This window comes from Kitasatospora sp. NPDC092948 (genome assembly GCF_044754805.1).
Classification (GTDB): Bacteria; Actinomycetota; Actinomycetes; order Streptomycetales; family Streptomycetaceae; genus Kitasatospora.
The window spans coordinates 1-226861 of record NZ_JBIVPU010000002.1 but is presented as its reverse complement, the minus strand read 5'-3'; the positions used below and the strand labels follow the sequence as shown (position 1 = coordinate 226861).

Here is a 226861-nt window from a genome sequence, read left to right as displayed (position 1 = left end):
ACATCTTCGGTGGTCCGGTCGCCTGACCTTCGGGTCAGGGGCTGCGATCGTCGTAAAGGACGAGGACAGAAATGGGTATCCGCAAGTACAAGCCGACTACGCCGGGCCGTCGTGGCTCCAGCGTGGCCGACTTCGTCGAAATCACGCGGTCCACGCCGGAGAAGTCGCTGGTTCGCCCGCTGCACAGCAAGGGCGGCCGTAACAACGCCGGTCGTGTCACTGCTCGCCACCAGGGTGGCGGTCACAAGCGCGCCTACCGTCTGATCGACTTCCGTCGTCACGACAAGGACGGCGTGCCGGCCAAGGTCGCTCACATCGAGTACGACCCCAACCGCACCGCGCGCATCGCGCTCCTGCACTACGCGGACGGCGAGAAGCGCTACATCATCGCCCCCCGCGGCGTCGCGCAGGGTGACCGGATCGAGAACGGCGCTGGCGCCGACATCAAGCCGGGCAACAACCTGCCGCTGCGCAACATCCCGGTCGGTACCACCATCCACGCGGTGGAGCTCCGTCCCGGCGGTGGCGCCAAGCTGGCCCGTTCCGCGGGTTCCGGCATTCAGCTGCTCGCCCGTGAGGGTCGCATGGCGCACCTGCGCATGCCCTCCGGTGAGATCCGCCTGGTGGACGCGCGCTGCCGCGCGACCGTCGGCGAGGTCGGCAACGCCGAGCAGTCGAACATCAACTGGGGCAAGGCCGGCCGTATGCGCTGGAAGGGCGTCCGCCCGACCGTGCGTGGTGTGGCCATGAACCCGATCGACCACCCGCACGGTGGTGGTGAGGGTAAGACCTCCGGTGGTCGCCACCCGGTCTCGCCGTGGGGCAAGCCCGAGGGCCGCACCCGTCGCCCGAACAAGGCGTCGGACAAGCTCATCGTGCGCCGCCGCAAGACCAACAAGAAGCGCTAGGAGCAGGTCAGATGCCGCGCAGTCTCAAGAAGGGCCCCTTCATCGACGACCACCTTCAGAAGAAGGTGGACGTGCAGAACGAGGCGGGCACGCAGAACGTCATCAAGACCTGGTCCCGTCGTTCCGTGATCTCCCCGGCCATGCTGGGCCACACGATCGCGGTTCACGATGGCCGCAAGCACGTCCCGGTGTTCGTCACCGAGTCGATGGTCGGCCACAAGCTCGGCGAGTTCGCTCCCACGCGCACCTTCAAGGGGCACGTGAAGGAAGACCGCAAGTCGAAGCGTCGCTAAGCGTCGATTTGAAGCTCCGCTTCGGGGCTTTCGAGCTGTAGCAACCAGAACGACGTAAGTGACTTACTCCATTAAGGGGACAACCATGGAAGCCAGGGCCCAGGCGCGGTACATCCGCGTCACGCCCATGAAGGCCCGCCGCGTGGTGGACCTCATCCGTGGCCTGCCGGCCACGGAGGCCCAGGCGGTCCTGCGTTTCGCTCCGCAGGCTGCCACCGTGCCGGTCGGCAAGGTGCTCAACAGCGCCATTGCCAACGCCGCGCACAACTACAACCACTCCAACGTGGACGACCTCTACATCTCCGAGGCGTACGTTGACGAGGGTCCGACCCTGAAGCGGTTCCGTCCGCGCGCCCAGGGCCGTGCCTACCGGATCCGCAAGCGGACCAGCCACATCACCGTGGTCGTCAGCAGCAAGGAAGGGACCCGGTAATGGGCCAGAAGGTTAACCCGCACGGGTTCCGCCTCGGCATCAGCACGGACTTCAAGTCCCGCTGGTACGCCGACAAGCTGTACAAGGACTACGTCAAGGAAGACGTCGCGATCCGCCGTCTCATGACGCAGGGCATGGAGCGCGCCGGCATCTCGAAGGTTGAGATCGAGCGCACCCGTGACCGTGTCCGCGTGGACATCCACACCGCCCGCCCGGGCATCGTGATCGGCCGCCGTGGCACGGAGGCCGACAAGATCCGCGGCAAGCTGGAGAAGCTGACCGGCAAGCAGGTCCAGCTGAACATCCTCGAGGTCAAGAACCCCGAGATGGACGCCCAGCTCGTGGCCCAGGGCGTTGCTGAGCAGCTGTCCTCCCGCGTCTCCTTCCGTCGCGCCATGCGTAAGAGCATGCAGTCGACCATGAAGGCCGGCGCCAAGGGCATCAAGGTTCAGTGCTCCGGTCGTCTCGGCGGCGCCGAGATGAGCCGTTCGGAGTTCTACCGCGAAGGCCGTGTGCCGCTGCACACCCTGCGCGCGAACGTCGACTACGGCTTCTTCGAGGCCAAGACCACCTTCGGCCGCATCGGCGTGAAGGTCTGGATCTACAAGGGCGACGTCAAGAACATCGCCGAGGTCCGCGCTGAGAACGCCGCTGCCCGCTCGGGCAACCGCCCGGCCCGTCCCGAGGGCGGTCGTCCCGCTCGCGGTGGCGAGCGCCGTGGTGGCGAGCGCGGTGGCCGCGGCCGTCGTCCCGCCGCTGCTGCTGCCGAGGCTCAGGCCCCGGCTGCCGCGGTCGAGGCTCCGGCTGCTGAGAACACCGGAACGGAGGCCTGACCCTCATGCTGATCCCCCGTCGGGTCAAGCACCGCAAGCAGCACCACCCGAAGCGTTCCGGCGCTGCCAAGGGTGGCACCGAGCTGGCGTTCGGCCAGTTCGGCATCCAGGCCGTGACCCCGGCCTACGTGACGAACCGTCAGATCGAGTCCGCTCGTATCGCGATCACCCGTCACATCCGTCGTGGCGGCAAGGTCTGGATCAACATCTACCCGGACCGCCCGCTCACCAAGAAGCCGGCCGAAACCCGCATGGGTTCCGGTAAGGGTTCGCCGGAGTGGTGGATCGCGAACGTGCACCCGGGTCGGGTCATGTTCGAACTGTCGTACCCGAACGAGAAGATTGCCCGCGAGGCGCTCACGCGTGCCGCGCACAAGCTTCCGATGAAGTGCCGGATCGTTCGGCGCGAGGACGGTGAGAGCTGATGTCGGCCGCTACCAAGGCTGCTGAGCTTCGCGAGCTGGACAACGAGGCGCTCGTTGCCAAGCTCCGTGAGGCCAAGGAGGAGCTGTTCAACCTCCGCTTCCAGGCGGCGACCGGGCAGCTCGACAACCACGGACGGCTCCGGCTGGTCCGTAAGGACATCGCGCGGATCTACACCCTGATGCGCGAGCGCGAGCTGGGCATCGAGACGGTGGAGAACGCCTGATGACTGAGAACACCAACGAGACGCGCGGTTTCCGCAAGACCCGTGAGGGTCTCGTCGTCAGCGACAAGATGGACAAGACCGTCGTCGTCGCCGTCGAGGACCGCGTCAAGCACGCGCTGTACGGCAAGGTCATCCGCCGTACCAACAAGCTGAAGGCGCACGACGAGCAGAACGCGTGCGGTGTCGGCGACCGTGTCCTCCTGATGGAGACCCGGCCGCTGTCCGCGACGAAGCGCTGGCGCGTCGTCGAGATCCTCGAGAAGGCCAAGTAACAAGGTTGTTCGCGGTACGGCCGTATGTGCACCAGGCCCCCAGGGGTGCGGGTGTGAGCAGCGGCCGGCCCGTCAACACTTGTTGACGATCAGGAGAATGCTGTGATCCAGCAGGAGTCGCGACTGCGCGTCGCCGACAACACGGGTGCGAAGGAAATTCTCTGCATCCGCGTTCTCGGTGGCTCCGGTCGCCGCTACGCCGGTATCGGCGACGTCATCGTCGCCACCGTCAAGGACGCGATCCCCGGCGGTTCGGTGAAGAAGGGCGACGTCGTGAAGTGCGTCGTCGTTCGCACCGTCAAGGAGCGCCGCCGTCCGGACGGCTCGTACATCCGTTTCGACGAGAACGCCGCTGTCGTTCTCAAGAACACCGATGGCGACCCCCGCGGTACCCGCATCTTCGGCCCGGTGGGCCGCGAGCTGCGCGACAAGAAGTTCATGAAGATCATCTCGCTGGCGCCGGAGGTGCTCTAACCCATGGCGAACAGCATGAAGATCAAGAAGGGTGACCTGGTCCAGGTCATCACCGGCAAGGACAAGGGCAAGCAGGGCAAGGTCATTCAGGCCATGCCCGCTGACAACAAGGTCCTCGTCGAGGGTGTCAACCGGGTCAAGAAGCACACCAAGCCGGGCCCCGGCACCCAGGGTGGCATCGTGACCGTCGAGGCCCCGGTGCACGTCTCCAACGTCCAGCTGGTCGTGGAGAAGGACGGCAAGAAGGTCGTTACCCGCGTCGGCTACCGCTTCGACGACCAGGGCAACAAGATCCGCGTTGCCAAGCGGACGGGTGAGGACATCTGATGTCTGAGACGACTGTTGAGAAGGTGGCCCCCCGCCTCAAGGAGAAGTACCTCTCCGAGGTCAAGGGCCAGCTGCACGAGCAGTTCTCGTACGAGAACGTCATGCTGATCCCCGGCCTGGTCAAGGTCGTGGTCAACATGGGTGTCGGCGAGGCTGCCCGTGACAGCAAGCTGATCGAGGGCGCCATCAAGGACCTGACCGCGATCACCGGTCAGAAGCCGGCCGTGACCAAGGCCCGCAAGTCCATCGCGCAGTTCAAGCTGCGCGAGGGTCAGCCGATCGGCGCCCACGTCACCCTCCGCGGTGACCGCATGTGGGAGTTCGTGGACCGTCTGGTGTCGCTGGCTCTGCCGCGTATCCGTGACTTCCGCGGCCTCTCGCCGAAGCAGTTCGACGGCCGTGGCAACTACACCTTCGGTCTGACCGAGCAGGTCATGTTCCACGAGATCGACCAGGACAAGGTCGACCGTCAGCGCGGTATGGACATCACCGTCGTGACCACCGCTCAGACCGACGATGAGGGCCGGGCGCTGCTGCGCGCTCTGGGCTTCCCGTTCAAGGAGGCGTGAGCCATGGCGAAGAAGGCCCTGATCGCTAAGTCCGAGCGCAAGCCGAAGTTCGGCGTCCGGGCGTACACCCGGTGCCAGCGCTGCGGCCGTCCGCACTCGGTGTACCGCAAGTTCGGCCTGTGCCGTGTGTGCCTCCGTGAGATGGCGCACCGCGGCGAGCTGCCGGGCGTGACCAAGAGCTCCTGGTAATCACTTACCAGCTGTTCTGACCAGCGAAGCAGTGTGCCCGACCCCCGCTTTTGGGTTCCGGTAGCGGATCCCGTAAGGTTGTGGGGTCGGGCCCCTGCCGCAGCGCCCTGTCCGGGCAGTCTGCGGCTCTCTGAAGAGGGCTCGCGAAACCCAGTCTTACTACGTCGCAGGTCCCCTGCGCTTGTGCCCCTTTCGCACTCTTTCACGAGTGCGCGGAGGGGGACCTGGTGCGGAGAAACCACGGCGAGAGAGGCCTGAGGCCACCATGACCATGACCGACCCGATCGCAGACATGCTCACTCGTCTGCGTAACGCCAACTCGGCGTACCACGACTCCGTCGTGATGCCGTCGAGCAAGATCAAGGCGCACGTCGCCGAGATCCTGCAGCAGGAGGGTTACATCTCCTCCTACAAGGTTGAGGACCCCACCGAGAACGAGGTCGGCAAGAAGCTGACCATCGAGCTCAAGTTCGGTCCGAACCGTGAGCGCTCCATCGCCGGCATCAAGCGCATCAGCAAGCCGGGTCTGCGTGTTTACGCAAAGTCCACCAACCTGCCGAAGGTTCTCGGCGGCCTGGGCGTGGCGATCATCTCCACGTCCTCCGGCCTCCTGACCGACAAGCAGGCCGCCAAGAAGGGCGTAGGCGGAGAAGTTCTCGCCTACGTCTGGTAATTCGGGAAACGGAGGTACAGCAATGTCGCGCATTGGACGGCTGCCCATCCAGGTTCCCGCTGGTGTGGACGTCACCATCGACGGCCAGACGGTCTCGGTGAAGGGCCCCAAGGGTTCGCTCACCCACGTCGTCGCCGCGCCGATCGAGATCGGCAAGGGCGAGGACGGCTCTCTGGTCGTCACCCGCCCGAACGACGAGCGTCAGTCGAAGGCCCTGCACGGCCTGTCGCGCACGCTGGTGGCGAACATGATCACCGGCGTGACCGCGGGCTACCGCAAGTCGCTGGAGATCAGCGGTGTCGGTTACCGAGTCACGGCGAAGGGCTCCAACATGGAGTTCGCGCTGGGCTACAGCCACCCGATTCTGGTCGAGGCGCCGGAGGGCATCTCCTTCGTCGTCGAGTCGCCCACCAAGTTCCACGTGGACGGCACCGACAAGCAGAAGGTCGGCGAGATCGCCGCGAAGATCCGCAAGCTGCGCAAGCCCGACCCGTACAAGGCCAAGGGCGTCAAGTACGCGGGCGAGGTCATCCGCCGCAAGGTCGGAAAGAGTGGTAAGTAAGCGATGAGCGTCTCTGTCAAGATCGGCAAGGGCAACGCCTACAAGAACGCCGCCCGCAAGCGCCGCGCCATTCGCGTTCGCAAGCGCGTCGTCGGCACCGAGGTGCGTCCGCGCCTCGTCGTGACGCGTTCGAACCGCCACATGGTCGCCCAGGTCATCGACGACGCCAAGGGCCACACCCTGGCGTCGGCGTCCACCCTCGACGTGTCCATCAAGGGCACCGAGGGCGACAAGACCGAGCTGGCCAAGAAGGTCGGAAGCCTGGTCGCCGAGCGCGCCAAGGCTGCCGGCGTCGAGTCGGTCGTCTTCGACCGCGCGGGCAACCGGTACGCCGGCCGCATCGCCGCTCTGGCGGACGCGGCTCGCGAGGCCGGGCTCGACTTCTAAGCCGCTCGTCGACTCTGTCGGCGGACGTAAACGAGAGAGGTAATTCCAATGGCTGGACCCCAGCGCCGCGAAGGCGGCGCCGGTCGCGGCACGGGTGGCGAGCGGCGCGACCGTAAGCGTGACGAGCGGGGCGGCGCCCCGGTCGCCGAGAAGACTGCTTACGTCGAGCGTGTCGTCGCGATCAACCGTGTCGCCAAGGTTGTCAAGGGTGGTCGTCGTTTCAGCTTCACCGCGCTGGTCGTGGTGGGCGACGGTGACGGCACCGTGGGTGTCGGTTACGGCAAGGCGAAGGAGGTTCCGGCCGCCATCGCCAAGGGCGTTGAGGAGGCCAAGAAGAACTTCTTCAAGGTCCCCCGTATCCAGGGCACCATCCCGCACCCCATCCAGGGCGAGAAGGCCGCCGGCGTCGTGCTGCTGAAGCCGGCGTCCCCCGGTACCGGTGTTATCGCCGGTGGTCCGGTGCGCGCCGTCCTGGAGTGCGCCGGCGTTCACGACATCCTGTCGAAGTCGCTCGGCTCGGACAACGCGATCAACATCGTGCACGCCACCGTGGCCGCTCTGAAGGGCCTCGTGCGCCCCGAGGAGATCGCCGCCCGTCGTGGCCTGCCCCTGGAGGACGTGGCCCCGGCCGCGCTGCTCCGGGCCCGTGCGGCTGGGGTGAGCGCCTGATGGCTCGCCTGAAGGTCACCCAGACCAAGTCGTACATCGGTAGCAAGCAGAACCACCGTGACACCCTGCGTTCGCTCGGCCTGAAGCGGCTGAACGACACCGTGGTGAAGGAGGACCGCCCGGAGATCCGCGGCATGGTCCACACCGTTCGCCACCTCGTCACGGTCGAGGAGGTGGACTGAAATGGCGGACAACTCCCCCATCAAGATCCACAACCTGCGTCCGGCGCCCGGCGCCAAGACCGACAAGATCCGCGTCGGTCGTGGTGAGGGCTCCAAGGGTAAGACCGCAGGTCGTGGTACCAAGGGCACCAAGGCCCGCTACCAGGTTCCGCAGCGCTTCGAGGGTGGCCAGATGCCGCTCCACATGCGTCTGCCGAAGCTGAAGGGCTTCAAGAACCCGGCCCACAAGCAGTTCCAGGTCGTGAACCTGGACCGCCTGGCCGAGCTCTACCCGAACGGTGGCGAGGTCACCGTTGCCGACCTGGTCGCCAAGGGCGCCGTTCGCAAGAACGAGCTCGTCAAGGTTCTCGGCCAGGGCGACATCGCGGTCGCGCTGCAGGTGACGGTCGACGCCGTCTCCGGCTCCGCCACCGAGAAGATCACCGCCGCGGGCGGCTCGGTCACCGAGCTGCTGTGACGTCGCTGATCTGACGCACGGACAGAAACCGGGCCCCGCGCCCCTCTTGAGAGAGAGGGGCGCGGGGCCCGGCTTCGTTTTGACACCGACACGCTTGAACACGTGTGCTGGATTTGTGTGTCAAACCCGGGCAAGCCGTACCCCATGCGTGGGGGAGCGGCAGTGCGCGCTTCTGTCGAGCGCCCGGGCACTGTTAGAGTCCGTGAAGTTCCCTTTCCCCACATCAGGACCGACCCTTCCGCCGACGACGCGCGGGAGGCGCAGGAGGCACCGTGCTCAGTGCGTTCGCGCGGGCGTTCCAGACGCCCGACCTGCGCAAGAAGCTGCTGTTCACGCTGGGCATCATGGTGCTGTTCCGGCTGGGCGCCCACGTTCCGATGCCCGGAATCAACTTCGAGGCCGTGCACGCATGTGTGAGCGGTCAGAAGGAGGGCCTGTTCGGGCTGGTCAACCTGTTCAGTGGAAACGCGCTGCTGCAGCTGACCATCTTTGCGCTCGGCATCATGCCGTACATCACGGCCAGCATCATCCTGCAGCTGCTCACAGTAGTCATTCCACGGCTGGAGGCCCTGAAGAAGGAGGGGCAGTCCGGCCAGGCGAAGATCACCCAGTACACCCGCTACCTGACCATCGCGCTCGCGGTGCTCCAGGGCACCGGCATTCTCGCGACCGCGTCCAGCGGCGCGCTGTTCTCCGGTTGCGCGCAGGGCGGGAACATCGTCCCGAACACCTCGATCTTCCGGATCGCCACGATGGTCATCATCATGACCGCCGGCACCACCGTGATCATGTGGCTGGGTGAGCTCATCACCGACCGCGGCATCGGCAACGGCATGTCGATCCTGATCTTCACCTCGATCGCGGCCGGCTTCCCCGGCTCGATGTGGGCCATCAAGGGCTCCGGCAAGCTGCTGGACGGCTGGGGCGAGTTCGCCGCGGTCATCCTGGTCGGCATCATCGTGGTCTGCCTGGTCATCTTCGTCGAGCAGGCACAGCGCCGGATTCCGGTGCAGTACGCGAAGCGGATGGTCGGCCGGCGGTCGTTCGGCGGCACCTCGACCTACATTCCGCTGAAGGTCAACCAGGCCGGTGTGATCCCGGTCATCTTCGCCTCCTCGCTGCTGTACATTCCGGCGCTGGTGGTGCAGCTGACCAACTCGCAGGCGGGCTGGGCGATCTGGATCAAGAACCACTTCATCAAGGGTGACCACCCGATCTACATGGCCACCTACTTCGTGCTGATCGTGTTCTTCGCGTTCTTCTACGTCGCCATCTCCTTCAACCCCGAAGAAGTTGCCGACAATATGAAGAAGTATGGTGGGTTCATCCCGGGTATCCGGGCCGGCCGACCGACGGCCGAGTACCTGAACTACGTGCTCACCCGCATCACGTGGCCGGGTTCGCTGTACCTGGGCCTGATCGCGCTGATCCCGATGGTCGCCCTGGTCGCCTTCGGGCAGCAGACCAACTTCCCGTTCGGCGGCACCTCCGTGCTCATCGTCGTCGGCGTCGGACTCGAAACTGTGAAGCAGATCGAGAGCCAGCTCCAGCAGCGCAATTACGAAGGGTTCCTCCGCTGATGCGAATCGTCCTCGTCGGACCCCCCGGGGCCGGGAAGGGTACTCAGGCGCACGTTCTGGCCAAGACCCTGTCCATTCCCCACATCTCCACCGGTGACCTCTTCCGTGCCAACATCAGCCAGGGCACCCCGCTGGGTGTCGAGGCGAAGTCCTACATGGACGCCGGGCGCCTGGTGCCCGACGAGGTCACCATCGGGATGGCCAAGGACCGCATGCTCCAGGAGGACGCCGCCGGCGGCTTCCTGCTGGACGGCTTCCCGCGCAACCTGGGTCAGGCCGAGGCGCTGGACGCCTTCCTGACCGAGCAGGGCATCGCGCTGGACGGCGTGCTGGACCTGGAGGTCCCCGAGGACGAGGTCGTCAAGCGGATCGCCGGTCGCCGGCTGTGCCGCAAGAACGGCGCCCACGTGTTCCACGTGGTGTACAACCAGCCGAAGACCGAGGGCGTCTGCGACGAGTGCGGCGGCGAGCTGTACCAGCGCTCGGACGACACCGAGGAAGCCGTGCGGGTCCGGCTGGAGGAGTACCACTCCAAGACCGAGCCGATCATCGGCTACTACCAGGAGCAGGGCCTGCTGGTCACCATCTCCGCCCTCGGCAAGGTGGACGAGGTGACCGAGCGCGCGGTCGCCGCCCTGGAGCAGAAGAAGAACAAGAACGACTGACCCCGTGCCATCGAGACGGCCGGGTCGCCCCGAAGCGGGCGGCCCGGCCGTCTCGGCGTCGTACGGTGGAAGGCAGTCCGAGAACAGAACGTGGAAGGCGTGGACCAGATGGAGATCAAGACCCCCGAGCAGATCGCCAAGATGCGGGCGGCCGGGCTGGTCGTCGCCGAGGCGCTGAAGGCCTGCCGCGAGGCGGTCGCCCCGGGGGTGACCACCGGTGAGCTGAACGAGATCGCCGACCAGGTCATCACCAAGCACGGCGCCACGTCCAACTTCCGCGCCGACCACGGCGGCCTCTGGTTCCCGGGCGTGATCTGCGCCTCGGTGAACGAGGAGGTCGTGCACGGCATCCCCGGCGACAAGGCGCTGAAGGCCGGCGACCTGATCTCGATCGACTGCGGCGCGATCCTGGATGGCTGGCACGGCGACGCGGCGATCACCGTCGCGGTCGGTGCGACCGCCGACGAGAACGTGATGCTGTCGAAGGTCACCGAGGGCTCGATGTGGGCCGGCATCGCCCAGATGAAGAAGGGCAACCGCCTGGTCGACGTCTCCCGGGCGATCGAGGGCTTCATCCGCCGCCAGCCGCTGCCGCCGAAGGGCAAGTGGGGCATCACCGAGGGCTACGGCGGCCACGGCATCGGCACCGCCATGCACATGGAGCCGCACGTGCTGAACTACGTGGCCGGCCGGGGCAAGGGCCCGAAGCTGGTGCCCGGCACGGTGCTGGCGATCGAGCCGATGGTCTCGCTCGGCACCCCGCACACTGCGATCCTGGACGACGACTGGACGGTCGTCACCACCGACGGCACCTGGGCCTCGCACTGGGAGCACTCGGTGGCCGTCACCGAGCAGGGCCCGCTGGTGCTGACCGCGTTCGACGGCGGCAAGGCGGAGCTGGCCAAGCTGGGCGTCACCGCGGCGCCGGACCCGCTGGGCTGACCCGTCCGGGGCGGCGCGCGGGACGGCCGATGATCTGAGGGACATCTCTCAAAGCGGCAGATCGGGGCCCGGGGGTTTTGACCCCCGGGCCCCTTGTCCTATTTTCGTCAGCTGGTACCCACAGCTATCCCCAGGAGAGACAGTGCTCAAGGGCTTCCGCGACTTCATGATGCGCGGCAACGTCATCGACATGGCCGTCGGTGTGGTCATCGGTGCCGCGTTCACCGGAGTCGTGACCGGCTTCGTGACCGCGTTCCTCACCCCGGTGCTCGGCGTGGTGGTCGGCGCGGCCGGCGACTTCGGCGCGTACACGTTCACCGTCGCCAACGTGACCTTCCCGTACGGCCAGTTCCTGAACGTGCTGATCGCGTTCGTGCTGACCGCCGCGGTGCTGTACTTCTGCGTGGTGCTCCCGGTCTCCAAGGCCACCGCCCGGTACCTGCCGAAGAAGCCCGCCACGCCCAAGCGCCCGTGCCCCGAGTGCCTGACCGAGATCCCCCAGGCGGCCCGCCGCTGCGCGTCCTGCACCGCGGTGGTGGAGCCGGTGCTCCCCATCCAGGTGACGGCCAAGGGCTGATGATTTCGCTCCGGCGTGGTGCTTGGTTTACGATGGTGCGTCGGCTCACTCGTAGCGTGTTTCGGCACGCCCTCAACCCAGGAGAGTCCTCCCGGGGCGAGGTGAAGCCTGGTTCGCACGAGCGTTCCGCATACGGTAGCCGGACCCGAAGGGTGGATCTCGCAGTTCATGGCTAAGAAGCAAGGCGCCATTGAGATCGAGGGCACCGTGATCGAGTCTCTTCCGAACGCGATGTTCAAGGTCGAGCTGCAGAACGGTCACAAGGTCCTCGCGCACATCAGCGGCAAGATGCGCATGCACTACATCCGCATCCTCCCGGATGACCGGGTCGTGGTGGAGCTGAGCCCCTACGACCTGACCCGCGGCCGGATCGTCTACCGCTACAAGTAACAAAAGCCAGATCTAGACCCCGGAGAACCTGAGTCATGAAGGTCAAGCCGAGCGTCAAGAAGATCTGCGACAAGTGCAAGGTGATCCGCCGCCACGGCCGGGTCATGGTGATCTGCGACAACCTGCGCCACAAGCAGCGCCAGGGCTGAATCACCCCCCAGCATTTCTCGTAGTACCTTCGCGCGACGCGCACCAACGTCATACGCGGGCCGCCCGATCCGTCCCCAGGACGGACTGCCACCCCCGGTCAGAGGCCGGGGCTCCCTGTCGAGAGACAGTGAGTAGGCGGCACGTCAGACCTCTGAAGAACCACAGGAGCCTTGAATGGCACGCCTCGCCGGCGTTGATCTCCCCCGCGAAAAGCGGATCGAGATCGCCCTCACCTACGTCTACGGCATCGGCCGTACCCGCGCCCAGCAGACGCTGGTCGAGACCGGTGTGAGCCCGGACGTCCGCGTCCGCGACATCACCGAGGAAGACCTCGTCAAGCTGCAGAAGTTCATCGACGCGAACTTCGAGGTCGAGGGTGACCTCCGCCGTGCCGTCGCCGCCGACATCCGCCGCAAGGTCGAGATCGGCTGCTACGAGGGCCTGCGCCACCGCCGCGGCCTGCCGGTCCGCGGTCAGCGCACCCACACCAACGCGCGTACCCGCAAGGGCCCGCGTCGCGCGATCGCCGGTAAGAAGAAGCCGGGCAAGAAGTAGTCCGTCCCGTCAACCGGACATCCCTCCGGCCCGCGGGATAGCGGACCGACCACCTCAGTAGGAGAACAGACTTATGCCCCCCAAGGGTCGTCAGGCTGCCGGCGCGAAGAAGATCCGCCGCAAGGAGAAGAAGAACGTCGCTCACGGGCACGCCCACATCAAGAGCACGTTCAACAACACCATCGTTTCGATCACCGACCCCGCGGGCAACGTGATCTCCTGGGCCTCCGCCGGCCACGTCGGTTTCAAGGGCTCGCGCAAGTCCACCCCGTTCGCCGCGCAGATGGCCGCCGAGGCCGCTGCCCGTCGCGCGCAGGAGCACGGCATGCGCAAGGTCGACGTCTTCGTGAAGGGTCCGGGCTCCGGCCGCGAGACCGCGATCCGTTCGCTCCAGGCCACCGGCCTGGAGGTCGGCTCGATCCAGGACGTCACCCCCACCCCGCACAACGGCTGCCGTCCGCCGAAGCGTCGCCGCGTTTGATCCGGTGCCCGCTGCGGGCATCCGGTAACGCGTTTTAAACCTGGTACGGGCTCCCGTTTTCTGCGGGAGCCCGTACGCTTGGTCCTGTCGGCATCAAATAGTGGGTGCCGAAGACAACTGGAGGATCCAGAACATGCTGATCGCTCAGCGTCCTTCGCTGACCGAAGAGGTCGTCGACGAGTTCCGCTCGCGGTTCGTGATCGAGCCGCTGGAGCCGGGCTTCGGCTACACCCTCGGCAACTCCCTGCGCCGCACGCTCCTCTCCTCGATCCCGGGTGCCGCTGTCACCAGCATCCGCATCGACGGTGTCCTGCACGAGTTCACCACCGTGCCGGGCGTCAAGGAGGACGTCACCGACCTCATCCTGAACATCAAGCAGCTGGTCGTCTCCTCGGAGCACGACGAGCCGGTCGTGATGTACCTGCGCAAGCAGGGCCCGGGTGTGGTCACCGCCGCCGACATCGCGCCGCCGGCCGGTGTCGAGGTGCACAACCCCGAGCTGGTCCTCGCCACCCTGAACGGCAAGGGCAAGCTGGAGATGGAGCTGACCGTCGAGCGCGGTCGCGGCTACGTCTCCGCCGTCCAGAACAAGGCTTCCGGCCAGGAGATCGGCCGCATCCCGGTCGACTCGATCTACAGCCCCGTGCTGAAGGTCACCTACAAGGTCGAGGCCACCCGTGTCGAGCAGCGCACCGACTTCGACAAGCTGATCGTCGACGTCGAGACCAAGCCCGCGATGCGTCCGCGCGACGCGATGGCGTCGGCCGGCAAGACCCTGGTCGAGCTGTTCGGCCTGGCCCGCGAGCTGAACGTCGACGCCGAGGGCATCGACATGGGTCCGTCCCCGACGGACGCCGCCCTGGCCGCGGACCTGGCGCTGCCGATCGAGGAGCTGGAGCTCACGGTCCGCTCCTACAACTGCCTCAAGCGCGAGGGCATCCACACCGTGGGTGAGCTCGTCGCCCGCTCGGAGGCCGACCTGCTCGACATCCGCAACTTCGGTGCGAAGTCGATCGACGAGGTCAAGGCGAAGCTGGCCGGCATGGGCCTGGCCCTCAAGGACAGCCCGCCCGGATTCGACCCGACCGCCGCCGCCGACGCCTTCGGCGCCGACGACCTGGACGACCAGGGCTACGCGGAGACCGAGCAGTACTGAGTTTTGGCACCGGGGGCGGTTCCTGTGAACCGCCCCCGGCACCATGAAAAGTCGTACGGACACAGTGTCCGTACGCCCGCTGCGGTACCTGGTACGGCCGCAGTCGGAGATTCAAGGAGCGAAACATGCCCCGTCCCACCAAGGGCGCCCGCCTCGGCGGCGGCCCGCACCACGAGCCGCTGCTGCTGGCCGGCCTGGCCCGCGAGCTGTTCCAGTACGGCCGCATCACCACCACCGAGGCCAAGGCCCGTCGCCTGCGCCCGCTGGCGGAGAAGCTGATCACCAAGGCGAAGAAGGGCGACATCCACAACCGTCGCCTGGTGCGCAAGACCATCACCGACGTGGCGGTCCTGCACACCCTCTTCACCGAGATCGCCCCGCGGTTCGAGAACCGCCCCGGCGGTTACACCCGCATCACCAAGATCGGCACCCGTCGTGGCGACAACGCCCCGATGGCCGTGATCGAGCTGGTCGAGGGCGAGATCGCCACCAAGGCGACCGTCGCCGAGGCCGAGGCCGCTGCCAAGCGCGCCGTCAAGGAGGCCGAGCAGGCCGCCGAGGCCAAGGCCGACGAGGCCGAGACCACCGAGGCCTGAGCCTCCTAGGTCCGTGACCGGGCCCGCCCTCCCTCGGGAGAGCGGGCCCGTTCGCATCTCAGCAGCGAGACAGGGGAGTTGGAGTGGTGAACGACTGCGCGGAGCAGCCGCCGGTGAAGGACGGCCCGGCCGACGGGCACACCCGGATCAGGCTCGATCTGGCGTACCACGGGGCGGAGTTCTCCGGCTGGGCCCGGCAGCGCAGCCGGCGCACCGTGCAGGGCGAGCTGGAGGACGCGCTGCGGATCGTGCTGCGCAGCGAGGAGAACTTCCCGCTGACGGTGGCCGGGCGGACGGACGCCGGGGTGCACGCGCGCGGGCAGGTCGCGCACGTCGACCTGCCGGACGAGCTGTGGGCGCAGCACGGCGAGAAGCTGCTGCGCCGACTGGCCGGGCGGCTGCCGGCGGACGTGCGGGTGTACCGGCTGGGGGAGGCGCCGCACGGGTTCGACGCGCGGTTCGCGGCGATCTGGCGGCGCTACGCGTACCGGGTGGCCGACCATCCGGGCGGGGTCGACCCGATGCTGCGCGGGCACGTGCTGTGGCACGACCGGCCGCTGGACCTGGAGAAGATGAACGCCGCCGCGAAGCTGCTGGTGGGCGAGCACGACTTCGCCGCGTACTGCAAGAAGCGCGAGGGCGCGACGACCATCCGCACCCTGCTGGAGGTGCACTGGGACCGGGTGCCGATCGACCCGTACGCGGCCCAGGAGGGTTCGCTGGCGGTGGCGACGGTGCGGGCGGACGCGTTCTGCCACAACATGGTGCGTTCGCTGGTCGGCGCGATGCTGCTGGTCGGCGACGGGCACCGGCCGGTGGAGTTCCCGGGCGAGGTGCTGGCGGGCGGGGTGCGCAACTCCGCGGTCAACGTGATCCGGCCGCACGGGCTGACCCTGGAGGAGGTCGGGTACCCGGCGGACGAGCTGCTGGCGGAGCGGAACCGGGTTTCGCGGCGCCTGCGGACTCTTGGGGACGGGGCTGCCGAGGGCGCGGCCGGCGCTGTTCCGGGCGGATCCGACTGAGGGCGCCGTTCCCTTCGCGCAGCTCCCCGCGTCCCCGACGGGGCGTGGGGTGCTCGGTGCCGGCGGGCGGGCGCAGGGTAATCCGTTTTGTCACGCGGTGGGGGCTTGGCACAATCCACAGACATGGGACATGTCGAGATCTCGCACCTTGAGTACTACCTGCCGGACGGGCGGGTGCTGTTCGACGACGCGTCCTTCCGCGTCGGTGAGGGCGCGGCCGCCGCGCTGGTCGGCGCGAACGGCGCGGGGAAGACCACGCTGCTGCGCATGATCGCGGGGGACGTGCAGCCGCACGGCGGCTCCGTGACGGTGAGCGGCGGGCTGGGCGTGATGCGCCAGTTCGTCGGGACCACCGGCCGGGAGGACGTGAAGGACACCCCCGGTGCGCTGGCCGCCGACGCCTCGGTGCGGGACCTGCTGGTCTCGGTCGCGCCGAAGCGGATAGCGGACGCCGCCCGCCGGGTGGACGCCGCCGAGCTGGCGATGATCGCGCAGGACGACGAGAAGTCGCAGATGGCGTACGCGCAGGCGCTCTCCGACTGGTCGGACGCCGGCGGCTACGAGTACGAGGCCGACTGGGACGTCTGCACCACGGCCGCGCTCGGCATGCCCTTCGACCGCGCCCAGTGGCGGGGCCTGAACACGCTGTCCGGCGGCGAGCAGAAGCGGCTGGTGCTGGAGGCGCTGCTGCGCGGCCCGGACGAGGTGCTGCTGCTCGACGAGCCGGACAACTACCTGGACGTGCCGGGCAAGCGCTGGCTGGAGGAGGCCATCCGGGCCACCGGCAAGACGGTGCTCTACATCTCGCACGACCGGGAGCTGCTCTCCCGCACCGCCGAGAAGATCATCGCGGTGGAGTCCGGCGCGGCCGGCTCCAGCGTGTGGGTGCACGGCGGCGGCTTCGACACCTTCCACGAGGCGCGCAAGGCCCGGTTCGAGCGGTTCGAGGAACTGCGCCGCCGGTGGGACGAGGAGCACGCCAAGCTGAAGAAGCTGGTGGTGACGCTGCGGCAGGCGGCGGCGGTCAGCCACGAAATGGCGTCCCGGTACGCGGCCGCGCAGACCAGGCTGAAGAAGTTCGAGGACGCGGGCCCGCCCGAGGCGCCGCCGCGCGAGCAGTCGATCAGCATGCGGCTGAAGGGCGGCCGTACCGGCGTCCGGGCGTTCACCATGCAGGGCCTGGAGCTGACCGGCCTGATGAAGCCGTTCGACCTGGAGGTCTTCTACGGCGAGCGGGTCGGGGTGCTCGGCTCCAACGGCTCCGGCAAGTCGCACTTCCTGCGGCTGCTGGCCGGCGACGAGTCGGTCCGGCACGGCGGCACCTGGAAGCTCGGCGCCCGGGTGGTGCCGGGGCACTTCCGGCAGACCCACGCCCATCCGGAGCTGATGGGCCGCACCGTGCGGGCGATCGTCGAGGAGGAGCACGCGCTGTCCCGGGGCGCGGCGATGTCGGCGCTGCGCCGCTACGAGCTGGACCGCCAGGAGGAGCAGAAGTTCGAGTCGCTGTCCGGCGGGCAGCAGGCCCGGCTGATGATCCTCAAGCTGGAGCTGTCGGGCGTGACGGCGCTGCTGCTGGACGAGCCGACCGACAACCTGGACCTGGAGAGCGCGGAGGCGCTCCAGCAGGGCCTGGAGGCGTTCGACGGCACGGTGCTGTGCGTCACCCACGACCGCTGGTTCGCGCGGACCTTCGACCGCTTCCTGGTGTTCGGCTCGGACGGCCGGGTGTACGAGTCGCCGGAGCCGGTCTGGGACGAGACCCGGGTGGTCCGGGACCGCTGACCGGGCGCCGCCGCCGCGGGCGGGTCGTCCGTCCCGCGGCGGCGCCGCCGGGCCGGTTTGGAGACAGCGCCCCCGGCCCGGTATTGTTGGCTGCTGTTGTGCGTATTGGCTCGCTCTATCTCACGTGAGAGGTCGGTACGCCGGAGACTTCGCAGGCCGAACTTCAGCGGCCACCGCCCGAATTGCGTCCGGGTAGGTCGGCTGAAGGCCCCGGGCCTGTGTGCTCCTGTCAGGACCCACTCACTGAAAAGCGAAGGCTACGACCGTGCGTACGTACAGCCCCAAGCCCGGCGACGTCCAGCGTCAGTGGCACGTCATCGACGCGACCGACGTCGTGCTCGGCCGCCTGGCCTCCCAGGCCGCCAACCTCCTGCGGGGCAAGCACAAGGCGATCTACGCGCCGCACGTTGACACTGGTGACTTCGTCATCATCATCAACGCCGACAAGGTGCACCTCTCGGGCAACAAGAAGACCCAGAAGCTCGCCTACCGTCACAGCGGCTTCCCGGGCGGTCTCCGTTCGGTCCGTTACGACGACCTGCTGGCGAACAACCCGGAGAAGGCCGTCGAGAAGGCCATCAAGGGCATGGTTCCGAAGAACAGCCTCGGCCGCCAGATGCTCTCGAAGCTGAAGGTCTACTCGGGCGACCAGCACCCGCACGCTGCGCAGCAGCCGGTGCCGTTCGAGATCTCCCAGGTCGCGCAGTAATTCCGGCCACCCACACCCCAACTGACGTAGAAGAGCTGAGGAACACCGTGGCCGAGACTGCCATCGAGAGCACCCTCGAGGTCGAATTCGACGACGAGAACGTCGACGAGTACACCACCGAGTCCGAGTACACCACCGAGTCGCTGGCCGGCCGCTTCGGCGAGGCCGTCCCCGGCGCCGGCCTCGGCCGCCGCAAGGAGGCGATCGCCCGCGTGCGCATCGTCCCCGGCACCGGCGTGTGGAAGATCAACGGTCGCACCCTGGAGAACTACTTCCCCAACAAGGTGCACCAGCAGACCGTGAACGAGCCCTTCAAGCTCCTGGAGCTGGACGGCCGTTACGACGTCATCGCCCGCATCTCGGGTGGCGGCGTCTCCGGTCAGGCCTACGCGCTGCGCCTCGGCGTGGCCCGTGCGCTGAACGAGGCGGACGTGGACAACAACCGCGGCCCGCTGAAGAAGGCCGGCTTCCTGACCCGTGACGCCCGCGCCGTCGAGCGCAAGAAGGCCGGTCTGAAGAAGGCCCGCAAGGCGCCGCAGTACAGCAAGCGCTAATCGCACCCCTCGTGCGATCCTCGCCCCGGAGCACACTGTGCTCCGGGGCGTTGTGCCTCCCGGATTCGTGCGGGGTCCGCGGGGGTTGGTACCAACCGAGCCGACAGGCGCTGACAGGACGGGACGAACGCGAACATGGCACGACTCTTCGGTACGGACGGGGTACGCGGGGTGGCCAACGTGGGCCTGACCGCGGAGCTGGCGCTGGGCCTCTCCGTGGCCGCCGCCCATGTGCTCGGGGACGCGAACGCGTTCGAGGGGCACCGGCCGGTCGCCGTGGTCGGCCGTGACCCCCGCGCGTCCGGAGAGTTCCTGGAGGCCGCGGTGATCGCCGGCCTGGCCAGCGCCGGCGTGGACGTGCTGCGGGTCGGCGTGCTGCCCACCCCGGCGGTGGCGTACCTGACCGGCGCGCTCGGCGCGGACTTCGGCGTGATGCTGTCCGCCAGTCACAACGCGATGCCCGACAACGGCATCAAGTTCCTCGCCCGCGGCGGCCACAAGCTGGACGACGCGATCGAGGACGCGATCGAGGCGCACTACCGGCGCTACGGCGTCGGCGACGAGACCTGGGAGCGGCCGACCGGCGCCGCCGTGGGCCGGGTCCGCCAGTACAACGAGGGCTTCGACCGGTACGTGGCGCACCTGGTCGCGGTGCTGCCGAACCGGCTGGACGGCGTGAAGGTCGTCATCGACGGCGCGCACGGCGCGGCCGCCCGGGTCGCCCCGGAGGCGTTCGCCCGGGCCGGCGCCGAGGTGGTGTACACCCTGGGCACCGAGCCGACCGGCCTGAACATCAACGACGGCGTCGGCTCCACCCACCTGGACAAGCTGCGCGTCGCGATGAAGGAGCACCAGGCCGACCTGGGCATCGCCCTGGACGGCGACGCGGACCGCTGCCTGGCCGCCGACGCCGAGGGCAACGAGGTCGACGGCGACCAGATCCTGGCGATCCTCGCGGTCGCCATGAAGGAAGCGGGGACGCTGCGCCGCAACACCGCGGTGGCCACCGTGATGTCCAACCTGGGCTTCAAGCTGGCCATGGAGCGCGAGGGCATCGAGCTGGTGCAGACCGCGGTCGGCGACCGGTACGTGCTGGAGGAGATGAAGCAGCACGGCTACGCGCTCGGCGGCGAGCAGTCCGGCCACGTGATCCTGCTCGACCACGCCACCACCGGCGACGGCACCCTGACCGGCCTGATGCTCGGCGCCCGCCTGGCCGCCACCAAGCAGCCGCTGGCCGACCTCGCCACCGTGATGACCCGGCTGCCGCAGGTGCTGATCAACGTCAAGGGCGTCGACAAGGACCGGGTCGAGTCGTGCCTCGAACTGCAGGCCGCGGTCGCCGAGGCGGTGGCCGAACTCGGCACCACCGGACGCGTGCTGCTGCGCAAGTCGGGCACCGAGCCGCTGGTCCGGGTGATGGTCGAGGCGGTCGGGCAGGAGCAGGCGCTGTCGGTCTGCGAGCGCCTTGCCGAATCGGTTCGCCTGCACCTGGGCTGAGCGCCGGAGCTGACGCACCGTCGAATGGCGGTGCGTCAGATCGCGGTAAAGGTGCGGAAAGGTTTCGATGAAGGGCTTCCGAGGATTTTTCCAGGGATCCGGCCTTCGAGTGAAGAACCCGATGTTCTAGCATCCGGTCTATGACTGACGGCACCCACCAGCCGGGCGGGCCGGCCGCCCCGGGCCCCGGCCCGAATCCAGCACCCGCCGGACCGCCCCAAGAAGGCCCGCCGGGCGGGCAGTTCGGCGCTTTCGAGTTCCCCCGGACAGATGTCCCCCCGATGGGTGGCGCACCGCAGCCCGACGGTTACGGGTACCCGCACGCGGCGGTTCCGCCGCCGGCCTACGGCTACCCGCAGGGTTCGTACGGGCAGCAGGTCCCGTACGGGCCGCCCGCGTTCCCCGCCCAGCAGCAGAGCCCCACGGGGCCCGACTGGGAGGCCCTGGCCGACGAGGCGGCGTCCTCCATCAAGCGGCGCCGACGCATGTGGACGATCGGCATCGTGGTGGTCGCCTGCCTGCTCGGCGCGGGTCTCGGCGTGGTGATCGTCAACAACCGGGACGGGAAGCCGCAGGTGTCCCCCACCGCCTCCGGTTCGCCGGGCGGCACTGCCGGCCCCTCGGGCAGCGCCGTGCCGGGCAACGCGCCGACGGTGCCGGGCCAGCCGAACCTGATCGCCGACCACTCCGGCCAGGCCAACCTCGCGGTCAGCCCGGACGCGCAGGTCAGCCAGGTGCAGAACGGCTACGTGCTGCGGCTGCGGGCCAACCCCAACTCGTACGCGCAGTCCACCGAGCCGGTGATCGACGTGACGAAGAGCTTCACCGTCTCGGCCTGGGTCTACAACGAGGCCGGCGGCGTCTCCCGGGCCGCGGTCAGCCAGGGCGACGGCGTGTCGTACTCCTTCCTGCTCGGGCGCGACGACACCAATGGCCACAAGGCCTGGGTGTTCAAGGTGCAGACCGCCGACGGCGGCGCCGACGGCACGGCCGTGCAGGTGCTCTCCGACAGCGCCAACACGGTGAACGAGTGGGCCCAGCTGACGGCGGTGTACGACTCCGAGCAGAAGACCATCGAGCTGTTCGTGAACGGCAGGCTGGCGGGCAGCGCCAGTGTGCCGGGCATCTGGGCCGGGCCCGGCCCGCTGCAGATCGGTCGGACCAGGCTGCACGGTCAGTGGGGCAACTTCTGGGCCGGCGTGATCGGTCACGTCCGGGTCTGGAACCAGGCGGTTCCGGTGGATCAGATCAAGGGCGACGGCTCGTCCATCACCGCCAAGCCGGTCGCGTCCTGGTTGGTCGGCTGAGCAGCGGGCGGCCGGCGACCCGCCGGCCGCCCGCCCGCCGCACCGTGGTAACAGCCAGGCGGTTGAAGCTTTCTGACGCGACAACGGTATTCTGTCGTCGTTTCAGGCCACGGGGGGTGTCCGCGTCCCCGGCCACGTCTGGAGGCAGCTGGCCCGGGAGAGGTCGCCTGGCCTTCGTTCGGAGCCGCGTCGCAGGTGACGCGACGTCAACACAGGGGGCTAACCGGTGGGCACGCTGTCGATTGTCATTCCCGCCCTCAACGAGGCGGAGAACCTGCCGGCGGTGATGGCCTCCATCCCCGTGGCGGAGCTCGCCGCCGACGGATGGAAGACCGAGGTGGTGGTGGTCGACAACGCCTCCGTCGACGGCACCGCGGAGGTGGCCCGCACGCTCGGCGCGCGCGTCGTCTCGCAGCCGCAGCGCGGCTACGGCAACGCCTACCAGGCGGGCTTCGACGCGGCCGACGGCGACGTGATCGCCACCGGCGACGCGGACTGCACCTACCCGTTCGACGCGCTGCCGGACCTGCTGCGCACCATGCGGGAGCGCGACGTCGAGTTCATCACCACGAATCGCCTGCTGCGGCGCAACCGCAGCGCGATGAAGCCCTCGCACTTCGCCGCCAACCACGCGCTCAGCGCGCTCAGCCGGACCCTGTTCCGCAACGGCCTGCGGGACTCGCAGTCCGGGATGTGGATCTTCCGGCGGTACGTCTGGCACGGCGTCGACGTCCGCTCGGGCGGCATGGCCTTCTCGCAGGAGATCAAGAACGCCACCACCCGCGCCGGGTTCCGCTTCCTCGAAGTGCCGATCGACTACCGCGAGCGCGGCGGCGAGGTGAAGCTGCGGGCCCTGCCCGACGGCATGGGCAACCTGCGCCAGCTGTTCCGGCACCGCTTCCGGCGCACCGTCCCCAGGCAGTCGCCGGACCAGCTGCGGGCCGACAAGCAGCCCCAGAACCAGCTGCGGGCCGAGTCGGCCGGCCGGCCCCAGGACTACACCGACGGCTTCCGGTCCGGACGGTACGAGGCGGTATGAGCGCCGTCGTGGAGGACACCGGCCCCCGTGAAGGGACCCGTCGGCGCGGTCGCCCGGGCCGTTCGGCGCGCACCCTGTTCGCGGGGATCGCCGCCGCGACGGTCCTGGTGGCTGCCGTCGCCGTCGCGGCCGTCCCCTCGCTCCGGGAGCAGATCGGGCTGTCCTTCACCCGGCGCCCGGCCGCGTTCACCGAGCTGTACTTCACCGCCGATCCGAGCATCGACGGCGCCACCGTCACCCTGCCGATGGCCCTCAACGCCCACGGCACCGGCGTGAAGTCGTACCAGCTGAAGGTCACGCTGCGGGCGGCCGACGGCACCGTGGTGGCGGACACCGTGCTCACCGTCCAGCCCCGGGACGGCACCGCCGTGCCGGCCCGCGCCGAACTCCGGACGACGAAAGAAGTGACACTGGCCGAGGCCGAGTTGGTCGGCCACCCGCAGACCCTGCGCTTCCGCTTCGGCAAGTCGAAGCATGCCAATCCCTGAGGGCACCGCACCACGCCCCTGCCCTGGAAGTCCGATGAGCACGATTCTGCAGGTCACCCCTTACTATCCACCGCACCTGGGCGGGCTGGAACGAGTCGTGGAACAGCTCGCGCAGCGGCTCGCCGCCCGCCACGACGTCCGGGTCGTGACCACCGTGCTCGGCGCGGGCGACGAGCCCCGCCGCCAGGCCGAGGGCCGACTCGCCGTTCGGCGGCACCGGGCGGTCGAACTCGCCCACACCGCGCTGGCTCCCGGCCTGCCGCTGGCCCTGCTGCGGGCCCCGCGCGGCGCACTCGCCCACGTGCACTGCGCGCACGCGCTGATCCCCGAGACGGTCGCGCTGGTGGCCGCGCTGCGCCGGCAGCCCTTCGTGCTGCACTTCCACCTGGACGTGGACGCCTCCGGGCCGCTGGGCCGACTGCTGCGCCCGTACAAGCGCCACGTGTTCGCCCGGGTGATGCGCGCCGCGGCCGCGGTGATCGTGCTCACCGAGGCGCAGCGGGAATTCGTCCGCACCGCCTACCGGGTGCCGGACGGGCGGATCCACGTGATTCCCAACGGGGTCGCCGAACGCTGGTTCCGTCCGACGGCGGCGCCCCGCCCGGACGGGCCGCTGCGGGTGCTGTTCGTCGGCCGGCTGAACGTGCAGAAGCGGGCGGACCGGCTGCTGGAAGCCGTCGCGCTGACCCGCGAACCCGTCCAGGTGCGGCTCGCCGGGGACGGCGAGCTGCGCGCCGAACTCACCGCCCGGGCCGCGGCGCTCGGGCTGCGGGACGTCGAGTTCACGGGTGCGCTGGACGCCGAGCGGCTGAGCGACGCGCACGGCTGGGCGGACGTCTTCGTGCTGCCCTCCGACAAGGAAGGCATGCCGCTCGCCGCGTTGGAGGCCATGGCCGCCGCCCTCCCGGTGATCGCCACCGACGTGCCGGGCAACCGCGAACTGGTCGACGGGACCGGCCTGCTGGTCGACCCCGAACCGGCCGCGCTGGCCGCCGCCCTGGACCGGGTGGCCGCCGACCGGCAGTTGCGCGCCGAGCTCGCCGCGCGCAGCGCGCGCACCGCCGCCGGGCACACCTGGGAGAGCGTCACCGCGCGGGTGGAAGAGGTCTACGCGTCGGTACGCGCCGGGAGCGGACGGTGAACGGGCACGCCGTCGCGGAGCGATGGGCGCGCAGGCCGGCTCAGCTGCGCGGCCGGCTCGCGGTGCTGGCGGGCGTCGGCCTGGCCACCGTGCCGGTGATGCACGACTTCCTGCCCGGTTCGCTGCGTTCCCTGGCCGGCCTGTGGCTGCTGTTCGTCGCCCCGGTGCTGATCTGGCGGGGCACCGCGTCCCGGGCGGTCAGCACCCGGGACGGCGCGCTGATGCTGGCCGTCGGCTTCACCGTCCTCACCGACCTGCTGACCGCGCTGGCCGTGAACACCCTGCTGCCGCTGCTCGGCGAGCCGCATCCGCTGACCCGGCAGTGGCTGACCCTGGCCACGGCGACGGTGCTGCTCACCCTGGGCGTCCTGCTGCCGGAGGAGGACCGGCCGGACGTTCCGCGCCGGCGCGGCCCCCTTCCCGGCCGGCTGCCGGTGCTCTGTGTGGGCGGCCTGGCCCTGGTGCTGTCGGTGGCCGGCCCGATTCGGCTCAACAACGGCCTGTCGGGCAAGGTCAGCGTGGTGGCGCTGCTGGTCGTCGCGGCCCTGCTGGTGATGCTGGTGGTGCGTCGGCGCCGCTGGCCGACCGGGGTGGTGGAACTCGGCCTGTACCTCGGATCGGCCTCGCTGCTGCTGCTGAACTCACTGCGCGGCTGGTACATCACGGGCCACGACGTGCAGCGCGAGTACGAGTTCTTCCGGCTCGCGCTGGGCGGTTCGCTGTGGTCGATAAACACCTACCCGGACGCGTACAACGCCTGCCTGAGCATCGTGCTGCTGCCGGTGAGCGTGGTCCGGATGACCACCATGCCGGACATCTACGTCTTCAAGGCGCTGCTGCCGCTGCTGTTCGCGCTGACCCCGGTGCTGGTGTACCGGACGGTGCGCAACACCGCGCCGCAGCTGGTGTCGCTGCTGTCCGCGGTGTACTTCCTGGTCTTCCCGACCTTCCTCAACGACATGACCTCGCTGGGCCGGCAGGAGATCGCGTTCCTGCTGCTGGGCTGCGCCATGGTGGTGCTCACCGACCGCGGGCGGCCGCTGGCCCGGCGGCGGCTGGTGTTCCAGGTGCTGCTGGGCGGCGTGGTGCTCTCGCACTACGCGACCATCTACGTGGTGGTGGTGGTGCTCGCGATCGCCGCCGCGACCGACCTGCTGTCGCGGCTGGTGACCCGGCGCGGCCGGGCCCGCACCCGGCGGCGCAGCCGCGGCCAGGCCCAGGAGTGGACCTTCATCACCTGGTGGATGGTGCTGGTCCCGGCCCTCCTCGCCCTGGTGTGGGCCGGGCCGGTCACCCACACCGGGGGGCAGCTGCGCAGCACGCTGTCGGCGGTGGCGCACTCCGTGCTGCACCAGGGCGGCGGCCAGGGCGGCTCCTCCGACACCTCGTACAGCGTGTTCGGCGGTGCTTCGATGACCCCGGAGCAGCGGCTGGCCGCGTACCGCGAGGAGAGCCTGCAGAAGACCGAGCAGGACCGGGCCGAGGGCGTCTACCTGCCGCTGAGGACCGTCAACGCCTACCCGACGAAGCTGATCGAGCAGCGCGACATGCCGCTGACCTCGGCCGGGCAGGCGCTGCGCTCCGTAGGGGTCGACGTGTCCGGGCTGAACAAGCTGCTGCGGCTGATCGCCGCGAACTGGTTCCAGCTGCTGCTGGTGGTGGGCGGGCTGGTGGCCTGGTACGCGCGCAAGAGGCGGGTGTTCCGGCCGCAGCGCGACCAGGCGGTGCTGGCGATCGGCGCGGTGGCGATGCTCGCGGTGCTCACGGTGGTGCCGCAGCTGTCGGTCGACTACGGCGTGCTGCGGGCCTTCCAGCAGGGCCTGTTCTTCTTCGCCCCGTTCCTGGCCGCGGGTACCGTCTGGCTGGCCCGGCTGGCCGGGCGGCGCGCGGTGCCGGTGGTGTGCGCGCTGGTCGCGGCGCTGCTGCTGGATCTGTCCGGCGTGGTGCCGCAGACCCTCGGCGGCTACCCGGCGCAGCTGCAGCTCAACAACGCGGGCCAGTACTACGACATCTACTACCCGACCACGGAGGAGCGGCTCGCCGCCTACTGGCTGGACCAGCAGACCGCCGCACAGCGGCCGAGGCCGGTCGTCCAGTCCGAGGGCTTCACCTACCGCCGGGTGCGGACGCTGCTCAACGGCCCGGCGACGGGCAGCGTCTTCCCGACCGTCATCGGGACGAACAACTACGTGCTCCAGGGCACGACCACGACCCGCACCGGTGACGTGACCTTCTCCTACCAGGGCGACCTGATCACCTACCACTACCCGACCGACCTGCTGGAGACCACGAAGAACGAGATCTACAGCAGCGAAGGGGCGAGGATCTTCCGATGAGCACCTCCGATCGTCCGCTGCGCGTCCTGCTGGTCAGCCACTACTACCCGCCGCACCTCGGCGGGGTGGAGAACGTCGTCCGGCAGGAGGCCGTGCGACTGGCCGCGAGCGGGGTCGACGTCACCGTCCTGACCAGCGCCGAGCGTTCCGCCGTCCGGCACGAGGAAGGCGTGCGGGTGGTGCGGGTCGCGGCGTGGAACGGCGCGGAGCGCGCGGGGGTGCCCTTCCCGGTGCTCTCCCCGGCCGCCGTGCCGGCCGCGCTGCGCTGGGCCCGCTGGGCGGACGTCGTCCATGTGCACGACTGCCTCTACCTGACCTCGTGGGTGGCAGGGCTGGCCGCCGCGCTGACCCGGACCCCGCACCTGCTCACCCAGCACGTGGGCCTGGTCGCCCATCCCTCGGCGGTGGTGCGCGGCGTGCAGCGGGTGGTCTACGCGGTGGCCGGCCGGGGCCTGCTGCGCCGGGCCAGGAGCGTGTTCACCCTGAACGCCACGGTCGCCGCGTTCGTGCGGCGCTACGGCGCGCGGCCGGACCGGGCCCGGCACCTGCCCAACGGCGTGGACGCGGAGCTGTTCCGGCCGGCCGGAACGGCGGCGGAGCGGGCGACCGCGCGCCGGCGCTTCGGCCTGCCCGAGGACCGCCCGCTGGTGCTGTTCGCCGGGCGCCTGGTGCCGAAGAAGGGCTTCGACCTGCTGCTGGCGGCCCACCGGCCGGCCGACGGCTTCGACCTGGTGTTCGCCGGCGACGGAGACACGGCCGGGCTGCCCGGACAGCCGGGCGTCCACCACGTGGGCGCGCTGTCGCCGGAGGAGCTCGCCGAGCTGTACCGGGCCTGCGACGTGTTCGCCCTGCCGTCCACGGCGGAGGGCTTCCCGCTGACCGTCCAGGAGGCGATGGCCTCCGGCCTCCCGGTGGTCACCACCGACGACCCCGGCTACGCGCCGTACCGCCTGGACCGCTCGATGGTGCGGCTGGTGCCCCGGAACGCCGACGACCTGCGGGCCGCCCTGGTCGAGCTGACCGGGGACCCCGTCCGGCGCGCCGGAATGGCCGACTACTCCCGCCGCTACGCGACCGCCGAGTTCGCCTGGGAGGAACACGTGCGGTCGCTGGTCCTCCACTACCGCGACGCCTCGGGTGCGGTGCCGAGATGAGCCGGGTGACCGCGCGTGCCTAGGCATGGCCGCCCGGCGGGTGCGACCCGCGAGCCCCGGCCGGTGCGCCCGCCCGGGGACGGCCGCCGGCGACACGCGCGCAAGACGGACCAGGTGTACCGCAGCTCGTTCTTCGTGCTGTCCGCCACGGCCACCACGGCGGCGCTCGGATTCCTGTTCTGGGTGGTGGTCGCCCGGTACTACAGCCCCTCCCAGGTCGGCCTGGCGACCTCGCTGATCTCGGCCACCACGCTGATCTCCTACCTGAGCATGTTCGGCCTGAACAGCACGCTGATCCGGTTCCCGGCGGAGGGGTCCGCGCGCAATGGACAACTGACGCTGAGCCTGAGCCTGGTCGCCGGGATCTCCTGCCTGGTGGCGGCCGCCTACCTGCTCGGACTCCCGCTGTACGGGCAGAAGCTGACGTTCGTCCGGGACAACCCCGTCGCGGTCGTCGCGTTCGTCGTGTTCTGCGCGTGCGCCTCCGTCAACCAGTTGACCAAGTCGGTGTTCGTCGGCGGGCGGATGCCGCAGACCAACATCCTGGTCGACGGGCTGCTGCAGGGGGTGGCCAAGCTGGCCCTGCCGGTCGCCCTGGTCGGGTTCGGGACGTTCGGCGTGGTCGGGGCCACCGGCGGCGGCTACGTGGTCGCCGCGCTCGCGGCGGTCGTCGTGATGCACCGCAGGCTGGGCTTCCGTCCGGACTTCCGGACCGGCGGCACCCGGCTGCGCGAGAACTTCCGGTTCTCGATGGCCAGTTACACCTCCAGCCTGCTCAACCTGGTGCCGCAGCTGGTGATCCCGCTGATCGTGCTGCACCACCTCGGCGCGGCGGCGGCCGGCTACTACTACGTGGCGTTCCAGATCGCGAGCCTGCTCAACGCGGTGTCCTTCTCGGTCGGGGAGGCGCTGTTCGCCGAGGCCTCGAACGACCCCGACCGGTTCTTCGTCCTGCTACGCCGGACCGCGGTGGTGATCGCCGCCGTCCAGGCGCCGGCCGCGATCGTCGTGGCGCTGGGCAGCGGGCCGCTGCTGAAGGTGTTCGGCGCCGGGTACGCGGGCCAGGCCAGGCCGCTGCTGGTGGCGTACGCGATCGGCGCGCTGGCCGTCGCCCTGAACACCTGGGTGGCGTTCGCGCTCAAGCTGACCGGGCAACTGCGCAACCTGGTGATCGGCAACCTGGTGTACGTGGCCGTGACCGTCGGGATGGCGCTGCGCACCGCGCCCCGCGGCCTGGTCTGGCTGGGCTGGAGCTGGGGCGCCGGCAACCTCGCGGCCGGCCTGGTCGGCCTGGTCGGACTGTTCTGGTGGCGGCACCGCCAACGCAACCCGAGGCCGGCCGCCGGGCCCGCCCCCGTGGCCCTGGAGGGCGCCCAGTGAGAGTGCTGCAGATCGTCAACATCGGCTTCGAGGCCGGCGGGGCGGAGAAGAGCGTCCGGCTGATCGCCGAGGGGCTCGAAGCCCGCGGGCACCGGGTGCGGGTGGTGGCGACCGACCTGCTCGCGGACGGCCGCGAGGTGTTCGCCGACGACCTGGTCCCGGCGATCTCGGGCGGCCCGGCCGCCCGGCTGCGCCGCAAGTTCTGGTACCGGGGGGCGTACGACGCGGTCCGCCGGGTGGTCGCCGACTTCCGGCCGGACGTGGTGCACCTGCACACCATCGGCGAGTTCAGCCCGTCGGTGCTCTCGGCGACCCGGGGGATCCCCAGGCTGCTGACCGTGCACGGACCGGAGGACTGGACGGTCGGGCTGCTGCGCTGGAACCTGCCGAGCGCCGCCGCCGGCGGCCGGCTGTCCGCCGTCGACACCGCCCGCTACCTGTACCTGCGCCTGCTGCAGCGGCCCGCCTACCTGCCGCGGATCCGCGCCGTCGACCGGGTGCTGGCACCCAGCCGCCACTTCGGCGACGTCGTCCGGCGCGACGTCGGCCGGGTGCCCGTGCACGTGGTGCCCAACGGCATCCCCCGGCAGGCCGCCGCCGCGCCCCTGACGGACACCGGGCGGCTGCTCTTCGTCGGCAGGCTGGAACAGGTCAAGGGCGTTCACCTCCTGCTGGACGCCTTCCGGCAGGTCGTCGCACGGCACCCCGACGCGCGGCTGACCGTGGTGGGCGACGGCGGGGACCGGACCCGGCTGGAGGCGGCGGCGGCCGATCTGACCGCCGCCGGGCAGGTCGACTTCCGCGGCTGGCTGGCGCCGGAAGGGGTGCGCGACTGCCTGCGCTCGGCCTCGGTCGTGGTGCTGCCCTCGCTGTGGCCGGAGAACTTCCCCACCGTGGCGCTGGAGGCCCTGCAGATGGGCCGCCCGCTGGTCGCGGCCCGGGTGGGCGGACTGCCGGAACTGGTCGGCCCGGACAACGGCCTGCTGGTCCCCGCCGGGGACCGGGCGGCGCTGGCCGACGCGCTGACCGGACTCCTCGGGGACCGGGAGCGACTCGCCGCGCTCGGCGCGGGTTCGGCGGCCCGGGCGGAGCGCTACGGCGTCGAGGAGTTCCTGGACGCCCTCGAACACCACTACCGAGAGGTCCTCGCACAGTGAAGGTCGTCGTCGTCAATGCGTTCGCGCGGGGGAACCGGGGCGACGCCGCCCTGCTCAGCGTGGCGCTCCAACAGGTGGCGCAGGCCTACCCCGGTGCACAGGTCCGGATCGCCGGCTTCGAGCACCCGGACGAATGGCCCGACTTCGACGGCGTGCCGAACCTGGGCTCGATCCGCCGGTACGTCGGCGACGAACAGGCCGGCCGACTGGCCCGCCCGGCCCGCAAGCTCCTCGCCCTGCTCCTGGCCGGGCTCGCGGCGCTGCCGGGCGGCGGCCGGGCGGTCCGGCTGCTGCTCCCGCTGCTGCCCGCCGAGATGCGGGCCGAGACCCGCGCGCTCGCCGAGGCCGACCTGGTCCTCTCGCTGGGCGGCGGCTACCTCAACGGCAAGGCGGACTTCGCCTCCGACCTGTCGATCGGCTTCCTGCTGCTGCCGCTCTGGCTCGCCCAGCGCTTCGGCGTGCCGGTGGTGCTCGCACCGCAGTCCTACGGCCCGTTCCCGACCCGGACCCAGGCCGCGCTGATGCGCAAGGTGGTCGGCGCGAGCCGCCGGGTGGTGGCCCGCGAGGAGATCAGCGTGGCCCGGCTGGCCGAGGCCGGAGTGCCGGACGCCAACCTGGTCCGCGGTGTGGACTCGGCATTCGCCTTCACCGGCCTGTCCCGCCGCGCCTGGCGGCAGGAGCTGGCCGTCCCCGCCGACGCCGAGCTGGTGCTGGTCACCGCCCGCCGTTTCCTCGACCCCGAGGCGCAGGACCGGTACGAGGCGGCGATGGCCGGCGCCGTCCGCCACCTGCTCGCCCGGGGCTGCCACGTGGTGCTCGTCCCCCAGGTCACCTGCACCTTCCAGGCCGACGACGACCGGATCGTCAACCGGCGGATCGCCGCGCTCCTGGACAGCCCCCGGCTCCACCTGCTGGACGACGCGTCCATCGACCACCACGACATCTTCGCGCTGTACGGCGCCGCCGACTTCATCCTCGGCACCCGCTTCCACTCGGTGATCTTCGGCCTGGTCTCCGGTGTGCCGTGCGCCGCCGTCGAGTACGACCACAAGACCCGCGGGATCATGGCCGACCTCGGGCTGGAGCACTGGGTGGTGCGGATGACCGAAGCCACCACCGGGTCGCTGGTGGACCTGGTCGACCGGCTGCTCGCGGAGGGCGGGCCGTACCGCGCCCACCTCGGGGCCGTGCTGCCGGCGTACTCGAAGCGCGCCGCCGCCTTCGTCGAGCAGCTGCGCGCCGACGTGCCGGGGGAGGTCCGCCGGTGAGCCCGCGCACTGTCGCCGTGGTCACGCCCTACTACCCGCCCAAGGTCGGCGGAGTGGAGCACTACGCGGCCCGGGTGGCCCGCGCGGTGGCCGACGACCCGGCGTTCCGGGCGGTGGTGATCACCAGCGGTACGGGCCTGCGCACCACCGTCACCGAGGAGGAGGGGGTGCAGGTGGTGCGGCTCGGCACCTGGCTGAAGCTCTCCAACACTCCGCTCAGCCCGCTGTGGCCGCTGCAGCTGCGCCGCTGGCTGCGCCGGACCGGCGCGCAGGTGGTCAACGCGCACGCCCCGGTGCCGGGCCTCGGTGACCTGGCGGTGTTGTCGGCGGGCCGCCGTCCGACGGTGCTGACGTACCACGCCGGGTCGATGCACAAGGGCGAACCCGGCAGCGGCCTCGCGGACCGGCTGATCGGCTCCTACGAGCGGCACGTGCTGCCACGGGTGTTCGCCCGGGCCCGGACGCTGGTCGCGGTGTCGCCGGTGTCGCTGGCCGAGGGCCGCCCGCACGCGGTGCGGATCACCCCGGGCGTCGACCCGGAGCGCTTCACCCCGGGCGCGGCGCCGTCCACCCGCCCGCGCACCGTGCTGTACGTCGGCCGGATGGACCGCAGTTCGGCCTGGAAGGGCGTGGACGTGCTGCTGCGGGCCTTCGCCGAACTGCCCGACGGGACTGCGAGCGGCCCGGTGCGGCTGCGCCTGGTCGGCGGCGGCGACGCGCTGCCCGACCACCTGGCGCTGGCCGCCGAACTGGGCGTCGCCGACCGGGTGGAGGCCACCGGCGAGCTGACCGGCGACCGGCTGGTGGAGGCGGTGCGCACCGCCGCGGCGGTGGTGCTGCCTTCCCGCACCGAGGCGGAGTCGTTCGGGATGGCGCTGGTCGAGGCGATGGCCTGCGGCACTCCGGTGGTGGGCTCCGCGGTCGGCGGCATCCCGTACCTGGTGGAGGACGGCGTCTGCGGGCTGCTGGTCCCGCCGGGCGACCCGGCGGCGCTCGCGGTGGCCGTGCGGCGGGTGCTGGTGGACGGTGCGCTGGCCGATCGGCTGGGAGCGGAGGGCCGCCGCCGGGCCGAACGCGACTACGCCTGGGACGCTCTGATGTCCCGTTACCTCGAACTGTTCGCCGCGGGCCCGGAGGCTCCCTGAACCCGGGGAGCCGCCGGGCGTCACTGAGGCCGGGTCAGTGGCCCGGGCTCGCGCTGCTGCCTGCCGCCGCCAGCTTGTCGCGGTAGGCGGCCACCGCCGCGCCGAACGCCGCGAGGGCGGGCTTGGGGGTGCCGTCGTAGCGCCGCAGCCCGTAGAACATCGAGCGGTGCGCCTTGTCCTTGTCGGTGCCGGAGTCCTGGTCGGAGTACCAGAACACGGCGGCCACGTGCGGGTTGGCGGCCGAGGCCGGGATGGTGTCGGTGGCGATGGCGGCCTGCAGGTCCTCAGTGACGTGGGTGGCGTTCGCCGGGGTGGTCTTCCCGTCACTGGCCTGCCCGGGCCCGTTGGTGGCGGCGCCGGTCTCGGTCAGCCAGATCGGCAGGTTCGGGGTGCCGTAGCGCTCCAGGATGCCAACCAGGTTGTCGTGGGTGGAGCTGATGCCCTCGAACGCGGTGCCGAAGTCGGTCTTCTCGCTCGGCAGGTGCGGGTAGGTGTACGGGTGGTAGGCGATCGCGTCCACCACCTTGTTGGCGCCGAGCTCGCAGACCGCGTTGAGGAAGTCGAACTGCGAGACGTAGCCGTCGCTCTGGGCGGTCGCCACCGCGGCGAGCCCGCCCAGCATCACGTACGCCTGCTTGTCGGCGGCGCGCAGCGAGGCGGCGGTGGACTTCAGCAGGGTGGTGTACGCGGCCGGGTCGGGCTTGGGCGCCCAGAACGGCAGGTTCGGCTCGTTCCAGATCTCCCAGGTGTGCACGCCCATGGGCGCGTACCGTTCGGCGGCCTTCTGGGCGAACGCCGCGAACGCCTCGGGGTGGGCCGGTGCGCACGACGGGTCGCCGCCGCAGCCGGAGCGACGGGCCCACTTCGGGGTGTAGCCGATGGTCGCGAGCACCTCCAGGTGGCGGTCCTGGGCGGCCTTGGCGATCCGGTCGAAGCGCTGCCACTCGTAGTTCTTCGCGCTGTCCGGCTGGATGTTGTTCCAGGACAGGTCCACCCGGATCCAGCGGGCCTTGCTGTTCACCGCGTCGTCCAGGCCGATGGCGAGCTCGGTGTCGGACACCCAGGTCAGCCGGTCGCCGTAGGCGATGCCGATGTTCAGCTCGCGCGGCCCGGAGGCGCTCGCGGACGGCGTGGCCGGCCCGCCCGACCCGGAGGCCGGTGCGGCGGGCGGCGTGTCGACGGCCAGCAGCGTGGCGATGAGCGAGACAACGAACGCGCCGAGCGCGATGATCAGCCGCTGGCGCTTCCCCGAGTGCGTCATCATGCGCGCCAGCCTAGGCCAGCGTCCTTCGATGGTGTCCGGAGGGTTCGGGAAACGGTCGCCGGAAGTGTTTTTGAAAGACAGTCAGAGCTTGCGCAGCAGCGCCCGGCGGACCTTGTGGTCGCCGCCCTTCTGCAGGATCAGGGTGGCCCGGCCGCGGGTGGGCAGGACGTTCTCCAGCAGGTTCGGTCGGTTGATGGTGCGCCAGACCTGGCGGCCGTAGTCCATGGCCTCCTCCTCGGGCACCTCGGTGAAGCGCCGGAAGTAGGAGTTCGGGTCCTGGAAGGCGGTCTCGCGCAGCTTGCGGAACCGGTCCAGGTACCAGGCCTCGATGTCGTCGGTGCGGGCGTCGACGTAGATCGAGAAGTCGAAGTAGTCGGCTACCGCCATCCTGGTCCGCCCGTCGGTGCCGGGCAGGGCCGGCTGGAGGACGTTCAGGCCCTCCACGATCAGGATGTCCGGGCGCTCCACCACCAGTTGCCGGTCCGGCACGATGTCGTAGACCAGGTGCGAGTACACGGGCGCGGTGACCCGGTCCTTGCCGGCCTTCACGTCCGCGACGAAGCGCATCAGCGCCCGCCGGTCGTACGACTCCGGGAAGCCCTTGCGGGCCATCAGGCCGCGTCGGCGCAGCTCCGCGTTGGGCAGCAGGAAGCCGTCGGTGGTGACCAGCTCGACCCGGGGGTGCTCGGGCCAGCGGGCGAGCAGGGCCTTCAGCAGGCGGGCCGTGGTCGACTTGCCGACCGCCACCGAGCCGGCGACGCCGATGATGAACGGGGTGCGGACCCGCTCGGTGTCGGGGGTGTCCAGGAACGTGCCGAGCGCGCCGCGCAGTTCGTGCGTGGCGTGGATGTACAGGTTCAGCAGGCGCGACAGCGGCAGGTACACGTCGCGGACCTCGTCCAGGTCCAGCGCGGTGCCGAGGCCGCGCAGGCGCTCGACCTCGTCGGCGGTGAGCGGCAGCGGGGTGCGCTCGCGCAGCGCGCTCCACTCGGCGCGGTCCAGATCCACGTACGGGGAGGGGGTGGGCGCGGTGGGTACGCCCCTCGTACAGAGTTCGGTCAGCACAGGGTCCATTGTGAGCCGTGTCCGGGCCGCCGGGTGTTGTGGTGTCGGTCACCCGGTGTGGCCATCCGGCCCGACCGGGTTCGAACACCGACACCTATGCTGGCGCATATGTGCGGAATTGTTGGATACACGGGCCCTCAGCAGGCCCTCGACGTAGTGATCGCAGGTCTGCGGCGGCTGGAGTACCGGGGCTACGACTCGGCCGGCGTCGCGGTGCAGACCGAAGGAGCCGACGGGCAGCGGCTCCTGGCAACCGACAAGCGGGCCGGAAAGCTCGTCAACCTGGAGAAGTCGCTGGCCGAAACCCCTCTGCCGGCCGGCACCACGGGCATCGGCCACACCCGGTGGGCCACCCACGGCGCGCCCAACGACGCCAACGCCCACCCCCACCTGGACGACCACCGCAAGGTCGCCGTCGTCCACAACGGCATCATCGAGAACTTCGCCGTCCTGCGCGCCGAGCTCGCCGACCGCGGCCACACCCTGCGCTCCGAGACCGACACCGAGGTGGTCGCCCACCTGCTGGCCGAGGCCTACGACGGCGACCTCGCCGAGGCCATGCGCATCGTCTGCCGACAGCTGGACGGCGCGTTCACCCTGGTCGCCGTGCACGCCGACGCCCCCGACGTGGTGGTCGGCGCCCGCCGCAACTCGCCGCTGGTGGTCGGCGTCGGCGACGGCGAGAACTTCCTCGCCTCGGACGTCGCCGCGTTCATCGCGCACACCCGTGAGGCGATCGAGCTCGGCCAGGACCAGGTCGTCGAACTGCGCCCCGGCGGCGTCACGGTGACCAACTTCGACGGCACCCCCGCCGAGGTCCGCGAGTACCACGTCGACTGGGACGCCTCGGCCGCCGAGAAGGGCGGCTACGACTACTTCATGCTCAAGGAGATCGCCGAGCAGCCCAAGGCCGTCGCCGACACGCTGCTCGGCCGGATCGGCGCCGACGGCCGGCTCACCCTCGACGAGCTGCGCATCCCCGACCAGGTGCTGCGCGAGGTCGACAAGGTGGTGATCGTCGCCTGCGGCACCGCGTTCCACGCCGGCATGATCGCCAAGTACGCGATCGAGCACTGGACCCGCATCCCGTGCGAGGTCGAGGTGGCCAGCGAGTTCCGCTACCGCGACCCGATCATGGACGACCGCACCCTGGTCATCGCCATCTCGCAGTCCGGCGAGACCATGGACACCCTGATGGCGCTGCGGCACGCCCGGGAGCAGGGCGCGAAGGTTCTGGCGATCTGCAACACCAACGGCTCGACCATCCCGCGCGAGTCCGACGCGGTGCTGTACACCCACGCCGGCCCCGAGGTCGCGGTCGCCTCCACCAAGGCGTTCCTGACCCAGCTGGTCGCCTGCTACCTGGTCGCCCTCTACCTGGGCCAGGTGCGCGGCACCAAGTGGGGCGACGAGATCTCCTCCGTCATCCGCGAACTCGGCGACGCCCCCCGGCAGGTCGAGCAGGTGCTCGGCACCATGGAGCCGGTCCGCGCGCTCGCCCGCTCGCTGGCCGACGCCCCCGCCGTGCTCTTCCTCGGCCGGCACGTCGGCCACCCGGTGGCCCTCGAAGGCGCGCTCAAGCTCAAGGAGCTCGCCTACATGCACGCCGAGGGCTTCGCCGCCGGCGAGCTCAAGCACGGCCCGATCGCGCTGATCGAGGAGGGCCTGCCGGTGGTCGTGGTGGTGCCCTCGCCGCGCGGCCGCTCCGTGCTGCACGACAAGATCGTCTCCAACATCCAGGAGATTCGGGCCCGCGGTGCGAAGACCATCGTGATCGCCGAGGAGGGCGACGAGGCCGTCGTCCCCTACGCCGACCACCTGATCCGCATCCCGGCCACCCCGACCCTGCTCCAGCCGCTGGTGTCCACCGTCCCGCTCCAGGTGTTCGCCTGCGAGCTGGCCACCGCCAAGGGCCACGAGGTCGACCAGCCCCGCAACCTGGCCAAGTCCGTCACGGTCGAGTAGCCCGCGTATCGTCCATGCCTGCGCGGCACCGCGCAGGCATGGACGGAGGAACAGGCGTGATCATCGGGGTCGGCATCGACGTGGCGGACATCGGACGGTTCGGGGAGTCCCTGGAACGCACCCCCGGGCTCGCCGAACGCCTCTTCACCCCGGACGAGTTGACCCTCCCGTCCGGACAACGCCGGGGCACCGCCTCGCTCGCCGCCCGGTTCGCCGCGAAAGAGGCGCTCGCCAAGGCCCTCGGCGCACCCCCCGGCCTGCGCTGGATCGACGCCGAAGTCCGCGTCGAGGAATCCGGCCGCCCCGTCCTCCACGTCACCGGCACCGTCGAAGCCCGCGCCGCCACCCTCGGGGTGACGGGCTGGCACGTGTCGCTCAGCCACGATGCGGGCGTGGCGTCGGCGGTGGTGATCGCCGAAGGGTGAGGGGGAGGGGCGAGTGGGTGCGAAAACAGGGGCGCGGGGAACTGCGCGAGGCGGAAGACCCACGTCGGCGAGATCGCGCCGCGCACAATGACTTGCACGTGTTCGCGCCCCTCCGAAGGAGCCCCGCATGCGTCACGCCCACCACGTGGAGCAGGTCCGCGCCGCCGAAGCCACCCTCATGGCCGCCCTCCCCGACGGCACCCTCATGCAGCGCGCCGCAGCCGGCCTCGCCGCGACCTGCGCCGGACTGCTGCCCCGGGTCCACGGCAGCCGCGTCCTGGTGCTGGCCGGCTCCGGCGACAACGGCGGCGACGCGCTGTACGCCGCCGCCCGGCTCGCCCGCCGCGGGGCCCGCGCCGAAGCCCTGCTGCTGGACCCCGCCAAGGCGCACGCCGACGGCCTCGCCGCGCTGCGCGCCGCCGGCGGCCGGGTCACCGACGACGCCGGCGCGTTCGGCCGCGCCGACCTGGTGCTGGACGGCATCGTCGGCATCGGCGGCCGCGGCCCGCTGCGCCCCGCCGCCGCCCCCTTTGCGACCATGGCGCGCCGCGGCCCGGTGGTCGCCGTCGACGTGCCGTCCGGCGTCGACCCCGACACCGGCGAGGTGACCGGCCCCGCGCTGCGTGCCGACGTCACCGTCTGCTTCGGCACCCACAAGCCCGGCCTGCTGGTCGACCCCGGCGCGGGCCACGCGGGCGTGGTGCACCTGGTGGAGATCGGACTCGACCTGCCGCCCGCCTCCGTCGAGGCCCTCCAGCACGCCGACGTGGCCGCGCTGCTGCCCGTCCCCGACACGGAGAGCGACAAGTACCGGCGCGGCGTCGTCGGGATCGCCGCCGGCTCCGCCCGCTACCCGGGCGCGGCGCTGCTCGCCGTCGCCGGGGCGCTGCGCGGTGGCGCGGGCGCGGTGCGCTACACCGGGCACGCCGCGACGGAGGTGGTCCGCCGGCACCCGGAGACGCTGGTCACCGACGCCGGCCCGGCCCGGGCGGGGCGGGTCCAGGCCTGGGTGGTCGGCCCGGGCGGCGGCGACGGCGCCGAGAGCGCCCTGCGGGAGGCCCTCGACACCGAGGTGCCGGTGCTCGCCGACGCCGACGCGCTCACCGAACTCGCCCGCCTCGGCCCCGGCCTGCTCGCCGACCGGCCCGCCCCCACGCTGCTCACCCCGCACGCCGGCGAGGCCGCCCGACTGCTGGCCGGCGTCGGCGAACACACCGGCGCCGAGACCGTCGCCGCCCGCCGCCTGTGGGCCGCGAGGCTGATCGCCGCCCGCTACGGCGCGACGGTGCTGCTCAAGGGCTCCACGACCGTGGTCGCGGACCCGGGCGGGACCGTCCGGGTGAACGCGACCGGCACGTCCTGGCTCGGCACCGCCGGCAGCGGCGACGTCCTGTCGGGGCTGGCCGGCTCGCTGCTCGCCACCGGCCTGTCCCCGCTCGACGCGGCCTCGGTGGCGGCCTACCTGCACGGCCTGGCCGGACGCCACGCCGCCGGCGCGGGCTCGCCGATCACCGCGACGGAGATCGCGGGGGCGCTGGGGCCGGTCTGGCGGTCACTGACGGGGTGACGGCGCCGCGCGGGGCCCGCCCGCCGGGGCGCGCGCCCGTCCAACCGGCTGTCGGCGGCGCGATCCCGCCGTCGGCGTGTCTCCCGCGTCACCCCCGGTTCCGCACCCGCCCCGCGCCCCTGTTCCCGCACCCGCCGGCCTCCCGGGTTCCGCGCCCGCCCGCCCGTCCCGGAACCGGAACGCGCCCGGCCGCGTGGAGACAGCGGAAGGGAAAGGGCGTACGGGTGGACGGGTGACAGCAGTCCCGGTCGGCCGCGCCCCTGATGGGGGGACCGGCGGGGGTCTGGGAGACTGATACGCGATGACGACTGCGAACACCACCGGGACACCCGCACTGACCGAAGGGGTGCGCGCCGAGGCGACGATCGACCTGGCCGCCCTGCGCGACAACCTGGCCGCCCTGCGCGCCCGTACCAACGGTCCCGAGCTGATGGCCGTGGTCAAGGCCGACGCCTACGGCCACGGTGCGCTCCAGTGCGCCCGGGAGGCGATCGCCGGCGGGGCCGGCTGGCTCGGCACCGCCACCCCGCAGGAGGCGCTGGCCCTGCGGGCCGCGGGCATCGCCCCCGAGCAGGCCCGGATCCTGTGCTGGCTGTGGACGCCCGGCGGCCCCTGGGAGCAGGCGCTGCGCGCGTCCGTCGACATCTCGATCAGCGGCCAGTGGGCGCTGGACGAACTCCTCGCCGCCGTCCGCGCCACCGGCATCCCGGCCCGGATCCACCTCAAGGCCGACACCGGCCTCGGCCGCAACGGCTGCCAGCCGCACGACTGGCCCGACCTGGTCGACAACGCCGCCAAGGCACAGGCCGACGGGATGCTGCGGGTGGTCGGCGTCTGGTCGCACTTCGCCGCCGCCGACGAGCCCGGCCACCCCTCCATCCAGGCCCAGCTGGACTCCTTCGCCCAGGCCCTGGCGTTCGCCGAGCGGGCCGGCCTCGACCCCGAGGTGCGGCACCTGGCGAACTCCCCGGCCACCCTGCTGCTCCCGCAGTCGCACTACGACCTGGTCCGCCCCGGCCTCGCCATGTACGGCCTGTCGCCGGTGCCCGACTTCGGCACGCCCGCCGACTACGGCCTGCGGCCGGTCATGTCGCTGACGGCCCGGCTCGCCCTGGTCAAGCGCGTCCCCGGCGGCCACGGCGTCTCCTACGGCCACCACTACGTGACGCCCGGGCCCACCACGCTCGGACTGATCCCGCTCGGCTACGCGGACGGCATCCCGCGGCACGCCAGCAACACCGGGCCGGTGCAGATCGGCTCCGGCCGCTACCGGGTGGCCGGCCGGGTCGCGATGGACCAGTTCGTGGTCGACCTCGGCGGGGACGCGCCCCCGGTCGGCGAAGAGGCCCTGCTGTTCGGCGCCGGCGACCGGGGCGAGCCCACGGCGGAGGACTGGGCGCTGGCCTGCGGGACGATCGCGTACGAGATCATCACGCGGATCGGGGGGCGGGTGCCCCGGAGGTACGTGGGAGGGATTCAGTAGTGGCTGTCATCGCCGGGGCGCGTCCACGTTCGACCGGCTGTCCGGGCCGCGATCCTTCCGACAGGTGCCTTCCGCCTCGCGCGGTTCTTCGCGCCCCCGGGTCCGCACTCGCACATGGCTGAGTCGTCGGGGGTCTCGCGGGCCGGGCTGATCGGGATATCGCTCGGCGTGCTCGCCGCCGGCGCCGCCGCAGGCGTCGCGGTCGAGCGGATGACGGTCGGGCGGGCGATGCGCAGGCGGGCGCGGGAGGAACTGGACGCGGCGGCGCCGTTCGGGTCGCTGCGCGGGGCGCCGCGGCGGGTGCGCGCGGACGACGGCACCGAGCTGTACGTGGAGGTGGACGCCGCCGACGGGCCCGGGCCGACGGTGGTGTTCTGCCACGGCTACTGCCTGCAGCAGGACAGCTGGCACTTTCAGCGGGCGGCGCTGCGCGGTGCGCTGCGCACCGTGTTCTGGGACCAGCGCAGTCACGGCCGCTCGGAGCGCTCGCGGTCGTACCTGAAGGGGGAGCCCGCCTCGATCGACCAGCTCGGCGGCGATCTGCGGGCGGTGCTGGACGCGGTGGCGCCGGACGGGCCGATCGTGCTGGTCGGGCACTCGATGGGCGGGATGACGGTGCTGGCGCTGGCCGCCCAGCATCCCGAGCTGTTCGGGCCGGACGGCCGGGTGGCCGGGGTGGCGCTGATCGACACGCTGGCCGGCGGCTGGGACTCGGTGACGCTGGGCCTGCCCGCGGCCGGGGCGAAGATGGTGAAACGGGTCGCGCCCGGCGTGGTGCGGCTGCTGGGGCGGCAGGTCGAGCTGGTGGAGGCGACCCGGCGCTGGGGGTCGGACCTGGTGGCGGTGTTCTACCGGCGGTTCTCGTTCGGCGGCGAGAACGTCGACCCGGCGGTGGTGCGGTTCGCCGAGCAGCTGCTGGACGCCACCCCGATCGACGTGGTCGCCGAGTTCTACCCGGCGTTCTCGCTGCACGACAAGCAGGCCGCGCTGGCCGCGCTGGACGGCGTGCCCAGCCTGGTGCTGGCCGGGGCCAAGGACCTGCTGACCCCGCCCGAGTACTCCGAGGCGATCGCCGCCGCGCTGCCCGGCTCCCGGCTGGTGCTGGTGGAGGACGCCGGCCACCTGGTGATGCTGGAGCGCCCCGAACTGGTGGACCGGGAGCTGGTCGCCCTGCTGGAGCGGGCCGCCGAGCGGGCCGGCACCGGTCCGCTGCCGGCCGCGCTGCGCGGCGTCGACGGCGGGGTCGAAGGGGAGCCGGACGGCGGGCGGCCGGAGGGCTGAGCGGGCGTCCGTGCGCGGTGTGGCACCGTAGGGGTGGCCGCATCGAACGAAGAAGGACGCCATGGGTTCGCAGACCACTCTGACCGTCGCCACCGCGGAGCGGATGACCGGCCTCGGCCGGCGGATCGCCGCCCTGCTGCGCCCGGGCGACCTGGTGCTGCTGTCGGGGGAGCTGGGCGCGGGCAAGACCACGCTGACCCGCGGCCTGGGGGAGGGGCTCGGGGTGCGCGGCGCGGTCACCTCGCCGACCTTCGTGATCGCCCGGGTGCACCCGTCGCTGATCGGCGGCCCGGCGCTGGTGCACGTGGACGCGTACCGGCTGGGCGGCGGCCTGGACGAGATGGAGGACCTCGACCTGGACGTCTCGCTGCCCGAGTCGGTGATCGTCGTCGAGTGGGGCGAGGGCAAGGTCGAGCAGCTCTCCGAGGACCGGCTGGAGGTCCGGATCGAGCGGACGCTCGGCGGCGCGGAGGCGGACCTCGTGCTGGGCCCCTCCTGCCCGGCGGCGGGCAAGGAGGGAGAGGCGGACGGGCGGCGGGTCACCGTGACGGGGCTGGGCGGTCGCTGGGACGACGTGGACCTCACCGTATTGGGTGACAACTGAGCCGGGTTTCCGACACCGTGTCGGGAAACTGTTGCGGCGCGGCCGGTGGGCGTGATGGGATGGCGTCAGCAGGTTAGGTGTGCCTAACTAGGGAGGCGCCCCATGGCGAGCACCACCCCCCGGGCCGACGCCCGTCCCGAGCCGGCCGACGCCCCCGTCGAGGCGTCGTGCGCCGAGGCCGAGCAGCCGCGCACCGATGTCGAGCAGTCGCGCACCGACGCGGCGGAGAACCCGGTGCCGATGCGGGCGCTGCTGGCCGCCTGCCGGGCCGCGAAGGCGGTCTCCACCCCGCCGGAGCGCCACGCCGCGTAGCGCGCCGCCCCGGCGGTCGGGCGGTCAGGCGACCACGACCACCCGGGTACCGTTCGGTGCGAAGTCCCACAGCGTCTGCCCGTCGGTGCGGGACGCCCGGATGCCGCCGGTCTTGGTCTTCGGGTCCATCGACGGCGCGGCGGCGTTCTCGTCCACCAGCGCGCTGAAGCCGAAGACCGTGCCCTGCTGCTGGGTGAAGCGCACCACGTGCTCGATCTGCCGGCCGTCGGTGCCGGTGCCCGCCGCGGTGCGGCTGTAGACCGTGTACGCGCCCGGGTTCGGCAGCGCGCTGCCCGGCGCCACCTTGAACGAGGCGACCACCTGTTCGGTCTTCTTCGGGTCGACCAGCCACACCTGGCGGTCCTTCAACGAGAACACCACCCGCAGGCCCGCCCCGGAGTCCGCCGGCAGCGGGGGAGCGGCCGGCTTCTCGCTCGCCGCGGGCGAGGCGGACGTCGGCGCGGACGCGCCCGCCGACGCCGGGCCGGCCGCGACCGCGCGGGACGCGGCGCCGTTCGCCTGGAACGCCAGCAGCCCGATCACCGCCATGGCGCTCAGGGTCAGTCCGCCGACCACCGCACCAGGACCCAGCTTCGCCACGTCAACTCCTCAACGCTCCGCGTTCACGTCCGAGGCCCATCGTGCCAGGTCCGGACCGCCGCTTCGGCCTCTTCCGATCGTGTGTTCCCGGCCGGTGCGGGCACCCGCGCCGGACCCTCTAACCTTGAACGCGTGCTCCTCCTCGCCTTCGACACCGCCACCCCCGCCGTCACGGCCGCCGTCCACGACGGCGAGCGCGTGCTCGCCGAGTCCTACGAGGTCGACGCCCGCCGGCACGGCGAACTGCTGCTGCCCACCATCGACGCGGTGCTGCGCGCCGCCGGCGTGGACAAGCGACAGCTCACCGACCTGGCGGTCGGCGTCGGCCCCGGCCCGTACACCGGCCTGCGGGTCGGCCTGGTGACCGCCGCCGCGCTCGGCGACGCGCTCGGCCTGCCCGTGCACGGCGTCTGCACCCTCGACGCGATCGCCCACCAGGCCCGCACCGAGGGCCTGGACGGCGCGTTCACGGTCGCCACCGACGCCCGCCGCAAGGAGGTCTACTGGGCCTCCTACGACGCGTCCGGCGCCCGGGTCTCGGGCCCGTCGGTGGACCGCCCGGCCGAGATCGAGCCCGGCGAACGGACGGTCGGCGCGGGCGCGCTGCTGTACGGCCTGCCGGCGGCGAGCGGCCCCGAGCACGTCTCGGCGGGCGCGCTCGCCGACTTCGCGGTCCGCGAGCTGGCCGCCGGCCGCGAGCTGCTGCCGAACGCCCCGCTGTACCTGCGGCGCCCGGACGCGCAGGTGCCGGCGGGCTACAAGGCGGTGCTTCCGGCGTGACGCGGACGGGACTCTCCGGCCGTGGCTAGGTTCTCGCTGCGTCCCATGCGCTGGTGGGACATCGAGCCCGTCATGGCGCTGGAACACCTGCTGTTCCCCGACGACGCCTGGTCGCGCGGGATGTACTGGTCCGAGCTGGCCGAGGCGTACCCGGGCGGCAGCCGGCACTACGTGGTGGCGGTGGACGAGGGCGACGCGGTGGTCGGCTACGCCGGGCTGATGGCGGTCGGGGTGGACGGCGACGTGCAGACCATCGCGGTGGAGGCCGGGCACCAGGGGGCCGGCCTCGGGGCGATGCTGCTGACCGAGCTGATCGAGGAGTCGGTCCGGCGCGGCTGCGCCGAGCTGCTGCTGGAGGTGCGGGTGGACAACCTGCGCGCGCAGCGGCTGTACGAGCGGTTCGGGTTCGAGCCGGTCGGCATCCGGCGGGGCTACTACCAGCCCGCCAACGTAGACGCACTGGTGATGCGTCTGGACCACCTGGCAAGCGATGCAAGCGATCTGAAGGATCATCACAATGGCTGACGAACCGCTCGTCCTCGGTATCGAGACCTCCTGCGACGAGACCGGCGTCGGCATCGTCCGCGGCACCACGCTGCTCGCCGACGCGGTGGCGTCCTCGGTGAACGACCACGCCCGGTTCGGCGGCGTCGTCCCGGAGATCGCCAGCCGCGCGCACCTGGAGGCGATGGTCCCCACCATCCGGCGCGCGCTGGACACCGCCGGCGTCAAGGCGAGCGACCTGGACGGCATCGCCGTCACCGCCGGCCCGGGCCTGGCCGGCGCGCTGCTGGTCGGCGTGAGCGCCGCCAAGGCGTACGCGTGGGCGCTGGACAAGCCGCTGTACGGCGTCAACCACCTGGCCTCGCACATCTGCGTCGACCAGCTGGAGCACGGCCGGCTGCCCGAGCCGACCATGGCGCTGCTGGTCTCCGGCGGGCACTCCTCGCTGCTGCTCAGCGGCGACATCACCTCGGACGTCCGCCCGCTCGGCGCGACCATCGACGACGCGGCCGGCGAGGCGTTCGACAAGGTGGCCCGGGTGCTCGGCCTGGGCTTCCCGGGCGGGCCGGTGGTGGACCGGATGGCCCGCGAGGGCGACGGGAAGGCGATCGCGTTCCCGCGCGGCCTGAACAACGCCGGCGACCCCGCCTACGACTTCTCGTTCTCCGGCCTGAAGACCGCCGTGGCGCGCTGGGTGGAGGCCAAGCGGCGGGCCGGCGAGCCGGTGCCGGTGGCGGACGTCGCCGCGTCCTTCCAGGAGGCGGTCACCGACGTGCTCACCCGCAAGGCCGTCCGGGCGTGCAAGGACAACGACGTCGACCACCTGATGATCGGCGGCGGCGTCGCCGCGAACTCCCGGCTGCGCGAGATGGCGCAGCAGCGCTGCGACAAGGCCGGCATCGTGCTCCGGGTGCCGCGCCCGGGCCTGTGCACCGACAACGGCGCGATGGTGGCGGCGCTCGGCGCGGAGATGGTCTGGCGCAACCGGGCCGCGTCCTCGTTCGACCTGTCGGCGGACTCCTCGCTGCCGGTCACCGAGACGCACGTCCCCCACACGGACTTCCACGCCCACGCGGCGGAGGCCCTGAAGTGACCCTGGCGGCCATGTGGGAGGCCCGCGCGGCCGACGGCCGGGGGAGCGAACTGCACACCTGGGCGCGGGAGTTCGCACTGCCCGCGGTGCGCGCGGCGGCCGGCCTGGAACGGGTCGAGCTGTTCACCGCGCCCGGCGACCGGGTGCTGCTGATCGCCCTCTGGGCCGGCGAGCCGCAGCCGGTGCCGGAGCCCCCGGCGGGGCTGCTGGCGCGCCCGGTGCACCGGTGGACCTTCACCCGGACGGATGTCGGTTAGGCAACCGCGGAGCCGGTAGCGTTCGTCCGGAACATCGACACGTCTGTAGATCTGAAGAGCGGGGGACACCGGTGACGAACAGGGTCCGGATCGGTTACGCGGCGGGCGCGCTCGCCGTGCTGCTGGCGGCCAGTGGGTGCGGCAGCTCCGCGCCCGCCGCGAAGTCGGCCGCCCCTGCGCAGCCCGCCCCCGCCACCGCCGGTGCGCCGTCCGCCGCGCCGTCGGAGCCCGCGCAGGACACCGCCGGCGACGCCGCGTGGGCGAAGTGGGGCCTCAAGCCGCTGGCCAAGGCCCCCGCGGCGCCCGCCGACAAGCCGATCAAGCTGGCCAGGACCGGGACGGTGCCGGTGTTCAGCGAAGTCCCCACCCAGGACAAGGTCGTCTTCATCACCATCGACGACGGGGCCGAGAAGGACCCCAAGTTCGTCCAGATGCTCACCGACCTGAAGGTGCCGATCACGATGTTCCTGACCAAGGACATCGTCAAGAACGACTACGCCTACTTCAAGCCGCTCCAGGCGCTCGGCAACACCATTCAGAACCACACCGTCACCCACCCGCAGATGAGCAAGATCCCGGCTGCCAGGCAGAAGTTCGAGATCTGCGACGACCAGACCGCCCTCACCGAGCAGTACGGCACCGCCCCGTACCTGTTCCGCCCGCCGTTCGGCGACGGCGCGAACACCCCGACCCTGAACACCTCGGTGCAGGAGTGCGGGCCGCGCGCCATCGTGCTGTGGCGCGAATCCATGCAGATCCACGACATGCAGTACCAGGCCGCCGACAAGAAGCTGAAGAACGGCGACATCATCCTCGCCCACTTCCGCGGCCCGTCCGAGCTCAAGGGCGAGAGCATGACCGCGATGTTCGGCGAGATGCTCGCCCGCATCCAGGAACAGGGCTTCGCCGTCGCCCGCCTCGACGACTACATCGCCAAGCCCGCCGGCTGACCCAGCATCATCACCGGGCCGGCCGCGGTACGGGCCACGATCACCGTCACCGCGTTCGGCCCGGACGGCTTCAACTGCCGCCGCAGCTCCTCCGGGACCACCGACGCCCCGCGCTTCTTGATCACCACGGTGCCGATCCGGCGCTCCTTCACCAGCGCCTTCAACTTCTTGACGTTGTACGGCAGTACGTCGGTCAGCTCGTACGCGTGCGCGTACGGCGTCGGGTGCAGCTCGTCCGAGGTGACGTACGCGATCATCGGGTCGATCAGCCGGCCGTTCGTCAGCTCCACCACCTCGGCGACCATCCGGCCCCGGATCACCGCGCCGTCCGGCTCGTACAGGTACCGCCCCACCGCGCCCACCGGCGGATCCGGCAGCGCCCCGCCGGCCAGCGAGTGCGGGCCCGGCAGCAGCGTCGCCCGGTACGGCTCGGCCGCCGCGGTGCCGAACCACAGCACCGCCTCCTTGACCTCGCCCCGGTCCGACACCCACTCCGCCTCGGCGCCCTCCGGCACCAGCTCGTGCGGGATCCCCGGCGCCACCTTCAACGCCCCGAACGGGGTGCGCCGGGCCGCCTCCACCGCCCACGACAGCGGCGGCGAATACGCCTCCGGGTCGAACACCCGGCCGCGCGAGGTGCGCCGCGCAGGGTCGGTGAACACCGCGTCGAAGCCGTCCGTGTCGATGTCCGCGACGTCCGCGCAGCGCACCTCCACCAGCTCCGACACGCCCAGCGCCGCCGCGTTCGCCCGCGCCACCTCGCAGGTCAGCCCGTCCCGGTCCACGGCCAGCACCGCGATCCCGGCCCGGGCCAGCGCGATCGCGTCCCCGCCGATGCCGCAGCACAGGTCCGCCAGCCGCTTCACCCCGAGCGCCGCGAACCGCCCCGCCCGCCACTCGGCCACGCTGCGCCGGGTCGCCTGCTCCACCCCGTGCTGGGTGAAGTACATCGACCGGGCGTCCGCCCCGAACTTCGCCTCCGCCCGCTGCCGCAGCCGCGCCTGCTCGAACGCCGCCCGCACCAGCTCCGACGGGTACTCCCGCCGCAGCCGGGTCGCCAGCGCCAGCTCCTGATCCGCGGTGAACTCCCGCAACTCGGCCAGCAGCGCCTGCCCCTGCTCGGTCAGCAGCGCCCGGAACGACTCGATCTCCACCGCACCATTGTCCCCGCCCCGCTCACCGGCCGATCACCGAGAACATCGTCGACACCGTCGCCCCGCCCGCACCGCGCCCGGCCTCCCGGTCCGCGCCCAGGCCGAACGCCATCGCCACGGACGCGTACGGAACGGAGCTCAGCAGCAGCAGCACCGCCGGCGGGACCAGCCGGAGCGTGTGGAACACATCCCGCCGCACGGACGGTCGACGCTTCGTCATGGCGCAAGCCCGGCGCGGGAGTCGGTGCGGACGCCCGAGTGCCCGCACTCAATCGTGGATCTCGGTGCTGTCCCCGTTCTCGTCCCAGCGGTAGCACTTCCCGCCGCTGTAACAGGCTTCGTACGGCACGTGCTTCCTGGGCTTCGGCGGCTCCGCCGGCTGGTGCGGGTACAGCAGCACCGCCGCCGCCACCGCGCCCGCCATCAGCACCCCCTGCACCGCCGCCGGCCGCCACTGCCGCGCCAGCAGCAGGGCCAGCACGATCAGCGTCAGCACCCCCGCGACCACCAGGGCCGCCCGGAACGGGGTGTGGCTGGCCACGTGGTGCCGGACCGGCGTCCCGTCCGCCTGGTGGCGCAGCGGCCCGTACGGGTGCGAGATCCCCATCAGCCAGTACGCCACGCCCGCCGCTGCCAGCAGCAGCGCGTCCAGCAGGACCAGCAGTGCCACCAGCCCGTGGAACCCGTGCTGCGGCTCCCCGGCGTCCTCCCCCGACTCCGTCATGCGGGCATTGTTCCAACGGGGAACGTATGTTCGGGTAGAAAACCCGGAATCCCGGGCCGGACCGAAACTCCGACACGACGTCGTTGGCACTCTGGTTGACTGAGTGCTAACGGCGTCCTAAGGTCGTTCCTGGCACTCCCCCCAGGGGGAGTGCTAACGCGAAGATGCGTGCCTGACCCCCGCGACGGCAGCTGCGCACCCTCGTCCACCTACCTGTAAGACAACCCCGTAATCTCCGAAGGGGAGCTCGGACGTGACCACCAGCAGCAAGGTTGCCATCAAGCCGCTCGAGGACCGCATTGTGGTCCAGCCGCTCGACGCCGAGACCACCACCGCCTCCGGCCTGGTGATCCCGGACACTGCCAAGGAGAAGCCCCAGGAGGGCGTCGTCCTGGCCGTCGGCCCGGGCCGCTTCGAGGACGGCCAGCGTCTGCCGCTCGACGTCGCCGTCGGTGACATCGTCCTGTACTCGAAGTACGGCGGCACCGAGGTGAAGTACCAGGGCGAGGAGTACCTCGTCCTCTCGGCTCGCGACGTTCTCGCCATCATCGAGAAGTAAGACGTCCCAGCCCGCCCCGGATCCGTGTCAGCACTGACAGGGGCCCGGGGCGCGGTTGTTGCTCCACGTACGCAGACCACACCCTGAGGAAACGGGACCATGGCGAAGACCCTGCAGTTCGACGAGGACGCCCGCCGCTCGCTGGAGCGCGGCGTCAACAAGCTGGCCGACACCGTCAAGGTGACCATCGGCCCCAAGGGCCGCAACGTCGTCATCGACAAGAAGTTCGGCGCCCCCACCATCACCAACGACGGTGTGACCATCGCCCGCGAGGTCGAGCTCGACGACCCGTACGAGAACCTCGGCGCGCAGCTGGTCAAGGAGGTCGCCACCAAGACCAACGACGTCGCGGGTGACGGCACCACCACCGCCACCGTGCTGGCCCAGGCCCTGGTCAACGAGGGCCTGCGCAACGTCGCCGCCGGCGCCGGCCCGGCCGCCCTGAAGAAGGGCATCGACAAGGCCGTCGCCGCCGTCTCCGAGCACCTGCTGTCCGTCGCCCGCGAGATCGAGGGCAAGGACGACATCGCCGCCGTCGCGTCCCTCTCCGCCCAGGACACCCAGGTCGGCGAGCTGATCGCCGAGGCGATCGACAAGGTCGGCAAGGACGGTGTCATCACCGTCGAGGAGTCCAACACCTTCGGCGTCGAGCTCGAGTTCACCGAGGGCATGCAGTTCGACAAGGGCTACCTGTCGCCGTACTTCGTCACCGACGCGGAGCGCCAGGAAGCCGTCCTGGAGGACCCGTACATCCTGATCAACCAGGGCAAGATCTCCAGCATCCAGGAGCTCCTGCCGCTGCTGGAGAAGGTGCTGCAGGCCGGCGGCTCCCGCCCGCTGCTGATCATCGCCGAGGACGTCGACGGCGAGGCCCTCTCCACCCTGGTGGTCAACAAGATCCGCGGCACCTTCAACGCGGTCGCGGTCAAGGCCCCCGGCTTCGGCGACCGCCGCAAGGCCATCCTCGGCGACATCGCCACCCTCACCGGCGGCCAGGTCATCTCCGAGGAGGTCGGCCTCAAGCTCGACCAGGTCGGCCTGGACGTGCTGGGCTCCGCCCGCCGCATCACCGTCACCAAGGACGAGACCATCGTCGTCGACGGCGCCGGCGCGAGCGACGCGGTCGCCGGCCGGGTCGCCCAGATCAAGGCCGAGATCGCCAACACCGACTCCGACTGGGACCGCGAGAAGCTCCAGGAGCGCCTCGCCAAGCTGGCCGGCGGCGTCTGCGTGATCAAGGTCGGCGCGGCCACCGAGGTCGAGCTCAAGGAGCGCAAGCACCGTCTGGAGGACGCCATCTCCGCGACCCGCGCCGCGGTCGAGGAGGGCATCGTCGCCGGTGGCGGCGCCTCGCTGGTGCACGCCGCGAAGGTCCTGGAGGACGGCCTCGGCCTGTCCGGCGACGAGGCCACCGGTGTCGCGGTCGTCCGCCGCGCCCTGGTCGAGCCGCTGCGCTGGATCGCCCAGAACGCCGGCCTCGAGGGCTACGTCATCACCTCCAAGGTCTCCGAGCTGGAGGCCGGCCAGGGCTACAACGCCGCCACCGGCGAGTACGGCGACCTGGTCAAGGCCGGCGTCATCGACCCGGTCAAGGTCACCCGCTCCGCCCTGGAGAACGCCGCCTCCATCGCCTCCCTCCTCCTCACCACCGAGACCCTCGTGGTCGAGAAGAAGGAAGAGGAAGACGCCGCGGGCCACGGCCACTCGCACGGCGGGCACGGCCACAGCCACTGAAGCGCTCGGCCGCTGGGCGGTAGGCACTGAAGGGGCGCGAGGAACTGCGCGACTGGCCCTGCACTCTCGTAGTGCGGGGCTCGGACCGCCAGGACCTCGCGCCCCTTCTGCGTGTGCGGATGTGGGTGGGGCTGGACGAGGGTGGTCGAGGGCGGACGGTTGCCTGGTTGGTCGCGCAGTTCCCCGCGCCCCTGATTTCGCACCCGCTCGCGCCCCTGTCTGCCCGCCGCCTGCTCCCGGCCCCCTAAGGTTGATGGCGTGATTGAAGCCCGCCACCTCCGTGTCCTGCATGCCGTCGCCCGGACGGGGTCGTTCTCCGCTGCGGCGCGGGAGCTGGGCTGCACGCAGCCTGCGGTGAGCCAGCAGATGAAGGCGCTGGAGAAGGCGGTGGACACGCCGCTGGTGGTGCGGTCGGGGCGGGAGATGCAGCTGAGCGAGGCCGGCCGGGTGCTGTTGAAGCACGCGAACGGGATCCTCGCGGGGCTGTCCGCCGCGGAGGAGGAGGTCGCGGCGATCGCGGGGCTGCGGGCGGGCCGGGTGCGGCTGGTCTCGTTCCCGACGGCGAGTTCGACGTTGGTGCCGCGGTCGGTGGCGCAGGTGCGGGCCGCGCATCCGGGGGTGCGGGTGTCGCTGGTGGAGGCGGAGCCGCCGCAGGCGTTGGCGATGCTGCGGGGCGGCGAGTGCGAGGTGGCGCTGGCGTTCCGGTACCCGGACTCGCAGGGCGGTCTGAGTCTGCCGTCGCCGCACGCGACGCTGCGGGAGGCCCGCGCGGAGGCGACGTTGGAGGCGGCGGCGACGGCCGCCGCGAACGACTGGTCCGAGCTGGTGGTGCGCCCGCTGCTGGACGATCCGCTGGTGGGGCTGGTGCCGGCCGGGCATCCGCTGGCGGGCCGGGGCGAGGGCGAGCCGGTGGATCTCGCGGAGCTGGCGAAGGAGCAGTGGATCGCCGGCTGCCCGCAGTGCCGGGGGCATCTGGTGGAGCTGTGCACGGACGCGGGCTTCGCGCCGGCGATCGAGTTCGCCACGGACGACTATCCGGCGGTGGTGGGCCTGGTGGGCGCGGGTCTGGGGGTGGCGGTGCTGCCGGGCCTGGCGCTGGAGTCGGTGCGGCACCCGGGTGTGGCGGCGGTGCCGGTGCGGGTCGCGTCGGGGGAGCCGGCACGGCGCGAGGTGGTGGCGCTGACCCTGCCGGACCTGGCAGGGGTTCCGGCGGTGGAGCTGATGCTGGACCAGCTCGCGGCGGCGGCCGCCGCCCGCTGAGGCGTCCGCGCCGCCTGGGGAGGGGCGGCGCAACGCATACAGGGAAACGTTTCTTCAGCTGCCTGATGTCCGGTGCCGCGATTCGCGACGGGGGCATCCGCGGCCGCTCATCGGGCGTTCAGTGGCGGACGGTCTGCGGCATCGCCAGCGGGACCTGGACCAGCCGGTTGCGGGAACGGCCGAGCAGCTCCTCGCGCTCGTCCTCGGTCATGCCGCCCCAGACCCCGTAGGGCTCGCGGACGGCGAGGGCGTGGGCCGCGCACTGGGCGCGTACCGGGCAGCGCATGCAGACCTCCTTGGCGCTCGCCTCGCGGGAGGTCCGGGCCGCGCCGCGTTCGCCCTCGGGGTGGAAGAACAGGGAACTGTCGACGCCGCGGCAGGCGGCGGAGAGCTGCCAGTCCCAGAGGTCTGCGTTGGGGCCTGGGAGGCGGGAGAAATCTGCCATGGCTCTTCCCTTCAAGGGCGCCGGACCTGGCGGCTCGGACGGGGTCGCACCGGCGAGGCTGCACGGGACCGATACGGACACCTGGAAATATGACTTACACCCAACTACACGGACAAGTCACCCACAGTCCGACACAACAGTCAATGACCTAACGGAAGCTATAAAAACGGACAAACGGTGCAATAGGTTTTGAGTCGCACCGCTCCCCGATCGGACCTCCGGCGGGGCGCGGACCGTGACCGGAAGGCGTGCGCGGCGCGGGCACCGCGCGCGAGCTGCACAAAAGTGCGGCGTGTGCACCGCGAGGTAGCTCTTGTGTGATGGGTTGGCCACGTACAGTGGTGGAGATGGACCTGAAGCCGTAACTCATTCGAGTGACGGTCGTTGGATGTACGGAGGCGGTCAGCGGGTAGGGCATCGGAATCGGTCGCGGGAGCGAGGCGATCGGAACGGCGTCAGTTCCCGGCGGCCGTGTCGGAGAGGTTCGTACCAGCCAGGAGGCTCAACGTGACGCGGATCAGCTGCGGAGGACGGTCATGACATCCGTACTCGTCTGCGACGATTCCCCGCTCGCCCGGGAGGCACTGCGCCGTGCGGTGGCGACCGTGCCCGGCGTGGATCGGGTGACCACTGCGACGAACGGTGAGGAGGTCCTCCGCCGCTGGGTGGCCGACCGTTCCGATCTCGTTCTGATGGACGTCCGGATGCCCGGACTGGGCGGGGTGGAGACGGTCCGCCGCCTGCTCTCGGCCGACCCGGGCGCCCGGATCATCATGCTCACCGTGGCCGAGGACCTGGACGGCGTGGCCCTCGCGGTCGCCGCCGGGGCCCGCGGCTACCTGCACAAGGACGCCTCGCGCGCCGAGCTGCGGGCCACCGTCACCCAGGCGCTGGCCGACCCGACCTGGCGCCTGGCGCCGCGCCGGCTGCGCAGCCCGGACATGGGCGCCGCACCGACGTTGACGGCCCGTGAGATCCAGGTGCTGGAGGGGATGAGCCACGGCCGCAGCAACGCGGAGATCGGCCGCGAGCTGTTCCTGTCCGAGGACACCGTGAAGACGCACGCCAGGCGGCTGTTCAAGAAGCTCGGCGCCTCGGACCGCGCGCACGCGGTGGCGCTGGGCTTCCGCTGGGGCCTGGTCCGCTGAGCGGGTGCGGGGACAACTGCGCTCGCTCGGACGTGTGACGTTGTGGTCCCGAGGCTGCACCATGGAGTAGTGGAGCACCTCGGGGACCAGCGGACAGGCAGGGGAGGCGGCACGGTGCACCCGGCGACGCATAACGTTCCGATGCACAAGTCCGGACGCGGTGCCGCGTTTTCCGGTCCGACCAGGCACCATGGACCGATGCATGACGACGAGGAGGCCGCCGGGACCGATCCGGCGCAGCCCGCCCCCGGGGGTGCGGCTGCCGGTCCGTCGTCGGCATCGGAGGGTCGGACGGCGGAATCCGACGGTGCGTCGGATCCGGGCGGCCGTCCGCAGGTCGCGGGTGCGACCTCGCCCGAGGAGGCCGCGCTGGTCGCGGCCGCGGTGCGCGGGGACGGCCCGGCGATCGAGGCGCTGCTCGGCTACGTGCTGCCGCTGGCACTGCGGTACTGCCGGGGCCGGCTGCTCCGGCTGCCCGGCGGGGCCCGGCACCATGTGGACGACGTGGCGCAGGAGGTGTGCGTCGCGGTGCTGTGCGCGCTGCCCCGCTACCGGGACACCGGCCGCCCGTTCGAGGCCTTCGTGTACGGGATCGCCGCGCACAAGATCGCCGATCTGCAGCGGGCCGCGATGCGCGGGCCCGGTTCGACGGTGATCCCGCCGGACGACCTCCCGGAGACCCCGGACGACTCGCTCGGCCCCGAGGAGCGGGCGCTGCTGTCCAGCGACGCCGCGTGGATCAAGGAGCTGCTGTCGAATCTGCCGGCCCGGCAGCGCGAGCTGGTGCTGCTGCGGGTGGCGGACGGGCTGTCGGCGGAGGAGACCGGCGAGGTGCTCGGCATGTCGCCGGGTGCGGTGCGGGTGGCCCAGCACCGGGCGCTGTCGCGGCTGCGGGCGCTGGCCGAGGAGTCCGGCTAGCCGGACCGCCCGGCGGGAAGAAGCGCGGGGGCGCGCGCGTTGTCAAGAGGGCGCGACGACTTGCCCCGCGACACCAGTACCATGGGGTATCGGCGCCTGGTCGGGTCGCCAAAGTTTCTCCGGTGTGCGCGCTCCTCGGTTGGAGGATCGTCCGAACGCCGGGCTTGGCGGCCGTAGAGAGCCCTGGCGCCCGTGCGCAGAACGACGGCCCGCCACGGAAGGTTCCCCATGTCTTACAACGCCGCCGGCGTACCCGAGAAGTTCGCCATGCTCGGACTCACGTACGACGACGTCCTGCTGCTGCCCGGGGCCTCCGAGGTGCTCCCCAACCAGGTCGACACCTCCTCGCGGATCTCCCGGAACGTGCGGGTCAACATCCCGCTGCTGTCGGCGGCGATGGACAAGGTCACCGAGTCGCGGATGGCGATCGCGATGGCCCGGCAGGGCGGCGTCGGCGTCCTGCACCGCAACCTGTCGATCGAGGACCAGGTCAACCAGGTCGACCTGGTGAAGCGCTCCGAGTCCGGCATGGTGACCGACCCGATCACCGTCGGCCCGGAGGCCACCCTGGCCGAGGCCGACGCGCTGTGCGCCCGGTTCCGGATCTCCGGCGTGCCGGTGGCCAACCCGGACGGCAAGCTGCTGGGCATCGTCACCAACCGCGACATGGCCTTCGAGACCGACCGCAGCCGCAAGGTCGCCGAGATCATGACGCCGATGCCGCTGATCACCGGCAAGGTCGGCATCTCCGGCGAGGACGCCATCGCGCTGCTGCGCCGCCACAAGATCGAGAAGCTGCCGCTGGTCGACGACGAGGGCCGGATCAAGGGCCTGATCACCGTCAAGGACTTCGTCAAGGCGGAGAAGTACCCGAACGCGGCGAAGGACGCCGAGGGCCGGCTGCTGGTCGGCGCCGCCGTCGGCGCCTCCGCGGAGGCGTTCGACCGGGCCCAGGCGCTGGTTGGCGCGGGCGTGGACTTCCTGGTGGTGGACACCTCGCACGGCCACTCGCACAACGCGCTGTCCTGGATCTCGAAGATCAAGGCCGCGGTGCCGGTCGACGTGGTCGGCGGCAACGTCGCCACCCGGGACGGCGCGCAGGCGCTGATCGACGCGGGCGTGGACGGCGTGAAGGTCGGCGTCGGCCCGGGCTCGATCTGCACCACCCGCGTGGTCGCCGGCGTCGGCGTTCCGCAGGTCACCGCGATCTACGAGGCCGCGCAGGCCTGCCAGAACGCGGGCGTCCCGATCATCGGCGACGGCGGCCTCCAGTACTCCGGCGACATCGGCAAGGCGCTGTGCGCCGGCGCCGACACCGTGATGCTGGGCTCGCTGCTGGCCGGCTGCGAGGAGTCGCCGGGCGAGCTGCTGTTCATCAACGGCAAGCAGTTCAAGTCGTACCGCGGCATGGGCTCGCTGGGCGCGATGCAGACCCGCGGCCAGGCGAAGTCCTTCTCCAAGGACCGCTACTTCCAGGCCGAGGTCTCCTCGGACGAGAAGCTGATCGCCGAGGGCATCGAGGGCCAGGTGCCGTACCGCGGCCCGCTGTCCGCGGTGCTGTTCCAGCTGGTCGGCGGCCTGCGGCAGACCATGGGCTACGTGGGCGCCGGGTCGGTCGACGAGATGCAGACCAAGGGCCGGTTCGTCCGGATCACCTCGGCGGGCCTCAAGGAGAGCCACCCGCACGACATCCAGATGACCGTCGAGGCGCCGAACTACACCTCCCGCTAAGGGGTGCGGTGGATCCGCCCGAGCCGCAGTCGACTGCGGCTCGGGCGGATCTTGCTGTCCGGGGCCTCCGCTTCGCGGAGTTCCCCGCGCCCCTGTCGGGGCGCAAAGGGGTTGTACGGGATACTTGGGGGGCGGCCGGGGTGACCCGGTCGGGAGATGGAAAGCAGCAGAAGGGCTCGAAGTGACTGAGATCGAGATCGGGCGAGGCAAGCGCGGCCGCCGGGCGTACTCCTTCGACGACATCGCCGTCGTCCCCAGCCGCCGTACGCGTGACCCGAAGGAGGTCTCGATCGCTTGGCAGATCGACGCCTACCGGTTCGAGCTGCCGTTCCTGGCGGCGCCGATGGACAGCGTGGTGTCGCCGCAGCAGGCGATCGCGATCGGGCAGCTGGGCGGCCTGGGCGTGCTGAACCTGGAAGGCCTGTGGACGCGGTACGAGGACCCGCAGCCGCTGCTGGAGGAGATCGCGTCGATCACCGACGAGGCGGACGCCACCCGGCGCCTGCAGGAGGTGTACGCCGAGCCGATCAAGGCCGAGCTGATCAAGGAGCGGATCAAGGAGGTCCGTGACTCGGGTGTGGTCACCGCCGCGGCGCTCTCGCCGCAGCGCACCGCCGAGTTCTCCAAGGCCGTGGTCGACGCCGGCGTCGACGTGTTCGTGATCCGCGGCACCACGGTCTCCGCCGAGCACGTGTCGGGCGCGGCCGAGCCGCTGAACCTGAAGCAGTTCATCTACGAGCTGGACGTCCCGGTGATCGTCGGCGGCTGTGCCACCTACACCGCCGCGCTGCACCTGATGCGCACCGGCGCGGCCGGCGTGCTGGTCGGCTTCGGCGGCGGCGCCGCGCACACCACCCGCAACGTGCTGGGCATCCAGGTGCCGATGGCGACCGCGGTGGCGGACGTCGCGGCGGCCCGCCGGGACTACATGGACGAGTCCGGCGGCCGCTACGTGCACGTGATCGCGGACGGCGGCGTCGGCTACAGCGGCGACATCCCGAAGGCCGTCGCCTGCGGCGCCGACGCGGTGATGATCGGCGCCGCGCTGGCCCGGGCCACCGACGCGCCCGGCCAGGGCTACCACTGGGGCATGGAGGCCGTCCACGAGGAGCTGCCGCGCGGCAAGCGGGTGCACCTGGGCACCGTCGGCTCCACCGAGCAGATCCTGGCCGGCCCGTCGCACACCCCCGACGGCACCATGAACCTGTTCGGCGCGCTGCGCCGGGCGATGGCCACCACCGGCTACACCGAGCTCAAGGAGTTCCAGCGGGTCGAGGTCACGGTCAACTCCGGCCGCTGATCCCGGCTCCCGCCGGTCGAACGGAGAAGGGCCCCTGCCGCATGCGCGGCAGGGGCCCTTTCCGATGCCCCGTCAGGAGTTGCCGAACTTCGTGGTGAGGCTGAAGCCCATGAACACGCCGATGGCGATGAACAGCGCCGACATCAGGTCGAAGGTCTCCTTCCAGGCCTCGAACAGCAGGTCGAAGTGGTCGGTGAAGACGGCCGTCACGTCCACGCCGGCCTGCTCGTGGACGATCAGCGCGAGGCCGAACATCTCGCCGAAGAACAGGCCGAGCACCGCGAGCACCGAGCCGAGCGGCGGCAGGACCGGGTGCTTGCCGCCGATCTTGCCGAGGGTGAGGCCGACGGCGGCGGCGATGCCGATGACCATCCAGGAGATCTCGTGGTCGATGGCCTTGACGATGAAGCCGTAGAGCAGGCCGACGGCCAGCGCGACGCCGAGGCCGGCGAGGATCGCCACCGGCACGTTCTTCGGGCCGGCGTGGGCGCCGGCCAGCGGGACGCCCACCGGGACGCCGCCCGGGGCGCCGGCGCCCCAGGCCGGGGTCTGCGGCGCGGCGGCCTGGGCGCCCGGAGCCTGGTCGGCGGGGGTGTAGGCGGTCTGCTGCGGGGCCTGGCCGTACGGAGCCGCCTGCGGGGCCTGGTCGGAAGGGGCCTGCGGCGGCGGGGCGTACGGGTTGTTCGGCTCGGGCGTGGTCATGGTGGTTCCCCCCGTTTGTGTGCAATGTGAAGAGCGCGCAGAGGCTAGCAGGGCGCGCGGACGATTGGACAGCGGTATTGCCGGCTCCGGTCGTTCGTGGACGGCTCACATGGTCGGGAGCGGTCGTTTTCGGTCGCTGAAGTGGTGCGGAAGGTGCACGAGGGGCGCACGGGGCGCGGGCCGGGTGGGGGTGGGTGGCCGGGCGGGGCGGCGGCAGGGGATGATGGTGCCCCGGCGTGCGACCGCCGCCCACGGTGGTCCGACATGCCGTCAGGTCCCGGCCGGGTGCCCGGCGAGGGCCGCAACACCATGGGGAGAGCGCACCGATGACGCAGCCGCAGGAACCGACCGGCCGACTGCTGGCGGACCGCTACCGGCTGGGCGAGGTGCTCGGCCGTGGCGGCATGGGCACCGTGTGGCGGGCCGAGGACGAGATGCTCGGCCGGGTCGTCGCGGTGAAGGAGCTCCGGATGACCGGGGCCGTCGACGAGGCCGAGAAGCACCGGCTGATCGTCCGCACCCTGCGCGAGGCCAAGGCCACCGCCCGGATCCGGCACACCGCCGCCGTCACCGTCTTCGACGTGGTCGAGGAGGACGGCCGGCCGTGGATCGTGATGGAACTCGTCGACGGCCGCTCGCTCGCCGACGTGGTCCGCGAGGACGGCCTGCTGTCGCCGGAGCGGGCCGCCGCGATCGGGCTGGATCTGCTCGGTGTGCTCGGCGCCGCGCACAGCCAGGGCGTGCTGCACCGCGACGTGAAGCCGTCCAACGTGCTGATCGGCGAGGACGGGCGCACCGTGCTCACCGACTTCGGCATCGCCAGCGTCGAGGGCGACACCTCGATCACCTCCACCGGCATGCTGGTCGGCGCGCCCTCGTACATCGCGCCCGAGCGGGCCCGCGGGCAGCGGCCCGGCCCGCCGTCCGACCTGTGGTCGCTCGGCGGCACCCTGTACGCGATGGTCGAGGGCGTCCCGCCGTACGACCGGGGTTCCGCGCTGGCCACGCTGACCGCCGTGATGACCGAGGAGCTGCCGCCGGCCGCGCACGCCGGGCCGCTGCTGCCGGTCATCCAGGGGCTGCTGGAGAAGGACCCCGCGAAGCGGATGGACGCCGACGAGGCCCGCGAGCTGCTGCAGCGGATCGTCGCCGGGAAGGCGCTGCCCGAGTCGGTGCGCGCCGCCGCCGCGCGGCCGGCCGCGCCGGTCGCCGCCGAGACCGCGACCCGGGCGCTGCCCGCGGACCCGGCCGCCGGCGCGGAGACCGCGGTGGTGGAGCACGGCGCGGCGCGGCGGCGGCGCGCGCTGCTGGCCGCCGGCGCGACGGTCGCGGTACTGGCCCTGGTCGCCGCGCTGGTGGTGCTGTGGCCCGCCGACAGGGGCAGCGGGGCGAACGCCGCGGACGCCGGGAACGCCGCGGCGTCCGTGTCGCCGTCGGACGCCGCGGGCGCGCCGCCGTCCGCGAGCCCGAGCCCGAGCCCGAGCGCCAGTGCCAGTGCCTCCGCGGACGCGGGGGAGCAGCCCGCGCCGACGACGACGGCCGGTCAGGTGCCGGACGGGTACCGGGTGTACAAGGACCCGTCGGGCTTCAGCATCACGCTGCCGGACTGGCTGGCCGACAAGGGCGCGGATTACCGCTCCACCAGCCGGCAGTTCGAGGGCAACGGGCTGCGGCTGGTGATCGACTGGCAGTCGCCCGCCGGGGACAGCGCGCTCAAGGACTGGCAGGCGTCCGACCGCTCCGCGACGATGCGGGACTACCGCAGGATCCGGGTCGAGTCGGTCGCCTACCGGGGCTGGACCAACGCCGCCGACTGGGAGTGGACGTACACCGGCAAGACCGGCACCCTGCTGCACTCGCTGAACCGGGGCTTCGTCACCGGCGACGGCAAGTACGGCTACGCGATCTACTGGACGATGCCGGAGTCCGTGTGGTCCGCGCCGGACGGCTCGCTGGCCCGGCGGATCGCCTTCGAGAGCTTCCAGCCCGCGCCGTAGCCGCCGCCCGCCGGAGCGGAAGCCTCCGGCGGGAAGGGGCAAGGGAGTTGAAAGGCCGTACCGGGAGGTGGCGGGGGCGGCCCGGGGCCGTAGGCTGGCGGCACTACGGCGTGAGGAACAGGCATGCGAGCGGCCCCTGGGCAGGTGGTGGCCGGACGGTACCGGGTGACGGACCGTCCGGACGGCGAGGTCGGTGTGCCCGCGGTGGACGGGCCCAGCGGCGCCCGGGTGCGGCTGTTCGCCCTGGAACTGCCCGAACTCGCGGAGCCCGAGCCGGTGCCGGACGCCCCGACGCCCTCGTACGGGGCGCGGCTGACCGCCCGGGTCGCGCAGGTCGCGGCCGCCGCGCCCGCCCACCCGCGGCTGCTGCGCGGACTCGCCGCCGGCCCCGAGGGCGAACTGCTGTGGGTCGCCGAGGAGTCGGTGACCGGGACGCCGCTGGAGCTGCTGCTGGGCGACGGGCCGCTGCCGCCGTACCGGGTCGCCGAGATCGGCGCCGACCTGGCCGGCGCGCTGCGGGCCGTGCACGACGCCGGGCTCACCCACGGCAACGTCACCGCCCGCACCGTGCTGGTCTGCGAGGACGGTGCGGCGATGCTCGGCGGCCTGCTGCTGGGCGCCGCCGAGGAGGAACTGTGCACGGCGCTCGGCGGCGAGGTGCCGCGCCGGGTGTACGAGACGCGTGCGCTCATGCTCGGACCGCTCGCCGAGCGCTGGGCGATCGACGCGGGCGCGCCCGCCGACACCTGGGCGCTCGGCGTGCTGCTGTACCGCCTGCTCACCGGCCACGGCCCGTACCCCGAGCACGACCTGCCGACGCTGCTCGCCGCCGTCCGCGACGGACGCCACCACCGGGCCGACGGCTGCGGCCCGCTGCGGCCGCTGGTGGAGCGGCTGCTGCACCCGGACGCCGAGGCCCGGCCCGACGCGGCCGCCGTCCAGCGGGAGTTGCGCGAGCTGCTGGTGTTCGCACCCGAGCCGTACCCGGACGGCCCGCCCGCCCCGCCGCTGCCGGAGCCCCGCACCGAGGCCGCCGCGCCGGCCGTCCGGCCGCGCGGCGCCCGGCAGAAGAAGCGTCCGCCGACGGCCCGTCAGAGTGCCGCGCCGGCCGGGCGTCCGCCGCGCGTCCCCGCGCGGCTGCTCGGTCCGCTGGTGCTGGCGGCCGTGCTGGTGCTGATGCTCGCGGCGCTCGCCGGGATCGTTCTGGTCGCAGGCTGAAAGCGGTCGGTCACCGTGCGATTCGCCACCCGGGGTGTGATTCCCGCGCGGCCCCGCGCAGCCTAGGCTTGCCTTCGAACCGTCGGTGCGAGTAGGCACACGAGGTGCCACGACCTCGTCCGACCGACGGTGGGGGGTCATTGAAGGGGGGGACGGTCATGGGCGCACAGGACCAGTCGACAGGCCGTCTGCTGGCCGGGCGGTACGCGCTCGGCGAGCGCCTGGGGCGCGGCGGGATGGGGACCGTCTGGCGGGCCAGGGACGAAATGCTGGACCGGGAGGTCGCCGTCAAGGAGTTGACGGTCAGCCACCTCTCGGAGGAGGACCTGGAGATCCTCCAGTCCCGGATGAAGCGCGAGGCCCGGGCCGCCGCCCGGATCAAGCATCCGGGCGTCATCACCATCCACGACGTGCTCGAACAGGACGGCCGGCCGTGGATCGTGATGGAACTCGTCGACGGCCGCTCGCTGTCCGAGGTGATCAGCCAGGACGGCACCCTGACGCCGCGTGAGGCCGCCGAGGTCGGCCTCCAGGTGCTCGCCGCGCTGCACCGCGGCCACCAGCTCGGCGTGCTGCACCGGGACGTCAAGCCCGCCAACGTGCTGCTCGAACACGGCACCGGACGGGTCGTGCTGCTCGACTTCGGCATCGCCAAGTTCGAGGGCGCGATGGAGATCACCCGCCCCGGCGACCTGGTCGGCTCGCCCGACTACCTGGCCCCCGAGCGGGCCCAGGGCCAGCGGCCCGGACCGGCCTCCGACCTGTGGGCGCTCGGCGCGACGCTGTACCACGCCGTCGAGGGCCAGTCGCCGTTCCGCCGCGACAGCCCGCTCGGCACCCTCACCGCCGTGGTCGACGAGCCGCTGCCGGAGTCCAACCGGGCCGCCGCCCTCGGGCCGGTGCTGGCCGCGCTGATGGCCAAGGACCCGGCGGAGCGGCCGGGCGCCGACGAGGCCGCGACGATGCTCCGCGAGGTCGCCGCCGGACAGACCGTCAGCATCCGCGTCCCGGAGCAGGCCGGCGAGGACCGGCAGCCCACCCAGCAGGTGCCGGTGGCCGACCGGGTCGAAGTCGAACCCGCCGGGACGCCCGCCGGGACGCCCGCCGGGACCGAGCCGGCGGCGACGCCGCCCCGGGTGCCGCCGCAGGGCGGGCCCGCGGAGACCGAGGCCCCGGCGTCGCCGCCCCGCAGCGGCGCCAGGCGCCGAATACTGACGGTGCTGGTCGCCGTCCTGGTGCTGGCCGGGGCCGGCGGCAGCGGATACTACGTCAGCCACCGGAGCCAGCACCCGTCCCCACCCGCGCCGACCCAGTCCGCCGTCGGCGACCCCGGCCTGCCGACCGCCCCCGCCGGCTACACCTGGCAGGAGGACCCGGCCGGATTCCGCTTCCTGCTGCCGACCGAGGGCACCTGGGTGCGCAGCGAGAGCGGCGGACAGATCTACTACTCGCCCGACGGGCGCGACCACTACCTGCAGTTCGCGGTGACGGTCGGTCAGCCGCTCGCCCCGCAGGAGCACCTGCTCCAGCTGGAGGCCACGCTCAGCAGGACGCTCAAGGACTTCCAGACCACCAGCCTGGCCGCAGCGCGGATCAACGACCAGGAGGGCGCCGTGTGGGAGTTCAGCTTCACCCAGACGGCGGGCGGGCGGCGGCACGCGAAGGAAGCGGAGTTCCGGCGCAGTGACGGCACGTCGTACATGGTGTACGTGTCGGGGCCGGAGAAGGACTGGACGCAGGGGCTGCGGCGCTTCACCACGGTGTTGAACAACTTCGTGCCGACGAAGTGAGCGCGGTCCGGTAGCGGGGGTCGCGGCCGCGTGCAGGTCATCGGCCGTGGCGCGATCCTGCCGCGGTCGTCCTCCGTTGCGCGCGGTTCCACGCGCCCCCGGTTTGTTGTTACCGCCGGGTACACAAGGCGGCGTCGAGCGCCTAGGCTGCCCGCATGACGGAGAGCACGAGCCGGGGTCGGCGCAATCCTGCGGCGAAGGGCACGGCGCGGACGGTCGCTTCGGCGGTGCCGGCGGCCGTGGTGGCGCGGTTGGCGAAGGGCGTCACGGCGTCCGGGGACGACGTGGTGGAGACCTGCGCGCCGCTGACCGGGGAGGTGCTGGCGACGCTGCCGGTGTCCGCGGTCGCGGACGTGGAGCGGGCGTTCGCCGAGGCGCGGCGGGCGCAGCCCGCGTGGGCGGCGCTGTCGGTGCGGCACCGGGCGGGCGTGCTGCTGCGGTTCCACGACCTGGTGCTGCGGCGGCAGGACGAGGTGCTGGACCTCATCCAGGCGGAGACCGGCAAGGCCCGGCTGCACGCCTTCGAAGAGGTGATGGCGGTCGCGTCCGCGGCCCGGCACTACGGGCGGACGGCGTCGTCGTACCTGCGGGACCGCCGTCGCGGGGGTGCGGTGCCGGGGCTGACCAGTGCGGTGGAGGCCCGTCGGCCCAAGGGCGTGGTCGGGCAGATCTCGCCGTGGAACTACCCGTTCGAGCTGTCGGTCGGCGACGCGCTGCCGGCGCTGGTCGCGGGCAACGCGGTGGTCAACAAGCCGGACACCCAGACGGCGCTGACCGCGCTGTGGGCGCGGGAGCTGTTCGTCGAGGCGGGGCTGCCGCCGCAGGTGTGGCAGATCGTGCTGGGCGAGGGCCCGGTGGTGGGCCCGCAGGTGGTGGAGCGCGCCGACTACGTGGCGTTCACCGGGTCGACCCGCACCGGGCGGGACGTGGCGCGGCGGGCCGCCGAGCGGCTGGTCGGTGCCTCGCTGGAGCTGGGCGGCAAGAACGCCATGCTGGTGCTCTCCGACGCGGACCTGGACAAGGCGGCGGCGGGCGCGGTGCGGGCCTGCTTCTCCTCGGCCGGGCAGCTGTGCATCTCGATCGAGCGGCTGTACGTGCACCGGTCGGTGGCGGACGCGTTCCTGGCGAAGTTCGCCGAGAAGACGTCGGCGCTGCGCCTCGGCGGCGGCCTGGCGTACGGCGCCGACATGGGTTCGCTGGTGTCGGGCCGTCAGCTGGAGACGGTGACCCGGCACGTCGAGGAGGCGGTGAAGGCCGGGGCGACCGTGGTGGCCGGCGGGCAGGCCCGGCCGGACCTCGGGCCGCTGTTCTTCGAGCCGACCGTCCTGGACGGCGTCACCCCCGAGATGGCGGTGTGCACGGAGGAGACGTTCGGCCCGGTGGTGTCGGTCTACCGCTTCGACACCGAGGACGAGGCGGTCGCCGCCGCGAACGCCACCCCGTACGGCCTGAACTCCAGCGTGTGGACCAGGGACACCGGCCGGGGCCGCAAGGTCGCGGCCCGGCTGCGCACTGGCACCGTCAACGTGAACGAGGCGTACGCCGCCGCGTACGGGTCGGTGGCGTCGCCGATGGGCGGCATGGGCGACTCCGGGCTCGGCCGGCGGCACGGCGCGGAAGGCATCCTGCGCTACACCGAGGCGCAGACCATCGCCGTGCAGCGGCTGCTGCCGATCGGGCCGTCGATGGGCCTGGACGACAAGAAGTTCGCCGAGCTGTTCACCACCGGCCTGAAGGTCATGAAGGCGTTCCGTCTGAAGTAGCAGGGCCGACGTGGCAGGGCCGTTGATCGAGGAGGGGCAGTGTCGTTCGACTACGACGTCGTGGTGGTCGGTTCGGGCTTCGGCGGCTCGGTCGCCGCGCTGCGGCTGACCGAGAAGGGCTACCGGGTCGCCGTCCTGGAGGCCGGGCGCAGGTTCGGCCGCGACGAACTGCCCAGCACGTCCTGGGACACCCGGAACTACCTGTGGGCGCCCGCGGCCGGCCTGTACGGCATCCAGCGCATCCACCTGCTGCGCAATGTGCTGATCCTGGCCGGGGCGGGCGTCGGCGGCGGCTCGCTGAACTACGCCAACACGCTGTACGTGCCGCCCAGGCCGTTCTTCGAGGACCGGCAGTGGCGGCACATCACCGACTGGCAGTCCGAGCTCGCCCCGTTCTACGACCAGGCGCAGCGGATGCTCGGCGTGCGGCTCAACCCGACCATGACGCCCTCCGACGTGCACCTGAAGGCCGCCGCCGAGGCGATGGGCTGCGGCGACACCTTCCACCTGGCGCCCGTCGGGGTGTTCTTCGGCGACGGGCAGGACGGCGCCGGCGAGGCCGAGGTCGCCCCCGGCGCCGAGGTCGACGACCCGTACTTCGGCGGGGCCGGCCCGAAGCGCAGGGCGTGCACCGAGTGCGGCGAGTGCATGACCGGCTGCCGGCACGGCGCGAAGAACATGCTCACCGAGAACTACCTGTACCTGGCGGAGCGGGCCGGCGCCGAGGTCCTGCCGCTGACCACGGTGAAGCGGCTGCGCCCGCACGGCGACGGCTACGCGGTGGACGTGCTGCCCACCGACGCCCGCACCCGGCGGGCGAAGAAGGCCGGCGCCCGCACCGTCACCGCCGAGCGGGTGGTGGTCGCGGCCGGCACCTACGGCACCCAGACGCTGCTGCACCGGATGCGCGAGGGCGGGCTGCTGCCCCGGATCTCCGCCCGGCTGGGGCACCTCACCCGCACCAACTCCGAGGCGCTGGTGGGCGCGCAGACCTCCGACCGGCGCTACGGGGAGCGGCCCGACTTCACCCGCGGCGTGGCCATCACCTCGTCGGTGCACCCCGACGAGAACACCCACATCGAGCCGGTCCGCTACGGCCGCGGCTCGAACGCGATGGGCGCGCTCTCCGTCCAGCAGGTCAGCGGGGCCGGGCGCGGGCCGCGCTGGCTGCGCTACCTCGGGTCGGCGGCCCGACACCCGTGGATCTTCGTGCAGTCGATGAACCAGCACCGCTGGTCGGAGAAGACCATCATCGGACTGGTCATGCAGTCGCTGGACAACTCGCTGACGGTGTCCCTGAAGAACGGGAAGCTGACCTCCCGTCAGGGCCACGGCGCGCCCAACCCGAACTACATCCCCGCCGCGGAGGAGGGGGCGCGGGCGCTGGCCGCGTCCATCAACGGCTTCCCCGGCTCCACCGTCGGCGAGATCTTCGACATCCCGCTGACCGCGCACTTCCTCGGCGGCTGCCCGATCGGCGACAGCGCCGAGACCGGCGTGGTCGACCCGTACCACCGGCTGTACGGCTACCCCGGGATCAGCGTGGTCGACGGCTCCGCGGTCTCCGCCAACCTCGGCGTCAACCCGTCGCTGACGATCACCGCGCAGGCCGAGCGCGCCATGTCGATGTGGCCCAACCGCGGCGAGGCGGACCCGCGGCCCGGGCAGGACGCCGGCTACCGGCCCGTCCCGGCGGTGGCGCCGCGTCAGCCCGCCGTCCCGGACGGGGCGTTCGGGGCGCTGCGGCTGCCGCTGCTGGCCGTGCCGAAGGTGCCGGGCAAGGCCGACCGGGCCGATTGACATTCCCGGACGGCCGATGGGATAAACGGGCACCCGACCACGAAGCACCCCGGGGGGAACCGTCATGCCCATCTGCCCGTCCTGCGGCTCGGCCGGCGCCGGCGCCGCGACGGCCTGCGCCAACTGTGGGTTCCGCCTCGCACCGTCGTCCGCGATCGGCGAAGTGGTGGCCGACGACACCGCCGCGCCCGGCCCCTCCCCGTGGGGCGCCGGCCGGATCCACCAGGACCGGCAGTGGCCGACGCCGTCCCCGGGCTGGCTGACCGCCGGCCTGGTGCTGCTCGCGCCGACCGTGCTGCTGGTGGTGCTGGCCGTGCTCGGCAGCGTGGTCGCGGGCAGCGGCGCGGCCGGGGTGGACGACGACCCGGCGGTGCGCTGGACCGCCCGCACCTTCCAGATGTGGCTCCAGCTGACCCTGACCGCGTTCGGCGCGGCCGGGAAGAACGTCAACACCAGCAGCTTCGGCGTCTACAGCGTCGGCATCCACGCGCTGCCGTACGCGGTGGCCCTCGGCTGGCTGGCGCTGCTCTGGTTCGGCCAGCGGCTGACCGCCCGGGCCCGCGCCGCCGCGCCGACCGCGCGCGCGGCCGGCGCGCAGGCGCTGCGCACCGGCGCGCTGTCGGCGGCCGCGGCGCTCGTGCTGGGCTGGGTCTCCACCGCGAGCTCGCAGCGGAACGAGGCCAAGCTCAGCATGCACATCACCACCGGCCCGGCGATGGTGCCGCTCGGGGTGGCCGCGTTCCTGGCCGCCGCCGCCGTGGTGCTGGCCGTGGACGGGCAGGGCGCGCTGCGCGCCGAGGCCGCGCGGCGCCGGTGGCTGGGCGGCTGGCTGCTGGCCTGGCAGCACGCGGCGCGGGTGGTCGGGGCGCTGCTGGTGCTGCTCACGGTGGTGTCGACGGTGATGCAGGTGCTGCTCGACGACCCGTTCCCGGAGTCCACCTACCGGGCGCTGACCGTCAACGGCGGCGTCTACCTGTTCGGCGTGGGCAGCGGCGCCCGGGTCTGGACGCAGAACCCCCGCACCATGCGGCACGACTCCTTCGCGCTGTACGACCTCGGCGCGCACGGCGGGGTGTGGTGGTTGGCGGTGGTGCCGGTGCTGCTGGCGGCCCTGGCGCTCGGCTGGTCCGCGCACCGCGGGCGGCTGACCCGGCCGGACCGGGCCCGGCTGGCCACGCTGTACGCGGTGCTCACCGCCGTCCTGGTGCTCGGCACCTCGATCTGGCTGAGCGACCGCAGCGACGTCAAGGGCGAGGTCCAGGAGACCCGGCTCGACCTGCTCGGCTGGTCGCTGACCACGGTGCTGGTCGCCGCCGCGGCCTGGGCGGTGTTCGGCGCGCTGCTGGTGCCGGCGCTGCTCGACGCGGTGCGCGGCACCCCCACGCCGGTGGCCGTGCCGCTGCCCGCGCAGGCCGTGGACGAGCCGGAGGGCGCGGTCGGCCTGGTCGAGCTGGTCGCCGAGGAGGAACGTCCGCCGGTCGGGCACGTCGACGTGCTGGACTCGCACGCCCCCTACCGGCGGCCCGGCGCCCGCTGAGCCCGGACAGGGCAAAGGGCCCCGCGGGGGAACGGGGCCCTTTGTCGGCCAGCACTCGGCGTCAGGGCCGCGCCGGTGCTGGGGTGACGGCGCCGGGGGAGGAGCGCCGTCGGGGAAATGGTTCGGAGCGCGCCGGAGACCGGTGGGCCTCACGGAGCGTGAGAGTCGGGCCGTTCGCGCCAACGGTCCGAGGCGGTGGCGGGGGTGTGCGGTGGACCCCGTCCCGCAGTCATCGTCCTGGACGAGGGCCTTGCTGTGCAACCGATTCGACGCAAATTCGGGGGCGGCCGGAACAGGACACGGCGCCGGGGAGCGCCGATCCCGGCCGACCGGGGGTGGTTACTGTCGGTAATAGTGGCTTGCGGGGCGTACCGGGGCGTACGCCGGAGCGGGCGGTCGACCGATGTGCGGCGGCCGGCACCGGTACCGGCCGCCGCACCCCGGGTCCGCCCGGTCGCGGACGGGTTCGCTGTCCCCTGCTGACCCGACCGCGGCACCGGGGCGCGGTCCCACGGCGGGCCCGTGCCCGCCACGCGCACCCGATGGACCGGAGAAGATCCACGCGTGGTCCGCCGTACGCCCCGCCCGCACCTGGAGGATGCCCGCGTCTCGTACGGCCTCCCGGTGCAACGATTCGCCGCCCGGTGCGGTCACGGGCAGCGCGGCGGGCAGTCGGGTGAAACGCTCCCGGTAGACTCGAAGGCGACACCCCTTTTGTACCGCCGCCGGAAGGCCGTCCGTGTCCTCTGTACACCCCCAGTCCCCGCCCACGATCGACACCGTCCTGGTCGTCGACTTCGGCGCCCAGTACGCCCAGCTCATCGCCCGTCGGGTGCGTGAGGCGCGGGTCTACAGCGAGATTGTGCCGAGCTCCATGCCGGTCGCCGAGATGCTCGCCAAGAACCCCAAGGCGATCATCCTCTCCGGCGGTCCGTCGTCGGTGTACGAGGAAGGCGCCCCTCAGCTCGACCGTGCGATCTTCGAGGCCGGCGTTCCGGTGTTCGGCATGTGCTACGGCTTCCAGCTGATGGCCACCGCCCTCGGCGGCACCGTCGACAACAGCGGCGCCCGTGAGTACGGCCGCACCCCACTGACCGTCACCCGCTCCGGCTCGACCCTGTTCGAGGGCACCCCGGACAAGCACTCGGTGTGGATGTCGCACGGCGACGCCTGCTCGGCCGCGCCCGAGGGCTTCACCGTCACCGCCTCCACCGACGTGGTACCGGTCGCCGCGTTCGAGAACGACGAGCGCAAGCTGTACGGCGTGCAGTACCACCCCGAGGTGATGCACTCCGAGCACGGCCAGCAGGTGCTGGAGCACTTCCTGTACCGCGGCGCCGGCATCGCCCCGGACTGGACCACCACCAACGTGGTCGAGGAGCAGGTCGCGCTGATCCGCGAGCAGGTCGGCGACAAGCGCGCCATCTGCGGCCTGTCCGGCGGCGTGGACTCCGCCGTCGCCGCCGCCCTGGTGCAGCGCGCCATCGGCGACCGGCTGACCTGCGTCTACGTCGACCACGGCCTGATGCGCAAGGGCGAGACCGAGCAGGTCGAGAAGGACTTCGTCGCGGCCACCGGCGTCAAGCTGGTCGTGGTCGACGCCGAGGAGCGCTTCCTGACCGCGCTGAAGGGCGTCTCCGACCCCGAGACCAAGCGCAAGATCATCGGCCGCGAGTTCATCCGGGTCTTCGAGCAGGCCCAGGCCGACATCATCGCCGACGAGGGCCCGGCCGTGGAGTTCCTGGTCCAGGGCACCCTGTACCCGGACGTGGTGGAGTCCGGCGGCGGCACCGGCACCGCCAACATCAAGTCCCACCACAACGTCGGCGGCCTGCCCGAGGACCTCGAGTTCCAGCTGGTCGAGCCGCTGCGCAAGCTGTTCAAGGACGAGGTCCGGATGGTCGGCCAGGAGCTCGGCCTGCCCGCCGAGATCGTCCAGCGCCAGCCGTTCCCCGGCCCCGGCCTCGGCATCCGGATCGTCGGCGAGGTCACCAAGGAGCGCCTGGACCTGCTCCGCGACGCCGACGCCATCGCCCGCGAGGAACTGACCCTGGCCGGCCTGGACGCCGAGATCTGGCAGTGCCCCGTGGTGCTGCTGGCCGACGTCCGCTCGGTCGGCGTGCAGGGCGACGGCCGCACCTACGGTCACCCGATCGTGCTGCGCCCGGTCTCCTCCGAGGACGCCATGACCGCCGACTGGTCGCGCCTGCCCTACGAGGTGCTGGCCAAGATCTCCACCCGGATCACCAACGAGGTGAAGGACGTCAACCGCGTCGTCCTGGACGTCACCTCCAAGCCGCCGGGCACCATCGAGTGGGAGTAGTCCCACCGGCAACCGTGTGACGCCGCCGCCGCTCTCCGACGTCAGGAGAGTGGCGGCGCCGTCATGTCCGGACAGCACCCGGCACAATCGGAGCCGTTCCTGCCGGCGGTCGGCGGGCGGCGTGAGGGAGAGGGGCGGCAACGATGGCGACAGGAACGGGAACGGGCCCGCACGAGGGGCCGGGCACGGCGGCACGGATCGCGCGGTGGAAGGCGACGGCCTCCCGGTTCGCACTGCTGCCGCTGCGGCTGTTCCTGGGAGCGACCTTCGCCTACGCCGGCTTCGACAAGCTCTCCGACGCGCACTACCTGGCCGGCGCCGGCGACGCCGCCTCCTTCTACGCGCAGACGCAGGCCGCCGCGGCCGGCAGCCCGATCGGCCGGCTGCTCGCCCCCGCCCTGCACGCCCCCACCTTCTTCGGCCTGCTGATCGCCTTCGGCGAGCTCGCCGTCGGCCTCGGCACCCTGTTCGGCCTGTGGGGCCGGGTCGCCGCCCTCGGCGGCGCACTGCTCAGCGCCAGCCTCTGGCTGTCCGTCAGCTTCCACACCACCCCGTACTACCTGGGCAACGACCTGGCCTACCTGATGGCCTGGACCCCGCTGCTGCTGGCCGGCACCCCCTACCTGTCGGTCGACGGCTACCTCGCCGCCCGGGCCGCCCGGGACCGCGCCCGCGGCCTGGTCGAGGACGCGGTACGCCGCCGCGCCCTGCTGGACGGCGGCATCGCGGCGGTCGCGATCGGCGGCGCCGGCCTGCTGTCCGGCTCGCTCACCGCCGCCTTCGGCCGCGACGAGCTCACGCCCGCCGCCGCGCCCGGCGCCGCCGCCCCCGCCCCGCAGGCCGCCGGGCCGGCGCCGACCGTCCCCGCCGCGCAGGTCCCGGTCGGCGGCTCCGCCACCGTCAAGGACCCGGCCAGCGGCGACGCCGTGTACATCGTCCAGCCGACCGCCGGAAGGTACACCGCGCTGTCCTCGGTGTGCACCCACTCCGGCTGCGCCGTCAACCCGCCCAAGGACGGGCAGCTGTACTGCCCCTGCCACGGCTCCAGGTTCGACGCCGCCACCGGCGCGGTGATCAACGGCCCGGCCGTCAAGCCGCTGCCCACGTACGCCGTCAGCAGGAACGGCGAGCAGCTCGAACTCGGGCCGCAGCAGCAGGCCTAGCCGTCCAGCGTGTGATCGTCGTCGGGGGCCCCGCCCCGGCCGCGCCGGGAGACCGCCACCAGCGCGCCGCCGAGGCCGCCCGCGCTGAGCACGATCAGCGCCAGCGGCAGCACGAACCGGCTGTTCACCGCCCGGTCGTTCAGCGACGCCAGCAGGTACAGCACCGCCAGGACCGTGAACAGGCCGCCCGCGACCAGCGCGTACAGATCGAACTGATGCTTCCTCATCACCGCTCCACCCTGATGTCACCGATGCCCATCGTCACCGTCAGGTCCAGCACGCCCTTCGACGGCTGCCCCTGCGGGACCTCGATCACCACGTTCTCGTCGGTGACCGGCCCGTTGTAGTCCTGGCCGTCCGGCAGGCTCACCTCGCCCACCCCGTCGCGCAGCTTCAGCCGCAGCTCCACGCCGTCCGGCACCCGCACCGTCGCGTTGCCGATGCCGACCCGCAGCGCGGTGACGACCACACCGCCCTTCGGGTCCAGCGCCGACAGGTCGAGCCGGGCGTCGCCGATGCCCGCCGTGTACTGCGAGTGCAGGTTGTCGTCGGCCGCCGTCCAGGTCCGGTCGCCGACCGTGCCCGCGACCGTCGCCGAGGTGCTCGCCGCGAACACCAGGCCCACCGTCAGCAGCAGCGACACGAAGGTCAGCCCGCGGGTGCGGCCCCAGCGGGCGCTGAGCATCATCGCCAGGCCCAGCGGCAGCAGCGCCACCGCCAACACCGTCGACCAGCGGTGGTTGCCGTGGTCGCTCGCCGCGACCGCCCAGGACGCGCCGATCGCCACCAGCACCGCCCACGCGCCCAGCCCCGAACGCCCGCGCTGCCGGCGCCGCTCGGCCTTCCACTCGCGGTGGCGCCGCATGTTCTCGCGGCGCTGCTCCATCGCCTCGCGCTGCGCCTGCCGGCGCTCCGCGGCGCCGTCGTGGAAGGCCGCCATCCGCTCCCGGTAGCCCGCCATGTGGTCCTGCGGCTCCGCGGACCCCTTGCGCAGCGGGTCGCCGTCCGGCAGGTCGGTGCGCTGCCACCACGGCTGGGCGGGCGCGCCCGGCGCCGCGCTGTACGGGTTGCGCTCCGGGTGCCGCGGGTCCCACAGGTAGCCGGACGGGCCGGCCGGGGGCGTGTCCGCGGGGCGCTCCTCGTGCCGGGCGGCGATCCGCTCGTGCAGGTCGGCGGTGCGGGCCTGCCACTCCCCGCGCAGGTCGCGGCTCATCGCTTCCCCCCAGGTCTTCCAGTCGGCGAACGTGCCGGACGGCTCCAGCCGGTCGTACGGGCCGCCGGTGCGCTTCGGCTCCGGGCCGGCGTCGCCGCCCTGGAACCGGCGCCGGCGCTCCGGGTCGTAGCGCAGCGCCAGGAACACCAGCGCGGCCAGCAGCAGCAGCGGGAACAGCTGGTCGCCGTCGTTCATCGAGGAGAAGAACACCCCGGTGCCGATCACCGTCAGCAGCACCGCGCCGATCGACTGGCCGTCCACCCGGCCGGTCAGCACCCGCTGCAGCTCGGTGCGGCCCTCCTCGTCCGCCGCCTCGCGCGGAATCACCAGCCAGGCCAGGCCGTACAGGAACAGCCCGAGGCCGCCGGTCAGGCCGAGCACCGCGAGCACCACCCGGAACACCACCGGGTCGATGTCGAGGTAGCGGCCGAGCCCGCCGCACACGCCCGCCACCACGCGGTGCCGGCCGGAGCGGGTCAGCGCCGGGCGCGGTTCGGTGGAGGCGTCCGGCGCGTCTGCCGGGATCTGGTCGTCCGTCATACCCCCCATCCTTCCGGCCCGCGGGGCCCCGCCCAACCGTCTGCGGCCCCGGAGCGACCCTGAACTGTCCCTGAGGCGGGCTCCGGGCCGAACCCTGATGCGCCGCCGACACCGCACCTGCGACCATCGGTGCCGTGGCAGCACCCGACACCAGAACCCCCGAGACCGCGCCGACCGAGACGTCGGCCGGTGCACCGCCCTACCGGCGGCTCTACCGCAGCCCGCACGGCCGGATCCTCGGCGGCGTCTGCCAGGGCCTGTCGGTGCACCTCGGCGTGCCCGTCACCTGGGTGCGGCTGGCGTTCATCGTGCTGTTCTTCTCGCAGGGCATCGGCACGCTGCTGTACGCCGCGTTCTGGGTGGTGGTGCCGCTCGGCATCGGCGAGGCCGCCCCCGGCGCCGACCGCCCGGCCCGGCCCGGCCTGCCCGTCACCGGCCGCCTCGGGCGGCTGCGCGAACTCCTGGAGCGGACCTTCCACGGCGAGGACGGCGCCCCCGGCGCCCTCCCCGCCGACCCGGAGGCCCGCCCGGCGGCCGCCCCGCCCGCCACCGGGCAGCGCGGCGGCAGCCTCGGCCAGCTGTTCGCGCTGGTCGGCCTGGTCATCGGCGTGATGGCGCTGCTGTCCGCGCTCGGCATCCAGACCGCCAAGCCGTACGTGTGGCCGCTGCTCGCGGTCGGCGTCGGCGTCGCCCTGGTGTGGCGGCAGGCCGACGACTCGCGCTGGCAGAACTGGTTCGGCCTGCAGCCCGGCAGCCGCAAGGGCGCCTACCTGCGGGTCGCCGCCGGGGTGCTGCTGGTGGTGGCCGGCATCGTCGGCTACTTCGTGACGCAGGGCGTCGACTCGCCGATCGCGCTGGTGGTGGAGTCCTCGCTGGCCGTGGTGGCGGGCGTGCTGGTGCTGGCCGGCCCGTCCATGCTGCGGATGTGGCAGGACCTCGGCGCCGAGCGCACCGCCCGCATCCGCGCCCAGGAGCGCGCCGAGATCGCCGCGCACATCCACGACTCGGTGCTGCACACCCTGACGCTGATCCAGCGCCGCGCCGAGGACCCCAAGGAGGTGCTGCGCCTGGCCCGCGCCCAGGAACGCGAACTGCGCCTGTGGCTGTACCGCCCCGAGGCCGCCGCCGAGGCCGCGCCCGACACCCTCGCCGAGCACCTGCGGGAGATCGTCGCCGAGGTCGAGGACCGGCACGGCGTCCACATCGAGCTGGTCTGCGTCGGCGACTGCCCGATGGACGAGAAGATCTCCTCGCAGATGCAGGCAGCCAGGGAAGCCATGGTGAACGCCGCCAAGTACGGTGGCGGGGGACCGGTCCAGGTCTACGCGGAGGTGGAGGGGAGAACGGTGTCGGTGTTCGTCCGCGACCACGGCCCCGGTTTCGACCCCGACGACCTCCCCGAGGACCGCATGGGCGTACGCGAATCGATCATCGGCCGGATGCGGCGCAACGGGGGCACCGCGCGGGTGCGGCCCGCGCCGGACGGCGGGACCGAGGTCGAGCTGGAGATGGAGAGGGCGGCAGATGACTGACGCAGCGGCACCCGAGAGGCGTGCCCGGGTGGTCCTGGTGGACGACCACCGGATGTTCCGCACCGGCGTGCGCGCCGAGATCGGGCGCACCGAGGAGACCGGCATCGTGGTGGTCGGCGAGGCCGACGACGTGGAGTCCGCGGTCCGGGTGGTCGCCGAGACCCGCCCCGACGTGGTGCTGCTCGACGTCCACCTGCCGGGCGGCGGCGGTGTCGAGGTGCTGCGCCGCTCGGTGGGCGTGGAGGGTGTGCGCTTCCTCGCGCTGTCCGTCTCGGACGCCGCCGAGGACGTCATCGGCGTGATCCGCGGCGGCGCCCGCGGCTACGTCACCAAGACCATCACCGGCGCCGACCTGGTCAACGCGATCTTCCGGATCTCCGACGGCGACGCGGTGTTCTCGCCCCGGCTGGCCGGCTTCGTGCTGGACGCGTTCGCCGCCACCGACACGCCGCCGATCGACGAGGACCTCGACCGGCTGACCCAGCGCGAACGCGAGGTGCTGCGCCTGATCGCGCGCGGGTACGCCTACAAGGAGATCGCCAAGCAGCTGTTCATCTCGGTGAAGACGGTGGAGAGCCATGTCTCCGCGGTGCTGCGCAAGCTGCAGCTGTCCAACCGGCACGAGCTGACCCGTTGGGCCACCGCGCGGCGATTGGTCTAGTCCTCTCCTGGGCGGGTCCGGCGGGCCGGACCCGGGTGCGGTCGCACGGCCGTACGGGGGGTGAACGGGGTTTTCCGTGCGGGAGCCGCGCAGCGGTGTCGGTAGGCTTCCTCGGAACCGGCACCGCTGCGGCCCCGTTCCGGGCCCGGGCGGCGCACCGGTCTCCTGTCCCTCCGCCGTGAGAGCGTGCCGATGTCCTCGACCGTCGCGAGCCACGAGCCACTGCCCCCGTTGACGGCGGGCGGTGCAGCCCCTGCGGAACCCGTCAAGCGCCCCCGGCTCCACGTGCTCGACGGGCTGCGGCTGCTCGCGGCGATCGGCGTGCTGTGCTGGCACTGGCTCGGCGTCGAGCGCTTCCCGGGGGTCTGGCACGGCTCCCCGGCCGAGCTGATGCCGCTCGGCCACCTGATCGGCGCCTACAGCTGGACCGGCGTCCAACTGTTCTTCCTGATCAGCGGGTTCGTCATCTGCATGTCCTGCTGGGGCCGTTCGATCGGCGACTTCGTCACCTCCCGCCTGGTCCGCCTCTACCCGGCGTACTGGGTGGCGGTGCTGGTCACCTCGGCGGTGCTGACGGTGGTCCCGACGATGTGGGGCGACGACACCCACCACCCGACGCCGACCCGCGTCCTGACCAACCTGACGATGTTCAACATGCCGCTCGGCGTCGGCAACATCGACCCGGTGTACTGGTCGCTCTGGGCCGAGATGCGGTTCTACGTGCTCTTCGGCCTGCTGCTGATCCGGGGCCTGACCTACCGGCGGGTGGTCGCGTTCTGCGGGATCTGGGCGTTCCTCGCCACCGTCTCGCCCTCGGTGAACCTGCCGATCCTCGAAACCATGGTGCAGTCCACCTACGCCTGGTACTTCATCGCCGGCATCGCGATGTACCTGATGTACCGCTTCGAGCCGAACGCGGTGCTCTGGGCCCTGGTCGGCTACTGCTGGCTGATGGCCCAGGACCGGATGCGCGGCGTCATCGGCGGCTACGAGTACGGCACCCGGCACCACCTGTCCTGGTACCTGACCCTGGCGTACGTGACCGCCGCGTTCCTGCTGGTGCTGGGTGCGGCGCTGGGCCGGTTCGACCGGATCCGCTGGAAGTGGCTGACCGTCGCCGGCTCGCTCACCTACCCGCTGTACCTGCTGCACCAGGAGATCGGCTTCCAGGCGATCACCCGGGTCAGCCGGCACCTGCCGCCGTACCCCACCTTCTTCGTGGTGCTGGCCCTGATGATGGTCGGCGCCTACCTGGTGCACCGGCTGGTCGAGGTGCCGATGGCGCCCTGGCTGAAGAGGAAGCTGGAGAGCGCGTTCGCGCAGATCCGCCGCAACGGCGAAACCGGCTGACCCCTTTCGAGTGAAAGCCGGCGCGCGGCTCACGCGGCGGCACCGCCGCTCCGGCCCCGTGCATATCCTGCCGGGGTCGGAGCCGTCTCCAGCCCTGCCCGCGCCCTCGCACCCCCGGCCCGGCAGGAGGAAGCGTGACCGCCGAGGCCGACAGCCTGGACCAGCCGGACCGCCCGACACTGGCCGGCCGCCCCGCCCGTCCGTACCGGATCCGGTCCGAACGCCTGCGCTGGACGGCGCTCGCCCTGGGCTCCTACGCCGCGGTCCGACTGGTCGGCCTGGCCGCCGTCGCCCTCTGGGGCCACCGCGTCGACCCCGGGCAGTCCGCACTGCACCGGCTGGGCACCCTGTGGGACGCGCAGTGGTACCAGCACATCGTGCTGCACGGCTACACCGACCGGCTCGACGTCGCCGGCTACGCCAACGGCATCCCCTACTCCACGCTGGCCTTCTTCCCGCTCTACCCCTGGCTGATCACCGCCGTCCACGCCGTGCTGCCGGTCGGCGTCACGGGCGCGGCCCTCGCCGTCGCCTGGGTCGGCTCGCTCGCCGCCGCCTGGGGCATCTTCGAGTTCGGCAGCCGGCTGTACTCCCGGCCGACCGGCCTGCTGCTCGTCCTGCTGTGGGGCACCCTGCCGGGCGCGGTCGTCGAGTCGATGGCCTACAGCGAACCGGTCTTCACCGCCCTCGCCGCCTGGGCGCTGACCGCCCTGCTGCTGCGCCGCCGGCTGACCGCCGGCCTGCTGTCCGCACTGGCCTGCCTGACCCGCCCCACCGGCATCGCCGTCGCCGCCGCCGTCGGCGTCGCGGCGCTGTGCGAACTGATCGGCGCCGTCCGCCGCCGCGACCTGTCCGGCTGGGCCCGGCCGGTCGCCGCCGCCGTCGTCGCCCCGCTGGGCTTCGTCGGCTACCTGGCCTGGGTCGGCCACCGCTGGGGGCGCTGGGACGCCTACTTCACGGTCCAGCGCGCCTGGAACTCGCACTTCGACTTCGGCCGCAGCACCGCCGCCTCCTACTACCGGCTGCTGTTCTCCGCGCACCCGGTCTGGCTGACCGACGCGGTCACCGCGATCGCGCTGATCGGCTACCTGGTGCTGTTCGCGGTCGGCGTCCTGCAGCGGCAACCGCCCTGGCTGCTGGCCTACGGCGCGGTGCTGCTGACGGTCGCGCTGGGCGACGCCGCGTACTTCAACTCCCGGGTCCGGTTCCTGCTGTCGGCGTTCTCCCTGCTGCTTCCGGCGGCCCTCGGGCTGGCACGATTGCGCAGTCGGGCGGCGACTATGCTGGTCGTCGTTTCGGCAGCAGCTTGCTCAGCCGTCTACGGCGGCTATCTGACCTGGGTCTACCCGGACGCCCCTTGACGGCGATCCGATCGGTCCGTGACACACAGGTGTCTGAGGGGAAAGACATGGCGAAATCTGCCGTGGCCGAAAACTCGACAGGCGGAGGGAACGAAACCGCCGCACCCGCCGGACGGTTCTCCGCCCTGCCGTCCTGGGCGGTCGGCACACTCTGGGTGTGGCCCGCCCTGATCACCCTGTTCCTGGGCGTGCGGGGCTCCTGGCGGCCCCAGCTGTGGCGCGACGAACTGGCGTCCTGGAGCGCGGCGCGGCGCAGCACCGGCGAACTGCTCGACATGCTGCACCACGTCGACGCCGTCTCCGGCGCCTACTACCTGCTGCTGCACTTCTGGATCGGCCGGTTCGGCGACTCGGCCACCTCGATGCGGCTGCCGTCCGCGCTCGCGATGGCCGGCGCCGCCGCGTTCGTGGTGCTGATCGCCCGCAAGCAGTTCGGCAGCGGCTGGACGGGGCTGGTGGCCGGTCTGCTGTTCGCCGTCGTCCCCTCGGTCTCCGGCTACGCCCAGCAGGTCCGCGGCTACGCGTTCGTGGTGCTGTTCGTCGCGGCCGGCGCCTGGGCGCTGCTGCGCGCCGTGGAACGGCCGACCTGGCCGCGCTGGCTGGCCTACGCGGCCTGCGTGGCGATGGCCGGGCTGTTCCACATGATTTCGCTGGTGTTCCTGCTGCCGCACGCGATCGTGGTGGCGCTGCGCTGGCGGCCGACCCGGGACCGGCGGCTGCTGTTCGGCTTCCCGGCGGCCGTCGTGGTGGCGATCCTCCCGCTGGTCCCGCTGGTGCTGCTGGGGCAGCGGCAGGTCGGCCGGCAGATCTCCTGGATCCACACGCCGCACCTGGACACCTTCCCGGGGTTCTGGGCCGGCATATTCGGCGCTCCGCTGGTCGGTGCGGCCTTCCTGTCGATGTCCGTGCTGCCGCTGGCCTGGAGCGGCAACCGCCGCCGGGCCGTGGAGATCGGCCTGATGGCGGCGCTGCCGATCGCCGCCGTGTACATCGTGTCGCACGGCGTCACCTCGTACTTCATGGACCGCTACCTGCTGTTCACCCTGCCCGCCTGGTGCGTGGTGGCCGCCGCCGGGATCACCGCGCTGCGGCCCCGGATGGTGACGGCGCTGGCCTTCGTGCTCGGCACCGGCATCCTCGGCCTGAGCACCCAGCAGCACCTGCGGGTCTCCAACTCGCACGAGTACTCCGACCAGCGCGGCGCGGCCGAGGCCGTCGCGGCGGGCTACCGGCCCGGTGACGCGATCGTCCCGGTCCGCGGCGGCCTGTCGTGGATGATGCTGGACGTCGCGATGGAGTACTACCTGCCCGAGCGGGTCAAGCCGGTGGACGTGTTCGCCGCCGAGTCGGCGATCGCCCGCAACGACCTGTTCGTCGAGGAGTGCGACGACCCGGCGGCCTGCCTCGGCGACACCGAGCGGGTCTGGATGGTCACCTACGCGTTCGACGAGACGGGTGACCTGTACGAGGGTCTGCCGGCCGCCCAGACCGCGGCGCTCAAGGCGAAGTACACCCCGGTCCAGGTCACCGAGGTCCGCGAGATCAACGTGGTTCTGCTGGAGCGCACCTTCTGACGCTCCGTCAACTTGCCGACGAGGCCTGTCCCCTGGGAGGGGGCGGGCCTCCGGTTCGCCGGACGTCGGCGCAGGTGGCCGGTGGTAGGCTCCCGATCCAAATCCGGAGCCGAGGACATGAGGGGGCCGCCGGTGAGCACGTCATCCGGTGTGGTCGCGACAGAGACGCAGCCCGACGCACCCGCCGCGCCCCCGGCCCGTCAGGCCCGGGGGCGCGGCGACCGGCTCGCCGGTGCGGCCCGCCGGTTCGGGCCGGCGCTGGGCCTCTACGCCGTGGTGAAGTCGGTCGGCTTCGCGGTCTTCATGTACCTGCTGCACTTCTCCGGCGACTACCGCACCCACTCCCCGGGGATGGGCAGCGGCCGGCGGCCCTGGGAGGTGGTCGGCTCCTGGGACGGCGCGTGGTACCAGGATCTGGCGGCCCGCTGGTACCACCCGCAGGTCCTCGAGGCGGGCGCCCAGGCCTCCGACGTGCGGCCGAACAGCGCGGCGTTCTTCCCGCTGTACTCGGGCCTGATGCGGCTGCTCTCCAAGGTCACCGGCCTGGGGCCGTACGGCTCGGGCATGGCCGTCTCGGTGGTCTTCTCGTTCGTCGCCGCGGCCGGGATCTACGCCACGGTCTCGCTGCTGCTCTCCGCCCGGATGTCGGAGCAGGCCGCGCGCCGCGCCGCCGTCGCCACCGTGGGCCTGTGGGCGCTGGCCCCCGGGTCCGGCGTCGAGTGGGCGGTGTACACGGAGTCGCTGTTCGTGGCGATCGTCGGGTGGACCTGCTACCACGTGATGAAGCGGAACTGGGTCGCCGCGGGTCTGCTGGCCCTGGTCTCCGGCCTGAACCGGCCGACCGCGGCGGCGCTGATCGCGGGCGTCGGCCTGGCCGCGCTGATCGCGCTCCTCAGGCGCACCGACGGGATCGCCCGGCCGCTGTTCGCGATCCTGGTCCCGCCCTGGGGGCTGATCGGCTACATCCTCTGGGTCGGCCACCGGATGCACAACATCGGCGGCTACTTCCTGATCCAGAAGTCGTGGAACCACTACTTCGACGGCGGGCGGTTCACGCTCCGGGCGATCCGCGAGATCATGATCGGCCGGCACCACTACCTGTGGGCGTGGCCGGTGTCCGACATGTTCGCCCTGCTGGTGCTGCTCACCGTCCCGGCGCTGCTGGTGATGATGTTCCGGCAGCGCCCGCCGGCCTTCCTGGTCGTGTTCGTCCTGCTGACCATCGCCTCCACCGTCCTGAGCCAGCAGCTGTTCTGCAACATCCCGCGCTACCTGCTGCCGGCCTTCCCGCTGCTGGTCGCGCCGGGCCTCGCGGTGAGCCGGCTCAAGTGGCCGACCATGGTCGCCCTGCTGGTGTTCGCGGGCGCCGCGTCCGGCTGGTACGCCGGGTACCTGACATTCGAACTCGGCACCCCGTGAGCAGCGGGGTTCGGCGGGCCCGGGATGTCGGCGCCGGGCCATAGACTCGAAGGGCCATGACTAGCCTCTTCGATGACCTCCCGCTCCCCGGCTTCGAGCGTCCTGCCGTCGGGTCGAGCCGCCGCCCCGCAGCGGCGCAGCAGCCGCCCCTGACGCCGTGGTCGGACGAGGAGGCCCCGCCCGCGGACGAGCCGTACGACGAGCCGCCGTACGACCCCGGGTACGGCGCGGAGGAGGACATCCCGGACGGGCTGTTCGCCACCGACCACGCCGCCGAGACCGAGCGCGACGCCTGGCACCGCAACGGCGCGGCGCGCACCGTGGTCGACCCGGCGCAGCTGCTGGAAGGCATGAACGACCCGCAGCGCGACGCCGTGCTGCACCACGGCGCGCCGCTGCTGATCGTGGCCGGCGCGGGCTCCGGCAAGACCCGGGTGCTGACCCACCGGATCGCGTACCTGCTGGCCGCGCGCGGCGTGCAGCCCGGCGAGATCCTGGCGATCACCTTCACCAACAAGGCCGCCGGCGAGATGCGCGAGCGCGTCGAGGCACTGGTCGGCCCGCGCGCCAAGGCGATGTGGGTGTCGACGTTCCACAGCGCGTGCGTCCGCATCCTGCGCCGCGAGGCGAAGCTGCTGAACATGAGCTCCAGCTTCTCGATCTACGACTCGGCGGACTCGCAGCGCCTGATGTCGCTGGTCTGCCGGGACCTGGACCTCGACCCGAAGCAGTTCCCGCCGAAGTCGTTCACCGCGAAGGTCAGCAACCTCAAGAACGAGCTGATCGACGAGGAGACGTACGCCGACCAGGCGGCGAACCCGATGGAGAAGAAGCTCGCCGAGGCGTACTTCCTCTACCAGCGGCGGCTGCGCGAGGCCAACGCGCTGGACTTCGACGACATCATCATGACCACCGTCAACCTGCTGCAGGCGTACCCGGACGTCGCCGAGCACTACCGGCGCAGGTTCCGGCACATCCTGGTCGACGAGTACCAGGACACCAACCACGCCCAGTACACGCTGGTGCGGGAGCTGTCCGGCGGCGCCGCGGCGCACGCCCCGCGGATGACGGTGGACGGCGACTACGTCGACCCGGCCGAGGCCCGGCTGGCGCAGATCGCGCCCGCCGAGCTGTGCGTGGTCGGTGACGCCGACCAGTCGATCTACGCCTTCCGCGGCGCGACGATCCGCAACATCCTCCAGTTCGAGGAGGACTACCCGAACGCGACGACGATCCTGCTGGAGCAGAACTACCGCTCCACGCAGACCATCCTCACCGCCGCGAACTCGGTGATCGAACGGAACACCAACCGCCGCAAGAAGAACCTGTGGACGGCCGGCGACCAGGGCGAGCAGGTGGTCGGCTACGTCGCCGACGACGAGCACGGCGAGGCCCAGTTCATCGCCGACGAGATCGACCGGCTCACCGACGCCGGCCACGCCCGCCCCGGCGACGTGGCGATCTTCTACCGCACCAACGCGCAGTCCCGGGTGTTCGAGGAGGTGTTCATCCGGGTCGGCCTGCCGTACAAGGTGGTCGGCGGGGTGCGCTTCTACGAGCGCAAGGAGGTCAAGGACGTCCTCGCGTACCTGCGGGTGCTGTCCAACCCGGAGGACACCGTGCCGCTGCGCCGGATCCTCAACGTGCCCAAGCGCGGCATCGGCGAACGCGCCGAGGCGATGATCGACGCGCTCGCCGGCCGCGAGCGGATCTCCTTCGCGCAGGCGCTGAAGCGGGTCGACGAGGCGTACGGGATCGCGGCGCGCTCCGCCAACGCCGTGAAGAAGTTCAACGAGCTGCTGGCCGGGCTGCGCCAGGTGGTCGAGTCCGGGGCCGGGCCGGCCGCGGTGCTGGAGGCCGTCCTGGAGGAGACCGGGTACCTGGCCGAACTCCAGTCGTCCACCGACCCGCAGGACGAGACCCGGGTGGAGAACCTCCAGGAGCTCGCGTCCGTGGCGCTGGAGTACGAGAAGGACCCGGGGGAGCGGCCCGAGGGCGACGAGGGCCCGCCGGTCGGCTCGCTCGCGGACTTCCTGGAGCGGGTCGCGCTGGTCGCGGACTCCGACCAGATCCCGGACGACGAGGACGGCGCCGGCGTCATCACGATGATGACCCTGCACACCGCCAAGGGCCTGGAGTTCCCGGTGGTCTTCCTCACCGGCATGGAGGACGGGATCTTCCCGCACATGCGGGCGCTGAACCAGGTCAAGGAACTGGAGGAGGAGCGGCGGCTGGCCTACGTCGGCCTCACCCGGGCCCGGCAGCGGCTCTACCTGACCAGGTCGGTGCTGCGCAGCGCCTGGGGGCAGCCGTCGTACAACCCGGCGTCCCGGTTCCTGGAGGAGATCCCGGACAACCTGATCGAGTGGAAGCGCACCGGCGCGGCGGCCGTGCCGGCCTCCCGGTTCTCCTCGTCCTCGGGCTCCTCCGGCTCGTCCCGCAGCAGCAGCAGCGGCGGCGGCAGCGGCTTCTCGGCGGCCGCCTCGCCGAAGGCCGGCTGGGGCAAGTCGGCGCGCACCGTGGTGGACCGCGAGGTGGTCGCGCTCACCGTCGGCGACCGGGTCAGCCACGACAGCTTCGGCCTCGGCACCGTGGTCGCCACCCAGGGCGTCGGCGACAAGGCCCGTGCCACCGTCGACTTCGGCTCCGCGGGGCGCAAGGAACTGCTGCTGCGCTACGCGCCGGTCGAGAAGCTCTGACGGGGCCTCAGCGAGGGTCCAGGCCGCGTTCCAGCAGCCACGACACCGGGTCGACCGGGGTCTCGCCGTCGGGCCGCACCTCGAAGTGGAGGTGCGGCCCGGTGCTGTTCCCGGTGCTGCCGGACCAGCCGATCACCTCGCCGGCCCGGACCGGGCCGCGGAGCTTCCGGAACGAGCGCAGGTGCCCGTACAGGGTGCGGGTGCCGTCGGCGGCGGTGACGGTCGCCAGGCGGCCGTACGCCGGGTGCCACCGGGTGCTGAGGACGCCGTCGGTGGCGGCCAGCACCGGGGTGCCGGACGGCACCGGGAAGTCGATGCCGGTGTGCCGGGCCGTCCAGTGCGTGCCGGGTTCGCCGAACACCGCGCTCAGGCCGGGCGCCGCCACCGGCAGCGAGAAGCGCGGGGCCGACTCGGCCTCGCGCTCGGCGCGTTCCCGCTCGCGGGCCTGACGGGCCGCCAGTTCGGCGATCCCGTCCGAGGGTTCCCGGCCCGCCCGGTCGGCGTGCTCCGGCACGGGGCGGGCGGCGGCCTGCCGGTCCGGGTCGGCGGGCCGCGGGGCGGCGCTCGCTGCGCCGCGCTGCGGCGGCTGCACGGCGGCGACGGCCGTCGCGAACACGCCCAGCGCCGCCACCGAGGGCAGCGCGACCGCCAGCACCGCCGTCCTGGTGGCGGTGCGGGCCCGCGCCCGGCGGGCGGCTCGGCTGCTGGGGACCACGGATGTCACCTCGCGGCGGCTCGGGGACGTACGGGAAGACGCGGTCGAGACTGTAGCGGGACGGCGACAGAGCGGACAAAGAGTGCATTTCAGCAGGCGTGGCGCGGCGCCGGCCCCGGCCCGCCGGGCCGGGTGGGCTGTGATTTTCCCCTCCTCTTGACCAGCGGGAAAGGACGGCGGCCCCGCCGGGCCGCTACCCTCCCCTCAGATCTGTTAAAAGTGGTTAACACGCCCCCGCGACGAGGTCGGCCGGGTGGTGGACGACGTGGTCCAGGAGGCAGTGATGGTTGTGTCAGGGCCGATCCGAGTGGTGGTCGCCAAGCCCGGTCTCGACGGGCACGACCGGGGCGCGAAGGTCATCGCGCGGGCGCTGCGCGACGCGGGCATGGAGGTCATCTACACCGGCCTCCACCAGACCCCGGAGCAGATCGTCGACACGGCGATCCAGGAGGACGCGGACGGCATCGGCCTGTCCATCCTGTCGGGCGCGCACATGACGCTCTGCGCCAAGGTGATCGCGCTGCTCAAGGAGCGCGACGCGGCCGACATCAAGGTCTTCTGCGGCGGGATCATCCCGGACGCCGACATCACCGAGCTGAAGTCGCTGGGCGTCGCCGACATCTTCACCCCCGGCACCCCCACCCAGGACGTGGTGAGCTGGGTCGAGGCGAACCTGCGCACCGCCAGCTGATCCTCCGGCTGATCTCTCCGCGGCGGCCCCGGGCGACAACGCGCCCGGGGCCGCCGCCATTTCCGCGCGCTACCCGGCGAGTTCGCCGAGCATCGCCTGCCGGAAGCGCAGCGTGCCGGCGAGTCGGGTGAAGGTGTCGGACCAGGCGGTGTCGGGGGAGGTGTCGGCGGCCAGCGCCTCGACCGCCGGCGCGGTCTCCGGGGCGAGGGCGCGCTCGGTCATGCCGAGGACGCCGCTGTGGCTCCACGGGTACGAGCCGAGCTCCGCGGCCCGCTTGAGGGCGGCGACCACGGCGGTGGACAGCGGCGGCGTCCACGGGGTGGCGCAGGCGCCGAGCAGCTGGAAGGCGTCGCCGAGGCCGTGGGTCTGCACGAACGCGGCCGTCCAGGCGGCGCGTTCGGCGGGCGACAGGACGGCCAGCAGCTTCGCGGGCGCACCCGGGGTGCGGCCCTCGCGGCCGGGCCGCGGCGGGGCGCCGAGCAGCGCCCGGGCCCAGTCGGCGTTCTGCTGGCGGACGGCGGCGCGGGCCCACGCCTCGCGCAGGTCCTCGGCCCACTCCGCGCCGCCGCCGTCGGCCGCGTCCACGGTGGGCACGGCGAGCAGCTGTTCGGGCGTCAGGCCGGTGTCGGCGGTCCACAGCGCGAGCGGGGCGGCCGCCGCCACCTCGCCGAACCACCAGGCCCGTTCACCGCGCCCGGTGGGCGACTTGACGGGTATGCCGTCGCGCTGCATGGCGGGGTCGCAGGCGGCCGGCGGCGTGATGTGCAGCCGGCCCCCCTCGTGGCGGACGGCCGCGCGGGCGCGGGCGGCCATCCGGGCGGCGAGCGCCGAGCCGGGCAGCGTGGAGAGCAGCTCGGCGGCGGTGGCGCGGACGTTCTTGGAGCGGTCGCCGAGCGCGGCCTCCAGGAACTCCTCGTCGGCGCCGGACAGTCCGTCCTGCAGCGCGTCGAGGAACAGCACCCGGTCCTCGGCCCGCTCGGTGGACCAGGTGGAGGCGAGCAGCGCCAGGCCGGCCGCCGGGTCGGTCCGGCGCAGCCGGGTCAGGTGGGTGACACGTTCCGCGAACAGGCCCTCCTGCCAGAGGAGTTCACCGGGGCGGTCGAGTTCGTCGTGGTCGGCGGCGGTACGGGTGGCGTACCGCCATTCGGGGTTCTGCGGGGCCAGCCAGCGGCCGAGCGGGCCGGCCAGGGTGACGGCGTCGGCGCGCAGCTCGGAGCGGGACCGGGCGGCGTCCAGCAGCGCCGGGACGAGGGCCGGCGGCAGCCGGTAGCCGTGCGTGCGGGCCGCGGCGAGCCACTGCGGGAGCAGCTCGGCCAGGTTGGCGGTGGAGCCGTGGCCGCCGCGGGTGCCGAGCAGGACGGCGAGCCGGCGGGCGGCGGGTTCGGGCAGCGCCGGGCGGGTGTCGTCCGGGGCGGGGGCGGGGGTGTGCACCGCCGGGGCGGGCAGGGCGCCGGCCCGGCGGCGGACCGCGGTGAGGGCGGCCAGGTCGAGCAGCGCGGTGGCCGGGTCGGTGCGGTCCACGGCCGCGGCGAGCGGCAGGCCGGGCTCGGGCAGCGGACGGCGGTCGGTGCCGAGCAGGGCCGCGCCCTGCAGGTCGGCCCACTGGTCGCCGGCGACGGCGGGGGCACTCATGCGCGGCCCCCGATCGGGCGGGCGACGGCGCGGTGGCGGCGGCCCCAGCCGCTGGCGGTGGCGGCGCGGCGGGCGGCGTGGTGCAGGCAGATGCGTCGGACGGCGGCGCGCTGGCGGGTGCTGGTGCAGGACATGTGGTTCCTCCGGTTGACGGGCCGTCGGGAGACGCCGGGGAAGCGCCGAAGGGCCGGTCGGTCGGGTGTGGTGGCTGTTTCGGGCATGCCGGGGCCGTGACGTGGCGTCAGGCGGCATGCGGAGGGGTGGGGAAGGGAGGGGGCTGTGGTCAGCCGAGGCCGACGGGACGGTGCTCGGCGTCCCAGGCGGTGACCGGCGTGAAACCGGCGTGGCCGCACTCGCCGAACAGCGTGACGGGATGGCCGGCGGAGACCGCGGCGAGGCGCCACAGCGCGGCGTCGGCGAGCGCGCCGCGACGCACCGGCAGGGTGTGCCGGCCGTCGGTGAGCTGCCAGCCGTCCGGGGTGAGGACCGGGACGACGTCGGTGAGGACGGCCGGCCAGCTGTCCAGCCACGGGTCGTCGGCGACGGCGGTGCCGTACGCGGCCAGCGCCTCGGCCGGCGACAGCCCGGCGGGCGCGGCCGCCGGGGCCGGTTCGGGGCTCCCGTAGCGGGTGCCGAGGACGGCCCGCAGCGGGCGGGCGCCCGGGTGGAAGGCCAGGTCGGCCTCCAGCAGGCGGCCGGTGGGCAGCGCCAGGTCCGGGGCCTGGCCGGGGCGGCCGAAGGCCAGCAGCAGGGCGTCGCGGCCGGTCTTCGCGCCGCGCAGCCACACCCGGCGGGTGGTGAGCCGCTCGTCGGCGGTGTCGCGGCTGCCGAGGACCTGCCAGCGGTCGCGGACGGTCGGCCCGGCGAGCAGTTCGGCGGTGTCGGTGGTGAAGCCGACCCGGGTGCGGACGGTGGCGGCGAGCGCCTCCGGCAGGGTGTCGATCCGGCCGTACGCGCCGGCCAGCAGGTGCAGCATCGCGTACTCCTCCAGCAGCGCGTCCTGCGGGGTGTCGGCCAGCGCCCGGACCCGGCCGGCCAGGCCCGGGGCCTGGGCGTCGACCATGCGGGCCGCGACCTCGTCCCAGGCGCCCGCGGGCAGCGGATCGGCGAGGCCCCGGCGGATGCCGTCGGCCAGCCGCAGCCGCAGGTCGAGCGCGCCCGCGGCAACCCGCGCGGACCGCTTGGCGGCCCGCTTGCGGGCGGCCTCCGGATCCGCGTCGGCGGCCTTCTCCTGCTGCTTGGCGGCCTTGTCGGCGGCGGCCTGGCTGCGGCCGTTCAGCCACTCCGACACCCAGTCCGGCGGCTCGGCGGCCGCGGTGACGGCGTTTGGCCCGGCGGCCCACAGCAGCAGCAGGCCCAGGGCGTGCTTGCACGGGAACTTCCGGCTCGGACAGCTGCACTTGTAGGCGGGGGTGCCGAGCTCCACCGCCGTCCGGTACGGCGTGCTGCCGCTGCCTTTGCACAGGCCCCACAGCGCGCCCTGACCGGTGCCGGCACCACTCCACGGGGCGGGCCCGGAGAGCTTGCCCGCAGCTTTCTGGGACGCCGGGTCGGGGGCCAGGGAAAGGACGTGTTCGGTGCTCCAGCGTTCCTCCATGCCCACGACGTTAGGCGGCGGCACTGACAGTTGAGGGTCGGTCAGTCCGCGCCGCCCGGCCGGGGGCGGCGGTCAGGCCGGGGCCAGCGGGCAGCCCGAGTCGACGCGTTCGACCAGGTCGGCGCGGAGGGCGGCGAGTTCGGCGGTGCGGGCGTCGATCAGGGCGATCTTCTGCCGGAGCAGGGCGGAGAGGCGCTCGGCGGCGTCCGGTGCGCCGTCGAGTTCCGCGCCGGTGCGGGCGATCTCGGCGAGGGAGAAGCCGAGGGACTGCGCGGTGCGGACGTACTGCAGCCAGGGCACCGCCTCGGGCGGGAAGTCGCGGTAGCCGTTCGGGAGCCGGCGGGCCGTCAGCAGGCCGGTGCGTTCGTAGAACCGGACGGCGTCGCGGCTCAGCCCGGCCCGTGCGGCGAGTTCACCGATCCTCATGTCCCTGCCTCCGTCGGCGACTTGACCTTGGACAGTACTCCAGGGTCGAGGCTGGGCGCGTTCCGATCCCGAAGGAGTCCGCCCGATGACAGCCCGCGCGATCCGTGCCAGCGCCTGGTACGACCTGCTGGTCACCGCCCCGTTCGCCACCCCCTGGACGTTCGCCCTCGCGCACCGCGCGCTGTCCGCGGCCGGCCGGGCCCTCGGGGTGGGCGAACTGCCTCCGTTGGAGCCGGTGTCGACGCTGTTCGCCAACCTGATGGGCTCGCTGGTGGTGGTGTGGGCGCTGCTGCGGCTGCTGCGCCCACTGCCGGTGCACGGGCTGTACGACGGCGCGGCCCGGGTGCTGTTCGCCTGCTGGCAGGGCTGGGCACTGGCGCACGGCGCGACCGGGCTGCTGTGGGGGTTCCTGGCCGTGGAGGTCGGCTTCGGCGCGGCCCAGCTGTGGCCCCGGCTGGTCGGACCGGTGGCCCGGAATTGTCGGTGGCGGGGTGCAGAGTAGGTGTCACACGGCCCGAACGGGAGTACGTCTCCCCAGGTCAGCGCCGTGCCATTCGCTCTTCGCGCCCTTTCTGCGCAGTGTTCTGACGTCCCGTGAGATCGGAGCAGTCGATGACCACCGAGACGACCAGCGAGGTCCTGCGGCAGCACGCCGAGGACGCGTTCGCCGAGGAGCTGGCCGCCCTCGCCCGGCACGACGACCGGGCCCGTCCGGAGCGCTGGCGGCTCTCGCCGTGGGCGGTCGCCACCTACCTGCTGGGCGGCGAACTCGCCGACGGCACCGTGATCACCCCCAAGTACATCGGCCCGCGCCGGGTGATCGAGGTCGCCGTCACCACGCTCGCCACCGACCGGGCGCTGCTGCTGCTCGGCGTCCCCGGCACCGCCAAGACCTGGGTGTCCGAGCACCTCGCGGCGGCGATCTCCGGCGACTCCACGCTGCTCGTCCAGGGCACCGCCGGCACCCCGGAGGAGGCCGTCCGCTACGGCTGGAACTACGCCCAGCTGCTCGCCCACGGGCCCAGCGAGGACGCCCTGGTGCCGTCCCCGCTGATGCGCGCCATGCGGGACGGGCAGATCGCCCGCGTCGAGGAGCTCACCCGCATCCCCGCCGACGTGCAGGACAGCCTGATCACCATCCTGTCCGAGAAGACCCTGCCGGTGCCCGAACTCGGCAGCGAGGTCCAGGCGGTGCGCGGCTTCAACGTCATCGCCACCGCCAACGACCGCGACCGCGGCGTCAACGAGCTGTCCTCCGCGCTGCGCCGCCGCTTCAACACCGTGGTGCTGCCGCTGCCCGCCACCCTCGACGAGGAGGTGGAGATCGTCACCCGCCGGGTCGGCCAGCTCGGCCGCTCCCTCGACCTGCCCGAACTGCCGGGCGGCGCCGAGGAGATCCGCCGGGTGGTCACCGTCTTCCGCGAGCTGCGGGCCGGCCTGACCGCCGACGGCCGCACCAAGGTGAAGACCCCCAGCGGCACGCTGTCCACCGCCGAGGCGATCTCGGTGGTCACCAACGGGCTCGCCCTCGCCACCCACTTCGGCGACGGCGTGCTGCGGGCCGGCGACGTCGCCGACGGCATCGTCGGCGCGGTCGTCCGCGACCCGGTCGCCGACCGGCAGGTGTGGCGCGAGTACGTGGAGGGCGTGGTCCGCGACCGCGACGGCTGGAAGGACTTCTACCGGGCCGCCCGGGAGGTCTCCGCGTGACTGCCCAGGTGACGCTGCTCGGGGTGCGCCACCACGGCCCCGGCTCGGCCCGCGCGGTCGCCGCCGCGCTGGCCGCCCTGCAACCCGACGCGGTGCTGATCGAGGGGCCGCCGGAGGCCGACGGGCTGACCGCGCTGGCCGCCGAGAAGGACATGGTTCCGCCGGTCGCCCTGCTCGGCCACGTCAGCGACGACCCGGCCCGGGCCGCGTTCTGGCCGTTCGCCGAGTTCTCCCCCGAGTGGGTGGCGCTGCGGCACGCCGTGGACGCCGGCGTGCCGGTCCGCTTCATCGACCTGCCCGCCGGGCAGAGCCTCGCGCTCGGACCGCGCGGGACGGATCCGGATGCGACGTTCGACGCCGACGGAGCGTCAGAAGAGAGGGAGGACGCGGGGGAGGAGGGGTCGGGAGTGCCGGGGGGCACTTCCGCCCCCGCCCCCGTCGACCCGATCGCCGAACTCGCCGCCGCCGCCGGACATCCCGACCCGGAGTCCTGGTGGGAGGACGTGATCGAGCACCGCACCCCCGGCGCCGACCCGCTCGCCCCGTTCGCCGCCCTCGCCGAGGCGATGGCCGCGCTGCGCGAGCACCACCCCGTCGAACGGCGCGACGAGATCCGCGAGGCCGCCATGCGGCAGCAGATCCGGGCCGCCCGCCGGGCCGGCCACCAGCGGATCGCCGTGGTCTGCGGCGCCTGGCACGTCCCCGCGCTCGCCGCCGCGCCGACCGTCGCCCACGACCGGGCACTGCTCGCCGAACTCCCCAAGAAGCTGAAGACCGAACTCACCTGGGTGCCGTGGACCCACCGCCGGCTGTCCCAGCACACCGGCTACGGCGCCGGCATCGACTCGCCCGGCTGGTACCACCACCTGTACACCACGCCCGAGCAGCCGGTCGTCCGCTGGACGACCAAGGTCGCCGAACTGCTGCGCGCCGAGGACCACCCGGTCTCCTCCGCGCACGTCATCGAGGCCGTCAGGCTCGCCGACACCCTCGCCGCGATGCGCGGCCGCCCGCTGCCCGGCCTCGCCGAGACCCTGGACGCGGTGCGCGCCGTCATGTGCGACGGCTCCGACCTGGCGCTCGCCCTGATCCACGACCGGCTGGTGGTCGGCGACGCGCTCGGCGAAGTCCCCGACGGCGCGCCCGCGGTGCCGCTCCGACGCGACCTGACCCGCCTTCAGCGCACCCTGCGGCTCAAGCCCGAGGCGACGAGCCGCGAACTCGTCCTCGACCTGCGCAAGGACCTCGACGCCGAACGCTCCCGCCTGCTGCACCGGCTGCGCCTGCTCGGCCTGCACTGGGGCCGGCCGGTCCGCGACAGCGTGCAGTCCACCGGCACCTTCCGGGAGACCTGGCGGCTGGAGTGGGAGCCCGAGTACGCCGTCCGCCTGGTCGAGGCCGGCCAGTGGGGCACCACCGTGCAGGGCGCCGCCACCGGCCGGGCGATCGCCGACGCCGCGACGGCCGAACTGACCGCGCTCACCGAACTCGCCGAGCACTGCCTGCTGGCGGCCCTGCCCGACGCCCTGCCCGAGGTGATGCGGCGGCTCGCCGACCGCGCCGCGCTCGACACCGACGCCGGACACCTCGCCACCGCGCTGCCCGCGCTGGTCCGCACCCTGCGCTACGGCGACGTCCGGGCCACCGACACCAGCGCCCTCACCGCCGTCGCCCTCGGCCTCGCCGAACGGCTCTGCATCGCGCTGCCGGCCGCCTGCACCGGACTCGACGCGGACGGGGCGCGGGCGCGCCGCACCGAGATCGACGCCGTCCACCAGGCGATCGCGCTGCTCGCCGACACCGCCGTCGGCGAACGGTGGGCCGGCACCCTCACCGCGCTCGCCGCCCGCGAACCGCACGGCGGACCGGCCACCGGCGTCCCCGGCCTGCTCCGCGGCCGCGCCGTCCGGCTGCTGCTCGACGACGGCCGGATCGACACCGAGGAGGCCGGCCGGCGGCTGGGCCTCGTGCTGTCCGTCGCCTCCGACCCGCTGGACGCCGCCGGCTGGGTCGAGGGCCTGGTCTCCGGCGGCGGCGCGATGCTGCTGCACGACCCGGCCCTGCTCGGCCTGCTCGACACCTGGCTGTGCGGCGTTCCCGCCGACACCTTCACCGACCTGCTGCCGATCCTGCGCCGCACCTTCTCCTCCCTGGAGACGGGCGTCCGCCACACCATCGGCTCGCGGGTCGCCGCCGGCCCGCTGAGCGCTTCCGTGGCGGACAGCGCACCTGACGTCGAGTTGGACGCCGGGCGGGCGGACGCGACGACGCCCGCGCTGGCGTTGCTGCTCGGCCTGTCGCAGCCGCGGATCCCGCGTCAGCCGGACCGCCGCGCGGGCTGACGTGTCGTAGGCGGGCGGCAGGATCGGTGCTGTTCCCACCGCTCGGGCGGTTCGCGGGGTGCACCGATCCGCTGCCCCGATCTTTCCCTTTGTCTCTTCCGCTTCGCGCAGTCCCCCGCGCCCGTTCCGGGGTGCGGGGTTCGGGCGGGGCGTTCACCGGCCCAGCCGAGGAGTGATCAGATGACTGTCCGTCAGGATGACGAGCGGATGCGACGGTGGCGGCTCGTGCTCGGGGCCGAGGGGGACGGGACCGGGGTGCGGCTGTCGCGGCGGGACGCGGGGATGGACGGGGCGCTCGGCGCGCTGTACCGGGAGGACGGGAAGCGGTCGGCGGGCCTCGGCGGGTCGGCTCCGCAGGTGGCGCGGTGGCTGGGGGACATCCGGGAGTACTTCCCGACCAGCGTGGTGCAGCTGATGCAGCAGGACGCGATCTCCCGGCTGGGGCTGGACCGGCTGCTGCTGGAGCCGGAGATGCTGGCGGCGGTGGAGCCGGACGTGCACCTGGTGGGGACGCTGCTGTCGCTCAAGCACGCGCTGCCGGAGACCACCCGGGAGACCGCCCGCGCGGTGGTCGGCAAGGTGGTCGCGGAGCTGGAGCGCCGGCTGGCCGACAAGACCCGCTCCACGCTGGGCGGGGCGCTGGACCGCAGCGCCAAGGTGAACCGGCCCAAGCACCGGGACATCGACTGGGACCGCACCATCAGGGCGAATCTGTCGAAGTACCTGCCGGAGTACCGGACGGTGGTGCCGGAGCGGCTGGTCGGCTACGCACGGGCGCAGCGGGCGGTGAAGAAGGACGTGATCCTCTGCATCGACCAGTCCGGGTCGATGGCGCCGTCGGTGGTGCACTCGGCGGTGTTCGGCGCGGTGCTGGCGTCGATGCACAGCCTGGACACCCGGCTGGTGGTGTTCGACACCTCGGTGGTGGACCTGACGGAGCAGCTGAGCGACCCGGTGGACGTGCTGTTCGCGACGCAGCTGGGCGGCGGCACCGACATCAACCGGGCGCTGGCGTACTGCCAGTCGAAGATCACCCGCCCGTCGGAGACGATCGTGGTGCTGATCAGCGACCTGTACGAGGGCGGCATCCGGGACGAGATGCTGAAGCGGGTGGCGTCGATGAAGGCGTCGGGGGTGCAGTTCATCGCGCTGCTGGCCCTGTCCGACGAGGGCGCGCCGGCGTACGACCACGCGCATGCGCAGGCGCTGGCCGCGCTGGGGGCCCCGGCGTTCGCGTGCACGCCGGACGCGTTCCCGGACATCATGGCGGCGGCGATCGAGAAGCGTCCGCTGCCGGTGCCGGAGCGCCAGTAGCGGGTCAACGGCGGCCGACACCACCCGTGCGGGTGATCCTGTGGTGCGGTGGGCCGTCGCGCGCCGAGGGGTCGCGGGAGGCCCGCCGACACGCCGGGCCAGGTCCGTTGTGACGGTTCTCACGAAGGTCGAGCCGGTCCCGGGCGAAACACGCCCGTCGTCCGGGGATAACCTGCCATGCGGACGTGACGCGCGTGTTGATCCACGATGCGCCCGGCACCTGGGTGGGCCGCAAGGCCGTACATCTGCGTACCCGCCCAGCGCCGACGACCCGCAGCGAAGATCCTGCCGTGGCACGCTCGTAGAGACACATTCCGCGACCACGAACAAGGACAAACACGTGGACCTGTTCGAGTACCAGGCGAGGGACCTCTTCGCCAAGCACGGTGTACCCGTGCTTGACGGCGATGTCATCGAGACCGCCGCAGACGCTGCCGCCATCGCGGAGCGCTTCGGCGGCCGAGCCGTCGTCAAGGCTCAGGTGAAGGTGGGTGGCCGAGGCAAGGCCGGTGGCGTGAAGCTCGCGTCCGACCCGCAGGACGCCGTGGCCAAGGCCGAGGCCATCCTCGGCATGGACATCAAGGGCCACACCGTCCACAAGGTGATGCTGGCGCAGACCGCGGACATCAAGGAGGAGTACTACGTCTCCTTCCTGCTCGACCGCACCAACCGCACCTTCCTGGCCATGGCCAGCGTCCAGGGCGGCGTGGAGATCGAGGTCGTCGCCGAGGAGAACCCCGACGCGCTCGCCAAGATCCCGGTGGACGCCAACGAGGGCGTGACCGCGGAGAAGGCCGCCGAGATCGTCGCCGCCGCGAAGTTCCCGGCCGAGATTGCCGACCAGGTCGCCGACGTCCTGCAGAAGCTCTGGGTCGTCTTCGTCAAGGAGGACGCCCTCCTGGTCGAGGTCAACCCGCTGATCAAGTCCGGCGACGGCAAGATCATCGCCCTCGACGGCAAGGTCTCCCTCGACGCGAACGCCGAGTTCCGCCAGCCGGAGCACGAGGCGCTCGAGGACAAGGCCGCCGCCAACCCGCTGGAGGCCGCGGCCAAGGCGAAGGGCCTGAACTACGTCAAGCTCGACGGCCAGGTCGGCATCATCGGCAACGGCGCGGGCCTCGTCATGAGCACCCTGGACGTCGTCGCGTACGCCGGTGAGAACCACGGCGGCGTGAAGCCGGCCAACTTCCTCGACATCGGCGGCGGCGCGTCCGCCGAGGTGATGGCGAACGGCCTGGAGATCATCCTGGGCGACACCGACGTCAAGTCGGTCTTCGTCAACGTCTTCGGCGGCATCACCGCGTGCGACGCGGTCGCCAACGGCATCGTGCAGGCCCTCGCGCTCCTGGAGAGCAAGGGCGAGGCCGTCACCAAGCCGCTCGTCGTCCGCCTGGACGGCAACAACGCGGAGCTCGGTCGCCAGATCCTGACCGACGCCAACCACCCGCTGGTGCAGCAGGTGGACACCATGGACGGCGCCGCTGACCGCGCCGCCGAGCTGGCCAACAAGTAAGGAAGGGGACTTAACACCATGGCTATCTTCCTTACCAAGGACAGCAAGGTCATCGTCCAGGGCATGACCGGCTCCGAGGGCATGAAGCACACCCGCCGCATGCTCGCCTCCGGCACCCAGATCGTCGGCGGCGTGAACCCGCGCAAGGCCGGCACCACCGTGGACGTGGACGGCACCGAGGTCCCGGTGTTCGGCACGGTCGTCGAGGCGATGGAGAAGACCGGCGCCGACGTCACCGTCATCTTCGTGCCGCCGGCGTTCACCAAGTCCGCCGTGGTCGAGGCGATCGACGCCGAGATCGGCCTGGCCGTCGTCATCACCGAGGGCGTGCCGGTGCACGACACCGCCGCGTTCTGGGCCCACGCCGGCGCCAAGGGCAACAAGACCCGCATCATCGGCCCGAACTGCCCCGGCCTGATCAGCCCCGGACAGTCCAACGCGGGCATCATCCCGGCCAACATCACCGGCGCGGGCAAGATCGGTCTGGTGTCGAAGTCCGGCACCCTGACCTACCAGCTCATGTACGAGCTGCGCGACCTCGGCTTCTCCTCCGCGGTGGGCATCGGCGGCGACCCGGTCATCGGCACCACCCACATCGACGCCCTCAAGGCGTTCCAGGAGGACCCGGAGACCGAGCTGATCGTCATGATCGGCGAGATCGGCGGCGACGCCGAGGAGCGTGCCGCGGCCTACATCGCCGAGCACGTCACCAAGCCGGTCGTCGGCTACGTCGCGGGCTTCACCGCGCCCGAGGGCAAGACCATGGGCCACGCCGGCGCCATCGTCTCCGGCTCCTCCGGCACCGCCCAGGCGAAGAAGGAGGCCCTGGAGGCCGCCGGCGTCAAGGTCGGCAAGACGCCGTCCGAGACCGCCCGCCTGGCCCGCGAGCTGATCGCCGCCGCCAAGTAAGGCACGAGCAGCACGCGGTACCGCTCCGGCACGAAGGCGCCGTCCACCGAACAGGTGGGCGGCGCCTTCGCCGTTCCGCGGCCCCGGTCAGCCGCGGCGCGGGCGGCAGTGGGTGAACGGCGCGCACGCGTGGGCCAGCGGGGGCGGCGGCGGGCGGTGCGCCGACGGGCGCACCAGCAGCGGGCGGTGCGCCACGAACGGGCCGGGCGGCAGGGCGTCCGCGCTGCCCGGGTCGTCGGCGTCGTCCGGCCGGTCGTCGGACGGCTCCACCGACGGCAGCACCCGGGCCGGCGGACCGACCAGCCGGGCCGGCACGCCCGGCGTCGGACCGCACCACGGCGTCTGGAGGCCCGGAGCGCCGCCCGCCGCCGCCGGACCCGCGCTGCCCGAACCCGCCGCCGTGCACGCCGTCGCGTCGGGCGACCCCGCGCGCAGCAGGTCGGCCGGGCCCACCCCCAGCAGGGTGGTCGCGACGGCCGCGCCCACCACCACCGTCAGCGCCGCCGCCGCGGCCGTCAGCAGTCCGCTGCGCAGCCGGCTGTCCGCCACCAGCAGGGCCGGCGGGGGCAGCCAGGGGCCCGGGCAGCCGTGCACCGCCGCCCGGTGCAGCAGCTCGCCGAGCCGCTCCACGAACTCCGGGTCCTCCGGGTCGGGGCCGACCAGCGCCGGGACCTCCCGGGCCAGCGACGCCCGCGCCGAACGCACCCGGGCCTCCGCCGCAGCCGTGCTCGACTCCCCCTCCAACGCCAACTGCTCCACCGACAGCCCCAGCGTGTCGTGCAGCACCAGCGCCCGGCGGCGCGGCCGGGACAATCGCTGCAACGCCTTCAGCAGCGCCCGGTCCCGGGGCGTCAGCCGGGTCGGCGGCTCCGGGACGACCGGCTCGGCGACCTTGATCCGGCGCCGCGCCCGCAGCACCCGGGCCCGGCGCGGGCCGCCCCGGTGCCACGGCGACAGCGCCAGGTCGAACGCCGCCGACCGCACCCACCCCTCCGGATCCGCCGTCGCCGACACCTCCGCCCACCGCCGCCCGGCCGCCCCCAGCGCGAGGTGCACGCAGTGCACGGCGCGGTGCCGGTGGCCGGTCAGCAGGAAGGTCTGCTGCACCAGGCGGGTGTGCACCAGCGCGGTGAATTCGGCGAACGCGGCGGGGACGGCGTCGGTGTCGGACGGGGCATCAGAAGCCGTTGCGCCGACCGGTTCGGGCGTTGCCGCCGACGTGGTCCGGGCGTGTGCCGGGCGGGCGGCGGAGGCCTTCGCGGGCTTCCGCGGCCGGCGCCGGGAGGCGGTCGCGGCGGACGGGGCGTCCGGCGTTGCGGCCTTCGCCGGTGCGAGTGAAATTTCCACGGACCCGCCCTTCGGCGAACGCGGCGGTGCGGACCGGTCATCAGGAGACGTGCCTGTTCCGGGTTTCGCGGGTGCTGCGGTTCCGGCGGGGCCGTGCTCCTTCGGGGGGCCGGACGTCGTGGTGGCCGACGTGGCGTCAGGAGGTGTGCGTGTTTCCGGTTTTGCGGGTGGCGCTGCTTCGGCGGGGGCGCGCTTCTTCCGGGAATCAGGCGACGCGGCGTCAGGAGACGTGCGCGTTCCGGGTTCCGCGGGTGGTGCGGTTCCGGCGGGGCCGCGCTTCGGCGGGCGGTCGGCGGGTCGGGCCAGGGCGGCGAGGAGGGCGGCGGCCTCCTCGTGGCTGCGGGCGCCGAGTTTGCGCGTGGCGCGGTTGAGGTGGGCGCGGGCGGTCCCGGGGGCGACGCCGAGGTTGCGGGCCAGCGTGCGCGGGTCGTCGCCGGCGGCGAACCGGGCCAGCGCCTGGACTTCGCGTGGGGAGAGGCGGCGCAGCAGCTGTTCGGCGTCCTCGCGGGTGCGGGACGACGAGTCTCCGGCCGTGCGCTCGGGTTCGGCGGTCGAAGGTGAAGTCACCGCAATCCTCCGCTGCAAATCTGTCCCTGCGATAGGCACATGTACCGATAATCCGGGACACGGCGAAGGTTTGCGCGATGACACCCCGTAACGCGCGACCTTGGCAGCATGTGGCCCATGACGCAGCTGATGGGCCGTCCGATCCTCGGCCTGCCGAGCGAACTCGACAGTCGTTCCTCCCTCGCCGATCTGCTCGCCGGAGTCCGGACCGCGCTGCTCACCCTGTCGGTGGTCGCCGTCCCGGTGTTCGGCCTGTGGGTGCTGGCCCCGTACGGCGACGACTCGGCGCAGGGCGCGGCCAGGACGGCGTTCGGGATCTGGCTGCTCGGCCACGGCGCACCCCTCGCCCGCGGGCCCGAGGCCGCGCCGGTCACGGTCACCCCGCTGCTGCTCACCGCCGCCGTCGCGGTGCTGGTGGTCCGCGCCGGGCGGCGGGTGGCCCGGCGCGCCCGGGGGCGCGGGTTCGTCCGCTGGCGCTCCCCGATGGCGATGTACGCCGGATACCAGCTGGTCGCCGCGGTCGCCGTCGCCCAGTGCGGCGACCCCGAGGCGGCACTGCGCTCCCGGCCGGTGCCGGACCTGCTCGCGGTCGCGGCGCTGACGGCCGGGGCGTTCGGCTACGGCCTGTGGGCCGGACTCGGCCGACCCGGCGGGCCGTGGCGGCTGCCGCTGCCCGCCGCGATCTGGCCGGCGGACGACGCCGAGCCGGCCGCCCTGCGGGCCCTGGCCGGGTGGGCCGCCGCGCTGCTGGCCGGCGGCGGCGCGGTGTTCGCGGCGGCGATGCTGCTCGGCTCGGCCGGACAGAGCGCACAGCGACTCGGCGGCGACACCGCCGGATGGCTCGGCATGCTGCTGGCCTGCCTGGCCCTCGTACCCAACGCACTGCTCTGGGCGGCGGGCTACGCACTCGGCCCCGGCTTCACCGTCGGCGCGGGCAGCCACGCCGGGCCGTTCGGCACCCGGCTCGGCGCAGTCCCCGACTTCCCGCTGCTCGCGGTACTCCCCGACCGGCGCGGCCCCGACTGGCACCTGCTCGCGTGCGCGGCGCCGGCCGCCGCCGCGATCGTCGCCGCGCTGCTGCTGGGGCGCGCCGCGACCCGCTGGGGCGTCCGGCAGACCGCGACCGTCGGCGCCGCCACCGCACTGGCCGCCACCCCGCTCGGCCTGCTCGTCGGCTGGTCCTGCGGCGGCGCGCTCGGCGCCCATCGAATGGCCGAACTGGGCCCGGTGCCCTGGCAGTTCGGCCTGTCCCAGAGCGCCTGGCTACTGGCCGTCACCGTCCCGGCCGCGCTGCTCGCCCGCTGGTGGCACACCCGCCCCGGCCCGGGCCCGTCCGTCCGGATCCGGGTCGGCACCTACCGACTGGTGTGCCGCCTCGCCGCATAGCCCCCACACACGCCTCCCCACCCACCCCGGCTCCGCACAACGGGCCTCGGGCTGAGGCGGGAGGTGAGCGGGTGGGGCCGGAGGGCGTCCGTTGCGCGGGGCCTGGGGTGGGAGATGGGTGAGTGGGCCGCGGACAGCTCGCTGCGAGGGGCCGAGGCGGGAGGTGAGCGGGTGGGCCGGAGGGTGTCCGTTGCGCGGGGCCTGGGCGGGTGGGTGAGGCATGGGGCGTCCGCTGCGCGGGGCCGGGGCGGGAGGTGAGCGGGTGGGCCGGAGGGCGTCCGCTGCGCGGGGCTTGGGGTGGGAGATGGGTGAGTGGGCTGCGGACAGCTCGCTGCGCGGGGCCCGGGCGGGCGAGTGAGGCACGGGGCGTCCGCTGCGCGGGGCCGGGGCGGGAGGTGAGCGGGTGGGGCCGGGGACAGCCGCTGCGCGGGGCCTGGGGTGGGAGATGGGTGAGTGGGCTGCGGACAGTTCGCTGCGCGGGCGAGTGAGGCACGGGGCGTCCGCTGCGCGGGGCCTGGGGTGAGAGGTGGGTGAGTGGGCCGCAGACAGTTCGCTGCGCGGGGCCGGGCGGGAGGTGGGCGAGTGGAGCCGACGGGTGTCCGCTGCGCGGGGCTGGAGGTGGGGGCTCGGTGCGCAGCCGCACACCCCCGTCCCTCGCTTCTCGCCCGTTCCGGCTTCGCGCAGCGGGTTTCGGGCTTGGGCGGGAGGTGAGTGGGTGGGGCCGGCGGGAGTCCGCTGCGCAGCCACTCACCCCCCGTCCCTCGCTTCTCGCCCGTCCCGGCTTCGCGCAGCGGGTGTTGGGTTGGGGGCACCTTGGCGGCGGGGTCACGGGTGGGCGCAGGCGTGGGCTCAGGCGTCGTGGTGGTGGAGGCTGCGCAGGCCCGCCGCCGAGGCGGTTGCTGTCCACAGGGCCATCAGCAGCAGCCCGGTGCCGTGGCCGTAGTGGACGCCCGGTGCGTCGTGCAGGCGGGTCGCGTACAGGCCGGCGCGGTCGGGGAGGAATTGGGCGGCCTCGCGGATGCCGGGGATCGCGGAGAGGGCGGTGGTGCCGAGGAAGACCATGGGGGAGAGCAGGCCCAGTGCGGCGGTCTGGTTGCGCAGCACGGTGGTCAGTGACAGGCACAGCACCAGCAGCAGCGGGTGGTAGAGCACGCCGGCGGCGAGTGCCCGGTAGCTGCCGGGGGCGGTCAGGTGGAGGCCCACCGAGGCGGCGGTCGCGGCGAGTTGGCCTGCCACGGTGAGGAGTCCGACGGCCAGGCCGAGGCCCGCGCCGAGCAGCAGTTTGCCGCGGTAGAAGCGGGTCCGGTCGGGGACGGCGGCCAGGGAGGTGGTCAGGGTGCCGGAGGCGTATTCCTGGCCGATCAGCAGGATGCCCAGGCAGACCACCGCGACCTGGCCGAAGTTGAGGCCGTAGTAGAGGCCCTCCATCGGGTCCTCGGTGATCGAGGTGTCGGTGCGGCCGTAGGCGAACTGCACGGCGGCGGTGATGCCGGCGCTCAGTGCGACCGCCAGCAGCGGGGCCGTCCACAGCGGGCGGAGCGTGGTGAACTTGGCCCATTCGGCGCGCAGCGGGTGGGTGCTCATGCCGTCGCCGCCCGGTATTCGACGGTGTCCGCGGTCATGCGCATGAAGGCTTCCTCCAGTGAGTCGTGGGTGACGGACAGTTCGACCAGCACCACCCGGCGGGACGCGGCCAGTGCGCCCAGCCCGCCGGGGTCGGCGTCCGGCACGTCGTACGCGCCGTCGCCGAGCGGCACCGCCTCCGGGTGGGCCTCGGCGAGCAGCGCGGCCAGCGCCGTCGGGTCGACGGCCCGGACCCGGACCCGGCGCCGGCCGTGTTCGGCGAGGAAGTCGGCGGTGGAGGTGTCGGCCAGCAGCCGGCCCCGGCCGATCACCACCAGGTGGTCGGCGGTCTGCGCCATCTCCGCCATCAGGTGCGAGGAGACCAGCACCGCGCGGCCCTCGTCGGCGAGGCGGCGCAGCAGTGTCCGGATCCACCGGATGCCTTCCGCGTCCAGGCCGTTGACCGGCTCGTCCAGCAGCAGCGCGGCGGGGTCGCCGAGCAGTGCGGCGGCGATGCCGAGGCGCTGGCGCATGCCGAGCGAGAAGGTGCGGATCCGGCGTTCGGCGGCGTCGGCGAGGCCGACCAGGGCGAGCGCCTCGTCGATCCGGCGGGCGGGCAGCCGGTGCGAGGCGGCGATACAGCGGAGGTGGCCGGCGGCGGTGCGGCCGCCGTGCACGGCCTGGGCGTCCAGCAGGGCGCCGACCCGGCGCAGTGGTTCGGTCAGCCGGCGGTAGGGCAGGCCGCCGATCAGGGCCTCGCCGGAGGTCGGCCGGTCCAGGCCGAGCACGGTCCGCAGGGTGGTGGACTTGCCCGCGCCGTTCGGCCCGAGGAAGCCGGTGACCCGCCCGGCGGCCACCCGGAAGGTGAGGCCGTCGACGGCCCGGCGCTCCCCGTACGCCTTGGTCAGGTCGCGAATCTCGATCACGGCGGCTCTCCTCCCGATCGGCTGTGTGACGTCCAGTCAATCGACGGGCGGTGCGCGGCGGATCCCGCCCGGGAGTGGCCGGTCTCCCTCCCGGGAGGGAGGTCGCGGCGGGCGGGGGTGCGGGAGGATGGCGCGATGCCCGCGCTGTTCGCCCCGCTGCTGCTGCCCGCGACCTGGGCCCGCCTGCTGCACCTGCTGGTCGGCCCGGTGTTCGCCGGGGTCGTGCTGCTGGTCTATCCGGGGACGGAGGGCGTCTCGACCGTGCGGGCGCTGCTGTCGAGCGTCGCGGTGGACGTGCCGCTGCTGTGCCTGGTCGCGCTGGTGCCGGCGGTGCGGCGGGCGGAGGGCGTGCAGGCGCGGCTGCTGTTGGTGCCGGACCGCGAGGAGTCGATCGGGGTCGCCCCGTCGGCGGGTTGGGCGGACCGCGGGCGGACGGCGCTGTGGCTGGTCGCCCGGGTGGCGCTCGGCACCGCGGTGGGCCTGCTGGTGGCCGCGGCGCTCGGCGGGTCGGCCGCGGCGGCCCGGCCGCCGTTCGGGCCGCGGGTGCTGCTCGTCCCGCTCGTGCTGCTCGTCCTGCCGGCCCTGGTGGTGTTCGCCGGCCGACTTCAACTCGCGCTGGCGGTAAGGCTGTTGGGGGCGTCGGCGGCGGAGCGGCTGGCCGCGGCGGAGTTGCGCGCGGAGCGGCTGCTGGAACGCAACCGGCTGGCCCGCGAGCTGCACGACTCGATCGGCCACGCGCTGACCGTGACGGTGCTCCAGGCGGGCGCGGCCCGCGAGGTCGCCGACCCGGCGTTCCGGGACCGGGCGCTGGAGGCGATCGGGACCACCGGCCGCCGCGCGCTGGACGACCTGGAGCGGATGCTGGTCCTGCTGCGCGAGGCCCCCGAGGCCACCGCCGCCGAACAGCCCGGCCTGGACCGGGCCGAGGAGCTGTTCGCCGCCGCGCGCGCCGCCGGCAGCCCCGTCGACGTCGACCTGGGCGTCCGGGCGGGCGAGCTGCCGGGCGTGCTGTCCCGCGAGGCGTACCGGATCGTCCAGGAGGGCGTCACCAACGCGCTGCGGCACGCCCCCGGCGCGCCGATCCGGATCCGGGCCGCGGTCGCGGCCGGCACGCTGGAGCTGTCCTGCCGCAACCCCCGTACCGGACGGGGGAGCCCGCGCAGGGGCGGCGGCAAGGGCCTGCGCGGCGTCCGGGAACGCGCGGTGCTGCTCGGCGGCGCGTGCGAGGCCGGACCGGACGGGACGGACTGGGTGCTGCGGGTGCGGCTGCCGCTACGGTTGGGCCGGTGACGGTGATCAAGGTGCTGCTGGTCGACGACGAGGAGCTGATCCGGGCCGGCCTGCGCGCCGTGCTCGACGCCCAGGACGGCATCGACGTGGTCGGCGAGGCCGAGGACGGCGCCCGGGCCCTCGGCCTGGTCCGCGCGCTGCGCCCCGACGTGGTGCTGATGGACGTCCGGATGCCGGGCGTGGACGGGCTGGAGGCGACCCGGGCGATCCTGCGCGGCGCCGACGGGCCGCCGAAGATCCTGGTGGTCACCACCTTCGAGGCCGACGACTACGTGTACGAGGCGCTGCGGGCCGGCGCGGACGGCTTCCTGCTCAAGCGCTCCCGCCCGGCGGAGATCGTCCAGGCGGTGCGGCTGGTCGCGGCCGGCGAGTCGCTGCTGTTCCCCGCGTCGATCCGCCGCCTCGCCGCGGCCCGGGGCCGGGGTGCGGCGGACGGCGGGGCGGTGGCCCGGGCCGGACTGACCGGGCGGGAGGGGCAGGTGCTGCGGCTGATGGCGCGCGGACTGTCCAACGCGGAGATCGGCGAGCAGCTGCACCTGGGCGTGCAGACCGTCAAGACGCACGTCAGCAGCCTGCTCGGCAAGCTCGGCGCGCGCGACCGCACCCAGGCGGTGATCGCCGCCTACGAGTCGGGCTTCGTCACCCCGTCCGCGGACGGGGACTGACGGCAGGTCACTCCGCGGAGCCCTCGTAGACCGTGGTCACCCAGGCGGGGACGCCGTTGCCGCAGCTGTGCACGCCCTCCTTGGTGAGCGCGGAGTCCACGCAGTCCAGGTAGTCGTGGTAGGTGAACTGCACGGTGAACGCGAAGAGCGAGATCGCCAGCGCCAGGCCGCCGGTGAGCAGCGCGGAGAGCGCGGCCGGGACCTGCGGGCGGACCGGGCGCGGGGCGAACGGGTCGGTGACGGGCTCGGCGGGGGCGCGCAGGACGGTGACGGCATACCAGACGGCGAGCAGGGCGAGCGGGAAGCTGATCCAGAGCAGGCCGAACAGCGCGGTCAGCAGGGCGGCGAAACCCGACAGCAGGGCGTTGCGGGCGGTGCGGTGCGCCGGGTCGGACAGGTCGAGGCGGGGCCCCTGCGGGCCGGGCTCGGGGCGCGGGCTCCACTGCGGGGGCTGCGGGCGCTCGCCGTCCGGCCCGTCCGGCCGGTCGCCGGACGCCGGCCGCTGCGGCACGCGCGGACGCCAGGGCTGGTCCGGGGCGCCGGGCGGAGGGGGCGCGAAGGGGTTGCGCTCGCCGCTGTCCTCGCCGCTGCTCATGGTGTCGGCCGTTTCTGCTCGTCGGTTGTCCGCCCGGCGATGGGGGAGTGGGCGGTCGGTCAATGATCCCTCAACCGCTCGGCGGCTGTACGGCACCCTGCCGGACCGCTGCCGGGCGGCCGGGAGATCCCCGTCTCAACTACGCGCGTAGCGTTGCCGGGTGGTTACGGGTGCCCTCCCACCAGCCGTTATCGTGGTGACGGTCGGCAGCTCGCGACGGTTCCCCGGGTCCCGCAGCGTCGCGTCCCCGCACCCGTCGACGGCTCCCGACCTGCCGCCGCCCGTAATGGCCCCACCGACGGTGGACGTACCAGCGGGCGACACGACCTACGGAGAAACGCGCCGTGGCTGCCGCTGACGCCCAAGTGTTCCCGCCCCGTACCCCCGGACCGGCCCGGCTGGTGGTGCTGGTCTCCGGCTCCGGCACCAATCTCCAGGCGCTGATCGACGCCGCCGCCGACCCCGCCTGGGGCGCGCGGATCGTGGCCGTGGGCGCCGACCGGGACGGCATCGCCGGGATCGACCGGGCCGAGCGGGCCGGGATCCCGGTGTTCGTCGAGCGGATCAAGGACCACGCCGACCGGGCCGCCTGGGACGCCGCGCTGACCGCCGCCGTCGCGTCGCACGAGCCCGACCTGGTGGTCACCGCCGGGTTCATGAAGATCCTCGGCCCCGCGTTCGTCGGCGCCTTCGCCGGACGCACCGTCAACACCCACCCCGCGCTGCTGCCCGCCTTCCCCGGGGCGCACGGCGTCACCGACGCGCTCGCGTACGGCGTGAAGGTCACCGGCTGCACCGTGCACCTGGTGGACGCCGGCGTGGACACCGGGCCGATCATCGCCCAGGGCACGGTGGAGATCGAGGACGCCGACCACGCCGACGGCGGCGAGGCGCTGCACGAACGCATCAAGACTGTCGAGCGCAAGCTGCTCGTCGAGGTCGTGGGCCGGCTGGCCCGCGAAGGACACCGCATCGAAGACCGAAAGGTATGGATTCCGGCATGAGCGCCGCTCCCTCCGCCACTCCGCCCGTCTCCGAGAACGTTCGCCCGATCCGGCGCGCGCTGATCAGCGTCTACGACAAGACCGGTCTGGAGGAGCTCGCCCAGGGCCTGCACGCCGCCGGGGTCGCCATCGTCTCCACCGGGTCCACCGCCGGGCGGATCGCCGCCGCGGGCGTCCCGGTCACCGAGGTCTCCGAGCTGACCGGCTTCCCCGAGTGCCTGGACGGCCGGGTCAAGACCCTGCACCCGCGGGTGCACGCCGGCGTCCTCGCCGACCTGCGCCTGGAGTCGCACCGCGCGCAGCTGGCCGAGCTCGGCGTCGAGCCGTTCGACCTGGTCGTGGTGAACCTGTACCCGTTCACCGCCACCGTCGCCTCCGGCGCGACCCCCGACGAGTGCGTCGAGCAGATCGACATCGGCGGCCCGTCGATGGTCCGCGCCGCCGCCAAGAACCACCCCTCGGTGGCCGTCGTGGTCGACCCGGCCCGCTACTCGGACGTGCTGACGGCCGTGCAGTCCGGCGGCTTCGACCTGCTGACCCGCAAGCGCCTGGCCGCCGCCGCGTTCGCGCACACCGCCGCGTACGACGTCGCCGTGGCGAGCTGGTTCGAGCAGTCCGGCTACACCGAGTCGGACGCTGTGTCCTCGTCGTTCCCGTCGTTCCTCGGCGACACCTGGGAGCTGGGCAACGTCCTGCGCTACGGCGAGAACCCGCACCAGCAGGCCGCGCTCTACCTCGACGGCACCGGTGGCCTGGCGGGCGCGCAGCAGCTGCAGGGCAAGGAGATGTCCTACAACAACTACGTGGACACCGATGCCGCCCGCCGCGCCGCCTACGACCACGCCGGCCCGGCCGTCGCGATCATCAAGCACGCCAACCCGTGCGGCATCGCCACCGGCGCCGACGTCGCCGAGGCGCACCGCAAGGCGCACGCCTGCGACCCGGTCTCCGCGTACGGCGGCGTGATCGCCGTCAACCGCCCGGTCACCGTCGAGCTGGCCGAGCAGATCGCCCCGATCTTCACCGAGGTCGTCGTCGCCCCCGGCTACGAGGACGGCGCGCTCGAGGTGCTGGCCAAGAAGAAGAACCTGCGGGTGCTGCGCGCCCCCGAGGCCCCCGCCGACCGGCTGGAGTCCCGCCGGATCTCCGGCGGCGTGCTGCTCCAGCAGGTCGACCGCGTCGACGCGGAGGGCGACGACCCGTCGACCTGGACGCTCGCCACCGGCGAGGCGCTGTCCGCCGACGAGCTCGCCGAACTCGCCTTCGCCTGGCGGGCCTGCCGGGCCGTCAAGTCCAACGCGATCCTGCTCGCCAAGGACGGCGCCTCGGTCGGCGTCGGCATGGGCCAGGTCAACCGGGTCGACTCCTGCAAGCTGGCCGTCACCCGGGCCGGCGAGCGGTCGGTCGGCTCCTACGCCGCCTCCGACGCGTTCTTCCCGTTCGCCGACGGCCTGGAGATCCTGCTCGCCGCGGGCGTCAAGGCCGTGGTGCAGCCCGGCGGTTCGATCCGCGACGAAGAGGTCGTCGCCGCCGCCGAGAAGGCCGGCGTGACCATGTACTTCTCCGGGACCCGGCACTTCTTCCACTGACCGGACCCGACGCCGAAGGGCCCGCACACCGCGAGGTGTGCGGGCCCTTCGGGCTCTCACGTCACTTGGTCCGGACGACCACAGTGCTCATGATCTTGTCGGCGAAGGTCTGCTTCTTCTCGTCCCACAGCGGCCACAGGTAACCGATGCAGCAGAAGCCGTCGACGATGTGGCACAGGAAGCGCACGATCGCCATGCCGAAGCCGATGTTCTGGCCGTCCGACTCGCGCGCGACCCGGATGCCCATCGCGCTCTTGCCCGGGGTCTGGCCGGTGGTGCCGAGGCGGTACAGCAGGATCAGCCAGCCGACCAGCGCGACCAGGGCGCCCAGCAGGACGAAGATGCTGCCCGAGCCGGAGCCCGAGCTGGTGCAGTGGCTCACGCCGCTCGCCGACGTGGAGCAGCTGATGCTGCCGGCCGCCTGCGCGCCGCCGATGCCGTACAGGATGCCGGCCGGGATGCCGACGATCAGGTAGTCGATGATGTACGCCAGCACGCGGCTGCCCCAGCCCGCGTACGGCGGGACGCCCGGGTAGCCCTGCTGCGGGTAGCCGTAGCCCTGCTGCGGAACGCCGTAGCCCGGCGCGGGGGCCTGCGGGTAGCCGTAGCCCGGGGCGGCCGGCGGCTGCTGCGGGTAGCCGTAGCCGGGCTGCTGCGGGGGCTGCTGGCCGTACGGGTTGTTGGGGTCGGGCGGGTAACTCATTTTCAATGCCTCCGGGCAGGATGCGAGTTGTGGACGGACGACTGGAAGCCCCGCGGACGGTCGGGCAGTTGACGCACCGACCGGGAGGGGAGACTAGCGGATGGCCATGACGGCGCCGGGGGAGAAAGGCGAACGAGTGGGGCGGCTCACGCCGGAAGGAAGCCGTAACGGTGCAACTGCCAGCTCCAGGAGAGCGCCGCCGCACCCCAGATCACCGCGTTGCGACGAGAGTTGGGCTGGCGCCACCACCACCGGCCGGGCCCGAGCGGGGCCACCAGCAGGCCGAGCGCGACCAGCACCGTCACCGGGTTCGCGGCCACCGCGCCGAGCAGGTTCCCGTGGCCCGCCTCGATGAACACCGTGGTCGACCCGCAGCCCGGACAGGGGATGCCCGTGAACCGGCGCAACGGGCACAGCACGCCCGGGTCGTGGGCGTCGTGCACCAGCGCCGCCGCCACCGCGACGGCCGCCGCGCCGAGCCCCCGGACCAGCACCCGCGACACCCCGCCCGCGGTGGTCCCCGCCGACCTGCGCCAGCGCTCCACGGGGCCGAACTGCCGGGCGGTGCTCACGTGGTGGGCATGACGAAGTACAACACGATCACCGCCACGCCGATCAACAGCGCCAGCGCGTTGAGCACGATGCCGCCGATCGCCACGCCGCGGCCCTGACCGCCGAGCCGAGACGACTTGCCCAGCGCCGCGATGCCCAGGCCGGCGCCGAGCAGCGCCAGCGGCCACCCCCAGAAACACACCGTCAGAATCGACACCACGCCGATCACGACCGACGCGGTCGCCATCGAGTTCTTCGGCGGCACCTGCTGATACATCGGCGGGTACGGCTGAGGGGCCTGCGGATACCCGTAGCCCTGCGGCTGCTGAGGCGCCTGCGGGTAGCCGTAGCCGGGCTGTTGGGGCTGCTGCTGCGGGTACCCGTAGCCCGGCTGCTGAGGCTGCTGGCCGGCACCGTTGTACGGGTCGGGCTGCTGGTACGGATTGCTCACGTGTCGATTCCCCCGACTGTGTTTCGTCCCCCGCCGCCGGACGGTCCGTCACCAGCACCTGGGCGGCGGTACTTGCCCCGTCATCGTGAGCCTTGGCGAGCCGCGATGTCCAGCCGCATGCAGGCCACGGGCACGACCGTGGCACAACCGCAATCCCCCGGCACGCTCCGTGGCCGCCGGAGACGCTCCGTACAGGACCGGCCCGGCCACGACAAGGAGCCCGCCCGGCGGCACGTCGCGGACCCCCGATCCGGAAGAATGGAGACATGACTGCCCAGATTCTCGATGGCAAGGCCACCGCGGCCGCGATCAAGTCCGAACTCGCCGTCCGCGTGGCGGCCCTCAAGGAACGGGGCATCGTCCCCGGCCTCGGCACCGTCCTGGTCGGCGACGACCCGGGCAGCCGGTGGTACGTCAACGGCAAGCACCGTGACTGCGCGGAGATCGGCATCGCCTCCATCCAGCGCGAGCTCCCCGCCACCGCCACCCAGGAGGACGTCGAGAACGTCGTCCGCGAGCTCAACGCCGACCCGTCCTGCACCGGCTATATCGTCCAGCTGCCGCTCCCCAAGGGCCTGGACCAGAACCGCGTGCTCGAACTCATGGACCCCGACAAGGACGCCGACGGCCTGCACCCGACCTCGCTCGGCCGCCTCGTCCTCGGCATCGACGGCCCGCTGCCCTGCACCCCGCTCGGCATCGTCGAACTGCTCCGCCGCCACGACGTCGCCATCGACGGCGCCGAGGTCGTGGTCGTCGGCCGCGGCATCACCGTCGGCCGCTCCATCGGCCTGCTGCTCACCCGCCGCAGCGAGAACGCCACCGTCACGCTCTGCCACACCGGCACCCGGGACCTGGCCTCGCACCTGCGCGGCGCCGACATCGTCGTCGCCGCCGCGGGCGTCCCGCACCTGGTCAAGCCCGAGGACGTCAAGCCCGGCGCGGCCGTGCTCGACGTCGGCGTCTCCCGCAGCGAGGGCAAGATCGTCGGCGACGTGCACCCCGGCGTCGCCGAGGTCGCCGCGTGGATCTCCCCCAACCCCGGCGGCGTCGGCCCGATGACCCGCGCGATGCTCCTCAACAACATCGTCGAGGCGGCCGAGCGCCGCGCCGGCGTCTGAGACCGGTGCCCGGCGTCATGAAGCGCGCCCGCCGCCGACCCGTCACCACCGAGGGCACCCTGCCCCCGGAGGGTTCCGCGGCGGCACTCGGCCGCGGCCACACCCTCCCGCTGCGGCAGTGGCCCATCACCCTGGTGCTCGCCGTCGCCGCCCTCGGCCTGCTGGTCACCTGGGCCGGGAACTTCCGGCTCGGCCTGCTCGCCGTCGGCGTCGCACCGCTGCTCGGCGCCCTGCTGCGACTCGGACTGCCCGACGTCGGCCTGCTCGCCGTCCGCAGCCGGTTCACGGACGTCACCCTGATGTTCGTCCTCGGCGGGGTGATCGTGCTGCTCACCCTGGTGGCGCAGCCCAACCCGTGGCTGAACGTCCCGGTCCTCGACAACATCGGGCGGCTGATCGGACACCCGATGCACTAGGGGCTTGCGCGAGAGCGGGTGGGCGCGAAGACAGGGGCGCGTGGGGGCACCTCCCGGCCCGCCGGGGCTGGGGGAGAACTGCGCGACAAGCGCACGTCACGTCCGCAAGGTCGCGATCACGTGCAGGTCACTGTCCTGCGTCGCGATCTTGCGGACGTGGCGCCTTCCGCTTCGCGCAGTTCCACGCGCCCCCGGGTTCGGACCCGCCCGCGCCCCCTGTTGTCGCGCTCGTCCGCGTTCGCGATAGCCTGTTTCGGGTCTCTCGACATCGAGAGATCATCCTCGGCTCCAGTGCGCCGATGTGCCTGGGGCGCCTGGCGATTTGCTGGAGAAGGTAGATATGACTCGCACCCCCGTCAACGTCACCGTTACCGGAGCGGCCGGCCAGATCGGCTACGCGCTGCTCTTCCGCATCGCCTCCGGTCACCTGCTGGGTGCCGACGTGCCGGTGAACCTGCGCCTGCTGGAGATCCCGCAGGGCGTGAAGGCCGCCGAGGGTGTCGCGATGGAGCTGGACGACTGCGCGTTCCCGCTGCTGCGCGACATCACCATCACCGACCAGGCGAACGTGGCGTTCGACGGCGCCAACGTGGCCCTGCTGGTCGGCGCCCGTCCGCGCACCGCGGGCATGGAGCGTGCCGACCTGCTGTCCGCCAACGGCGGCATCTTCGGCCCCCAGGGCAAGGCGATCAACGACAACGCCGCGGACGACATCAAGGTCCTGGTGGTCGGCAACCCGGCCAACACCAACGCCCTGATCGCCCAGCGCAACGCCCCGGACGTGCCGGCCGAGCGCTTCACCGCGATGACCCGCCTGGACCACAACCGCGCCGTCGCCCAGCTGGCGAAGAAGGCCGGCGTGACGGTCGAGGACGTCAAGAAGGTCACCATCTGGGGCAACCACTCCGCTTCCCAGTACCCGGACCTGTTCCACGCCGAGATCGCCGGCAAGGCCGCGTTCGACGCCGTCGGCGCCGACCAGGCCTGGGTCCAGGACTTCTTCATCCCGAAGGTCGCCAAGCGCGGCGCCGAGATCATCGAGGTCCGCGGCGCGTCCTCGGCCGCCTCGGCCGCGAACGCCGCCATCGACCACGTCCACACCTGGGTCAACGGCACCCCGGCCGGCGACTGGACCTCGATGGGCATCGTCTCCGACGGCTCGTACGGCGTGCCGGAGGGCCTGATCTCCTCGTTCCCGGTCACCACCAAGGACGGCAAGTTCGAGATCGTCCAGGGCCTGGACCTCTCCGAGTTCGACCGCGCCCGGATCGACGCCTCCGTCCAGGAGCTCGCCGAGGAGCGCGACGCGGTCAAGGAGCTCGGGCTCATCTGAGCGCCGCTCCGCAGCGTGTGAACGGCCGGGTGCCCACGGGGCGCCCGGCCGTTCTCCTACACTCGGGCCGTGAGCGAAACCCTGCAGGACGCCGCACTCGTCCTGGTGTTCATCATGCTGGGCGGTCTGTTCAACGTCGCCGAGATCGCGCTGATCTCGCTGCGCGAGGGGCAGATCCGCACCCTGGAGTCGGCGGGCTCGCGGCGGGCCGCCCGGGCGGCGCACCTGGCGGCCGACCCGAACCGGTTCCTGGCCGCCGTGCAGGTCGGAGTGACGTGCATGGGCTTCCTGTCGGCGGCGTTCGGCGCCGACACGCTGGCCGGCAAACTCGCCCCGGTGTTCGTCCGGGCCGGGCTGTCGGACGGGGTCGCGGACGCGGTGGCGCTGGTCGGCCTGACCCTGGTGATCTCCTACGCTTCGCTGGTGCTGGGCGAGTTGACGCCCAAGCGGATCGGCCTGCAACGGGCCGAGTCGATCGCCCTGCTGGCCGCGCCGGTGGTGGACGTGATGTCGGTGGCGCTGCGCCCGGTGATTTGGCTGCTGGGCCACTCGACCAACCTGATGGTGCGTCTGCTGGGCGGCGACCCGTCCGCCGGGCGGGGTGCGATGAGCCCCGAGGAGCTCCGCGGTCTGGTCGCCGCCAGCACCGAACTCGGTTCCGACGAGCGCGAGTTGATCAACGAGGTGTTCGCGGCCGGGGAGCGCCAGCTGCGCGAGGTGATGGTGCCGCGCACCGAGGTGACGTTCCTGGACGCCGACCGGCTGGTGCGCGAGGTCCGCTCCGAGACCGACTCCTCGCCGCACTCCCGCTACCCCGTGGTGGAGGGCTCCTACGACGCCGTCACCGGCTTCGTGCACGTCCGCGACCTGTACGGGGTGCGCGGCGAGCAGGCCGCCCGGGTCCGCGACCTGGCCCGCCCCGTCAAGCTGCTGCCCGCCACCAAGCGGGTGCTGGAGGCGATGAGCGAGATGCGGCGCGAGGGCCACCACCTGGCCATCGTGGTCGACGAGTACGGCGGCACCGCGGGCATCGTCACGCTGGAGGACCTGGTCGAGGAGGTGATCGGCGAGATCCGCGACGAGTACGACGCGCAGGACACCACCGCGACCCGGCGGCTGGCCGGCGGCGGCGTCGAACTCGACGGCCTGCTGAACCTCGCCGACTTCGCCGAGGAGACCGGCTTCACGCTGCCCGAGGGCCCGTACGAGACCGTCGCCGGCTTCGTGGTGCGCGAACTCGGCCGGCTCCCGGAGAAGGGCGACCAGGTGCTCACCGAGTCCGGCGCCCGGCTCACCGTGGCCCGGCTCGACGGGCGCCGGATCGAACGGCTGCGGGTGAGTGCCGTCACACTGCCGAACCCGGGTGCGCCGGACGTTTCCTGAGCGGCCCGGGGAACTGGAACAATGGCCCCATGGTCAACGCAGCGGTCACCGGTCCGGTGAAGGACCGTCCCCGGGTGCTCTCCGGCATCCAGCCCACCTCAGGCTCCTTCCACCTGGGCAACTACCTCGGCGCGGTGCGCCAGTGGGTCGACATGCAGGAGGCCAACGACGCCTTCTACATGGTCGTCGACCTGCACGCGATCACCGTCGAGCAGGACCCGGCGACGCTGCGGCAGAACACCCGGGTCTCCGTCGCCCAGCTCCTCGGCGCCGGTCTCGACCCGGAGCGCTGCACCCTGTTCGTGCAGTCCCAGGTGCCCGAGCACGCGCAGCTGGCCTGGGTGATGAACTGCCTCACCGGCTTCGGCGAGGCCTCCCGGATGACGCAGTTCAAGGACAAGTCCCTCAAGCAGGGCGCCGACCGCACCACCGTCGGCCTGTTCACCTACCCCGTGCTGATGGTCGCCGACGTCCTGCTCTACCAGACCCAGACCGTCCCGGTCGGCGAGGACCAGCGCCAGCACCTGGAGCTCACCCGCGACCTCGCGGAGCGCTTCAACGCCCGCTACGGCAAGACCTTCACCGTCCCCGAGCCGTACATCCTGAAGGCCACCGCCAAGATCCAGGACCTGCAGGACCCGTCGGCGAAGATGAGCAAGTCCGCGTCCAGCGACAAGGGCCTGATCAGCCTGCTCGACGCGCCGAAGACCAGCGCCAAGAAGTTCAAGAGCGCCGTCACCGACACCGACACCGTCGTCACCTACGACGAGGCGAACAAGCCCGGCGTCTCCAACCTGCTGCGGATCCACTCCGCGCTCAGCGGGATGAGCGTCGAGCAGCTGGTCGCGCACTTCGACGGCAAGATGTACGGCGCCCTGAAGACCGAACTGGCCGACCTGTTCACCGACTGGGTCACCCCGTTCCAGACCCGCGTCCAGGGCTACCTGGACGACCCGGCCGAGCTGGACCGGGTGCTCGCGCTCGGCGCCGAGAAGGCCCGCGCGGTGGCGTCCGAGACGCTCGCCGAGGTGTACGACCGCGTCGGCTTCCTGGCGCCGAAGCGCTGATGCCGACGGCTGCCGCCCCCGATGGCGACGGTCTCGACGAGGCCGTCACCATCGGCGTGTCCATACACGTCCCGGAACCGTACGGCAGCCAGGTGCAGGACGCCCGGGCCGGCCACGGCGACCCGCAGGCCCGGTCGATACCGACCCACGTCACGCTGCTGCCGCCCACCGAGACCCGGGCCGCGCTGCTGCCCGGCATCGAGGAGCACCTGCGGGCGGTGGCCGCCGCCCGCCGCCCGTTCCGGATGCTGCTCCAGGGCAGCGGGACCTTCCGCCCGGTGTCGCCGGTGGTGTTCGTCCGGGTCGAGGAGGGCATGCAGGAGTGCCGCGAGCTGGAGGCCGAAGTCCGCTCCGGCCCGCTGGCCCGCGAACTCGCCTTCCCCTACCACCCGCACGTCACCGTCGCCCACGGCCTGCCCGACCCCGTGCTGGACGCGGCCCACGAGCAGGCCCGGGGCTTCCGCGCGGTGTTCGAGGTCACCGAGTTCGTGCTCTCGACGTTCGGCGCCGACGCCGTGTGGCGGCCCTGGCGCAGCTACGGATTCGCCCGCGCCTGAGCGGGGCCGAGCGGCCGCCCGGCGGTGCCCGCCGGCCGGGCCGGGCACGTCGTCCGCGTCACCGGCCGGGAGTTTCCTGGGAATTCACCGAGGGTCCGCTGGGTGCTCCTCGGCCATCGCCAGCATCCGGTCGACCACCCGGGCGGCCGCCCCGCCGTCGTCCAGCGGGCAGAACCGCTCCCGGAACGCCCGGTAGCGCTCCGCGTGCGGCGCCGGATCGAAGTCCCGCAGCGCGGCGACCAGGTCGGCGGAGTCGGAGAGCAGCGGGCCCGGGGCGTGCGCCTCGAAGTCGAACGTGAAGCCGCGCAGCCGGGTGCGGTAGTGCTCCAGGTCGTAGGTGAAGAACAGCATCGGCCGGCCGGTCACCGCGAAGTCGAACATCAGCGACGAGTAGTCGGTGACCAGCACGTCGGCGATCAGCATCAGATCGGCGACGTCCGGGTGGTCGGAGACGTCCCGGACGAACGCGTCGTCGGGCATCCGGCCGCCGACGTGGACGTGCGGACGCAGCAGCAGCACGTGGTCCTCGCCGAGCGCCGCACGGGCCTGCTCGACGTCCAGGTGCAGGTCCAGCCGGTAGCGGTCGCCGTCGCGCTGGTCGTCCCGCCAGGTCGGGGCGTACAGCACCACCTTGCGGCCCTCCGGGATGCCCAGCCGGGCGCGGATCCGGGCGGCCTCCGCCGGGTCGTCCCGCACCAGCCGGTCGTTGCGGGGGTACCCGGCCTCCAGCATCTCGCCCCGGTAGTCGAAGGAGTCGGCGAGGATCGGGGTGGCGAACGGGCTGGGCGACAGCAGCAGGTTCCACTGCCGCACCTCGTCGGCCAGCCGTTCCAGGTAGCCGTCGTTGGCCAGCCAGTCGCTCTCCACCTGGCGGGCGATCCGCTTCAGCGGCGTGCCGTGCCACAGCTGGACGACCACCTGGCCCTCGCGGCGGTGCAGGAACTCCGGGAAGTGCGTGTTGCCGACCAGGTAGCGGCTGGTCGCCAGCGCCTCGTACCACTCGGGGCTCCACTGGCGGACGGCGACGGCGCCCGGCGGGGGCTGCTCCTGGCCGTCCTCGACCACCCACAGGTGTTCCAGCGGCAGGCCGCGGCGGACCAGTTCCTCGTGGACGGCGCGCGGGTTGCACGAGTAGCTGCGGCCGCCGAACACGTCGTACAGCACGGCGTCGCGCAGCGGCCGGCGGCGGGCCGCCGGGTAGGTCTCGGTGCGCAGCCGCAGCTGGCGGTGCGCGCTGCGCTCGACGGCGGCCAGCACCGGCTTGCTGTCCACGATCAGGGTGTCGTGCCAGCGGTGCTGGAGCTGGAACGCCTTGGGCCCGGCGTGCGCGGTGGTGGGCAGCGCGGGCAGGACGTCCGGGTGCAGGCGCATCGGGAGGCCGTCGTGGCCGGGCTCGTCGGCGGGGCGCAGGGTGGGTTCCCAGATGCCCTTGGCGAGCGGGCGGGGCCGGCCGTCGGAGGCGGCCGGTTCGAGGGCGAGCTCCGCGTGGAAGCGGCCGTCGGGGCCGACCTGGGCGGGCAGCCGGCGTTCCCGGCCGTCGCCGCCGTGCCGCAGCACGAGGTCGACCGGGCGGTCCGCGAAGTGCGGGAGTTCGCCGCGGAGTTCGAAGCCGGCCTGGGTGGGGATCACGGCGTCGATCAGCGGCTCGGGGTCCTGGACGCAGAACTGGAGGTGCTGGTCGGCGAGCTGCTTGGCGTACAGCACCTGCCCGTCGGCGAGCGGGAGCTGGCGGCGGCCGCCGGGCGGGCAGTTCAGCAGCAGCTCGTGGGACCGGCCGTCGGCGCCGATCAGGGCGGGTTCCCAGTGCCCGCCCGGCCGGCAGCGGTCGGCGGGGACGAGCGCGGTGAAGGAGGCGCCGTCCCAGTCGGTGGCGCAGTCGACGGTGGCGCCGGTCTCCCGGTGGTGCAGCGTCAGGGTGCTGCCGACGGCCCGGTCGGGGGCGCCGCCGCCGAGCCGGAATCCGGTGTCGGTGCAGGTCAGTTCGGTGACGGCGGCCCGGTCCAGGCTGACGGTCAGGTGCAGCGAGTCCTCGTGGAAGTGCAGGACGAACAGGACGCCGTCGGCGACCCAGTGCGCGGGCGGGTACTCGCCGCTGCCGCACCAGTACGCGGTGAGCGGCGTCTCGACCTGGTGGGCGCCGGCGCCGACCACGGCGCTGATCCGCCACCTGCCGGGCTGCCACTGGCCGCGCAGCTGGAGCAGGGCGGGGTCGAGCAGCGCGGTGAAGCCGGTCCAGTCGAGGCTGTGCCGGTCCTGCCCGCTGTCGTCGGTGGCCTCCGGCAGGTAGCGCGGGGAGGTCTGCAGCGGGATCGGCCGCCGACCGTTCGGCGGGGTCAGCCGGAGCTCGACCCGGGTGGCGCCGGGGCGGTCGCCCGGCTCCCCGTCGATCCGGCCTTCGCCGAGCAGCGTGAGCACCCCCCCTTCCCAGACCGCCCGCCGCAGCCCGGCCCGGGCCTCGGCATCGGAGGTGGTCCGGGCACGGTGGAGTCGGCTGGGGAAAAGGGGGAGGCGCGGCACGCCGATATGACATCCAAGGAAACTGCCGAAGTCAATTTCCTCAACCCTGGGAATATGCTGAGTTTCCTGGGAATTGAGGGAATCGACCCGGCCTTGACCAGCGGATTACTGACTGCTATTCACCTTCGGCGAGCAGCGCGTCCGTCACCCGAACGGCGGCCTTGCCGTCGTCCAGATCGCAGTACGCCTCGCGGAACGCCGCGTACTTGTCGGCGTATTCGGCGGTGACCTGCGGCAGGTCGCCGAGCGCGGCGACCACCTCGGCCGAGGTGGCCAGCAGCGGGCCCGGGGCCTGGGCGGCCAGGTCGAGGCTGAAGCCGCGCAGGTTGTCGCGGTAGTGCTCCAGGTCGTAGGTGAAGAACAGCACCGGGCGGCCGGTGTTCATGAAATCGAACACCGCGGCGGAGTAGTCGGTCACCAGGACGTCCGCGACCAGCAGCAGCTCCGCCATGTCGGGGTAGGTGCTGACGTCCCACACGTAGCCGTTGCCGGCCTCGGGGATCCGCGCCCGGACCACCTCGTGGCCGCGCACCAGCAGGACCTGGTCCTCGCCGAGGGCGGCGCGGGCCGCCTCCAGGTCGAGCTGCAGGTTGAGCTGGTAGCCGCCGTCGGGCAGCCGCCGGTCCTCGCGGAAGGTCGGCGCGTACAGCACCACCTGCTTGCCCTCGGGCAGGCCCAGCTGCTCGCGGACCCGCTCGGCGGTCTTCTCCCGGTCGGCGGCGAACAGCAGGTCGTTGCGCGGGTAGCCGCTCTCCAGCACCTTCCCCTCGAAGCCGAAGGCACGGCGCAGCACCGGCGCGGCCCAGCGGCCGCCCGCCACCAGCATGCTCCACTGCGGCACCTCCTTCTTGAGGTGCTCCAGGTAGCCGGAGTCGGTGAACCAGACCTTCTCGAAGTCGGTGCCGATCCGCTTCAGCGGGGTGCCCTGCCAGGTCTGCAGCACGACCTGGCCGGGGCGGCGGCGGAAGTACGTCGGCAGGTGGGTGGAGGTGACGATGTACTTGGCGGTGGCCAGCGCCTCGTACCACTCGGGGGAGCGGTGCCGGACGCACTCGGCGGTCTGCGGCAGGTCGGCCTGCAGGTCGACCGAGGTCCACAGGTGGCGCAGCGGCAGGCCGCGGCCGACCAGCTCCTCGTGCACGGCCCGCGGCGAGTCGTTGTACAGGCCGCCGTCGGCGGCCCACCAGTCCTCGCGGACGGTGTGGTAGAGCACGCTGTCGGTGAGCGGGCGGCGCTGCAGCTCGGCGAACGAGCGGCGCAGCTGCCGCTGGCGGAAGCCGCTGCGCTCGGCCGGGGTCAGCGGGTCCCAGGACTCCAGCGACAGGCTGTCGAACTGGCGGCGCTCCAGCGCGACGGTCTTGCCGCGGGCGGCCACCTCCAGCGGCAGCGTGTCGAAGGTGGACGGGGCGAGCGCCGCGGCCGGCCAGGCGCTGTCGGCGGCGGCGCCGACCGGGCGGAACAGCACCGTCCAGGTGCCCTTGTGCAGCGGGACCCGGCCGGCGAACGACGCGGTCGGCACGGCGGGCAGCGCGGCCCGGAACCGGCCGTCGGCGATCTCCACCGGGAAGGCGTGCTCCTCGTGGCGCTTGCCGTGCCGGATCACCAGCTCGTAGTGGTGGGTGCCGGGCAGCGGGTAGGAGCCGCTGAGCACGAAGCCCTCGCCGTCCTTGGCCCGGGCGATCTCCTCGACGACCGGCTGCAGCACCTGGTCGCACAGCTGCAGGTAGCCGCTGGGGGAGGGCTTGGCGTACAGCGCGCGGGCGCCGTCGGCGAGCGGCAGGTGCAGCTCGACCGGGGCGGCGCGGTCGTCCAGCACGAGCGGCAGCGCGGAGCCGTCGGAGAGCTTGAGCTTCAGGTCCCAGCGGTCGCGGGTGCGCTCCTCGGCGGCCGGGTCGAGGGCGTCCCAGGCCTCCCGGACGGCGGTCAGCTCGGCGACCCGGACCCGCGCGGTGAACGGCACGTCGCGGCCGGACGGGACGCCCAGCTCCAGCGGCGCGAACACCTCGCGGTCGGACTCGGCGTGCTTCAGACGCAGCTCCGCGCCGGCCAGGTCGCTGCCGGAGCGGACCAGGCCGCGCAGCTCGACGGTGCCGTTCTCGGCGGTCGCCGACACGGCGCGGGCACGCACCCGCTCCACCCGCAGCAGCAGGTGGCCGTCGCGCTGCCAGGGCACCACCCGGACGTCGTCCTCGACCCAGTGCACGGGCGCGCTCTCGGCGCGGTCGTGCCAGCCGGTCGACACCCGGCCCTTGTACACGCCGCCCTTGCCGACGCCGGCCACCAGCACCCGCCAGGAGCCGTCCTTCCACTCGCCGCGGTGCTTGAGCCGCTGCGGGTCGATGGCGGCGGAGAAGCCCGCCCAGTCGCAGCTGTACATGTCGTGCGGGGAGCTGGCGGTGGCCTCGGGGCTGAACTCGGCCCGGGTCTGCACCGCCACCACACGGCGGCCCTTGGCCTCGCGCAGGACCAGCGCCTTGACCATGTCGTGCTTGTTCTCGGCGCCCAGGTGCTCCGGGAAGGCGTGCCCGGTCAGCTGGAGCTTGCCGTCCTGCCAGCGGGCGTCGTACAGCCGGGAGCGCATCACCAGGGCGTTGCTCAGCCGCAGCACGTCCGCCGGGACGCTCTTGCGGCCGCCGCGCAGGAACGGGTAGTCGGCGTACGGGCGGAACAGGCCGCGGGCCGGGGCGGCGCCGTTGCTGTCCTTCTCGAACAGCAGCTGCTCGATCAGCTCCTCCAGCCGGCCCTCGAGGGTCAGGTGGTACTTGAGCCGCAGCGGGGCGCGCAGCTTGCGGACCTGCTCGGGGCCGATGGCGCGCAGCAGGCGGCCGGCCGACTCCAGGTAGGCGGCGTTGTACGCCGGGTCGCCCTCCAGCACCGAGCCGAAGAACATCGGGATCTCCTCGACGAGGTTGTTCTCGTCGTAGGAGCGCAGGTACGTGCGGAACTTCGGGTCGCTCTGGTTGCGCAGCCAGTCGCGGACCAGCTCCATCGACTTGACCCGGTCGATGACGCCCTTCGGGTTGGTCTTCATCTGGGTGATCGACATCTCGCCGACCTCCCGCTCGCGCCAGTGGTAGATCGGCTCGGCGAGCACGTCGACCCGGCGGGCCAGGTAGTGGTGCGGCACGCTGACCGGGGCGTCCTCGTACAGGATGCCCTCGGGGTACAGCACGCCCGCCTGGTCGAAGAACGAGCGGCGGTACACCTTGTTCCACGCGGTGCGGTCGGTGACCAGCGCCGGGAGCTCGGTGATGTGGGTGCGCAGCCGGGTCGCCGCGAACGGCTTGCGGTGGCCGCCCGACTGGTAGTGGCCGACGGCGCGGAAACGCAGCACGTTGCCGGTGCAGAAGTCGGAGCCGGTCTCCTCCAGCGTGCTGATCATCAGCTCGTACGCGGACGGCGGCAGGGTGTCGTCACTGTCGACGAACGCGAGGAACTCGCTGCCCTCGGAGATGTGTCGGTAGCCGGTGTTGCGGGCCGCCCCCAGGCCTTTGTTCACCTGCTGGACCAGCCGGAAGCGCGAATCCTTCGCGGCGTAGTCCGCGGCGATGGCGGCACTTGAATCCTTCGAGCCGTCGTCGACCATGACGCACTCGAAGTCGTCGAAGGTCTGCGCGGCGATGGAGTCGAGGCACTCCTCCAGATAGCGTTCGACGTTGTAGATCGGGACGACGACGGACAGACGCGGGGCCATCGGGAACGCAGTGCCTTTCCTCAGGAGTTCGGCCGGGAGCCCGGCAAGTGTGTCGAACCAGGACCGGCACCAGCCGCGATTCTAACGCTTCGGGCTTGCTAGTCTGCGCCTGGCCAGGCCAGCTCAGGAGAGTGAAGAGATGCCGCGGTTCAGCGTGATCGTGCCCGTGCACGCCGTCGAGGAGTACCTCCCCGCCTGCCTGGAGTCCGTCCTCGATCAGAGCTTCACCGATTTCGAACTGATCGCCGTCGACGACTGCTCGCCCGACGGCAGCGGCGCGATCCTCGACGAGGCCGCCGCCCGCGACAGCCGGGTGACGGTCCGCCACCTCGCGGAGAACGTCGGCCTGGGCCTCGCCCGCAACGCCGGCATGGAACTCGCCACCGGCGACTACCTGCTGTTCCTCGACAGCGACGACACCTTCACCCCCGACCTGCTGGCCGCCGCCGACGCCCGGCTGCGCGCCACCGGCGACCCCGACCTGCTGGTGTACGACTACGCCCGCAGCTACTGGGACGGCCGGGTGGTGCGCTCCGCCTCCGCCCCGGTGTTCGCCCGGCCCGGCGCGGACGCCTTCACCCTGGACGAGCGCCGCGACCTGCTCGACCTGCTCCAGGTGGTGTGGAACAAGGCCTACCGCCGCGAATTCGTCCGGCAGCAGGGCCTGACCTTCCCGCCCGGGTACTACGAGGACACCCCCTGGACCTACCCGGCACTGCTCGCCGCCGGGTCCATCACCCTGCTCGACCAGGTCGGCGTGCACTACCGGCAGCGCCGCGAGGGCGGCAACATCCTGGCCACCGCCTCCCGCAAGCACTTCGACGTCTTCGAGCAGTACGACCGGGTGTTCGCCTTCGTCGACGCCCGCCCCGAACTGGACCGCTGGCGGCCCGTCATCTACCGGATGATGCTCGGCCACCTCGCCACCGTCGTCACCAAGCCCGGACGCGTCCCGGCCGCCGACCGCCGCGAGTTCTTCCGCCGCGCCGCCGAGCACTGCTCCCGGCACCGCCCGGCCGACTACCGGCCGCCCGCCGGACGGGAGGGCATGCGCGGCGAACTGCTCGGCCGCGGCAGCTACCTGGGCTTCCAGAGCCTGCGGATGCTGTCCAGGGCCCGCCGCGCCGTCCGCCGCTGAGCGGGCCCCGGGCGCTGCCGCGGAGCCGCCCCCGGGCCTTGCCGCCGCGCCGCCCCCGGGCCTTGCCGCCGCGCCGCCCCCGGGTCTTCTCGCGGAGCCGTCCGGCCGGCGGCGCGTCACCCGGGCGCGGGACGACCCGCCCGGTATACAGCGAAGGATGGACTTCCTCACCGGGCTGCCGCTGATCGGACCACTGGTGGCCCGGGCGCTGCGCAGCCGCCCGTACCTGGTGTACCGGCTGTTCGCGGACGTGCGGGGCAACCGGCTGGCCGGGGCGGTCACCTTCTTCGGATTCCTGGCGCTGTTCCCGCTGCTCACCGTGGCCCTGGCGATCGCCCTGGCCGCGCTCTCCGACTCCCGGGTGCACCAGCTCCAGACGAGCATCGCCGAGCAGCTGCCCGGCCTGTCCGACGCGCTCGACCTGAACGCGATGGTCGCCCACGCCGGCACCGTCGGACTGGTCTCCGGCGCCCTGCTGCTGGTCTCCGGCCTCGGCTGGGTGGACACCATGCGCGGCGCGGTGCGCACCGTGTGGCGGCTGCCCGACCGCGGCGGGAACTTCTTTCAGGTGAAAATCCGGGACTGCGCGGTGCTGTTCGGCCTGGGCCTGGTCTGCCTCGCCTCGCTGGCCGCGTCCGCCGTCGCCACCACCCTCGCCCGCCGGCTCGCCGACTGGCTGGGCCTGGACGGCGGGGCCGGCCGCTGGCTGCTGTCCGGACTCGGCTTCCTCATCGCGGTCGGCGCCGACCTGCTGCTCTTCCTCTACCTGCTCGGCCCGTTCCCCCGGATCGTCGCCCCGCACCGCGGCGCCCTGCTCCAGGGCGCGCTGATCGGGGCGGTCGGCTTCGAGCTGCTCAAACTGGCGCTCTCCTCCTACCTGGGCTCGGTCGCCGGCCGCAGCGTGTACGGGGCGTTCGGGGTGCCCGTCGCGCTGCTGCTGTGGATCAACTTCGTGTCCCGACTGCTGATGTACTGCGCGGCCTGGACGGCACTGGCCGACCCGGAGGCGGCCCGCCGGCGCGCCGTCCGGCAGGCCGAGGCCGCGCTCGCCGCCGCCGACGAAACTCCCGGTTCACCCGCTGTCCAGCATCCGGACGACTGATCTATGATCCGCGTCACACCCCAGACCGGTGCATATCGACCTCCGGTCGACCCCTCTGCCGGCGTTCCCCCGCCCGGCCGCCTCCCCCTGGAGACCGCGTGTCCGCCACCGACACCTCCGCCGCGCCACCCGTCCCCGCCACCCCCGACGACGTCCCCGGCTGGTTCTTCCGCGTCGACCGGGAGGTCTTCGGCTGGCTGCTCACCCGGCAGAGCGCCGCCGGCGTCACCGGAGACCTGCTGGAACTGGGCGCCTACCTGGGCCGCTCGGCGATCCTGCTCGGCGACCACCTGCGCCCCGGCGAGACGTTCACCGTCTGCGACCTGTTCGACGCGGACGCGCCCGACGGCGAGAACTCCGCCGAGATGACGATGTCCTATCGCGCCACCCTCACCCGGCGCGCCTTCGAGACCAACTACCTGGCCTTCCACGCCGAACTGCCGGTGATCGTCCAGGACCCCACCTCGGTGCTCGCCGACGGCCGGATCCCCGCCGACAGCTGCCGCTTCGTCCACATCGACGCCTCGCACCTGTACGAGCACGTCGTCGGCGACATCCAGGTGGCCCGCGACGCGCTCGCCGGGAACGGCGTCGTCGCCCTCGACGACTACCGCGCCCCGCACACCCCCGGCGTGTCCGCCGCGGTCTGGGAGGCGGTGTTCACCCTCGGGCTGAAGCCGGTCCTGCTCACCCCCGAGAAGTTCTACGGCACCTGGGGCGACCCGGACGCGGTCCGCGCCGACCTGCTCGCCCGCGACTGGCGCGGCGAGGGCTTCCGGCTCGACGAGGAACACCTCGCCGGACAGACCTGCCACCGCCTCGCCTGGGACGGCCCGTCCGAGCGCGGGGGCGGCCCGGCCGCGACTTCGGCCCCGGCCCGCCGCTCGCTCGCCCGCCGCCTGGCCCTCGGCGTCCTGCCGCCGATCGCCGCCCGCGCGGTGCGACGCCTGCGGCGCGAGCGGGCCTGACATCAGGGGCGGGTGGGGCCGCCTTCCCGCCCCTGGGGCCGTGCCGACCGGAGCCGCAGGGCGCGCAGCCTGAGCAGGCCGATCGCGGCCACCGCCGCGCAGAGGCCGACCGCGGACCAGGTCGCCGCGTCCGGGCCGTCCGCCGCCGCGTGGCTCGCGCGTACCGGCTGGGGACGGACGACGGGCTGCTGCGGGGACGGGGTGGCGGCCGGCCCGGACGGGGCCTCGGCGGCCGGCTGGGCGGTCGGTGTCCCGGCCGGGGCCCGGTCGTCGACCAGGGTGCCCACCGGGGTGACCTTGCCGACCGCGGCGAAGCCCCAGTCGAGCAGGGACGCCGCCTCGTCGTAGACCCGCGGGCTGCTCGCCGGGTGCATCACCGTCACCAGCACGGTGCGGCCGTCCTGGACGGCGGCGCCCGTGTAGGTCGCGCCCGCGTTGGTGGTGTAACCGTTCTTCACGCCGATCAGGCCGGGGTACTTGCCCAGCAGCCGGTCGGTGTTGGCGATGCCGAAGCTGCCGCGCTGCCCGTACTTGTCGACCGCCCCGGGGAACTGCGCCCAGCGGGTGCCGCAGTACTCGCGGAACTCGTCGTTGCGCAGGCCCGCCCGGGCGAACAGGGTCAGGTCGTAGGCGGAGGTGACCTGCCCGTCCATGTCGTAGCCGTCCGGGGAGACCACGTGGGTGTCGTGGGCCTGCAACTGGTTCGCGCGGGCCTGCATGTCGGCGACCGTCTTCTCCACCCCGCCGTTCATGCTCGCCAGCACGTGCACCGCGTCGTTGCCGGAGGACAGGAACACCCCGCGCCACAGGTCCTCGACCTTGTAGTCCAAGTCCTCCTTGATGCCGACCAGGCTGCTGCCCACGCCCATGCCCTGGAGCTCCGACCAGCCGACCCGGTGCACCTCGTCGGCCGGGAACCGGGGCAGCACGGTGTCCGCGAACAGCATCTTCAGGGTGGACGCGGGCGGCAGCTGCGCGTGCGCGTTGAACGCGGCCAGCACCTCGCCGGTGCCCGCGTCCGCCACCATCCACGACTTCCCGGTCAGGCCGGACGGCAGCGGCGGCGCCCCCGGGCCGGGCGCGACCTGCACGCCCGCCGCGCCCAGCCGGTCGCCGCCCACCACGGCGGGCGGCGGGGGGTCGCCGGGCACCGCCGCGGCGGTGCCCGGCGGGCCGCCCGGGAACAGCACCAGGGCGGCAGCGGACGAACCCAGGACGATCCGGCGGACTGTCTGCATTCCCGGAAGCTAACCCGCGCCCCGCCGCCCGGCCGTCGAAGCCGCCGCCCTACGCCACGAACGAGTACCGCCCACTGCTCCGTTCGGCGGGCCGCGCATACTGGACGGGCCACCCGTCTGCCGCGAAGGACCCGTCATGAAGCTCAGCCGCCCGGTCTCCTGGTTCCTCACCGCCTTCGGCGTCTGGTCGATCTTCATCTGGACGACGTTCGTGAAGAACCTCTGGAAGGACTCCGGCGGCCAGGCCTTCGTCAACGGCGACCACTCGCAGCCGACCGCCTTCTTCTGGATCCACCTGCTGCTCGCCATCACCTCCCTCGTCCTCGGCCTCGCCATCGGCTGGATCGGCGTCCGCGGCCTGCGCGCCCTGCGCAAGCCCGCCGTCGCGGAGTAGCACCGAGACGCCCTTCGGCACGGATCTCCGGGCGTCCGGGACACGCGGCCGGGACACGCGGCCGGTCGGTCGATCGGTCGCCCGCGCCCTCCCGGCCGGCTCACCGGCAGCGACCCGGGACCGACGCCGCCCGCCGCCCGTTTCGGGCTGTGGGACGCCAACGGGACGAAGGCCGTCGGTGCCACCGTCGTGGCCGACCCCGTCGGCGAGGTCCGGGCCTCGACCGCCGGCCCGGCCGGGCCCCGGCCACAGCCGGCAGGTTCGTCCCGCCGGCCCGTGGAGCGGCTACGACCTGATCGGCCCCGGCGTCCACGGCAGCCTCGCACCGTGGTCCCGTGAGCAGTCCGCCGGCGCCTCCGCGCGCACGCCGTGCCCGAAACTCGCCGACCGCGGCTACGACTTCTCCGGCCCCGCCGGCCCGGCGAACGCCGCCGTCACCGGCGCCTTCCCCGGTCGCCGAGCACCCGACCCCGGGCAGCTCCGGCGGCCTGGACGGCGACGGGCAGGCCGAACCGAAGTCACCGCCGAGGGGCATCCGGTGACGTCCGGGGGCGTCGGCAACCCGAGGGACCTGGGCGTCCTCGCCCGATGAACCGTCAGGGTCCGCTCCGGCCGCGGCCGGAGCGGACCCTCGGCGTGTCCGGACCTCTGGAGGTGGCCGAATCCGGCTGCTAGCCTGCCCGGCACGCATCCGTGCGGGCGCCGGTCGGCGAGGGCCGGGGCAGGGGACGGGGAGACTCGGCATGAGCACTGGCACCACCCTCGGCGAGGCCCGCCCCGAGTGGGCGCAGCGCCAGGAGCGGGAGCGCCGGCACCGGCGTGCGAAGTCCCGGCTGCGGCTGCCGTTCGCGGTGGCGGCGGCCTGTCAGGCGGTGCTGCTGCTGTGGTGGGCGGCCGGGTATCCGGCGTTCACCGGGGGCGGGGTGAGCGGTGCGCCGCTGTACGACGCCGCCGTGCGGGCGCTGCACCCGGCGGGGGTGACGCTGGCGCAGACCGTGGTGGTGGCGTTCGCGCTGGGGCACCTGGTGGCCGCGCTGGCCCGGTTCGGGGTGCGCGGCCGCTGGTCGGGGCCGGTGGCGGTGGCGCTGGCCGCGCTGCCGCCGACCGGCAGCCTGGTGGTTTCGCTCAGTCCCGAAGTGCCGTCCACCGCAGGGGCGTTGCTGCTCACTGCGGCGGGCCTGCGGCTGCTCGCCCGGCGGGCGGAGGGAACGCTGCACCGGGGCGGACCGGCGCAGCGGCTGGACCTGGCGGTGCTGTTCTCGGCCGTCGTGCTGCTGGCGCTGACCGGACCCCGGGGCGCGGGCACCGCGCTGATCGCGGCTCTCGTCCTGCTGCCGGCGCTGCCCAGGGCGCGCGGCCGGATCGCGCTGCTCACCGCGCTCGCGCTGGCCGTGCCGATCGCCCTGGCGCTGCTCGGCCACCCGGCGGCCCGCCCCGGCGACCTGCACCCGCTGCGCGCCGCCGACCTGGCGCGCGCCGAGCACCGCGACCCGGGCCGCCCGGCCGCCGCGCTGACGGCCGTCGCCCCGGCCGCCGACTGGGACGCGGCCGGCGCGGACTGCTCGGCGACCACCGCCCTCACCGACCGCTGGGACGCCGCCGCGGCCGGCCGCGAGCAGCCCGAACTCGCCGCCGCCTGGCGGAAGTTGCTGCGCGACCACCCGGACCGGGTGCTGGACGCCCGGCTCTGCCGCGGCCGCCTTGCCTGGAGCGTGTGGGCCGCCGACTCGGGCCCGCACGCGGCCACCGAGGTGCCGGAGGCGTCCCCGTCCTCGCACGGCCTGCTGCGTCCGCTGCACTCCGCCGCCGCCTGGAGCCGCACCCTGCTGCGCGCCCCGCAGCTGGACTGGCTGCTGTGGCGCGGCGCCCTGTGGGCGTACCTGGGGCTGGCGGCGGCCCTGCTGTACGCCTGGCGGCACCGGCTGCCCGCCCTCGTCCCGGTGGCCGGCGCGGCCGTCCTCGGCACCCAGCTGGCGCTGACCGCGTCCGCCGCCGGGCAGGACTACCGGACCATGGCGGTGGCGCTGTTCCTCGGCCCGCTGCTGCTCACCCTGGCCACCGTTCGACGCGCGCCCTGAGGCGCACGCCGAAGGGCCCGCCCGGAAACCTCCCGGACGGGCCCTCGCGGTCGAAGGACTAGAAGCGACGCGTGACGAGCGCGCGCTTCACCTCCTGGATCGCCTTGGTGACCTCGATGCCACGCGGGCAGGCCTCCGAGCAGTTGAAGGTGGTGCGGCAACGCCACACGCCCTCACGGTCGTTGAGGACCTCCAGGCGCTGCTCGGCGCCCTCGTCGCGGGAGTCGAAGATGAAGCGGTGCGCGTTGACGATCGCCGCCGGGCCGAAGTACTGGCCGTCGTTCCAGAACACCGGGCACGACGAGGTGCACGCGGCGCACAGGATGCACTTGGTGGTGTCGTCGAAGCGCTCGCGGTCGGCCTGCGACTGCAGACGCTCGCGGGTCGGCTCGTTCCCCGAGGTGATCAGGAACGGCATGACGTCCTTGTACGCCTGGAAGAACGGGTCCATGTCGACGATCAGGTCCTTGAGGACCGCGAGGCCCTTGATGGCCTCGACCGTGATCGGCTTCTCCGGGTTGACGTCCTTGATCAGGGTCTTGCACGCCAGCCGGTTGCGGCCGTTGATCCGCATGGCGTCCGAGCCGCAGATGCCGTGCGCGCAGGAACGGCGGTACGTGAGGGTGCCGTCCTGCTCCCACTTGATCTTGTTGAGCGCGTCCAGGACGCGCTCCTTCGGGTCCATCTCCAGCTGGTAGTCCACCCACACCGGGTCCGGGTGCTCCTCCGGGTTGAACCGGCGGATCCGGAAGGTGACGTTGATCAGCTTGGTGCTGCCCGCCTCGACCGCGTCCAGCGCGGCCGAGTGCTTCTCGACGGTCGGAGTGGACATCAGTACTTACGCTCCATCGGCTGGTAGCGGGTCTGCACGACCGGCTTGTAGTCGAGGCGGATGGAGGTGGAACCGTCCTCGGCCACCTCGCGGTACGCCATGGTGTGCTGCATGAACTTCACGTCGTCACGGGTCGGGAAGTCCTCGCGGTAGTGACCGCCGCGGGACTCCTCGCGGGCCAGCGCCGAGACGACCAGCACCTCGGCCAGGTCGAGCAGGTTGCCCAGCTCGATGGCCTCCAGCAGGTCGGTGTTGTAGCGCGAGCCCTTGTCCTGGATCGAGACGTTCTTGAAGCGCTCCTTGAGCGCGGTGACGTCCTCGACGGCCTGCTGCAGGGTCTTGCCGGTGCGGTAGACGGACACGTTGGTGTCCATCGACTCCTGCAGCTCCTTGCGGATCTGCGCGACCGACTCGGTGCCGGTGGACTCCCGCAGGCCCTCGACCAGGGCCTCGACCAGCGCGCCCGGGTTCTCCGGCAGCTCGACGAAGTCGTGGTTGTCGGCGTACGCGGCGGCGGCGATGCCCGCGCGGCGGCCGAACACGTTGATGTCCAGCAGCGAGTTGGTGCCCAGGCGGTTGGCGCCGTGCACCGACACGCACGCGACCTCGCCCGCGGCGTACAGGCCGGGAACGACGTCGGTGTTGTTGCTCAGGACCTCACCCTCGACGTTGGTCGGGATGCCGCCCATCGCGTAGTGCGCGGTGGGCTGGATCGGGATCGGGTCCGTGTAGGGCTCGATGCCGAGGTAGGTGCGCGCGAACTCGGTGATGTCCGGCAGCTTGGCGTCCAGCTGCTCCGGCGGGAGGTGCGTCAGGTCCAGGTAGACGTGGTCGCCCTCGGGGCCGCAGCCGCGGCCGGCCCGGATCTCCGAGTAGATCGCGCGGGAGCACACGTCACGGGACGCGAGGTCCTTCATGACGGGGGCGTAGCGCTCCATGAAGCGCTCGCCGTCCTTGTTGCGCAGGATGCCGCCCTCGCCGCGGGCGCCCTCGGTGAGCAGGATGCCCATCCGCCAGATGCCCGTCGGGTGGAACTGGAAGAACTCCATGTCCTCCAGCGGCAGGCCGCGGCGCAGCGCCACGGCCTGGCCGTCGCCGGTCAGGGTGTGCGCGTTCGAGGTGACCTTGAACATCTTGCCGGTGCCGCCGGAGGCGAACACCACGGCCTTGGCCTGGAAGACGTGGATCTCGCCGGTGGCGAGCTCGTAGGCCACCACGCCGGCGGTCTTGCCCTCGTTGATCAGCAGGTCGAGGACGTAGAACTCGTTGAAGAACTCCACACCGTGCTTGACGCAGTTCTGGAACAGCGTCTGCAGGATCATGTGGCCGGTGCGGTCCGCGGCGTAGCAGGACCGGCGGACCGGGGCCTCGCCGTGGTTGCGGGAGTGGCCGCCGAAGCGGCGCTGGTCGATCCGGCCCTGGTCGGTGCGGGAGAAGGGCAGGCCCATCTTCTCGAGGTCGAGGACCGCGTCGATGGCCTCCTTGCACATGATCTCGGCGGCGTCCTGGTCGACCAGGTAGTCACCGCCCTTGACCGTGTCGAAGGTGTGCCACTCCCAGTTGTCCTCCTCGACGTTGGCGAGCGCGGCACACATGCCGCCCTGCGCCGCGCCGGTGTGCGACCGGGTCGGGTAGAGCTTGGTCAGCACCGCGGTGCGGCTGCGCTGCGTCGACTCGATGGCCGCGCGCATGCCGGCGCCGCCGGCGCCGACGATGACGGTGTCGTACTGGTGAATCTGCATGGGGTCAGTCGCCTCTGGTGGCTCGTCAGATGTTCGGGTCGAAGGTGAAGATCACCAGGGTGCCGAGGACGACCGTGAAGACGGTCGCGACACCGAGGAGACCCTTCAGCCACAGACGAGTGGCGTCCTTCTCCGCGTAGTCGTTGATGACGGTGCGCATGCCGTTCGAGCCGTGCAGCATCGCCAGCCACAGCATCAGCAGGTCCCACATCTGCCAGAACGGCGAGGCCCAGCGGCCCGCCACGAAGGCGAAGCTGATCTTCGAGACGCCGCCGTCCAGCATCAGGTTGATCAGCAGGTGGCCGAGGACCAGCACCACCAGGACGACACCCGACAGGCGCATGAACAGCCAGGCGAGCATCTCGAAGTTGGTGCGGGTGCGGCGCGGGGTCTTCTTCGTGCGGGCCCGGGCGGGCTCCACCACGAAGGCGTCGGCCGGGTTGCCGGTGCCCAGGCCCTGGCCGGTGTGGGCCTGGAGCGAGGGGACCACCAGGTCCTTGGTGTCAGTGGACATGCCGGATCAGCCCCCGAACCAGGTGCGAAGGGTGTGCTGCAGAACGGGGTAGAAGGCGCCGCCCATCAGGACGATCCAGATGCCGACGACGGACCACAGCATCTGCTTCTGGTACTTCGGGCCCTTGGCCCAGAAGTCGACCGCCACGACCCGAAGGCCGTTCAGGGCGTGGAACAGGATGGCGGCCACCAGGCCGTACTCCATCAGGTTCACGATCCACACCTTGTAGGTGGCGATCACCGAGTCGTAGGCCTCGGGCGACACCCGCACCAGGGCGGTGTCCAGGACATGTGCGAACAGGAAGAAGAAGATCAGGACGCCGGTGACTCGGTGAGCCACCCAGCTCCACATGCCTTCCCGGCCGCGGTACAGCGTTCCAGCCGGCACGGAAAACCCTCCGGAAGCGGATTGGGGGCTCGGCCGGCTTTCTGTCGGTCAGCCCGGCCGGATACGGTCCACCGGCCGCGAGCATCCTATCGACGCGCCGAGCTCCGCCGTCGTCGGGGGCCCCTGGTGTGATCAATCAGGCACGCACGGGCTAATCGGAACGGGAACTTTGACGCTCCGTGCCCGGGGCGTCGCGCCGCGGCGCGGGGCCGTCCGGTCAGGCCCGGACGGCCACCAGGTGCTCCAGGCGGGTCAGCGCGATGCGGCGCAACTCCTCGGCGGAGATCAGCCGTTCCTCGTCGGGGTCGTTGGCCAGCCGGGTGCGGATCGAGGTCAGCACCGCGTCCAGCATCTCCTCCGGGTCGACCCCGTCCAGGCAGACCACGAAGACATGCCCGAACCGCGCCTCGTACGCGGCGTGCGCGGCCCGCAGCGCGGTGTGCGCCGCCTGGCTGCCGGGGGCGCGCATGCCGAGCAGCGGCTGCGGCATCCAGCTCTCGTCGGCCAGCGCCTCCGCGAGGTCCGCCGGGCGCAGGTCGTAGCTGGCCTCGCTGGCGGCCGCGAGCAGCGAGCCGATGTCGGGGTAGGGGCGGTGGGCGGTCAGGCGCAGCGCCCAGCGGTGGCTGCCGCAACAGGCGAGCAGGGCCTCCTCCACCGCGCCGGAGTCGGCCTCGTTGAACCGGTGCAGTCCCAGCAGGGACGGGTCCGTCCGCACGTCGAGACGCTGCGGCGGGATGTCGCTGGCCAGCGGATCCTCCTCGTGAGGGCGGGAAGGGGGGATGCTGCAGAGACAGAGAGGGTGTGGCAGTGCCGCCCGCGGGGGCCGGAACGGCTCGGCGGGGCAGCGCCTCCACGGTAGTTGAGGGTTCATCAGTTGGGGAGGCGGCGGGCCGAATTCATCCGATCGAGCTATCAAGTTGTGACCCGCCGCCGTTGCCGTTCACACGGGTGCCGGTCAGCCGGTCCGGTGCACCTTGTGGTTGGCGGCCTGCGCCCGGGGCCGGACCACCAGCAGGTCGACGTTGACGTGCGCCGGACGGGTCACCGTCCAGGAGACGGTGTCGGCGATGTCCTCGGAGGTGAGCGGCTCGGCGACGCCCGTGTACACCGCGTCCGCCTTCTCCTGGTCGCCGCGGAACCGGGTCAACGCGAAGCCCTCGGACTTCACCATGCCGGGGGCGATCTCGATCACCCGGATCGGCTCGCCCACCAGTTCGAGGCGGAGGGTCTGCGCCACCGAGTGGACGGCGTGCTTGGCCGCCACGTACCCGCCGCCGCCCTCGTACGCGGCCAGCGCCGCCGTCGAGGACATGATCAGCACGGTGCCGTCCCCGGTGGCGCGCAGCGCGGGCAGCAGCGCCTGGGTCAGGTGCAGCACGCCGAGCACGTTGACCTCGTACATGGTGCGCCAGTCCGCCGGGTCGCCCGCCTCGACGCTGTCCGCGCCGAGCGCGCCGCCCGCGTTGTTCACCAGCACGTCCACCCGGCCGACCTCGGCGGCGAACGCGTCCACCGCGGCCCGGTCGGTGACGTCCAGGGTGAACGCGCGACCGCCGATCTCCTTCGCCAGCGCCTCGATCCGCCCGGTGCGGCGGGCGGTCAGCACCACCTGGAAGCCGTCCTCGGCCAGCCGTCGGGCGGTCGCCGCCCCGATGCCGCTGCTGGCGCCGGTGACCACGGCCACCTTCTGCTCGCTCATGTCGCACTCCTAGTGTCTCGGACCGGTGTTCGGTGCGAGCGATCATCCCAAGGAACGGTTCGCGGGTGTTGTGAGCAAGCTCCCAGCCGTGGCATCTGTCTGCCCGTGAGGGGCGCGGCTACATTGCGTATCCAGCCGCGACGTCGAGCGGCGTCACCCCTTCCTTTTCCTTATCTTCCGCGGAGGACACCCATGGCAGCCGAGCCCCGCCGCACCGAGTCGGGCCTGCCGATCGAGCCGGTGTACGGCCCCGAGACCCTGGCCGGCTTCGACGCCGCGAGCCGGCTCGGCACCCCCGGCCAGTACCCGTTCACCCGCGGCGTGTACCCGACCATGTACACCGGCAAGCCGTGGACGATGCGCCAGTACGCGGGCTTCGGCACCGCCGCCGAGTCCAACGCCCGCTACAAGCAGCTGATCGCCAACGGCACCATGGGCCTGTCCGTCGCCTTCGACCTGCCGACCCAGATGGGGTACGACTCGGACGCGGCGATCTCCTCCGGCGAGGTCGGCAAGGTCGGCGTCGCCGTCGACAGCGTCGAGGACATGAGCGTGCTGTTCGGCGGCATCCCGCTGGGCGAGGTCTCCACCTCGATGACCATCAACGCGCCCGGCTCGCTGCTGCTGCTGCTCTACCAGTTGGTCGGCGAGGCCCAGGGCGTGCCGTCGAACAGGCTGACCGGCACCATCCAGAACGACGTGCTCAAGGAGTACATCGCCCGCGGCACCTACATCTTCCCGCCCAAGCCGAGCCTGCGGCTGATCGCCGACGTCTTCCAGTACTGCCGGGCCGAGATCCCCAAGTGGAACACCATCTCCATCTCCGGCTACCACATGGCCGAGGCCGGGGCGAACCCCGCGCAGGAGATCGCCTTCACCCTCGCCAACGGCATCGAGTACGTGCGCACCGCGGTCGCCGCCGGCATGGACGTCGACGACTTCGCACCCCGGCTCTCCTTCTTCTTCGTCTCCCGCACCACCCTGCTGGAGGAGGTCGCCAAGTTCCGTGCCGCGCGCCGGATCTGGGCCCGCGTCATGAAGGAGGAGTTCGGCGCGAAGAACCCCAAGTCGCAGATGCTGCGCTTCCACACCCAGACCGCCGGCGTCCAGCTGACCGCCCAGCAGCCCGAGGTCAACCTGGTCCGGGTCTCCGTGCAGGCGCTCGCCGCCGTCCTCGGCGGGACGCAGTCGCTGCACACCAACTCCTTCGACGAGGCGATCGCACTCCCCACCGAGAAGTCCGCGCGGCTCGCGCTGCGCACCCAGCAGGTGCTCGCCTTCGAGACCGACGTCACCGCCACCGTGGACCCGTTCGCCGGCTCCTACGTGGTCGAGGCGATGACGGACGAACTGGAGGCCGCCGCGCTGGAGTTGATGGCCAAGGTGGAGGACATGGGCGGCGCGGTCGCGGCGATCGAGCAGGGCTACCAGAAGGGCGAGATCGAGCGCACCGCGTACCGCATCCAGCAGGAGCAGGACTCCGGCGTGCGGACCGTGGTCGGCGTCAACCGCTTCCAGCTGGAGGCGGAGGAGCCCTACGAGCCGCTCCGGGTCGACCCGGCGATCGAGGCGCAGCAGGCCGAGCGGCTCAAGCGCCTGCGCTCCGACCGGGACTCGTCGGCGGTGGACCGTGCGCTCACGTCGCTGCGCAAGTCGGCGGAGGGGACGGACAACGTGCTGTACCCGATGAAGGAGGCGCTGGCCGCTCGCGCGACGGTGGGCGAGGTGTGCGACGCGCTGCGCGGCGTGTGGGGCACCTACACGCCGGTGGACCGCTTCTGAGTCCTCTGCTTCAGAGAAGGGAAGAGGGGTGCCGGGGAAGATCCCCAGCACCCCTCAACCGCGTTCTACGGGTTACTTCTTGATGGTGAAGGACTTGAAGAAGTCCTTGCCCGGGGAGCCCAGGCCGGTGGCCGTGTCGTAGCCCTCGGTGGCCTTCAGGCCGAAGTCGGCGCCGATCTTGTAGAGGCGGACCTTCAGGGTGCCGTTGACGACGCCCAGGTCGACGACGTTGCCGCGCTTGGTGTTGACCGCGTCGTCGTCCACGTCGTGGAACGCCTTGGTGTCGGCCCGGTCGTACAGGGCCGGGTTGGCGAAGCCGAGGGCGCGGCCGCCGCGGGCCTGGATGGCGTTGGCGAACATGGCCGCGGTCTCCGGGGCGGAGACCGAGGTGCCGCCGAAGCCGCCCTCGCTGTAGGCGCCGTTGTCGGTGTAGCCGACCAGGGTGGCGGCGACCAGGTCACCGCTCATCGCGATGTCCGGGGTGGCGCGCAGCGGCGTCTTGGACTTGGTGCCGTCGGCCGCGGTCTTGCTGATGCGGTCCGGGACGACGCCCTTCTGGTACCACGGCTGGGCGAAGTCCTTGGAGACGCCGCCGCCACCGCCGAAGTAGAAGGTGCCCGGCATCGGGCTCCAGGACTTCTGGTCGGCGGAGAGCACCGAGCGCAGGTCGCCCATGGAGACCTCGTGGCCGTACTTGCCTTCCTTGTCGGCCAGCTGGAGGGCGGTGCCGCCGACCGAGGTGACCCACGGGGAGGAGGACGGCCACTGGGCCTGCGCCTGGTTGGTGTCGGCCTCGCAGTTGACGCCGGTGGCGGCGGCGCCCGGGGAGTCGTCGCCGCAGTCGCCGGAGGAGAAGGTGAAGCCGATGCCGGTGAGGGCGCCCAGCTGGAAGATCTGGTTGTCGGCGGCGACCACGGCGGGGTCGATGTCGCCGGACTTGCCGTGCATGATCTCGCCCCACGAGTTGGAGACGACATCGGCGAGGTGCTCGTCCACGACCTTGGCCATGGCGTCGTAGAGGTCCTCGTCGTAGCAGGAGTTGCCGCCGACGTAGACGACGTTGGCGTCCGGCGCGAGGCCGTGCGCCATCTCGACGTCGAGGGCCTCCTCGCCGGCCCAGCCGGAGGCGCCGCCGCACTCGTCCTCGTGGACCCACTTGTCCGGGGTGACGTACTCGGTGTACTGGCCCGGCTTGAACGGCTGGTCGCCGTGCAGGGTGGAGAAGTGGTTGGCGTCCTGCTCCATGGTGGGCAGGCCGTACGCGTCGATGATGGCGATGCGGGCGCCCTTGCCGCTGACCTTGGCGTCGGTGACGCCGTAGGCCTTGCGGAGCTGCGACGGGACGTAGGAGCAGGGGGCGAACGGCTCGTTCTTCTCGTAGCCCTCGGGCGCGCCCTTGGCGGTCTTCGAGCCGTAGCCGTCCTCGGAGCAGGTCGGAACGGTCGGCAGGGCGGCCGGGTCCTTCTTGTCCGGGCCGGCCAGCTTGGCGTTGGCGCCCAGGCGCTGCTCGGCCTCGCGGACGGAGGTGGCGGAGGAGCTGTTCTTGTGGATCGCGTCGGCCAGGCCGGAGACCGAGAGGACGGCGTCGGAGACGGCCGCGGGCACCTTGGCGTCGGCGGTCGGGGCCCGGTGGGTGCCGTCCGCGGTGCGGTAGTTGTGGAAGCCGGTGCCGAACGCCTTGGACATCGCGGCGGTGGAGCCGGAGACCTGGACGTAGTGGGCGTTGCTGCCGGAGACGGTGAGGCCCGCGCCGACCACCCAGGCGGTGACGGCCTTGACCTGCTCCGGGGTGGCGCCGAACTTCGCCTGGGCCTGGGCGGACGTCAGGTACTGGCCGTAGCCGGCCGAGTTGGGGTCCGAGACGGCCTGGGCGAGGGCGGCGAGGCCGCTCGCGTCGCGGCCGGCCAGGTAGATCCGGGCGGTCGCGGGGGCGGCGGCGTCGGCCGCGCCCGCGTCGGCCTGCGGGGTGGCCCACTCCGGGTGGGTGCCCGGCAGGGCGCGGGCGGTGTCGCCCGCGGGGGTGGCGGCGACGGCCGGAACGGCCGCGCCGAGGGTGGTGATGATCAGTGCGGCCGCGACGGTGGCCGGCGCGATGCTCTTGGCGAGCCGATTGCGCGCGATGGGCACGTCGGTCCCCCCTTCTCGGTTCGATGGAGCGTCAGCTGCCCTTCGTGAGGGCGTGACGAGGCGCGCCGCAGGCGGACTGTCCCACCCCACTGCGGCACCGGAGTTGACTGTGCGACAGCTGTCTATTCGGACTGATGTGCCCTGCTCAAGAGTGCGTCCGAAAGCTTTACCCGGACATGACCCGATCGGGGGGAAAGGTTGAGGGAGGGGCTGGAAGGGGCGGCCTCCGCGTCCGACCCCCGATGCAGGTCGTTGCATACGAAGGGAGTCGAACACAGGCGCGGGCCGAATCGAAGAGTCATACCCATCGTGGACCCCGGTATGCATCCAAACGGTGAGAACTTTGGTGGAAGAGGGGCCAAAAGCCCCTCACCGGCCTAGTCTTGTCAAGGTGAACGATCCTCAGCCCGCAGCCGCTGCCACCGTCACCGCCGTCCGCCCGCTCGTCGCCCTCAGCGCCCGAGTAGCGGCCCACCAGGCCGAGTTGATCGACCTGCGTCGTGACCTCCACCGGCACCCGGAGCTCGGCCGCCAGGAGTTCCGCACCACCAGGCTGCTGCGCGAACGGCTGGTCGCCGCGGGCCTGGAGCCCCGGGTGCTCCCGGGCGGCACCGGCCTGCTGGTCGACCTCGTCCCGCCGGGCACCGAGCCCGGCACCCCGCTGCTGGCGTTCCGCGCCGACATCGACGCACTGCCGATCGACGACGCCAAGAAGGACGTCCCGTACCGCTCCACGGTGGCCGGCCGGGCGCACGCCTGCGGGCACGACGTGCACACCGCGGTGGTGCTCGGCACCGGGCTGGTGCTCGCCGAGGCGATGGCCGCGGGGGAGCTGACCCGTCCGGTCCGGCTGATCTTCCAGCCGGCGGAGGAGATGATGCCCGGCGGCGCGCTGGACGTGATCGCGGCCGGCGGGATGGAGGGGGTCGGGCGGATCTTCGCGGTGCACTGCGACCCCAAGGTGCAGGTCGGCCGGATCGCCCTGAAGGTCGGGGCGATCACCTCGGCCTGCGACAAGGTGATGATCAGCGTGGACGGTGCGGGCGGCCACACCGCCCGCCCGCACCTGACCACCGACCTGGTCACCGCCGTCGCCAAGCTGGCCGCCGAGGCGCCGTCCGGGCTGGCCCGCCGGATGGACCCGCGCTGGGGCGTCTCACTGGTGTGGGGACGGATCGCGGCCGGCTCCGCGCCGAACGTGATCCCGCAGCACGCCGAACTGGAGGGCACCGTCCGCTGCCTGGAGCTGGACGGCTGGCGACAGGCCCCGGAGGTGCTGGAGGAACTGGTCGCGCACCTGGCCGAGACGTACCGCGCCAAGTGGACGCTCAACTACCACCGGGGCGTCCCGCCGGTGGTCAACGAGGCCGATTCGATCGACCAGTTGGAACGCGCCATGACCGACCGGTTCGCCGAGGGCCGCGGCCCGGTGGTGGAGCCGACCGAGCAGAGCCTGGGCGGCGAGGACTTCTCCTGGTACCTGGAGCACGCGCCGGGCGCGCTGGCCCGCCTCGGGGTGCGCGGACCGGACGAGAAGGGCGTCCGCGACCTCCACCAGGGAGACTTCGACGCGGACGAGCGGGCGATCGCCGTCGGCGTCGAACTGTTCGCCTCGCTGGCCCTGGAGCACGCCCGGATCTGACACCGCGTCCTCCCCTCCCGGGAAGGGCCGTTCCGAGGTCGAAACGGCCGCGTCGGCGGGTGCGGCGCGGCCTCTTCTCGGGTAGGAGGCGGAGGCGTACCGTGGTGGCGCGCTACCAGCCAGTAGCGGAACGGGAGTTGAACAAGTGTGCGGCTATGTCCGGATTTGCCCGGGCGTACGACCACATTTTGATAACAACCCGGAGGCCCGTGCAGGCCGTAACACAACCGTGTTCTACGCGCGTTACGGTGGCGCTCGACCACGCCAACCGGGTGTGTGAGAAGGAGAAACTCCCTTGCGCCGTTCACTCAAGCTCGCCGCGGCCGTGCTCTCGGGTTCCCTGGGCATCGCCTCGCTCGCCGCCTGCGGCGCAAAGAGCACCGACAACACCACCGCCGGCGCCGGCGGCGGCTCCGGTCTGAAGGTCGGCATGGCCTACGACATCGGCGGCCGCGGTGACCAGTCCTTCAACGACTCCGCCGCGCGTGGTCTGGACCAGGCCAAGTCCGAGCTGGGCGCCACCATCAACGAGGCCGAGGCCAAGTCCGGTGAGTCGGAGGCCGACAAGGAGCAGCGCCTGAAGTCGCTGGTCACCGGTGGCTTCAACCCGGTCATCGCGGTCGGCTTCATCTACCAGGACGCGGTCAACAAGGTCGCCAAGGACAACCCGAACGTCAAGTTCGCGATCATCGACTCGTCCTCGCCGGACCAGCCGTCGAACGTGACCTCGCTGACCTTCTCCGAGGAGCAGGGCTCCTTCCTGGCGGGCGTGGCCGCGGCCAACAAGTCGAAGACCAAGCACGTCGGCTTCATCGGCGGCGTCCAGTCCGAGCTGATCAAGAAGTTCGAGGCCGGCTACGTCGCGGGCGCCAAGTCCGTCACCCCGGACATCCAGGTCGAGGTCACCTACCTGTCGACCCCGCCGGACAACACCGGCTTCGCCGACCCGGGCAAGGGCAAGCAGGCCGCGCAGGGCCAGCTCGACAAGGGCGCGGACGTCATCTACTCCGCCGCCGGCTCCTCCGGCTCCGGCGCCATCGAGGCCGTCGCCACCGCCACCGGCAGCAAGTGGGCGATCGGCGTCGACTCCGACCAGGCCACCCAGCCGGCCCTGGCGAAGTACAAGGACCACATCCTCACCTCGATGGTGAAGAACGTGAACACCGCGGTGTTCTCCTTCATCAAGTCGGCCAAGGACGGCAACGTCCAGGGCGGCGTGAAGAACTTCGACCTGAAGGACGGCGGCGTGTCGCTGGCCACCACCGGTGGCTACATCGACGACATCAAGGCCAAGATCGACGCCGCCACCCAGCAGATCACCAGCGGCGCGACCAAGGTCCCGACCGCCCCGCAGGGCTGATCCTGCCGATGCGCCGCCCGCCCGCCGGGCGGCGCAGTCGTCTGACACATCTCACGGAAGGGGCTCGGACGGGCTGCGCGCTGCGCATCCCCCGGGCCCCTGCCCATGCCGCACCCCGGTGTCCGTCCGGTGGCTGCCCCACTCCAGGCCGCTGAACCTCCAGTCGGCCCCTGAGCCTCCAGCGCAACGACGCGCCCGACGACCAGCAGGAGATCGCCATCACCCCCTCCGACTCCGCCCCGACCGGCGGCACCCCCAGCGCGGGGACGGCGACACCGGCCGTCGAACTGCGCGGCATCACCAAGCGCTTCCCCGGCGTGGTGGCCAACCACGACATCGACATCACCGTGCAGCGCGGCACCGTGCACGCCCTGATGGGCGAGAACGGCGCCGGCAAGTCCACCCTGATGAAGATCCTCTACGGGATGCAGAAGCCGGACGAGGGCACCATCGCCATCAACGGCGAGCAGGTGTCCTTCGCCACCCCCGGCGACGCGATCGCCCGCGGCATCGGCATGGTGCACCAGCACTTCATGCTCGCCGACAACCTCACCGTCTGGGAGAACATCGTCCTGGGCAGCGAGAAGCTGTACGGCATCGGCGCGAAGGCGAAGGCGAAGATCCGCGAGATCTCCGACCAGTACGGCCTCGGCGTGAAGCCGGACGAGCTGGTCGAGGACCTCGGCGTGGCCGACCGCCAGCGCGTGGAGATCCTCAAGGTGCTGTACCGCGGCGCCCGGATCCTGATCCTGGACGAGCCGACCGCGGTGCTCGTCCCGCAGGAGGTCGACGCGCTGTTCGACAACCTGCGCGACCTCAAGGCCGAGGGCGTCACCGTCATCTTCATCTCGCACAAGCTGCACGAGGTGCTGTCGGTCGCCGACGCGATCAGCGTGATCCGCCGCGGCACCACGGTCGGTGACGCCGACCCGAAGACCGTCACCGCCCCCCAGCTCGCCGAGCTGATGGTGGGCGCCGAACTGCCCTCGCCGCACAGCCGCGAGTCCACCGTCACCGACGTGGAGATGCTCCGGGTCGAGGGCCTGCGGATCGCCAAGCCGGACGCCGAGGGCGTCGAGCGCGTGGTGCTGGACGACATCTCGCTGCGCATCCACAAGGGCGAGATCCTCGGCATCGCCGGTGTCGAGGGCAACGGCCAGGCCGAACTGGTCGAGGCGATCATGGGCATGCTGCCGCTGGACGGCGGCACCGTCACGCTGGACGGCGCCGACCTGAGCGGCACCCGCACCCGGGCCCGCCGGGAGGCCGGCATCGGCTACATCCCGGAGGACCGGCACCGGCACGGCCTGCTGCTGGAGGCCCCGCTCTGGGAGAACCGGATCCTCGGCCACGTCACCGAGCGGCCCAATTCCAAGGGCGCGCTGCTCGACCCGGCCGGCGCCCGGGCCGACACCCAGCGGATCGTCGAGCAGTACGACGTCCGCACCCCGGGCATCGAGGTCACCGCGGCGTCGCTGTCCGGCGGCAACCAGCAGAAGCTGATCATCGGCCGCGAGATGAGCCACGACCCGAAGCTGCTGATCGCCGCCCACCCGACCCGCGGCGTGGACGTCGGCGCACAGGCGCAGATCTGGGAGCAGATCCGCTCCGCGCAGCGCGAAGGCCTGGCGGTGCTGCTGATCTCCGCCGACCTGGACGAGCTGATCGGCCTGTCCGACACCATCCGGGTGATCTACCGCGGCGCGCTGGTCGCCGACGCCGACCCGGCCACCGTCACCGCCGAGGATCTGGGCACCGCGATGACCGGTGCCGCCACCGGCCACATCGTCTCCGACACCGGTACCGCCGGCTCCGACCGGGTCCTGCCCACCGACACCGCCGACACCGTGCAGGCGGGGGAGTAGCCACATGACCAGTCCCAACCCCCCGGCTGCGGAAGCGGCCGCCCGGCCGCGTTCGCAGCGGTTCGACCTGGAGCGGATCGGGCTCGGCCTGGCCGCCCCCGTGCTGGCCGTGCTGCTGTCGGTGATCATCGCCGGCACGCTGCTGGCGGTCTCCGGCCGTGACCCGTTCAGCGCCTTCAAGATCATGTGGGACTACGGCACCGCCTCGGACGGCCAGGTCGCCGTCCTGAACAAGGCGACCGTGTACTACCTGGCCGCGGCCGCCGCCGCGTTCGGGTTCCGGATGAACCTGTTCAACATCGGCATCGAGGGCCAGTACAAGCTGGCCATGATGATGGCCGCGTTCGTCGGCACCCAGATCGACCTGCCGGCCTTCCTGCAGATCCCGTTGCTGCTGATCGTCGCGATGTTCGTCGGCGGCCTGTGGGCGTCGATCGCCGGTGTGCTGAAGGTCTACCGGGGCGTCAGCGAGGTCATCTCGACCATCATGCTGAACGCCATCGCCACCGCCGTGATCGGCGTGCTGCTGGTGCCGGGCATCCTGGCGCCGAAGACCGGCGGCACCACCAACTCGATCCAGACCGCGAAGATCTCCGAGTCCAGCCACTTCTTCGCGATCGAGACCCAGGGCGGCACCCTGTGGGGCTTCATCGTGATCGCGGCGCTGGTCGGCGTGGTCTTCCACTTCACCCTGAACCGCACCCGGTTCGGCTTCGACCTGCGCGCCACCGGCCGCTCGGAGAGCGCCGCCAAGGCGTCCGGCGTCAACGTCAAGCGCATGGTGATCACCTCGATCGTGGTCTCCGGCGCGCTGGCCGGCCTGGTCGGCCTGCCCGAGCTGATGCAGAACACCCCGTACTTCGGGCAGAACGTGCAGACCGGCCTCGGCTTCATCGGCATCTCGGTGGCGCTGCTCGGCCGCAACACCCCGATCGGCATCGCGTTCTCCGCGCTGCTGTTCGCCTTCCTGGACGCCTCCGGCGCCCAGCTGCCCACCCGGGGCGACTACCCGTCCGAGATCATCCCGGTGATCCAGGGCACCATCGTCATCTGCGTCGTCGTGGCCTACGAACTGGTGCGCCGCTTCGGCCTCAAGCGCCAGCAGCAGAAGGTCGGCGCCGAACTCGCCGCGCAGGCTGTCGCGGCCGCCGCCGCCCAGAAGGACCAGAAGGAGGTGGCGGCATGACCACCGCTGTCGCCAAGCCGAAGCCGGCCGCGCTGTCGGCCAAGAAGAAGTCCAAGCTCACCTGGCCGGTGGTGCTGCTGCTGATCGCGTTCGCCCTGGTGCTGTTCGCGGCCGTCGGCGCGATCACCGGCAACCACGGGCTGACCTCCTCGGGCCAGATCGGCGCCGCGCTGTCCTCCGCCGTGCCGATCGCGATGGCCGGTCTCGGCGGCCTGTGGTCCGAGCGCGCGGGCGTGGTCAACATCGGCCTCGAAGGCATGATGGTGGCCGGCACCTTCTGCGGTGCCTGGGGCGGCTTCCTGGTCAACCCGTGGGTCGGCCTGCTGGCCGGCATGGCGGGCGGCGCGCTCGGCGGTCTGCTGCACGCGCTGATCACCGTCACCTTCGGCGTCGACCACATCGTCTCCGGCGTCGGCATCAACCTGCTGGTCCCCGGCATCTGCGCGTACATGAACCGGATCTACTACAAGGACTACGTGGTCGACGGCGCCGGCGCGAACCAGTCGCCGCCCGCCGACTCGCTGCCCACCCTCACCGTCCCCGGCCTGTCGAACTGGCTGGACGGCATCGAGCAGCACCACTGGTTCCTGGTCTCCGACGTGGCCGGCATCGTCCGCGGCCTGACCACCGACCTGTCCGTGGTCACCCTGATCGCCGGCGCGTTCCTGGTCGCCAGCTACTTCGTGCTCTGGCGCACCGTGTTCGGCCTGCGGCTGCGCTCCTGCGGGGAGAACCCGACCGCCGCCGAGTCGCTGGGCGTCAACGTCTACAAGTACAAGTACCTCGCGGTGATCGCCTCCGGCGCCTTCGCGGGCCTCGGCGGCGCGTACCTCTCGCTGGTCGCCGCGCACTTCTACCGGGACGGCCAGACCCAGGGCCGCGGCTTCATCGGCCTGGCCGCGATGATCTTCGGCAACTGGATGCCGGGCGGCCTGGCCGCCGGTGCGGGCCTGTTCGGCTTCACCGACAGCCTCCAGCTGCGCGACGCCGACTCGGTGCACGTGCTGCTGCTGGTGGTCGCCATCGCGATGACCCTGCTCGGGCTGTGGCAGCTCTACCGCCGCAAGTTCACGGCCGGCGCGATCAGCATCGTGGTGGCCGGCGGCGTCGCCGCCTGGTACGCCACCACCGACGCCGTCCAGCGCCCGCTGATCGTCGCCACCCCGTACGTGATCACCCTGGTGGTGCTCGCGCTGGCGTCCCAGCGGCTGCGGATGCCCAAGGCCGACGGCCAGATCTACCGCAAGGGGCAGGCCAAGTGACGACGACGGTGGACTGGGAGGCGCTGCGCACCGCGGCCCGCGAGGCGATGCGCCACGCGTACGCCCCCTACAGCAAGTACCCGGTCGGCGCGGCCGCGCTGGTCGACGACGGCCGCACGGTGACTGGCTGCAACGTGGAGAACGCCTCCTACGGCCTCGGCCTGTGCGCCGAGTGCGGCCTGGTCTCCGCGCTGCACGCCACCGGCGGCGGCCGGCTGGTCGCGTTCACCTGCGTGGACGGGGCCGGCGAGCTGCTGATGCCGTGCGGGCGCTGCCGCCAGCTGCTGTTCGAGCACGGCGGCCCCGACCTGCTGGTCGAACTCCCCTCCGGGGTGCGGCCGATGAGCGAGGTCCTGCCGGACGCGTTCGGGCCGGACAAGCTGTAGCCACTGCTGGCCGATCGAATTGTTACGCGCGTAGAGTGTCGCGGGAGGACATCCCGCGGCACTCTTCGCATTTCACACCTCTCTGGAGCACCTGCATGGACGCCATCTCCGTCATCCGGGCCAAGCGCGACCGGGGCGAACTGACCGACCCCCAGATCGACTGGGTGATCGACGCCTACACCCGAGGCGAGGTCGCCGACGAGCAGATGTCCGCCCTCGCCATGGCGATCCTGCTCAACGGCATGACGGCCCGTGAGATCAGCCGCTGGACCGACGCCATGATCCGCTCCGGCGAGCGGATGGACTTCTCCTCGCTGGCCGTCCCCACCGCCGACAAGCACTCCACCGGCGGCGTCGGCGACAAGATCACCCTCCCGCTCGCCCCGCTGGTCGCCGCCTGCGGCGCCGCCGTCCCGCAGCTCTCCGGCCGCGGCCTCGGCCACACCGGCGGCACCCTCGACAAGCTCGAATCCATCCCCGGCTGGCGCGCCCTGCTCTCCAACGAGGAGATGCTCGCCGTGCTGCGCGACTGCGGCTCGGTGATCTGCGCCGCCGGCGACGGCCTGGCCCCCGCCGACAAGAAGCTCTACGCCCTGCGCGACGTCACCGGCACCGTCGAGGCGATCCCGCTGATCGCCTCCTCGATCATGTCCAAGAAGATCGCCGAGGGCACCGGCGCACTCGTCCTGGACGTCAAGGTCGGCTCCGGCGCGTTCATGAAGAACCTCGACGACGCCCGCGAACTCGCCCGCACCATGGTCGGGTTGGGCCGCTCCGCTGGCGTCGCCACGGTCGCCCTGCTCACCGACATGTCCACCCCGCTCGGCCTGACCGCCGGCAACGCGCTCGAAGTCCGCGAGTCGCTGGAGGTCCTCGCCGGCGGCGGCCCCGCCGACGTCGTCGAACTCACCCTCGCACTCGCCCGCGAGATGCTCGCCGCCGCCGGCGTCCACGGCAAGGACCCGGCCGACGCCCTCCGCGACGGCTCCGCGATGGACCACTGGCGCCGCATGATCGCCGCCCAGGGCGGCGACGTCGACGCCCCCCTGCCCGTCGCCCGCGAGACCCACGTCCTCCCCGCCCCCGCGACCGGCGTCCTCACCACCCTCGACGCCTACGCCGTCGGCGTCGCCGCCTGGCGCCTCGGCGCCGGCCGCGCCCGCAAGGAGGACCCCGTCCAGGCCGGCGCCGGCGTCGAACTCCACGCCAAGCCCGGCGACACCGTCACCGCCGGCCAGCCCCTCCTCACCCTCCACACCGACACCCCCGAGCGCTTCCCCTACGCCCTGGAAGCCCTCACCGACGCCATCACCGTCGCCCCCACCGGCACCCCCTTCACCCCGGCGCCGATCATCCTCGACCGCATCGCCTGACCGGCACACCCCCACCCACGCGGCGCGGTCACGCCACGCTGCGCCGCGCGGACGGAGTGCGCCACCTCGTCGAGATCGAGCCGGAGACCCGTGACCGGCTCGCTGCGTTGCCGGCCCGGCGGCGCGTGAGACCGCAGAAGCCGATCCGCTGCGCGACGGCCCTCGGGCATGAGGTGTACGACCGCCGGGCCGCGCTCGGGCTGTCGCTGGCCGAACCGGCCCGGCGGGCCGGGCTGACGGAGGCCCAGGTCGAGACGGTCGAGGGTGGGGACACCGTGCCACCCTGCCGCTGCTGCACCGGCCGGCCGCCGCACTGGAGTCCGAGCTCGACATCCACGTGGCCCCCGGGCCGGCCGCCGTCGTCCGGTTCGAGGCTCCGGCGGCGTAGCCGGCCCGGGCAGCTCGGCACTGCGGGCCGCAGATCGAGCACCGCCCGCCGTGCGGCGTATCCGTCGGTCATGCCCGGACGGTAGCGGCTTCCGCCCTCCGGGAGGCGGTCGCGCGGTGGGTGGCGTACAGCGTCACACCGGCCGCGCAGGCCATGGCGGTGAGGGCGACGGCGGCCGTGCCGGACCAGCCGGTGGAGTGGTAGGCGTCGGCGCCGATCGTGCCGCCGAGGCTGTTGCCGAGGTAGTAGGCGATCAGGTAGAGCGCGGAGGCCTGGGCGCGGCCGGTGGTGGCGGTGCGGCCGACGGAGGACGACGCGGTGGCGTGGCCGGCGAAGAAGCCGGCGGTGATCAGGACCAGGCCGAGGATCGCGCAGAACAGGTTGCCCGCCAGGGAGAGCAGCAAGCCTGCCGTGGTGGTGGAGATGGCCAGGTAGAGGGTGCCGCGGCGGCCCCACCGGGAAGTGAGGCGGCCGGCCGAGGCGGAGGACGCCGTGCCGACCAGGTACACCACGAAGATCGACGCGGCGATCGACTCGGGCAGGTGGAACGGCGCGGAGGTGAGCCGGTACCCGACGGTGTTGTAGACCGCGCCGAAGACCGCCATGAAGAGCATGCCGAGTGCGTACAGCCGCAGCAGCAGCGGGTTGCGCAGGTGCCCGGCGACGGCGGTGGCGAGCGCGCGGGCGTCCACCGGCGTCCGCCGGAAGTGCCGGGCCCGGGGGATCAGCAGGCGGAACGCGAGCACCGCGAGCAGTGCGAGGACGGCCGAGACCGCCAGCCCCGCGCGCCAGCCCCAGGCGGCGGCGGCCCAGCCGGAGACCAGGCGCCCGCCCATCCCGCCGATCGAGTTGCCGGCCACGTACAGGCCCATCGCGGAGGCCAGCGCCGACGGGTGTACCTCTTCGGCGAGGTAGGCCATCGCGGTGGCCGGGAGCCCGGCCAGCGCCGCGCCCTGGACGGCCCGCAGGACCACCAGCGTGGTGAGGTCCGGCGCGAACGGCAGGGCGAGGGCGAGCAGGGCGGCGGCGAGGGTGGAGGCCGTCATCACGGCGGTGCGCCCGTACCGGTCGGACAGGGCGCTGGCGGGCAGCAGGGCGAGCGCGAGGCCGAGGGTGGACGCGGAGGCCGTCCAGCTGGCCTGACCGGGCGTCAGGTCGAGGTCGGCGGAGAGGATCGGCAGCAGGCCCTGGGTGGAGTACAGCAGCACGAAGGTGGCGACACCCGCGGCGAACAGGGCGAGGTTGGCGCGGCGGAAGTCCCGGTCGCCGGGGCGCAGGCGCAGATCGGTGGTGGATTCGGGGGCGGGCGCGAACGCCTCGGTACTGGCAGGCTGCATGGCAATGACGTTAGGACGGCGCGGCCTGATGCGTCCAATGCATGAATGGGGGAAGATCCATGCTGTGACGCATGAGAGCAGCTCCGCGCCGACCCGCCTCGCCGAACTCGGCCCGGACACCGATGTGACGCGCCTCGCACCGCAGTTGGCGGAGTTCGCGGCGGTCGCCCGGCTGGAGCACGTCACCCGGGCCGCGCAGCTGCTCGGCATGCCGCAGCCCACCCTGTCCCGCGCGGTCGCCCGGCTGGAGGCGCAGCTCGGCGTCGACCTGCTGGCCCGGCAGGGCCGCACCGTCCGCCTCACCCGGGCCGGACGACTGCTGCTGGACGCCGTCGAGCGGGCGCTCGCCGAGGTCGAACGCGGCGCGGAGGCCGCCCGGGCGGAGGCCGACCCGGCGGCCGGGCGGGTCGCGTTCGGCTTCCTGCACACCATGGGGACGGACGCGGTGCCCGCCCTGCTGCGGGGGTTCCGGGCCGGGCACCCGCAGGTCCGCTTCCAGCTGGTGCAGGACTACGTCGCCGCGATGCTGGAACGCCTGCGCGCCGGGGAGTTGGACCTCTGCCTGGTCTCCCCGCTCCCCGACGCGCCCGACCTGACGGCCCGTCCGCTCGACGAGCAGCGCCTCTACCTGACCGTCCCGGCGGACCACCGGCTCGCCGCCCGCCGCCGGATCCGCCTCGCCGAGGTCGCCGACGAGTCCTGGGTGACGGTCGAGGAGGGCTACGGCCTGCGCCACATCATGGAGGGCTTCTGCGCGGAGGCCGGCTTCACCCCGCGGATCGCGTTCGAGGGCGAGGAGGTCGAGACCCTCCGCGGCCTGGTCGCCGCCGGCCTCGGTGTCGCCCTCCTCCCGCCCGCCCTGGTGCCCCGCCCGGGCGTCGTCGAGCTCGAAGTCACCGCCCCCCGCACCCGCCGGGCCATCGGCCTCGCCTGGCACGCGACCCGCCCCCTCGCCCCGCCGGCGGCGGCCTTCCGGGACTTCGTGCTGTCGCGCCGGGGGAGCATCCTCGCCCACGACTGAGAGCCCACCGGCCCACGCTCGGAAGGGCGTGGTGGTAGGCGATCTACGCGCGTAGGGTCTATGCTCCGGCAATGGAGAAGCAGATTCCGGTCACGGCGGGCACCACGGCCCCGCGCATCCCCACGGCGGAGCAGATCGCCCGCGCCCCCAAGGTCCTGCTGCACGACCACCTGGACGGTGGGCTGCGGCCGGAGACCGTCGTCGAACTGGCCGCCGAATGCGGCTACGAAGGCCTGCCGACCACCGACCCGAAGGAACTCGGGGCGTGGTTCCGGGAGGCGGCGGACTCCGGGTCGCTGGAGCGGTACCTGGAGACGTTCGCGCACACCTGTGCGGTGATGCAGACCCGGGAGGCGCTGATCCGGGTGGCCGCCGACTGCGCGGAGGACCTGGCGGCGGACGGCGTGGTGTACGCCGAGGTCCGGTACGCGCCGGAGCAGCACCTGGAGGCCGGCCTGACCCTGGACGAGGTCGTGGAGGCCGTCAACGAGGGCTTCCGGCTGGGCGAGGCGAACGCCCGGGCGCGCGGGCACCGGATCCGGGTCGGGACGCTGCTGACCGCGATGCGGCACGCGGCCCGCTCGCTGGAGATCGCCGAGCTGGCGAACCGTCACCGGGGCCGCGGCGTGGTCGGGTTCGACATCGCGGGCGCCGAGGCCGGCCACCCGCCGACCCGGCACCAGGCCGCGTTCGACTACCTCAAGGGCGAGAACAACCACTTCACCATCCACGCCGGCGAGGCGTTCGGCCTGCCGTCGATCTGGGAGGCGGTGCAGTGCTGCGGCGCGGACCGGCTCGGCCACGGCGTGCGGATCGTGGACGACATCACGGTCGGCGAGGACGGCCGGGTGGAGCTCGGGCGGCTGGCCGCGTACGTGCGCGACAAGCGGGTGCCGCTGGAGATGTGCCCGACGTCGAACCTGCAGACCGGCGCGGCGGCGTCGTACGCCGAGCACCCGATCGGGCTGCTGGCGGGGCTGAAGTTCCGGGTGACCGTCAACACCGACAACCGGCTGATGAGCGGCACCTCCATGAGCCGCGAGTTCGGGCACCTGGTGGAGGCGTTCGGGTACACGCTGGGCGACCTGGAGTGGTTCACCGTCAACGCGATGAAGTCGGCGTTCCTGCCGTTCGACGAGCGGCTGGCGATGATCAACGACGTCATCAAGCCGGGCTACGCCGAGCTGAAGGCCGAATGGCTGTTCGGTCCGCGCGACTGAGAGCCGGGGTGATCCCCCGGGTGGTCAACGTCCATGGAGATGGTCGGACTTATCACTCGGGGGAGTGGCTCGATTTTGAACCGAGTCCCGCGTCCTCACTACGGTGGGCCGGTCACTGCTGACTCGGTGTGACGGCCGCGCCCTGAATCCCCCGGGCGTCCGACCCCGCACCGGCCCGACCAGGACTGAGGACGCACACATGAAGCAGGCCACTCTCAAGGCTGCCGGCACGGCCGTGCTCGGCGTTGTCGCCGCCGCCGTCGCCGCGGGCACCGCCTCGGCCGCGCCGGTCGCCCCCGGCGGCCTCGGACTGCCGACCGGCGCGCTCACCAACCCGGGCGTGACCGGTGCCGCCACGGGCGCGGTGAGCAAGCTGCCCGGCGCCGACCAGCTCGGCACCGTCACCGGCGCGCTCAACCCGGCCGCCGGCACCCCGGCGCAGGCCGCCCCCGCGAAGGGCTCCGCCCCGGCCCAGGCCACCGAGCAGACCGCGCCGGTCGCCGAGCAGGTCGGCCCGGCCGGCGTCGACCCGCAGGCCGCGCCCGCGCACCGGATCGGCGGCCTGGACTCCGTCCCCGGCGGCCAGGGCCTGGCCAAGACCCCGGTCGGCGGCGTGATCAGCACGCTGACCAGCCTCTCCCCGACCGGCGGCGGCGCCCCCGGCCTGCCGGCCCTGCCCGGCGTGGGCGGCTGACGCTCCGTCGGAGCGCGGGCGACCGACCCGCAGAAACGGCCGAGGGGCCGTCCCGCAGTGTGCGGGGCGGCCCCTTCGTCATGGGCGTCATGGGCGGCGGGCGCTTTCGTGGGGTGCGGCGGGCGGGTCACGGCTCCTGGGGGAGCAGCAGCCACAGCGCCAGGTAGATCAGGAACTGCGGGCCCGGCAGCAGGCAGGACACCAGGAAGACGATCCGGACCGTCCACGGGGTGAAGCCGAAGCGCCGGGCGATACCGGCGCAGACGCCGCCGATGACGCGGTCGTGACGGGGGCGGGCGAGGATGCTCATCTTCTTCTCCGTGGGAGTGCTTCCGGTTCGGCCGGTCCGACCGGGGATGACTCCATCGTCGCGCCGCGACCTGTGCTTCTCCGTCCGCCGCGATGCGGATTCGGACCCGGAGCCGCTCCCCGTCCCGGGGGACGCCGGTCTCGGGGTCGCCTCCGGGACGGACCCCGAGACCGGCCCGTCCCGTCCCGCGGCCGGGGAGCGTTTGGTGCCCGGCCCCCGGCGGCTGGGAGACTCGCGGCACCGGGATCGTCCGGACAGCGAGCGAGGGGCGAGAGCGATGCAGGCGAGGCAGTGGCCGGCCACCACGGTGCTGGTCGGGCTGGTCGTGCTGGGCGCGGCCGGGGTGGTCGCGGTGGCGTCCTGCGAACCGGACAGCGCCGGCGGGGGCGACACCGCGGCCGTGGCGGGGGCGGCGGCGGGGACGGGCAGCGGGCTGGAGGAGCTGACGGCCGAACAGATCCTCGACCGGGCCCGGCAGGCGGGGGCCGGCCTGACCTCGCTGCGCGGGACGGTCCGGATGCCGGAGAAGTCGGGGACGCTCGAGTACTCGCTCTCCGTCGGCCGGAGCGGCGACTGCACCGGGACGGTCTCCGAGGGCGGCGTCGAGGCGGAGGTCCGACGGCAGGGCGGCACGGTGTGGGTGAAGCCGTCCGACGCCATGCTGCGGCTGATGCTGCCGGACGCCGGTCCCGAACTGGCCGACAAGTGGCTGACCGGCGCCGCCGACCTCGACCGGTTCTCCGGCTACTGCGACCGGCTCTTCGGCCTGGCCACCGCCGACGGGCCGCTGAAGCCGGCCGCCGCCACCGGATGGACCAAGTCCGGCGTCCGGCAGGTGGGCGGCACCCGGGCGGTGTTCCTGGGCTTCCGGACCGCGGACGGCGGCCCGGACAGCCAGGTCGGGACGGTGGCGATCGCCGACGAGGGGCAGCCCCGCCTGCTGTCGGTGGACGAGAGCGGCGACGGCGCGGTCGCGATGCGGTTCGACGCCTTCGACGAGCCGGTGGCGGTCACCCCGCCGCCCGCCGGGCTGATCGTCGACGCGAGCGGCTACCGGTTCGCCACCGACGGGAGCCGCTGAGCGGGCGTCGGGACGCGCACGAGCAATCTTTTCGGGCAAGCAAGGGCAAAGCATGGGTATTGCCGCAGAAATGACTGGTGGTCGGGCCCGACGGAGTGAAACACTCTCACGCGATTGACTGTTCCTGAGGGAACAAAGGGGAGTTCTCATGCGTACGAACCGGCTGCTTCCTGCCGTTTTCCTGGCCGCCCTCGCGATGGCGGGAACGACCGCCTGCGGGTCGGACGGCCACCCGAAGCCGGTCGCGGCGAACGGGCTCGACGGGCTCTCGGGGGACGAGATCGTCGCCAGGGCACTGGCGGCCGGGGAGCGGGCGCCCTCCGTGCGGACGGTCGCCCGGCAGGGCGGCGCGCAGGGCCGCACCACCACCATCAAGGCCTTCGCCGCCCGCAGCGGCGACTGCATCGGCGAGGTGTCCCAGGGCGACCCGATCGTGAGCGGTGCCAAGTTGCCGCCCCTGCGGGTCGAACTGCTGCGCAAGGGCAGCCAGACCTGGATGAGGGAGCCCGTCGCTCCTGGTGAGGACCGGGCGGACGACAAGTGGATCGCCGGCCGCGGTTCGGTCGGAACCCAACTGTTCGACACCTGCGAGCTGGCCTTCGTGGAGCTGAGCTACCTCGACGAGACGACGGGCGACCCGAACACGCCGTGGATCCGCGAGGGCGTCACCCGGATCGGCGGGGTCCCGGCGGTGCTCCTGCACCAGTGGACGGGGGAGGTCGCCGACGAGCTCTCCCCGACCGCCGACGAGTCGGAGGCGGTGCAGGTCGCGATCGCCGCGGAGGGCGAGCCGTACCTGCTGCGGCTGAAGTACGGCGCCGGGGACGGGGGCACCATTCTGTTCAGCGACTACGGCGCGCCGATGACGGTCACCCCGCCGTCCGCCGACCAGGTCATCGACGTCGACCTCGGGTCGTTCCTGCGCTGACGCCACGCAGCGGCACGGGCATTTCGAAAGGCGTTCTCCGCGGGCCGCGCATTTCGCGCGACCGATGGTGAACGAATGGACGGGCGACGGGTTTTGACGATCGACGGAGGGCGGGCCGCCGGGTCCGCGGCCCCGGCCTACCTGAAGGGCTGGACCCGGCCGCTGCCCAGCATCGGGGCCGGAGTCGGGCGCGGGGCCGCCTGGGGGCGGCTCTTCGGGCTCTCCCGGCGCGGCGTCCCGGCGCGGCGCACCAGGGCGCGCAGCGGGGTCGTCAGGAGCAGGTGGGCCGCGGCCGCGCCGACGGTGCCGAGCAGGATGTCGTCGACGTCGAGGACGTGGCCGGGGGCCCAGCCCTCCAGGATCTCCAGGGCGGTGGCCAGCAGGGCGGCGGCGCCGGTGGTGCGGAGGAACGAGAAGAGCCAGGAGCGGTGCGGGCTGCCGACGGCCAGCGGCAGCAGCAGCCCGGCGGGGGCCAGCGGGAGCAGGCCGGAGGCGAGGGCGCCCGGGAGCGTGTGGGCGGTGAACGCCTGGTGCACCGAGGCGAACGGGGTGAGGTTGGACGGGCCGGTCCAGGGGGCCGTCACCGGGCGGAGGGCCAGCCAGCCCAGCACCAGCAGGTGGAACGGGAGCAGCAGCCGGGCTGCCGTCCTGAACCGGTACGGCGCCGTCGTGCGGTCGGTTCGCGCAGTGGTGTGCACATTCCGGGGGACGCGCGCCGTACCGGCAGTGGTTCCGCCGTACGGGTGATCAGGGGCAGTGGCTCGCGGACGGCGCACCGAACACCCCGGGCGTGGGCGAGGCCGACGGCGACCCGGACGGCGTCGGCCCGGCCTTGGCACCGGCCGCCGGGGTGGCCGCCGGGGCGGCGCTCGGCGACGCGGTCGGCGTGGGGGCGATCGGCATCAGCATCGGGGTGGGGCAGGCGGTGCGGCTGGCGGGTGCGCCGGCGTCGACCGGCACCGCGGTGGGGCGGATCCCGCAGCCGGTGAGCAGCACCGCCCCGCAGGCCACCAGTACGAGCATGCCCAGGCGGCGGGCGGTCATCGGGCTTCCTCCGGGCCGGGGGCGGGCGGTTGGGTGAGCGGCAGGGTGAGGGTGAACACGGCACCGCCCTCCGGGTTGTTCGCGGCGGTGATGGTGCCGCCGTGGATGAGCGCGTTGGCCTCGGCGATGGACAGGCCCAGGCCGCTGCCCTCGGACCGGGCCCGGCCCTTGTCGGCCTTGTAGAAGCGGTCGAAGACGTGCGGCAGCACGTCCTCCGGGATGCCGGGGCCGCCGTCGGAGACCGACACCACCACGGTGTCGCCGTCCTGACGGACCTTCACCTTCACCGGGGAGCCGCCGTGCTTGAGCGCGTTGCCGATCAGGTTGGCGAACACCACGTCCAGGCGGCGCGGGTCGACCACGGCCAGGATGCCGCGCGGGGCGTCCAGCTCCACCGCGTCGTACCAGGCCCGGCCGTCGATGCAGGACATGATCAGGTCGGCCATGTCGACCTCGTCGGCGACCAGCTTGGCGGTGCCCGCGTCGAACCGGGTCACCTCCATCAGGTTCTCCACCAGGTCGGACAGCCGCCGGGTCTCGGAGACCACGATCCGCACCGCCGGCTCGATCATCGGGTCGAGCGAGTCGGCCTCGTCCTCCAGGATGTCGGTGACGGCGGTCATCGCGGTCAGCGGAGTGCGCAGCTCGTGCGACATGTCGGCGACGAACCGCCGGGACTGCGCCTCGCGCGCGCTCAGCTCCGCGACCTGCTCTGACAGCGACTCCGCGGTGCGGTTGAACGTCCGTGCCAGGTCGGCGAGTTCGTCGTTGCCCTCGACGTCGAGCCGGGTGTCCAGCTCGCCCTCGCCGAGCCGCCGGGCGGCGTCGCCGAGCCGGCGCACCGGCCGCAGCACCGTCGCCGAGGCGCCCTGCGCGAGCAGCGCGGAGCCGACCAGCGCCAGCAGGGTGGCGATCGCCAGCGACCAGCCGAGGGTGTTCAGGTCGGCGCGCTCGTTCTGCAGCGACTTGAACATGTAGGCGGTCGGCCCGTCGGGCACCACCTTCGTCCCGCCGACCACGTACGGCCCGGCCAGGTTCACCCGCTGCCAGTACAGGTGGTACTCGTACGGGTTGCCCGGGCCGATCTCGCGCGGCTTGTCGACCGCCGCGACCAGCGCCGACGGCACCTGCTTGGCGGTGAAGGCGATCGGGTCGGAGGACGCGACGCAGTCCGGCAGCGACGGGTCGACCACGACCACGTCGTACGCCAGGCCGGAACTCGCCACCTGTACCGCCAGCGACGTCAGGTCCTGGCAGGTCGGGTGCAGCGGCAGGTCCGAGACATTGCGGGTCAGCGAGCCGCGGAAGTCGTTCAGCGAGGCGTTCTGGGCGCGCCTGAGCACCGCGTCGCGGTTCAGCCAGTAGGCGATCCCGGAGGCGGACACGGCGGTGACCAGCGCGACCGCGGCGAACACCGCGATCAGCCGGACCCGCAACGAACTGAGCCGCCGCCAGGACGCCGAACGGGCGCGGCGCGGCGCGGACTGATGATCGGTCAAAAAAGGCTCACCAAGCAGAAGGGGAACGTCACGCGGGCGGGTCCAGACGGTAGCCGACCCCGCGGACGGTACGGATCAGCGTCGGCGCGGACGGCACGTCCTCGACCTTCGCCCGCAGCCGCTGCACGCACGCGTCCACCAGGCGGGAGTCGCCCAGGTAGTCGTGCTCCCACACCAGCCGCAGCAGCTGCTGGCGGGACAGCGCCTGCCCCGGGCGGCGGCTCAGCTCCAGCAGCAGCCGCAGCTCGGTCGGAGTCAGCTGGAGGTCCTGGCCGTCCTTGGTCACGGTCATCGCCGACCGGTCGATCACCAGGCCGCCGTACGCCGACGAGTCCGAGCTCTCCCGCTCACCGCGGCGCAGCACGGCGCGGATCCGGGCGTCCAGCACCCGGGGCTGCACCGGCTTCACCACGTAGTCGTCGGCGCCGGACTCCAGGCCGACCACCACGTCGATGTCGTCGGAGCGCGCCGTCAACAGGATGATCGGCAGCTGGTCGGTGCGCCGGATGCGCCGGCACACCTCGAAACCGTCGATGCCCGGCAGCATCACGTCGAGCACGATGAGGTCCGGGCGCTGCTCCTTGAACAGGCGCAGACCGTCCTCGCCGGACGCGGCGGTGGCGACCCGGTGACCCTGGCGGGTGAGGGCGAGCTCGAGGCCGGTGCGAATGGCGTCGTCGTCCTCGATCAGAAGCAGGTAAGACACGGGGGTCATTGTGTCCCACCCTGACCCAGGAAACACCCACCCGGGTGATCCTGACTCTCCCGGGAACCGGATCGGGCCGCTTCGGCGTCAGCCATCTCGGAGCCGACGAATGCCCCGGGCCGGGTGCCCTTGTGACAGCCCTGTGACAGTCGGCAGACACCGCCATGACGAGCGACCGGCAGGATTTTCCTTGTCGCCGCAACAGACACCGGGCCCGGCCCGGCAGCGGCGACGAGCAAGGAACCGCTCGTACCGACCCTGGGGGTGCCCGATGACCGCAACGCTGACGACCCGAAACGCCGGGCCGCGTGCAGCCGTGCTGGGCACCAACCGGCCGCGTCACGAGGAGGAGAACACCGGCGCCGTCGCTGTACGGGGGTGCACGCACAGCGCCGGAACCCGCCGCCCGGTTGTGGGGACCAGGAGCGGGGACGCCGTCCACGGCCGGGCAGGGGGCCCGGCCGCGGGACGGATGCTGCGGCTCGCACCGCAGACCTTCCAGACGGAGCCGGCCGAGCAGCCGGCCGCCGCACCGGACGAGGCACGCGACATCGCCGAGTTCACCGCGTACGTGCGTGAGCGCCGCGCCTCCCTGTACGCCACCGCCTACCACCTGACCGGCGACCGCTACGAGGCCGAGGACCTGCTGCAGTCCGCGCTGTTCTCGACCTACCGCGCCTGGGGCCGGATCACCGACAAGGCGGCCGTCGGCGGCTACCTCCGCCGCACCATGACCAACCTGCACATCTCCGCCTGGCGCCGCCGCAAGGTCAACGAGTACCCGACCGAGGAGCTCCCCGAGCAGGCCGGCGACACCGACGCGATGGGCGGCACCGAGCTGCGCACCGTGCTCTGGCAGGCGCTCGCCAAGCTGCCCGAGAACCAGCGCACCATGCTCGTGCTGCGCTACTACGAGGGCCGCACCGACCCGGAGATCGCCGACATCCTCGGCATCAGCGTCGGCACCGTGAAGAGCTCCATCTGGCGCGCGCTGCGCCGGATGCGCGACGACGAGCAGCTCAACCGCTCCGGTGACACCGTGCACGCCTTCGGCGAGCTGGTCGCCTGAGCGACGGAAACTCCCGTCGGGGGACGGGTGGTGGGGAAGGCGCAGGACGACGGCAGGCGGCTCCGGGGGAGCGCCCGCCGGGGGCCGTCCGGCGCCACGGACGAGGCGGGTCCCGGTGCGGGGGCGAATGCACCGGGGCCCGCCTCCGGCGTTTCCCGGACCGCCGCCGTGACAATGGGCGGATGGACGACAGCCCCGAACGCCCGGAGAGCCCGGAGGCCCGCGCCGACCGGCGGCTGGTCGAGATGCTCCAGGAACTGCGGGTGCTGCAGACCGGCGTGCAGATCGTCTTCGCGTTCCTGCTCGGCGTCGCGTTCACGCCGCGGTTCGCCACCCTCGACGACGCCCGGCAGGACCTGTACGTGGTGGTGCTGCTGCTGTCGGTGGTCTCGGCCGCCGTGCTCGCCACGCCCGTCGCCCTGCACCGCGGCCTGTACCGCCACCCGGACCGGCTGCGGATCGTCAAGGTCTCCCGGCGGATCGCCCAACTCGGCCTGATCCTGCTGGCGACGGCGCTCAGCGGCGCCGTCCTGCTGGTGCTCGCCGTGGTTCTCGGCTTCCCCGCCGCCGTGCCGATCGCCGTCGTCGTCGCGCTGATCTTCGCTGGCCTGTGGTTCGTGCTGCCCTGGGCGGTCCGGCGCGGGCTGCCGGTGGTGAAGTGACGTTCCGTCAGTGGGCGTCGGCGGTGTGCAGCACGTCCTGGGCGCGGTTCAGGCCGCGCAGCACGAACGCCTCCACGGCGTCCGCGCAGCGGTCCAGCAGCTCGGGCATCCGCTCCTGCTCGTCGGGCGAGAACCGGTCCACCACCCACTGGTCGACCCGGGTGCCCTTCGGCGGGCGGCCCACGCCGACCCGCAGCCGGGCGTAGTCGGCGGTGCCCAGCGCCTTGTGCACCGAGCGCGCGCCGTTGTGGCCGCCAGGGCCGCCGCCGCGCTTCAACCGGGCCGTGCCGAACGCGAAGTCCAGGTCGTCCTGGACCACCACCAGCCGCTCCACGGGCACCTGGTGACGGCGCAGCAGCGCCGCGACCGGACGCCCGGACAGGTTGATCGACCACTGCGGTTCGGCCAGCAGCACGGTGCGGCCGTCCAGTTCGAACGAGGCGGTGCGGGTGGTCAGCCCGCGCCAGCGGGCGCCGTGGCGCCCGGCCAGTCGGTCCGCCACCAGGAAGCCCGCGTTGTGCCTGGTCCCCGCGTAGCGGCGGGTCGGATTGCCCAGCCCCGCCACCAGCCAGCGTTCGTCCACGGCTGTTCCCCCTTGCGACTCAGACCAGTTCGGCGGGCAGCTGCCGGGCCACCGCGGCGATCCGGCGGCCGGCCTCGACGCCCGAGCAGGCGTACGAACCCAGCTCGACCTGGCGGGCCACGATACCTCGCTCGGCGCGCATCAGCCGCCAGCCGCGGCGCAGCAGGTAGGGGATGGACTTGCGGCCCTCGCGGACGTCCCGGCGGAAGCGCCGCCAGGCCGTGGTGGACGGCTTGTTGCGCAGGCACAGGGCATCGCCGAGCAGGCCCTCGGCCTGGCAGCGGCGGACCAGTTCGGCCGCGAAGATGCCTTCGGCGACGAACGCCACCGCGCCGTCCAGTTCCATGGCGCGGTGGCCGGAGCGGCCGTTCGCCGGGATCGAGTACACCGGCACGTCGGCCTGGCCGTCGAAGGTCAGCGCCCGGATCGCCGCCAGCGCCTGCTCGCCGTGCCAGGAGTCCGGCGAGTCCCAGTCCGGCCCGCCGCCGTCCGGCAGTTGGGGCAGTGTCGGGTCGTCGCCGTCCTTGTAGAAGTCGTCGAGTTGCAGCACCGGCAGGCCGCTGCGCTCGGCCAGCGAGGACTTCCCCGACCCCGAGGGGCCCGACAGCAGGATGACGCGGGATATCGGGCGGCGGTTCAGCGGGGAGTCACTCACGAGATACCAGTCTGAGGCATCCGGCGGGCTGGTCGTAACCCGCCGTTCGGCCCCGATTCGGGGAGACGAGGGCATGAGGACGGGCCCGCACCAGGGGGGGGGAGAAGTGCGGGCCCGTCGCGGCCGCCCGGGCCCCCGGGGGGGGGTAGGGGCGCTGAGGGCGGCCGGTCTGTGTGGAGTTGGCCGGTCGGGCCGGGCTAGATGCCCATCGGGTGCCAGACCGTCTTGGTCTCCAGGAAGGAGAGCAGTCGCCCGGTGCCGGGGGAGTCCGTCCAGTCCACGGCGGACGGGTCGGCGGCCGGTCGGACCACTCGCTTCAATGTATCCGCCGCCGACGCCTCCAGGGCGGTAGCCGCGCCGGGGCCGTCCGGGTCGATCGCGCCGGCCAGGTCGACGGCGTTGACGTCCTGGTGGGAGGCCAGCGTGGGGGCGATGTCCGCGGTGCGGCCGGAGATCAGGTTGACCACGCCGCCCGGCACGTCGGAGGTGGCGAGCACCTCGCCCAGCGACAGGGCGGGCAGCGGCGCCTGCTCGGCGACCGCCACCACCACGGTGTTGCCGGTGGCGATCGCCGGGGCGATCACCGACACCAGGCCGAGCAGCGAGAAACCGTGACCGGTGCGCGGCGCGACCACGCCGACCACGCCGGTCGGCTCCGGGGTGGACAGGTTGAAGAACGGGCCGGCCACCGGGTTGGCGCCGCCCGCGACCTGCGCGACCTTGTCGGTCCAGCCCGCGTACCAGACCCAGCGGTCGATCGCCGCGTCCACCAGCGCCGCCGCCTTCTTGGCACCCAGCCCCTCGGCGGCAGCCACCTCGGCGACGAACTGCTCGCGGCGGCCCTGCAGCATCTCCGCCACCCGGTACAGCACCTGGCCGCGGTTGTACGCGGTGGTGCCCGACCAGCCCTTCACGGCCGCGCGGGCCGCCACCACGGCGTCCCGGGCGTCCTTGCGGGTGCCCAGCGGGGCGTTGGCCAGCCACTGGCCCTTTGCGTCAGTCACTTCGTACACCCGGCCGCTCTCGGAGCGGGGGAACTTCCCGCCGACGTACAGCTTGTAGGTCTTGTAGATGTCCAGTCGGACGGTGGACTCAGACATCGAGGGCCTCGACATTCAGGTAGGGCTCCAGACCGTGGCGACCGCCCTCGCGGCCGTAACCGGACTCCTTGTACCCGCCGAACGGCGAGGTCGGGTCGAACTTGTTGAAGGTGTTCGCCCACACCACGCCCGCCCGGAGCCGGTTCGCCATCCACAGGATGCGCGAGCCCTTCTCCGTCCAGATGCCCGCGGACAGGCCGTACGGGGTGTTGTTGGCCTTCTCCACCGCCTCGGCGGGGGTGCGGAAGGTCAGCACCGACAGCACCGGGCCGAAGATCTCCTCGCGGGCGATCCGGTGCGCCTGCGAGACGCCGGTGAACAGCGTCGGGCGGAACCAGTAGCCCGCGCCCGGCAGTTCGCACTCCGGCGCCCAGCGCTCGGCGCCCTCCTGCTCGCCCGCGGCGGCCAGCTCGGTGATCCGGGCCAGCTGCGCGGCCGAGTTGATCGCGCCGATGTCGGTGTTCTTGTCCAGCGGGTCGCCGACCCGCAGGGTGCCCATCCGGCGCTTCAGCGCGTCCAGCAGCTCGTCCTGGATCGATTCCTGCACCAGCAGGCGGCTGCCCGCGCAGCACACGTGGCCCTGGTTGAAGAAGATGCCGTTGACGATGCCTTCGACGGCCTGGTCCAGCGGCGCGTCGTCGAACACGATGTTCGCGGCCTTGCCGCCGAGCTCCAGCGAGAGCTTCTTGCGGGTGCCGGCGACCTGCTTGGCGATCGCCCGGCCGACCGGGGTCGAGCCGGTGAACGCGACCTTGTTCACGTCCGGGTGCGCGGTCAGCGCGGCGCCGGTGCGGCCGTCACCGGTGACGATGTTCACCACACCGTCCGGCAGGCCCGCCTGGCGGCAGATCTCGGCGAACCGCAGAGCGGTCAGCGGGGTGGTCTCCGCAGGCTTCAGCACCACCGTGTTGCCGGTGGCCAGCGCCGGGGCGACCTTCCAGGCCAGCATCAGCAGCGGGAAGTTCCACGGGATCACCTGCGCGGCGACACCCAGCGGACGCGGGTTCGAACCGAAGCCGGCGAAGTCCAGCTTGTCGGCCCAGCCCGCGTAGTAGAAGAAGTGCGCGGCGACCAGCGGCAGGTCGACGTCGCGGGTCTCCCGGATCGGCTTGCCGTTGTCGATCGACTCCAGGACAGCCAGCTCGCGGCTGCGCTCCTGGACGATCCGGGCGATCCGGAACAGGTACTTGGCACGCTCGCTGCCCGGCAGCGCCGACCAGTCGGCGAACGCCTTGCGGGCCGCCTGCACCGCGCGGTCCACGTCCTCCTCGGTGCCCTGCGCGAACTCCGCGAGCACCTGCTCGGTCGCCGGGTTGACGGTCTTCAGCGCCTCCGAGCCGGAGGAGTCGACGAACCGGCCGCCGATGAAGTGGCCGTAGGACGTCGCGATCTCACCCGCGGCGGCGGGGGACTCGGGCGCGGGCGCGTACTCGAACAGGCCTGCCCTGCGAGTCGGCTGCGCGGTCTTCTTCTCGGTCTTTGCCATGGTCAGTCCACCGTCACGTAGTCGGGACCGGAGTACCGGCCGGTGCGCAGCTTCTGGCGCTGCATCAGCAGGTCGTTCAGCAGGCTGGACGCGCCGAACCGGAACCAGTGCGGGCTCAGCCAGTCGTCGCCCAGCGTCTCGTTCACCATCACCAGGTACTTCATCGCGTCCTTGGTGGTGCGGATGCCGCCGGCCGGCTTCACACCGACCTGCGTGCCGGTGGCCGCGCGGAAGTCCCGCACCGCCTCCAGCATCAGCAGCGTCACCGGGGGAGTGGCGTTCACCGCGACCTTGCCGGTGGACGTCTTGATGAAGTCCGCGCCCGCGATCATCGCGAGCCAGGACGCCCGGCGGACGTTGTCGTACGTCTGCAGCTCGCCGGTCTCGAAGATCACCTTCAGGTGGGCGGAGCTGCCGTCGGGGCGCCTGCACGCCTCCTTGACGGCGCGGATCTCCTCGAAGACCTCCAGGTAGCGGCCGGAGAGGAACGCGCCCCGGTCGATCACCATGTCGATCTCGTCGGCGCCCGCGGCGACCGCCTCCGCGGTGTCCGCCAGCTTCACGGGCATCCCGGCCCGGCCGGACGGGAACGCGGTGGCCACCGACGCCACCTGGATGCCGCTGCCGCGCAGCGCGTCCTTGGCGGTGGCGACCATGTCCGGGTACACGCAGATCGCCGCGACCTGCGGTGCGGTGCGGTCGGTCGGGTCCGGGTTCAGGCCCTTCGCGCACAGCGAGCGGACCTTGCCGACCGTGTCCGCGCCCTCCAGCGTGGTCAGGTCGATCATCGAGATGGCGAGATCGATGGCGAAGGCCTTGGCGGTGGTCTTGATCGACCGGGTACCGAGAGTCGCTGCGCGCGACTCCAGGCCCACCTGGTCGACCCCGGGCAGGCCGTGCAGGAAACGGCGCAGGGTGGCCTCGGACGCCGCGACGTCCGCGAGGCCGCCGCCCGTGGCGCCGGGGGCGTTGGCTGCAAGAGTGGACATAGTCACCAGAGCAGCATATCTACGCGCGTAGGGAGACGGTAGGTGGGGCGGGAAATCAGGGCTGGGGGGTGCGAAACCAGGGGCTCGGGGGTGTGAATTCGGGGGCTGGGGGGTGCGAAACCAGGGGCTCGGGGAACGGCGAGAGTTCGTGGCGGAGGGGTCGGGGGCCGCTGGTGGTCGTGTTGCTTCGGGTCAAAGACGGGGACCTGAAACGGCGGAACGCTTTGCGCCCTGTTGATCGCTCGCAGACTCGGCCTCGCCGTTCCCCGAGCCCCTGTCGGGGCTCACGCCGGTGCCCGGGCTCCTGGGTTCTTGCCCTGCACAATGGTCGCGTGACTGAGGCGAAGGCAAGGGGTCGGCGGCCCGGGGGTGGGGACACCCGGGGGATGGTGCTGGTCGCGGCGCGGGCCGAGTTCGCGGCGAGGGGGTACCAGAAGGCGAGCATGCGGGCGATCGCCCGGGCGGCGGGGGTGGATGCGGCGCTGCTGCACCACTACTTCGGGAGCAAGGACCGGCTGTTCATGGCCGCGCTGGAGTTCCCGTTCGAGCCGCGGGACGTGGTCGAGGGCGTGTTCGCGGGCGATCCGGCGACGGCCGGGGAGCGGGTGGCGGCGTTCGTGCTGGCGCTGTGGGAGCAGCCGCCGGTGCGTGAGCGGCTGCTGGCGCTGCTGCGGACGGCGGCGGCCAGCGAGGAGGTGGCGGCGCTGATGCGGTCGTTCATGGTGACCGAGCTGGTCGACCGGGTGGCCGCCCAACTGGAGGTCGATCAGCCGGAGTTGCGGGTGGAGCTGGTGATGTCGCAGATCGTCGGCCTGGCGGTGGCCCGGTACGTGATCGCGGTGGAGCCGCTCGCCTCGGCACCCCCGGAGGTGCTGGCCCCGTTGCTGGGCCGCACCGTCCAGGGGTACCTGACGGGCTGACGGACGGTCAGGCCTGGCCGCCGCCGAAGCGCTCGGTCCAGGCGGCCAGGTCCTCGTCGGTGATCTTGGCGAACAGCACCGGCGGCACGGTGAATCCGGTGCCGGCCGGGACCAGCGAGAGCGCCCGGGCCTCGTCGGCCGAGATCCAGGTCCGGGTGTCGCCGTCGAGCGCGAAGGACTCGCGGATGGTGCGGGCCGCGGTCGGGATGAACGGCTCGGAGACCACCGCGTACAGGTGGATCAGGTTGATCGCGGTGCGCAGGGTGCGGGCCGCGGCCTCCGGGTCGGTCTTGATCTGCGTCCACGGCGCGGTCACGTCGAGGTAGGCGTTGCCGGCCGACCAGAGCGCGCGCAGCGCCTGCGCGGCCTTGCGGAAGTTGAGCGCGTCCAGCTGCGCCTCGTACTCGGCGAGCAGTTCGGCGATCTGCGCGCCGAGCGCGATCTCCGTCTCGCTGTTCTCGGCGCCGGCCGGGACCTCGTCGCCGAAGCGCTTGCGGCTGAAGGACAGCACCCGGTTGACGAAGTTGCCGAGGGTGTCGGCGAGGTCCTTGTTGACGGTGGCCGCGAACAGGTCCCAGGTGAAGCTGGAGTCGTCGGACTCCGGGGCGTTCGCCATCAGGTAGTAGCGCCAGTAGTCGGCGGGGAGCAGTTCGAGCGCGACGTCGGTGAAGATGCCGAGCTTCTGGCTGGTGGAGAACTTGCCGCCGTAGTACGTCAGCCAGTTGAAGGCCTTGACGTAGTCGACCTTCTTCCAGGGCTGGCGGGAGCCGAGGATGGTGGCGGGGAACATCACCGTGTGGAACGGGACGTTGTCCTTGGCCATGAACTCGGTGTAGCGGACGGTGTCGTCGGCCTCGTACCACCAGGAGCGCCAGTCGCCGCCGGTCGCGTCGGCCCACTCCTTGGTGGCGCCGATGTACTCGATCGGGGCGTCGAACCAGACGTAGAAGACCTTGCCCTCGGCGGCCAGCTCCGGCCAGGTGTCGGCGGGGACGGGGACGCCCCACTCCAGGTCGCGGGTGATGGCGCGGTCCTGGAGGCCCTCGGTGAGCCACTTGCGGGCGATCGAGGAGGCCAGCACCGGCCAGTTGCCGCCGTTCTCGTCGATCCAGGCCTCGACCTCGTCGGTGAGCTTGGACTGGAGCAGGAACAGGTGCTTGGTCTCCCGGACCTCCAGCTCGGAGCTGCCGCTGATCGCCGAGCGCGGCTCCAGCAGGTCGGTCGGGTCGAGCACGCGGGTGCAGCTCTCGCACTGGTCGCCGCGGGCCTTGTCGTAGCCGCAGTGCGGGCAGGTGCCGACGATGTAGCGGTCGGGCAGGAAGCGGCCGTCGGCGATCGAGTAGACCTGGCGGATCGCCCGCTCCTCGATGAAGCCGTTGGCGTGCAGCTCGCGGGCGATCTCCTGGGTGATCTCCCGGTTCTGCGGCGAGGACGAGCGGCCGAAGAAGTCGAAGGACAGCTGGAAGCCGTCGTAGATGGCCTTCTGCTGGTCGTGCGCCCGGGCGCAGAACTCGGCGACCGGCAGCCCGGCCTCCTGGGCGGCCAGCTCGGCCGGGGTGCCGTGCTCGTCGGTGGCGCAGATGTACAGCACTTCGTGGCCGCGCTGGCGCAGGTAGCGGGAGTACACGTCCGCCGGGAGCATCGACCCGACCATGTTGCCCAGGTGCTTGATCCCGTTGATGTAGGGAAGCGCGCTGGTGATCAACTGCCGAGTCATCCTGGGGAACTCCGATGCTCTCCGGCGGGCACGCGGCGGTGCCCGCGAGCGGGTGTCGAGGGCCGGTCCGCGACGCGTTCTCAGCAGCCGCCCGGCCGCCGCAATCGTACCGAACCGGCCCGGTGTCGCCCTACCGCATATTGCAGGGCTGTCAAGCCTCTCGACCGGGTCGGCCGACGGCCGATCAGATGGCGTACGGCCAGGCGGTGAGCAGGTAGGCGCCGTACCAGCAGCCGAACAGGGACGCGCCGCCGAGAACGGCGATCCGGGTGCCGCGGCGGGCCCGGGCGAGGGCGTCGGCGGCGGGGAGCAGGAAGAGCAGTGCGGGGGCCAGCAGGCGCGGCTTGCAATGGTAGTAGTTGCTCTGCGCCAGGGTCAGGACCACGACCGTCAGGCCGTAGACCGCCAGCGGCGGCCAGCCGGGGCGGCGGATCGCCAGTGCGGTGCCGAGCAGGTGGGCGAGGACCAGGACGGCGACGGAGACCGGGACCCAGCCCTCGCCGGTGTGCAGGGTGCGGAGCAGGAACTCGCCCAGCGAGGCACCCCAGTCCCAGCGGGTGCCCCAGCCGGCCTGCTGGACGGTGAACCAGGCGTCGGCGTCGCCCAGTCGGCGGCCGACCCACCACAGGTACAGCGGGGTGCCGGTGCAGGCCAGCGCGGTGGCGGCCACCGGCCCGGGGAGCAGGCGGCGTTCGCGGCGCAGTTCGAGCAGCGCGGCGACGCCGAGCGCGGCGACCACGGCGACGCCGGCCGGGCGGGTCAGACCGGCGAGGAAGGCGAACAGGCCGGCCGCGGGCCAGGCGCGGCGGTGCGCGGCGAGCAGGGTGGCGGCGGCGGTGGCCAGCAGCAGCGACTCGCTGTAGGCCATGAAGAACACCAGGGACATCGGCTGCGCGGCGGCCAGCAGCACCAGCGTCGCGGTGGCGGTCCGCCGGGTGCGGAGCCGGCTCACCAGCCGGTGGACGGTCACCAGGGCGGCGAGCAGCGCCAGTTGCGCGGCGACGATGCCGGCCGCGGACCAGCTGAGCCCGGTCACGGCGTGCACGGCGCGGACCAGCATCGGGAACAGCGGGAAGAACGCCAGGTTGTTGCCGGTCAGCTCGCCGTCGGGGGTGTAGGTGTAGGCGTCCGGGTAGCCGCCGGCGGCTATCTCCAGGAAGTGCCGCCCGTCCCAGGCGGTCAGCCGGTCGGTCAGCGTACGGCCGGGCCGGGTGATCATCACGGCCAGCAGGGCCAGGTGCAGGACCAGCGCGCCCGCGTACACCGCCAGGGCCGGGCCGGCGGCGTGCCACAGCCGGGCCGGTAACGCGGGGCGGGGCGGGGCGACCGTGGTGGGCGGACGGTGGGGCAGGGCGGTGAGGGTCATCGGCGGTCCTGGTCAGGGCTGCGGGTAGGTGGTGCTGGGTACCGGCGGCGGGGTGACGGTGGCGCTGTGGGTCGGGGTGGGGGAGGCGCTCGGGCCGGGGGTGACGGACGGGGCCGGCGTCCGGACGACCGCCGGGGCGTCGGCCGGGCCGACCGGGCGGGGCGGGCGGCCGGGGTCGAGCGTGACGCCCGCGGCGACGGCCAGGCAGGCGGCGACGGTCAGGGTCGCGCCGACCCGGACCCGGCGGCGTCGGCGGCCCAGGGCGGCGATGTGCCGGGCGGGCGGGGCCGCGGTGCGGGCGGCGGCGGCGTCGGCGGCCGTCCGCAGGGCGTCCGTCAGCCGCGGGTCGGGGGAGTTCATCGGTGGGTCTCCTCGGCCTCGGAGGGGGTGTCGAGGTGCTGGGCGAGGGCGGTCCGGGCCCGGGACAGATGGGCCTTGACGGTGCCCGGGGCCATGCCGGTCTCGGCGGCGATCCGGTCCAGCGGCAGGTCGCAGACGTAGAACAGGGCGGCGCACAGCCGCTGGCGCTCGGACAGGCGGTGCAGGGCGGCGGCCAGGTCGACGGCGCCCGGGTCCGGACCGGCCACGTCGGCGGGCTCGCCGTGCCGCCGCCAGGCCCGGGTGGCGGTGCGGGCCCGCCGCCAGCGGCTGATCGCCAGCCGGCCCGCGACGGTGCGCACCCAGGCCTCGGGGGCGTGGTCGCGGTCGAGGGTGCGGCGGTGGCCCCAGGCGCGGACGAAGGCCTCCTGGACCACGTCCTGCGCCTCGTGCAGGTCGCCGGTGACGAGATACAGCTGGCCGGTGAGCCGACGGACCGAGTGGCTGTAGAACTCGGTGAACTCCTCCTCGGTCATCGGTCGGCTCCTTGCAGGTTCTCGGTTGCTTACCTGTGGCTACGAACGGCCGGGGTGCCCGGGTTGACGGGGGTGACGCAGCTCACGGTGGCGGGGGTGCTGCGGTTCGTGGCGGTGGGGGGTGCGGGGGTTTTGCCGGGGTGCTGTGGTTCGCGGTGGCGGGTGTGCGCGGTCTTGACGGGGTTCGCGGGGCGGGCGCAGAATTCATCACATGATGAATTCCTTGGCGGGGTCGGCGCACGACCCCGCGATCCGGATCGCCGGACTCGTCGTCCGGCGCGGCGGCGCCACCGTGCTGCCCGGCCTCGACCTCGACGTCCCCCGCGGCACCGTCACCGGACTGCTCGGCCCCAGCGGCTGCGGCAAGACCACCCTGCTGCGCGCCGTCGTCGGCGTGCAGCGGATTGCGGCCGGCACCGTCACCGTGCTCGGCCACCCGGCCGGCAGCGCCGTCCTGCGCGATCGGGTCGGCTACGTCACCCAGGCACCCTCCGTGTACGGAGACCTGACGGTCGGCGAGAACCTCGACCACTTCGCCGCGATCCTCGGCGCCCCGCGCACCGACCCCGACCGGGTGATCGAACAGGTCGGCCTGGACGCCCACCGCCGCACCCCCGTCGCCCGGCTCTCCGGCGGCCAGCGGGCCCGCGTCTCGCTCGCCGCCGCCCTGCTCGGCCGGCCCGACCTGCTGGTCCTCGACGAACCCACGGTCGGCCTCGACCCGGTGCTGCGCCGCGACCTCTGGCAGCTGTTCCGCGACCTCGCCGCCGCCGGCGCCACCCTGCTGGTCTCCAGCCACGTGATGGACGAAGCCACCCGCTGCGACCGCCTGCTGCTGATGCGCGACGGCCGACTGCTCGCCCACGACACCCCCGCCGCGCTGCTCGCCGCCACCGGCGCGAGCGACGTGGAAAGCGCCTTCCTCACCCTCGTGGAGCACCCGCAGGAGACCGCCCGATGAGCGCCGCCGCCCGCCGCACCCTCGCCACCGCCCGCCGCGTCCTCGCCCAACTGCGGCACGACCCGCGCACCGTCGGCATGCTGCTGGTCGTTCCCTGTCTGCTGCTGGTGCTGCTCAAGTACATGTACGACCGGCAGCCCGGCACCTTCGACCGGATCGGCCCGGAACTGCTCGGCATCTTCCCGCTGATGGTGATGTTCCTGGTCACCTCGGTCGCGATGCTGCGCGAACGCACCACCGGCACCCTGGAACGGCTGCTCACCATGCCGCTCGGCAAGCTCGACCTGCTGCTCGGCTACGCCCTCGCGTTCGGCCTGGTCGCCCTGGTGCAGGCCGCGCTCGCCTCCGCCCTCACCATCGGACTGCTCGGCCTGACGGTCGCCGGCCCCACCTGGATGGTGTTCGCCGTCGCGCTCGCGGACGGACTGCTCGGCATGGCCCTCGGCCTGCTGGTCTCCGCGTTCGCCGCCACCGAGTTCCAGGCCGTCCAGTTCCTGCCCGCCGTGCTGCTGCCGCAACTCCTGCTGTGCGGACTTTTCGTGCCCCGTGCCGACATGGCCCCCGTCCTGCGGGTGATCTCCGACGTCCTGCCGCTCTCCTACGCCGTCGACGCGATGGGCCGCATCACCACGCAGAGCGGTATCGGCGGACGCGTGGTGGCCGACCTCGCGGTGGTCGCCGGCAGCGCGCTCCTCGCGCTCGCCCTCGGCGCGGCCACCCTGCGCCGACGCACCGCCTGAACGCTGCTGGCCCCCGGGTGCGGCCGTGCCGTGCAGGTGTGCGGCCCGAACACCCCAGGTCACGGGACGGGTCATTCGTGACCGTCCCGTGCCCCGGCCGCCATTGGGGACGGCCCCGACCTGGGGCAGAATCGACGCCATGACCGAATCCGACCGGACACCCGACCAGGGGTCCGCCGCCGACGGGCCCAAGTACGCCGACCGCGTCCACCGCTCCGTCCCCGGCGTCATCGCGGGCGTCATGCTGCTCGGAGTCGCCGGCTGGCTGATCATCGACGCCGTCGTCTCCGGCACCGGCGCGACCCCCTGGGTCGCGCTCGCCGCCGCACCCGTCTTCGCCTTCCCGGTGGCCGCCTACACGCTGCGGCCCGTGGTGAAGGCCAACGACCAGCGGCTGCTGGTCCGCAACCCGCTGCGCACCGTGGTCGCGCCGTGGGCCAGCGTGGAGGGGCTCAAGGCCGGCTATTCGGTCGAACTCTTCGCCGGCGGACGCAAGTTCCAGGTCTGGGCGATCCCGGTCTCGATCCGCCAGCGTCAGAAGGCCACCCGCCGCGCGGCCAAGGCCGCCAGGGCCGCCGCCCAGGGCGGCCCGACGGAGCCCAAGCCCCGTACCAAGCCGGTGCCGGGCCACCACCACCTCGACTCCGACCGCGCCTGGTCCGACGCCGTGGTCGCCTCCCTCCAGGAGCAGGCCGAGCGCAACGCCGGCAACCCCGGCGCCACCGGCGAGGTCCGGGCCACCTGGTGCTGGTGGGTGATCGCCCCCACGCTGGTGGGGCTGGTCGCCCTGGTTTCGGTCGTCGCCGCGATCTGACGACGCGACCCTGAAGGGCCTCGGGATTCTTCCCGGGGCCCTCTTTGCGTTCCTGCGGGATTCGCGAACTCGTCCTGTTTTGTCGGCGAACTCACCGGAGTCTCAGGTGTCGGATTTTTCCCTGTGCGGACGTCATATTCCCTTGCATGAACGAACCTTGACGATCTTTCAGGACATTCGTGGGCATCCCGTCGAAAGGCCTTGACCTTTTCTCCACGGAGCATGCATTGTTCCCGACCGAGTGCCTGTCCGTGGGGGGCGGGCTACTGGGAGGGAGACCGCGCACGCATGTCCCACACGACCCCATCGAGAAACCGCAGACGGGGTGCTCGATCCGACGGTAGAGGGGCGCTCGGCCGGGTGACGGTGGCCGCGGCCACGGCGCTCGTGCTCACCGCCCTCTCCTCCCCGGCGGCCTGGGCCGCCGATCCGACGCCCCAGCCGACGGCCCAGCCGACGGCCTCCACCGGCACGGAGAACACCCAGCCGCCGGCCGAGAGCGAGCAGACCAAGGCCGTTCGGGCGGCCCTGCAGCAGGCCAAGGACACGGGGAAGCCGGTCCGGATCGACGCGATGACCGACGAGACCACTGAGGTCTTCGCCGACACCGACGGCCGGACGATGTACTCCGAGGCCCACGCCCAGGACGTCCGGACCAAGCGCACCGGCTCCTGGCAGAAGCTCGACCCGACGCTGCGCAAAAACGCGAACGGCACCGTCACCCCGGCCCTGACCGGGTCGGACCTGGTGCTGTCCGGCGGCGGCACCGGCCCGCTGGCGAAGATCACCACCGCGGACGGCACCTCGATGTCGATCACCGCGCCGTTCCCGCTGCCCGCGCCGACCCTGAACGGCGCGACCGCCACCTACGCCTCCGTCCTGCCCGACGTGGACCTCCAGGTGACGGCCCGTCCGGACGGCGGCTGGCGCGACGTGATCGTGGTGAAGACCGCGCAGGCTGCCGCCGACCAGCGGCTGAAGAGCCTGCACTTCCCGCTGCAGACCAACGGTGTGCAGGCGGAGGCGGACGCCGCGGGCAACATCTCGTTCAAGGACGGCCAGGGCAAGGAACGCTTCCACGCGCCCACCCCGTTCCAGTGGGACTCCACCGTGCCCGTCCCGGCCGCCCCGCTGGTGAAGTCCGGCACGGCGCAGCCGAAGTCGCTGTTCGCCGCCCCCGCCGCCGCCGACGCGCCGCCCACGGCCGACACGTCGACGGCCGAGCGTCCCGGCACGGCTGCCGCGGTCTCCGCCATCGGGGTCTCCGCCAGTGCCACGGAACTGGTGCTGACGCCGGACCGGGCCACGTTCGGTCAGGGCGCAGGCCCCTGGTACCTCGACCCGGAGACCAGCGTCTCCGGTACGAGGCAGGTCAATGCGCAGGTGCAGGAGAACCACCAGGACACCGCGAACGTCAACACGCTCAGCAGCCTGGGCGTCGGCTACTGCGGCTACGACAACTGCACGGGCTACGGGCGCTACCGCTCGTACTACCAGCTGTCCATTCCGAGCCAGATGTTCGAAGGCGGCGGGCACGGCACCGCGACCGTCAACCGGGCGACCCTGTTCGTCCCCGTGACCGAAGCGGCCTCGCCCGGCACCCCGTCCACGATCAACGTCTACCACACCCCCGCTTTCCAGGGCACCACCACCTGGAACAACCAGCCCTGCGGCACCAACGGCAAGATGGTCGGCTGCACCTGGGTCGCCAACGCGGACATCACCAACACCGGCCAGATGACCTATGACGTCAAGGGCTGGATGCAGACGCTCATCAACAGCAAGGCGTCGAACTGGACGATCGGGTTCTCCGCCGAGGACGAGTACAACAAGCTGCTGCGCCACCACCTCGGCGCCGACCCGTACATCACCACGTACTACGACATCACGCCCACCATCTGGTGGCCGCGCACCACGCCCACGCCCGGCTTCGTCAACGACCCGGGCCTCGGCAACCAGCGCAACGACTGCCAGACCCCGGGTGGCGGCTACGCGTGGTACCAGCCCGGCTGGGTCGGTGCCAACCAGTCCATCTACCTGAACGCGAGCGTCTGGTCCCCGATCGGGGCCACCGTGACGACGACCTTCCACCTCTGGGACGACAACGACGGCAGCGTCCAGGTGTGGTCCAGCACCCAAGGGGCCGGCAGCTACGGTACCGGCACCATTCCGGTCAACCGGCTGACGGACGGCCACCAGTACGGCTGGACGGCGTCCGCCGGAGACGGCTCGCTGAGCTCGGACACCACGCCCGCGTGCTACTTCCGCGTCGACAAGACCCCGCCGCAGGTGAGCATCTCCTCCGACGACTTCCCGGCCAGCGGCACGATCGGTGTCACCCCGAAGAAGAAGGTCCGGGAGGCCGGCAGCTTCAAGGTCACCGCCCAGGACCCGGCGCCCGCCTCCGGCCTGGGTGCCTCGGGCGTGGCCTGCATCCGCTGGAGCACCGACCCGACCGCCGTCACCGGCTGGTCCTGCGACGCCCCGGGCATCCCGAACAACAACGGCGTGGTGAAGGGCGCCTCCGGCACCTTCCCGTTCACCCCGACCACCTGGGGCACCAACACCCTGTTCGTGCAGGCGATGGACGTGGCCGGCAACTACAGCCAGCTGCTGCCGTACACCTTCTACGCCCCCTGGGACCCGAGCATCGGCACCGGCACCCCCGGTGACCTCAACGCCGACGGCCGCGGTGACATCCTGCTCCCCGACGACCTCGGCAACCTGCGGATCATCGGCCTGGACACCGACGCCACCAACTTCCAGGCGGCCCCGCTCGGCCTCGCGCCCGGCGGCACCACCTGGAAGAGCGACCCGGCGGCCGGGGTGAACGTCAAGACCACGCACCTCGGTGCGCTGCGCGAGATGCCTGCCGCGGTCGACGACGCCGTCGTCTGGACCAGTGCGACCGCCGGTGGGACGTCTCTCGCCGACAATCTTTACCTGTACCAGAACAACGGCGACGGCACCTTCAGGGCACCCGTGCTGCTGGACAAGCCGACGGCCTGGGTCGATGCCGCCGGCAACGCGCTCACCACGGCCCCCAGCGGCTGGAGCGGCAACTGGAGGGGCCTGACCCAGGTGGTGTCGCTCGGTTCGCTGGGCGCCAAGATCAGTGACGACGACCCCCTGACCACTGTCAGGCAGACCTCGGTCCTCACGGTCGAGGCCGGCGGCCTGTGGCTCTACCGCACCGACCCCACCAACCAGCTCGGTGCGGCCGCGTTCAAGGTCTCCGCCGCCAACTGGAACAACTACGAACTGATCAACCCGGGCAAGGCATCCGGCACCAATCAGCCCACACTGTGGACCCGGGACAAGACCGACGGCACCATCCGGGCGTACGACATCTCGCTCAACGCCGCCGGACACCTGGACTTGGGCAACCTGGTCGACCCGACCAGCAAGGCCCGGGTGGTCGGCACCCAGAAGTTCACCGTCGCCGCCTACCCGCAGATCGGCTCCAGCGGTGACGCCACCAAGGACGGCCTGCCCGACCTGTGGACCATCGACGCCGCCAACCACCTGAAGCTCTGGCCCGGCACCGCCGCCGCCGGCTCCACCGTGGTCATTGGCTTCGCCGCCACCCCCGCCGACCAGGGCGACACCCGCCGCGCGCTCGGCCGGATCAAGCTCGACAACGCCGCCGTCACCGACGTGTACGGCAAGTACCCGATGACGGCCAGCCCGGCGGTCACTTTCCCGACCGACACGGTCAACGGGAAGAGCACGACCGTCGCGCACTTCGCCGGCCGGAACAGCAGCGGCGCCGACTCCGGTTCGGTGATCGCCTACTCGGCAGCCCAGACCAACCGGCTGACGGTCGACACCTCGAAGTCCTTCACCGTCAGCGTCTGGGCCAAGCCCGGCACCGGCGACGGCAGCAAGCAAGGCCCGGTGCTGTCCACCAAGGGCGCCGCCTCCAGCGGCTTCATCCTCTGGCCCGACCAGGACGCCAACTGGCGCTTCGGGATGGCCACCAGCGACAACGCCTCCTGGAGCTACGACATGACGGTCGGCTCCAGCGCCGCCCGCTTCCAGCAGGACCGCTGGGACCGGCTGACCGCCAGCTACAACGCCAACACCGGCGTGATGACGCTGTACGTCAACGGCATGCTCGCCGGAAGCGGTATCCACACCGGCAAGTTCGGCTACAGCGCGCCGCTGGTGATCGGCAATTTCCAGTACGGCGGCGTGTACGCCTCCTCGTTCAACGGGAACGTCAGCGACGCCGTCGTGTACGACGTCCCGACCAACCCGGGCAGTGTCACCGGCGTCCTGCTGGCCGACCTGCCGCCCGCCGTGGGTTCCGGCAAGTGCCTCGACACCAGCAACTCCGTGGACGCCAACGGCACCGCGATCCAGATCTGGGACTGCAACTACGGGGCCGGCCAGAAGGCCACCGCGCAGCCGAACGGCACCGTCAAGGTCCTCAGCCGCTGCCTCGACGTCACCGGCGCCCAGACCGGTAACGGCACCAAGATCCAGCTGTGGAACTGCGACGGAAATCCCGCACAGCAGTGGGTTTTCCTTTCCGACGGATCGCTCTTCAACCCGATGTCCGGCCGCTGCCTGGACATTCCGAACGGCAACATCGCCAACGGGACGCAGTTGCAGATCTGGGACTGCAACCAGACCTACGCGCAGCGCTGGCAGTCGGGGGCGGTTGCCTGACGAGCAGCCGAACAAGCCCGGCCGAGGGCGCTTTCCGCGCCCTCGGCCGACCGGACCGCCTCGGAAATTCGCCCGCACAAATCGGCCGGGTGAATTCACTGAGGCGGTTTCCGGCGCGCATTCTCCATCGTTCTGGTGGTGGCGTTTCAAGGGCTTGTAACGGGATGGTCAATTTGGCAGTCAAGGGCTGGTGCTGGCGGCCCGTCAATCTCTAGTTTCAATACCGACCAATGCACATGCTCCAAGGCGCTCCGCTACCTGGCGGGGCGTCTTTTGTGCGTGGTTCCATCCGAATTGGGGAGATTGAGATGGGGGCACAGCGTGCACGCACCCCGCTCCGGGATCGGTTGAGAGGCCGATACCGAGCGGTGGGGGTGCTGACGCTCATGGCCGTGACGGGGTCATTGATCGGCGCGCCACCGGTGTTCGCCGAGAAGGCGCCGAAGGTGTGGGTACCGCCGAACACGCCGTTGCAGTCGACGGATTCGGTGCACGGCCGGAACGAAGGCAAGATCAATTCCACTCCCGGCGGCGGTGTGCCGAAGGAGTGGAAGGCGTCGACGGCCGTTCCGGCGAAGGCCGGTTCGGTGACCATTCCGGTCACCGACGTGTCGGCGGAGCAGCAGGCGGCCCGCAGTCTGGGCGGCGGGGCCGCTCCGGCGGCGGGGGGCAAGGCCAAGGTCCGGGCCGGCGACCTGCCGGTGTTCCTGACGGACCTCGGCACCGCGAAGGACGCGGCGGACGGTACGCCGTCGGTCAAGGTCGATCTGCTGGACAGCGGCAAGGCCAAGGCGGCCGGCTCGATCGGTCCGGTGGTCAAGGTCGAAGGGGCCGGCGGCTCCGCCAAGGCCGGGCACAAGTTCCAGGTCTCCCTGGACGTCAGGGCGATGACCGGCAACGCGCTGTGGTCCGACCGGGCCCGGCTGGTGCGGCTGCCCGAGTGCGCGCTCACCACGCCGGACAAGCCGGAGTGCCGCACCGGCACGCCGGTGCCGTCCGCGCTGGAGCAGTCGTCGGGCCAGCTGACCGCCGACGTGCAGCTGCCCGACGCGGGCACCACGCACGCCGCGCTGGCGGGCGGCTCCACCGCGTCCTCGGGCGCGCTGGTGCTGTCGCTGCAGACCGATTCCGCCGGCCCGTCGGGCTCCTACGCGGCGACGCCGATCAGCCCGTCCGCGTCCTGGAGCGCCGGTTCCAGCTCCGGCAACTTCACCTACTCGTACACCTTCGACATGCCGACCGCGGTCGGCGGGGCCGCGCCCAGCGTGATGCTGGGCTACGACTCCTCGTCGGTGGACGGCCGTACCTCGGCCAACAACTCGCAGTCGGGCTGGGTCGGTGACGGCTGGGACTACTCGGCCGGCTCGATCTCCCGCTCGTACAAGCCGTGCGCCAAGTCCGGCATCGACATGTCCGGTGACGAGTGCTGGGCCGGACAGTCGCTCCAGCTCAACCTGGCCGGCCACGCCGGTCTGGTGGTCAAGGACGACACCACCGGCGAGCTGCGCCTGCAGGGCGACGACGGCACCGTGATCACCCCGCTGACCGGCCTGAACAACGGGGCCTGGAACGGCGAGGGCTTCAAGGTCACCACCACCGACGGCACCCAGTACTACTTCGGTGCCAACCACCTGCCCGGCGGCGACGGCACCGACCCGGCCACCGACTCGGTGAACCGCGTCCCGGTGTACCACCCGCACGCGGGTGACCCCTGCTACAACTCCTCGACGGGCGCCGCCTCCTGGTGCCTGATGGGGTGGCAGTGGAACCTCGACTACATCGTCGACCTGCACGGCAACCTGATCAAGTACAAGTACACGAAGGAGACCAACAACTACGCGCGCGGCGGCGGCCAGAACAACGGCACCGGCACGCTGACCGCGTACGACCGGTACTCCAACGTCGCGGAGATCCAGTACGGCCTGCGGCTCTCCGACCAGATCGCGTCCAAGGGCGCCGGCAACCCCGCAGCGAAGATCACCTTCTCCACCGCGGAGCGCTGCTTCGCGTCCGGCTCGATGACCTGCAGTGACGCCCAGCGCGTGGTCGCCAACCAGTCGTCCTGGCCGGACACCCCGCTCGACCAGGCCTGCGCCTCGTCCGGCGCGTGCACCAACTACGGTCCGTCGTTCTGGACTTCCAAGCGACTGACCAAGGTCGAGACCTCGGTGTACGTGGGCGGCGCCGCCCGCGTGGTGGACTCCTGGGAGCTCAACCACGTCTTCTCCGACCCGGGCGACAACACCGCGCCCACCCTGTGGCTGAACTCCATCCGGCGCACCGGCAAGAACGGCCAGGCCGACCTCCAGCTGCCCGCCGTCTCCTTCGCGGCCGCGCAGCTGCCCAACCGGGTCGACGGCCTGGTCCCGGCGGTCTCGGAGTTCAACCGACCCCGGATGAGGGAGATCACCACCGAGACCGGTGGCCGGATCACCGTCACCTACAAGCCCGTCGAGTGCTCTCGGCTCAAGAACACCATGCCGGCCTCCGAGGCCGGCAACACCATGGCCTGCATGCCGGTGAAGTGGGTGCCGCCGGGCTCGCCGTACAACACCAAGCCGATCAACGACTGGTTCAACAAGTACCTGGTCTCCTCGATCTCGGAGGCGTCGCTGGTCACCAGTTCCACCCTCGCCAAGGAGACCCAGTACAGCTACGGCGGCGGCGCGGCCTGGCACCGCAACGACTCCGAGTTCGCGGACGACGACACCCGCACGTACGACAACTTCCGCGGCTACCAGACCGTCACCACCACGACGGGCTCCGGCGCGGACGGTCCCAGGACCAAGTCCACCAGCACCTTCCTGCGGGGCATGGGCGGACAGGTCGCCGACAGCTGGGGCGGCACCATCACCGACGCCGAGGAACTGGCCGGATTCGTCCGGGAGACCCAGAACTTCGAGTCGGACGCGGCGGGCGCCAAGGTCGTCGGCGGTGAGCTGACCACCCCGTGGATGTCGAAGATCACCGCGACCCACACCCAGCCCAACAACCTGCCGAAGGTCACGGCCCGGTACGTCAACACCGCCAAGGTGCAGTCCCGTTCGCGACTCTCCGACGGCAGCTGGCGGACCACCGAGCGCAACGCCAGCTACGACGAGGACCACGCCGGGCGGCTCAAGACCACGGATGTCCTCGGCGACACCTCGCTCAGCGGGTTGCCGCAGCGCCAGTGCACGGAGATCACCTACGCCTCCGGCAGCAACCCGGCACTGGTCGAACTGCCCTACCGGGTCCTGACGTTGGCCGGAGCCTGTGGGCAGACGCCCACCCCGGACAACACCATCGCCGATGCCCTGACGCTCTACGACGGTCAGCCGCTCGGCACCATCGGCGACAAGGCCGACCAGACCGAGACCCGCGTCCTGGAGTCCTACGGCGCGAACAACACCCCGACCTACCGGGTGACCGCCAAGGCCCAGTTCGACGGTTACGGCCGCCAGGTCGCCACCACCGACCCCAACCGCACCGACGCCGCTCACCCGAACGGCGCGACCACTACCACGGCGTACAGCCCCGCCACCGGCGAACTGCCCTCGAAGGTCGAGGTCACCAACCCGCTCGGCTGGAAGTCCGCCACCGTCATCGACCCGGCTCGCGGCCTGCCCACCAAGGCGACCGACGAGAACGGCCGTACCACGCTGGAGACTTACGACGCCCTCGGCCGCCTCACCGAGGTCTGGCTGCCCGGCCGCGACCCCGGCAACACCGACACCAAGTTCAACACCCCGAGTCGTAAGTTCACGTACCAACTGAACGGCTCGGACTCCCCGTCGGTCGTCACCAGCGAGAGCCTCCGTGAAGACCGCACCTACGCCAAGAGCCTGCAGATCTACGACGGCCTCGGGCGTGTGCGCCAGTCGCAGTCGTTCCCGGCCCAGGGCCAGGTCGGCCGCCTGATCTCCGAGGCGACCTACGACTCCCACGGCTGGCAGGTCAAGTCCACCCCGTCGTACTTCAACCCGGACTCGGGCCCGATCGCGACCGTGTTCCTCCCGCAGGACTCCCAGGTCGCGGCCCAGACCTGGAACGAGTACGACGGCCTGGGCCGCGTCACCGCCGCCAAGTTCATGGCCTACGGGCAGGAACAGTGGCGCACCACGGTGGCCTACGTCGGCGCCGAGCGCACCGACACCACGCCGCCCCCCGGCGGCTACGCCACCACCACGATCACCGACGCCACCGGTGCCACCGTGGAGGCCCGGCAGTACAAGTCCAACACCCCGACCGGGGCCTACGACACCACCACCTACGGGCACGATGTCGCGGGCAAGCCGACCTGGGTCCAGGACAGCAGCAACCCGGCACACCGGTGGACCTACAGCTACGACCTGCTCGGCCAGCAGATCAGCGCGACCGACCCGGACGCTGGCACGTCGGCCACGGTCTACGACAAGGCCGGACACGTCGTCACCACCACCGACGCGCGCAGCAAGGCGACCAGTGTGACCTACGACCTGCTGGGTCGTCAGGTCGCGAAGTACGACGGGACCGACACCACCGACGCGAGCAAGAAGATCGCGGCGTGGACCTACGACGCGCAGGTGCTGGGCAAGCCCGACACCACGACCACCTACGCCGACGCCCCCAACAACTCCGGCAAGGTCGCGTACACCAGCGCGGTCACCGGCTACGACCTCAACTACCGGCCGACCGGGACATCGATCACGATCCCGTCGGTCGCCAAGGAAGAGCTGCTGGCCAAGACCTACAACTGGTCGACCACGTACTCGCCGGTCCTCGGGTTCGTGAAGAACACCAAGCTGCCTGCCGTGGGCGGCCTGGCTGCCGAGACCGTCGGCAATTCCTTCGACATCGACGGCAACTTCCAGACCTCCAGCGGCCTGGACTACTACGTCCAGGACATGAAGTACGACGTGTTCGGCCGCCCGCTCCGTACCACGGTGGGCCAAGCCGGCAAGCAGGTCGTCTCCACGCAGGTGTACGACCAGGCCACCGGCCGCGTCGTGCAGTCCACCCTGGACAAGCAGACCGCGACCACCACCCACGTCGACATCACCGACTACACCTACAACAAAGCCGGGTCGATGACGTCGGCGAAGACCGTCCAGGACGGTGCCAACACCGACCTGCAGTGCTTCACCTACGACTACCTCGGCCGCCTCAGCGCGGCGTGGACCGACAAGGGCACCGCGACCACCACCACAGGGACCGCGTCCAACGTCGTCCAGGGCATGGGCGGATGCACCAACGCCACCGAGCCGACGTCGCTCACTGCCGGCGCCCGGATCGGCGGCCCGGCCCCGTACTGGCAGTCCTACTCCTACGACCTCACCGGCAACCGCAAGCAGCTGGTCCAGCACGACACCAGCGGCGCGGTCATCAACGACAAGCAGACCGACCAGACCTTCGCCACCGGCCCCAACGCCCCCAGCACCGCCCCGACCACGGGCGGCGGCACCGGTGGACCGCACGCGCTGCTCACCTCGACGACCAGCGCGAACGGCACCAGCAAGGTCACCACGTCCACCTACGACGCGACCGGCAACACCACGTCCATCACGGACACGTCCGGCACCAAGACCCTGACCTGGAACAACCAGGGCAAGCTGGCCAAGGTCCACGACACCGGGTCCAACGACGACACCAGCTACGTCTACGACGCGAACGGCAACCAGCTGATCCGCCGCGTCGGCAGCAAGACCACCATCAACCTGGGAACGGACGAGGTCACCCTCGACACCGCGACCGGCAAGCTGTCCGCCAACCGCTACTACGCCGCCCCCGGCGGACTGACCATCACCCGCACCGCCGTCGACGGTGGTGACACCGCCCTCTACTACCAGGCCTCCGATCCGCACGGCACGGCCGGTGTCCAGATGGACGCCGCCGCGCTGAACGTGGCCCGACGCCCCACCGATCCCTTCGGCAACGCCCGCGGCACCCAGCCCGGCAACGGAACCTGGGCCGGCGACAAGGGCTTCGTCGGCGGCACCATCGAGGGCACCGGATTCACCAACCTCGGCGCCCGCCAGTACGACCCACGGACCGGACGCTTCCTCTCGGTCGACCCGGTGTTCGACGGCTCCGATCCGCAGTCCTGGAACAGCTACGCGTACGCCAACAACAACCCGGTCAACGGCTCCGACCCGAGCGGCACCATGCGGGACCCGGATCCCACCCCGAACGTCTGCAACGGAATCTGTGCCGGTGGCGTCGGCGCCACCATGGGTGGAGGCGGAGACGGCAGCGGCAGCACCACCACCACACCGGCCAGCAAGTCCGGGCAGGACTCCTCCAATGAGGCGCTCCGTCAGAAGCAGGCCGCCGACGAGGCGCTCGCCAAGGCGAAGCAGGCACGCGAGGAACTGATCAGCAAGATCGTCGACGTGGTCGGCGACCTGATCGGGTTCAACGACGCCCGCGACTGCTTCACCAAGGGCGACGTGATGGGCTGCATCAACACAGCCCTCAACTTCGTGCCGTGGGCCAAGGTCTTCAAGGCCGTCAAGGTCGGCATCAAGGCGTTCAAGCTGTGGCGCGAGGGCGAGAAGGCGTACACCGCCATTCGCAGTGCCGAGCGCGTGGCCAAGGAGGCTGAAAGCGCACTCAACATCGCCCGCAAAACCGAGAAGGAGGCGGCGGAAGCCGAGGCGGCTGCTGCGAAGACAGCAGAAGCCGACGCGGCCAAGTCGGCAGACTCAGGTGCGGCCAAGGCGGCTGAGGGCGACGCGGCCAAGGCGGACAGCGGCGGTTCATGCCCGATCCACAACAGCTTCCCGGCCGGAACCCTCGTCCAACTTGCGGACGGAAGCACCAAGCCGATCGACCGGCTCGAACCCGGCGACATGGTCCTGGCAACCGACCCGCAGACCGGTGAGACCAGGCCCGAGCCCGTCACGGCCACGATCACCGGCTACAACGACGTCGAATTCACCCAACTCACGCTTGACCGTGCCGTTCAGGGTGAGATCCGATCCATCACTTCCACGGCACATCATCCCTATTGGGACGATACCGCTCACAAGTGGTCGGACGCCCTCGAGGTGCCGATCGGACACCAACTTCGAGCTGCTGATGGGACGCTTGCGACCGTCGTCGCCGCTCGGACCTATAGCACCCTGCCGACGACTGCTCACAACCTGACCGTGGCGGACCTGCACACGTACTATGTGCTGGCGGGCACCACGCCGATACTGGTCCATAACTGCGGCGATGGATCCGACGAGTTGCCAGGCTTCGACAAGCTGATTTCGGAGCACGAGGAGGGTGCTTACCTCTATCGTGGGGTACCCAAGGGCCATGAAGGGCATGCTGCCGCAGTAGAAGGGAGCGCTCATCCTCGAGGGGGTAATGCGACTCCGGCCGAGCACAATGGCAACAACACGGAGAGCGAGTTTACTTCATGGAGTACATCTCCATTTACTGCCAAGAGATTCGGACTTGGTACTCGACCGGGTGAGACTCCTGGAGTAATCCTGAGAGTCAAGCTTCCAATGCCTGGAGGTAATCCGATTCGTCAGATGTGGCTTTATGGCGAAGACCGATGGGCGGAGAACGAAGTGCTCGTTACTGGATCCGTGGCTGGAGCGGATGTATTCCACCTTGGATGATAGAATTTCGGGAGGTGGGAAGGTGTCTGTCAAGGTTTCTGAAGTGGAAGCTCATCGCTTCCTCTCGCAGCTTGCTGATGAAGGTTGGCAAGCGGCCGCTCGAGGCCTTGAAATCTTGAGCCGGATTGGCGATTTCTCATTCAACTCCGCCTCGATCGGAGCCTCAGAGGCTGCCGGGTTGTACCGTTCAAGGATGATGACAATCACCGAGTCTGGGAAAGTCGTCATTGAGGTTGCTGAATTCGTCGACTCCCTTTCCGTGGCGGACGCGACTGAGGTCTTTGTATTCTCCGTTGCTGACGCGGGGTGGGCTTGTGTTTGTGCGGTAGATTCCGATACGGAAAGGCCGATCGGTGCAGTAGCAATGGAGCTCTAGGCTTGCATGTAAAAGCTGCATCGGAAGCCCTGTCGAGCGAATTCTCGGGGCTTTCGATGTAGCAGCTACTGCTGTAGTTGGGATTTGGAGTACTGGTGGACCTATTGTTCAGGCTCGGCCACTGCCAGCATTCCGAGGTGTTCGAGGTTCATTTGAACGAGGCTGGATTAATCGGCTGGATGCTCGTCTGTGCAGAGTGCTTCCCACATGAGTAGGGAACCTGAGTCGGGCGACCATCCCATTTCTGGTCGGAGTGCAGGACGTCCGGTGTGATGATCAGAGCTGTCGGGCCTGGTTGACGGCCTGTGTGCGGGCCTTGACCGCCGAGCGGCGGGGGACCCGCGGTGAGGCGGGTGGCCTCCACCACGCCATCATGGGTCTTGGGGATGTCGCTGGCGCGGCCGGAGGCTGCAACGGCATGGGCGTCGATCGGGTCCGACTTATCCTTCGTCCGGCGGGCCTTGCGGTCGGGCCGGGTGACCTCGATGACGGTCAGGTTGGCCCCGTAGGCGCTGATGCCCCTCGCTCCCGCGGCGGTGATCTTGCCGTGGGAGTGCAGCCAGGACAGCAGTTGCCGGTGGCCGGCGCCGGTGGCCGGGAACACCCGGTCCGCCAAGTGGCGGCCGATCCGGTCGACCACTGCCGCATGGTAGGTCTCGCCGCGGGTATCCACACAGACTGTGACTTCCCGGTCCTGATCGGTCATCCTGGTCACTGCCGTCTCCTTGGCTCGCAGCCCTTGGGACGGCACACGCTGGCCGGACGGGACAGTGGCGGGGCTTCTCGACCACGTATCTACGAGGTCGTGGCCGTCCGTCCGGTCGCGTGCGAGGCGGCTCCTCCGAGCAGATCGACAAATCCCAGACAGGACAGCCGAAACATCGGTCAGGCGGAGGGCTAAACCTACCGGAGGAGCAGCATCGCATCCTTCACGTCAGGCCAGCCCGGCCGCCGTCGCCAGGTCCCGCTTGAGGGTGGCGAGCAGGGCGCGCGCCTGCTCGTGGGTGGCCGGGAGGACGTCCCGGGAGGCGACCGGGAGGACGGTCTCCAGGTAGCACTTGAGCTTGGGCTCGGTGCCGGACGGGCGGACCACGATGCGGGCGGAGGTGACGGTGGGGCCGGTGAGGTAGTAGCGGAGGCCGTCGGTGGGGGGGAGCTCGGGGGTGCCGGCGGTGAGGTCGTCGGCGTGGGTGACGGTGAGGCCGGCGAGTTCGACGGGGGGCTTGTCGCGGAGGGTGCGCATGGCGTCGGCGATGACGGTGAGGTCGTTGACGCGGACCGAGAGCTGGTCGGTGGCGTGCAGGCCGTGGGCGAGGGCGAGGTCGTCGAGGAGGTCGGTGAGGGTGCGGCCGTCGCGCTTGAGTCCGGCGGCGAGTTCGGTGATCTGGAGGGCGGCGGTGATGCCGTCCTTGTCGCGGACGCCGTCGGGGTCGACGCAGTAGCCGAGGGCCTCCTCGTAGCCGTAGCGGATGCCGTCCGCGCGGGAGATCCACTTGAAGCCGGTGAGGGTCTCCGCGTAGCCGAGGCCGGCCGCGGCGGCGATCTTGCCGAGCAGGGTGGAGGAGACGATGGTGGTGGCGAAGACGCCGGTCGCGCCCTTGGCGGCGAGGGCCGCGCCGAGCAGGGCGCCGACCTCGTCGCCGCGCAGCATCCGCCAGTCGCCGTCGGGGGTGGGGACGGCGACGGCGCAGCGGTCCGCGTCGGGGTCGTTGGCGATGATCAGGTCGGGGCGGGCGGCGCGGGCGGTGGCGAAGGCCAGGTCCATCGCGCCGGGCTCTTCCGGGTTGGGGAAGGCGACGGTGGGGAAGTCCGGGTCGGGCTCGGCCTGTTCGGCGACCACGGCGGGCGCGGGGAAGCCGGCCCGCTCGAACGCGGCGAGCAGGACGTCGCGGCCGACGCCGTGCAGCGGGGTGTAGACGGTGGTGAGTTCGCGGGGGCCGTCGGTCTCCAGGACGGAGACGGCCCGGTCGAGGTAGGCGTCCAGGACGTCGGAGCCGAGTACCTCCCAGCCCTCGGTGGCCCGCGGCACGGAGGCGAGGGCGCCGAGCGCGTCGATCTCGGCGGCGATGTCGGCGTCGGCGGGCGGGACGATCTGCGAGCCGTCGCCGAGGTAGACCTTGTAGCCGTTGTCCTGCGGCGGGTTGTGACTGGCCGTCACGACGACGCCGGCGGCCGCGCCCAGGTGGCGGATGGCGTACGCGAGGACGGGGGTGGGCAGCGGCCGGGGCAGGATCGCGGCGCGCAGGCCGGCGCCGACCACGACGGCGGCGGTGTCGACGGCGAAGTCGTACGACTTGTGGCGGGCGTCGTAGCCGATGACGACCAGGTCGCCGAGCGCCGGGTTGTTGCGGACGTACGCGGCGAGGCCGGCGGCGGCGCGGATCACCACGGCGCGGTTCATCCGCATCGGGCCGGCGCCGAGTTCGCCGCGCAGGCCGGCGGTGCCGAACTGGAGGCGGCCGGCGAACCGTTCGGCCAGTCGCGACCAGGCGATCCGCTCCTCGGACTCGGCCTCCGGGCCCTCGGCGGCGGCCAGCAGCGCGGCCAGCTCCTCGCGGGTCTGCGGGTCGGGGTCCTCGGCCAGCCAGGCGCGGGCCCGGTCGAGGAGGTCGTTGGTGGGTGCCTTCGGCATGCGTCCCGCTCCCTGTACGTGGGTTGAAGGAGTGTGAGTACTGCGGCGAAACGGAGCGACGGCGGCCACCGGATCCTGCCGATGGCCGCCGTCCTGCGCCGGTTCTCTGTCCGATTCTCTGTCAGAGGTGCTGCGCTGCCCGGGAGTCGCGTCCCGGACGGGGTGTCAGATCCGCTCCAGGACCTTCGCCAGCAGGGCGCCCATCCGCTCGGCGGACGCCTTGCCGGCCTCCAGCACCTCGGCGTGGTTGAGCGGCTCGCCGGTGATGCCCGCGGCCAGGTTGGTGACCAGCGAGATGCCGAGCACCTCGGCGCCGGCCTCGCGGGCGGCGATGGCCTCCAGGGTGGTGGACATGCCGACCAGTTCGCCGCCGATCACCCGGGCCATGTTGACCTCGGCCGGGGTCTCGTAGTGCGGGCCGCGGAACTGCACGTACACGGCCTCGTCGAGGGACGGGTCGACCTCGCGGCAGAGCGCGCGCAGGCGCTTGGAGTACAGGTCGGTGAGGTCGACGAAGTTGGCGCCGACGATCGGGGAGTCCGCGGTCAGGTTGATGTGGTCGCTGATCAGCACCGGCTGGCCGGGCGTCCAGCCCTGGCGCAGGCCGCCGCAGCCGTTGGTCAGCACGATGGTCTTGCAGCCGGCCGCGGCGGCGGTGCGCACGCCGTGCACCACGGTGGCCACGCCGTGGCCCTCGTAGTAGTGGTTGCGGCCGAGGAACACCAGGGCGCGGCGGTCGCCCTCGCCGGGCATCCGCACCGAGCGGATGGTGCCCGCGTGGCCGGCCACGGCGGGGGCGGGGAAGCCGGGGAGTTCGGTGACCGGGAACTCGGCGAGCGTCTCACCGAGGGCGTCGGCGGCCGGCACCCAGCCGGAGCCCATCACCAGGGCGACGTCGTGGCGCTCGGCGCCGGTGAGTTCGCGCAGCCGGTCGGCGGCTTCCCGGGCGGCGGCGTAGGGGTCGGCGGAGACGACCGTCTGAGGAGATGCGTTCACATGGTCGAGGATAGGTCAAATCTGCCTACGCGCGTAGACAATGGGGCCGAGCCATGCCGGATCGTTACCCGGAATGTGCGGAACGGTGGTATTCGTCCCCGCCGGGCCTGCGGCCGGCCTGCGCCGGGCCGACCGCAGCGCGGCCGAACTCCCGTCCGGCGCAGGCGAGAAGGCCGTTCTCAGCAGGGGCGGCGGCGGAGGTCCAGCACGTAGTCGTCGGGGGCGCCGGCGCTCTCCGCGGCGTCCGCGATCAGGCCGAGGTACCGGGCGGCGGGCAGTCCGCCCTCGTAGTCGTTCAGTACGTACGTCCACACCGCGACTTCACCGTCCAGGGTCTGGGCGCGCAGCTTCACCTTGCGGTAGATGCCGAGCTGGACGCCCTCCCAGCGGTCCAGGCCCTCCTCGTCCATCGGGGCGATGTCGTAGAGCGTGACGAAGACCTGGTCCTTCTCGTCCTCCACCACGGTGGCCAGCGAGCCTTCCCAGCCCAGCTGTTCGCCGCCGAAGGTCAGCCGCCAGCCGGACAGCCAGCCGGAGCCGCGCAGCGGGGAGTGCGGGGCACGCCGGCTCATCTGCCGGGCGTCGAGGTTGGTGGCGTAGGCGGCATAGAGCGACATGACGGTCAGCCTACGGGAGCCGCCCGCCCGCAGCTCCCGGCCGGACCGGGTCGGCGCCCCCGTCCGGACCCGCCCGCAGCTCTCGTCCGGACCCGCCCGCAGCAGCCGGCCGGGGGCGTCCGCGGTCCCCGACCAGGGCCTCGCCGCGGGCCCCGCCCCTACGCGCGGGCGCGGGCGGGAAGCAAGGGTCGGCAGCAGCGGCCCCGGCGTGGACTCCGTACCGGCATGCGGGACAATGGAGCACGTGACTCGGATCGTGATCATCGGTGGCGGACCAGGCGGATACGAGGCGGCCCTCGTGGCCGCCCAGCTCGGCGCGGAGGTGACCGTCGTCGATCGCGACGGTCTGGGCGGATCGGCGGTGCTGACGGACTGCGTGCCGTCCAAGACGCTGATCGCCACCGCCGAGGTGATGACTACCTTCGACAGCTCCTACGAGGAGCTCGGCATCCTGGTCGCGGACGGCGCGCCGGACGCCGTCGACCCGGCCCGGGTGGTCGGGGTGGACCTCGGCAAGGTGAACCGACGGGTGAAGCGGCTGGCGATCGCCCAGTCGCACGACATCACCCAGGCCGTCACCCGGGCCGGCGTCACCGTGCTGCGCGGCCGCGGCCGGCTCGGTACGGGCGGCCAGGGCCTGGACGGCTCCCGCGAGGTGCTGGTCGACCAGGCCGACGGCAGCGTCGAGTCGCTGCGCGCCGACGCGGTGCTGATCGCCACCGGCGTGCGTCCGCGCGAGCTGCCCGACGCCCAGCCGGACGGCGAGCGGATCCTGGCCTGGACGCAGGTGTACGACCTGGAGGAGCTGCCGCGCGAGCTGATCGTGGTCGGCTCCGGCGTCACCGGCGCCGAGTTCGCCGGCGCCTACCAGGCGCTCGGCTCGAACGTCACGCTGGTCTCCTCGCGCGACCGGGTGCTGCCGGGCGAGGACCCGGACGCCGCCGAGGTGCTGGAGGACGTCTTCCGCCGTCGCGGCATGAACGTGATGGGCCGCAGCCGCGCGGAGAGCGTCAAGCGGATCGGCGACCGGGTCGAGGTGACGCTGGCCGACGGCAAGGTGATCACCGGCACGCACTGTCTGATGGCGGTCGGCTCCATCCCCAACACCGCGGACCTGGGCCTGGAGGAGGCCGGCGTCGCGGTCAACGACTGGGGCCAGATCAAGGTGGACCGGGTCTCCCGCACCTCCGCCCCCGGCGTGTACGCGGCCGGCGACTGCACCGGCGTGTTCATGCTGGCCTCGGTGGCCGCCATGCAGGGCCGGATCGCGATGTACCACGCGCTCGGCGACGCGGTGCAGCCGCTGAACCTGAAGACCGTGGCGTCCAACGTGTTCACCGACCCGGAGATCGCCACCGTCGGCTACACCCACGCCGACGTGTCCTGCGGAAAGATGGACGCGGTCGAGATCAAGCTCCCGCTGCGCGGCAACCCGCGGGCCAAGATGCAGGGCATCCGGGACGGCTTCGTGAAGCTGTTCGCCCGCCCGGGCACCGGCATCGTGGTGGGCGGCGTGGTGGTCGCGCCGCGCGCCTCCGAACTGATCCACTCCATCTCGCTGGCGGTGGACAACAACCTGACGGTCGAACAGGTGGCGAACACCTTCACCGTCTACCCGTCGCTCTCCGGCTCCACCGCCGAGGCGGCGCGCCAGCTGCACATCCGCAAGCGCGAAGGCGCCGGTTCCTGACGTTCCACCGGCTCGTTCGGAGCGAGCCGGGCGCACGCCGCCCGGCTCACCCGCCCGGCGGAGCGCACATTGTACGGTCGTGCGCCGCTCTTAGGTGAGCAAATCCAGTTACCAGGTGCAAACGCCTGAAAGCAGACGGTCACTCGGGTTACCGTCGGTTCTGTGTTTGCTGCAGAACGTCGCCAGTTGATCCTCGAGATGGTGCGCGCCAACGGAGCCGTGTCGCTCCGAGAGCTGGCCCGCGTCGTCCAGACCTCCGAAGTCACCGTCCGCAGGGACGTCCGGGCGCTGGAGGCCGAAGGGCTGCTCGACCGCCGCCACGGCGGCGCGGTGCTCCCCGGCGGCTTCAGCCGGGAGCCCGGCTACCCGCAGAAAACCCATCTCGCCGCGGCCGAGAAGAGCGCCATCGCCGATCTCGCCGCGGGCCTGGTCGAGGAGGGCGACGCCATCGTGGTCGGCGCCGGCACCACCACCCAGGAGCTGGCCCGCCGGCTGGCCCGGGTGCCGGGGCTGACGGTGGTCACCAACTCGCTGCTGGTCGCCCAGGCGCTGGCACACGCCAACCGGGTCGAGGTGGTGATGACGGGCGGCACCCTGCGCGGCTCCAACTACGCGCTGGTCGGCAGCGGCGCCGAACAGTCGCTGGCCGGGCTGCGGGTCACCAAGGCCTTCATCTCCGGCAGCGGGCTGACCGCCGAACGCGGCCTGTCCACCGCCAACATGCTCTCCGCCAGCGTCGACCGGGCACTGGTGCAGTCCGCCAACGAGGTGATCGTCCTCGCCGACCACACCAAGCTCGGCGCGGACAGCATGTTCCAGACCGTCGCCACCGACGCGATCACCCGGCTGGTCACCGACGAGCACACGGCGGCCGAGGACCCGACCGCCCGGGAGCTCGACGCGCTCGCCGACTGCGGGGTGCAGATCTCGGTCGCCGCGCTCGGCCTGTCCGCAGAGGCGCCGGCGGTGCACCCGCAGCCGTCCGCCGCGCCGCCGCGCCGTCCCGTTCCCCCGGCCGGCCTCGCCCCCGGCAGCCCGCTGCCGGGCCAGCGCCGCCCCGCCCCGCACGGCGGGCTGCCGGTCGCCCCGCGGCTCGCCGAACGGATCCGCTGACCGCTTCCGGACGGCGGCCGTCGCCCTCTGGCCGCCCCACCCGGCCCGCTTGTAGCGTCTGGCCCCATGGACGCAGCGAGCGAAAGACTCGACGGCACAAGGGAATTGACGATTCATGGGGCGCGCGGCGGGCGGGGCCCCGCGACCTGGGGGCAGCGGGCGATCCATGCCGCGCTGGTCAAACTGGGCCCCGAGGCGCCGCGGTACAACCTGCGGATGTCGGCGCCCGTCGCACCGGGCCTGTCGCCGGAGGCGGCGCTCCTGGCCTTTGCCGAACTGCTGCACCTGCACGACGCCTTGCGCACCAGGCTGGCCGAGGAGGACGGCGACCTGGTGCAGGAGGTGGACGCGGACGGGGCGCTGCCGGTCGCCGTGCTGCACCGCGACAGCGTCGAGCAGGCCGCCGGGGCCGCGGCGGAGCTGCTCGCCGAGTACGCCGGCCGGGCGTTCGACCTGCCCCGCGAGTGGCCGGTGCGGCTCGGCCTGGTGCTGGTGGACGACCAGGTCCGGCAGGTGGTGCTGGTGCTGTCGCACACCGCGTCGGACGGCTGGGGGATGCGCCGCGCGGTGCGCGACCTGACGCTGCTGGCGGCCGGGCGGAGCGCCGCCGAGCTGCGCGCCGAGCGGGCGTTCGCGCAGCCGTTGGAGGAGGCCGTCGAGCAGGACTCGCCGCGCGGCCGCCGCCGGGACGCCGCCGCCCGCCGGCACTGGCGGGACAAGCTGAGCTCCGGCCCGCGCGCCCAACTGCCGCGTCCGGACGGCGAACCGGACCCGGAGCGGCTGTTCCCGTTCGCGGTGCTGCGTTCCCCGCAGCTGGCCGCGGCGCTGCCGGTGGCCGCGGCCCGGCTGCGGACCAGCGACGCCACGGTGCTGCTGGCCGCCGCCGCCACCGAGCTGGGGCGGCTCGGCGGGCAGCGCGAGGTGCTGTTCCAGGTGGTGGTCGGCAACCGGTTCTCCGAGCAGGCCGCCGAGGCCGTCACCACGCTCGCCCAGGAGGGCCTGTTCCATCTCCCGGAGCTGGCCGAGGACTTCGCCACGACGGTGGGCCGCTGCCAGGGCCCGGTGCTCACCGCCTACCGCCACTCCGGCTACCGCAAGCCGCAGTTGGACGCCGACCTGGACGAACTGCGGGCCTCGGGCGTGGAGTTGGCCGACCACTCGGTGATCTGGAACGACACCCGGGACCCACTGGCCGCGCTGATGGCCGACGGCATGGCCGAAGCCCCGCAGGTGGAGCGGGAGTTGAGCTTCCCGGACGCGTTCCCGGCCCGACCGGGAGTGTCCGTCGCGGTGGACGTGGTGGCTTCCCCGGGCGTGATCGAACTGTTGATGGTGGCCGACGGCGCCCTGCTGGAGCGCGCGCAGATGGCGCAGTTCCTGTGCGGCGTCGAGCAGTTGGTGCTGGACGCGGCCGGATAGGCCGAAGGGCGGCGGGAGTTCGCGAACTCCCGCCGCCCTTCGCGGTGGATCAGACGTCCTTGATCTCGCAGAGTGCGGCGCCGCTGGAGACGGACTGGCCGACCTCGGCCTTCAGACCGGTCACGGTGCCGGCCTTGTGGGCGTTGAGCGGCTGCTCCATCTTCATCGCCTCCAGGACCACGATCAGCTCGCCCTCGGCGACGACCTGGCCCTCCTCGACGGCGACCTTGACGATGGTGCCCTGCATCGGCGACGCCAGCGTGTCGCCCGAGACCGCGGAAGCGGCCTTCTTCGCCCCCACCCGGCGCTTCGCCTTGCCCGCGCCGGCGCCCGCCGCCGGGGCCGACGCCACGCCCAGCGAGGACGGCAGCGACACCTCGATGCGCTTCCCGCCGACCTCGACCACCACGGTCTCGCGGCCCTCGGGCTCCTCGCCGTCGCCGCCCGCACCCGCGAACGGCGCGATGGTGTTCTCGAACTCCGTCTCGATCCACCGGGTGTAGACCGTGAACGGGCCCTCGGAGCCGTGCACCTCGGGGGCGAACGCCGGGTCGGTGACCACGGTCTGGTGGAACGGGATGGCGGTGGCCATGCCCTCCACCTTGAACTCCTCCAGGGCGCGCCGGGCCCGCTGCAGGGCCTGCTTGCGGTCGGCGCCGGTGACGATCAGCTTGGCGAGCAGGGAGTCCCAGGCGGGGCCGATCACCGAACCGGACTCCACGCCGGCGTCCAGGCGGACGCCCGGGCCGGACGGCGGGGCGAACAGCGTCACGGTGCCGGGCGCGGGCAGGAAGCCCCGGCCCGGGTCCTCGCCGTTGATCCGGAACTCGAAGGAGTGGCCGCGGACCTCCGGGTCGTCGTAGCCGAGCTCCTCGCCGTCGGCGATCCGGAACATCTCGCGGACCAGGTCGAGACCGGTGACCTCCTCGGACACCGGGTGCTCGACCTGGAGACGGGTGTTGACCTCCAGGAACGAGATCAGGCCGTCCTGGGAGACCAGGAACTCGCAGGTGCCGGCGCCGACGTAGCCCGCCTCGCGCAGGATCGCCTTCGACGCCCGGTACAGCTCGGCGTTCTGCTCGGCGGTCAGGAACGGCGCGGGGGCCTCCTCGACCAGCTTCTGGTGGCGGCGCTGGAGCGAGCAGTCACGGGTGGAGACGACGACCACGTTGCCGTGCCGGTCCGCCAGGCACTGGGTCTCGACGTGCCGCGGCTTGTCCAGGTACTGCTCGACGAAGCACTCGCCGCGGCCGAACGCGGCCACTGCCTCGCGCACCGCCGACTCGTACAGCTCCGGGATCTCCTCCAGCGTCCGCGCCACCTTCAGGCCGCGGCCGCCGCCGCCGAACGCCGCCTTGATCGCGACCGGCAGGCCGTGCTCCGACGCGAACGCGACCACCTCGTCCGCACCCGACACCGGATCGGCGGTGCCCGCCACCAGCGGCGCGCCCGCGCGCTGCGCGACGTGCCGGGCGGTGACCTTGTCGCCCAGGTCGCGGATCGCCTGCGGCGGCGGGCCGATCCAGGTCAGACCCGCGTCGATCACGGCCTGCGCGAACTCGGCGTTCTCCGACAGGAAGCCGTAGCCGGGGTGGACCGCGTCCGCACCCGAGTCGGCGGCCGCCTTCAGGACCTTCGCGATGTCCAGGTAGCTGCTCGCGGGGGTGTCGCCGCCCAGCGCGTACGCCTCGTCGGCCGCCCGCACGTGCAGCGCGTCCCGGTCCGGCTCGGCGTACACGGCGACACTCGCGATACCGGCATCCCGGCACGCCCGGGCGACGCGGACAGCGATTTCGCCGCGATTGGCGATGAGCACCTTGCGCACTGTGGCTCCCTTCTCGAACCTCGTCGAGTTTATGGATTAAAGGGCGCTACCGGCGAGTAGTCCCTGGTGGTGAGCGTGCTCACACGCTCGGTGTCCCGACTTCCGTACGGACGGCGGCGGTTGGTGACGCGCCGCAGGCCGCGGGCGCGCGGTGGCCCGCGCCGGGGTGCCCGGCGGGCCGGGCGGACCGGGTGGCCTTCGCCACACCGGGGCGTCGGTTCAAGCGGCCGCCGGCTGCGGCCGGGCGGTCGCCTCGGCGGTCACGTCCGCCTCGAACTCGACCACGTCCGGGCCGTACGCCCGGGTGTTGACCACCCGCAGCACCACCGCGAACGCCCCGTCCGGGCCGTACCGGCGGGCCAGCGCGCGGTGTCGGGCGGCCAGGTGACGCACCGCCGCGTGGTTGGAGACGGCGGTCTGACCGGCGATCAGGAACACCGGCCGGCTGCCCGGCCGCAGGTGTATCCGGGCCAGCAGCACGTACGCCGTCCCGCCGCCCTGCTCGGCGGCCGTCCGGAAGGCGAACTCCCGCCCGCCGACCAGCAGCGTGCGCACCGGGTGCCCGGCGCCGTCCGGCGGGGCGAGGAACGCCGCGCCGGGCAGCCAGGACGCCAGGTGCGCGGCGGTCCGTTCGTTGCTGTCCGGGCCGCCCACGCAGAACTCGGTCTTGTCGCCCAGCCCCTGGCGGACCTCGTCGTGCGAGGTCAGCACGGAGCGGGCCCCGCACTCGCGGACCAGCGCGGCCAGTTCCATCAGCGCGTACACGTCGTCACGGGCCACGCTGTGCGGATCGGTGGAGGAGGCCTGCCGGTTGGCGACCAGCAGTGCCTCGCCGTCGGACGGCAGCCCGAAGAATGCGCGTTCCCGCTCCAGCCGGCGCCGCCGGCGCAGCGTCTGCGCCAGCCAGCCCAGGCCCGCACTGATCGCCGAAGCGACCAGTCCCAGCACGACGTTCAGCACACCATCGGTCATTTTCCGCTTCCCGTCGCCCCTTTCCGGTCCGGCTCGCCAGCCTAATGGCGGCCCACCGGCCCAGGGGGTGGAACAGTGCAACAGATGTGGGGCCCCGGTTCTGTCCGATTCCGCACTGCGCCGATCCGGAATCGGCTTTTCCGAATCCCGGACCGGGATAGCGGAATGGTTCAGACCATTGACCGGGATCGGCCGCCGTCCCTGGCGTCGCCGGCACCTGTCCGCAGAATTCACGGGGGAATCGTGAAGCGCTCCGTGCTGCCCGCCGCACTCGCCGCGGCCGCCCTGATGCTCACCGCCTGCTCCGGCGGCGGCAGTTCGACCGGGGCGGCGGCCGGTCCGGGCCCCGCCGCCGCGACCTACGGATGCCCGACCGCCGAGCAGGCCGCCAAGGGCTCCTTCACCCTCGACGCGGGAAGGACGGCGCGCTGCCCGACGTCCAGGCCTACCTGGCCGAGCGCGCGCCCGCGGCGGGCTGAGGAGCCGTCAGGCCCACAGGTCGGTGATCCGCACGTCCAGCTCGGCGAGCAGGCGGCGCAGCAGCGGGAGCGACAGGCCGATCACATTGCCGGGGTCGCCGTCGATCCCCTCCACGAACGGTGCGGAGCGGCCGTCCAGGGTGAACGCCCCGGCCACGTGCAGCGGTTCGCCGGAGGCGACGTAGGCGGCGACCTCGGCGTCGTCCGGGGTGCCGAACCGGACGGTGGTGGAGGCGGTGGCCTGCGCCTGCCGGCCGGTGGCGGTGTCGATCACGCAGTGACCGGTGCGCAGCACGCCCGCCCGGCCGCGCATCGACTGCCAGCGCCGGACCGCCTCGTCGGCGTCGGCGGGCTTGCCGAGCGCCTGGCCGTCCAGCTCCAGCACCGAGTCGCAGCCGATCACGATCGGCGGCTCGCCGGGCTCGGCGGCCAGCTCGCCGGCGATCTTCTCGGCCTTGGCCGCGGCCAGCACCAGCGCCAGCTCGCCGGGCGTCGGCGCGGACAGCGCGTCCTCGTCCACCCCGCTCACCCGCACCAGCGGATCCAGGCCCGCCTGCCGCAACAGGCCCAGCCGGGCGGGGGAGGCGGACGCGAGAACGAGCGGGCGGCGAGCGGTCATGCCCTCAAGCTTAGGGCTCCGCCGGGCCCGTCCTAGCCGTGCCGGGCCAGCAGCAGCGCCGCGGCGAGCACGGCCAGCACCGCCATCACCACCGCCGTCCGGCGCAGCCTGCGCTGCACTTCGCGGGCCTCGGGCGACGGTTCGTCGCGGGGGTCTGACCAGAGCATCCGATCAGCCTGCAACGCGGGAGCGGCGCGGCGCCTGAGTATCCGTACTCAAGCCCGGCACGGGTGAAGGTTCGAATGCCCGCTTGACGTCGCGCCCCTGTCACCCTGCAATGGACCCACTGACTTGTCCGGTTCATGATCGGCGCGGTGCGGTGCGCCGATCTCCCCCCACGAACCGACGACACGTCAACTCCCGGTCAGGGCACGCACGGCAAACCACCCCACTGGTTCCGGCTGAGGAGTTCCATGTCCGACCTCGTCACCACCGCAAGGGCCGCCACCGACGCGGCCCGACCGCACCTCGTCGCGCTCTACCGGGCCGTCACCGGCCTGCTGTTCGCCTGCCACGGCGCCGCCTCGCTGTTCGGCATCCTCGGCGGCGCGCACGGCGGCGGCACCGTCCCGGTCGGCAGCTGGCCCGGCTGGTACGCCGCCGCCATCCAGCTCGTCTGCGGCGTGCTCGTCCTGCTCGGCATCGGCACCCGGACCGCCGCGCTGGTCGCCTCCGGCTCGATGGCCTACGCCTACTTCAGCGTCCACCAGCAGAACGCGCTGTTCCCGCTGCAGAACGGCGGCGAGCCCGCGGTGCTGTTCTGCTGGGCGTTCCTGCTCATCGCTGCGCTCGGCCCGGGGAGTTTCGCGGTGGGCGGCAGGTTCGCTCGCTGACGCGCCACCAGGGGCGCGGGGAACTGAGCGACAAGCGCAAGGCCTGTCCGTAAGGTCGCGATCACTTGCAGGTCATTGTCCTGCGTCGCGATCTTTCCGACGTGGTGCGTTCCCCCTCGCGCAGTTCCCCGCGCCCCCGTCTTCGCCGCCGGCCATTCAGGACGGCGGCGGGGAGCACGGTCCCGAGAGGGCCACCGCCACCAGGGCGCGCAGGGCCGGGGCGACCTGGCCGAGCGGCAGGGTGGACTCGTCGGCGAAGAGCTCCAGCAGCCAGCCGCCGGCCGGGTTCGCGCCGCCCGCCGCGACCATCGCCCGGTACCCGGAGACCACCATCACCGCCTCTTCCGCCGCGTCGTTGCCCGCCGCGCCGACCCGCAGGGCGAACGCCCCGCCGGTCACCGCCCGGCCGGTCAGCGGGTAGTGCCGGAGGTCGAACACCGCGTCCGGGGCCTCGATCTGGGCCCGCTGGGTCTGTGCGCGCGCCGACGCCGGGCCGCCCGTCATCCGGTACACGGCGTGCCGGGCGGTGCGCATCAGCGGTGAGCCCGGCGGTACGTACGACACCCACCAGCCGACCGCGTTCAGCAGCCGTGACGCGGTCTCCGCGACCACCGACAGCCGTCCCAGGGTGTCCGCCGGGTGCGTCACCGCGCCCTGCACCCCGCCCTGGTCCAGCGCCGCCAGCACCGCCGCCAGCAACTGGCCCGGGTCCGCGCTGTGCGCCGAGCCGCGGAAGCGTCGCCGGTCGCCGGCCGGTCGCCCGGCCGGCGCGCGGCGGCTGTCGGCGAGCTGCACCACCGGGTCCGGCGCGAACCCCGGTCCGTGGCCCCGCCCCGCCACCACCGGGTGCGCCGCCCGGGCCGCCTTCGCCCGGTACTGGGCGGCGTCGGCGAGTCGGAACAGCCGGTCGGCCGTGGTCACCGGGCCGATCGAGTCCCCGGTCGAGGCGATCCCGCAGGCGACGCCCTCGCCGTCCGTCAACTCCAGTGCGCGGGTGCACAGTTCCTCCGCCACCGCGACCACCTCGTCGGCGGACCGGCCCTCCACGAGCAGGCAGAACTCGTCGCCGCCGAGGCGCGCCGCGAGGCTGCCCGGCAGCTTCGCCGCGGACAGCGACAGCTGGTGCGCGAACCGCTCCAGCAGCCGGTCGCCCATCTCGTGGCCGAGCTGGTCGTTGACCCGCTTCAGCCCGTTCACGTCGCACACCACCAGCGACACCACCACGCCGTCCCGGGTGTGCGCCTTCAACGCCTCCTCCAGCCGGGCGTCCACCGCGCGGCGGTTCGCCAGGCCGGTCAGCGCGTCGGTGAACGCCAGCCGGCGCAGATCGGCGACCCGCTCGGTCTGCGCCAGACCCGCCGAGATCTGCGCGGCCAGCAGGGTCGCGTACTCGGCGTCGGCCTCCGTGAACACCGGCAGCCCGATCCCGCGCGCCAGGTACAGCTCGCCCCACGCCTGGCCGTGCAGCACGATCGGCGCGACCAGGCAGCAGCCCCGCCCGCGACGCCGCAGGCCGGCGGCGCGCGAGCGGCAGAACGCGCCGGACGCCGGGAGCGGACGGCCCTCGTGCGGGCCGAGGTCCTCCGCCGTCTGCACCCACGCCCGGGGGAGCCGGCCGGTGGTCCAGTGCTCCTCCAGGTACGTCACGATCTCCGGGAAGTCCGCGACCGGGTACGACTCGTCCTCCGGCAGCTCCTCCTCGCCCGGCGCGAGGTCCCCGTGGTTCACCAGCACCCGCAGCCGGCCCGACTCGCGGTCCCACACCGAGACCGCCGCCATCGTCGCCCCCAGCGCGGACGTCGCCCGCGCCGCCGCCGCGCGGACCGCTTCCAGCGGGGTCATCGCCCCGGCCATCGCCTGCGCGAGCTCCACCACCGCCTGCAGTCGCGAGTCCGGCGCCGCCGCCTGTTCCGTCATCGTCGCCACATTCCCTCCGGCGGGCCGTTTTGACCAGCCTAGGGGGGTTTGGGGGGATTTCTTGGCAGGCGAGCGCGAAATGCAGGTGGGCGCGAAACCAGGGGCGCGGGGAACTGCGCGACCAGTGCGGGTCAGGCCCGCAAGGCCGCGATCACGTGCAAGTCATTGCCCTGCGTCGCGATCTTTCCGACGGGTGCGTTCCCCTTCGGGCGGTTCCCCGCGTCCCCGGTCTGCCACCTGCTCGCGCTCCAGGGATTCAGCCGGCGGCGGCCGGTGCGCGGGTGAGGAGCCAGGGTTCGACCAGGCCGAGGCCGCGGACCGGGCGGCGCCACATGGGCTGGAGGTGGAAGCGGTGGCCGGGGGCGGGGGGCCCCTCGGGGAGCGTCGCGGTGCCGTTGTGCTCCAGGGCCGCCGCGAGTTCGCCGTCGACCAGGACGGCGTCCTTGGGGGCGATGGAGGTGAGGCGGGAGGCCAGGTTGACGGTGGTGCCGAAGACGTCGCCCATGCGGGAGGTGACGGTGCCGAAGGCCATGCCGACGCGGAGGGCGGGCATGTTGTCCTCCTTGGCGAGGGTCTCGACCAGGGAGAGGGCGATCTCGGCGACGGTGGCCGGGTCCTCGGAGACGAACAGGATCTCGTCGCCGAGGGTCTTGACGACCCGTCCGCCCTGGCCGGCGATCAGGTCGGAGCAGGTGTTCTCGAAGCCCTCGACGAGTTCGCCGAGCTCTTCCTCCTCCAGACGGCGGGAGAGCCGGGTGAAGCCGACCAGGTCGGCGAAGGCGACGGCGAGCCGGCCGGAGGTGGTCTCGTGGTCCTCGGCGGCCTGCACCACCCGGCCGGTGACGGCGGCGAGTTGGCGGCGCCAGACGTACACCAGGAACTGTTCGAGCTCGGGGAGGAGCAGTTCGACCAGCGGGTAGGCGACGTCGGAGCGGGTCAGGCCGGGTTCGACGGGCTGGGTGAGGTTGTCGAGGAAGGTGTCCATCTGCCAGCCGGCGAGTCGCGCGGTGGTCTGGCCGGTGGAGCGGGCGACCTGGATCGCCATGGGTTCGCTGAGCAGCCCGGACTCGATCAGGCCGGCCAGGCGGCGCAGCGCGATCACGTCGTTGTCGTTGAGGGCGCGGGACTGGCCGATGTCGGGGAAGCCCATGGCGCGCCAGAAGCGGGTGGCGAGGTCCATCGGGACCTCGGCGGCGCGCGCGGCCTGGTACGGGGTGTACTTGCGCGGAGCGTCGAGGATCAGCCGCTCCAGGTCGGTCGCGACGGTGGTCTCGTCCGTCTCGCCGGGCGCGTTGGAGGGAGTGCCGTCGTTGCCGGAGCCCGTCGTGGCGCCGCCGTTGTCTGTCACCGGTCCGTCCCCGTGCGTCTGCGCACTTCTGTCTTGCCGTCCTCGGGGTTCGGCTGCTGCGACCACCGCGGGCGGTAGTGGCGAGCCTCACACCGCTGCCAGGTGGAATGTTCGCACGGAATCGCGTAATCCGGGGCATCCGCCCGGCAGCCGGTCCGAGGGTCCCGCAGGGTGAGACCGCCCCCGGCCGGGCAGCGGTCAGTTCTGCGGGCGTACGTGCACCACGTCGCCGGCGGCGACGGCGTGTCGGGCGCCGTCGGCGGTGCGGACCACCAGCCGGCCGTCGCCGTCGACGGCCACCGCGTCGCCCAGCAGTTCGCGGTCGCCCGGGAGTTGGACCTTCACGGGCCGGTTCAGGGTGGTGCAGCGGGCGGTGTACGCGGGGAGCAGCCCGCTGGCGTGCGGGTCGCCCGCGGCGGCCGTCCACTCGCCGTAGAGTTCGCCGAATTCGCGCAGCAGGGCGCGCAGCAGGACGGCGCGGTCGGTGGTGGCGGCGCCGGCCAGGGCCAGCGAGCCGGCGGTGGGGACGGGCAGTTCCGCCCGGCGCAGCGAGACGTTGAGGCCGACGCCGGCGATCACGGCGCCGCCGGAGAGTTCGGTGAGGATGCCGCCGAGCTTGCGTTCCTGTCCGTCGATCGGGACCTGGAGGTCGTTGGGCCACTTCAGGCCGGTGCGGATCTCGCAGACCCGGTCGAGGGTGGCGGAGACGGCGGTGCCGATCAGGATCGGCAGCCAGCCGTAGCGTTCCATCGGCACGCCCTGCGGGCGCAGCAGCATCGACAGGAACAGCCCGGAGCGGGGCGGCGCGTTCCAGCGGCGGTCGAGCCGGCCGCGGGCGGCGTTCTGCGACTCGGCGACCAGGACGGCGCCCTCGGGCGCGCCGTCCTTGGCGCGGGCGGCCAGGTCGGAGTTGGTGGAGCCGGTCTCGCTCACCACATCGAGTGAGGTCCACAGGGCGCCGGGGCGCAGCAGGTCGAGCCGCAGGGCGGCCTCGTCGAGCGGGGGGCGGTCCAGGTCGGTCCATGGGGACGGGCCGCCGTGGCCGAAGCCGCGCAGTCCGGAGCGGCGGGGGCGGGGGCTCTCGGGTGTGCTCACTCCAGCAACCCTAGAGGGCGGCGACCCCGGAGGTCGGCAAGCCCGGAGGTCGGTCAACAGCCGCACGCCGCATCATCGTCCCGCAAACCGGGCAGGGACACGATGTGTCGATGGCCATAGCCGCACAGGCCCCCGGGCTGGCTACGCTACGCAACGGTAGACCGCAGCGCCGCCCTGCCCGCAACCCTCCACGCCCCGGGCCGGCGGCCGAGGACGCAGGGAGAGCCACCGCAATGGCCGAGGCACCGAACGACCCGCACACCACTGCCGGAAAGCTCGCCGACCTGCGGCGGCGGATCGACGAGGCGGTGCACTCCGGTTCCGCCGCCGCGGTCGAGAAGCAGCACGCGAAGGGCAAGCTGACGGCCCGTGAGCGCATCCTGGAGCTGCTGGACGAGGACTCCTTCGTGGAGTTCGACGAGTTCGCCCGGCACCGCTCCACCAACTTCGGCCAGGAGAAGAACCGGCCGTACGGCGACGGTGTGGTGACCGGCTACGGCACCGTCGACGGGCGCCAGGTCGCGGTGTTCGCGCAGGACTTCACGGTGTTCGGCGGTTCGCTGGGCGAGGTGTTCGGCGAGAAGATCGTCAAGGTGATGGACTTCGCGCTGAAGACCGGCTGTCCGATGATCGGCATCAACGACTCGGGCGGCGCCCGGATCCAGGAGGGCGTGGTCTCGCTCGGCCTGTACGGCGAGATCTTCCGCCGCAATGTGCACGCCTCGGGTGTGATCCCGCAGATCTCGCTGATCATGGGCCCGTGCGCGGGCGGCGCGGTGTACTCGCCGGCGGTCACCGACTTCGTGGTGATGGCCGACAAGACCTCGCACATGTTCATCACCGGCCCCGACGTGATCAAGACCGTCACCGGCGAGACCGTGGACATGGAGGAGCTGGGCGGCGCCCGTACCCACAACACCAAGTCCGGCAACGCGCACTACCTGGCCGCCGACGAGAAGGAGGCCATCGAGTACGTCAAGAGCCTGCTGTCGTACCTGCCGTCCAACAACCTGAGCGATCCGCCGGCCTTCCCCGAGCAGGCGGACCTGTCGATCACCGACGAGGACCTCGAACTCGACGGCATCGTCCCGGACTCGGCGAACCAGCCGTACGACATCCGCCGGGTGATCGAGCACGTGCTGGACGACGGGGACTTCCTGGAGGTCCAGCCGCTGTACGCGGGCAACATCGTGGTCGGCTTCGGCCGGGTCGAGGGCCACCCGGTGGGCGTGGTCGGCAACCAGCCGATGGACCTGGCGGGCTGCCTGGACATCGCGGCCAGCGAGAAGGCCGCCCGTTTCGTGCGCACCTGCGACGCGTTCAACATCCCGGTGCTGACCTTCGTCGACGTGCCCGGCTTCCTGCCCGGCACCGGCCAGGAGTGGGACGGCATCATCCGCCGCGGCGCGAAGCTGATCTTCGCCTACGCGGAGGCCACCGTCCCGCTGATCACCGTGATCACCCGCAAGGCGTTCGGCGGCGCGTACGACGTGATGGGCTCCAAGCACCTGGGCGCGGACATCAACCTGGCGTGGCCGACCGCGCAGATCGCGGTGATGGGCGCGCAGGGCGCGGTCAACATCCTGCACCGGCGGGAGATCGCCGCCGCGGAGGCGGAGGGCCGCGGCGAGGAGCGCCGGGCCGAGCTGCTCGCCTCGTACGAGGACACCCTGCTCAACCCGTACCTGGCCGCCGAGCGCGGCTACGTCGACGCGGTCATCGCGCCCAGCGAGACCCGCCGGCACATCGTCCGCGGGCTGCGGGCGCTGCGCGGCAAGCGGGAGGCGCTGCCGCCGAAGAAGCACGGCAACATCCCGCTGTAGCAGAAGGGTTCACCGCGACATGACTCCCATTCAGGTGCTGCACGGGCAGCCGACCCCCGAGGAGCTGGCCACCGTCCTGGCGGTGGTCCAGGCCCGGGCCGCCGCCGGGGCCCTGGCGGCCTCCGCGAGCGGCCCGGCCTCCGCGTGGAACAGCCGTACGCCCCGTCACGTCCCCGCGCCCGGCCCGCACGTCTGGCGCACCAGCCTCTGGCCGCGCTGAGGATTTCACCCGTGCGGGTCGGCGACGATCCGGTCCGCACGGGTGTAGACGTTCGCGGTGCTCCCGCGCAGGAAGCCGACCAGGGTCAGGCCGAGCTCCTCGGCCAGGTCGACGGCGAGCGAGGACGGCGCGGAGACCGCCGCCAGCAGCGGCAGGCCGGCCAGCGCGGCCTTCTGGGTCAGTTCGAACGAGGCCCGGCCGGAGACCAGCAGGACGTGTCCGCGCAGCGGCAGCAGGCCCTCGCGCAGCGCCCAGCCGACCACCTTGTCGACGGCGTTGTGCCGGCCGACGTCCTCGCGGGCGCACAGCAGGGTGCCGTCGGCGGCGAACAGCGCGGCGGCGTGCAGGCCGCCGGTGGTCTCGAAGGTGCGCTGGGCGGCGCGCAGCCGCTCCGGCAGGGCGTAGAGCACCTCCGGGTCGAGCGTCAGCGGGTCGGCCGAGACGTCCCAGCGGCTGCGGGTGCGCACGGCGTCCACGGTGTCGCGTCCGCACAGGCCGCAGGCGCTGGTGGTGAGCAGGTTGCGGTGCGCGGAGAGCGCCGGGCGGGCGCCGCGGACGGTCGCGTCGACCACGTTGTACGTGTTGGCGCCGTCCTCGTCGGTGCCGGCGCAGTAGCGCAGCGCGGCGAGCTCCTCGGTGGCGCCGACCAGGCCCTCGCCGACCAGGAAGCCCGCCACCAGGTCGAAGTCGTGGCCGGGGGTGCGCATGGTGACGGTCAGCGCCTCGCCGCCGATCCGGATCTCCAGCGGCTCCTCGGCCGCCAGGCTGTCGGGGCGCGCCCCCCGCTCCCCGCCGTTCAGCCGCACCACTCGCCGCCGTACCGTTGCCCGCGCCATCCGTGTCGCACCTCCGCGGGCCAGTCAATCAGAGCTCGACGGCGCGCAGTCCGACCAAGGTGCCGGGGACACCGTAGATCAGCACCAGGATCGGGATCATCGAGGCCAGGGCCCAGAGTTGGCCGGTGAGCCAGTACAGCGGCGCCGGGACCATCATGGCCAGGTCGATCCAGGTGGTGCGGACGGCGAGTTGGACCCGGCCGTCGGCGGGGACGTCGACGGTGACGGTGTTGGAACGGACCGGCCAGCCGCCGCGGACCCGGATCCGGTGGGTGCCGGGGGCGAGTACGAACGGGGTGTTCGCGCCGTTTCCGGCCCGGCCGAGGACGGTGTCGCCGGTGCAGACCCGGAGGCGGCCGACGCTCCGGCCTGCGATCCGGACCCGGAGTGTGCCGTTCTCGCCGCTCATCCGTCCCCCTTCGGTCGAACTGGTGCGCGGCAGCATAGTGGTCCGGCCGACGGATGTGCTTGTCAGATGTTCATTCACCTGGTGAGAATGTGCATATGGATATGCACAGTGTCGTCGTCCAGGTCGGCAAGGCCGACGTCAGCGCCGAGGATGTCCTCGCCGTCGCCCGCGGCGGGGCCCGGGTGGAGATCGGCCCGGACGCGCTAGCCGAGATGGCCGCCGCCCGCGCCCGGATCGACGCCCTCGCCGCCGAGCCCCGACCTGTGTACGGGGTGTCCACCGGCTTCGGCGCGCTGGCGGTGCGTCACATCAGCCCCGAACTGCGGGCCCAGCTCCAGCGCTCGCTGGTGCGCTCGCACGCCGCCGGCATGGGCCCGGTGGTGGAGACCGAGGTGGTCCGGGCGCTGATGTTCCTGCGGATGAAGACGCTGGCCTCCGGCCGCACCGGCGTGCGCCCGCTGGTCGCGCAGACCATGGCCGCCCTGCTGAACGCCGGAATCACCCCGGTGGTACGGGAGTTCGGCTCGCTCGGCTGCTCCGGCGACCTCGCCCCGCTCTCGCACTGCGCCCTGGCGCTGATGGGCGAGGGCACCGCGTTCGGCCCCGACGGCGTCGAGCGGCCCGCCGCCGACCTGCTCGCCGAGGCCGGCATCGAACCGGTCGAACTGCTGGAGAAGGAGGGCCTGGCCCTCATCAACGGCACCGACGGCATGCTCGGCATGCTGGTGATGGCGCTCGCCGACCTCCGCCGCCTGTACACCACCGCCGACATCACCGCCGCGATGACGCTGGAGGCGCTGCTCGGCACCGACAAGGTGCTCGCCCCCGAACTGCACGCCCCGATCCGCCCGCACCCCGGCCAGGCCGCCGCCGCCGCCAACATGCTGGCCGTGCTGCGCGGCTCCGGACTGACCGGCCACCACCAGGACGACGCGCCGCGGGTCCAGGACGCCTACTCGATCCGCTGCGCCCCGCAGGTGGCCGGCGCCGGCCGCGACACCCTGGCGCACGCCGCGCTGGTCGCCGACCGGGAACTCGCCGCGTCCGTCGACAACCCGGTGGTGCTGCCCGACGGCCGGGTCGAGTCCAACGGCAACTTCCACGGCGCGCCCGTCGCCTACGTGCTGGACTTCCTGGCGATCGCCGCCGCCGACCTGGCCTCGATCGCCGAGCGCCGCACCGACCGGCTGCTCGACAAGGCCCGCTCGCACGGCCTGCCCGCGTTCCTCGCCGACGACCCGGGCGTGGACTCCGGCCTGATGATCGCCCAGTACACCCAGGCCGCGCTGGTCAGCGAGAACAAGCGGCTCGCGGTGCCCGCCTCGGTGGACTCCATCCCGTCCTCGGCGATGCAGGAGGACCACGTCTCGATGGGCTGGTCCGCGGCCCGCAAGCTGCGCCAGGCGGTGGCCAACCTCGGCCGCGTGCTGGCCGTCGAACTCGTCGCCTCCGCACGGGCGTTGGAGATCCGCGAGCAGGCCGCCGAGCAGTCCGGGACGCTCGCCCCGGCGACCGCCGCCGCGGTCGGTGCGGCCCGCGCCGCCGGCGTCGGCGGGCCCGGCCGCGACCGCTTCCTCTCCCCGGACCTGGAGGCCGCCGCCGAGCTGGTCGCCTCCGGCGCCCTGATCGACGCGGTCCAGCGGATCACCGGCCCGCTCGCCTGACCGGCAGGTTGCACGGGACGGGCGCGTCGGTCACCCTCCGAACGCGCCCGTCCCGGTTGGCGATACGCCATTGCCCGCCTGCCGGGACTGCGCCACAGTCGTCCCACCGCCGAAGCCACCGGCGAACGCCCAACCGAGCGTGGAGGTACCCGAGATGACCGACCTGGACGAGCCCGGAAACGGCGCCGGCCCCTCCGCCCGGCTGCTCCAGCTCTTCGAGGGCCACCGGCTGACGCCCACCCAGCGGCGGATCGCCCACTCGCTGGTCAAGCACGCCACCGAGGCGCCGTTTCTGTCCAGCGTCGAGGTCGCCGAACTCGCCGGCGTCAGCCAGCCGTCCGTCACCCGGTTCGCCGTCGCGCTCGGCTACGACGGCTACCCGGCGCTGCGCAAGCAGCTGCGCGAACTCGGCGTCGGCGAGGCCGCCGGGCCGGAGAGCCACCACGACGTGGTCCGCAACGAGCACCAGCAGGCCGTCCTCGCCGAGATCGAGCACCTGCGGAACCTCGCCGAGCTGCTCGCCGACCCCGCGCCGATCGTCCGCGCCGCCCGGATCCTGGCCGCCTCCCGCCCGCTGCCGGTGCTCGGCCTGCGCGCCGCCTCCGCCCAGGCCCGCGGCTTCTCCTACTTCGCCGCCAAGGTCCACCCCGACATCCGACTGCTCGACGAGGGCGGCTCGATGCTCGCCGACCGCCTGGAACAGGCCGTCTCCGCCGGCGCCACCGCCCTGCTGTGCTTCGCGCTGCCCCGCTACCCGCGCGAGCTGATGGACGCCCTCGCGGTGGCCCGCGACTGCGGCCTGACCGTCCTCACCGTCGCCGACTCCGCGTTCGCCCCCGTCGCCAAGCTCTCCGACGTGATGCTGCCCGCCGCCGTCGGCACCGGCCTGGTCTTCGACACCGCGTGCGCCCCGATGGTGCTCGGCCGGGTGCTGTTGCAGGCGATGTGCGACGAGATCCCCGGCGCGGAAGCCCGGCTGGAGGCCATTGAACAGTCGGCGACGGCCCGTCAGTTGTTCCTGGACTGACACCCGTTGTTCCCCCAAAGACACCCCTGCGCCGGGTTGACGACCGGCCGCGGGCGGGCATCTTCCAGGTAGGGACGACGACAGCTTTGGACGGGGGAAGTCCAATGCCACCACCGATCCATCAGATGCGGCTCACCGGACGGCTCGGCTCCGGCGCCGACGAATGGTCCTGCCCGCAGTGCGGCCGACGCATCGCGCTGCGCCGCCCGCCGAACCCCGAACTGATCGTGCTCGACCCGGGCGACGAGGAGGCCGTGCACATCGGCGTCCTGGAACCCGGCGACCCGGCCGCCGAGGAGGCCGCCGCCCGCTACGGCGTCGGCCCGATCCAGCACCTCCCGCGCCCACCGGCCCGCCCCGGCGAGAACCGGCCGGGCGAGAACCGGCCGGGTGACAACCGGCCGGGTGAGAACCGGCCCGGCGAGAGCCGTCCTGGTGAGCCGACCGCCCAGCCGGACGCGGAGGACCGCCGCTGGCTCGCCGAGATCGGCATCGACTGGGACGGCGACGCGGCGGCCTGATGCCTGCTCAGGGGGCGATAGGGTGACCGCCGAACAAGGGGGGTGCGCATGAGCGTTCGATCGACCGCCGGGTGGCTGTGCGCAGGCACCGCGGCGCTCACGGCGGGCGCCGCCGGGTGGGGGGAGCACGAGACCCGCTCCGGTGGCCGCATGGCGCTGGCCGACACGCTCGGGCGGGCCCACCTCGGGCTGTACCTCGCCGCCGTGATCCTGGCGCTGGTCGCCGGCATCCTGCTCGGCAGCACCCACACCCGGACGCTGTCGACGATCGGGCTGGGCAGCGTCGTGGCACTCAGCGGACTCTTCTTCCTGCTGGTGTTCGTGGCCTCGGACATCGCCCCGTTCCCGCCGAAGGTGGAGCGCAGCGCCGCGCCGGGCGGCGCCGACCGCACCATGGTGGTCGTCTTCCACTTCGGGACCGGCGAGGCCGAGACCCAGACCTGGGAGGTCCAGGTGGAGGACGGCTCCGGCTGGTCCGGCCGGCGGTGGACGGTGTTCACCGCGGCGGGGAAGTGGCCGGGCGAGGGCTTGTTCAAGTCGGCCTCCTGGACCGGACCCGACCGGATCACCGTCACCACCGACATCGACTCCCGGATCTTCGACCTGTCCGGCGACCGGCCCGTCCTGGTGTCCACCGATCCGGCCTGACCCGGGTACCGCCCCGCACCGTCCCCGAACGCCGCCCGGAACACCGGGCGGCGTTCGGCGTTCCGGTGCGGCCCGGCGAGGCGCAGACTGGAATTCGGCGCACCCGTTCGGGTGCGGTGGCGGGTGATGGTGATGAGGTTCTGGCACCACGGGTACTACCACGGCGGCTGGTCGTGGGTGCTGCCCGGAATCACGTTCATGCTGTTCGTGCTGCTGGTGATCGTCGTGCTGGCCGCGCTGTGGCGCGCGTCATCGACGCACCGGTCGGTCGGTCGGGCGGGCGGAACGCAGTGGGGCGGCCCACCGCAGGGCCCGCAGGGGCACGCCCCGGAGGCGGAGCGGGTGCTGGCCGAACGGCTGGCCCGCGGCGAGATCGAGGTCGAGGAGTACCGGCACCGGTTGGCGGCGCTGCGCGGCGAGAGCGGTTCGCCGGGCGGACCGGGGAAACCGGGAGGGCCGGGAAAGCGGGGCGGACCCGGCGGACCCGGCGGATCGGGCGGACCGGGTGGATCGGGGGAGCCGGGCGGACCCGGCGGGCCGGTCGGGCCGAGTGGGCCGAGTGGGCCGGGGGATCCGGGGAAGAGCTGAGAACGGGCGCCGTGACGCGGGCCCTCGAAACTCTGGTCAGCCCGATGCTGTTTGGATATATTCACTCTGCTTGATTGTGAATGAATCCATCCGCAAGGAGGCTGGTCCATGGCAGAGCAGGCGAGCGGCCCGCGCGAGGTGCGCGCGGCGCGGGGCACCGGGCTGAGCACGCAGGGCTGGCAGCAGGAAGCCGCCCTGCGGATGCTGATGAACAACCTCGACCCGGAGGTCGCCGAGCACCCGTCCAAGCTGGTGGTCTACGGCGGCACCGGAAAGGCCGCCCGCGACTGGCGCTCGTTCGACGCCATGGTGCGGACCCTGCAGGGCCTCAAGCAGGACGAGACCATGCTGGTCCAGTCGGGCCGGCCGGTCGGCGTGATGCAGACCCACGAGTGGGCGCCCCGGGTGCTGATCGCCAACTCCAACCTGGTCGGCGACTGGGCGAACTGGGAGGAGTTCCGCCGCCTGGAGTCGCTCGGCCTCACCATGTACGGCCAGATGACCGCCGGTTCGTGGATCTACATCGGCACCCAGGGCATCCTCCAGGGCACCTACGAGACCTTCGCGGCCGTGGCGAACAAGCGCTTCGGCGGGACGCTGGAAGGCACCATCACCCTCACCGCCGGCCTCGGCGGCATGGGCGGCGCGCAGCCGCTGGCCGTCACCATGAACGGCGGCGTGGCGATCTGCATCGACTGCGACCCGTCCCGGATCGCCCGCCGGATCGAGCACCGCTACCTCGACGTCGAGGCCAAGAACCTCGACCACGCACTTCAGCTCGCCACCGAGGCCCGCGACAAGCGGCAGCCGCTCTCCATCGGCCTGCTGGGCAACGCCGCCGACCTGCTGCCGCAGCTGCTCGCGATGGACGCCCCGGTCGACATCGTCACCGACCAGACCAGCGCCCACGACCCGCTGGCCTACCTGCCGACCGGCGTCGCCTTCGAGGACATGGCGAGCTACGCCGCCGCCGAGCCGGCCGAGTTCACCCGGCGCGCCCGCGAGTCGATGGCCCGGCACGTGGAGGCGATGGTCGGCTTCCAGGACCGCGGCGCGGAGGTCTTCGACTACGGCAACTCGATCCGCGGCGAGGCCCAACTCGCCGGTTACGACCGGGCGTTCGCGTTCCCCGGGTTCGTCCCCGCATACATCCGGCCGCTGTTCTGCGAGGGCAAGGGCCCGTTCCGCTGGGCCGCGCTGTCCGGCGACCCGAAGGACATCCACAAGACCGACAAGGCCGTCCTCGACCTGTTCCCGGAGAACGAGTCGCTGCACCGCTGGATTAGGATGGCCCAGGAGAAGGTGCACTTCCAGGGCCTGCCCGCGCGGATCTGCTGGCTGGGCTACGGCGAGCGCGACAAGGCCGGCGAGCGGTTCAACGACATGGTGGCGAGCGGCGAGCTGTCCGCCCCGATCGTGATCGGCCGAGACCACCTGGACTGCGGCTCCGTCGCCTCCCCGTACCGGGAGACCGAGGCGATGCTCGACGGGTCCGACGCGATCGCCGACTGGCCGCTGCTGAACGCCATGGTCAACGTCGCCTCCGGCGCGTCCTGGGTGTCCATCCACCACGGCGGCGGCGTCGGCATCGGCCGCTCCATCCACGCCGGGCAGGTCACCGTCGCCGACGGCACCCCGCTGGCCGGCGAGAAGATCCGCCGCGTCCTCACCAACGACCCCGGCATGGGCGTCATCCGGCACGTCGACGCCGGGTACGACCGGGCGAGCGAGGTCGCCGACGAGCGGGGCGTGCACGTCCCTATGAACGAGCACATCCCTATGGACGAGCACAGCCCGATGGCCGAGCACAGCCCGATGGCCGAGCTGTGACCGACGGCTTCGACGCGATGTGGGCGGAGCTGCTCCCCGTGGGCCGCTCCGCCTCCACCGGCGGCTACCGCCGGCACGCCTGGAACTCCGCCGACGCCGAGTGCCGGGCCTGGTTCGAGGACCAGGCCCGGGCCCGCGGCCTGCACTACGAGACGGACCGCAACGGCAACCAGTGGGCCTGGCTCGGCGACCCCGCCGCCGGAAACGCCGTCGTCACCGGCTCGCACCTGGACTCCGTCCCCGACGGCGGTGCCTACGACGGTCCGCTCGGGGTGATCTCCTCGTTCGCCGCGCTCGACGAACTCCGCTCCCGCGGCACCGCGTTGACCCGCCCGCTGGCGATCACCAACTTCGGCGACGAGGAGGGCGCCCGGTTCGGCGTCGCCTGCGTGGGCAGCCGACTCGCCACCGGCGTGCTCGACCGGGACGCCGCGTACCGGCTGCGCGACGCCGACGGGGTGTGGCTGCCCGACGCGATGGTCAAGGCCGGACACGACCCGGCACAGATCGGCGCCGACCCCGAACTGCTCGGCCGGATCGGCGCGTTCGTCGAACTCCATGTCGAGCAGGGCAGGTTCTTGACGGAGGGGCAGCCGGTCGGCGTCGCCAGCGCGATCTGGCCGCACGGCCGCTGGCGGTTCGACTTCCACGGCGAGGCCAACCACGCCGGCACCACCCGGCTCGCCGACCGCCGCGACCCGATGCTCACCTACGCCACCACCGTGCTCGCCGCCCGCAAGAAGGCCCGCCTCGCCGGCGCCCTCGCCACCTTCGGCAAGGTCGCCGTCGAACCCAACGGCACCAACGCGATCGCCTCGCTGATCCGCGGCTGGCTCGACTCCCGGGCCGCGGACGAGACGACGCTGCGTGAACTGGTCGACGCCATCGGACAGTCGGCGGTCGAACGGGGCGAGCGCGACGGCGTCCGGGTCGAACTGGTCCGCGAGTCCTACACCCCCGTCGTCGACTTCGACGGCCCGCTGCGCGACCGCCTGGCCGCCCTGCTGGGAGCACCCGTGCTGCCCACCGGGGCGGGACACGACGCCGGGATCCTGGCGTCCGCCGTCCCGACCGCCATGCTGTTCGTGCGGAACCCCACCGGGGTCTCGCACTCGCCGGCCGAACACGCCGAGCGGGCCGACTGCCACGCGGGCGTCACGGCCCTCGCCGACGTACTGGAGGAGCTCGCATGTCAGCCGTCGTGACGTACTGGGCCGAACACGCCTGGCTGCCGCACGCCGACGGCCCCGCGGTCGCGCACGACGTCCTGATCGCCGTCGGCCCCGGCGGCCGGATCGCAGAGGTCACCCCGGGGAGCGGGCCCTGCCCCGCCGGGGCCGTCCGGCTCGCCGGACTGACGCTGCCCGGGCACGCCAACGCGCACTCGCACGCCTTCCACCGGGCGCTGCGCTCCACCGTCCAGGTCGGCTCCGGGACGTTCTGGACCTGGCGCGACACCATGTACAAGGTCGCCGCCGCGCTCGACCCGGACACCTACCTCGCGCTGGCCACCGCCGTGTACGCCGAGATGGCGCTGGCCGGCATCACCGCCGTCGGCGAGTTCCACTACCTGCACCACGCGCCGGGCGGCGTCCGGTACGACCACCCGAACGCGATGGGCGAGGCGCTGATCGAGGCCGCCGCCCGGGCCGGCATCCGGATCACGCTGCTGGACACCTGCTACCTGTCGGCCGGCTTCGGCGCGGAGCCGACCCGGCACCAACTCCGCTTCTCCGACGGCGACGCGGACGCCTGGGCAGCCCGGGCCTCGTCCCTGGCGGGCGCGGACCACGCCCGGATCGGCGCCGCGGTGCACTCCGTCCGGGCCGTCCCCGCCGACCAGCTCGGGACCGTCGCGCAGTGGGCCGCGACCCGCCGGGCGCCGCTGCACGTCCACCTCTCCGAACAGACCGCCGAGAACGACGCCTGCCTCGCCGCGCACGGCGTCACCCCCACCCGCCTCCTCGCCGACCACGGCGTCCTCGGGCCGCGCACCTCCGCCGTCCATGCGACGCACCTGACGGACGAGGACGTCCGGCTGCTGTCGCAGAGCGGAACCGCCGTCTGCATGTGTCCGACGACCGAACGGGACCTGGCGGACGGGATCGGCCCCGCGAGGCGACTGGCCGACGAGGGCTGCCCGATCACCCTCGGCAGCGACAGCCACGCCGTCATCGACCCGTTCGAGGAGGCGCGGGCGCTGGAGCTCGACGAGCGCCTGCGCAGCCGCACCCGCGGGCACTGGACGGCGAACGCACTGCTGCGGGCCGGCACGGAGGACGGGCACGCGTCGCTCGGGTGGGACGAGGCGGGGCGGCTGGAGGCCGGCTTCCTCGCCGACTTCTGCGTGATCGCGCTGGACAGCGTGCGGACGGCGGGGGCGCCGCCGATGCTAGGTGCGGAGATCGCGGTGTTCGCGGCGAGTGCGGCGGACGTGCGGCACGTGGTGGTGGGCGGGCGGCACATCGTCAAGGACGGGGTGCACCAGCTGGTGCCGGAGCCCGCCCGGGCGATGGCGGCCGCGGTGGACGCACTGCGGTAGGGCGTTCCCCCGAAGCCGCGATCGTGCGGGTGTTCGCCTCCCGCTTCGCGCAGTTCCGCCCCCTCGGCTTCCGCCGGGGGCACCCCCGGCGCCCCTGGCGGGGCGCGGTATCCAGTGGACTACGACCGGTCAAGGACAGAGACGTTCATGAGCCTGCTCATCAGCAATGTTGGATCGCTGGTCACCAATGACCCGGCACTCGGCGACGGGCCGCTCGGGCTGATCGCGGACGCCGCCGTGGTCGTGGAGGGCGATCGGGTGGCGTGGGTGGGCCGGAGCGCGGACGCCCCCGCCGCCGACGAGAGCTTCGACGCCGCGGGGCGGGCGCTGCTGCCCGGGTTCGTGGACAGCCACTCGCACCTGGTGTTCGCCGGGGACCGGACCGCGGAGTTCAACGCGCGGATGTCGGGGCGGGCGTACTCGGCCGGGGGGATCCGGACCACGGTCGCGGCGACCCGGGCGGCGTCGGACGCGGAGTTGAACGCGAACGTGACCCGGCTCCTGGCGGAGATGCTGCGGCAGGGCACCACGACGGTGGAGGTGAAGTCGGGGTACGGGCTGAGCACCGTCGACGAGGCGCGGTCGCTCAGGATCGCGGCGGGGCACACCGAGGAGACGACGTATCTCGGGGCGCACGTGGTGGGCCCCGAGTTCGCGGACGATCCGGCGGGGTACGTCGAGCTGGTGACGGGGGAGATGCTGGACGCGTGCGCCCCGTTCGCCCGGTGGGTGGACGTGTTCTGCGAGCGCGGGGCGTTCGACGGCGACCAGGCCCGGGCGGTGCTGACCGCCGGCACGGCGAAGGGCCTGCTGCCGCGGGTGCACGCCAACCAGTTGGGCCCCGGCCCGGGCGTGCAGCTCGCGGTGGAGCTGGGCGCGGCGTCCGCCGACCACTGCACGCACCTGACCGACCAGGACGTGGCGGCGCTGGCCGACGGCGACACGGTGGCCACGCTGCTGCCGGGTGCGGAGTTCTCCACCCGGGCGCCGTACCCGGACGCCCGGCGGCTGCTGGACGCCGGGGCGCGGGTCGCGCTGTCCACGGACTGCAACCCCGGCTCCAGCTTCACCAGCTCGATGCCGTTCTGCGTGGCCGTCGCGGTGCGCGAGATGGGCATGACCCCCGACGAGGCGGTGCACGCGGCCACCGCCGGCGGGGCGCTGGCGCTGCGCCGCACCGATGTGGGGCGGGTCTCCCCGGGGGCCCGGGCGGACCTGCTGCTGCTGGACGCGCCTTCGCACGTCCACCTGGCGTACCGTCCGGGCGTCCCGCTGACCGCCGCCGTCTGGCAGGGCGGGGTCCGGAAGGCCTGACCGGGGCCGGTCCTGCCCGGGCGTGGAACGACGACACCTCCCGGCCCACCAGGGGCCGGGAGGTGTCGTCGCGTGCCGGTCCGGGCGGACCGGCCGGAGGCGCCTCAGCGCACGTCGCCCATCAGCTTCCCGATCCGGCTGCGGGCGGAGAACAGGCCGACGCCGGCGATGACGGCCAGCAGGCCCTGGGCGGCGAAGTACCAGGTGGAGCCGACCACGTCGCTGCCCAGCGCCAGCTGGGTCAGGGCGGCCACGCAGTCGCCGGCGGTGACTGCGAGGAACCAGATGCCCATCATCTGGCTGGCGTACTTGGCGGGCGCCAGCTTGGTGGTGACGGACAGGCCGACGGGGGAGAGGGTGAGCTCGCCGGTGGTCTGGATCAGGTAGACCACGGCCAGCCACAGCGGGGTGACCTTGACGCCGCCGCTGGCCGCCGCCATCGCCAGCATCATCACCAGGAACGACGCGCCGATCATCAGCAGGCCGAAGGCGAACTTGGAGGTGGTGGAGGGGTTGCGGCCGCGGCGGGCGGCGGCGTTCCACAGCCAGGCGAACACCGGGGCGAGCGCCATGATGTACAGCGGGTTCAGCGACTGGAACCAGCTGGACGGGAACGAGAAGCCGAACAGGCTGCCGGCGGTGTTGCGGTCGGCGAAGACGCTGAGCGTCGAACCGGACTGGTCGTAGATCATCCAGAACACCGCGGCGGCGGCGAAGAACCACAGGTAGCCGCCCATCCGCGAGCGCTCCTCGCCGGTCAGCTCCTTGTCCCGGCGGATCCGGGAGAAGACCAGGACGGGGATGGCGATGCCGGCCAGCGACAGCGGCCAGATCGCCCAGGCGACGCTGAAGTTGCCGGTGCCGACGACCACGCCGTAGAAGACGGCGGCGGCGGCCAGCCACAGACCGGCCTTGCGCAGCACGGTGCGGCGCTCTTCGGGGGTGATCGGGGCGCTGACCACGCTGGAGCGCGGGCTGAGGTGGCGGGTGCCCAGCAGGTACTGGATCAGGCCGAGGGCCATGCCGACGCCGGCCATCGCGAAGCCCAGGTGCCAGTCGACTTTCTGGCCGACGGTGCCGATGGCCAGCGGGGCGAGGAAGGCGCCGAGGTTGATGCCCATGTAGAAGATCGTGAAGCCGCCGTCCCGGCGCGGGTCGTTGGGCCCGTCGTAGAGGTGGCCGACCATGGTCGAGATGTTGGCCTTCAGCAGGCCGGAGCCGACCGCGATGAAGACCAGGCCGCCGAAGAACGCCGCCGAGGCGGGCACGGCGAGCAGGAAGTGGCCGACCATGATGATCGCGCCGCCCAGGGCGACGGTGCGCCGGGCGCCGAGCAGACGGTCGGCGATCCAGCCGCCGGGCAGGGCCAGCAGGTAGACCATCGCGTTGTAGACCGAGTACACCGCGGTGGCGGTGGCGACCTGCATCTCCAGGCCGCCGTCGGCCGCCTTGGCGGACATGTAGACCACCAGCAGGGCGCGCATGCCGTAGAAGCTGAAGCGCTCCCACGTCTCCGTCATGAAGAGGGTGGCGAGGCCGCGGGGGTGGCCGAGGAAGGTCCGTCCGTCAGTGGGAGTGGGCCGTACCTCGGACTCCAGGGTGCTCGAAGCCATGCTGATTCCTTGCCTGTCTTGCTCGGGTTCCCCACCACTGTAAGTCGCGAGTTCGGTTGACTGCGGAGCGTGAATGGTATTCGGAAGGTAAAGCGGGGTGGCGTCAGACTGTGCCATTCGATGCCAGGACCGGAGAATTGCCTGTGATGACAAGGCTCGTGCGAAGAATGTCCATGTAAGCGCAGTTGTTGCCGAAGATGCCCGTGAATGCAAGTCGATCACACCCTGTGACAGTGTTCACAGCGCGCCGCCCGGGCGCGTCGAAAGCTCGGAAGACCCCCTGATCGGGCGTGCCCGAGCGGTCTACCATCGCCCCTATGACCTGTGTGCTGCTGGCCGAGGACGACCCGGCAATCTCCGAACCGCTGGCCCGCGCCCTGCGCCGCGAGGGCTACGAGGTGCTCGTCCGCGAGGATGGACCGGCCGCCCTGGGCGCCGGCCTCAGCGAGGACGTCGACCTGATCGTGCTGGACCTCGGGCTCCCCGAGATGGACGGCCTGGAGGTGTGCCGGCGGCTGCGCGCCGACGGCAAGAGCTTCCCGGTCCTGGTGCTCACCGCCCGCGCCGACGAGGTGGACACCGTCGTCGGCCTGGACGCCGGCGCCGACGACTACGTCACCAAGCCGTTCCGGCTGGCCGAGCTGCTCGCCCGGGTCCGCGCCCTGCTCCGGCGCGGCAACGTCGACCAGCTCACCACCGGCGCGCACGGCGTGAAGATCGACATCGAGTCGCACCGCGCCTGGCTCGGCGAGGAGGAGCTCACCCTCTCCGCCAAGGAGTTCGAGCTGCTGAGGGTGCTGGTGCGGGACGCCGGGCGGGTCGTCACCCGCGAGGAGATCATGCGCCAGGTCTGGGACACCACCTGGTGGACCTCCACCAAGACCCTGGACATGCACATCTCCTGGCTGCGCAAGAAGCTCGGCGACGACGCCGCGAACCCGCGCTACATCGCCACGGTCCGAGGCGTCGGCTTCCGCTTCGAGAAGAACTGAAGGTCCACCCGGCGTGAAGCGCAGGATGATCAACTCACTGCTGGGCGTCGTCCTGGTGGTGGTCGCGGTGTTCTGCGTGCCGCTGGCCCTGATCGAGAAGCAGTCCATCACCAACGCCGCCAACGACCGGGTGGACGCGGTGGCGGTCCGGGTGCTCGGACTGGTGGAGAGCCGGCTCGCCGCGGGCGAGCCGGTCACCGGCGAGAAGTTCGCCGCCGTGGTGACCGAGAACTTCTACGTCACCGTGGACATCCCCGGGCAGCCGCAGATCGTCCTCGGCCGCCCGGTCGACGGGCCCGCGCTGACCGCCACCGAGTCCGGGGCCAGCGGCGAGACCGTCACGGTCGCCCAGTCGCGGGCGGCGCTCGACCACGAGATCGGCAACATGCTGCTGCTGCTCGGCGTGGTCGCGCTGCTGGCCGTGCAGGCCGCCGTGGCGCTCGCGGTCTGGCAGGCCAAACGGCTGGCCCGTCCGCTCACCGACCTCGCCGAGACCGCCGAACGGCTCGGCTCCGGCGACCCCCGCCCGCAGGGCCGCCGCTACGGGGTGCCCGAACTCGACCGGATCGCCGAGGTGTTGGACACCAGCGCGGAACGGATCGCCCGGATGCTCACCGCCGAGCGCCGGCTCGCCGCCGACGCCTCGCACCAGCTGCGCACCCCGCTCACCGCGCTGTCCATGCGGCTGGAGGAGATCACCGCCCTCGCCGAGGACCCGGACACCGTCCGCGAGGAGGCCGCCATCGGCCTCCAGCAGGTCGAACGGCTCACCGACGTGGTGCAGCGGCTGCTCACCAACCAGCGCGACCCCAACAGCCCCACCGCGGTGAGCTTCGGCCTGGACGACGTGCTCAAGCAGCAGGTCGAGGAGTGGGCCCCGACGGTGCGCGACAGCGGACGCCAACTGGTCGTCGAGGGGCTGCGCGACGTCCGGGTGATCGGCACCCCCGGCACGGTCTCCCAGGTGCTGGCCACGCTGATCGAGAACTCGCTGATGCACGGCGCCGGCACCATCACCCTGCGGGCCCGCCGCTCCGGCAGCTCGGTGGTCGCCGAGGTCCAGGACGAGGGGCCGGGCGTTCCCCGGGAGCTCGGCAACCGGGTCTTCGAGCGGGCCGTCAGCGGCCGCAACTCCACCGGGATCGGCCTGGCCGTCGCCCGCGACCTCGCGGAAGCCGACGGCGGCCGCCTCGAACTGCTGTCGCTGCGGCCGCCGGTGTTCGCGCTGTTCCTCGCCCACGCGGGCGACTGACGGATCGTCAGTTGGTCAGCGAGCGGTTGTCCTCGGCGGCCAGCAGCAGCTCGGCCTCCTGCACCACCTCGGGGTCCTCCAGCTCCGGCATCGCCTTGAACACCCAGGTGCGGTAGGAGACGAAGCGGAACACGGTGGCCACCACCAGGCCGAGGAACTTGCCGCCCAGCCGCTCGAACGGGGTGTCCAGGCCCAGCACGTACTGGGTGAAGCCCAGGGTGCCGGTCTCGATCAGCATGCCGATGCCGCTGAACAGCAGGAACAGCGTGATCTCGCGCTTGCGGGAGGCGGCGTCGCGGTCCTTGTACAGCCAGTACCGGTAGCCCAGGTAGTTGGTGGTGATGGCCACCAGGGTGGCCGCGATGTTGGACCGCAGCGAGGCCAGGCCGAAGCCGTTGGTGAGGATCCAGAACAGGGCGAAGTTGACCACCACGCCCGAGGCGCCGATCACGGCGAAGCCGACCGCCTCCAGGGACATGCCGCGCAGCCGCTGAGTGAGCGAGGAACGCGGTTCTGTGCTGCTCGTCATCCGGGCTGCTCCGTATGCTTCACATGATCGGATAAGTGGTGTCGTGCGATCCAAGGCGCACCAGGCTACCGGCACATTCTGTGTGCTCCGCTCCACGCCCGGTGCATGCGCCCCCGGCGCACGCCGGTGTCGGGCCCCTGACCGGCCCCGATATCCTGGAGCGCGTGACTGTAGCGGGCAATGCGAACTTTCCAGTGGTCGGAGTCATCGGCGGCGGGCAGCTCGCCCGCATGATGCACCAGGCGGGCATCCCGCTGGGCATCCGCTTCAAACTCCTCGCCGACACTCCCCAGGAGTCGGCCGCGCAGGTGGTCGGCACCACCGAGTACGGCGACTACCGCGACCTCGACGTGCTGCGGGCCTTCGCCGCCGACTGCGACGTCATCACCTTCGACCACGAGCACGTGCCCACCGAGCACCTGCTGGCCCTCCAGGCCGAGGGCGTGGCCGTCCGGCCCGGCCCCGAGGCGCTGGTCAACGCCCAGGACAAGGGCGTGATGCGGGCCAAGCTGGACTCCATCGGCGTCCCCTGCCCCCGGCACCGGATCGTCGCCGACCCGGCCGACGTCACCGCGTTCGCCGCCGAGGGCGCGGGCTACCCGGTGGTCCTGAAGACCGTGCGCGGCGGCTACGACGGCAAGGGCGTCTGGGTCGTCGAGGACGAGGCCGAGGCCGCCGCCCCGTTCCTGGCCGGCGTTCCCGTCCTGGCCGAGGAGAAGGTCGACTTCGTCCGCGAGCTGGCCGCCAACGTGGTGCGCTCGCCCAGCGGCCAGGCCGTCGCCTACCCCGTCGTCGAATCGGTGCAGGAGAACGGCATCTGCGCCGAGGTCACCGCCCCCGCGCCCGACCTCGACCCGGCCCTCTCCGACGAGGCCCAGCAGCTGGCGCTGCGGATCGCCGGTGACCTCGGCATCGTCGGCCACCTCGCGGTCGAGCTCTTCCAGACCCGCGACGGCCGCATCCTGGTCAACGAACTCGCCATGCGCCCGCACAACTCCGGGCACTGGACCCAGGACGGCTCCGTCACCTCCCAGTTCGAGAACCACCTGCGCGCCGTCCTCGACCTCCCCCTCGGCGACCCCCGCCCCCGCGCCAAGTGGACCGTCATGGTCAACGTCCTCGGCGGCGACTACCCCGACCTCTACCACGCCTTCCTGCACTGCATGGCCCGCGACCCCGGCCTCAGGATCCACATGTACGGAAAGGACGTGAAGCCCGGCCGCAAGGTCGGCCACGTCAACGTCTTCGGGGACGACCTCGAAGACGTCCGCGAGCGCGCCCGCCACGCGGCCGCCTACCTGCGAGGAACGATCACCGAATGACGAACCCCCTTGTCGGCATCGTGATGGGCTCGGACTCCGACTGGCCCGTGATGGAGGCCGCCGCGCAGGCGCTCGACGAGTTCGAGATTCCGTACGAGGTCGACGTGGTGTCCGCGCACCGGATGCCGCGCGAGATGGTCGCGTACGGGGAGCGGGCGCACGGGCGCGGGCTGAAGGCGATCATCGCCGGGGCCGGCGGGGCCGCGCACCTGCCGGGGATGCTGGCGTCGGTGACGCCGCTGCCGGTGATCGGGGTGCCGGTGCCGCTGCGGTACCTGGACGGGATGGACAGCCTGCTGTCGATCGTGCAGATGCCGGCCGGGGTGCCGGTGGCGACCGTCTCGGTGGCCGGGGCGCGCAACGCGGGTCTGCTCGCGGTGCGGATGCTGGCCGCGTTCGACGCCGAACTGGCCGAGAAGATGGTCGAGTTCCAGGCCGAGCTGAACAGCCAGGCGACCGAGAAGGGCCGCAAGCTGCGGGCCAAGGTGGCGGGCAACGAGTCCTTCGGCTTCGGCAAGTAGTAGAACGGGAGGATGACTCCCGAACTGATCGAGCGCGCCAGGGCCGTCCTCCGCACCGCCCCCGTGGTGGACGGCCACAACGACCTGCCGTGGGCGATGCGCGCCATCGCCGGCTACGACCTGGACGCCGTCGACCTGGCGGCCGATCAGAGCCACCGGCTGCACACCGACCTCGGCCGCCTGCGGGCGGGCGGGGTCGGTGCGCAGTTCTGGTCGGTGTTCGTGCCCGCCGGCCTGTCCGGCGACGGCGCGGTCAGCGCCACCCTGGAGCAGATGGACTTCGTCCGGGCGATGGCCGCCCGGCACCCCGAGCACCTGCGCCCGGCGTTCACCGCCGACGAGATGGAGAGCGCCCGCGCCGAGGGCCGGATCGCCTCGCTGATGGGCGCCGAGGGCGGGCACTCCATCAACTCCTCGCTGGCCACCCTGCGGGCCCTGTACGCGCTCGGCGTGCGGTACTTGACGCTCACCCACAACTCGAACGTGCCGTGGGCGGACTCCGCCACCGACGAGCCCGTGCACGGCGGCCTCACCGCGTTCGGCGAGGAGGTGGTCCGGGAGATGAACCGGCTCGGCATGCTGGTCGACCTCTCGCACGTCTCCGCCGACACCATGCGCGACGCGCTGCGGGTCTCCGAGGCCCCGGTGCTGTTCTCGCACTCCTCCTCGCGCGCCGTCTGCGACCACCCGCGCAACGTCCCCGACGACGTGCTCGCCGCGCTGCCCGGCAACGGCGGCGTCGCGATGGTCACCTTCGTGCCCAAGTTCGTGCTGCCCGAGGCCGTCGAGTGGACCGAGGCCGCCGACGCCAACATGACCGCGCACGGCTTCAACCCGTTCGACACCTCCCCGCCGGCGATGGTCGTGCAGCACGCCTACGCGGACGCCCACCCGCGTCCGATCGCCACCGCGGCCGACGTCGCCGACCACCTCGACCACATGCGCGAGGTCGCCGGCATCGACCACCTCGGCATCGGCGGCGACTTCGACGGCACCCCGTTCACCCCGGCCGGCCTCGACGACGTGTCCGGCTACCCGGTGCTGATCGCCGAACTCCTGGGCCGCGGCTGGTCCGAGGCCGACCTCTCCAAGCTGACCTGGCACAACGCCGTCCGGGTGCTGCGCGACGCCGAGACGGTGGCCCGCCGCCTCCAGGCCGAACGCGGGCCGTCGATCGCCACCCGGGAACAGCTGGACGGCGCGTGACCGACCCGCTTGACCCTGCCCCTGGGGCAGGCCCCACGCTGACCGGCGTGGAGGAAGAACGGCTGCTCACCACCGGTGAGTTCGCCCGCCGGGGCCTGCTGTCGCCGAAGGCGCTGCGGCTGTACGACCGGCGGGGCCTGCTCCCGCCGGACCTGGTCGACCCGGGCACCGGCTACCGGTACTACCGGGCCGGCCGGCTGGCCACCGCGCGGCTGATCGTCCGGCTGCGCGGCCTGGACATGCCGCTCGCCACGGTCGCCGAGGTGCTCGCCCTGCCGGGCCCCGAGGCGGCCGAGCGGGTCGCCGGGTACTGGGCGGCCGTGGAACGGCGCACCGCCTCGCAGCGGGCGCTGGCCGAACACCTCCGCATCCAACTCGGCGCACTGGAAGGAATCGACGAGATGTACCGGATCGAACAGCGCGAGGTGCCGGAGCAGCTGGTGCTCACCGAGCGGCGCCGGATCAGGCCCGCGGAGCTGGACGAGTGGATCCCGGCCGCCACCGCGCGGCTGGAGGCGGTCGCCGCCGAGCACGGCGGCGTGGTGGCCGCCCCGTTCGTGGTCTACCACGGCGAGGTCGACGAGGACGCGGACGGCCCGGTCGAGGTCTGCGTGCCGGTCGACCCGGCGCGCGCCGCCGGGCTGACCGCCCCGCACCGCACCGAGCCCGCCCACCGGGAGGCGTACACCACCATCACCAAGGCCCAGGTGGAGTACCCGCAGATCCTGTCCGCCTACGACGCGGTCTGCGCCTGGATGGAGCAGCACGGCACGCGGCGCACCGGCCCCGGCCGCGAGGTGTACTTCGCCGACTGGGCGGCCGCCGGCCCCGCCGACGAGGTCTGCGACATCGCCTTCCCCGTCGCGGGCTGACTCGCCGTCACCTCAGAGGCGGGGCAGCTCGATCGCCGGGCAGCGGTCCATCACCATGTCCAGCCCGGCGGCCCGGGTGCGGTCGAAGGCGGCCCCGTCGACCACCCCGAGCTGGAACCAGACGGCCTTGGCGCCCTTCGCCACCGCCTGGTCGGCGACCTCGCCGGCCAGCTCGGAGTTGACGAACACGTCCACCACGTCGACCGGGAACGGGATCTCGGCGAGCGAGGCGTAACCCTGCTCGCCGAGCACCGTCTCGGCCTTCGGGTGCACCGGCACGATGCGCTTGCCGGCCTGCTGCAACACCCGGGCCACCCCGTACGCGGCGCGCGCGGTGTTGGTGGACAGGCCGACCACGGCCCAGGTGTCGCCGGAGGAGGTGAGGATCTTCCGGACGGTGGCGTCGTCTCCGTAGCTCATGCCAGGGGGAACGACGCCACCGCACCGCTCATTCCGCGGACGGCCGGCCCATCGCGCGGTAGGACCAGCCGGCGGCCCGCCAGGATTCGCCGTCCAGTACGTTGCGGCCGTCCAGCAGGCGGCGCTCGGCGACCAGTGCGCCGACCTCGACCGGGTCGAGCTCGCGGAACTCCTGCCACTCCGTCAGGTGCAGCACCACGTGGGCGCCCTGGACGGCCTCCAGGGCGGAGGCCGCGTACGACAGGCTGGGGAACAGCTTGCGGGCGTTGTCCATCGCCTTCGGGTCGTACACCGTGACCTGGGCGCCCTGGAGTTGGATCTGGCCGGCCACGTTCAGCGCCGGAGAGTCCCGGATGTCGTCCGAGTTCGGCTTGAACGCCGCGCCCAGCACCGCCACCCGGCGGCCCAGGAAGCCGCCGCCGCACTGCTCGCGGGCCAGCTCCACCATCCGGGAGCGGCGCCGCATGTTGATCGAGTCGACCTCGCGCAGGAAGGTCAGCGCCTGGTCGGCGCCCAGCTCCCCGGCCCGGGCCATGAACGCCCGGATGTCCTTGGGCAGGCAGCCGCCGCCGAAGCCCAGCCCGGCGTTCAGGAACCGGCCGCCGATCCGCTCGTCGTACGACAGCGCGGTGGACAGCTGCACCACGTCCGCGCCGGCGCTCTCGCAGACCTCGGCCATCGCGTTTATGAACGAGATCTTGGTGGCCAGGAAGGAGTTCGCGGCGGCCTTCACCAGCTCGGCGGTCGCGAAGTCGGTCACCACGAACGGCACGCCGTCCGCGATCGGGCCCGCGTACACCTCGCGCAGCAGCTGCTCGGCGCGCTCGCTGCGCACGCCCACCACCAGGCGGTCCGGGTGCAGGGTGTCGCCGACCGCGTAGCCCTCGCGCAGGAACTCCGGGTTCCAGGCGAGCTCGACCTGCTCCCCGGCAGGGGCCAGCGCGGCCAGCCGGGTCGCCAGCCGGTTCGCCGAACCCACCGGCACGGTGGACTTGCCGACCACCAGGGTCGGCCGGTCCAGGTGCGGGGCGAGCGAGTCCACCGCGGAGTCCACGTGGCTCATGTCGGCCGCGAACTCGCCCTTGCGCTGCGGGGTGTTGACGCAGATGAAGTGCACGTCGCCGAAGGCCGCGACCTCTTCCCAGGAGCCCGTGAACCGGAGCCGCCCGGTCGAGCCCTCGTGGCCCTCCACGTGCTTGACCAGCAGCTCCGACAGGCCCGGCTCGAACATCGGGACCCGGCCCGCGGCGAGCGCCGCCAGCTTGTCCCGGTCGACGTCCAGCCCGAGGACCTCGAAACCGAGCTCGGCCATGCACGCGGCATGCGTGGCGCCCAAGTAGCCGGTACCGATCACCGTGATGCGCGGAGCCACGGGCGTTCCCTTCCGTTCGGGCCGTTCCGGACAGTGCGACGGCCGCACGGACCGATGGTATCGGTACGGCTACCGCACACGGGGTCGGCCGATTTCACGGTTTCCCCCCGAAAGTCTGTACGGCAGGTTCACAATGCGCGCATGACTGCCGATGAGCGGCCGGACGAGGCCGACGAGGACCAGGGGTCGCTCAGCATCTTCGACCGCGGCGACCGGGACGGCGACGAGCAGGACCTTTCGGGCGACGAGCCTTCGGACGAGGGGAAGCAGGCCGTACCGCGCCGCCGCCGGGGCCGCCGGCTGCTGCTGTGGACGCTGGCCGTGCTGCTGGTGCTGATCGGCGGCGGCTTCGGCGCGCTGGTGTGGACCGCCGAGCACTACGCGTCCTCGGTGACGCGCATCCCGAACGCCTTCCCGACCGGCGGCGCCGCGCAGCCCACCGCCGTCCCGCACTCCGGCCAGACCTTCCTGCTGGTCGGGCTGGACGCCCGCGCCGACCTGCCCACCACCGGGCAGGCCGCGAAGGCCCCGGCCTGGCAGTACGGCGCGCAGCGCAGCGACACCATGATGCTGATGCACATCTCCGCCGACCGGAAGTCCGTCTCGGTGGTGTCCATCCCGCGCGACACCTGGGTGCCGGTGCCCGGCCACGGCAAGGCGAAGATCAACGCCGCCTACTCCTGGGGCGGGCCCGCGCTGATGGTGCAGACCGTCCAGGACCTCACCCGCATCCGGATCGACCACGTCGCGGTGATCGACTGGAACGGCTTCCGCGCCCTCACCGACGCCGTCGGCGGCGTCGACATCACCATCCCGCGCACCATCGAGGCCAAGGGCGAAGCGCGCGAATGGCTGGCCGGCACCCACCACATGGACGGCGCCGAGGCCCTGCTCTACGTCCGCGAACGGCACGGCCTGCCGAACGGCGACCTCGACCGCACCAAGCGCCAGCAGAACTTCCTGCGCGCGCTGATGCTCCGCACCATGAACTCCGGCACTCTCTCCAGCCCCGGCAGGCTCACCGGCCTGCTCGGCACCGTCGGCGACGTGGTCTCGGTCGACGACCGGCTCAGCAACAGCGACCTCTACGACCTCGCCTGGAGCCTGCGCGCGGTCCGTCCCGACGGCGTCCACTTCATGAACGCCCCCTTCGGCGGCTTCGACTCCGTCGACGGCCAGTCCGTCGTCCTGATGGACGACAGCGCGGCCGGCCTGCTCTGGGACGCGATGCGCACCGACCGGATGGACGACTACCTCGCCCAGCACCGCACCAGCGCCGACACCCTCGGCGACAAGGTCGACTGACGCCGGCCCGCGCGCCTACGATGGGCATTACTCGACGGTAACTCACGCAAGGGGCAGAGAAGATGGCGGGAAACTCCGGATCGGACTTCGACCTCTACCGGCTGGGCGAGGAGCACGAGATGCTCCGTGAGTCGGTGCGTTCGCTGGCGGAGGCGAAGATCGCCCCGTTCGCGGCGGAGGTGGACGAGGAGGGTCGTTTTCCTGCGGAGGCGTTGGAGGCGCTGCAGTCGAACGATCTTCACGCGGTGCACGTGCCGGAGGAGTACGGGGGTGCGGGGGCGGATGCGCTGGCGACGGTGATCGTGATCGAGGAGGTGGCGCGGGTGTGTGCCTCGTCGTCGTTGAT

General features: G+C 72.5%; 208 protein-coding genes and 2 pseudogenes (1 of these 210 cut by a window edge). 146 read left to right on the top strand and 64 right to left on the bottom strand.

The window, feature by feature from the left end; all coding sequences use genetic code 11:
• The 43 genes from rplW to ACIQF6_RS05490 all read left to right on the top strand — a co-directional run.
• Positions 1-26 carry the 3' end of a 50S ribosomal protein L23 gene (gene rplW / locus ACIQF6_RS05700; protein ID WP_030457419.1) on the top strand. It extends 292 nt beyond the left edge of the window, so 26 of the gene's 318 nt are visible here — the last part of the coding sequence; the start codon falls outside the window, past its left edge; it ends in the stop codon at positions 24-26.
• 45 nt (positions 27-71) lie between these two features.
• Positions 72-908, top strand: a complete 837-nt coding sequence (rplB, locus tag ACIQF6_RS05695; protein ID WP_043914588.1) for a 50S ribosomal protein L2 — start codon at positions 72-74, stop codon at positions 906-908.
• A gap of 11 nt (positions 909-919) precedes the next feature.
• Positions 920-1201: a 30S ribosomal protein S19 gene (rpsS, locus tag ACIQF6_RS05690; protein WP_014136283.1), complete on the top strand. Its 282-nt coding sequence runs from the start codon at positions 920-922 to the stop codon at positions 1199-1201.
• Positions 1202-1286: 85 nt separating this feature from the next.
• A complete protein-coding gene (gene rplV, locus ACIQF6_RS05685; RefSeq protein WP_014136282.1) occupies positions 1287-1634 on the top strand; it encodes a 50S ribosomal protein L22 in 348 nt (115 codons plus the stop codon).
• Positions 1634-2467 (top strand): 30S ribosomal protein S3, encoded by an 834-nt coding sequence (rpsC, locus tag ACIQF6_RS05680; RefSeq protein WP_400890501.1) that lies wholly within the window; start codon positions 1634-1636, stop codon positions 2465-2467. Before rplV ends, rpsC begins: the two co-directional genes overlap by 1 nt.
• Before the next feature lie 5 nt (positions 2468-2472).
• Positions 2473-2892: a 50S ribosomal protein L16 gene (gene rplP, locus ACIQF6_RS05675; RefSeq protein ID WP_400890499.1), complete on the top strand. Its 420-nt coding sequence runs from the start codon at positions 2473-2475 to the stop codon at positions 2890-2892.
• Positions 2892-3116 (top strand): 50S ribosomal protein L29, encoded by a 225-nt coding sequence (rpmC, locus tag ACIQF6_RS05670; RefSeq protein WP_030457414.1) that lies wholly within the window; start codon positions 2892-2894, stop codon positions 3114-3116. Before rplP ends, rpmC begins: the two co-directional genes overlap by 1 nt.
• Positions 3116-3388: a 30S ribosomal protein S17 gene (rpsQ, locus tag ACIQF6_RS05665; protein ID WP_014136278.1), complete on the top strand. Its 273-nt coding sequence runs from the start codon at positions 3116-3118 to the stop codon at positions 3386-3388. Before rpmC ends, rpsQ begins: the two co-directional genes overlap by 1 nt.
• 102 nt (positions 3389-3490) lie before the next feature.
• Positions 3491-3862 carry a 50S ribosomal protein L14 gene (gene rplN, locus ACIQF6_RS05660; protein WP_030300391.1) on the top strand — a complete coding sequence of 124 codons (372 nt, stop codon included), beginning with the start codon at positions 3491-3493 and terminating at the stop codon, positions 3860-3862.
• A gap of 15 nt (positions 3863-3877) precedes the next feature.
• Positions 3878-4189: a 50S ribosomal protein L24 gene (gene rplX, locus ACIQF6_RS05655; protein WP_035872243.1), complete on the top strand. Its 312-nt coding sequence runs from the start codon at positions 3878-3880 to the stop codon at positions 4187-4189.
• Entirely contained in the window at positions 4189-4758 is a 570-nt protein-coding gene (rplE, locus tag ACIQF6_RS05650; protein WP_363471826.1) for a 50S ribosomal protein L5, read from the top strand. The genes rplX and rplE overlap by 1 nt, the downstream gene beginning before the upstream one ends.
• Before the next feature lie 3 nt (positions 4759-4761).
• Positions 4762-4947, top strand: a complete 186-nt coding sequence (locus ACIQF6_RS05645) for a type Z 30S ribosomal protein S14 (protein WP_008747480.1) — start codon at positions 4762-4764, stop codon at positions 4945-4947.
• Between the two features lie 265 nt (positions 4948-5212).
• A complete protein-coding gene (rpsH, locus tag ACIQF6_RS05640) occupies positions 5213-5620 on the top strand; it encodes a 30S ribosomal protein S8 (RefSeq protein ID WP_043914570.1) in 408 nt (135 codons plus the stop codon).
• A 22-nt stretch (positions 5621-5642) separates the two neighbouring features.
• On the top strand, positions 5643-6182 hold the full coding sequence (gene rplF, locus ACIQF6_RS05635) for a 50S ribosomal protein L6 (RefSeq protein WP_400890496.1): 540 nt from the start codon (positions 5643-5645) through the stop codon (positions 6180-6182).
• Between the two features lie 3 nt (positions 6183-6185).
• Complete coding sequence (gene rplR / locus ACIQF6_RS05630; RefSeq protein ID WP_035863513.1) at positions 6186-6569, top strand: 50S ribosomal protein L18; 384 nt, start codon at positions 6186-6188, stop codon at positions 6567-6569.
• Between the two features lie 48 nt (positions 6570-6617).
• On the top strand, positions 6618-7238 hold the full coding sequence (rpsE, locus tag ACIQF6_RS05625) for a 30S ribosomal protein S5 (protein WP_043914567.1): 621 nt from the start codon (positions 6618-6620) through the stop codon (positions 7236-7238).
• A complete protein-coding gene (gene rpmD / locus ACIQF6_RS05620; RefSeq protein ID WP_014136270.1) occupies positions 7238-7420 on the top strand; it encodes a 50S ribosomal protein L30 in 183 nt (60 codons plus the stop codon). The genes rpsE and rpmD overlap by 1 nt, the downstream gene beginning before the upstream one ends.
• A gap of 1 nt (position 7421) precedes the next feature.
• Positions 7422-7877, top strand: coding sequence for a 50S ribosomal protein L15 (rplO, locus tag ACIQF6_RS05615; protein WP_387644470.1), 456 nt, complete (start codon positions 7422-7424; stop codon positions 7875-7877).
• A gap of 272 nt (positions 7878-8149) precedes the next feature.
• Positions 8150-9457, top strand: a complete 1308-nt coding sequence (gene secY / locus ACIQF6_RS05610) for a preprotein translocase subunit SecY (protein WP_400890492.1) — start codon at positions 8150-8152, stop codon at positions 9455-9457.
• The gene (locus ACIQF6_RS05605) at positions 9457-10122 is read left to right on the top strand and encodes an adenylate kinase (protein ID WP_400890490.1); all 666 of its coding nucleotides are present in this window, start codon (positions 9457-9459) and stop codon (positions 10120-10122) included. The genes secY and ACIQF6_RS05605 overlap by 1 nt, the downstream gene beginning before the upstream one ends.
• Positions 10123-10230: 108 nt before the next feature.
• Positions 10231-11064: a type I methionyl aminopeptidase gene (gene map / locus ACIQF6_RS05600; protein WP_100587338.1), complete on the top strand. Its 834-nt coding sequence runs from the start codon at positions 10231-10233 to the stop codon at positions 11062-11064.
• A gap of 142 nt (positions 11065-11206) precedes the next feature.
• Entirely contained in the window at positions 11207-11641 is a 435-nt protein-coding gene (gene mscL / locus ACIQF6_RS05595) for a large conductance mechanosensitive channel protein MscL (RefSeq protein ID WP_400890488.1), read from the top strand.
• Between the two features lie 168 nt (positions 11642-11809).
• On the top strand, positions 11810-12031 hold the full coding sequence (infA, locus tag ACIQF6_RS05590) for a translation initiation factor IF-1 (protein WP_003956442.1): 222 nt from the start codon (positions 11810-11812) through the stop codon (positions 12029-12031).
• Between the two features lie 35 nt (positions 12032-12066).
• Complete coding sequence (gene rpmJ, locus ACIQF6_RS05585) at positions 12067-12180, top strand: 50S ribosomal protein L36 (RefSeq protein ID WP_003956441.1); 114 nt, start codon at positions 12067-12069, stop codon at positions 12178-12180.
• 175 nt (positions 12181-12355) lie between these two features.
• A complete protein-coding gene (gene rpsM / locus ACIQF6_RS05580; protein ID WP_387644481.1) occupies positions 12356-12736 on the top strand; it encodes a 30S ribosomal protein S13 in 381 nt (126 codons plus the stop codon).
• 73 nt (positions 12737-12809) lie between these two features.
• Positions 12810-13217, top strand: coding sequence for a 30S ribosomal protein S11 (gene rpsK, locus ACIQF6_RS05575; RefSeq protein WP_030232513.1), 408 nt, complete (start codon positions 12810-12812; stop codon positions 13215-13217).
• 133 nt (positions 13218-13350) lie between these two features.
• Positions 13351-14373 carry a DNA-directed RNA polymerase subunit alpha gene (locus tag ACIQF6_RS05570; RefSeq protein WP_030457404.1) on the top strand — a complete coding sequence of 341 codons (1023 nt, stop codon included), beginning with the start codon at positions 13351-13353 and terminating at the stop codon, positions 14371-14373.
• Between the two features lie 125 nt (positions 14374-14498).
• Positions 14499-14969 carry a 50S ribosomal protein L17 gene (rplQ, locus tag ACIQF6_RS05565; protein WP_400890486.1) on the top strand — a complete coding sequence of 157 codons (471 nt, stop codon included), beginning with the start codon at positions 14499-14501 and terminating at the stop codon, positions 14967-14969.
• An 86-nt stretch (positions 14970-15055) separates the two neighbouring features.
• The gene (gene truA, locus ACIQF6_RS05560) at positions 15056-15991 is read left to right on the top strand and encodes a tRNA pseudouridine(38-40) synthase TruA (RefSeq protein ID WP_400890484.1); all 936 of its coding nucleotides are present in this window, start codon (positions 15056-15058) and stop codon (positions 15989-15991) included.
• A gap of 123 nt (positions 15992-16114) precedes the next feature.
• Positions 16115-17773 (top strand): ABC-F family ATP-binding cassette domain-containing protein, encoded by a 1659-nt coding sequence (locus ACIQF6_RS05555; protein ID WP_400890482.1) that lies wholly within the window; start codon positions 16115-16117, stop codon positions 17771-17773.
• A 265-nt stretch (positions 17774-18038) separates the two neighbouring features.
• A complete protein-coding gene (gene rplM / locus ACIQF6_RS05550; protein ID WP_035863497.1) occupies positions 18039-18482 on the top strand; it encodes a 50S ribosomal protein L13 in 444 nt (147 codons plus the stop codon).
• 62 nt (positions 18483-18544) lie between these two features.
• Positions 18545-19036 (top strand): 30S ribosomal protein S9, encoded by a 492-nt coding sequence (gene rpsI, locus ACIQF6_RS05545; RefSeq protein WP_400892131.1) that lies wholly within the window; start codon positions 18545-18547, stop codon positions 19034-19036.
• Between the two features lie 135 nt (positions 19037-19171).
• Positions 19172-20536 carry a phosphoglucosamine mutase gene (gene glmM, locus ACIQF6_RS05540; protein ID WP_400890479.1) on the top strand — a complete coding sequence of 455 codons (1365 nt, stop codon included), beginning with the start codon at positions 19172-19174 and terminating at the stop codon, positions 20534-20536.
• A gap of 281 nt (positions 20537-20817) precedes the next feature.
• On the top strand, positions 20818-21843 hold the full coding sequence (locus tag ACIQF6_RS05535; protein WP_400890477.1) for a LamG domain-containing protein: 1026 nt from the start codon (positions 20818-20820) through the stop codon (positions 21841-21843).
• Between the two features lie 226 nt (positions 21844-22069).
• Positions 22070-22882, top strand: a complete 813-nt coding sequence (locus tag ACIQF6_RS05530) for a glycosyltransferase family 2 protein (RefSeq protein ID WP_400890475.1) — start codon at positions 22070-22072, stop codon at positions 22880-22882.
• Positions 22879-23370 carry a hypothetical protein gene (locus ACIQF6_RS05525; RefSeq protein ID WP_400890473.1) on the top strand — a complete coding sequence of 164 codons (492 nt, stop codon included), beginning with the start codon at positions 22879-22881 and terminating at the stop codon, positions 23368-23370. Before ACIQF6_RS05530 ends, ACIQF6_RS05525 begins: the two co-directional genes overlap by 4 nt.
• A 34-nt stretch (positions 23371-23404) precedes the next feature.
• Positions 23405-24511, top strand: a complete 1107-nt coding sequence (locus ACIQF6_RS05520; RefSeq protein WP_400890471.1) for a glycosyltransferase family 4 protein — start codon at positions 23405-23407, stop codon at positions 24509-24511.
• The gene (locus tag ACIQF6_RS05515) at positions 24508-26847 is read left to right on the top strand and encodes a hypothetical protein (protein WP_400890469.1); all 2340 of its coding nucleotides are present in this window, start codon (positions 24508-24510) and stop codon (positions 26845-26847) included. Before ACIQF6_RS05520 ends, ACIQF6_RS05515 begins: the two co-directional genes overlap by 4 nt.
• Positions 26844-28001, top strand: coding sequence for a glycosyltransferase family 4 protein (locus ACIQF6_RS05510; protein WP_400890467.1), 1158 nt, complete (start codon positions 26844-26846; stop codon positions 27999-28001). The genes ACIQF6_RS05515 and ACIQF6_RS05510 overlap by 4 nt, the downstream gene beginning before the upstream one ends.
• 114 nt (positions 28002-28115) lie before the next feature.
• The gene (locus tag ACIQF6_RS05505; RefSeq protein ID WP_400890465.1) at positions 28116-29381 is read left to right on the top strand and encodes a lipopolysaccharide biosynthesis protein; all 1266 of its coding nucleotides are present in this window, start codon (positions 28116-28118) and stop codon (positions 29379-29381) included.
• A complete protein-coding gene (locus ACIQF6_RS05500; RefSeq protein WP_400890463.1) occupies positions 29378-30538 on the top strand; it encodes a glycosyltransferase family 4 protein in 1161 nt (386 codons plus the stop codon). The genes ACIQF6_RS05505 and ACIQF6_RS05500 overlap by 4 nt, the downstream gene beginning before the upstream one ends.
• Entirely contained in the window at positions 30535-31806 is a 1272-nt protein-coding gene (locus tag ACIQF6_RS05495; RefSeq protein WP_400890461.1) for a polysaccharide pyruvyl transferase family protein, read from the top strand. Before ACIQF6_RS05500 ends, ACIQF6_RS05495 begins: the two co-directional genes overlap by 4 nt.
• Positions 31803-32951, top strand: coding sequence for a glycosyltransferase family 4 protein (locus ACIQF6_RS05490; protein ID WP_400890459.1), 1149 nt, complete (start codon positions 31803-31805; stop codon positions 32949-32951). Before ACIQF6_RS05495 ends, ACIQF6_RS05490 begins: the two co-directional genes overlap by 4 nt.
• 34 nt (positions 32952-32985) lie before the next feature.
• On the opposite strand, the gene ACIQF6_RS05485 is transcribed toward ACIQF6_RS05490, so the two are convergent.
• Both ACIQF6_RS05485 and coaA read right to left on the bottom strand, forming a co-directional pair.
• Entirely contained in the window at positions 32986-34215 is a 1230-nt protein-coding gene (locus ACIQF6_RS05485; protein WP_400890457.1) for a cellulase family glycosylhydrolase, read from the bottom strand.
• An 81-nt stretch (positions 34216-34296) separates the two neighbouring features.
• Complete coding sequence (gene coaA / locus ACIQF6_RS05480) at positions 34297-35289, bottom strand: type I pantothenate kinase (RefSeq protein WP_400890455.1); 993 nt, start codon at positions 35287-35289, stop codon at positions 34297-34299.
• Positions 35290-35388: 99 nt separating this feature from the next.
• Between coaA and glmS the strand changes: the two genes are divergently transcribed.
• From glmS to ACIQF6_RS05445, 7 genes are all read left to right on the top strand, one after another.
• On the top strand, positions 35389-37245 hold the full coding sequence (gene glmS, locus ACIQF6_RS05475; protein WP_400890453.1) for a glutamine--fructose-6-phosphate transaminase (isomerizing): 1857 nt from the start codon (positions 35389-35391) through the stop codon (positions 37243-37245).
• A 56-nt stretch (positions 37246-37301) separates the two neighbouring features.
• Positions 37302-37670, top strand: a complete 369-nt coding sequence (locus ACIQF6_RS05470) for a holo-ACP synthase (protein ID WP_400890452.1) — start codon at positions 37302-37304, stop codon at positions 37668-37670.
• 127 nt (positions 37671-37797) lie between these two features.
• Entirely contained in the window at positions 37798-39237 is a 1440-nt protein-coding gene (locus tag ACIQF6_RS05465; protein WP_400890451.1) for an NAD(P)H-hydrate dehydratase, read from the top strand.
• Positions 39238-39538: 301 nt separating this feature from the next.
• On the top strand, positions 39539-40720 hold the full coding sequence (gene alr / locus ACIQF6_RS05460) for an alanine racemase (RefSeq protein ID WP_400890449.1): 1182 nt from the start codon (positions 39539-39541) through the stop codon (positions 40718-40720).
• A gap of 114 nt (positions 40721-40834) precedes the next feature.
• Positions 40835-42001, top strand: a complete 1167-nt coding sequence (locus ACIQF6_RS05455) for an alpha/beta fold hydrolase (RefSeq protein ID WP_400890447.1) — start codon at positions 40835-40837, stop codon at positions 41999-42001.
• Positions 42002-42062: 61 nt separating this feature from the next.
• On the top strand, positions 42063-42605 hold the full coding sequence (gene tsaE, locus ACIQF6_RS05450) for a tRNA (adenosine(37)-N6)-threonylcarbamoyltransferase complex ATPase subunit type 1 TsaE (protein WP_400890445.1): 543 nt from the start codon (positions 42063-42065) through the stop codon (positions 42603-42605).
• A 102-nt stretch (positions 42606-42707) separates the two neighbouring features.
• Positions 42708-42917 carry a hypothetical protein gene (locus ACIQF6_RS05445; RefSeq protein ID WP_400890443.1) on the top strand — a complete coding sequence of 70 codons (210 nt, stop codon included), beginning with the start codon at positions 42708-42710 and terminating at the stop codon, positions 42915-42917.
• Positions 42918-42941: 24 nt separating this feature from the next.
• Here the strand turns inward: ACIQF6_RS05445 and ACIQF6_RS05440 are convergent, their stop codons facing one another.
• Positions 42942-43517, bottom strand: a complete 576-nt coding sequence (locus tag ACIQF6_RS05440; protein ID WP_400890441.1) for a L,D-transpeptidase — start codon at positions 43515-43517, stop codon at positions 42942-42944.
• A gap of 132 nt (positions 43518-43649) precedes the next feature.
• Between ACIQF6_RS05440 and tsaB the strand changes: the two genes are divergently transcribed.
• The 5 genes from tsaB (at position 43650) to ACIQF6_RS05415 (ending at position 47101) form a co-directional block, all read left to right on the top strand.
• Positions 43650-44297, top strand: a complete 648-nt coding sequence (tsaB, locus tag ACIQF6_RS05435) for a tRNA (adenosine(37)-N6)-threonylcarbamoyltransferase complex dimerization subunit type 1 TsaB (RefSeq protein WP_400890439.1) — start codon at positions 43650-43652, stop codon at positions 44295-44297.
• 21 nt (positions 44298-44318) lie between these two features.
• Positions 44319-44822: a ribosomal protein S18-alanine N-acetyltransferase gene (gene rimI, locus ACIQF6_RS05430; protein ID WP_400890437.1), complete on the top strand. Its 504-nt coding sequence runs from the start codon at positions 44319-44321 to the stop codon at positions 44820-44822.
• Positions 44815-45894, top strand: coding sequence for a tRNA (adenosine(37)-N6)-threonylcarbamoyltransferase complex transferase subunit TsaD (gene tsaD / locus ACIQF6_RS05425; RefSeq protein ID WP_400890435.1), 1080 nt, complete (start codon positions 44815-44817; stop codon positions 45892-45894). The genes rimI and tsaD overlap by 8 nt, the downstream gene beginning before the upstream one ends.
• An 11-nt stretch (positions 45895-45905) precedes the next feature.
• Positions 45906-46151 carry a hypothetical protein gene (locus ACIQF6_RS05420; RefSeq protein WP_400890433.1) on the top strand — a complete coding sequence of 82 codons (246 nt, stop codon included), beginning with the start codon at positions 45906-45908 and terminating at the stop codon, positions 46149-46151.
• A gap of 71 nt (positions 46152-46222) precedes the next feature.
• Positions 46223-47101: a polysaccharide deacetylase family protein gene (locus tag ACIQF6_RS05415; RefSeq protein WP_400890431.1), complete on the top strand. Its 879-nt coding sequence runs from the start codon at positions 46223-46225 to the stop codon at positions 47099-47101.
• On the opposite strand, the gene ACIQF6_RS05410 is transcribed toward ACIQF6_RS05415, so the two are convergent.
• Genes ACIQF6_RS05410 through ACIQF6_RS05400 form a run of 3 tightly spaced genes read right to left on the bottom strand, consistent with a single transcriptional unit; the run spans position 47077 to position 48979 of the window.
• Positions 47077-48255 carry a methyltransferase domain-containing protein gene (locus ACIQF6_RS05410; protein ID WP_400890429.1) on the bottom strand — a complete coding sequence of 393 codons (1179 nt, stop codon included), beginning with the start codon at positions 48253-48255 and terminating at the stop codon, positions 47077-47079. The genes ACIQF6_RS05415 and ACIQF6_RS05410 overlap by 25 nt on opposite strands.
• Positions 48256-48277: 22 nt before the next feature.
• Positions 48278-48475 (bottom strand): hypothetical protein, encoded by a 198-nt coding sequence (locus ACIQF6_RS05405; protein WP_400890427.1) that lies wholly within the window; start codon positions 48473-48475, stop codon positions 48278-48280.
• A gap of 48 nt (positions 48476-48523) precedes the next feature.
• Entirely contained in the window at positions 48524-48979 is a 456-nt protein-coding gene (locus ACIQF6_RS05400; protein ID WP_400890425.1) for a hypothetical protein, read from the bottom strand.
• 253 nt (positions 48980-49232) lie between these two features.
• Here ACIQF6_RS05400 and groES point away from each other — a divergent pair, with 253 nt between their 5' ends.
• The 3 genes from groES (at position 49233) to ACIQF6_RS05385 (ending at position 52532) form a co-directional block, all read left to right on the top strand.
• Positions 49233-49538 (top strand): co-chaperone GroES, encoded by a 306-nt coding sequence (gene groES / locus ACIQF6_RS05395; RefSeq protein ID WP_014136232.1) that lies wholly within the window; start codon positions 49233-49235, stop codon positions 49536-49538.
• A 99-nt stretch (positions 49539-49637) separates the two neighbouring features.
• On the top strand, positions 49638-51272 hold the full coding sequence (gene groL / locus ACIQF6_RS05390) for a chaperonin GroEL (RefSeq protein WP_400890423.1): 1635 nt from the start codon (positions 49638-49640) through the stop codon (positions 51270-51272).
• A gap of 258 nt (positions 51273-51530) precedes the next feature.
• A complete protein-coding gene (locus tag ACIQF6_RS05385; protein WP_400890421.1) occupies positions 51531-52532 on the top strand; it encodes a LysR family transcriptional regulator in 1002 nt (333 codons plus the stop codon).
• Positions 52533-52650: 118 nt separating this feature from the next.
• On the opposite strand, the gene ACIQF6_RS05380 is transcribed toward ACIQF6_RS05385, so the two are convergent.
• Positions 52651-52977, bottom strand: coding sequence for a WhiB family transcriptional regulator (locus ACIQF6_RS05380; protein ID WP_100587200.1), 327 nt, complete (start codon positions 52975-52977; stop codon positions 52651-52653).
• Between the two features lie 536 nt (positions 52978-53513).
• Between ACIQF6_RS05380 and ACIQF6_RS05375 the strand changes: the two genes are divergently transcribed.
• The 4 genes from ACIQF6_RS05375 to ACIQF6_RS05360 all read left to right on the top strand — a co-directional run bounded on the left by ACIQF6_RS05375 (position 53514) and on the right by ACIQF6_RS05360 (position 58074).
• Complete coding sequence (locus ACIQF6_RS05375; RefSeq protein ID WP_014136228.1) at positions 53514-54125, top strand: response regulator transcription factor; 612 nt, start codon at positions 53514-53516, stop codon at positions 54123-54125.
• Positions 54126-54323: 198 nt separating this feature from the next.
• Positions 54324-55043, top strand: coding sequence for an RNA polymerase sigma factor ShbA (gene shbA, locus ACIQF6_RS05370; protein WP_400890418.1), 720 nt, complete (start codon positions 54324-54326; stop codon positions 55041-55043).
• Positions 55044-55271: 228 nt separating this feature from the next.
• Positions 55272-56774 (top strand): IMP dehydrogenase, encoded by a 1503-nt coding sequence (gene guaB, locus ACIQF6_RS05365; RefSeq protein ID WP_400890416.1) that lies wholly within the window; start codon positions 55272-55274, stop codon positions 56772-56774.
• A 181-nt stretch (positions 56775-56955) separates the two neighbouring features.
• Positions 56956-58074 carry a GuaB3 family IMP dehydrogenase-related protein gene (locus ACIQF6_RS05360; protein ID WP_400890414.1) on the top strand — a complete coding sequence of 373 codons (1119 nt, stop codon included), beginning with the start codon at positions 56956-56958 and terminating at the stop codon, positions 58072-58074.
• 72 nt (positions 58075-58146) lie between these two features.
• Here the strand turns inward: ACIQF6_RS05360 and ACIQF6_RS05355 are convergent, their stop codons facing one another.
• Positions 58147-58776 carry a hypothetical protein gene (locus tag ACIQF6_RS05355; RefSeq protein WP_400890412.1) on the bottom strand — a complete coding sequence of 210 codons (630 nt, stop codon included), beginning with the start codon at positions 58774-58776 and terminating at the stop codon, positions 58147-58149.
• Between the two features lie 326 nt (positions 58777-59102).
• Here ACIQF6_RS05355 and ACIQF6_RS05350 point away from each other — a divergent pair, with 326 nt between their 5' ends.
• The 9 genes and pseudogenes from ACIQF6_RS05350 to ACIQF6_RS05310 all read left to right on the top strand — a co-directional run bounded on the left by ACIQF6_RS05350 (position 59103) and on the right by ACIQF6_RS05310 (position 72367).
• The gene (locus tag ACIQF6_RS05350) at positions 59103-60773 is read left to right on the top strand and encodes a serine/threonine-protein kinase (protein WP_400890410.1); all 1671 of its coding nucleotides are present in this window, start codon (positions 59103-59105) and stop codon (positions 60771-60773) included.
• Positions 60774-60896: 123 nt separating this feature from the next.
• On the top strand, positions 60897-61991 hold the full coding sequence (locus tag ACIQF6_RS05345; protein ID WP_400890408.1) for a protein kinase: 1095 nt from the start codon (positions 60897-60899) through the stop codon (positions 61989-61991).
• A 158-nt stretch (positions 61992-62149) separates the two neighbouring features.
• Positions 62150-63781 (top strand): protein kinase, encoded by a 1632-nt coding sequence (locus ACIQF6_RS05340; protein ID WP_400890405.1) that lies wholly within the window; start codon positions 62150-62152, stop codon positions 63779-63781.
• A 155-nt stretch (positions 63782-63936) separates the two neighbouring features.
• Positions 63937-65544: a succinic semialdehyde dehydrogenase gene (locus ACIQF6_RS05335; RefSeq protein ID WP_400890403.1), complete on the top strand. Its 1608-nt coding sequence runs from the start codon at positions 63937-63939 to the stop codon at positions 65542-65544.
• Positions 65545-65583: 39 nt separating this feature from the next.
• Positions 65584-67344 carry a GMC oxidoreductase gene (locus ACIQF6_RS05330; protein ID WP_400890401.1) on the top strand — a complete coding sequence of 587 codons (1761 nt, stop codon included), beginning with the start codon at positions 65584-65586 and terminating at the stop codon, positions 67342-67344.
• Between the two features lie 64 nt (positions 67345-67408).
• Positions 67409-68881 (top strand): hypothetical protein, encoded by a 1473-nt coding sequence (locus ACIQF6_RS05325; RefSeq protein ID WP_400890399.1) that lies wholly within the window; start codon positions 67409-67411, stop codon positions 68879-68881.
• A 739-nt stretch (positions 68882-69620) separates the two neighbouring features.
• Positions 69621-71204: a glutamine-hydrolyzing GMP synthase gene (gene guaA / locus ACIQF6_RS05320; protein WP_400890397.1), complete on the top strand. Its 1584-nt coding sequence runs from the start codon at positions 69621-69623 to the stop codon at positions 71202-71204.
• A gap of 143 nt (positions 71205-71347) precedes the next feature.
• A pseudogene (locus ACIQF6_RS05315) lies at positions 71348-71878 on the top strand (DoxX family membrane protein); the annotation flags it as partial.
• Positions 71879-71881: 3 nt separating this feature from the next.
• Complete coding sequence (locus ACIQF6_RS05310) at positions 71882-72367, top strand: ubiquinol-cytochrome c reductase iron-sulfur subunit (RefSeq protein ID WP_400892129.1); 486 nt, start codon at positions 71882-71884, stop codon at positions 72365-72367.
• Here ACIQF6_RS05310 and ACIQF6_RS05305 read toward each other — a convergent pair.
• The gene (locus tag ACIQF6_RS05305) at positions 72364-72594 is read right to left on the bottom strand and encodes a hypothetical protein (protein ID WP_400890395.1); all 231 of its coding nucleotides are present in this window, start codon (positions 72592-72594) and stop codon (positions 72364-72366) included. The two genes, ACIQF6_RS05310 and ACIQF6_RS05305, sit on opposite strands and share 4 nt — an antisense overlap.
• Positions 72594-74120, bottom strand: coding sequence for a PspC domain-containing protein (locus ACIQF6_RS05300; protein ID WP_400890393.1), 1527 nt, complete (start codon positions 74118-74120; stop codon positions 72594-72596). Before ACIQF6_RS05300 ends, ACIQF6_RS05305 begins: the two co-directional genes overlap by 1 nt.
• 134 nt (positions 74121-74254) lie before the next feature.
• Here ACIQF6_RS05300 and ACIQF6_RS05295 point away from each other — a divergent pair, with 134 nt between their 5' ends.
• The 7 genes from ACIQF6_RS05295 to pcrA all read left to right on the top strand — a co-directional run bounded on the left by ACIQF6_RS05295 (position 74255) and on the right by pcrA (position 84716).
• A complete protein-coding gene (locus ACIQF6_RS05295) occupies positions 74255-75652 on the top strand; it encodes a PspC domain-containing protein (RefSeq protein ID WP_400890391.1) in 1398 nt (465 codons plus the stop codon).
• Positions 75645-76313, top strand: coding sequence for a LuxR C-terminal-related transcriptional regulator (locus tag ACIQF6_RS05290; RefSeq protein WP_400890389.1), 669 nt, complete (start codon positions 75645-75647; stop codon positions 76311-76313). Before ACIQF6_RS05295 ends, ACIQF6_RS05290 begins: the two co-directional genes overlap by 8 nt.
• Before the next feature lie 192 nt (positions 76314-76505).
• Positions 76506-77663, top strand: a complete 1158-nt coding sequence (locus ACIQF6_RS05285; RefSeq protein ID WP_400890387.1) for an acyltransferase family protein — start codon at positions 76506-76508, stop codon at positions 77661-77663.
• A 134-nt stretch (positions 77664-77797) separates the two neighbouring features.
• On the top strand, positions 77798-79024 hold the full coding sequence (locus tag ACIQF6_RS05280; RefSeq protein WP_400890385.1) for a hypothetical protein: 1227 nt from the start codon (positions 77798-77800) through the stop codon (positions 79022-79024).
• Positions 79025-79071: 47 nt separating this feature from the next.
• On the top strand, positions 79072-80598 hold the full coding sequence (locus tag ACIQF6_RS05275) for a glycosyltransferase family 39 protein (protein WP_400890383.1): 1527 nt from the start codon (positions 79072-79074) through the stop codon (positions 80596-80598).
• A gap of 132 nt (positions 80599-80730) precedes the next feature.
• Complete coding sequence (locus ACIQF6_RS05270) at positions 80731-82017, top strand: hypothetical protein (RefSeq protein ID WP_400890381.1); 1287 nt, start codon at positions 80731-80733, stop codon at positions 82015-82017.
• 56 nt (positions 82018-82073) lie between these two features.
• Positions 82074-84716, top strand: a complete 2643-nt coding sequence (pcrA, locus tag ACIQF6_RS05265; RefSeq protein WP_400890379.1) for a DNA helicase PcrA — start codon at positions 82074-82076, stop codon at positions 84714-84716.
• Positions 84717-84723: 7 nt separating this feature from the next.
• Here pcrA and ACIQF6_RS05260 read toward each other — a convergent pair whose 3' ends face one another.
• Complete coding sequence (locus ACIQF6_RS05260; RefSeq protein WP_400890377.1) at positions 84724-85431, bottom strand: M23 family metallopeptidase; 708 nt, start codon at positions 85429-85431, stop codon at positions 84724-84726.
• A gap of 283 nt (positions 85432-85714) precedes the next feature.
• Between ACIQF6_RS05260 and ACIQF6_RS05255 the strand changes: the two genes are divergently transcribed.
• Positions 85715-86122 carry a cobalamin B12-binding domain-containing protein gene (locus ACIQF6_RS05255; RefSeq protein ID WP_400890375.1) on the top strand — a complete coding sequence of 136 codons (408 nt, stop codon included), beginning with the start codon at positions 85715-85717 and terminating at the stop codon, positions 86120-86122.
• Between the two features lie 69 nt (positions 86123-86191).
• On the opposite strand, the gene ACIQF6_RS05250 is transcribed toward ACIQF6_RS05255, so the two are convergent.
• The 4 genes from ACIQF6_RS05250 to ACIQF6_RS05235 all read right to left on the bottom strand — a co-directional run bounded on the left by ACIQF6_RS05250 (position 86192) and on the right by ACIQF6_RS05235 (position 89777).
• A complete protein-coding gene (locus ACIQF6_RS05250; protein ID WP_400890373.1) occupies positions 86192-87754 on the bottom strand; it encodes a DUF5691 domain-containing protein in 1563 nt (520 codons plus the stop codon).
• Positions 87751-87888: a hypothetical protein gene (locus tag ACIQF6_RS05245; protein WP_400890371.1), complete on the bottom strand. Its 138-nt coding sequence runs from the start codon at positions 87886-87888 to the stop codon at positions 87751-87753. The genes ACIQF6_RS05250 and ACIQF6_RS05245 overlap by 4 nt, the downstream gene beginning before the upstream one ends.
• A gap of 149 nt (positions 87889-88037) precedes the next feature.
• Positions 88038-89351, bottom strand: coding sequence for an SWIM zinc finger family protein (locus ACIQF6_RS05240; protein WP_400890369.1), 1314 nt, complete (start codon positions 89349-89351; stop codon positions 88038-88040).
• 72 nt (positions 89352-89423) lie between these two features.
• A complete protein-coding gene (locus ACIQF6_RS05235; RefSeq protein ID WP_400890367.1) occupies positions 89424-89777 on the bottom strand; it encodes a MerR family transcriptional regulator in 354 nt (117 codons plus the stop codon).
• An 85-nt stretch (positions 89778-89862) separates the two neighbouring features.
• Between ACIQF6_RS05235 and ACIQF6_RS05230 the strand changes: the two genes are divergently transcribed.
• The 6 genes from ACIQF6_RS05230 (at position 89863) to sucD (ending at position 97565) form a co-directional block, all read left to right on the top strand.
• Positions 89863-90279, top strand: a complete 417-nt coding sequence (locus ACIQF6_RS05230; RefSeq protein ID WP_400890365.1) for a hypothetical protein — start codon at positions 89863-89865, stop codon at positions 90277-90279.
• Positions 90280-90389: 110 nt separating this feature from the next.
• The gene (locus ACIQF6_RS05225; RefSeq protein WP_400890363.1) at positions 90390-91487 is read left to right on the top strand and encodes an AAA family ATPase; all 1098 of its coding nucleotides are present in this window, start codon (positions 90390-90392) and stop codon (positions 91485-91487) included.
• A complete protein-coding gene (locus tag ACIQF6_RS05220) occupies positions 91484-93829 on the top strand; it encodes a DUF5682 family protein (RefSeq protein ID WP_400890361.1) in 2346 nt (781 codons plus the stop codon). Before ACIQF6_RS05225 ends, ACIQF6_RS05220 begins: the two co-directional genes overlap by 4 nt.
• Positions 93830-94009: 180 nt before the next feature.
• The gene (locus ACIQF6_RS05215) at positions 94010-95143 is read left to right on the top strand and encodes a VWA domain-containing protein (protein WP_400890359.1); all 1134 of its coding nucleotides are present in this window, start codon (positions 94010-94012) and stop codon (positions 95141-95143) included.
• Positions 95144-95483: 340 nt separating this feature from the next.
• Positions 95484-96656 carry an ADP-forming succinate--CoA ligase subunit beta gene (gene sucC, locus ACIQF6_RS05210; RefSeq protein ID WP_400890357.1) on the top strand — a complete coding sequence of 391 codons (1173 nt, stop codon included), beginning with the start codon at positions 95484-95486 and terminating at the stop codon, positions 96654-96656.
• A gap of 18 nt (positions 96657-96674) precedes the next feature.
• Positions 96675-97565, top strand: coding sequence for a succinate--CoA ligase subunit alpha (gene sucD, locus ACIQF6_RS05205; RefSeq protein ID WP_380361954.1), 891 nt, complete (start codon positions 96675-96677; stop codon positions 97563-97565).
• A gap of 87 nt (positions 97566-97652) precedes the next feature.
• On the opposite strand, the gene ACIQF6_RS05200 is transcribed toward sucD, so the two are convergent.
• The gene (locus ACIQF6_RS05200) at positions 97653-99479 is read right to left on the bottom strand and encodes a LuxR C-terminal-related transcriptional regulator (protein WP_400890354.1); all 1827 of its coding nucleotides are present in this window, start codon (positions 99477-99479) and stop codon (positions 97653-97655) included.
• 117 nt (positions 99480-99596) lie between these two features.
• On the opposite strand from ACIQF6_RS05200, the gene ACIQF6_RS05195 reads away from it, so the two are divergent.
• Positions 99597-100865 carry a DUF6350 family protein gene (locus ACIQF6_RS05195; protein WP_400890352.1) on the top strand — a complete coding sequence of 423 codons (1269 nt, stop codon included), beginning with the start codon at positions 99597-99599 and terminating at the stop codon, positions 100863-100865.
• Positions 100866-101714: 849 nt separating this feature from the next.
• Here the strand turns inward: ACIQF6_RS05195 and ACIQF6_RS05190 are convergent.
• Positions 101715-102449: a hypothetical protein gene (locus ACIQF6_RS05190; protein WP_400890350.1), complete on the bottom strand. Its 735-nt coding sequence runs from the start codon at positions 102447-102449 to the stop codon at positions 101715-101717.
• Positions 102446-103354: an ABC transporter ATP-binding protein gene (locus ACIQF6_RS05185; protein WP_400890348.1), complete on the bottom strand. Its 909-nt coding sequence runs from the start codon at positions 103352-103354 to the stop codon at positions 102446-102448. Before ACIQF6_RS05185 ends, ACIQF6_RS05190 begins: the two co-directional genes overlap by 4 nt.
• A gap of 135 nt (positions 103355-103489) precedes the next feature.
• Here ACIQF6_RS05185 and ACIQF6_RS05180 point away from each other — a divergent pair, with 135 nt between their 5' ends.
• A complete protein-coding gene (locus tag ACIQF6_RS05180) occupies positions 103490-104644 on the top strand; it encodes a sensor histidine kinase (protein ID WP_400890346.1) in 1155 nt (384 codons plus the stop codon).
• The gene (locus ACIQF6_RS05175) at positions 104641-105309 is read left to right on the top strand and encodes a response regulator (protein ID WP_400890344.1); all 669 of its coding nucleotides are present in this window, start codon (positions 104641-104643) and stop codon (positions 105307-105309) included. Before ACIQF6_RS05180 ends, ACIQF6_RS05175 begins: the two co-directional genes overlap by 4 nt.
• 7 nt (positions 105310-105316) lie before the next feature.
• On the opposite strand, the gene ACIQF6_RS05170 is transcribed toward ACIQF6_RS05175, so the two are convergent.
• Positions 105317-105904 carry a hypothetical protein gene (locus ACIQF6_RS05170; RefSeq protein ID WP_400890342.1) on the bottom strand — a complete coding sequence of 196 codons (588 nt, stop codon included), beginning with the start codon at positions 105902-105904 and terminating at the stop codon, positions 105317-105319.
• 344 nt (positions 105905-106248) lie between these two features.
• Here ACIQF6_RS05170 and purN point away from each other — a divergent pair, with 344 nt between their 5' ends.
• Together purN and purH are read left to right on the top strand one after the other, a co-directional pair.
• Positions 106249-106908, top strand: coding sequence for a phosphoribosylglycinamide formyltransferase (gene purN / locus ACIQF6_RS05165; protein WP_400890340.1), 660 nt, complete (start codon positions 106249-106251; stop codon positions 106906-106908).
• Positions 106905-108497 (top strand): bifunctional phosphoribosylaminoimidazolecarboxamide formyltransferase/IMP cyclohydrolase, encoded by a 1593-nt coding sequence (gene purH, locus ACIQF6_RS05160; protein WP_400890338.1) that lies wholly within the window; start codon positions 106905-106907, stop codon positions 108495-108497. Before purN ends, purH begins: the two co-directional genes overlap by 4 nt.
• Positions 108498-108558: 61 nt before the next feature.
• Here the strand turns inward: purH and ACIQF6_RS05155 are convergent, their stop codons facing one another.
• The 3 genes from ACIQF6_RS05155 to ACIQF6_RS05145 form a co-directional block, all read right to left on the bottom strand.
• Positions 108559-109200: an RDD family protein gene (locus tag ACIQF6_RS05155; RefSeq protein ID WP_400890336.1), complete on the bottom strand. Its 642-nt coding sequence runs from the start codon at positions 109198-109200 to the stop codon at positions 108559-108561.
• A gap of 146 nt (positions 109201-109346) precedes the next feature.
• Positions 109347-109772, bottom strand: a complete 426-nt coding sequence (locus tag ACIQF6_RS05150; protein ID WP_400890333.1) for a DUF2752 domain-containing protein — start codon at positions 109770-109772, stop codon at positions 109347-109349.
• Positions 109769-110203: a DUF4190 domain-containing protein gene (locus tag ACIQF6_RS05145; RefSeq protein WP_400890331.1), complete on the bottom strand. Its 435-nt coding sequence runs from the start codon at positions 110201-110203 to the stop codon at positions 109769-109771. The genes ACIQF6_RS05150 and ACIQF6_RS05145 overlap by 4 nt, the downstream gene beginning before the upstream one ends.
• Before the next feature lie 266 nt (positions 110204-110469).
• Between ACIQF6_RS05145 and ACIQF6_RS05140 the strand changes: the two genes are divergently transcribed.
• From ACIQF6_RS05140 to ACIQF6_RS05115, 6 genes are all read left to right on the top strand, one after another.
• Complete coding sequence (locus ACIQF6_RS05140) at positions 110470-111324, top strand: bifunctional methylenetetrahydrofolate dehydrogenase/methenyltetrahydrofolate cyclohydrolase (RefSeq protein ID WP_400890329.1); 855 nt, start codon at positions 110470-110472, stop codon at positions 111322-111324.
• Positions 111325-111341: 17 nt separating this feature from the next.
• Positions 111342-111740, top strand: coding sequence for a DUF3017 domain-containing protein (locus ACIQF6_RS05135; RefSeq protein WP_400890327.1), 399 nt, complete (start codon positions 111342-111344; stop codon positions 111738-111740).
• 340 nt (positions 111741-112080) lie between these two features.
• Complete coding sequence (locus ACIQF6_RS05130) at positions 112081-113073, top strand: malate dehydrogenase (RefSeq protein WP_400890325.1); 993 nt, start codon at positions 112081-112083, stop codon at positions 113071-113073.
• A 69-nt stretch (positions 113074-113142) separates the two neighbouring features.
• Positions 113143-114456, top strand: coding sequence for a hemolysin family protein (locus tag ACIQF6_RS05125; protein ID WP_400890323.1), 1314 nt, complete (start codon positions 113143-113145; stop codon positions 114454-114456).
• Positions 114457-114485: 29 nt separating this feature from the next.
• The gene (gene trpS, locus ACIQF6_RS05120; protein WP_400890321.1) at positions 114486-115523 is read left to right on the top strand and encodes a tryptophan--tRNA ligase; all 1038 of its coding nucleotides are present in this window, start codon (positions 114486-114488) and stop codon (positions 115521-115523) included.
• Complete coding sequence (locus tag ACIQF6_RS05115) at positions 115523-116080, top strand: 2'-5' RNA ligase family protein (protein ID WP_400890319.1); 558 nt, start codon at positions 115523-115525, stop codon at positions 116078-116080. Before trpS ends, ACIQF6_RS05115 begins: the two co-directional genes overlap by 1 nt.
• A gap of 84 nt (positions 116081-116164) precedes the next feature.
• Here ACIQF6_RS05115 and ACIQF6_RS05110 read toward each other — a convergent pair whose 3' ends face one another.
• A complete protein-coding gene (locus ACIQF6_RS05110; protein WP_400890317.1) occupies positions 116165-118495 on the bottom strand; it encodes a CDP-glycerol glycerophosphotransferase family protein in 2331 nt (776 codons plus the stop codon).
• 217 nt (positions 118496-118712) lie between these two features.
• On the bottom strand, positions 118713-122291 hold the full coding sequence (locus ACIQF6_RS05105) for a CDP-glycerol glycerophosphotransferase family protein (RefSeq protein ID WP_400890315.1): 3579 nt from the start codon (positions 122289-122291) through the stop codon (positions 118713-118715).
• A gap of 139 nt (positions 122292-122430) precedes the next feature.
• Between ACIQF6_RS05105 and ACIQF6_RS05100 the strand changes: the two genes are divergently transcribed.
• From ACIQF6_RS05100 to ACIQF6_RS05090, 3 genes are all read left to right on the top strand, one after another.
• The gene (locus ACIQF6_RS05100; RefSeq protein WP_400890313.1) at positions 122431-123429 is read left to right on the top strand and encodes a glycosyltransferase family 2 protein; all 999 of its coding nucleotides are present in this window, start codon (positions 122431-122433) and stop codon (positions 123427-123429) included.
• 157 nt (positions 123430-123586) lie between these two features.
• Complete coding sequence (locus ACIQF6_RS05095) at positions 123587-124531, top strand: YihY/virulence factor BrkB family protein (protein ID WP_400890311.1); 945 nt, start codon at positions 123587-123589, stop codon at positions 124529-124531.
• 98 nt (positions 124532-124629) lie between these two features.
• Positions 124630-125499 carry a class I SAM-dependent methyltransferase gene (locus ACIQF6_RS05090; protein WP_400890309.1) on the top strand — a complete coding sequence of 290 codons (870 nt, stop codon included), beginning with the start codon at positions 124630-124632 and terminating at the stop codon, positions 125497-125499.
• A gap of 2 nt (positions 125500-125501) precedes the next feature.
• Here ACIQF6_RS05090 and ACIQF6_RS05085 read toward each other — a convergent pair whose 3' ends face one another.
• Positions 125502-126737 (bottom strand): D-alanyl-D-alanine carboxypeptidase, encoded by a 1236-nt coding sequence (locus tag ACIQF6_RS05085; RefSeq protein ID WP_400890307.1) that lies wholly within the window; start codon positions 126735-126737, stop codon positions 125502-125504.
• 136 nt (positions 126738-126873) lie between these two features.
• Between ACIQF6_RS05085 and ACIQF6_RS05080 the strand changes: the two genes are divergently transcribed.
• Positions 126874-127131: an SCO4848 family membrane protein gene (locus ACIQF6_RS05080; RefSeq protein ID WP_400890305.1), complete on the top strand. Its 258-nt coding sequence runs from the start codon at positions 126874-126876 to the stop codon at positions 127129-127131.
• 743 nt (positions 127132-127874) lie between these two features.
• On the top strand, positions 127875-129209 hold the full coding sequence (locus ACIQF6_RS05075; RefSeq protein WP_400890303.1) for a hypothetical protein: 1335 nt from the start codon (positions 127875-127877) through the stop codon (positions 129207-129209).
• Positions 129210-129267: 58 nt separating this feature from the next.
• Here ACIQF6_RS05075 and ACIQF6_RS05070 read toward each other — a convergent pair whose 3' ends face one another.
• The 6 genes from ACIQF6_RS05070 to ACIQF6_RS05045 all read right to left on the bottom strand — a co-directional run bounded on the left by ACIQF6_RS05070 (position 129268) and on the right by ACIQF6_RS05045 (position 134383).
• Complete coding sequence (locus ACIQF6_RS05070; RefSeq protein WP_043914358.1) at positions 129268-130041, bottom strand: succinate dehydrogenase iron-sulfur subunit; 774 nt, start codon at positions 130039-130041, stop codon at positions 129268-129270.
• Complete coding sequence (sdhA, locus tag ACIQF6_RS05065; protein WP_400890300.1) at positions 130041-131783, bottom strand: succinate dehydrogenase flavoprotein subunit; 1743 nt, start codon at positions 131781-131783, stop codon at positions 130041-130043. The genes ACIQF6_RS05070 and sdhA overlap by 1 nt, the downstream gene beginning before the upstream one ends.
• Before the next feature lie 25 nt (positions 131784-131808).
• Positions 131809-132297, bottom strand: coding sequence for a succinate dehydrogenase, hydrophobic membrane anchor protein (gene sdhD / locus ACIQF6_RS05060; RefSeq protein ID WP_400890298.1), 489 nt, complete (start codon positions 132295-132297; stop codon positions 131809-131811).
• Positions 132298-132303: 6 nt separating this feature from the next.
• Positions 132304-132684 (bottom strand): succinate dehydrogenase, cytochrome b556 subunit, encoded by a 381-nt coding sequence (sdhC, locus tag ACIQF6_RS05055; protein WP_400890296.1) that lies wholly within the window; start codon positions 132682-132684, stop codon positions 132304-132306.
• Positions 132685-132901: 217 nt separating this feature from the next.
• Positions 132902-133399, bottom strand: coding sequence for a 2-oxo-4-hydroxy-4-carboxy-5-ureidoimidazoline decarboxylase (locus ACIQF6_RS05050; RefSeq protein ID WP_400890294.1), 498 nt, complete (start codon positions 133397-133399; stop codon positions 132902-132904).
• Between the two features lie 240 nt (positions 133400-133639).
• Positions 133640-134383 (bottom strand): SDR family oxidoreductase, encoded by a 744-nt coding sequence (locus ACIQF6_RS05045; protein WP_400890292.1) that lies wholly within the window; start codon positions 134381-134383, stop codon positions 133640-133642.
• A 192-nt stretch (positions 134384-134575) separates the two neighbouring features.
• Between ACIQF6_RS05045 and ACIQF6_RS05040 the strand changes: the two genes are divergently transcribed.
• Entirely contained in the window at positions 134576-136165 is a 1590-nt protein-coding gene (locus tag ACIQF6_RS05040; RefSeq protein ID WP_400890290.1) for a methylmalonyl-CoA mutase, read from the top strand.
• Positions 136166-136237: 72 nt separating this feature from the next.
• On the opposite strand, the gene ACIQF6_RS05035 is transcribed toward ACIQF6_RS05040, so the two are convergent.
• Complete coding sequence (locus tag ACIQF6_RS05035; RefSeq protein WP_400890288.1) at positions 136238-138292, bottom strand: protease pro-enzyme activation domain-containing protein; 2055 nt, start codon at positions 138290-138292, stop codon at positions 136238-136240.
• A 391-nt stretch (positions 138293-138683) separates the two neighbouring features.
• Here ACIQF6_RS05035 and ACIQF6_RS05030 point away from each other — a divergent pair, with 391 nt between their 5' ends.
• The 7 genes from ACIQF6_RS05030 to ACIQF6_RS05000 all read left to right on the top strand — a co-directional run bounded on the left by ACIQF6_RS05030 (position 138684) and on the right by ACIQF6_RS05000 (position 147366).
• Entirely contained in the window at positions 138684-139934 is a 1251-nt protein-coding gene (locus tag ACIQF6_RS05030; protein ID WP_400890286.1) for an amidohydrolase, read from the top strand.
• Between the two features lie 295 nt (positions 139935-140229).
• A complete protein-coding gene (locus ACIQF6_RS05025) occupies positions 140230-141294 on the top strand; it encodes a BMP family protein (protein WP_400890284.1) in 1065 nt (354 codons plus the stop codon).
• 317 nt (positions 141295-141611) lie between these two features.
• Positions 141612-143159: an ABC transporter ATP-binding protein gene (locus tag ACIQF6_RS05020; RefSeq protein WP_400890282.1), complete on the top strand. Its 1548-nt coding sequence runs from the start codon at positions 141612-141614 to the stop codon at positions 143157-143159.
• Between the two features lie 4 nt (positions 143160-143163).
• The gene (locus tag ACIQF6_RS05015) at positions 143164-144345 is read left to right on the top strand and encodes an ABC transporter permease (protein ID WP_400890280.1); all 1182 of its coding nucleotides are present in this window, start codon (positions 143164-143166) and stop codon (positions 144343-144345) included.
• Positions 144342-145607 carry an ABC transporter permease gene (locus tag ACIQF6_RS05010; protein WP_400890278.1) on the top strand — a complete coding sequence of 422 codons (1266 nt, stop codon included), beginning with the start codon at positions 144342-144344 and terminating at the stop codon, positions 145605-145607. Before ACIQF6_RS05015 ends, ACIQF6_RS05010 begins: the two co-directional genes overlap by 4 nt.
• Positions 145604-145993, top strand: a complete 390-nt coding sequence (locus ACIQF6_RS05005; protein WP_400890276.1) for a cytidine deaminase — start codon at positions 145604-145606, stop codon at positions 145991-145993. The genes ACIQF6_RS05010 and ACIQF6_RS05005 overlap by 4 nt, the downstream gene beginning before the upstream one ends.
• Positions 145994-146088: 95 nt before the next feature.
• The gene (locus tag ACIQF6_RS05000) at positions 146089-147366 is read left to right on the top strand and encodes a thymidine phosphorylase (protein ID WP_400890274.1); all 1278 of its coding nucleotides are present in this window, start codon (positions 146089-146091) and stop codon (positions 147364-147366) included.
• Positions 147367-147822: 456 nt separating this feature from the next.
• Here ACIQF6_RS05000 and ACIQF6_RS04995 read toward each other — a convergent pair whose 3' ends face one another.
• Positions 147823-149091, bottom strand: coding sequence for an MFS transporter (locus ACIQF6_RS04995; protein ID WP_400890272.1), 1269 nt, complete (start codon positions 149089-149091; stop codon positions 147823-147825).
• A gap of 64 nt (positions 149092-149155) precedes the next feature.
• Between ACIQF6_RS04995 and ACIQF6_RS04990 the strand changes: the two genes are divergently transcribed.
• The 3 genes from ACIQF6_RS04990 to ACIQF6_RS04980 all read left to right on the top strand — a co-directional run bounded on the left by ACIQF6_RS04990 (position 149156) and on the right by ACIQF6_RS04980 (position 152026).
• Entirely contained in the window at positions 149156-150112 is a 957-nt protein-coding gene (locus ACIQF6_RS04990) for a LysR family transcriptional regulator (protein WP_400890270.1), read from the top strand.
• A gap of 71 nt (positions 150113-150183) precedes the next feature.
• Entirely contained in the window at positions 150184-151332 is a 1149-nt protein-coding gene (locus ACIQF6_RS04985; RefSeq protein WP_400890268.1) for an adenosine deaminase, read from the top strand.
• Between the two features lie 199 nt (positions 151333-151531).
• Positions 151532-152026 carry a hypothetical protein gene (locus tag ACIQF6_RS04980; protein ID WP_400890266.1) on the top strand — a complete coding sequence of 165 codons (495 nt, stop codon included), beginning with the start codon at positions 151532-151534 and terminating at the stop codon, positions 152024-152026.
• 127 nt (positions 152027-152153) lie between these two features.
• On the opposite strand, the gene ACIQF6_RS04975 is transcribed toward ACIQF6_RS04980, so the two are convergent.
• Positions 152154-152336 (bottom strand): PspC domain-containing protein, encoded by a 183-nt coding sequence (locus tag ACIQF6_RS04975; protein ID WP_400890264.1) that lies wholly within the window; start codon positions 152334-152336, stop codon positions 152154-152156.
• A gap of 277 nt (positions 152337-152613) precedes the next feature.
• On the opposite strand from ACIQF6_RS04975, the gene ACIQF6_RS04970 reads away from it, so the two are divergent.
• Positions 152614-153417, top strand: a complete 804-nt coding sequence (locus ACIQF6_RS04970) for a hypothetical protein (RefSeq protein WP_400890262.1) — start codon at positions 152614-152616, stop codon at positions 153415-153417.
• Positions 153418-153565: 148 nt separating this feature from the next.
• Positions 153566-154345 (top strand): hypothetical protein, encoded by a 780-nt coding sequence (locus ACIQF6_RS04965; RefSeq protein WP_400890260.1) that lies wholly within the window; start codon positions 153566-153568, stop codon positions 154343-154345.
• 137 nt (positions 154346-154482) lie between these two features.
• On the opposite strand, the gene ACIQF6_RS04960 is transcribed toward ACIQF6_RS04965, so the two are convergent.
• The 4 genes from ACIQF6_RS04960 to ACIQF6_RS04945 are packed head-to-tail and all read right to left on the bottom strand — an operon-like array spanning position 154483 to position 157594.
• The gene (locus tag ACIQF6_RS04960) at positions 154483-155043 is read right to left on the bottom strand and encodes a VanZ family protein (RefSeq protein WP_400890258.1); all 561 of its coding nucleotides are present in this window, start codon (positions 155041-155043) and stop codon (positions 154483-154485) included.
• A 49-nt stretch (positions 155044-155092) separates the two neighbouring features.
• Positions 155093-155389 carry a hypothetical protein gene (locus ACIQF6_RS04955; protein WP_400890256.1) on the bottom strand — a complete coding sequence of 99 codons (297 nt, stop codon included), beginning with the start codon at positions 155387-155389 and terminating at the stop codon, positions 155093-155095.
• The gene (locus tag ACIQF6_RS04950) at positions 155386-156888 is read right to left on the bottom strand and encodes an ATP-binding protein (protein WP_400890254.1); all 1503 of its coding nucleotides are present in this window, start codon (positions 156886-156888) and stop codon (positions 155386-155388) included. The genes ACIQF6_RS04955 and ACIQF6_RS04950 overlap by 4 nt, the downstream gene beginning before the upstream one ends.
• Positions 156889-156916: 28 nt before the next feature.
• Entirely contained in the window at positions 156917-157594 is a 678-nt protein-coding gene (locus ACIQF6_RS04945) for a response regulator (protein WP_400890252.1), read from the bottom strand.
• A 271-nt stretch (positions 157595-157865) separates the two neighbouring features.
• Between ACIQF6_RS04945 and ACIQF6_RS04940 the strand changes: the two genes are divergently transcribed.
• Entirely contained in the window at positions 157866-158663 is a 798-nt protein-coding gene (locus ACIQF6_RS04940) for a SigE family RNA polymerase sigma factor (protein WP_400890250.1), read from the top strand.
• A gap of 182 nt (positions 158664-158845) precedes the next feature.
• Positions 158846-159325: a DUF6328 family protein gene (locus ACIQF6_RS04935; RefSeq protein ID WP_400890248.1), complete on the top strand. Its 480-nt coding sequence runs from the start codon at positions 158846-158848 to the stop codon at positions 159323-159325.
• A gap of 7 nt (positions 159326-159332) precedes the next feature.
• On the opposite strand, the gene pth is transcribed toward ACIQF6_RS04935, so the two are convergent.
• The 5 genes from pth to deoC form a co-directional block, all read right to left on the bottom strand.
• Positions 159333-159908 carry an aminoacyl-tRNA hydrolase gene (pth, locus tag ACIQF6_RS04930; protein ID WP_400890245.1) on the bottom strand — a complete coding sequence of 192 codons (576 nt, stop codon included), beginning with the start codon at positions 159906-159908 and terminating at the stop codon, positions 159333-159335.
• A 19-nt stretch (positions 159909-159927) separates the two neighbouring features.
• The gene (locus tag ACIQF6_RS04925) at positions 159928-160563 is read right to left on the bottom strand and encodes an ATP-binding protein (protein WP_400890243.1); all 636 of its coding nucleotides are present in this window, start codon (positions 160561-160563) and stop codon (positions 159928-159930) included.
• Between the two features lie 197 nt (positions 160564-160760).
• On the bottom strand, positions 160761-161663 hold the full coding sequence (locus tag ACIQF6_RS04920; RefSeq protein WP_400890241.1) for an aldehyde dehydrogenase family protein: 903 nt from the start codon (positions 161661-161663) through the stop codon (positions 160761-160763).
• Complete coding sequence (locus ACIQF6_RS04915) at positions 161656-163149, bottom strand: aldehyde dehydrogenase family protein (protein WP_400890239.1); 1494 nt, start codon at positions 163147-163149, stop codon at positions 161656-161658. The genes ACIQF6_RS04920 and ACIQF6_RS04915 overlap by 8 nt, the downstream gene beginning before the upstream one ends.
• A gap of 2 nt (positions 163150-163151) precedes the next feature.
• Positions 163152-164138 (bottom strand): deoxyribose-phosphate aldolase, encoded by a 987-nt coding sequence (gene deoC, locus ACIQF6_RS04910; RefSeq protein WP_400890237.1) that lies wholly within the window; start codon positions 164136-164138, stop codon positions 163152-163154.
• 332 nt (positions 164139-164470) lie between these two features.
• On the opposite strand from deoC, the gene ACIQF6_RS04905 reads away from it, so the two are divergent.
• Positions 164471-165058 (top strand): TetR family transcriptional regulator, encoded by a 588-nt coding sequence (locus ACIQF6_RS04905; RefSeq protein ID WP_400890234.1) that lies wholly within the window; start codon positions 164471-164473, stop codon positions 165056-165058.
• 7 nt (positions 165059-165065) lie between these two features.
• Here ACIQF6_RS04905 and metG read toward each other — a convergent pair whose 3' ends face one another.
• The 4 genes from metG to ACIQF6_RS04885 form a co-directional block, all read right to left on the bottom strand.
• Complete coding sequence (metG, locus tag ACIQF6_RS04900) at positions 165066-166775, bottom strand: methionine--tRNA ligase (protein WP_400890232.1); 1710 nt, start codon at positions 166773-166775, stop codon at positions 165066-165068.
• A gap of 184 nt (positions 166776-166959) precedes the next feature.
• Positions 166960-168141, bottom strand: coding sequence for a hypothetical protein (locus ACIQF6_RS04895; RefSeq protein ID WP_400890230.1), 1182 nt, complete (start codon positions 168139-168141; stop codon positions 166960-166962).
• Positions 168142-168153: 12 nt separating this feature from the next.
• Complete coding sequence (locus ACIQF6_RS04890; RefSeq protein WP_400890228.1) at positions 168154-168501, bottom strand: hypothetical protein; 348 nt, start codon at positions 168499-168501, stop codon at positions 168154-168156.
• Entirely contained in the window at positions 168498-168995 is a 498-nt protein-coding gene (locus tag ACIQF6_RS04885; protein ID WP_400890226.1) for a SigE family RNA polymerase sigma factor, read from the bottom strand. The genes ACIQF6_RS04890 and ACIQF6_RS04885 overlap by 4 nt, the downstream gene beginning before the upstream one ends.
• Positions 168996-169206: 211 nt before the next feature.
• Between ACIQF6_RS04885 and ACIQF6_RS04880 the strand changes: the two genes are divergently transcribed.
• The 6 genes from ACIQF6_RS04880 (at position 169207) to ACIQF6_RS04855 (ending at position 184134) form a co-directional block, all read left to right on the top strand.
• On the top strand, positions 169207-169956 hold the full coding sequence (locus ACIQF6_RS04880) for an ABC transporter ATP-binding protein (RefSeq protein WP_400890224.1): 750 nt from the start codon (positions 169207-169209) through the stop codon (positions 169954-169956).
• Positions 169953-170696 (top strand): ABC transporter permease, encoded by a 744-nt coding sequence (locus tag ACIQF6_RS04875; protein WP_400890222.1) that lies wholly within the window; start codon positions 169953-169955, stop codon positions 170694-170696. Before ACIQF6_RS04880 ends, ACIQF6_RS04875 begins: the two co-directional genes overlap by 4 nt.
• A gap of 139 nt (positions 170697-170835) precedes the next feature.
• Positions 170836-171510 carry a PH domain-containing protein gene (locus ACIQF6_RS04870; RefSeq protein ID WP_400890220.1) on the top strand — a complete coding sequence of 225 codons (675 nt, stop codon included), beginning with the start codon at positions 170836-170838 and terminating at the stop codon, positions 171508-171510.
• A gap of 360 nt (positions 171511-171870) precedes the next feature.
• Positions 171871-176184, top strand: coding sequence for a ricin-type beta-trefoil lectin domain protein (locus ACIQF6_RS04865; protein ID WP_400890218.1), 4314 nt, complete (start codon positions 171871-171873; stop codon positions 176182-176184).
• Positions 176185-176570: 386 nt separating this feature from the next.
• Positions 176571-183758, top strand: a complete 7188-nt coding sequence (locus ACIQF6_RS04860; RefSeq protein ID WP_400890216.1) for a polymorphic toxin-type HINT domain-containing protein — start codon at positions 176571-176573, stop codon at positions 183756-183758.
• Between the two features lie 22 nt (positions 183759-183780).
• On the top strand, positions 183781-184134 hold the full coding sequence (locus ACIQF6_RS04855) for a hypothetical protein (protein ID WP_400890214.1): 354 nt from the start codon (positions 183781-183783) through the stop codon (positions 184132-184134).
• Between the two features lie 148 nt (positions 184135-184282).
• On the opposite strand, the gene ACIQF6_RS04850 is transcribed toward ACIQF6_RS04855, so the two are convergent.
• From ACIQF6_RS04850 to ACIQF6_RS04835, 4 genes are all read right to left on the bottom strand, one after another.
• On the bottom strand, positions 184283-184849 hold the full coding sequence (locus tag ACIQF6_RS04850; RefSeq protein ID WP_400890212.1) for a hypothetical protein: 567 nt from the start codon (positions 184847-184849) through the stop codon (positions 184283-184285).
• Between the two features lie 219 nt (positions 184850-185068).
• A complete protein-coding gene (locus tag ACIQF6_RS04845) occupies positions 185069-186766 on the bottom strand; it encodes a phospho-sugar mutase (protein ID WP_400890210.1) in 1698 nt (565 codons plus the stop codon).
• Positions 186767-186931: 165 nt separating this feature from the next.
• Positions 186932-187762: a purine-nucleoside phosphorylase gene (locus ACIQF6_RS04840; protein ID WP_400890208.1), complete on the bottom strand. Its 831-nt coding sequence runs from the start codon at positions 187760-187762 to the stop codon at positions 186932-186934.
• Positions 187763-187941: 179 nt separating this feature from the next.
• Positions 187942-188379: a gamma-glutamylcyclotransferase gene (locus ACIQF6_RS04835; RefSeq protein ID WP_400890206.1), complete on the bottom strand. Its 438-nt coding sequence runs from the start codon at positions 188377-188379 to the stop codon at positions 187942-187944.
• Positions 188380-188614: 235 nt separating this feature from the next.
• Here ACIQF6_RS04835 and ACIQF6_RS04830 point away from each other — a divergent pair, with 235 nt between their 5' ends.
• The 3 genes from ACIQF6_RS04830 to ACIQF6_RS04820 all read left to right on the top strand — a co-directional run bounded on the left by ACIQF6_RS04830 (position 188615) and on the right by ACIQF6_RS04820 (position 192601).
• Positions 188615-190069, top strand: coding sequence for an NAD(P)H-quinone dehydrogenase (locus ACIQF6_RS04830; protein ID WP_400890204.1), 1455 nt, complete (start codon positions 188615-188617; stop codon positions 190067-190069).
• 198 nt (positions 190070-190267) lie between these two features.
• The gene (locus ACIQF6_RS04825; RefSeq protein ID WP_400892127.1) at positions 190268-191182 is read left to right on the top strand and encodes a DeoR/GlpR family DNA-binding transcription regulator; all 915 of its coding nucleotides are present in this window, start codon (positions 190268-190270) and stop codon (positions 191180-191182) included.
• A gap of 66 nt (positions 191183-191248) precedes the next feature.
• On the top strand, positions 191249-192601 hold the full coding sequence (locus ACIQF6_RS04820; protein ID WP_400890202.1) for a condensation domain-containing protein: 1353 nt from the start codon (positions 191249-191251) through the stop codon (positions 192599-192601).
• A 49-nt stretch (positions 192602-192650) separates the two neighbouring features.
• Here the strand turns inward: ACIQF6_RS04820 and ACIQF6_RS04815 are convergent, their stop codons facing one another.
• The 4 genes from ACIQF6_RS04815 to mmpB form a co-directional block, all read right to left on the bottom strand.
• On the bottom strand, positions 192651-194426 hold the full coding sequence (locus ACIQF6_RS04815; RefSeq protein WP_400890200.1) for an acetyl/propionyl/methylcrotonyl-CoA carboxylase subunit alpha: 1776 nt from the start codon (positions 194424-194426) through the stop codon (positions 192651-192653).
• A gap of 219 nt (positions 194427-194645) precedes the next feature.
• Positions 194646-195398 (bottom strand): hypothetical protein, encoded by a 753-nt coding sequence (locus tag ACIQF6_RS04810; RefSeq protein WP_400890198.1) that lies wholly within the window; start codon positions 195396-195398, stop codon positions 194646-194648.
• Between the two features lie 486 nt (positions 195399-195884).
• Positions 195885-196496 carry a nucleoside triphosphate pyrophosphatase gene (locus ACIQF6_RS04805; protein WP_400890196.1) on the bottom strand — a complete coding sequence of 204 codons (612 nt, stop codon included), beginning with the start codon at positions 196494-196496 and terminating at the stop codon, positions 195885-195887.
• Positions 196497-196528: 32 nt separating this feature from the next.
• Positions 196529-196663 (bottom strand): morphogenic membrane protein MmpB, encoded by a 135-nt coding sequence (mmpB, locus tag ACIQF6_RS04800; protein ID WP_400890194.1) that lies wholly within the window; start codon positions 196661-196663, stop codon positions 196529-196531.
• A 246-nt stretch (positions 196664-196909) separates the two neighbouring features.
• Here mmpB and ACIQF6_RS04795 point away from each other — a divergent pair, with 246 nt between their 5' ends.
• Positions 196910-197329: a DoxX family protein gene (locus ACIQF6_RS04795; protein ID WP_400890192.1), complete on the top strand. Its 420-nt coding sequence runs from the start codon at positions 196910-196912 to the stop codon at positions 197327-197329.
• A gap of 726 nt (positions 197330-198055) precedes the next feature.
• Here ACIQF6_RS04795 and ACIQF6_RS04790 read toward each other — a convergent pair.
• The 3 genes and pseudogenes from ACIQF6_RS04790 to ACIQF6_RS04780 all read right to left on the bottom strand — a co-directional run.
• Positions 198056-199246: pseudogene (locus ACIQF6_RS04790) on the bottom strand (diguanylate cyclase domain-containing protein); the annotation flags it as partial.
• 256 nt (positions 199247-199502) lie between these two features.
• On the bottom strand, positions 199503-200594 hold the full coding sequence (locus ACIQF6_RS04785; RefSeq protein ID WP_400890190.1) for an adenylate/guanylate cyclase domain-containing protein: 1092 nt from the start codon (positions 200592-200594) through the stop codon (positions 199503-199505).
• Between the two features lie 198 nt (positions 200595-200792).
• Positions 200793-201689: a biotin--[acetyl-CoA-carboxylase] ligase gene (locus ACIQF6_RS04780; RefSeq protein WP_400890188.1), complete on the bottom strand. Its 897-nt coding sequence runs from the start codon at positions 201687-201689 to the stop codon at positions 200793-200795.
• Between the two features lie 233 nt (positions 201690-201922).
• On the opposite strand from ACIQF6_RS04780, the gene ACIQF6_RS04775 reads away from it, so the two are divergent.
• Positions 201923-203512: an acyl-CoA carboxylase subunit beta gene (locus ACIQF6_RS04775; protein ID WP_400890186.1), complete on the top strand. Its 1590-nt coding sequence runs from the start codon at positions 201923-201925 to the stop codon at positions 203510-203512.
• Between the two features lie 19 nt (positions 203513-203531).
• Complete coding sequence (locus tag ACIQF6_RS04770; RefSeq protein ID WP_400890184.1) at positions 203532-203732, top strand: acyl-CoA carboxylase subunit epsilon; 201 nt, start codon at positions 203532-203534, stop codon at positions 203730-203732.
• Between the two features lie 5 nt (positions 203733-203737).
• Here ACIQF6_RS04770 and fdhD read toward each other — a convergent pair whose 3' ends face one another.
• Together fdhD and ACIQF6_RS04760 are read right to left on the bottom strand one after the other, a co-directional pair.
• Positions 203738-204568, bottom strand: coding sequence for a formate dehydrogenase accessory sulfurtransferase FdhD (gene fdhD, locus ACIQF6_RS04765; protein ID WP_400890182.1), 831 nt, complete (start codon positions 204566-204568; stop codon positions 203738-203740).
• 28 nt (positions 204569-204596) lie between these two features.
• Entirely contained in the window at positions 204597-204977 is a 381-nt protein-coding gene (locus ACIQF6_RS04760) for a hypothetical protein (protein ID WP_400890180.1), read from the bottom strand.
• Positions 204978-205078: 101 nt separating this feature from the next.
• Here ACIQF6_RS04760 and hutH point away from each other — a divergent pair, with 101 nt between their 5' ends.
• The 9 genes from hutH (at position 205079) to hutI (ending at position 215111) form a co-directional block, all read left to right on the top strand.
• The gene (gene hutH / locus ACIQF6_RS04755; protein ID WP_400892125.1) at positions 205079-206641 is read left to right on the top strand and encodes a histidine ammonia-lyase; all 1563 of its coding nucleotides are present in this window, start codon (positions 205079-205081) and stop codon (positions 206639-206641) included.
• 154 nt (positions 206642-206795) lie between these two features.
• The gene (locus tag ACIQF6_RS04750) at positions 206796-207668 is read left to right on the top strand and encodes a MurR/RpiR family transcriptional regulator (protein WP_400890178.1); all 873 of its coding nucleotides are present in this window, start codon (positions 206796-206798) and stop codon (positions 207666-207668) included.
• 104 nt (positions 207669-207772) lie between these two features.
• Positions 207773-208189, top strand: a complete 417-nt coding sequence (locus ACIQF6_RS04745; RefSeq protein WP_400890176.1) for a hypothetical protein — start codon at positions 207773-207775, stop codon at positions 208187-208189.
• Positions 208190-208237: 48 nt separating this feature from the next.
• Positions 208238-208837 (top strand): hypothetical protein, encoded by a 600-nt coding sequence (locus ACIQF6_RS04740; protein ID WP_400890174.1) that lies wholly within the window; start codon positions 208238-208240, stop codon positions 208835-208837.
• 132 nt (positions 208838-208969) lie between these two features.
• Positions 208970-209425 (top strand): hypothetical protein, encoded by a 456-nt coding sequence (locus ACIQF6_RS04735; RefSeq protein WP_400890172.1) that lies wholly within the window; start codon positions 208970-208972, stop codon positions 209423-209425.
• Positions 209426-209533: 108 nt separating this feature from the next.
• Positions 209534-211255 (top strand): urocanate hydratase, encoded by a 1722-nt coding sequence (gene hutU, locus ACIQF6_RS04730; RefSeq protein WP_400890167.1) that lies wholly within the window; start codon positions 209534-209536, stop codon positions 211253-211255.
• 17 nt (positions 211256-211272) lie between these two features.
• Positions 211273-212460: an allantoate amidohydrolase gene (locus ACIQF6_RS04725; RefSeq protein WP_400892123.1), complete on the top strand. Its 1188-nt coding sequence runs from the start codon at positions 211273-211275 to the stop codon at positions 212458-212460.
• Positions 212445-213797: a formimidoylglutamate deiminase gene (locus tag ACIQF6_RS04720; protein WP_400890165.1), complete on the top strand. Its 1353-nt coding sequence runs from the start codon at positions 212445-212447 to the stop codon at positions 213795-213797. Before ACIQF6_RS04725 ends, ACIQF6_RS04720 begins: the two co-directional genes overlap by 16 nt.
• 147 nt (positions 213798-213944) lie before the next feature.
• The gene (gene hutI / locus ACIQF6_RS04715) at positions 213945-215111 is read left to right on the top strand and encodes an imidazolonepropionase (protein ID WP_400890163.1); all 1167 of its coding nucleotides are present in this window, start codon (positions 213945-213947) and stop codon (positions 215109-215111) included.
• Positions 215112-215215: 104 nt separating this feature from the next.
• Here hutI and ACIQF6_RS04710 read toward each other — a convergent pair whose 3' ends face one another.
• Positions 215216-216724, bottom strand: a complete 1509-nt coding sequence (locus ACIQF6_RS04710) for a peptide MFS transporter (protein ID WP_400890161.1) — start codon at positions 216722-216724, stop codon at positions 215216-215218.
• 317 nt (positions 216725-217041) lie between these two features.
• Here ACIQF6_RS04710 and ACIQF6_RS04705 point away from each other — a divergent pair, with 317 nt between their 5' ends.
• The gene (locus ACIQF6_RS04705; protein ID WP_014136090.1) at positions 217042-217716 is read left to right on the top strand and encodes a response regulator transcription factor; all 675 of its coding nucleotides are present in this window, start codon (positions 217042-217044) and stop codon (positions 217714-217716) included.
• A 13-nt stretch (positions 217717-217729) separates the two neighbouring features.
• Positions 217730-218968, top strand: coding sequence for an ATP-binding protein (locus tag ACIQF6_RS04700; protein ID WP_400890159.1), 1239 nt, complete (start codon positions 217730-217732; stop codon positions 218966-218968).
• A gap of 7 nt (positions 218969-218975) precedes the next feature.
• Here the strand turns inward: ACIQF6_RS04700 and ACIQF6_RS04695 are convergent, their stop codons facing one another.
• Complete coding sequence (locus tag ACIQF6_RS04695; RefSeq protein WP_400890157.1) at positions 218976-219497, bottom strand: GtrA family protein; 522 nt, start codon at positions 219495-219497, stop codon at positions 218976-218978.
• Positions 219498-219727: 230 nt separating this feature from the next.
• Here ACIQF6_RS04695 and ACIQF6_RS04690 point away from each other — a divergent pair, with 230 nt between their 5' ends.
• Genes ACIQF6_RS04690 through ACIQF6_RS04675 form a run of 4 tightly spaced genes read left to right on the top strand, consistent with a single transcriptional unit; the run spans position 219728 to position 223418 of the window.
• On the top strand, positions 219728-220819 hold the full coding sequence (locus ACIQF6_RS04690) for a 5-(carboxyamino)imidazole ribonucleotide synthase (RefSeq protein WP_400892121.1): 1092 nt from the start codon (positions 219728-219730) through the stop codon (positions 220817-220819).
• Positions 220816-221340 carry a 5-(carboxyamino)imidazole ribonucleotide mutase gene (gene purE, locus ACIQF6_RS04685; protein ID WP_400890155.1) on the top strand — a complete coding sequence of 175 codons (525 nt, stop codon included), beginning with the start codon at positions 220816-220818 and terminating at the stop codon, positions 221338-221340. The genes ACIQF6_RS04690 and purE overlap by 4 nt, the downstream gene beginning before the upstream one ends.
• A 12-nt stretch (positions 221341-221352) precedes the next feature.
• Entirely contained in the window at positions 221353-222546 is a 1194-nt protein-coding gene (locus ACIQF6_RS04680) for a dipeptidase (RefSeq protein WP_400890153.1), read from the top strand.
• Positions 222547-222584: 38 nt separating this feature from the next.
• Positions 222585-223418, top strand: coding sequence for a MerR family transcriptional regulator (locus ACIQF6_RS04675; protein WP_400892119.1), 834 nt, complete (start codon positions 222585-222587; stop codon positions 223416-223418).
• 12 nt (positions 223419-223430) lie between these two features.
• Here the strand turns inward: ACIQF6_RS04675 and ACIQF6_RS04670 are convergent, their stop codons facing one another.
• Together ACIQF6_RS04670 and ACIQF6_RS04665 are read right to left on the bottom strand one after the other, a co-directional pair.
• Positions 223431-223838: a CoA-binding protein gene (locus ACIQF6_RS04670; RefSeq protein WP_400890151.1), complete on the bottom strand. Its 408-nt coding sequence runs from the start codon at positions 223836-223838 to the stop codon at positions 223431-223433.
• Positions 223839-223866: 28 nt separating this feature from the next.
• Positions 223867-225210 (bottom strand): UDP-glucose dehydrogenase family protein, encoded by a 1344-nt coding sequence (locus ACIQF6_RS04665; protein WP_400890149.1) that lies wholly within the window; start codon positions 225208-225210, stop codon positions 223867-223869.
• 141 nt (positions 225211-225351) lie between these two features.
• Here ACIQF6_RS04665 and ACIQF6_RS04660 point away from each other — a divergent pair, with 141 nt between their 5' ends.
• Positions 225352-226515 (top strand): LCP family protein, encoded by a 1164-nt coding sequence (locus tag ACIQF6_RS04660; RefSeq protein ID WP_400890147.1) that lies wholly within the window; start codon positions 225352-225354, stop codon positions 226513-226515.
• Positions 226516-226577: 62 nt separating this feature from the next.
• On the top strand, positions 226578-226861 hold a 284-nt coding region (locus ACIQF6_RS04655), incomplete at its 3' end, for an acyl-CoA dehydrogenase family protein (protein WP_400890145.1).

Excerpts from the sequence above, each read along its gene's own strand:
- ACIQF6_RS04915 (WP_400890239.1), bottom strand. The coding sequence starts at position 163,149 with ATGGCAAAGACCGAGAAGAAGACCGCGCAGCCGACTCGCAGGGCAGGC.
- shbA (WP_400890418.1), top strand. The coding sequence starts at position 54,324 with ATGCATGACGACGAGGAGGCCGCCGGGACCGATCCGGCGCAGCCCGCC.
- ACIQF6_RS05485 (WP_400890457.1), bottom strand. The coding sequence starts at position 34,215 with ATGATGACGCACTCGGGGAAGCGCCAGCGGCTGATCATCGCGCTCGGC.
- ACIQF6_RS04795 (WP_400890192.1), top strand. The coding sequence starts at position 196,910 with ATGTCCGACCTCGTCACCACCGCAAGGGCCGCCACCGACGCGGCCCGA.
- ACIQF6_RS05215 (WP_400890359.1), top strand. The coding sequence starts at position 94,010 with ATGACTGTCCGTCAGGATGACGAGCGGATGCGACGGTGGCGGCTCGTG.
- pcrA (WP_400890379.1), top strand. The coding sequence starts at position 82,074 with ATGACTAGCCTCTTCGATGACCTCCCGCTCCCCGGCTTCGAGCGTCCT.
- ACIQF6_RS04705 (WP_014136090.1), top strand. The coding sequence starts at position 217,042 with ATGACCTGTGTGCTGCTGGCCGAGGACGACCCGGCAATCTCCGAACCG.
- ACIQF6_RS04985 (WP_400890268.1), top strand. The coding sequence starts at position 150,184 with ATGGAGAAGCAGATTCCGGTCACGGCGGGCACCACGGCCCCGCGCATC.
- ACIQF6_RS04720 (WP_400890165.1), top strand. The coding sequence starts at position 212,445 with ATGTCAGCCGTCGTGACGTACTGGGCCGAACACGCCTGGCTGCCGCAC.
- sucD (WP_380361954.1), top strand. The coding sequence starts at position 96,675 with ATGGCTATCTTCCTTACCAAGGACAGCAAGGTCATCGTCCAGGGCATG.
- sdhD (WP_400890298.1), bottom strand. The coding sequence starts at position 132,297 with ATGTCCACTGACACCAAGGACCTGGTGGTCCCCTCGCTCCAGGCCCAC.
- ACIQF6_RS04860 (WP_400890216.1), top strand. The coding sequence starts at position 176,571 with ATGGCCGTGACGGGGTCATTGATCGGCGCGCCACCGGTGTTCGCCGAG.
- rplE (WP_363471826.1), top strand. The coding sequence starts at position 4,189 with ATGTCTGAGACGACTGTTGAGAAGGTGGCCCCCCGCCTCAAGGAGAAG.
- tsaD (WP_400890435.1), top strand. The coding sequence starts at position 44,815 with ATGGCTGACGAACCGCTCGTCCTCGGTATCGAGACCTCCTGCGACGAG.
- trpS (WP_400890321.1), top strand. The coding sequence starts at position 114,486 with ATGGTCAACGCAGCGGTCACCGGTCCGGTGAAGGACCGTCCCCGGGTG.
- ACIQF6_RS05040 (WP_400890290.1), top strand. The coding sequence starts at position 134,576 with ATGGCAGCCGAGCCCCGCCGCACCGAGTCGGGCCTGCCGATCGAGCCG.
- ACIQF6_RS05350 (WP_400890410.1), top strand. The coding sequence starts at position 59,103 with ATGACGCAGCCGCAGGAACCGACCGGCCGACTGCTGGCGGACCGCTAC.
- rpsH (WP_043914570.1), top strand. The coding sequence starts at position 5,213 with ATGACCATGACCGACCCGATCGCAGACATGCTCACTCGTCTGCGTAAC.
- ACIQF6_RS05170 (WP_400890342.1), bottom strand. The coding sequence starts at position 105,904 with ATGAGCAGCGGCGAGGACAGCGGCGAGCGCAACCCCTTCGCGCCCCCT.
- ACIQF6_RS04670 (WP_400890151.1), bottom strand. The coding sequence starts at position 223,838 with ATGAGCTACGGAGACGACGCCACCGTCCGGAAGATCCTCACCTCCTCC.
- purE (WP_400890155.1), top strand. The coding sequence starts at position 220,816 with ATGACGAACCCCCTTGTCGGCATCGTGATGGGCTCGGACTCCGACTGG.
- ACIQF6_RS04680 (WP_400890153.1), top strand. The coding sequence starts at position 221,353 with ATGACTCCCGAACTGATCGAGCGCGCCAGGGCCGTCCTCCGCACCGCC.
- ACIQF6_RS05045 (WP_400890292.1), bottom strand. The coding sequence starts at position 134,383 with ATGAGCGAGCAGAAGGTGGCCGTGGTCACCGGCGCCAGCAGCGGCATC.
- ACIQF6_RS05275 (WP_400890383.1), top strand. The coding sequence starts at position 79,072 with ATGGCGAAATCTGCCGTGGCCGAAAACTCGACAGGCGGAGGGAACGAA.
- ACIQF6_RS04875 (WP_400890222.1), top strand. The coding sequence starts at position 169,953 with ATGAGCGCCGCCGCCCGCCGCACCCTCGCCACCGCCCGCCGCGTCCTC.
- glmM (WP_400890479.1), top strand. The coding sequence starts at position 19,172 with ATGGCACGACTCTTCGGTACGGACGGGGTACGCGGGGTGGCCAACGTG.
- rplP (WP_400890499.1), top strand. The coding sequence starts at position 2,473 with ATGCTGATCCCCCGTCGGGTCAAGCACCGCAAGCAGCACCACCCGAAG.
- rplO (WP_387644470.1), top strand. The coding sequence starts at position 7,422 with ATGGCGGACAACTCCCCCATCAAGATCCACAACCTGCGTCCGGCGCCC.
- ACIQF6_RS05420 (WP_400890433.1), top strand. The coding sequence starts at position 45,906 with ATGTGGGAGGCCCGCGCGGCCGACGGCCGGGGGAGCGAACTGCACACC.
- ACIQF6_RS05255 (WP_400890375.1), top strand. The coding sequence starts at position 85,715 with ATGGTTGTGTCAGGGCCGATCCGAGTGGTGGTCGCCAAGCCCGGTCTC.
- guaB (WP_400890416.1), top strand. The coding sequence starts at position 55,272 with ATGTCTTACAACGCCGCCGGCGTACCCGAGAAGTTCGCCATGCTCGGA.
- ACIQF6_RS05155 (WP_400890336.1), bottom strand. The coding sequence starts at position 109,200 with ATGAGTTACCCGCCCGACCCCAACAACCCGTACGGCCAGCAGCCCCCG.
- ACIQF6_RS05340 (WP_400890405.1), top strand. The coding sequence starts at position 62,150 with ATGGGCGCACAGGACCAGTCGACAGGCCGTCTGCTGGCCGGGCGGTAC.
- rplV (WP_014136282.1), top strand. The coding sequence starts at position 1,287 with ATGGAAGCCAGGGCCCAGGCGCGGTACATCCGCGTCACGCCCATGAAG.
- ACIQF6_RS05300 (WP_400890393.1), bottom strand. The coding sequence starts at position 74,120 with ATGACGGACGACCAGATCCCGGCAGACGCGCCGGACGCCTCCACCGAA.
- ACIQF6_RS05375 (WP_014136228.1), top strand. The coding sequence starts at position 53,514 with ATGACATCCGTACTCGTCTGCGACGATTCCCCGCTCGCCCGGGAGGCA.
- ACIQF6_RS05235 (WP_400890367.1), bottom strand. The coding sequence starts at position 89,777 with ATGAGGATCGGTGAACTCGCCGCACGGGCCGGGCTGAGCCGCGACGCC.
- ACIQF6_RS04695 (WP_400890157.1), bottom strand. The coding sequence starts at position 219,497 with ATGACGAGCAGCACAGAACCGCGTTCCTCGCTCACTCAGCGGCTGCGC.
- ACIQF6_RS05570 (WP_030457404.1), top strand. The coding sequence starts at position 13,351 with ATGCTGATCGCTCAGCGTCCTTCGCTGACCGAAGAGGTCGTCGACGAG.
- ACIQF6_RS05180 (WP_400890346.1), top strand. The coding sequence starts at position 103,490 with ATGCCCGCGCTGTTCGCCCCGCTGCTGCTGCCCGCGACCTGGGCCCGC.
- rplF (WP_400890496.1), top strand. The coding sequence starts at position 5,643 with ATGTCGCGCATTGGACGGCTGCCCATCCAGGTTCCCGCTGGTGTGGAC.
- mmpB (WP_400890194.1), bottom strand. The coding sequence starts at position 196,663 with ATGCTCTGGTCAGACCCCCGCGACGAACCGTCGCCCGAGGCCCGCGAA.
- ACIQF6_RS05095 (WP_400890311.1), top strand. The coding sequence starts at position 123,587 with ATGGACTTCCTCACCGGGCTGCCGCTGATCGGACCACTGGTGGCCCGG.
- hutH (WP_400892125.1), top strand. The coding sequence starts at position 205,079 with ATGCACAGTGTCGTCGTCCAGGTCGGCAAGGCCGACGTCAGCGCCGAG.
- ACIQF6_RS05555 (WP_400890482.1), top strand. The coding sequence starts at position 16,115 with ATGGGACATGTCGAGATCTCGCACCTTGAGTACTACCTGCCGGACGGG.
- ACIQF6_RS04830 (WP_400890204.1), top strand. The coding sequence starts at position 188,615 with ATGGAGCACGTGACTCGGATCGTGATCATCGGTGGCGGACCAGGCGGA.
- infA (WP_003956442.1), top strand. The coding sequence starts at position 11,810 with ATGGCTAAGAAGCAAGGCGCCATTGAGATCGAGGGCACCGTGATCGAG.
- ACIQF6_RS04935 (WP_400890248.1), top strand. The coding sequence starts at position 158,846 with ATGGACGACAGCCCCGAACGCCCGGAGAGCCCGGAGGCCCGCGCCGAC.
- rplX (WP_035872243.1), top strand. The coding sequence starts at position 3,878 with ATGAAGATCAAGAAGGGTGACCTGGTCCAGGTCATCACCGGCAAGGAC.
- hutU (WP_400890167.1), top strand. The coding sequence starts at position 209,534 with ATGGCAGAGCAGGCGAGCGGCCCGCGCGAGGTGCGCGCGGCGCGGGGC.
- ACIQF6_RS04835 (WP_400890206.1), bottom strand. The coding sequence starts at position 188,379 with ATGTCGCTCTATGCCGCCTACGCCACCAACCTCGACGCCCGGCAGATG.
- ACIQF6_RS04890 (WP_400890228.1), bottom strand. The coding sequence starts at position 168,501 with ATGAACTCCCCCGACCCGCGGCTGACGGACGCCCTGCGGACGGCCGCC.
- ACIQF6_RS05130 (WP_400890325.1), top strand. The coding sequence starts at position 112,081 with ATGACTCGCACCCCCGTCAACGTCACCGTTACCGGAGCGGCCGGCCAG.
- ACIQF6_RS04745 (WP_400890176.1), top strand. The coding sequence starts at position 207,773 with ATGCCACCACCGATCCATCAGATGCGGCTCACCGGACGGCTCGGCTCC.
- ACIQF6_RS04740 (WP_400890174.1), top strand. The coding sequence starts at position 208,238 with ATGAGCGTTCGATCGACCGCCGGGTGGCTGTGCGCAGGCACCGCGGCG.
- ACIQF6_RS05225 (WP_400890363.1), top strand. The coding sequence starts at position 90,390 with ATGACCACCGAGACGACCAGCGAGGTCCTGCGGCAGCACGCCGAGGAC.
- map (WP_100587338.1), top strand. The coding sequence starts at position 10,231 with ATGGAGATCAAGACCCCCGAGCAGATCGCCAAGATGCGGGCGGCCGGG.
- ACIQF6_RS04760 (WP_400890180.1), bottom strand. The coding sequence starts at position 204,977 with ATGAGCGGCGAGAACGGCACACTCCGGGTCCGGATCGCAGGCCGGAGC.
- ACIQF6_RS04735 (WP_400890172.1), top strand. The coding sequence starts at position 208,970 with ATGAGGTTCTGGCACCACGGGTACTACCACGGCGGCTGGTCGTGGGTG.
- ACIQF6_RS05230 (WP_400890365.1), top strand. The coding sequence starts at position 89,863 with ATGACAGCCCGCGCGATCCGTGCCAGCGCCTGGTACGACCTGCTGGTC.
- tsaE (WP_400890445.1), top strand. The coding sequence starts at position 42,063 with ATGGGTTCGCAGACCACTCTGACCGTCGCCACCGCGGAGCGGATGACC.
- ACIQF6_RS05645 (WP_008747480.1), top strand. The coding sequence starts at position 4,762 with ATGGCGAAGAAGGCCCTGATCGCTAAGTCCGAGCGCAAGCCGAAGTTC.
- ACIQF6_RS05000 (WP_400890274.1), top strand. The coding sequence starts at position 146,089 with ATGGACGCCATCTCCGTCATCCGGGCCAAGCGCGACCGGGGCGAACTG.
- ACIQF6_RS05105 (WP_400890315.1), bottom strand. The coding sequence starts at position 122,291 with ATGGCCCCGCGTCTGTCCGTCGTCGTCCCGATCTACAACGTCGAACGC.
- rpsC (WP_400890501.1), top strand. The coding sequence starts at position 1,634 with ATGGGCCAGAAGGTTAACCCGCACGGGTTCCGCCTCGGCATCAGCACG.
- ACIQF6_RS04820 (WP_400890202.1), top strand. The coding sequence starts at position 191,249 with ATGGACGCAGCGAGCGAAAGACTCGACGGCACAAGGGAATTGACGATT.
- ACIQF6_RS04880 (WP_400890224.1), top strand. The coding sequence starts at position 169,207 with ATGATGAATTCCTTGGCGGGGTCGGCGCACGACCCCGCGATCCGGATC.
- ACIQF6_RS05195 (WP_400890352.1), top strand. The coding sequence starts at position 99,597 with ATGACGCAGCTGATGGGCCGTCCGATCCTCGGCCTGCCGAGCGAACTC.
- ACIQF6_RS05075 (WP_400890303.1), top strand. The coding sequence starts at position 127,875 with ATGAGCACTGGCACCACCCTCGGCGAGGCCCGCCCCGAGTGGGCGCAG.
- ACIQF6_RS05070 (WP_043914358.1), bottom strand. The coding sequence starts at position 130,041 with ATGTCCACTCCGACCGTCGAGAAGCACTCGGCCGCGCTGGACGCGGTC.
- ACIQF6_RS04775 (WP_400890186.1), top strand. The coding sequence starts at position 201,923 with ATGGCCGAGGCACCGAACGACCCGCACACCACTGCCGGAAAGCTCGCC.
- ACIQF6_RS04810 (WP_400890198.1), bottom strand. The coding sequence starts at position 195,398 with ATGACCGATGGTGTGCTGAACGTCGTGCTGGGACTGGTCGCTTCGGCG.
- ACIQF6_RS05135 (WP_400890327.1), top strand. The coding sequence starts at position 111,342 with ATGAAGCGCGCCCGCCGCCGACCCGTCACCACCGAGGGCACCCTGCCC.
- ACIQF6_RS04940 (WP_400890250.1), top strand. The coding sequence starts at position 157,866 with ATGACCGCAACGCTGACGACCCGAAACGCCGGGCCGCGTGCAGCCGTG.
- rpmJ (WP_003956441.1), top strand. The coding sequence starts at position 12,067 with ATGAAGGTCAAGCCGAGCGTCAAGAAGATCTGCGACAAGTGCAAGGTG.
- ACIQF6_RS05525 (WP_400890473.1), top strand. The coding sequence starts at position 22,879 with ATGAGCGCCGTCGTGGAGGACACCGGCCCCCGTGAAGGGACCCGTCGG.
- rplR (WP_035863513.1), top strand. The coding sequence starts at position 6,186 with ATGAGCGTCTCTGTCAAGATCGGCAAGGGCAACGCCTACAAGAACGCC.
- ACIQF6_RS05290 (WP_400890389.1), top strand. The coding sequence starts at position 75,645 with ATGACTGACGCAGCGGCACCCGAGAGGCGTGCCCGGGTGGTCCTGGTG.
- ACIQF6_RS05465 (WP_400890451.1), top strand. The coding sequence starts at position 37,798 with ATGCGTCACGCCCACCACGTGGAGCAGGTCCGCGCCGCCGAAGCCACC.
- purH (WP_400890338.1), top strand. The coding sequence starts at position 106,905 with ATGAGCGCCGCTCCCTCCGCCACTCCGCCCGTCTCCGAGAACGTTCGC.
- ACIQF6_RS04895 (WP_400890230.1), bottom strand. The coding sequence starts at position 168,141 with ATGACCCTCACCGCCCTGCCCCACCGTCCGCCCACCACGGTCGCCCCG.
- ACIQF6_RS04995 (WP_400890272.1), bottom strand. The coding sequence starts at position 149,091 with ATGCAGCCTGCCAGTACCGAGGCGTTCGCGCCCGCCCCCGAATCCACC.
- ACIQF6_RS04975 (WP_400890264.1), bottom strand. The coding sequence starts at position 152,336 with ATGAGCATCCTCGCCCGCCCCCGTCACGACCGCGTCATCGGCGGCGTC.
- rpsE (WP_043914567.1), top strand. The coding sequence starts at position 6,618 with ATGGCTGGACCCCAGCGCCGCGAAGGCGGCGCCGGTCGCGGCACGGGT.
- ACIQF6_RS04845 (WP_400890210.1), bottom strand. The coding sequence starts at position 186,766 with ATGCCGAAGGCACCCACCAACGACCTCCTCGACCGGGCCCGCGCCTGG.
- groL (WP_400890423.1), top strand. The coding sequence starts at position 49,638 with ATGGCGAAGACCCTGCAGTTCGACGAGGACGCCCGCCGCTCGCTGGAG.
- ACIQF6_RS05335 (WP_400890403.1), top strand. The coding sequence starts at position 63,937 with ATGACGGAGAGCACGAGCCGGGGTCGGCGCAATCCTGCGGCGAAGGGC.
- ACIQF6_RS05250 (WP_400890373.1), bottom strand. The coding sequence starts at position 87,754 with ATGAGTGCCCCCGCCGTCGCCGGCGACCAGTGGGCCGACCTGCAGGGC.
- rplB (WP_043914588.1), top strand. The coding sequence starts at position 72 with ATGGGTATCCGCAAGTACAAGCCGACTACGCCGGGCCGTCGTGGCTCC.
- ACIQF6_RS04980 (WP_400890266.1), top strand. The coding sequence starts at position 151,532 with ATGAAGCAGGCCACTCTCAAGGCTGCCGGCACGGCCGTGCTCGGCGTT.
- ACIQF6_RS05400 (WP_400890425.1), bottom strand. The coding sequence starts at position 48,979 with ATGACGGAGTCGGGGGAGGACGCCGGGGAGCCGCAGCACGGGTTCCAC.
- ACIQF6_RS05345 (WP_400890408.1), top strand. The coding sequence starts at position 60,897 with ATGCGAGCGGCCCCTGGGCAGGTGGTGGCCGGACGGTACCGGGTGACG.
- ACIQF6_RS04970 (WP_400890262.1), top strand. The coding sequence starts at position 152,614 with ATGCAGGCGAGGCAGTGGCCGGCCACCACGGTGCTGGTCGGGCTGGTC.
- ACIQF6_RS05605 (WP_400890490.1), top strand. The coding sequence starts at position 9,457 with ATGCGAATCGTCCTCGTCGGACCCCCCGGGGCCGGGAAGGGTACTCAG.
- rpmD (WP_014136270.1), top strand. The coding sequence starts at position 7,238 with ATGGCTCGCCTGAAGGTCACCCAGACCAAGTCGTACATCGGTAGCAAG.
- fdhD (WP_400890182.1), bottom strand. The coding sequence starts at position 204,568 with ATGGCGCGGGCAACGGTACGGCGGCGAGTGGTGCGGCTGAACGGCGGG.
- deoC (WP_400890237.1), bottom strand. The coding sequence starts at position 164,138 with ATGTCCACTCTTGCAGCCAACGCCCCCGGCGCCACGGGCGGCGGCCTC.
- ACIQF6_RS04750 (WP_400890178.1), top strand. The coding sequence starts at position 206,796 with ATGACCGACCTGGACGAGCCCGGAAACGGCGCCGGCCCCTCCGCCCGG.
- ACIQF6_RS05080 (WP_400890305.1), top strand. The coding sequence starts at position 126,874 with ATGAAGCTCAGCCGCCCGGTCTCCTGGTTCCTCACCGCCTTCGGCGTC.
- rpsS (WP_014136283.1), top strand. The coding sequence starts at position 920 with ATGCCGCGCAGTCTCAAGAAGGGCCCCTTCATCGACGACCACCTTCAG.
- ACIQF6_RS05510 (WP_400890467.1), top strand. The coding sequence starts at position 26,844 with ATGAGCACCTCCGATCGTCCGCTGCGCGTCCTGCTGGTCAGCCACTAC.
- ACIQF6_RS05240 (WP_400890369.1), bottom strand. The coding sequence starts at position 89,351 with ATGGAGGAACGCTGGAGCACCGAACACGTCCTTTCCCTGGCCCCCGAC.
- ACIQF6_RS05010 (WP_400890278.1), top strand. The coding sequence starts at position 144,342 with ATGACCACCGCTGTCGCCAAGCCGAAGCCGGCCGCGCTGTCGGCCAAG.
- ACIQF6_RS05100 (WP_400890313.1), top strand. The coding sequence starts at position 122,431 with ATGCCGCGGTTCAGCGTGATCGTGCCCGTGCACGCCGTCGAGGAGTAC.
- ACIQF6_RS04885 (WP_400890226.1), bottom strand. The coding sequence starts at position 168,995 with ATGACCGAGGAGGAGTTCACCGAGTTCTACAGCCACTCGGTCCGTCGG.
- ACIQF6_RS05325 (WP_400890399.1), top strand. The coding sequence starts at position 67,409 with ATGCCCATCTGCCCGTCCTGCGGCTCGGCCGGCGCCGGCGCCGCGACG.
- ACIQF6_RS05085 (WP_400890307.1), bottom strand. The coding sequence starts at position 126,737 with ATGCAGACAGTCCGCCGGATCGTCCTGGGTTCGTCCGCTGCCGCCCTG.
- ACIQF6_RS04825 (WP_400892127.1), top strand. The coding sequence starts at position 190,268 with ATGGTGCGCGCCAACGGAGCCGTGTCGCTCCGAGAGCTGGCCCGCGTC.
- ACIQF6_RS04770 (WP_400890184.1), top strand. The coding sequence starts at position 203,532 with ATGACTCCCATTCAGGTGCTGCACGGGCAGCCGACCCCCGAGGAGCTG.
- sdhA (WP_400890300.1), bottom strand. The coding sequence starts at position 131,783 with ATGCAGATTCACCAGTACGACACCGTCATCGTCGGCGCCGGCGGCGCC.
- ACIQF6_RS05190 (WP_400890350.1), bottom strand. The coding sequence starts at position 102,449 with ATGAGCACCCACCCGCTGCGCGCCGAATGGGCCAAGTTCACCACGCTC.
- ACIQF6_RS04660 (WP_400890147.1), top strand. The coding sequence starts at position 225,352 with ATGACTGCCGATGAGCGGCCGGACGAGGCCGACGAGGACCAGGGGTCG.
- ACIQF6_RS04805 (WP_400890196.1), bottom strand. The coding sequence starts at position 196,496 with ATGACCGCTCGCCGCCCGCTCGTTCTCGCGTCCGCCTCCCCCGCCCGG.
- ACIQF6_RS05355 (WP_400890412.1), bottom strand. The coding sequence starts at position 58,776 with ATGACCACGCCCGAGCCGAACAACCCGTACGCCCCGCCGCCGCAGGCC.
- rplQ (WP_400890486.1), top strand. The coding sequence starts at position 14,499 with ATGCCCCGTCCCACCAAGGGCGCCCGCCTCGGCGGCGGCCCGCACCAC.
- ACIQF6_RS05445 (WP_400890443.1), top strand. The coding sequence starts at position 42,708 with ATGGCGAGCACCACCCCCCGGGCCGACGCCCGTCCCGAGCCGGCCGAC.
- ACIQF6_RS04725 (WP_400892123.1), top strand. The coding sequence starts at position 211,273 with ATGTGGGCGGAGCTGCTCCCCGTGGGCCGCTCCGCCTCCACCGGCGGC.
- hutI (WP_400890163.1), top strand. The coding sequence starts at position 213,945 with ATGAGCCTGCTCATCAGCAATGTTGGATCGCTGGTCACCAATGACCCG.
- ACIQF6_RS04870 (WP_400890220.1), top strand. The coding sequence starts at position 170,836 with ATGACCGAATCCGACCGGACACCCGACCAGGGGTCCGCCGCCGACGGG.
- alr (WP_400890449.1), top strand. The coding sequence starts at position 39,539 with ATGACGACTGCGAACACCACCGGGACACCCGCACTGACCGAAGGGGTG.
- metG (WP_400890232.1), bottom strand. The coding sequence starts at position 166,775 with ATGACTCGGCAGTTGATCACCAGCGCGCTTCCCTACATCAACGGGATC.
- coaA (WP_400890455.1), bottom strand. The coding sequence starts at position 35,289 with ATGGACCCTGTGCTGACCGAACTCTGTACGAGGGGCGTACCCACCGCG.
- rpsK (WP_030232513.1), top strand. The coding sequence starts at position 12,810 with ATGCCCCCCAAGGGTCGTCAGGCTGCCGGCGCGAAGAAGATCCGCCGC.
- ACIQF6_RS05455 (WP_400890447.1), top strand. The coding sequence starts at position 40,835 with ATGGCTGAGTCGTCGGGGGTCTCGCGGGCCGGGCTGATCGGGATATCG.
- ACIQF6_RS05380 (WP_100587200.1), bottom strand. The coding sequence starts at position 52,977 with ATGGCAGATTTCTCCCGCCTCCCAGGCCCCAACGCAGACCTCTGGGAC.
- ACIQF6_RS04920 (WP_400890241.1), bottom strand. The coding sequence starts at position 161,663 with ATGTCTGAGTCCACCGTCCGACTGGACATCTACAAGACCTACAAGCTG.
- ACIQF6_RS05535 (WP_400890477.1), top strand. The coding sequence starts at position 20,818 with ATGGGTGGCGCACCGCAGCCCGACGGTTACGGGTACCCGCACGCGGCG.
- ACIQF6_RS05405 (WP_400890427.1), bottom strand. The coding sequence starts at position 48,475 with ATGACGAAGCGTCGACCGTCCGTGCGGCGGGATGTGTTCCACACGCTC.
- ACIQF6_RS05140 (WP_400890329.1), top strand. The coding sequence starts at position 110,470 with ATGACTGCCCAGATTCTCGATGGCAAGGCCACCGCGGCCGCGATCAAG.
- ACIQF6_RS05015 (WP_400890280.1), top strand. The coding sequence starts at position 143,164 with ATGACCAGTCCCAACCCCCCGGCTGCGGAAGCGGCCGCCCGGCCGCGT.
- ACIQF6_RS05305 (WP_400890395.1), bottom strand. The coding sequence starts at position 72,594 with ATGAGGAAGCATCAGTTCGATCTGTACGCGCTGGTCGCGGGCGGCCTG.
- rpsQ (WP_014136278.1), top strand. The coding sequence starts at position 3,116 with ATGACTGAGAACACCAACGAGACGCGCGGTTTCCGCAAGACCCGTGAG.
- ACIQF6_RS05115 (WP_400890319.1), top strand. The coding sequence starts at position 115,523 with ATGCCGACGGCTGCCGCCCCCGATGGCGACGGTCTCGACGAGGCCGTC.
- rpsM (WP_387644481.1), top strand. The coding sequence starts at position 12,356 with ATGGCACGCCTCGCCGGCGTTGATCTCCCCCGCGAAAAGCGGATCGAG.
- ACIQF6_RS04710 (WP_400890161.1), bottom strand. The coding sequence starts at position 216,724 with ATGGCTTCGAGCACCCTGGAGTCCGAGGTACGGCCCACTCCCACTGAC.
- glmS (WP_400890453.1), top strand. The coding sequence starts at position 35,389 with ATGTGCGGAATTGTTGGATACACGGGCCCTCAGCAGGCCCTCGACGTA.
- rpmC (WP_030457414.1), top strand. The coding sequence starts at position 2,892 with ATGTCGGCCGCTACCAAGGCTGCTGAGCTTCGCGAGCTGGACAACGAG.
- ACIQF6_RS04955 (WP_400890256.1), bottom strand. The coding sequence starts at position 155,389 with ATGACCGCCCGCCGCCTGGGCATGCTCGTACTGGTGGCCTGCGGGGCG.
- ACIQF6_RS04965 (WP_400890260.1), top strand. The coding sequence starts at position 153,566 with ATGCGTACGAACCGGCTGCTTCCTGCCGTTTTCCTGGCCGCCCTCGCG.
- ACIQF6_RS04690 (WP_400892121.1), top strand. The coding sequence starts at position 219,728 with ATGATGCACCAGGCGGGCATCCCGCTGGGCATCCGCTTCAAACTCCTC.
- ACIQF6_RS05285 (WP_400890387.1), top strand. The coding sequence starts at position 76,506 with ATGTCCTCGACCGTCGCGAGCCACGAGCCACTGCCCCCGTTGACGGCG.
- ACIQF6_RS05520 (WP_400890471.1), top strand. The coding sequence starts at position 23,405 with ATGAGCACGATTCTGCAGGTCACCCCTTACTATCCACCGCACCTGGGC.
- ACIQF6_RS05245 (WP_400890371.1), bottom strand. The coding sequence starts at position 87,888 with ATGTCCTGCACCAGCACCCGCCAGCGCGCCGCCGTCCGACGCATCTGC.